Annotated in this window: 212 protein-coding genes, 10 tRNA genes, 5 pseudogenes and 1 riboswitch (2 of these 228 cut by a window edge); of the genes and pseudogenes, 146 read left to right on the top strand and 81 right to left on the bottom strand. The window is 63.9% G+C overall.

Features of this window, described 5'->3' with window-relative positions:
* From HHL21_RS00535 to HHL21_RS00560, 6 genes are all read left to right on the top strand, one after another.
* Positions 1-771, top strand: partial view of an acetolactate synthase 3 catalytic subunit gene (locus tag HHL21_RS00535; RefSeq protein WP_169463331.1) — the 3' portion only. 957 nt of this gene lie to the left of the window's left edge; 771 of the gene's 1,728 nt are visible here — the last part of the coding sequence; the start codon falls outside the window, past its left edge; the stop codon is at positions 769-771.
* Positions 772-1,263, top strand: coding sequence for an acetolactate synthase small subunit (ilvN, locus tag HHL21_RS00540; protein WP_093389534.1), 492 nt, complete (start codon positions 772-774; stop codon positions 1,261-1,263).
* A gap of 38 nt (positions 1,264-1,301) precedes the next feature.
* A complete protein-coding gene (gene ilvC / locus HHL21_RS00545) occupies positions 1,302-2,318 on the top strand; it encodes a ketol-acid reductoisomerase (protein ID WP_169463332.1) in 1,017 nt (338 codons plus the stop codon).
* 223 nt (positions 2,319-2,541) lie between these two features.
* Positions 2,542-3,288: an SIMPL domain-containing protein gene (locus tag HHL21_RS00550; RefSeq protein WP_169463333.1), complete on the top strand. Its 747-nt coding sequence runs from the start codon at positions 2,542-2,544 to the stop codon at positions 3,286-3,288.
* Between the two features lie 125 nt (positions 3,289-3,413).
* A complete protein-coding gene (gene pssA / locus HHL21_RS00555; protein ID WP_169463334.1) occupies positions 3,414-4,277 on the top strand; it encodes a CDP-diacylglycerol--serine O-phosphatidyltransferase in 864 nt (287 codons plus the stop codon).
* Between the two features lie 61 nt (positions 4,278-4,338).
* Positions 4,339-5,883 carry a 2-isopropylmalate synthase gene (locus tag HHL21_RS00560; RefSeq protein WP_169463335.1) on the top strand — a complete coding sequence of 515 codons (1,545 nt, stop codon included), beginning with the start codon at positions 4,339-4,341 and terminating at the stop codon, positions 5,881-5,883.
* A gap of 19 nt (positions 5,884-5,902) precedes the next feature.
* Here the strand turns inward: HHL21_RS00560 and HHL21_RS00565 are convergent.
* A pseudogene (locus HHL21_RS00565) lies at positions 5,903-6,352 on the bottom strand (helix-turn-helix transcriptional regulator); the annotation flags it as partial.
* Between the two features lie 229 nt (positions 6,353-6,581).
* Positions 6,582-7,271, bottom strand: a complete 690-nt coding sequence (locus tag HHL21_RS00570) for a hypothetical protein (RefSeq protein ID WP_169463336.1) — start codon at positions 7,269-7,271, stop codon at positions 6,582-6,584.
* Positions 7,272-7,388: 117 nt separating this feature from the next.
* Here HHL21_RS00570 and HHL21_RS00575 point away from each other — a divergent pair, with 117 nt between their 5' ends.
* Positions 7,389-8,189 carry a hypothetical protein gene (locus tag HHL21_RS00575; RefSeq protein WP_169463337.1) on the top strand — a complete coding sequence of 267 codons (801 nt, stop codon included), beginning with the start codon at positions 7,389-7,391 and terminating at the stop codon, positions 8,187-8,189.
* Between the two features lie 24 nt (positions 8,190-8,213).
* Here the strand turns inward: HHL21_RS00575 and HHL21_RS00580 are convergent, their stop codons facing one another.
* Complete coding sequence (locus HHL21_RS00580) at positions 8,214-8,714, bottom strand: hypothetical protein (protein WP_229495769.1); 501 nt, start codon at positions 8,712-8,714, stop codon at positions 8,214-8,216.
* A gap of 176 nt (positions 8,715-8,890) precedes the next feature.
* On the opposite strand from HHL21_RS00580, the gene rpsO reads away from it, so the two are divergent.
* The gene (gene rpsO, locus HHL21_RS00585; protein WP_119812589.1) at positions 8,891-9,160 is read left to right on the top strand and encodes a 30S ribosomal protein S15; all 270 of its coding nucleotides are present in this window, start codon (positions 8,891-8,893) and stop codon (positions 9,158-9,160) included.
* A 162-nt stretch (positions 9,161-9,322) separates the two neighbouring features.
* The gene (pnp, locus tag HHL21_RS00590; RefSeq protein WP_169463338.1) at positions 9,323-11,452 is read left to right on the top strand and encodes a polyribonucleotide nucleotidyltransferase; all 2,130 of its coding nucleotides are present in this window, start codon (positions 9,323-9,325) and stop codon (positions 11,450-11,452) included.
* A gap of 98 nt (positions 11,453-11,550) precedes the next feature.
* On the opposite strand, the gene HHL21_RS00595 is transcribed toward pnp, so the two are convergent.
* Positions 11,551-12,936, bottom strand: coding sequence for a GMC family oxidoreductase N-terminal domain-containing protein (locus HHL21_RS00595; RefSeq protein WP_308640213.1), 1,386 nt, complete (start codon positions 12,934-12,936; stop codon positions 11,551-11,553).
* 237 nt (positions 12,937-13,173) lie between these two features.
* Between HHL21_RS00595 and HHL21_RS00600 the strand changes: the two genes are divergently transcribed.
* The 30 genes from HHL21_RS00600 to HHL21_RS00745 all read left to right on the top strand — a co-directional run bounded on the left by HHL21_RS00600 (position 13,174) and on the right by HHL21_RS00745 (position 38,905).
* Positions 13,174-13,947: a GIN domain-containing protein gene (locus tag HHL21_RS00600; protein ID WP_169463339.1), complete on the top strand. Its 774-nt coding sequence runs from the start codon at positions 13,174-13,176 to the stop codon at positions 13,945-13,947.
* A 61-nt stretch (positions 13,948-14,008) separates the two neighbouring features.
* Positions 14,009-14,620: a tetratricopeptide repeat protein gene (locus HHL21_RS00605; protein ID WP_169463340.1), complete on the top strand. Its 612-nt coding sequence runs from the start codon at positions 14,009-14,011 to the stop codon at positions 14,618-14,620.
* Positions 14,621-14,885: 265 nt separating this feature from the next.
* Entirely contained in the window at positions 14,886-15,791 is a 906-nt protein-coding gene (locus tag HHL21_RS00610; protein WP_206085490.1) for an aspartyl protease family protein, read from the top strand.
* 97 nt (positions 15,792-15,888) lie between these two features.
* Positions 15,889-16,869, top strand: coding sequence for an NAD(P)H-quinone oxidoreductase (locus HHL21_RS00615; RefSeq protein WP_169463341.1), 981 nt, complete (start codon positions 15,889-15,891; stop codon positions 16,867-16,869).
* A gap of 95 nt (positions 16,870-16,964) precedes the next feature.
* Entirely contained in the window at positions 16,965-17,720 is a 756-nt protein-coding gene (tpiA, locus tag HHL21_RS00620; RefSeq protein ID WP_169463342.1) for a triose-phosphate isomerase, read from the top strand.
* Between the two features lie 28 nt (positions 17,721-17,748).
* Positions 17,749-18,213, top strand: a complete 465-nt coding sequence (gene secG, locus HHL21_RS00625) for a preprotein translocase subunit SecG (protein WP_169463343.1) — start codon at positions 17,749-17,751, stop codon at positions 18,211-18,213.
* A gap of 141 nt (positions 18,214-18,354) precedes the next feature.
* A tRNA-Leu gene (locus HHL21_RS00630) sits at positions 18,355-18,439 on the top strand.
* A 156-nt stretch (positions 18,440-18,595) separates the two neighbouring features.
* Entirely contained in the window at positions 18,596-18,955 is a 360-nt protein-coding gene (locus HHL21_RS00635) for an NADH-quinone oxidoreductase subunit A (RefSeq protein WP_169463344.1), read from the top strand.
* A 3-nt stretch (positions 18,956-18,958) separates the two neighbouring features.
* Positions 18,959-19,435 carry a NuoB/complex I 20 kDa subunit family protein gene (locus tag HHL21_RS00640; RefSeq protein WP_054263649.1) on the top strand — a complete coding sequence of 159 codons (477 nt, stop codon included), beginning with the start codon at positions 18,959-18,961 and terminating at the stop codon, positions 19,433-19,435.
* A gap of 15 nt (positions 19,436-19,450) precedes the next feature.
* The gene (locus tag HHL21_RS00645; protein ID WP_169463345.1) at positions 19,451-20,044 is read left to right on the top strand and encodes an NADH-quinone oxidoreductase subunit C; all 594 of its coding nucleotides are present in this window, start codon (positions 19,451-19,453) and stop codon (positions 20,042-20,044) included.
* On the top strand, positions 20,044-21,300 hold the full coding sequence (locus tag HHL21_RS00650; RefSeq protein WP_169463346.1) for an NADH-quinone oxidoreductase subunit D: 1,257 nt from the start codon (positions 20,044-20,046) through the stop codon (positions 21,298-21,300). The genes HHL21_RS00645 and HHL21_RS00650 overlap by 1 nt, the downstream gene beginning before the upstream one ends.
* Before the next feature lie 19 nt (positions 21,301-21,319).
* The gene (nuoE, locus tag HHL21_RS00655) at positions 21,320-21,799 is read left to right on the top strand and encodes an NADH-quinone oxidoreductase subunit NuoE (RefSeq protein ID WP_169463347.1); all 480 of its coding nucleotides are present in this window, start codon (positions 21,320-21,322) and stop codon (positions 21,797-21,799) included.
* Positions 21,796-23,091, top strand: a complete 1,296-nt coding sequence (gene nuoF, locus HHL21_RS00660) for an NADH-quinone oxidoreductase subunit NuoF (RefSeq protein ID WP_169463348.1) — start codon at positions 21,796-21,798, stop codon at positions 23,089-23,091. Before nuoE ends, nuoF begins: the two co-directional genes overlap by 4 nt.
* Positions 23,092-23,106: 15 nt before the next feature.
* Positions 23,107-25,446 carry an NADH-quinone oxidoreductase subunit NuoG gene (nuoG, locus tag HHL21_RS00665; protein ID WP_169463349.1) on the top strand — a complete coding sequence of 780 codons (2,340 nt, stop codon included), beginning with the start codon at positions 23,107-23,109 and terminating at the stop codon, positions 25,444-25,446.
* Positions 25,446-26,525, top strand: coding sequence for an NADH-quinone oxidoreductase subunit NuoH (gene nuoH / locus HHL21_RS00670; protein ID WP_169463350.1), 1,080 nt, complete (start codon positions 25,446-25,448; stop codon positions 26,523-26,525). Before nuoG ends, nuoH begins: the two co-directional genes overlap by 1 nt.
* A 12-nt stretch (positions 26,526-26,537) precedes the next feature.
* Positions 26,538-27,026 carry an NADH-quinone oxidoreductase subunit NuoI gene (gene nuoI, locus HHL21_RS00675; RefSeq protein WP_169463351.1) on the top strand — a complete coding sequence of 163 codons (489 nt, stop codon included), beginning with the start codon at positions 26,538-26,540 and terminating at the stop codon, positions 27,024-27,026.
* Between the two features lie 24 nt (positions 27,027-27,050).
* Positions 27,051-27,725 carry an NADH-quinone oxidoreductase subunit J gene (locus tag HHL21_RS00680; RefSeq protein ID WP_169463352.1) on the top strand — a complete coding sequence of 225 codons (675 nt, stop codon included), beginning with the start codon at positions 27,051-27,053 and terminating at the stop codon, positions 27,723-27,725.
* The gene (gene nuoK, locus HHL21_RS00685; RefSeq protein ID WP_099917091.1) at positions 27,722-28,030 is read left to right on the top strand and encodes an NADH-quinone oxidoreductase subunit NuoK; all 309 of its coding nucleotides are present in this window, start codon (positions 27,722-27,724) and stop codon (positions 28,028-28,030) included. The genes HHL21_RS00680 and nuoK overlap by 4 nt, the downstream gene beginning before the upstream one ends.
* Before the next feature lie 50 nt (positions 28,031-28,080).
* On the top strand, positions 28,081-30,141 hold the full coding sequence (gene nuoL, locus HHL21_RS00690; RefSeq protein WP_169463353.1) for an NADH-quinone oxidoreductase subunit L: 2,061 nt from the start codon (positions 28,081-28,083) through the stop codon (positions 30,139-30,141).
* Between the two features lie 22 nt (positions 30,142-30,163).
* Positions 30,164-31,666 carry an NADH-quinone oxidoreductase subunit M gene (locus HHL21_RS00695; protein ID WP_169463354.1) on the top strand — a complete coding sequence of 501 codons (1,503 nt, stop codon included), beginning with the start codon at positions 30,164-30,166 and terminating at the stop codon, positions 31,664-31,666.
* Positions 31,667-31,675: 9 nt separating this feature from the next.
* Positions 31,676-33,169: an NADH-quinone oxidoreductase subunit NuoN gene (gene nuoN / locus HHL21_RS00700; RefSeq protein ID WP_169463355.1), complete on the top strand. Its 1,494-nt coding sequence runs from the start codon at positions 31,676-31,678 to the stop codon at positions 33,167-33,169.
* A gap of 3 nt (positions 33,170-33,172) precedes the next feature.
* Entirely contained in the window at positions 33,173-33,496 is a 324-nt protein-coding gene (locus tag HHL21_RS00705; protein ID WP_169463356.1) for a DUF2818 family protein, read from the top strand.
* A gap of 35 nt (positions 33,497-33,531) precedes the next feature.
* Positions 33,532-34,092 carry an NUDIX domain-containing protein gene (locus tag HHL21_RS00710; RefSeq protein ID WP_169463357.1) on the top strand — a complete coding sequence of 187 codons (561 nt, stop codon included), beginning with the start codon at positions 33,532-33,534 and terminating at the stop codon, positions 34,090-34,092.
* 70 nt (positions 34,093-34,162) lie between these two features.
* The gene (gene ispD, locus HHL21_RS00715) at positions 34,163-34,861 is read left to right on the top strand and encodes a 2-C-methyl-D-erythritol 4-phosphate cytidylyltransferase (protein ID WP_169463358.1); all 699 of its coding nucleotides are present in this window, start codon (positions 34,163-34,165) and stop codon (positions 34,859-34,861) included.
* Positions 34,862-34,889: 28 nt separating this feature from the next.
* Positions 34,890-35,405, top strand: a complete 516-nt coding sequence (gene ispF / locus HHL21_RS00720; protein ID WP_169463359.1) for a 2-C-methyl-D-erythritol 2,4-cyclodiphosphate synthase — start codon at positions 34,890-34,892, stop codon at positions 35,403-35,405.
* A gap of 7 nt (positions 35,406-35,412) precedes the next feature.
* Positions 35,413-36,675, top strand: coding sequence for an MFS transporter (locus HHL21_RS00725; RefSeq protein ID WP_206085491.1), 1,263 nt, complete (start codon positions 35,413-35,415; stop codon positions 36,673-36,675).
* Positions 36,653-36,988 carry a hypothetical protein gene (locus tag HHL21_RS00730; protein WP_229495771.1) on the top strand — a complete coding sequence of 112 codons (336 nt, stop codon included), beginning with the start codon at positions 36,653-36,655 and terminating at the stop codon, positions 36,986-36,988. The genes HHL21_RS00725 and HHL21_RS00730 overlap by 23 nt, the downstream gene beginning before the upstream one ends.
* Positions 36,989-37,056: 68 nt before the next feature.
* Positions 37,057-37,608 (top strand): NADPH-dependent FMN reductase, encoded by a 552-nt coding sequence (locus tag HHL21_RS00735; RefSeq protein WP_169463360.1) that lies wholly within the window; start codon positions 37,057-37,059, stop codon positions 37,606-37,608.
* Positions 37,609-37,623: 15 nt separating this feature from the next.
* Complete coding sequence (locus tag HHL21_RS00740) at positions 37,624-38,064, top strand: VOC family protein (protein WP_169463361.1); 441 nt, start codon at positions 37,624-37,626, stop codon at positions 38,062-38,064.
* 196 nt (positions 38,065-38,260) lie between these two features.
* Positions 38,261-38,905: a phasin family protein gene (locus HHL21_RS00745; protein ID WP_169463362.1), complete on the top strand. Its 645-nt coding sequence runs from the start codon at positions 38,261-38,263 to the stop codon at positions 38,903-38,905.
* Here the strand turns inward: HHL21_RS00745 and HHL21_RS00750 are convergent.
* The 3 genes from HHL21_RS00750 to HHL21_RS00760 form a co-directional block, all read right to left on the bottom strand.
* Positions 38,885-39,295 carry an acyltransferase family protein gene (locus tag HHL21_RS00750; RefSeq protein ID WP_169463363.1) on the bottom strand — a complete coding sequence of 137 codons (411 nt, stop codon included), beginning with the start codon at positions 39,293-39,295 and terminating at the stop codon, positions 38,885-38,887. The genes HHL21_RS00745 and HHL21_RS00750 overlap by 21 nt on opposite strands.
* Positions 39,288-39,605: a hypothetical protein gene (locus HHL21_RS00755; RefSeq protein WP_169463364.1), complete on the bottom strand. Its 318-nt coding sequence runs from the start codon at positions 39,603-39,605 to the stop codon at positions 39,288-39,290. The genes HHL21_RS00750 and HHL21_RS00755 overlap by 8 nt, the downstream gene beginning before the upstream one ends.
* Before the next feature lie 72 nt (positions 39,606-39,677).
* The gene (locus tag HHL21_RS00760; RefSeq protein ID WP_370659646.1) at positions 39,678-39,986 is read right to left on the bottom strand and encodes an RNA-guided endonuclease InsQ/TnpB family protein; all 309 of its coding nucleotides are present in this window, start codon (positions 39,984-39,986) and stop codon (positions 39,678-39,680) included.
* Here HHL21_RS00760 and HHL21_RS22080 point away from each other — a divergent pair.
* A complete protein-coding gene (locus tag HHL21_RS22080) occupies positions 39,985-40,179 on the top strand; it encodes a hypothetical protein (protein WP_370659647.1) in 195 nt (64 codons plus the stop codon). The two genes, HHL21_RS00760 and HHL21_RS22080, sit on opposite strands and share 2 nt — an antisense overlap.
* A gap of 75 nt (positions 40,180-40,254) precedes the next feature.
* Here HHL21_RS22080 and HHL21_RS00765 read toward each other — a convergent pair whose 3' ends face one another.
* The 4 genes from HHL21_RS00765 to HHL21_RS00780 all read right to left on the bottom strand — a co-directional run bounded on the left by HHL21_RS00765 (position 40,255) and on the right by HHL21_RS00780 (position 44,171).
* The gene (locus HHL21_RS00765; protein WP_169463365.1) at positions 40,255-41,226 is read right to left on the bottom strand and encodes an FHA domain-containing protein; all 972 of its coding nucleotides are present in this window, start codon (positions 41,224-41,226) and stop codon (positions 40,255-40,257) included.
* The gene (locus HHL21_RS00770) at positions 41,223-42,665 is read right to left on the bottom strand and encodes a S1 family peptidase (protein WP_169463366.1); all 1,443 of its coding nucleotides are present in this window, start codon (positions 42,663-42,665) and stop codon (positions 41,223-41,225) included. Before HHL21_RS00770 ends, HHL21_RS00765 begins: the two co-directional genes overlap by 4 nt.
* 64 nt (positions 42,666-42,729) lie before the next feature.
* Entirely contained in the window at positions 42,730-43,377 is a 648-nt protein-coding gene (ribA, locus tag HHL21_RS00775; RefSeq protein WP_169463367.1) for a GTP cyclohydrolase II, read from the bottom strand.
* Positions 43,378-43,469: 92 nt separating this feature from the next.
* Complete coding sequence (locus tag HHL21_RS00780; protein WP_169463368.1) at positions 43,470-44,171, bottom strand: pirin family protein; 702 nt, start codon at positions 44,169-44,171, stop codon at positions 43,470-43,472.
* A gap of 150 nt (positions 44,172-44,321) precedes the next feature.
* Here HHL21_RS00780 and HHL21_RS00785 point away from each other — a divergent pair, with 150 nt between their 5' ends.
* On the top strand, positions 44,322-45,311 hold the full coding sequence (locus HHL21_RS00785) for an EAL and HDOD domain-containing protein (RefSeq protein ID WP_169463369.1): 990 nt from the start codon (positions 44,322-44,324) through the stop codon (positions 45,309-45,311).
* Positions 45,304-47,484 carry a putative bifunctional diguanylate cyclase/phosphodiesterase gene (locus HHL21_RS00790; RefSeq protein ID WP_169463879.1) on the top strand — a complete coding sequence of 727 codons (2,181 nt, stop codon included), beginning with the start codon at positions 45,304-45,306 and terminating at the stop codon, positions 47,482-47,484. Before HHL21_RS00785 ends, HHL21_RS00790 begins: the two co-directional genes overlap by 8 nt.
* 34 nt (positions 47,485-47,518) lie before the next feature.
* Here HHL21_RS00790 and HHL21_RS00795 read toward each other — a convergent pair whose 3' ends face one another.
* The gene (locus tag HHL21_RS00795; RefSeq protein WP_169463370.1) at positions 47,519-47,734 is read right to left on the bottom strand and encodes a DUF3820 family protein; all 216 of its coding nucleotides are present in this window, start codon (positions 47,732-47,734) and stop codon (positions 47,519-47,521) included.
* A 148-nt stretch (positions 47,735-47,882) separates the two neighbouring features.
* Here HHL21_RS00795 and HHL21_RS00800 point away from each other — a divergent pair, with 148 nt between their 5' ends.
* From HHL21_RS00800 to HHL21_RS00820, 5 genes are all read left to right on the top strand, one after another.
* A complete protein-coding gene (locus tag HHL21_RS00800) occupies positions 47,883-49,289 on the top strand; it encodes a M16 family metallopeptidase (RefSeq protein ID WP_169463371.1) in 1,407 nt (468 codons plus the stop codon).
* A 12-nt stretch (positions 49,290-49,301) separates the two neighbouring features.
* Positions 49,302-50,717, top strand: a complete 1,416-nt coding sequence (locus HHL21_RS00805; RefSeq protein WP_169463372.1) for a M16 family metallopeptidase — start codon at positions 49,302-49,304, stop codon at positions 50,715-50,717.
* Positions 50,718-50,807: 90 nt separating this feature from the next.
* Entirely contained in the window at positions 50,808-51,233 is a 426-nt protein-coding gene (locus HHL21_RS00810; RefSeq protein ID WP_169463373.1) for a DUF1810 domain-containing protein, read from the top strand.
* Positions 51,234-51,238: 5 nt separating this feature from the next.
* Positions 51,239-52,660, top strand: a complete 1,422-nt coding sequence (locus HHL21_RS00815) for an alpha/beta hydrolase domain-containing protein (protein ID WP_169463374.1) — start codon at positions 51,239-51,241, stop codon at positions 52,658-52,660.
* 71 nt (positions 52,661-52,731) lie between these two features.
* On the top strand, positions 52,732-54,060 hold the full coding sequence (locus HHL21_RS00820; RefSeq protein WP_169463375.1) for an NYN domain-containing protein: 1,329 nt from the start codon (positions 52,732-52,734) through the stop codon (positions 54,058-54,060).
* Positions 54,061-54,124: 64 nt separating this feature from the next.
* On the opposite strand, the pseudogene HHL21_RS22085 reads toward HHL21_RS00820, so the two are convergent.
* A pseudogene (locus HHL21_RS22085) lies at positions 54,125-54,247 on the bottom strand (helix-turn-helix domain-containing protein); the annotation flags it as partial.
* A gap of 154 nt (positions 54,248-54,401) precedes the next feature.
* Here HHL21_RS22085 and HHL21_RS00825 point away from each other — a divergent pair.
* The 9 genes from HHL21_RS00825 (at position 54,402) to HHL21_RS00865 (ending at position 69,228) form a co-directional block, all read left to right on the top strand.
* On the top strand, positions 54,402-54,833 hold the full coding sequence (locus HHL21_RS00825; protein WP_169463376.1) for a hypothetical protein: 432 nt from the start codon (positions 54,402-54,404) through the stop codon (positions 54,831-54,833).
* A gap of 163 nt (positions 54,834-54,996) precedes the next feature.
* On the top strand, positions 54,997-56,466 hold the full coding sequence (locus HHL21_RS00830; protein WP_169463377.1) for a sodium:solute symporter: 1,470 nt from the start codon (positions 54,997-54,999) through the stop codon (positions 56,464-56,466).
* A 77-nt stretch (positions 56,467-56,543) separates the two neighbouring features.
* Positions 56,544-58,400 (top strand): signal peptide peptidase SppA, encoded by a 1,857-nt coding sequence (gene sppA, locus HHL21_RS00835; RefSeq protein WP_169463378.1) that lies wholly within the window; start codon positions 56,544-56,546, stop codon positions 58,398-58,400.
* A gap of 244 nt (positions 58,401-58,644) precedes the next feature.
* Positions 58,645-59,958, top strand: a complete 1,314-nt coding sequence (locus tag HHL21_RS00840) for an efflux RND transporter periplasmic adaptor subunit (protein ID WP_169463379.1) — start codon at positions 58,645-58,647, stop codon at positions 59,956-59,958.
* Complete coding sequence (locus HHL21_RS00845; protein ID WP_169463380.1) at positions 59,958-63,056, top strand: efflux RND transporter permease subunit; 3,099 nt, start codon at positions 59,958-59,960, stop codon at positions 63,054-63,056. Before HHL21_RS00840 ends, HHL21_RS00845 begins: the two co-directional genes overlap by 1 nt.
* Positions 63,053-66,244, top strand: coding sequence for an efflux RND transporter permease subunit (locus HHL21_RS00850; RefSeq protein ID WP_169463381.1), 3,192 nt, complete (start codon positions 63,053-63,055; stop codon positions 66,242-66,244). The genes HHL21_RS00845 and HHL21_RS00850 overlap by 4 nt, the downstream gene beginning before the upstream one ends.
* Before the next feature lie 3 nt (positions 66,245-66,247).
* Complete coding sequence (locus tag HHL21_RS00855; protein WP_169463382.1) at positions 66,248-67,642, top strand: efflux transporter outer membrane subunit; 1,395 nt, start codon at positions 66,248-66,250, stop codon at positions 67,640-67,642.
* A gap of 80 nt (positions 67,643-67,722) precedes the next feature.
* A complete protein-coding gene (locus HHL21_RS00860) occupies positions 67,723-68,964 on the top strand; it encodes an RNA-guided endonuclease InsQ/TnpB family protein (protein WP_169463383.1) in 1,242 nt (413 codons plus the stop codon).
* 36 nt (positions 68,965-69,000) lie between these two features.
* On the top strand, positions 69,001-69,228 hold the full coding sequence (locus tag HHL21_RS00865) for a hypothetical protein (protein ID WP_169463384.1): 228 nt from the start codon (positions 69,001-69,003) through the stop codon (positions 69,226-69,228).
* Between the two features lie 26 nt (positions 69,229-69,254).
* On the opposite strand, the gene HHL21_RS00870 is transcribed toward HHL21_RS00865, so the two are convergent.
* Positions 69,255-70,820, bottom strand: a complete 1,566-nt coding sequence (locus HHL21_RS00870) for a serine hydrolase domain-containing protein (protein WP_169463385.1) — start codon at positions 70,818-70,820, stop codon at positions 69,255-69,257.
* A gap of 149 nt (positions 70,821-70,969) precedes the next feature.
* Between HHL21_RS00870 and HHL21_RS00875 the strand changes: the two genes are divergently transcribed.
* Positions 70,970-71,488: an SET domain-containing protein gene (locus HHL21_RS00875; RefSeq protein ID WP_169463386.1), complete on the top strand. Its 519-nt coding sequence runs from the start codon at positions 70,970-70,972 to the stop codon at positions 71,486-71,488.
* A 100-nt stretch (positions 71,489-71,588) separates the two neighbouring features.
* The gene (locus tag HHL21_RS00880; protein ID WP_169463387.1) at positions 71,589-73,736 is read left to right on the top strand and encodes a S46 family peptidase; all 2,148 of its coding nucleotides are present in this window, start codon (positions 71,589-71,591) and stop codon (positions 73,734-73,736) included.
* 54 nt (positions 73,737-73,790) lie between these two features.
* On the opposite strand, the gene HHL21_RS00885 is transcribed toward HHL21_RS00880, so the two are convergent.
* Together HHL21_RS00885 and HHL21_RS00890 are read right to left on the bottom strand one after the other, a co-directional pair.
* A complete protein-coding gene (locus HHL21_RS00885) occupies positions 73,791-75,449 on the bottom strand; it encodes an alpha/beta hydrolase family protein (RefSeq protein ID WP_169463388.1) in 1,659 nt (552 codons plus the stop codon).
* Positions 75,433-75,654, bottom strand: a complete 222-nt coding sequence (locus HHL21_RS00890; RefSeq protein ID WP_169463389.1) for a hypothetical protein — start codon at positions 75,652-75,654, stop codon at positions 75,433-75,435. The genes HHL21_RS00885 and HHL21_RS00890 overlap by 17 nt, the downstream gene beginning before the upstream one ends.
* Positions 75,655-75,911: 257 nt before the next feature.
* Here HHL21_RS00890 and pnuC point away from each other — a divergent pair, with 257 nt between their 5' ends.
* Positions 75,912-76,514 (top strand): nicotinamide riboside transporter PnuC, encoded by a 603-nt coding sequence (gene pnuC, locus HHL21_RS00895; RefSeq protein ID WP_169463390.1) that lies wholly within the window; start codon positions 75,912-75,914, stop codon positions 76,512-76,514.
* Positions 76,511-77,032 (top strand): AAA family ATPase, encoded by a 522-nt coding sequence (locus HHL21_RS00900; protein WP_169463391.1) that lies wholly within the window; start codon positions 76,511-76,513, stop codon positions 77,030-77,032. The genes pnuC and HHL21_RS00900 overlap by 4 nt, the downstream gene beginning before the upstream one ends.
* Before the next feature lie 48 nt (positions 77,033-77,080).
* Here the strand turns inward: HHL21_RS00900 and HHL21_RS00905 are convergent, their stop codons facing one another.
* The 4 genes from HHL21_RS00905 to HHL21_RS00920 form a co-directional block, all read right to left on the bottom strand.
* Entirely contained in the window at positions 77,081-79,201 is a 2,121-nt protein-coding gene (locus HHL21_RS00905) for a TonB-dependent siderophore receptor (protein WP_169463392.1), read from the bottom strand.
* Positions 79,202-79,281: 80 nt separating this feature from the next.
* Positions 79,282-79,380, bottom strand: a riboswitch (TPP riboswitch).
* Between the two features lie 42 nt (positions 79,381-79,422).
* Positions 79,423-80,580: an iron-containing alcohol dehydrogenase gene (locus tag HHL21_RS00910; protein WP_169463393.1), complete on the bottom strand. Its 1,158-nt coding sequence runs from the start codon at positions 80,578-80,580 to the stop codon at positions 79,423-79,425.
* A gap of 60 nt (positions 80,581-80,640) precedes the next feature.
* Complete coding sequence (locus HHL21_RS00915; RefSeq protein ID WP_169463394.1) at positions 80,641-81,255, bottom strand: hypothetical protein; 615 nt, start codon at positions 81,253-81,255, stop codon at positions 80,641-80,643.
* A 9-nt stretch (positions 81,256-81,264) separates the two neighbouring features.
* The gene (locus HHL21_RS00920; RefSeq protein ID WP_169463395.1) at positions 81,265-81,792 is read right to left on the bottom strand and encodes an SRPBCC family protein; all 528 of its coding nucleotides are present in this window, start codon (positions 81,790-81,792) and stop codon (positions 81,265-81,267) included.
* A 109-nt stretch (positions 81,793-81,901) separates the two neighbouring features.
* On the opposite strand from HHL21_RS00920, the gene HHL21_RS00925 reads away from it, so the two are divergent.
* Complete coding sequence (locus HHL21_RS00925; protein ID WP_206085492.1) at positions 81,902-82,621, top strand: glutathione S-transferase; 720 nt, start codon at positions 81,902-81,904, stop codon at positions 82,619-82,621.
* Here the strand turns inward: HHL21_RS00925 and HHL21_RS00930 are convergent.
* Positions 82,618-83,823, bottom strand: coding sequence for an MFS transporter (locus HHL21_RS00930; RefSeq protein WP_169463396.1), 1,206 nt, complete (start codon positions 83,821-83,823; stop codon positions 82,618-82,620). The two genes, HHL21_RS00925 and HHL21_RS00930, sit on opposite strands and share 4 nt — an antisense overlap.
* Before the next feature lie 101 nt (positions 83,824-83,924).
* Between HHL21_RS00930 and HHL21_RS00935 the strand changes: the two genes are divergently transcribed.
* From HHL21_RS00935 to HHL21_RS00950, 4 genes are all read left to right on the top strand, one after another.
* Positions 83,925-84,839 (top strand): LysR substrate-binding domain-containing protein, encoded by a 915-nt coding sequence (locus tag HHL21_RS00935; protein WP_169463397.1) that lies wholly within the window; start codon positions 83,925-83,927, stop codon positions 84,837-84,839.
* Positions 84,840-85,000: 161 nt separating this feature from the next.
* The gene (locus HHL21_RS00940) at positions 85,001-85,630 is read left to right on the top strand and encodes a hypothetical protein (RefSeq protein ID WP_169463398.1); all 630 of its coding nucleotides are present in this window, start codon (positions 85,001-85,003) and stop codon (positions 85,628-85,630) included.
* Between the two features lie 68 nt (positions 85,631-85,698).
* Complete coding sequence (locus tag HHL21_RS00945; RefSeq protein ID WP_169463399.1) at positions 85,699-86,022, top strand: thioredoxin family protein; 324 nt, start codon at positions 85,699-85,701, stop codon at positions 86,020-86,022.
* A gap of 61 nt (positions 86,023-86,083) precedes the next feature.
* On the top strand, positions 86,084-86,623 hold the full coding sequence (locus tag HHL21_RS00950) for a hypothetical protein (RefSeq protein ID WP_169463400.1): 540 nt from the start codon (positions 86,084-86,086) through the stop codon (positions 86,621-86,623).
* Here the strand turns inward: HHL21_RS00950 and HHL21_RS00955 are convergent.
* From HHL21_RS00955 to ompR, 4 genes are read right to left on the bottom strand one after another with little or no spacing between them, the layout of a single operon-like run.
* Positions 86,620-87,000, bottom strand: a complete 381-nt coding sequence (locus tag HHL21_RS00955) for a RidA family protein (RefSeq protein ID WP_169463401.1) — start codon at positions 86,998-87,000, stop codon at positions 86,620-86,622. The genes HHL21_RS00950 and HHL21_RS00955 overlap by 4 nt on opposite strands.
* Positions 86,997-87,947, bottom strand: coding sequence for a threo-3-hydroxy-L-aspartate ammonia-lyase (locus HHL21_RS00960; RefSeq protein ID WP_169463402.1), 951 nt, complete (start codon positions 87,945-87,947; stop codon positions 86,997-86,999). The genes HHL21_RS00955 and HHL21_RS00960 overlap by 4 nt, the downstream gene beginning before the upstream one ends.
* A gap of 56 nt (positions 87,948-88,003) precedes the next feature.
* A complete protein-coding gene (locus HHL21_RS00965) occupies positions 88,004-89,338 on the bottom strand; it encodes a sensor histidine kinase family protein (protein ID WP_169463403.1) in 1,335 nt (444 codons plus the stop codon).
* A gap of 38 nt (positions 89,339-89,376) precedes the next feature.
* A complete protein-coding gene (gene ompR / locus HHL21_RS00970) occupies positions 89,377-90,078 on the bottom strand; it encodes an osmolarity response regulator transcription factor OmpR (RefSeq protein ID WP_229432713.1) in 702 nt (233 codons plus the stop codon).
* A gap of 271 nt (positions 90,079-90,349) precedes the next feature.
* Between ompR and HHL21_RS00975 the strand changes: the two genes are divergently transcribed.
* Positions 90,350-90,775 carry a hypothetical protein gene (locus HHL21_RS00975; RefSeq protein WP_229495773.1) on the top strand — a complete coding sequence of 142 codons (426 nt, stop codon included), beginning with the start codon at positions 90,350-90,352 and terminating at the stop codon, positions 90,773-90,775.
* A 192-nt stretch (positions 90,776-90,967) separates the two neighbouring features.
* Entirely contained in the window at positions 90,968-92,830 is a 1,863-nt protein-coding gene (locus tag HHL21_RS00980; RefSeq protein WP_206085493.1) for a flagellar assembly protein A, read from the top strand.
* Here HHL21_RS00980 and HHL21_RS00985 read toward each other — a convergent pair.
* Entirely contained in the window at positions 92,823-93,953 is a 1,131-nt protein-coding gene (locus tag HHL21_RS00985) for a DNA topoisomerase IB (protein WP_169463405.1), read from the bottom strand. The genes HHL21_RS00980 and HHL21_RS00985 overlap by 8 nt on opposite strands.
* Positions 93,954-94,563: 610 nt before the next feature.
* Here HHL21_RS00985 and HHL21_RS00990 point away from each other — a divergent pair.
* Positions 94,564-95,064, top strand: a complete 501-nt coding sequence (locus tag HHL21_RS00990) for a chemotaxis protein CheW (protein WP_169463406.1) — start codon at positions 94,564-94,566, stop codon at positions 95,062-95,064.
* Between the two features lie 24 nt (positions 95,065-95,088).
* Here the strand turns inward: HHL21_RS00990 and HHL21_RS00995 are convergent, their stop codons facing one another.
* The 11 genes from HHL21_RS00995 to HHL21_RS01045 all read right to left on the bottom strand — a co-directional run bounded on the left by HHL21_RS00995 (position 95,089) and on the right by HHL21_RS01045 (position 107,754).
* A complete protein-coding gene (locus tag HHL21_RS00995; RefSeq protein ID WP_169463407.1) occupies positions 95,089-97,086 on the bottom strand; it encodes an ATP-binding cassette domain-containing protein in 1,998 nt (665 codons plus the stop codon).
* Positions 97,087-97,154: 68 nt separating this feature from the next.
* Complete coding sequence (gene prmB, locus HHL21_RS01000; RefSeq protein WP_169463408.1) at positions 97,155-98,048, bottom strand: 50S ribosomal protein L3 N(5)-glutamine methyltransferase; 894 nt, start codon at positions 98,046-98,048, stop codon at positions 97,155-97,157.
* 25 nt (positions 98,049-98,073) lie between these two features.
* Positions 98,074-99,207, bottom strand: a complete 1,134-nt coding sequence (gene dapE / locus HHL21_RS01005; protein WP_169463883.1) for a succinyl-diaminopimelate desuccinylase — start codon at positions 99,205-99,207, stop codon at positions 98,074-98,076.
* A 5-nt stretch (positions 99,208-99,212) separates the two neighbouring features.
* Positions 99,213-99,563: an ArsC family reductase gene (locus tag HHL21_RS01010; protein ID WP_169463409.1), complete on the bottom strand. Its 351-nt coding sequence runs from the start codon at positions 99,561-99,563 to the stop codon at positions 99,213-99,215.
* 396 nt (positions 99,564-99,959) lie between these two features.
* A complete protein-coding gene (locus tag HHL21_RS01015; protein ID WP_169463884.1) occupies positions 99,960-101,102 on the bottom strand; it encodes a PilT/PilU family type 4a pilus ATPase in 1,143 nt (380 codons plus the stop codon).
* Positions 101,103-101,233: 131 nt separating this feature from the next.
* Positions 101,234-102,061 carry a 2,3,4,5-tetrahydropyridine-2,6-dicarboxylate N-succinyltransferase gene (gene dapD / locus HHL21_RS01020; RefSeq protein WP_169463410.1) on the bottom strand — a complete coding sequence of 276 codons (828 nt, stop codon included), beginning with the start codon at positions 102,059-102,061 and terminating at the stop codon, positions 101,234-101,236.
* A gap of 9 nt (positions 102,062-102,070) precedes the next feature.
* Positions 102,071-103,291, bottom strand: a complete 1,221-nt coding sequence (dapC, locus tag HHL21_RS01025; protein WP_169463411.1) for a succinyldiaminopimelate transaminase — start codon at positions 103,289-103,291, stop codon at positions 102,071-102,073.
* Between the two features lie 100 nt (positions 103,292-103,391).
* The gene (locus HHL21_RS01030) at positions 103,392-104,753 is read right to left on the bottom strand and encodes a diguanylate cyclase (protein ID WP_169463412.1); all 1,362 of its coding nucleotides are present in this window, start codon (positions 104,751-104,753) and stop codon (positions 103,392-103,394) included.
* Positions 104,754-104,981: 228 nt separating this feature from the next.
* A complete protein-coding gene (locus tag HHL21_RS01035) occupies positions 104,982-106,175 on the bottom strand; it encodes an aminotransferase-like domain-containing protein (RefSeq protein WP_169463413.1) in 1,194 nt (397 codons plus the stop codon).
* A 108-nt stretch (positions 106,176-106,283) separates the two neighbouring features.
* Positions 106,284-106,748 (bottom strand): RidA family protein, encoded by a 465-nt coding sequence (locus tag HHL21_RS01040; RefSeq protein WP_169463414.1) that lies wholly within the window; start codon positions 106,746-106,748, stop codon positions 106,284-106,286.
* An 82-nt stretch (positions 106,749-106,830) separates the two neighbouring features.
* Positions 106,831-107,754, bottom strand: coding sequence for a DMT family transporter (locus HHL21_RS01045; protein ID WP_169463415.1), 924 nt, complete (start codon positions 107,752-107,754; stop codon positions 106,831-106,833).
* Between the two features lie 107 nt (positions 107,755-107,861).
* Between HHL21_RS01045 and HHL21_RS01050 the strand changes: the two genes are divergently transcribed.
* Together HHL21_RS01050 and htpG are read left to right on the top strand one after the other, a co-directional pair.
* Positions 107,862-109,346, top strand: coding sequence for an aminotransferase-like domain-containing protein (locus HHL21_RS01050; RefSeq protein ID WP_169463416.1), 1,485 nt, complete (start codon positions 107,862-107,864; stop codon positions 109,344-109,346).
* Positions 109,347-109,417: 71 nt separating this feature from the next.
* Positions 109,418-111,337, top strand: coding sequence for a molecular chaperone HtpG (htpG, locus tag HHL21_RS01055; protein ID WP_169463417.1), 1,920 nt, complete (start codon positions 109,418-109,420; stop codon positions 111,335-111,337).
* 36 nt (positions 111,338-111,373) lie between these two features.
* Here the strand turns inward: htpG and HHL21_RS01060 are convergent, their stop codons facing one another.
* The 9 genes from HHL21_RS01060 to kynU all read right to left on the bottom strand — a co-directional run bounded on the left by HHL21_RS01060 (position 111,374) and on the right by kynU (position 121,166).
* Positions 111,374-111,901 carry an RBBP9/YdeN family alpha/beta hydrolase gene (locus HHL21_RS01060; RefSeq protein WP_370659648.1) on the bottom strand — a complete coding sequence of 176 codons (528 nt, stop codon included), beginning with the start codon at positions 111,899-111,901 and terminating at the stop codon, positions 111,374-111,376.
* A 56-nt stretch (positions 111,902-111,957) separates the two neighbouring features.
* A complete protein-coding gene (locus tag HHL21_RS01065; protein WP_229495775.1) occupies positions 111,958-113,289 on the bottom strand; it encodes an acetate kinase in 1,332 nt (443 codons plus the stop codon).
* A 24-nt stretch (positions 113,290-113,313) separates the two neighbouring features.
* Entirely contained in the window at positions 113,314-113,790 is a 477-nt protein-coding gene (locus tag HHL21_RS01070; protein WP_169463419.1) for a hypothetical protein, read from the bottom strand.
* Between the two features lie 9 nt (positions 113,791-113,799).
* Positions 113,800-114,480, bottom strand: coding sequence for a C39 family peptidase (locus HHL21_RS01075; RefSeq protein WP_169463420.1), 681 nt, complete (start codon positions 114,478-114,480; stop codon positions 113,800-113,802).
* A 2-nt stretch (positions 114,481-114,482) separates the two neighbouring features.
* Positions 114,483-114,902 carry a hypothetical protein gene (locus HHL21_RS01080; RefSeq protein WP_169463421.1) on the bottom strand — a complete coding sequence of 140 codons (420 nt, stop codon included), beginning with the start codon at positions 114,900-114,902 and terminating at the stop codon, positions 114,483-114,485.
* An 84-nt stretch (positions 114,903-114,986) separates the two neighbouring features.
* Positions 114,987-116,849: a hypothetical protein gene (locus tag HHL21_RS01085; RefSeq protein WP_169463422.1), complete on the bottom strand. Its 1,863-nt coding sequence runs from the start codon at positions 116,847-116,849 to the stop codon at positions 114,987-114,989.
* 360 nt (positions 116,850-117,209) lie between these two features.
* Positions 117,210-118,550 (bottom strand): sigma-54 interaction domain-containing protein, encoded by a 1,341-nt coding sequence (locus HHL21_RS01090; protein WP_169463423.1) that lies wholly within the window; start codon positions 118,548-118,550, stop codon positions 117,210-117,212.
* A gap of 504 nt (positions 118,551-119,054) precedes the next feature.
* Positions 119,055-119,900 (bottom strand): tryptophan 2,3-dioxygenase, encoded by an 846-nt coding sequence (gene kynA / locus HHL21_RS01095; protein WP_169463424.1) that lies wholly within the window; start codon positions 119,898-119,900, stop codon positions 119,055-119,057.
* 18 nt (positions 119,901-119,918) lie between these two features.
* A complete protein-coding gene (gene kynU / locus HHL21_RS01100; protein ID WP_169463425.1) occupies positions 119,919-121,166 on the bottom strand; it encodes a kynureninase in 1,248 nt (415 codons plus the stop codon).
* Positions 121,167-121,810: 644 nt separating this feature from the next.
* Between kynU and flhD the strand changes: the two genes are divergently transcribed.
* The 16 genes from flhD (at position 121,811) to HHL21_RS01180 (ending at position 136,156) form a co-directional block, all read left to right on the top strand.
* Positions 121,811-122,128, top strand: a complete 318-nt coding sequence (gene flhD / locus HHL21_RS01105) for a flagellar transcriptional regulator FlhD (protein WP_169463426.1) — start codon at positions 121,811-121,813, stop codon at positions 122,126-122,128.
* Positions 122,129-122,186: 58 nt separating this feature from the next.
* A complete protein-coding gene (gene flhC / locus HHL21_RS01110; RefSeq protein ID WP_169463427.1) occupies positions 122,187-122,735 on the top strand; it encodes a flagellar transcriptional regulator FlhC in 549 nt (182 codons plus the stop codon).
* A 37-nt stretch (positions 122,736-122,772) separates the two neighbouring features.
* Positions 122,773-123,543, top strand: coding sequence for a class I SAM-dependent methyltransferase (locus tag HHL21_RS01115; protein ID WP_169463428.1), 771 nt, complete (start codon positions 122,773-122,775; stop codon positions 123,541-123,543).
* A 158-nt stretch (positions 123,544-123,701) separates the two neighbouring features.
* A complete protein-coding gene (gene motA, locus HHL21_RS01120) occupies positions 123,702-124,562 on the top strand; it encodes a flagellar motor stator protein MotA (protein ID WP_169463429.1) in 861 nt (286 codons plus the stop codon).
* 56 nt (positions 124,563-124,618) lie between these two features.
* On the top strand, positions 124,619-125,554 hold the full coding sequence (gene motB / locus HHL21_RS01125; protein ID WP_169463430.1) for a flagellar motor protein MotB: 936 nt from the start codon (positions 124,619-124,621) through the stop codon (positions 125,552-125,554).
* A 27-nt stretch (positions 125,555-125,581) separates the two neighbouring features.
* Positions 125,582-126,130 (top strand): chemotaxis protein, encoded by a 549-nt coding sequence (locus HHL21_RS01130; RefSeq protein WP_169463431.1) that lies wholly within the window; start codon positions 125,582-125,584, stop codon positions 126,128-126,130.
* A gap of 64 nt (positions 126,131-126,194) precedes the next feature.
* Positions 126,195-126,560 carry a response regulator gene (locus HHL21_RS01135; RefSeq protein ID WP_169463432.1) on the top strand — a complete coding sequence of 122 codons (366 nt, stop codon included), beginning with the start codon at positions 126,195-126,197 and terminating at the stop codon, positions 126,558-126,560.
* 54 nt (positions 126,561-126,614) lie between these two features.
* The gene (gene cheA, locus HHL21_RS01140; protein WP_169463433.1) at positions 126,615-128,786 is read left to right on the top strand and encodes a chemotaxis protein CheA; all 2,172 of its coding nucleotides are present in this window, start codon (positions 126,615-126,617) and stop codon (positions 128,784-128,786) included.
* Between the two features lie 34 nt (positions 128,787-128,820).
* Positions 128,821-129,321: a chemotaxis protein CheW gene (locus tag HHL21_RS01145; protein ID WP_169463434.1), complete on the top strand. Its 501-nt coding sequence runs from the start codon at positions 128,821-128,823 to the stop codon at positions 129,319-129,321.
* Between the two features lie 24 nt (positions 129,322-129,345).
* Complete coding sequence (locus HHL21_RS01150; protein WP_169463435.1) at positions 129,346-131,073, top strand: methyl-accepting chemotaxis protein; 1,728 nt, start codon at positions 129,346-129,348, stop codon at positions 131,071-131,073.
* A gap of 65 nt (positions 131,074-131,138) precedes the next feature.
* Positions 131,139-131,990 carry a CheR family methyltransferase gene (locus HHL21_RS01155; protein WP_169463436.1) on the top strand — a complete coding sequence of 284 codons (852 nt, stop codon included), beginning with the start codon at positions 131,139-131,141 and terminating at the stop codon, positions 131,988-131,990.
* A gap of 23 nt (positions 131,991-132,013) precedes the next feature.
* Positions 132,014-132,622, top strand: coding sequence for a chemoreceptor glutamine deamidase CheD (gene cheD / locus HHL21_RS01160; RefSeq protein WP_206085495.1), 609 nt, complete (start codon positions 132,014-132,016; stop codon positions 132,620-132,622).
* Between the two features lie 17 nt (positions 132,623-132,639).
* Positions 132,640-133,707: a protein-glutamate methylesterase/protein-glutamine glutaminase gene (locus tag HHL21_RS01165; protein ID WP_169463437.1), complete on the top strand. Its 1,068-nt coding sequence runs from the start codon at positions 132,640-132,642 to the stop codon at positions 133,705-133,707.
* A 125-nt stretch (positions 133,708-133,832) separates the two neighbouring features.
* Complete coding sequence (gene cheY / locus HHL21_RS01170; protein ID WP_131144818.1) at positions 133,833-134,222, top strand: chemotaxis response regulator CheY; 390 nt, start codon at positions 133,833-133,835, stop codon at positions 134,220-134,222.
* 1 nt (position 134,223) lies between these two features.
* Entirely contained in the window at positions 134,224-134,889 is a 666-nt protein-coding gene (gene cheZ, locus HHL21_RS01175) for a protein phosphatase CheZ (protein WP_169463438.1), read from the top strand.
* Between the two features lie 58 nt (positions 134,890-134,947).
* Positions 134,948-136,156: an EAL and HDOD domain-containing protein gene (locus HHL21_RS01180; RefSeq protein ID WP_169463439.1), complete on the top strand. Its 1,209-nt coding sequence runs from the start codon at positions 134,948-134,950 to the stop codon at positions 136,154-136,156.
* Between the two features lie 112 nt (positions 136,157-136,268).
* On the opposite strand, the gene panC is transcribed toward HHL21_RS01180, so the two are convergent.
* The 5 genes from panC to metG all read right to left on the bottom strand — a co-directional run bounded on the left by panC (position 136,269) and on the right by metG (position 141,878).
* A complete protein-coding gene (gene panC, locus HHL21_RS01185) occupies positions 136,269-137,108 on the bottom strand; it encodes a pantoate--beta-alanine ligase (protein ID WP_169463440.1) in 840 nt (279 codons plus the stop codon).
* Between the two features lie 36 nt (positions 137,109-137,144).
* Positions 137,145-138,014, bottom strand: coding sequence for a segregation and condensation protein A (locus HHL21_RS01190; protein WP_169463441.1), 870 nt, complete (start codon positions 138,012-138,014; stop codon positions 137,145-137,147).
* Positions 138,015-138,025: 11 nt separating this feature from the next.
* A complete protein-coding gene (locus HHL21_RS01195) occupies positions 138,026-138,235 on the bottom strand; it encodes a DUF3460 family protein (protein WP_169463442.1) in 210 nt (69 codons plus the stop codon).
* Between the two features lie 122 nt (positions 138,236-138,357).
* The gene (locus tag HHL21_RS01200) at positions 138,358-139,677 is read right to left on the bottom strand and encodes an enoyl ACP reductase FabMG family protein (RefSeq protein WP_169463443.1); all 1,320 of its coding nucleotides are present in this window, start codon (positions 139,675-139,677) and stop codon (positions 138,358-138,360) included.
* Between the two features lie 80 nt (positions 139,678-139,757).
* The gene (gene metG / locus HHL21_RS01205; RefSeq protein ID WP_169463444.1) at positions 139,758-141,878 is read right to left on the bottom strand and encodes a methionine--tRNA ligase; all 2,121 of its coding nucleotides are present in this window, start codon (positions 141,876-141,878) and stop codon (positions 139,758-139,760) included.
* Positions 141,879-142,028: 150 nt separating this feature from the next.
* Between metG and apbC the strand changes: the two genes are divergently transcribed.
* Positions 142,029-143,117 carry an iron-sulfur cluster carrier protein ApbC gene (gene apbC, locus HHL21_RS01210; RefSeq protein ID WP_169463445.1) on the top strand — a complete coding sequence of 363 codons (1,089 nt, stop codon included), beginning with the start codon at positions 142,029-142,031 and terminating at the stop codon, positions 143,115-143,117.
* Here apbC and HHL21_RS01215 read toward each other — a convergent pair.
* Complete coding sequence (locus HHL21_RS01215; RefSeq protein WP_169463446.1) at positions 143,104-143,856, bottom strand: Mut7-C RNAse domain-containing protein; 753 nt, start codon at positions 143,854-143,856, stop codon at positions 143,104-143,106. The two genes, apbC and HHL21_RS01215, sit on opposite strands and share 14 nt — an antisense overlap.
* A 100-nt stretch (positions 143,857-143,956) precedes the next feature.
* Between HHL21_RS01215 and gltX the strand changes: the two genes are divergently transcribed.
* The 5 genes from gltX to HHL21_RS01240 all read left to right on the top strand — a co-directional run bounded on the left by gltX (position 143,957) and on the right by HHL21_RS01240 (position 145,940).
* Positions 143,957-145,351: a glutamate--tRNA ligase gene (gltX, locus tag HHL21_RS01220; RefSeq protein WP_206085497.1), complete on the top strand. Its 1,395-nt coding sequence runs from the start codon at positions 143,957-143,959 to the stop codon at positions 145,349-145,351.
* 66 nt (positions 145,352-145,417) lie between these two features.
* Positions 145,418-145,493, top strand: a tRNA-Ala gene (locus HHL21_RS01225).
* Between the two features lie 34 nt (positions 145,494-145,527).
* Positions 145,528-145,603: transfer RNA gene (locus tag HHL21_RS01230), tRNA-Glu, on the top strand.
* A 119-nt stretch (positions 145,604-145,722) separates the two neighbouring features.
* A tRNA-Glu gene (locus tag HHL21_RS01235) sits at positions 145,723-145,798 on the top strand.
* A gap of 66 nt (positions 145,799-145,864) precedes the next feature.
* Positions 145,865-145,940 (top strand) — tRNA-Glu (locus HHL21_RS01240).
* Positions 145,941-146,000: 60 nt separating this feature from the next.
* Here the strand turns inward: HHL21_RS01240 and HHL21_RS01245 are convergent.
* Positions 146,001-146,438 (bottom strand): S8/S53 family peptidase, encoded by a 438-nt coding sequence (locus HHL21_RS01245; RefSeq protein ID WP_169463447.1) that lies wholly within the window; start codon positions 146,436-146,438, stop codon positions 146,001-146,003.
* Between the two features lie 598 nt (positions 146,439-147,036).
* Between HHL21_RS01245 and earP the strand changes: the two genes are divergently transcribed.
* The 3 genes from earP to HHL21_RS01260 all read left to right on the top strand — a co-directional run bounded on the left by earP (position 147,037) and on the right by HHL21_RS01260 (position 150,610).
* Positions 147,037-148,209, top strand: a complete 1,173-nt coding sequence (earP, locus tag HHL21_RS01250) for an elongation factor P maturation arginine rhamnosyltransferase EarP (RefSeq protein ID WP_169463888.1) — start codon at positions 147,037-147,039, stop codon at positions 148,207-148,209.
* A gap of 121 nt (positions 148,210-148,330) precedes the next feature.
* On the top strand, positions 148,331-148,906 hold the full coding sequence (locus HHL21_RS01255) for an elongation factor P (RefSeq protein WP_169463448.1): 576 nt from the start codon (positions 148,331-148,333) through the stop codon (positions 148,904-148,906).
* 126 nt (positions 148,907-149,032) lie between these two features.
* On the top strand, positions 149,033-150,610 hold the full coding sequence (locus HHL21_RS01260) for an amidase (RefSeq protein WP_169463449.1): 1,578 nt from the start codon (positions 149,033-149,035) through the stop codon (positions 150,608-150,610).
* A gap of 3 nt (positions 150,611-150,613) precedes the next feature.
* On the opposite strand, the gene HHL21_RS01265 is transcribed toward HHL21_RS01260, so the two are convergent.
* From HHL21_RS01265 to HHL21_RS01305, 9 genes are all read right to left on the bottom strand, one after another.
* On the bottom strand, positions 150,614-151,024 hold the full coding sequence (locus HHL21_RS01265) for a TssQ family T6SS-associated lipoprotein (RefSeq protein ID WP_169463450.1): 411 nt from the start codon (positions 151,022-151,024) through the stop codon (positions 150,614-150,616).
* A 14-nt stretch (positions 151,025-151,038) separates the two neighbouring features.
* The gene (locus tag HHL21_RS01270) at positions 151,039-152,661 is read right to left on the bottom strand and encodes a serine/threonine-protein kinase (protein ID WP_169463451.1); all 1,623 of its coding nucleotides are present in this window, start codon (positions 152,659-152,661) and stop codon (positions 151,039-151,041) included.
* Entirely contained in the window at positions 152,658-153,425 is a 768-nt protein-coding gene (locus tag HHL21_RS01275) for a PP2C family protein-serine/threonine phosphatase (RefSeq protein WP_169463452.1), read from the bottom strand. The genes HHL21_RS01270 and HHL21_RS01275 overlap by 4 nt, the downstream gene beginning before the upstream one ends.
* Positions 153,418-154,065, bottom strand: a complete 648-nt coding sequence (gene tagH / locus HHL21_RS01280) for a type VI secretion system-associated FHA domain protein TagH (RefSeq protein ID WP_169463453.1) — start codon at positions 154,063-154,065, stop codon at positions 153,418-153,420. Before tagH ends, HHL21_RS01275 begins: the two co-directional genes overlap by 8 nt.
* A gap of 196 nt (positions 154,066-154,261) precedes the next feature.
* A complete protein-coding gene (gene dbpA / locus HHL21_RS01285; RefSeq protein WP_169463454.1) occupies positions 154,262-155,671 on the bottom strand; it encodes an ATP-dependent RNA helicase DbpA in 1,410 nt (469 codons plus the stop codon).
* Positions 155,672-155,765: 94 nt separating this feature from the next.
* Positions 155,766-155,999, bottom strand: a complete 234-nt coding sequence (locus HHL21_RS01290; protein ID WP_169463455.1) for a hypothetical protein — start codon at positions 155,997-155,999, stop codon at positions 155,766-155,768.
* 121 nt (positions 156,000-156,120) lie between these two features.
* A tRNA-Met gene (locus HHL21_RS01295) sits at positions 156,121-156,197 on the bottom strand.
* Positions 156,198-156,255: 58 nt separating this feature from the next.
* Positions 156,256-157,410, bottom strand: coding sequence for a methyltransferase (locus tag HHL21_RS01300; protein WP_169463456.1), 1,155 nt, complete (start codon positions 157,408-157,410; stop codon positions 156,256-156,258).
* 16 nt (positions 157,411-157,426) lie between these two features.
* A complete protein-coding gene (locus tag HHL21_RS01305; protein WP_169463457.1) occupies positions 157,427-157,639 on the bottom strand; it encodes a hypothetical protein in 213 nt (70 codons plus the stop codon).
* Positions 157,640-157,762: 123 nt separating this feature from the next.
* On the opposite strand from HHL21_RS01305, the gene HHL21_RS21340 reads away from it, so the two are divergent.
* On the top strand, positions 157,763-157,912 hold the full coding sequence (locus HHL21_RS21340) for a hypothetical protein (RefSeq protein WP_206085499.1): 150 nt from the start codon (positions 157,763-157,765) through the stop codon (positions 157,910-157,912).
* 5 nt (positions 157,913-157,917) lie between these two features.
* Here the strand turns inward: HHL21_RS21340 and HHL21_RS01310 are convergent, their stop codons facing one another.
* From HHL21_RS01310 to HHL21_RS01320, 3 genes are all read right to left on the bottom strand, one after another.
* Positions 157,918-161,649, bottom strand: coding sequence for an AAA family ATPase (locus HHL21_RS01310; protein WP_169463458.1), 3,732 nt, complete (start codon positions 161,647-161,649; stop codon positions 157,918-157,920).
* Complete coding sequence (locus HHL21_RS01315) at positions 161,646-162,899, bottom strand: exonuclease SbcCD subunit D C-terminal domain-containing protein (protein ID WP_169463459.1); 1,254 nt, start codon at positions 162,897-162,899, stop codon at positions 161,646-161,648. Before HHL21_RS01315 ends, HHL21_RS01310 begins: the two co-directional genes overlap by 4 nt.
* A gap of 71 nt (positions 162,900-162,970) precedes the next feature.
* Positions 162,971-165,622, bottom strand: coding sequence for a diguanylate cyclase domain-containing protein (locus HHL21_RS01320; RefSeq protein WP_229495789.1), 2,652 nt, complete (start codon positions 165,620-165,622; stop codon positions 162,971-162,973).
* A 152-nt stretch (positions 165,623-165,774) separates the two neighbouring features.
* On the opposite strand from HHL21_RS01320, the gene HHL21_RS01325 reads away from it, so the two are divergent.
* Positions 165,775-167,007, top strand: a complete 1,233-nt coding sequence (locus HHL21_RS01325) for a winged helix-turn-helix domain-containing protein (protein ID WP_169463460.1) — start codon at positions 165,775-165,777, stop codon at positions 167,005-167,007.
* Here HHL21_RS01325 and HHL21_RS01330 read toward each other — a convergent pair.
* Genes HHL21_RS01330 through HHL21_RS01340 form a run of 3 tightly spaced genes read right to left on the bottom strand, consistent with a single transcriptional unit; the run spans position 166,976 to position 170,008 of the window.
* A complete protein-coding gene (locus tag HHL21_RS01330) occupies positions 166,976-168,115 on the bottom strand; it encodes an ABC transporter permease (protein WP_169463461.1) in 1,140 nt (379 codons plus the stop codon). The two genes, HHL21_RS01325 and HHL21_RS01330, sit on opposite strands and share 32 nt — an antisense overlap.
* A gap of 1 nt (position 168,116) precedes the next feature.
* The gene (locus tag HHL21_RS01335) at positions 168,117-169,058 is read right to left on the bottom strand and encodes an ABC transporter ATP-binding protein (RefSeq protein ID WP_169463462.1); all 942 of its coding nucleotides are present in this window, start codon (positions 169,056-169,058) and stop codon (positions 168,117-168,119) included.
* Positions 169,055-170,008 (bottom strand): HlyD family secretion protein, encoded by a 954-nt coding sequence (locus HHL21_RS01340; RefSeq protein WP_169463463.1) that lies wholly within the window; start codon positions 170,006-170,008, stop codon positions 169,055-169,057. The genes HHL21_RS01335 and HHL21_RS01340 overlap by 4 nt, the downstream gene beginning before the upstream one ends.
* A 389-nt stretch (positions 170,009-170,397) precedes the next feature.
* Between HHL21_RS01340 and HHL21_RS01345 the strand changes: the two genes are divergently transcribed.
* The 6 genes from HHL21_RS01345 to clpB all read left to right on the top strand — a co-directional run bounded on the left by HHL21_RS01345 (position 170,398) and on the right by clpB (position 177,716).
* The gene (locus HHL21_RS01345; protein ID WP_169463464.1) at positions 170,398-170,907 is read left to right on the top strand and encodes a hemerythrin domain-containing protein; all 510 of its coding nucleotides are present in this window, start codon (positions 170,398-170,400) and stop codon (positions 170,905-170,907) included.
* 100 nt (positions 170,908-171,007) lie between these two features.
* Positions 171,008-173,554, top strand: a complete 2,547-nt coding sequence (locus HHL21_RS01350) for a DUF349 domain-containing protein (RefSeq protein WP_169463465.1) — start codon at positions 171,008-171,010, stop codon at positions 173,552-173,554.
* Positions 173,551-174,009 (top strand): molybdopterin synthase catalytic subunit MoaE, encoded by a 459-nt coding sequence (moaE, locus tag HHL21_RS01355; protein ID WP_169463466.1) that lies wholly within the window; start codon positions 173,551-173,553, stop codon positions 174,007-174,009. Before HHL21_RS01350 ends, moaE begins: the two co-directional genes overlap by 4 nt.
* A complete protein-coding gene (crcB, locus tag HHL21_RS01360) occupies positions 174,006-174,380 on the top strand; it encodes a fluoride efflux transporter CrcB (protein ID WP_169463467.1) in 375 nt (124 codons plus the stop codon). Before moaE ends, crcB begins: the two co-directional genes overlap by 4 nt.
* Before the next feature lie 29 nt (positions 174,381-174,409).
* Positions 174,410-174,970, top strand: coding sequence for a DUF5655 domain-containing protein (locus HHL21_RS01365; protein ID WP_169463890.1), 561 nt, complete (start codon positions 174,410-174,412; stop codon positions 174,968-174,970).
* 133 nt (positions 174,971-175,103) lie between these two features.
* Positions 175,104-177,716, top strand: coding sequence for an ATP-dependent chaperone ClpB (gene clpB / locus HHL21_RS01370; protein ID WP_169463468.1), 2,613 nt, complete (start codon positions 175,104-175,106; stop codon positions 177,714-177,716).
* Between the two features lie 168 nt (positions 177,717-177,884).
* On the opposite strand, the gene HHL21_RS01375 is transcribed toward clpB, so the two are convergent.
* The gene (locus HHL21_RS01375; RefSeq protein WP_169463469.1) at positions 177,885-178,700 is read right to left on the bottom strand and encodes an alpha/beta fold hydrolase; all 816 of its coding nucleotides are present in this window, start codon (positions 178,698-178,700) and stop codon (positions 177,885-177,887) included.
* Between the two features lie 173 nt (positions 178,701-178,873).
* Between HHL21_RS01375 and HHL21_RS01380 the strand changes: the two genes are divergently transcribed.
* The 5 genes from HHL21_RS01380 (at position 178,874) to HHL21_RS01400 (ending at position 184,949) form a co-directional block, all read left to right on the top strand.
* A complete protein-coding gene (locus tag HHL21_RS01380) occupies positions 178,874-180,082 on the top strand; it encodes an MFS transporter (protein WP_169463470.1) in 1,209 nt (402 codons plus the stop codon).
* Between the two features lie 37 nt (positions 180,083-180,119).
* Positions 180,120-180,614, top strand: a complete 495-nt coding sequence (rraA, locus tag HHL21_RS01385) for a ribonuclease E activity regulator RraA (protein WP_169463891.1) — start codon at positions 180,120-180,122, stop codon at positions 180,612-180,614.
* A gap of 329 nt (positions 180,615-180,943) precedes the next feature.
* Positions 180,944-182,242, top strand: a complete 1,299-nt coding sequence (gene aceA, locus HHL21_RS01390; RefSeq protein ID WP_169463471.1) for an isocitrate lyase — start codon at positions 180,944-180,946, stop codon at positions 182,240-182,242.
* A 119-nt stretch (positions 182,243-182,361) separates the two neighbouring features.
* Positions 182,362-183,528, top strand: coding sequence for a 23S rRNA (adenine(2030)-N(6))-methyltransferase RlmJ (locus HHL21_RS01395; RefSeq protein WP_169463472.1), 1,167 nt, complete (start codon positions 182,362-182,364; stop codon positions 183,526-183,528).
* A gap of 143 nt (positions 183,529-183,671) precedes the next feature.
* A complete protein-coding gene (locus HHL21_RS01400; protein WP_169463473.1) occupies positions 183,672-184,949 on the top strand; it encodes an EAL and HDOD domain-containing protein in 1,278 nt (425 codons plus the stop codon).
* Between the two features lie 54 nt (positions 184,950-185,003).
* Here the strand turns inward: HHL21_RS01400 and HHL21_RS01405 are convergent, their stop codons facing one another.
* A complete protein-coding gene (locus tag HHL21_RS01405; RefSeq protein WP_169463474.1) occupies positions 185,004-185,753 on the bottom strand; it encodes an SAM-dependent methyltransferase in 750 nt (249 codons plus the stop codon).
* Between the two features lie 6 nt (positions 185,754-185,759).
* The gene (locus HHL21_RS01410) at positions 185,760-186,374 is read right to left on the bottom strand and encodes a Maf family nucleotide pyrophosphatase (protein ID WP_169463475.1); all 615 of its coding nucleotides are present in this window, start codon (positions 186,372-186,374) and stop codon (positions 185,760-185,762) included.
* A gap of 158 nt (positions 186,375-186,532) precedes the next feature.
* On the opposite strand from HHL21_RS01410, the gene HHL21_RS01415 reads away from it, so the two are divergent.
* The 27 genes from HHL21_RS01415 (at position 186,533) to HHL21_RS01545 (ending at position 207,039) form a co-directional block, all read left to right on the top strand.
* Entirely contained in the window at positions 186,533-187,045 is a 513-nt protein-coding gene (locus HHL21_RS01415) for a YceD family protein (RefSeq protein ID WP_169463476.1), read from the top strand.
* Between the two features lie 177 nt (positions 187,046-187,222).
* Positions 187,223-187,405 (top strand): 50S ribosomal protein L32, encoded by a 183-nt coding sequence (rpmF, locus tag HHL21_RS01420; protein WP_008449924.1) that lies wholly within the window; start codon positions 187,223-187,225, stop codon positions 187,403-187,405.
* 192 nt (positions 187,406-187,597) lie between these two features.
* Positions 187,598-188,659 (top strand): phosphate acyltransferase PlsX, encoded by a 1,062-nt coding sequence (gene plsX, locus HHL21_RS01425; protein WP_169463477.1) that lies wholly within the window; start codon positions 187,598-187,600, stop codon positions 188,657-188,659.
* A 10-nt stretch (positions 188,660-188,669) separates the two neighbouring features.
* A complete protein-coding gene (locus HHL21_RS01430) occupies positions 188,670-189,656 on the top strand; it encodes a beta-ketoacyl-ACP synthase III (protein ID WP_308640214.1) in 987 nt (328 codons plus the stop codon).
* 25 nt (positions 189,657-189,681) lie between these two features.
* Positions 189,682-190,626, top strand: coding sequence for an ACP S-malonyltransferase (gene fabD, locus HHL21_RS01435; RefSeq protein WP_169463478.1), 945 nt, complete (start codon positions 189,682-189,684; stop codon positions 190,624-190,626).
* 34 nt (positions 190,627-190,660) lie between these two features.
* Entirely contained in the window at positions 190,661-191,398 is a 738-nt protein-coding gene (gene fabG, locus HHL21_RS01440; protein WP_169463479.1) for a 3-oxoacyl-ACP reductase FabG, read from the top strand.
* 177 nt (positions 191,399-191,575) lie between these two features.
* A complete protein-coding gene (gene acpP / locus HHL21_RS01445) occupies positions 191,576-191,815 on the top strand; it encodes an acyl carrier protein (protein WP_020653257.1) in 240 nt (79 codons plus the stop codon).
* Between the two features lie 26 nt (positions 191,816-191,841).
* Positions 191,842-193,089: a beta-ketoacyl-ACP synthase II gene (gene fabF / locus HHL21_RS01450; RefSeq protein WP_169463480.1), complete on the top strand. Its 1,248-nt coding sequence runs from the start codon at positions 191,842-191,844 to the stop codon at positions 193,087-193,089.
* A gap of 129 nt (positions 193,090-193,218) precedes the next feature.
* Positions 193,219-193,710: a protein YgfX gene (locus tag HHL21_RS01455; RefSeq protein ID WP_169463481.1), complete on the top strand. Its 492-nt coding sequence runs from the start codon at positions 193,219-193,221 to the stop codon at positions 193,708-193,710.
* A gap of 68 nt (positions 193,711-193,778) precedes the next feature.
* Positions 193,779-194,381, top strand: a complete 603-nt coding sequence (gene rpoE, locus HHL21_RS01460; protein ID WP_169463482.1) for an RNA polymerase sigma factor RpoE — start codon at positions 193,779-193,781, stop codon at positions 194,379-194,381.
* Positions 194,382-194,447: 66 nt separating this feature from the next.
* Entirely contained in the window at positions 194,448-194,777 is a 330-nt protein-coding gene (locus HHL21_RS01465) for an RseA family anti-sigma factor (protein ID WP_169463483.1), read from the top strand.
* A gap of 95 nt (positions 194,778-194,872) precedes the next feature.
* Complete coding sequence (locus HHL21_RS01470; RefSeq protein WP_169463484.1) at positions 194,873-196,309, top strand: Do family serine endopeptidase; 1,437 nt, start codon at positions 194,873-194,875, stop codon at positions 196,307-196,309.
* Between the two features lie 76 nt (positions 196,310-196,385).
* Entirely contained in the window at positions 196,386-196,637 is a 252-nt protein-coding gene (locus HHL21_RS01475; protein ID WP_169463485.1) for a glutaredoxin family protein, read from the top strand.
* 323 nt (positions 196,638-196,960) lie between these two features.
* Entirely contained in the window at positions 196,961-198,754 is a 1,794-nt protein-coding gene (gene lepA / locus HHL21_RS01480) for a translation elongation factor 4 (RefSeq protein WP_169463486.1), read from the top strand.
* A complete protein-coding gene (lepB, locus tag HHL21_RS01485) occupies positions 198,751-199,665 on the top strand; it encodes a signal peptidase I (RefSeq protein WP_169463487.1) in 915 nt (304 codons plus the stop codon). The genes lepA and lepB overlap by 4 nt, the downstream gene beginning before the upstream one ends.
* On the top strand, positions 199,649-200,077 hold the full coding sequence (locus HHL21_RS01490; protein ID WP_308640215.1) for a DUF4845 domain-containing protein: 429 nt from the start codon (positions 199,649-199,651) through the stop codon (positions 200,075-200,077). Before lepB ends, HHL21_RS01490 begins: the two co-directional genes overlap by 17 nt.
* A 94-nt stretch (positions 200,078-200,171) precedes the next feature.
* Positions 200,172-200,942 carry a ribonuclease III gene (rnc, locus tag HHL21_RS01495; protein WP_370659649.1) on the top strand — a complete coding sequence of 257 codons (771 nt, stop codon included), beginning with the start codon at positions 200,172-200,174 and terminating at the stop codon, positions 200,940-200,942.
* The gene (gene era / locus HHL21_RS01500; RefSeq protein WP_169463490.1) at positions 200,939-201,841 is read left to right on the top strand and encodes a GTPase Era; all 903 of its coding nucleotides are present in this window, start codon (positions 200,939-200,941) and stop codon (positions 201,839-201,841) included. The genes rnc and era overlap by 4 nt, the downstream gene beginning before the upstream one ends.
* Positions 201,842-201,864: 23 nt before the next feature.
* Positions 201,865-202,644 carry a DNA repair protein RecO gene (gene recO / locus HHL21_RS01505; RefSeq protein WP_169463491.1) on the top strand — a complete coding sequence of 260 codons (780 nt, stop codon included), beginning with the start codon at positions 201,865-201,867 and terminating at the stop codon, positions 202,642-202,644.
* 19 nt (positions 202,645-202,663) lie between these two features.
* The gene (gene pdxJ, locus HHL21_RS01510; RefSeq protein ID WP_169463492.1) at positions 202,664-203,437 is read left to right on the top strand and encodes a pyridoxine 5'-phosphate synthase; all 774 of its coding nucleotides are present in this window, start codon (positions 202,664-202,666) and stop codon (positions 203,435-203,437) included.
* Positions 203,434-203,850 (top strand): holo-ACP synthase, encoded by a 417-nt coding sequence (gene acpS / locus HHL21_RS01515; protein WP_169463493.1) that lies wholly within the window; start codon positions 203,434-203,436, stop codon positions 203,848-203,850. Before pdxJ ends, acpS begins: the two co-directional genes overlap by 4 nt.
* Before the next feature lie 4 nt (positions 203,851-203,854).
* Complete coding sequence (gene uvrC / locus HHL21_RS01520; protein ID WP_169463494.1) at positions 203,855-205,744, top strand: excinuclease ABC subunit UvrC; 1,890 nt, start codon at positions 203,855-203,857, stop codon at positions 205,742-205,744.
* A 122-nt stretch (positions 205,745-205,866) separates the two neighbouring features.
* A complete protein-coding gene (pgsA, locus tag HHL21_RS01525; protein WP_169463495.1) occupies positions 205,867-206,445 on the top strand; it encodes a CDP-diacylglycerol--glycerol-3-phosphate 3-phosphatidyltransferase in 579 nt (192 codons plus the stop codon).
* Between the two features lie 91 nt (positions 206,446-206,536).
* Positions 206,537-206,612, top strand: a tRNA-Gly gene (locus HHL21_RS01530).
* Between the two features lie 86 nt (positions 206,613-206,698).
* A tRNA-Gly gene (locus HHL21_RS01535) sits at positions 206,699-206,774 on the top strand.
* A gap of 44 nt (positions 206,775-206,818) precedes the next feature.
* Positions 206,819-206,894 (top strand) — tRNA-Gly (locus tag HHL21_RS01540).
* A 71-nt stretch (positions 206,895-206,965) separates the two neighbouring features.
* A tRNA-Cys gene (locus tag HHL21_RS01545) sits at positions 206,966-207,039 on the top strand.
* Positions 207,040-207,197: 158 nt separating this feature from the next.
* On the opposite strand, the pseudogene HHL21_RS01550 reads toward HHL21_RS01545, so the two are convergent.
* A pseudogene (locus HHL21_RS01550) lies at positions 207,198-207,503 on the bottom strand (hypothetical protein); the annotation flags it as partial.
* Between the two features lie 49 nt (positions 207,504-207,552).
* Between HHL21_RS01550 and HHL21_RS01555 the strand changes: the two are divergent.
* Entirely contained in the window at positions 207,553-207,801 is a 249-nt protein-coding gene (locus HHL21_RS01555) for a hypothetical protein (protein ID WP_169463208.1), read from the top strand.
* 139 nt (positions 207,802-207,940) lie between these two features.
* Here the strand turns inward: HHL21_RS01555 and HHL21_RS01560 are convergent, their stop codons facing one another.
* The 6 genes from HHL21_RS01560 to HHL21_RS01585 all read right to left on the bottom strand — a co-directional run bounded on the left by HHL21_RS01560 (position 207,941) and on the right by HHL21_RS01585 (position 212,404).
* Positions 207,941-208,273 (bottom strand): MOSC domain-containing protein, encoded by a 333-nt coding sequence (locus HHL21_RS01560; RefSeq protein ID WP_229495805.1) that lies wholly within the window; start codon positions 208,271-208,273, stop codon positions 207,941-207,943.
* A gap of 16 nt (positions 208,274-208,289) precedes the next feature.
* Complete coding sequence (locus tag HHL21_RS01565; RefSeq protein ID WP_206085502.1) at positions 208,290-209,255, bottom strand: glutamine amidotransferase-related protein; 966 nt, start codon at positions 209,253-209,255, stop codon at positions 208,290-208,292.
* Positions 209,256-209,265: 10 nt separating this feature from the next.
* Positions 209,266-209,784: a redoxin domain-containing protein gene (locus tag HHL21_RS01570; RefSeq protein WP_169463496.1), complete on the bottom strand. Its 519-nt coding sequence runs from the start codon at positions 209,782-209,784 to the stop codon at positions 209,266-209,268.
* Positions 209,781-210,323 carry a carboxymuconolactone decarboxylase family protein gene (locus tag HHL21_RS01575; protein WP_169463497.1) on the bottom strand — a complete coding sequence of 181 codons (543 nt, stop codon included), beginning with the start codon at positions 210,321-210,323 and terminating at the stop codon, positions 209,781-209,783. The genes HHL21_RS01570 and HHL21_RS01575 overlap by 4 nt, the downstream gene beginning before the upstream one ends.
* A 95-nt stretch (positions 210,324-210,418) precedes the next feature.
* Entirely contained in the window at positions 210,419-211,072 is a 654-nt protein-coding gene (locus HHL21_RS01580) for a MarR family winged helix-turn-helix transcriptional regulator (RefSeq protein ID WP_169463498.1), read from the bottom strand.
* Between the two features lie 429 nt (positions 211,073-211,501).
* Complete coding sequence (locus tag HHL21_RS01585; RefSeq protein ID WP_169463499.1) at positions 211,502-212,404, bottom strand: LysR family transcriptional regulator; 903 nt, start codon at positions 212,402-212,404, stop codon at positions 211,502-211,504.
* A gap of 123 nt (positions 212,405-212,527) precedes the next feature.
* On the opposite strand from HHL21_RS01585, the gene dkgB reads away from it, so the two are divergent.
* From dkgB to HHL21_RS01610, 6 genes are all read left to right on the top strand, one after another.
* Positions 212,528-213,331 carry a 2,5-didehydrogluconate reductase DkgB gene (gene dkgB / locus HHL21_RS01590; protein WP_169463500.1) on the top strand — a complete coding sequence of 268 codons (804 nt, stop codon included), beginning with the start codon at positions 212,528-212,530 and terminating at the stop codon, positions 213,329-213,331.
* A 154-nt stretch (positions 213,332-213,485) separates the two neighbouring features.
* On the top strand, positions 213,486-214,400 hold the full coding sequence (locus HHL21_RS01595) for a cyclase family protein (RefSeq protein ID WP_370659659.1): 915 nt from the start codon (positions 213,486-213,488) through the stop codon (positions 214,398-214,400).
* Positions 214,400-214,738, top strand: coding sequence for a MoaF-related domain-containing protein (locus tag HHL21_RS01600; protein WP_169463502.1), 339 nt, complete (start codon positions 214,400-214,402; stop codon positions 214,736-214,738). The genes HHL21_RS01595 and HHL21_RS01600 overlap by 1 nt, the downstream gene beginning before the upstream one ends.
* Before the next feature lie 251 nt (positions 214,739-214,989).
* Positions 214,990-215,328 carry a CzcE family metal-binding protein gene (locus HHL21_RS01605; protein ID WP_169463503.1) on the top strand — a complete coding sequence of 113 codons (339 nt, stop codon included), beginning with the start codon at positions 214,990-214,992 and terminating at the stop codon, positions 215,326-215,328.
* A gap of 61 nt (positions 215,329-215,389) precedes the next feature.
* The gene (locus tag HHL21_RS21490) at positions 215,390-215,545 is read left to right on the top strand and encodes a hypothetical protein (protein ID WP_229495807.1); all 156 of its coding nucleotides are present in this window, start codon (positions 215,390-215,392) and stop codon (positions 215,543-215,545) included.
* Between the two features lie 8 nt (positions 215,546-215,553).
* A complete protein-coding gene (locus tag HHL21_RS01610; RefSeq protein ID WP_229495810.1) occupies positions 215,554-216,108 on the top strand; it encodes an EAL domain-containing protein in 555 nt (184 codons plus the stop codon).
* A 27-nt stretch (positions 216,109-216,135) separates the two neighbouring features.
* Here HHL21_RS01610 and HHL21_RS21495 read toward each other — a convergent pair.
* From HHL21_RS21495 to HHL21_RS01625, 3 genes and pseudogenes are all read right to left on the bottom strand, one after another.
* Positions 216,136-216,240, bottom strand: a pseudogene (locus tag HHL21_RS21495) (aldo/keto reductase); the annotation flags it as partial.
* Between the two features lie 72 nt (positions 216,241-216,312).
* Positions 216,313-217,266 carry a glycine betaine ABC transporter substrate-binding protein gene (locus HHL21_RS01620; protein WP_169463504.1) on the bottom strand — a complete coding sequence of 318 codons (954 nt, stop codon included), beginning with the start codon at positions 217,264-217,266 and terminating at the stop codon, positions 216,313-216,315.
* Positions 217,267-217,368: 102 nt separating this feature from the next.
* Positions 217,369-217,580, bottom strand: a pseudogene (locus HHL21_RS01625) (MFS transporter); the annotation flags it as partial.
* A 562-nt stretch (positions 217,581-218,142) separates the two neighbouring features.
* Between HHL21_RS01625 and HHL21_RS01630 the strand changes: the two are divergent.
* The 4 genes from HHL21_RS01630 to HHL21_RS01645 all read left to right on the top strand — a co-directional run.
* Positions 218,143-221,268 (top strand): TonB-dependent receptor, encoded by a 3,126-nt coding sequence (locus tag HHL21_RS01630; protein ID WP_206085503.1) that lies wholly within the window; start codon positions 218,143-218,145, stop codon positions 221,266-221,268.
* A 96-nt stretch (positions 221,269-221,364) separates the two neighbouring features.
* Positions 221,365-222,885 carry a tryptophan halogenase family protein gene (locus tag HHL21_RS01635; protein WP_169463505.1) on the top strand — a complete coding sequence of 507 codons (1,521 nt, stop codon included), beginning with the start codon at positions 221,365-221,367 and terminating at the stop codon, positions 222,883-222,885.
* Positions 222,882-225,563, top strand: a complete 2,682-nt coding sequence (locus tag HHL21_RS01640; protein ID WP_169463506.1) for a beta-mannosidase — start codon at positions 222,882-222,884, stop codon at positions 225,561-225,563. The genes HHL21_RS01635 and HHL21_RS01640 overlap by 4 nt, the downstream gene beginning before the upstream one ends.
* 1 nt (position 225,564) lies before the next feature.
* A protein-coding gene (locus tag HHL21_RS01645) for a GH92 family glycosyl hydrolase (RefSeq protein WP_206085504.1) crosses the window boundary here: on the top strand, positions 225,565-228,227 show its 5' portion. Its footprint extends 703 nt past the window's final position; only the first 2,663 of its 3,366 coding nucleotides appear in the window; it begins with the start codon at positions 225,565-225,567; its stop codon lies beyond the right edge, outside the window.

The following is a 228,227-nucleotide window of genomic DNA, read 5'->3' on the forward strand; positions in this document are numbered from 1 at the left end:
GTCGACATTCCGATCGTCGGCAACGTCAAGGAAGTGCTGGTCGAATTCTTGGCCCAGCTCGATGCCGCCGAGATCAAGCCGAACGCCGCCGCCGTCCAGGACTGGTGGAAGCAGATCGACGAATGGCGCGGCCGCGAATGCCTGAAGTACCAGGATTCCGACATCCTGATCAAACCGCAGTCGGTCATTGAAAAAGTGTGGGAAGTGACCAAGGGCGACGCCTTCATCACCTCCGACGTCGGCCAGCACCAGATGTGGGCCGCGCAGTACTACCCGTTCGACAAGCCGCGCCGCTGGATCAATTCCGGCGGCCTGGGCACGATGGGCGTCGGCCTGCCGTACGCCATGGGCGTGCAGATGGCCAATCCCGATGCGACGGTCGCCTGCATCACCGGCGAAGGCTCGATCCAGATGTGCATCCAGGAGCTTGCCACCTGCAAGCAGTACCACCTGACGCCAAAGATCATCATGCTCAACAACCGTTTCCTCGGCATGGTGCGCCAGTGGCAGGAGATTGACTACGGCTCGCGCTATTCCGAGTCGTACATGGACTCGCTGCCGGACTTCGAAAAGCTTGCCGAGGCCTATGGCCACGTGGGCATGAAGATCGAAAAACCGGGCGACGTCGACGGCGCCTTGAAAGAAGCGTTCGGCATGAAGGACCGCCTCGTGTTCATGAACTTCATCACCGACCAGTCCGAGAACGTCTGGCCGATGGTCAAGTCGGGCAAGGGCCTGTCCGAAATGCTGCTCGGATCGGAGGACCTGTAAATGCGCCATATTATTTCTGTACTACTTGAGAACGAAGCCGGTGCGTTGTCGCGCGTCGTGGGCCTGTTCTCCGCGCGCGGCTACAACATCGAAACGCTGACCGTTGCACCGACCGAAGACGCCACCCTGTCGCGCATGACCATCGTCACCAGCGGCTCGGACGACATCATCGAGCAGATCACCAAGCACCTGAACCGGCTGATCGAAGTCGTCAAGGTGGTCGACCTAACCGAAGGCGCGCACATCGAGCGCGAGCTCATGCTGATCAAGGTCAGGGCGGTCGGCAAGGAACGCGAAGAGATGAAGCGCACCGCCGACATTTTCCGCGGCCGCATCATCGACGTCACCGAGAAGACCTACACGATCGAACTGACCGGCAACAAGGGCAAGCTCGACGCGTTCATCGACTCCATCGACCGCGCCTCGATTTTAGAGACCGTGCGCACCGGCGGATCGGGCATCGGCCGCGGCGAACGCATCCTCAAAGTTTAAATTCAAATACCCCACACTAAAGAATATAGGACCCCACCATGAACGTTTTCTACGACAAAGACTGCGACCTCTCCCTCGTTAAAGGCAAGAACGTTGCCATCATCGGCTACGGCTCGCAAGGCCACGCGCACGCGCAGAACCTGAACGACTCCGGCGTCAATGTGACTGTCGGCCTGCGCAAGGGCGGCGCATCCTGGAACAAGGTCGAGCAGGCTGGCCTCAAGGTTGCCGACGTCAACGACGCGATCAAAGCGGCCGACATCATCATGATCCTGTTGCCGGACGAAAACATCGCCCAGGTCTACAACGAAAACGTCGCGCCGAACGCCAAACAAGGCGCGGTGCTGGCCTTCGCGCACGGCTTCAACGTCCACTACGGCCAGGTCGTGCCGCGCGCCGACCTCGACGTCATCATGATCGCCCCGAAAGCGCCAGGCCACACCGTGCGCGGCACCTACGCTGCCGGCGGCGGCGTGCCGCACCTGATCGCCGTGTACCAGGACAAGTCGGGTTCGGCACGCGACATCGCGCTGTCGTATGCGATGGCCAACGGCGGCGGCCGTGCCGGCATCATCGAAACCAACTTCCGCGAAGAAACCGAGACCGACCTGTTCGGCGAACAGGCCGTGCTGTGCGGCGGTGCGGTTGAATTGATCAAGGCCGGTTTCGAGACGCTGACCGAAGCTGGTTACGCGCCGGAGATGGCTTACTTCGAGTGCCTGCACGAGCTCAAGCTGATCGTCGACCTGATCTACGAAGGCGGCATCGCGAATATGAACTACTCGATTTCGAACAACGCGGAATACGGCGAATATGTCACCGGCCCGAAGATCGTGACCGAGCAGACCAAGGAAGCGATGCGCCAGTGCCTGAAGGACATCCAGACGGGTGAGTACGCGAAGAGTTTCATTCTTGAGAACAAGGCCGGCGCGCCGACCCTGATCTCGCGCCGCCGTTTGACGTCCGAGCACCAGATCGAGCAGGTTGGCGAGAAGCTGCGCGCGATGATGCCTTGGATCGCCAAGAACAAGCTGGTGGATCAGTCGAAGAACTAAGTTCACGCGAGCTCAGCATGGGTTCCCGTTTTCGCGGGAACGACGATCTGTCGTCGTTCCCGCGAAAACGGGAACCCATCACCCGTAACAAAATCCCTGGACTCTCCCAAGGCCCCAATCAAACCAATTTGCAACTTTTTATTACCATCCCCCAGCAAATATTGATTTGATTGTATCGTTGACACAACGCGGTCATCCGCGCATCAACCCTTGGAGAAAAACAATGTCGTTCAAAACCGTCCTCGTCCTTGCCAGCGTCGCGCTGGCTTCGCAAGCCTATGCCCAGTCGACCGCCGGCACCATGGTCGTCGTCCCCGCATTCGGCGAAGTCACCCACCCCAACGACGAGGCCCTTGCCCATTTCATGATCGAAGAGCAGGACAAGGATAAGACCGCGGCCGCATCGCGCGTCAACCAGAAGATGAAGCAGGGCACCGAAATCATCCGCAAGGAAGATCCGCGGGCCAAGCTGAAAACCTACGGCTACTACACCTATCCGGTCTACTCGGAAGTTCGCCCGTTGCCAAACGGCACGATGCCGAAGCCAAACATCGTCGGCTGGCGGGTAGGGCAGTATCTGGAAGTAAAGACCCACAACCTGACCGGCCTGCCGAAGACGGCGGCCGCCGCGCAAAAAATCCTGGGGCTGAACGGCCTGAACTACGGCCTCTCCCCGGAGACAACCAAAAAACTCGATGAGCAGCGCATCGCCGTCACCTACAGCAACCTGAGCGAACGCATCGCCTCGATCGCCAAAGCAATGGGCCGCCAGCCGGCTGACGCCGTGCTCGACACGGTCGATTTCGAAGGCTCGGGTAATTACGCCGGCGGCCAGGAGCGCGTCGAAGGCATGGGCATGCGCGCCGCAAAGGCACAAATGGCCGACTCGGGCCAGGTCGCAGAGCCGAGTTTCGAGCCCGGCGAAACCACGCTGCAAATGCGTCTCGTAGGAAAGGTGAAGTTCAAGTAACAGTATCTGTTCGCTAAGTTGGCGGGCCGCCTACTATAATAAGGTGGCCCGGGATACCTGGGCACAGGCGCGCCTCAACAGGGCGCGGCCGCAAAGAGCGACACAATCACTTGAAACGGAAACTTATGCCCTCCTTCCCACGCCGCCGAAAACCCGGAACCCTGTCCGCGAAGCCCGCGAAACTTCCCCGTTTCCGCCGCCGCCAGAAATTCGACGCCGCCGGCATGCCGGTGCGTTCGCGCGGGATCTACCTGCTGCCTAACGCGTTCACGACAGCGGCGCTGTTCTGCGGCTTCTACGCGATCGTCATGTCGATGAACCAGCGCTTCGAATACGCAGCGTGGGCGATTTTCATCGCGATGATCCTCGACAGCCTGGACGGCCGCATCGCGCGCCTGACCAACACCCAATCCGAATTCGGCGCCCAGTACGACAGCCTGTCCGACATGGTGTCGTTCGGCGCCGCGCCCGCGCTGGTGATCTACGAATGGTCGCTGCGCGGCTTGGGCAAGCTTGGCTGGATCGCCGCCTTCGTCTACTGCGCCGGCGCCGCACTGCGCCTGGCCCGCTTCAATACAAACATCGAAGTCGTCGACAAGCGCTTCTTCCAGGGCATGCCCAGCCCTGCGGCCGCGGCGATGGTCGCCGGCTTTGTGCTGCTGATGAACGACCTTGAAATCAGCGGCTTCCGCATGCCGTGGATCTCGTTCGCCATCGCGCTGTTCGCCGGCCTGACGATGGTCACCAACGTGCCGTACTACAGCTTCAAGGACGTGAACTTCCGCAAGTCGGTGCCGTTCATCGTGGTGTTCCTGATCGCGCTGGCGCTGGCGCTGGTCTCGATCGACCCGCCCAAAGTTTTGATGCCGATTTTTGTTTTATATGGTTTATCCGGTTATGCCGTGTATCTCTGGCGCCTTGCGAAGGGCAAGCCAGTGAGCATCGTGCAGACCGACGACGAACCGGTTGACGCGAGCGAGCGCCGCTGACCGTCGACGTTGGTCGATGGCGGGGCGCCTGCAATTTATTTAGCCTATACGGAGCCCCTCCATGACCAACTCGAACCGCCTCATCATTTTTGACACGACCCTGCGCGACGGCGAACAATCGCCGGGCGCATCGATGACCCGCGAGGAGAAGGTCCGCATCGCCCGCCAGCTGGAACGGCTGCGTGTCGACGTCATCGAAGCCGGCTTCGCAGCGGCTTCGCCGGGCGACTTCGAAGCGATCCGCGCAATCGCCAGCGTCATCAAGGACTCCACCATCTGCTCGCTGTCGCGCGCCAATGAACGCGACATCGCGCGCGCCGCTGAAGCGCTGCTGCCGGCGCCGCGCAAACGCATCCACACCTTCATCGCCACCTCGCCGCTGCACATGCAGGTCAAGCTGCGCATGTCGCCTGAACAGGTGCTGGAACAGGCCAAACAGGCCATTCGTTACGCACGCCAGCACACCGACGACATCGAGTTCAGCCCGGAAGACGGCAGCCGTTCGGAAGAAGACTTCCTGTGCCGCGTGCTGGAAGGCGTGATCGCCGAAGGCGCCACCACCATCAACTTCCCCGATACCGTCGGCTACGCGGTGCCGGAAGTATTCGGCGAAACCATCCGCCGCCTGCGCGAACGCATCCCGAACTCGGACAAGGCCATCTGGTCGGTCCACTGCCACAACGACCTCGGCCTCGCGGTCGCCAATTCACTGGCGGGCGTCACCATCGGCGGCGCGCGCCAGATCGAATGCACGATCAACGGCCTGGGTGAAAGGGCTGGGAACACGGCGCTGGAAGAAGTGGTGATGGCGGTGCGCACGCGCCCGGACATCTTCAAGCTTGAACTGGGCATCGACACCACGCAGATCGTGGCCGCGTCGAAGATGGTCTCGCAGATTACCGGCTTCGCGGTGCAGCCGAACAAGGCGGTCGTCGGCGCCAACGCGTTCGCGCACGCATCCGGCATCCACCAGGATGGCATGCTGAAATCGCGCGAGACCTACGAGATCATGCGCGCCGAAGATGTGGGCTGGGCCGCGACCAAGATCGTGCTCGGCAAGCTCTCGGGCCGCAACGCGTTCAAGCAGCGCCTTCAGGAACTGGGTATCGACCTCAAGACCGAGGACGACGTGAACGCGGCGTTCGCGCGCTTCAAGGAACTGGCCGACCGCAAGTCGGAGATCTTCGACGAAGACATCATGGCGCTGGTATCCGACGAAGAGCACGCGAGCGAGGGCGAGCATTACCGCTTCGTCTCGCTGGCGCAGCAGTCCGAGACTGGCAAGACGCCGAAGGCGAAGGTCGTGTTCACCATGGACGGCCAGGAACACACCTGCGAAGGCGAGGGCGACGGCCCGGTCGACGCGACGGTCAACGCGATTGAAAAGCAGGCCGCCAGCGGCGCCGAGCTGGTGCTGTTCTCGATCAACGCGATCAGCAACGGCACCGAGTCGCAGGGCGAAGTGACGATGCGCCTGTCGCGGTCCGGGCGGATTGTGAATGGGGTGGGGTCTGACCCCGACATTATTGTGGCGTCGGCCAAGGCGTACCTGTCGGGGCTGAACAAGCTGCATTCGAAGATCGAGCGGGTCAACCCGCAGCTGTAACAATGCGCAGCAAACTTCGCTAGCGCTCGCGCGCGTAGCGGCTCGGCGGCTGGCCCACATGCCGGCTGAAAGCGGTGCTGAACGTGCTGGCCGAGCCATAACCCACGCGTTCGGCCACTTCGGCGAGCCCTACGTCGTGGTGGCGGAGCAGATCCTTCGCCACCGCCATGCGCCAGGCCAGCAGGTACTCCATTGGCGGCATGCCCACGGCGCGCGTGAACCGGTCGAAGAACGCCGAGCGCGAAAGCGCTGCCTTCTTCGCCAGTTGGGCCATCGTCCAGGTTCGCGCCGGATCGCCATGCATCTGCCGCATCGCTACCGCGAGCCGCTCATCGGCCAGTCCGCGCAGCAGTCCCGGAGGTGCGTCTTTCCCCGCCGCCGAGCGCAACGCTTCAATCAGCAGCACTTCCACGAGGCGCGTGAGCACCAGCTCGCGGCCAACCTTCCGCTCGCTCGATTCCTCGGCGACCCCCAGGGACCTCGTTCCGACGGTCTCGCGGCACTTGCTGTCGTCCACCGTGTCATGCACGCCCAAAGCTGCCGGGTCGCGAAACCAGAAATGGCGGAGGCCGATGTTCTGATCGCGCCAGCTGTTCGCGGTCCGGGGATGTCGGCCAGGGACGAACAGGAACGCGCGATCCTGGCGGGCGACAACGCCGCACGCGCGGCGCTGTCTCGCATCAGGATGACGGCGCGTGTCACCAGTCCTGCTTCGTCGCTTCCTGTTCGTCGGGCGGGCAAGTGGTCAGCTTCGGCTTGATCCCGTGCTGCATGCTGTCGATGCCGTCCGGCGCATGGTTCGATTCGATCGTCACGCAATACGTCCCGTTGGCGCCAACCACGCGGTAGCGCCGCCGTCCATACCCGCCCGGATCAATAATCTCGGTGACCTTCGGCGCCTCGTACCATCTGTTCGGCGCCATATCGTGCGCCTTCTGCATCGCGCGCTCCAGCCGCATCTGCGTCGAAATGGATTTGGCGCGAATCAGCTTGCTCTTGTTCGCTTCTTGTAACGCTCGATCAATTCCGCCAACGGCGCTCCTGGCCCGGTCCATCATGCTGATGCCAGGCACGGGCGCAGGCTCCTCGTCGGCGGGTAGATCGGCCGACGCAGATGGAAGCGCTTTACGCTGCCGAGTTGGAGCGGCCTGAACCCGCAGTTGCGGAGCGATGGCCGCGCGTATTGGAATCAGCGGCCGCGGCGCTGTTACCGGCTCCGGCTTCGGTACAAGCAGCCATTGGATGCGACTACCGGAGTCGTTGTCATTATCGACGCTGACCCGGTTGCTGAGACGCCATCCGTACAGCAGTGCCAAGTGTATGGCCACGGTCAGCGCGAGCGCAACCGGCCGGCGGTTATTGTCAGGGAAGGGCGAAGTCGGCGTCATCAAACGGCAGTATAGGCAGGCTCTTGCGCAAACACGACCGTTATATCTGCTAGCTCCGGCTTACGTGCCCTCACTGTAAGATGGACCCTATCTCCATGCATCGAATGAAGTCGCTAAATGAAAAAAAGCATCCACACGAGCCGATGGATATGGATCGGGATCGGCGCAATTGGGGTCATCGCCTATACCTTGCTCTCGCGCGCTGCTCCCGTACCCGGTGAATCCTGCGGTCTTGGTATGGCACCCGGGACTCCCGGGTTTGCAGCGGCTGAAGAGCGTGAGCGCGCCGAGGTAAGGAAGAACGGCTTCCTGCATGTGTGCGAAGCCAACCTTGAGCGATACAAGATTTCGTTCGAACCTATGTCGAGGGCCTACGAGGACCTGGCGTTTCCACCAGTAGAGTTAGCGCGAACCCCATTCTCGCAGTTCAAAAGCATTGGGGGCATGGCGGAAGGCGTGAGCAAGACAAAGTCCCGCCTCTACCGAGGTTTCCAAATGCCAGGCGGTCATATCGTGACCCTTTTCGAGCACGACATGTCCGCGGATGGCACAAGCATCTCGCGCAATCCCGCGGACGAGCCCGAGCGGATCAACGGAATGCCAGCTCGCTTAAGTGTGCTACAGGCTGGCGCCGGCGACGCAATCTCCCACCTTTCGTGGACCGAGGGCCGGCGTTATTACGAACTTTGGATCGGCGCCAACGTTGCTGGCTCACCTCTGCGGGAACAATTATTTGCGTTGGCCAGCTCGCTACCGAGATCGAGCCCGGCCTGTCCAAACGAAATTCCTCCTAAGGAGGTCGTGTTTGGTCCCGATGGGATGCCAGTGATGGAACCGCCGCCTGCGTCTCTTACGGAGTCCGAGATGAAAGCTTATGTCGACGAATTTAACCGTAAAAACACCCCGTGTCGCGGGTGACTCCGTTGAGTTGTCCGCAACCGTTCAATCCTTGAAGAAGCGCCGTTCCTCGTACATCGGGTCCGGCCCGTTCTGCATCATCGACAGCACGCCGCTGCGGTCGAAGTGGACGTGCATCATCGAGTTCCACACGCCGGCTTCCTTGTAGCGGTACGACCATACTTCCAGCTGGGGGAGCGACAGGAACGAGGTCTCGGCCGGCCTGCCGATCGTGCGCAGCACGTCCTCCTTGCGCGACTTGCCTATTTTCAGCGTCGCGAACTTCTCGCCGGTCAGCACCTGCTCGAACGACACCAGCCGTCCGTCGGGCCCGACATTGGCCATCCAGGTGTACTGGCCCATCGGCCCGGTCGCGTATTCCATTACCTGTCCCGTAGGAGCAGGGTAGACGGCCGTCGGCAGCCCGAATTTGGCCTGTGTGTCCGCCACGGTGTCGCCAACAACCGGCGCAGTGCGCGTCAGCCCCACGCACCCCGCCAGCGCGACCACACCTCCAATCATGAGCATCTTGACAAGTTTTTGCATAAAAACTACTCCCGATCCCGAAAAATCCTATGATGCCTCAGCCAACCGCAATGAGCACTGGCTGCACGATGCGTTTTGACATATACTTGCGGGTCTGGCCGTTTGGTCAGCTTTATCCATCGAAGTTCACGGTGCGCTGGGTTCCGACTCTTGCACCGCATGTGAAAGGTAGTATCATGTCCGTAGAAAACATCAACAAAGCCGCGATCATCGCGGACAACGCTCGTGGTCAGAACGACACCGGCTCCCCAGAAGTTCAGGTTGCACTGCTGACCGCACGCATCAACGAACTGAACGGCCACTTCAAGGCACACCAGAAGGATCACCACTCGCGCCGCGGCCTGATCATGATGGTCAACCGTCGTAAGAGCCTGCTGTCCTACCTGAAGAGCAAAGATCTGGGCCGCTACCGCGACCTGATCGCTAAACTCGGCCTGCGTAAATAATTTTTGCGGCACAAGATTTAGTGAAATGCCTGCGTCAGTTCGCTGTCGCGGGCATTTTTCATTTAAAAAGCAGTAAATAAGTCGTAAAGGCAACCTTGGTTGTCTGTGGTGAGGTGAACGACAGCTCCTGAAAATCTGTCGGCAAATAGAAAGGGATTACCCATGTTACAGTTTAATAAAGTTACCAAAACCTTCCAGTACGGCCAACACACCGTGACCCTGGAAACCGGCGAAATCGCTCGTCAAGCTTCCGGCGCCGTCATGGTGTCGATCGAAGATACGGTCGTGCTGGCAACCGTCGTTGCACGCAAGGACGCCAAGCCGGGCCAGGACTTCTTCCCGCTGACGGTCGACTACGTCGAGAAAACTTATGCAGCAGGTAAAATCCCAGGCGGCTTCTTCAAGCGTGAAGGCCGTCCATCCGAAAAAGAAACCCTGACCTCGCGTCTGATTGACCGTCCGATCCGTCCGTTGTTTCCAGAAGGTTACCTGAACGAAGTCCAGGTCATCATTCACGTCCTGTCGGTCAACCCTGAGATCGATCCGGACATCGCCGCGATGATCGGCGCATCGGCAGCCCTGTCGGTTTCCGGCGTACCGTTCAACGGCCCGGTCGGCGCAGCGCGCGTCGGCTACGCCAACGGCCAGTACATCCTGAACCCGACCACCACGCAGCTCAAGACCTCGGAAATGGACCTGGTTGTCGCCGGTACCGAGACCGCTGTGCTGATGGTCGAATCGGAAGCCAAGCAGTTGTCCGAAGAAATCATGCTGGGCGCAGTCGTGTTCGGTCATGACCAGATGAAAGCAGTCATCGACGCGATCCACGACCTGGTACGCGACGGCGGCAAGCCGGAAGTTGAGTGGATCGCTCCTGCCAAGAACGAAGCGCTGATCGCCCGCGTGAAAGAACTGGCCGACGCCAAGATCAACGAGACCTACCAGATCAAGGACAAAGTAGCCCGTACCGCCAAGTTGAAGTCGACCTTCGCCGACGTCTACGCGGCACTCAAGTCCGACGCTGAAGCGAGCGGCGTAGCTGCGGCCGATAACGTCGACGTCGGCAACGTCCTGTTCGACATCGAAGCCAAAGTTGTGCGCTCGCAAATCCTGAACGGCGAGCCGCGCATCGACGGTCGCGACACCCGCACCGTGCGTCCGATCGCGATCCGCACCAGCGTCCTGCCGCGTACCCACGGCTCGGCGCTGTTCACCCGCGGTGAAACGCAGGCGCTGGTCGTCGCTACCCTCGGCACCGCACGCGACAGCCAGAAGATCGACGCGCTGATGGGCGAGTACACCGATTCCTTCATGATGCACTACAACATGCCTCCGTTCGCCACCGGCGAAACCGGCCGTGTAGGCACCCCGAAGCGCCGCGAAATCGGCCACGGCCGCCTGGCCAAGCGCGCGCTGATCGCTGCGCTGCCAGCACCTGAAGACTTCAGCTACTCGGTACGCCTGGTTTCGGAAATCACCGAATCGAACGGTTCGTCGTCGATGGCTTCGGTCTGCGGCGGCTGCCTGGCGCTGATGGACGCCGGCGTTCCGATGAAGGCACACGTTGCCGGTATCGCGATGGGCCTGATCAAGGAAGGCGGCAAGTTCGCAGTCCTGTCCGACATCCTGGGCGACGAAGATCACCTCGGCGACATGGACTTCAAGGTTGCTGGTACTGCCGCTGGCATTACCGCGCTGCAGATGGACATCAAGATCATGGGCATCACCAAGGAAATCATGCAGGTGGCGCTGGCGCAAGCCAAAGAAGGCCGCCAGCACATCCTGGGTGAAATGCAGAAGGCGATGCCGCACGTGAAGACCGAACTGTCGGACTTCGCACCACGCCTGATCACCATCAAGATCAACCCGGAGAAGATCCGTGACGTCATCGGCAAGGGCGGCGCAGTCATCCGCGCACTGACCGAAGAGACCGGCACCCAGATCGACATCAGCGACGAAGGCGTTGTGACCATCGCTTCAGTTGACGCTGCTGCCGGCCAGGAAGCCAAGCGCCGCATCGAAGAGCTGACCGCATCGGTCGAAGTAGGCAAGACCTACGACGGCGTTGTGCTGAAGCTGCTGGACTTCGGCGCGATCGTCCAGGTCATGCCAGGCAAGGACGGCCTGCTGCACATCTCGCAGATCGCCAATGAGCGTGTGAACGCCGTTGCCGACTACCTGAAAGAAGGCCAGCAAGTGCGCGTCAAGGTCCTCGAGACCGACGACCGCGGCCGCCTGAAGCTGTCGATGAAGGCAGCTGAAGGTGCTGCTGAAGCGCCAGCCGCTCAGTAATCAGCCTCGGCTTCGGCCAGTAAAAAACCGCCAGCGCGCAAGCGTCTGGCGGTTTTTTTATGCCGTGTCACCGTTAGATGGGAACGACGTTCGTGGTGTCAGAGGTCTGCGGACAGTTGCGACCCTAATCGCTTCCCGAGGCACAGTAAAGTCAGCGTCGGCGGCAGCCCCCACGCCTCCGGAATCGCCGACGCATCGCATACATACAGGCCATGCGTCGCCGTACGCAAGTCACTGTCGACACCCGCCCCAATGCGCACGCTGCCGCCCGGATGCGCGGCAAAGTGCCAGCTCTTGAATATGTGCCGTGCGCCAGCCGCCTTCAGGATGCTGCGCGCCGTGTCGGCCCCTTCCTTCAGCTTCTTGCGGTCCGCGGCACACAAGGTTTTATCAACCCAGCGCGGTCCGATGCTCCCGCCGATCTCGTCGCGTATCTTGACCATAATCGACAAGGTCCGACTGTGCGCAAACAGGCGGTCAAAGCGTCCAACCTGTGCGGTGAAGCCCTGGTACATCGGCTTCGGCAAGGTCATATCCGCCAGCGAAATGCCGTCTTCATCCAGCCGCATCCCCGCCGCCATCGGCACCTCCGCACCGCCGTCGATGTCCGGCACACTGCCCATCACGGCGACAACCGGATCGCTGAAGAAGCTCGCGCTGCCCGGCATCAGACCCGAGTGGTGCAGCAGGCGCGGGCTGCCGATACCGCCTCCCGCGAGCACAATCACCTTCGCCAGCGCGCGCTCGCGGACGCCGCCGCGGACGAGCTCGACGCCGGTCGCAGTACCGTTTTCAACAATCACGCGTAACACCTTCGCCCCATCGAGCAGCGTCGCGCCGTGCCCGATCGCCTCGTCAACGAAGTCGCGCGCGGTCCACTTCGCGCCAAACGGGCAGCCATACACACACCGCCAGCACCCACTGCGGCAAATCTGCGGTCGGATCATCTTGTCGAGCTTCTGCCAGTCCATGCCCAGCGAACGCGCCGCCTCCATGATGCGAGCGGCCATCGGCCCCACCAGAGAATCCGGTAGCGGGCCGATCGGCAATTCGGCGCGCAGTTCCCGCAGCGCCGGAGCAAGGTCGATTCCATGGGCGGCGAACATCGGAAGGGGAGGTGCCGCAGCCGTGGCGAAGTTCACTGTAGAGCTGCCGCCGGCGGTGATCCCTTGCACTAGCAGCGAAGCGTCACGATGCACAAACGCGCCGCGGCCCGGTACCGCTGCCATTGCCGCCATCTGCCCGAGCTTGCCAGTCACCGGCGCGGCGCTGCCCTGTTCAAGGATGAGCACGCGCTTGCCTGCCCGCGCGAGTTCGCGCGCGACCGCCGCGCCGCCAGGCCCGCTGCCCACAACGATTGCGTCATACGGTTCAGAAGAGCTTATTTGCATGCGGGCGCCAGTCGGGAGTCGAGCCAGAGTATCGCCCTGACGTGCCCTCACGTCAAACCAGATCCCCTTATGCACATCATGAAGCAACGCCATCCCCCGTATTTGTCATCTGTATAGTAAAAAATGCAGTTCGTCGCATTTTGGTAGTTCGGATGAGGGCGGCTGGTTATAGTCGCAGCTTGATGAAATCGCAAGAAATTCGGCCGCTGAACAATCCGCTGGAATACAAATCAGCTAACTGGTAGTGTATTGACCAACCAACGTGCACGCACGGCATAAAACCAAGCGCGCCAGCCCCTGTGGCTGGCAGCAAAATTGTCTGGAGATGGGATGAGTAAGTACCTGAACATTGGCGTCGCCGTTGCGGCGTTCTTTGCCTTGATCGGAAGCGTCTTCGCGGCGTCCGGCGACGACATCGTGACCGAAACCCGGCCAGTCGACGCGCGCGCCGTCCGCGTCAAGCTCGACGGCGTCATCGACCTCAAGCTCCGGCAGGGCCCGGTACCTGCACTCGTCATCACAGGCGACAAGCGCTGGCTGGAAAAAACCACCGTCGTGCAGCACGGCGACACGCTGAACATCGGCACCGAAATGCGCGGCTTCAAGCTGCACCGCCACAACAGTGTGCGCGCCGAACTGACCTTGCCGAGCCTGCGCGAAGTCTCGTCCGAAAGCGTCGGCTGGACCGAGATCCGCGGCTTCTCAGGTGACGAGCTCGACCTGTCGCTGGAAGGCGCCGGTTCCATGAAAGTCAGCTGTAATTACCGCATCGTGACGGCCAGCCTCGGCGGCGTCGGCAGCATGAACATCGAGGGTGTCGACAGCGAAGGCATCGACCTGAACTTGCGCGGCGCCGGTTTCGTCACCCTGAACGGACGCAGCAAGTGGCTCAGGGCAACGCTCGGCGGCCTCGGCGGACTCGACGCGCAGCACTTCCAGGTCGACACCGTCAACCTGGAGTTGAGCGGCCTGGGCAATGCCTCGGTGACGGCGCGCGAGAACGCCAACCTGAATTTGTCGGGGATGGGCTCGGTGACGGTGTACGGCAAGCCGCTGAACCGCAGCGTCAGCGTCGACGGCCTCGGCAAGGTCAGCTGGAAATAATAAAGAGTAGTCCTTCTGAAAGAGGACCAGCAGGGTGTACAAACAGAACCCGGTTTGAGACATGAAAAAATTATTCGTTGCGATCACATTCGCACTTGGCCTGCACACCAGCGCGGTGGCGGGCTTCACTGAAGGCGCCAACGCCTACAATGCCAAAAACTATGCGCTGGCACTGAAGGAAGTCACGCCGCTGGCCAAGAAGGGCCATGCGGAAGCGCAGCATTTGCTCGGCCTGATGTATTACATGGGCCGCGGCGTGGCGCGCGACTACAAGCAGGCGCTGCAATGGCACCGCAAGGCGGCGTTGCAGGGCAAGTCCGACGCGCAGTATGTCGTCGGCGCCATGTATTACACCGGCAACGCTGTGCCGCAGGACCACAAGACAGCGATCTCGTGGTTCCGCAAGGCAGCGGAGCAGGGCCATGCTGAAGCACAGCACGCGCTTGGGCTGATGTACCGCTACCACGCCGCTGGCTTGCCGCAGGATATGGTGTTGGCTTATATGCTGTGGAACCTCGCGGCGGCCAGCGGCAATGCCAATGCGGTCGAGCAGCGCGCCGCCATCGCACGGCGGATGTCGCAGGATCAGATCGAGGAAGCGCAGGCGATGTCGCGTTCGTGGCGGCCTGGCACGCCGCTGCCGACTCAGTCGAAGACCGGCGTCAATACCTGATGCTCGGCAGGCTCCTGTTGAGCGGCGCGCTGTTGGCGTCGCCTGCAGGGGTGCTGCCAGCCGGCGCGGCAACATGAGTCGCCGGGAAGCGCGTAATGGTTTCCTGGAAGCTGCTGCCTGTTCATTCGTGGATGCGCGCCGTGTCAGGGCGCAAGTTGTATCCGCCAGCTTGCGATTTCGTCGCCCCCTATGGCGGTTCGTCGCAAATCAGATGCATGTACAGTAGCGCGCAGCGACACTGGCGTTTTCTTCCACGGAGAAACCAATGTCCAAGTCCGCACTCATCCTGTCAGCCCTGTGCCTGTCCTGCCTTGGTTCCCCTGCTGGCGCATTGGCCGGCATGGCCAATGCGCCAGCTGCTTCGCGAGACGCCTGCAAGCTGGTCAATGCGCCGAGCGAAAACTTCGACATGCAAATTCCTTTCGACGTTGTCGACGGCCGGATTTACGTACAAGCCCGCGTGAACAATCGCGGTCCGTTTAGATTTGCCATCGATACGGGCGCAAGTGGACTGGCGCGCGCGGATACGCGGCTGGTCGCTGCGCTAGACTTGAGGACGCAAGGAACAACCAGCACCTCAGACGGAGTGCAGGCCGCAACGGTCGATACGGTACATCTTGATTCCATCGAGCTGGGCCGCCTGTCTAAGAATGGACTGGATGTTATTACCCGCAACTACAGTGGCCGCATGTCAGCTGACGCCGCTTTCCACGGAATCATTGCACGTGATTTCTTTGCGGACGGCCTGCTAATCCTGGACTACCCTAAAAAGACCCTGTCATTCAGTCGGACAATTCCCCTTCCTTCAACAGGTGAGAATATTCTCAAGTACGAGCGTGCATTTCGTATTCCTGTATCCGTCGGTAGTATCCAGGCCGAGGCGAACCTCGATACTGGCGCTAACGTAACGTTCGTTATGCCCCAGGCTCTATACGAGAAAGTCGCAAGCGCTCCGTTCGAGCAAGCAGGACCGGGCACGCTGACAAATACGAAGATCGAAACTAAACGCGCGATCATTGGCGGCCCTTTTAAGATTGGCGCCGTCAACATCTCGGATGTGGAGGTAAGGGTGTCGGAGCGCTTTCCAGAGTTACTGGTGGGCGCGCACATACTTCAAAAATTCGCGGTACTGATAGACCAGAGGTCAAAGAGCATCGCTCTCTGCAATTGATGGATGGTTTCGCTCAGCAGGAACTGCGCGGTAGGCGACGGCACACCAATACCAACGTGCCTTACAATTGCTCTTTCCGTCCAAGGAGCGATTCCCCATGCGCGCAATCGAAATCACCCAGCCAGGCCCACCCAGCGTCCTGCAGCTGTGCGAGCGTCCGCTCCCCGAACTCAAGCCGGGCGAAGTCCTGATCAAGGTGCACGCGGCCGGCATCAACCGTCCCGACGTGCTCCAGCGCCTCGGCCATTATCCGGTCCCGCCTGGTGCGTCCGACCTGCCTGGCCTTGAAGTGGCTGGCGAGATCGTCGACGGCGACCTCGACGGCAGCCCGTTCCAGAAGGGCAGCATGGTGTGCGCGCTGGTGCAGGGCGGCGGCTACGCGGAATATTGCGCAGCGCCGCTCCAGCAGTGCCTGCCGATCCCTGCTGGCCTGTCGCCACTGGAGGCGGCCAGCCTCCCGGAAACCTTCTTCACGGTGTGGAGCAACGTGTTCGACCGCGCCCGCCTGTCCGATGGCGAAACCTTGCTGGTGCAGGGCGGGACCTCGGGCATTGGCGTCACCGCCATCCAGGTCGCCACGGCCCTCGGCCATCGCGTGTTCGCAACTGCCGGCAGCGACGAGAAGGCTCGGGCCTGCGAAGAGCTGGGCGCCGGGCGCGGTATCAATTACCGGACCGAGGATTTTGTCGAAGTCGTGAAGCAGCTGACAGGCGGGAAGGGCGTCGACGTCATCCTCGACATGGTGGCGGGCGACTATGTGGCGCGCGAAATCAGCTGCCTGGCCGACGACGGCCGCATCGCCCTGATCGCGCTGCTTGGCGGCGCAAAAGCCAACGTCGACCTTGGCCAGGTATTGCGGCGCCGCCTCACCATCAGCGGCTCAACCCTGCGTCCGCGCCCGGTCAGTTTCAAGGCCGCCATCGCCGGGCGCCTGCAGGAAAAAGTCTGGCCGCTGATCGAGCAGGGCAAGATCCGCCCGGTTATCTTCAAGACATTCCCGCTCGAACAGGCAGCACAGGCGCACGCGCTGATGGAGTCGTCCACGCACGTTGGAAAAATTGTATTGCAGGTAATTTGACACGCATCCGTGGAGAACGGTGCTTCTGGCATTCCATTGTTTGACCGACATAGGAACGGGGGTTAGAATAGCGGGTTATTTAGATCTGGGCTACTATGCGTCGCAAACTCGTCGTCGGTAATTGGAAGATGAACGGTAACCGTGCCGCCAATGCCAGCCTTTTGTCTGGCATCGTCGCTGGTTTCGATGCCGCGCAGGTGGACAGCGCCGTGTGCGTTCCGGCGCCGTACCTGGCCCAGTGCGAAGCAGCGCTGGCCGGCACGCCGGTCAGCTGGGGCGCGCAGGATGTTTCCGCGCACGCCGGCGGCGCCTTCACCGGCGAGGTCTCGGCCCAGATGCTGGCCGAGTTCGGCTGCCGCTATGTGATCGTCGGCCACTCCGAACGCCGCGCCTCTCATGCCGAAAGCAGTGAACTCGTGGCGCAAAAGGCTGTCGCAGTTATGGGTGCGGGCATGACGCCGATCGTATGCGTCGGCGAAACGCTGGATGAGCGCGAAGCAGGGCAGACTTTCGTGGTGGTGCGCAACCAGCTCGGCCATGTGCTTGAGCGCGTTGGCGCCGACGGCATGGCGAAAATTGTCGTCGCTTACGAGCCGGTCTGGGCGATCGGCACCGGCCGCACGGCGACGCCGGAGATGGCCCAGGAAGTACATGCACGCTTGCGTGCGCAGATGGCTGAACAAAATGCGGTCGTAGCAGGAAAAGTGCAAATCTTATACGGTGGCAGCATGAAGCCCGATAATGCAAAAGAATTGATGGCGCAGCCGGATATCGACGGCGGCCTGATCGGTGGGGCAGCATTGAAGGCGGCGGATTTCCTCGCCATCATCCACGCGGCAGCGAATACTTAAACTTAGTTAATCTTGGAATGGAATTGCAATGAGCACCTTTTACAATCTGGTCGTCGTAGTGCAGGTTCTGTCTGCTCTCATCATCATTGCCCTGGTCCTGCTGCAGCATGGCAAGGGTGCTGACATGGGCGCCGCTTTTGGTTCGGGCGCATCGGGCAGCCTGTTCGGTGCATCGGGTTCGTCGAACTTCATGTCGAAGTCGACCGGCGTGGCCGCGGCAATCTTCTTCGCCTCGACCCTGGCGCTGGCTTACTTCGGCAGCGACCGCCAGACCGCGGTCAGCGGCGGCGTGATGGAGCGCGCAGCGCCTGTCACCGGCCCGGCGGCGATTCCTTCGACCACCAGCGCACCGGCGGCCCCAGTTGACCCGTCGCTGCCTACCGCCGCCGCTCCGGCAGCAACAGTGCCGGCAGCCCCGGCCGCAACGACGGATGCGGTGCCAGCAGCCCCGGCCCCGACCCCGGCAGCGCCTGCAACGGAAGTTCCAAAGTAAGTTGCACACCGTTTCAGCAGATGCGGGCCGCATTTTGGCCCGTGTCAAAACAGCAGCATGGTTTTTTTAGTTTTTCCCTTGTTTTATCGCAAGTACGCATTGAACAGTGAGTGGTAACGCTGTAGAATAGCGGACTTCACTGCCGACGTGGTGAAATTGGTAGACACGCTATCTTGAGGGGGTAGTGGCGCAAGCTGTGCGAGTTCGAGTCTCGCCGTCGGCACCAGAATCCAGAAGCCAGCAAGGGCTGCGCCTTTGCTGGCTTTTTTACGGGATCAGACGTTCGGTCCTGGTCGCATGATCAGAAAGCCAGGATCGCGCGGTAGGGCGCTGCAGCCAAGCAGTGTTTCATTAACCGATCGTTCAACAAAGGCTCATCTCCGTGAACCTCGAAAATTACTTCCCCGTCCTGTTGTTCATTCTTGTCGGCATCGGCGTTGGCGTCGTCCCCCAGGTACTTGGCTACCTGCTCGGCCCGAACAAGCCTGACACAGCGAAACTCTCTCCCTACGAATGCGGCTTCGAAGCTTTCGAAGACGCACGCATGAAATTCGACGTCCGGTACTACCTGGTCGCGATCCTGTTTATTTTGTTTGATCTGGAAACGGCATTCTTCTTCCCATGGGGTGTCTCCATGAAAGAACTGGGCTGGTCCGGCTTCGTGACGATGATGGTGTTCATCGCCGAATTCGTGGTCGGTTTTTGGTACATCTGGAAGAAAGGTGCCCTTGATTGGGAATAAGCCATGTCAATTGAAGGCGTATTAAACGAAGGTTTCATCACCACCACAGCCGACAAGCTGATCAACTGGGCGCGCACGGGTTCGATGTTCCCGATGACGTTCGGCCTGGCTTGCTGCGCGGTCGAGATGATGCACACGGGCGCTGCCCGCTACGACATGGACCGCTTCGGCGTCGTGTTCCGCCCATCGCCGCGCCAGTCCGACGTGATGATCGTCGCCGGCACGCTGTGCAACAAGATGGCGCCGGCGCTGCGCAAGGTCTACGACCAGATGCCGGAGCCGCGCTGGGTGATCTCGATGGGTTCCTGTGCCAACGGCGGCGGCTACTACCACTACTCGTACTCGGTGGTGCGCGGCTGCGACCGCATCGTGCCGGTCGACGTGTATGTGCCTGGTTGCCCTCCGACCGCGGAAGCGCTGTTGTACGGCATTCTGCAGTTGCAGAACAAGATCAAGCGCACCAACACCATTGCTCGATAAGAAGCGGTTCCCATCATGACGACAAAACTCGAAACCCTTGAACTCGCGCTGCAAACGGCGCTGGGCGAGGGCGCGGTTATTTCCAGCGCGCTGGGCGAAGTGACTGTAGTGGTCAAGGCGGCCGACTACCTGGCCGCAATGCTGACCCTGCGCGACGATCCGGCGCTGAAGTTCGACCAGCTGCTCGACCTGTGCGGCGTCGATTACTCGACCTACGGCGAAGGCGCGTGGGACGGCCTGCGTTTCGCGGCTGTCTCGCACCTGCTGTCGCTCGACTACAACTGGCGCGTGCGCGTGCGCGTGTTCGCGCCCGACGACGAAATGCCGCTGGTCGCTTCGATCGCCGGCATCTGGCGTTCGGCCAACTGGTACGAGCGCGAAGCGTTCGACCTGTACGGCATCCTGTTCGAAGGCCACAACGACCTGCGCCGCATCCTGACCGACTACGGTTTCATCGGCCATCCGTTCCGCAAGGACTTCCCGATTTCGGGCTACGTCGAAATGCGCTACGACCCCGAGCAGAAACGCGTGATCTACCAACCCGTGACGATCGAGCCGCGTGAAATCATTCCGCGCGTGATCCGCGAAGAAACCTACGGGATGAAATAATGGCTGAGATTAAGAATTACACCCTGAACTTCGGTCCCCAGCACCCGGCAGCGCACGGCGTGCTGCGCCTGGTGCTCGAACTCGACGGCGAAGTGATCCAGCGCGCCGACCCGCACATCGGCCTGCTGCACCGCGGCACCGAGAAGCTGGCCGAGACCCGCACCTACCTGCAGTCGGTGCCGTACATGGACCGCCTCGACTACGTGTCGATGATGGCCAACGAGCACGCTTACGTGCTGGCCATCGAGAAGCTGCTGGGCATCGAAGTGCCGGTGCGCGCGCAGTACATCCGCGTGATGTTCGACGAGATCACCCGCCTGCTGAACCACCTGATGTGGCTGGGCGCGCACGCGCTCGACGTCGGCGCGATGGGCCCGTTCCTGTACGCATTCCGCGACCGCGAAGACCTGTTCGACTGCTACGAAGCGGTGTCGGGCGCGCGCATGCACGCGGCTTACTACCGTCCGGGCGGCGTCTACCGCGACCTGCCGGACGCCATGCCGAAGCACAGGGCATCGATCATCCGCAGCGCCAAGGCCATCGACGCGCTGAACGAAGCGCGCCAGGGCTCGCTGCTGGACTTCATCGACGACTTCTCGAAGCGTTTCGTGACCTATGTCGACGAATACGAAACCCTGCTGACCGACAACCGTATCTGGAAACAGCGTACCGTCGGCATCGGCGTGGTATCGCCGGAAGCGGCGAAAGCCATGGGCTTCACCGGCGCGATGCTGCGCGGTTCGGGCGTCGAATGGGACCTGCGCAAGATGCAGCCCTACGCCGTCTACGACAAGATGGACTTCGACATCCCGGTCGGCACCAACGGCGATTGCTACGACCGCTACCTGGTGCGCATCGAAGAAATGCGCCAGTCGAACCGCATCATCAAGCAGGCCTCGGCATGGCTGCGCGCCAACCCGAACCTGCCGGTGATGGTCGACAACCACAAGGTCGCGCCGCCAAAGCGCACCGACATGAAGTCGAACATGGAATCGCTGATTCACCACTTCAAGCTGTTCACCGAAGGCATGCACGTGCCGCCGGGCGAAGCGTACGCGGCAGTCGAGCATCCGAAGGGCGAGCTGGGCATCTACCTGATCTCCGACGGCGCCAACAAGCCGTACCGCCTGAAGATCCGCGCCCCGGACTACGCCCACCTGCAGAGTCTTGATGAAATGGCGCGCGGCCACATGATCGCCGACGCCGTCACCATCATCGGAACCCAGGACATCGTATTCGGCAGTATTGACCGGTAAGCCGGAAAGGCAGGAAAGTATGTTGTTATCAGAACAGTGCTATAAAAAAATCGACCGCGAGCTGGCCAAGTACCCGGCCGACCAGCGCCAGTCCGCCGTGATGGCCGCGCTGGCGCACGCGCAAGTGGAAACCAGCTGGCTGTCGCCGGACGTGATGCAGGAAGTGGCCGACTACATCGGCATGCCTGCGATCGCCGTGCAGGAAGTCGCGACCTTCTACAACATGTACAACACCAAGCCGGTCGGCAAGCACAAGATCACCGTGTGCACCAACCTGCCGTGCGCGCTGTCGGGCGGCGAACGCGCCGGCAAGCGCCTGCAGGAAATGCTGGGCATCGGCTACCGCGAAACCACCCACGACGGCCAGTTCACGCTGGTTGAAGGCGAGTGCATGGGCGCGTGCGGCGACGCACCGGTCATGATCGTCAACAACCACCGCATGTGCTCATTCATGAGCGATGAAAAGATCGACGCCCTGGTAGAGGAACTGAACAAATGACCAGCCTCCACGACCGTCACATCAATCCGCTGATCCTGAAGGACCTGAACGGCGACAACTGGGGCCTCAACGAATACGTCAAGCGCGGCGGCTACAGCGCCTTGCGCCGTATCATCGAAGAGAAGATCACGCCGGAACAGATCATCGCCGACCTCAAGGCCTCGGGCCTGCGCGGCCGCGGCGGCGCCGGTTTCCCTACCGGCCTGAAGTGGAGCTTCATGCCGCGCCAGTACCCGGGCCAGAAATACCTCGTCTGCAATACCGACGAAGGCGAGCCGGGCACGTTCAAGGACCGCGACATCATCCGCTACAACCCGCATTCGCTGATCGAGGGCATGGCCATCGGCGCGTACGCGATGGGTATCACCGTCGGCTACAACTACATCCACGGCGAGATCTTCGAGGATTACCTGCGCTTTGAAGACGCGCTGGAAGAAGCGCGCGCGGCGGGCTTCCTGGGCGACAAGATCATGGGCAGCGAATTTTCATTCCAGCTGCACGCGCACCACGGCTACGGCGCCTACATCTGCGGCGAAGAAACCGCGCTGCTGGAGTCGCTCGAAGGCAAGAAGGGACAGCCGCGCTTCAAGCCGCCGTTCCCGGCCTCGTTCGGCCTGTACGGCAAGCCGACCACGATCAACAACACCGAGACTTTCGCGGCCGTCCCGTTCATCCTGAACATGGGCGCCGAGAACTACCTCGGCCTGGGCAAGCCGAACAACGGCGGCACCAAGATCTTCTCGATCTCGGGCGACGTCGAGCGTCCAGGCAACTACGAAGTTCCACTGGGCACGCCATTCGCCAAGTTGATGGAGCTGGCTGGCGGCATGCGCGGCGGTAAAAAGATCAAGGCCGTCATACCTGGCGGCTCGTCCGCTCCGGTAATCCGCGGCGACGTCATGATGGACACCGACCTCGACTACGATGCGATCGCCAAAGCCGGCTCGATGCTGGGTTCGGGCGCGGTCATCGTCATGGACGAGACCCGCTGCATGGTCAAGTCGCTGCTGCGCCTGTCGTACTTCTATTACGAAGAATCGTGCGGCCAGTGCACCCCATGCCGCGAAGGCACGGGCTGGATGTACCGCATGGTCCACCGCATCGAAAACGGCCAGGGCCGTGCCGATGACCTGGACATGCTGAACTCGATCGCCGACAACATCCAGGGCCGCACCATTTGCGCGCTGGGCGATGCGGCGGCGATGCCGGTACGCGCCATGATCAAGAACTTCCGCGAAGAATTTGAATATCACATCGAGCACAAGCATTGCCTCGTGCCGACTTATCTCTAAGGCCAGAGAACGCTCATGGTTGAAATTGAAATCGACGGTAAAAAGGTAGAAGTCCCACCAGGCAGCATGGTGATGGACGCAGCCAACAAGCTTGGCACCTACATCCCGCATTTTTGCTATCACAAGAAATTGTCGATCGCTGCTAACTGCCGCATGTGCCTGGTAGAAGTCGAGAAGGCGCCGAAGCCTTTGCCGGCTTGCGCCACGCCGGTTTCGGCGGGCATGATCGTGCGCTCGAACAGCGACAAGGCGGTGCAGGCACAGAAGTCCGTGATGGAATTCCTGCTGATTAACCACCCGCTGGATTGCCCGATCTGCGACCAGGGCGGCGAATGCCAGCTGCAGGACCTGGCTGTCGGTTACGGCAAGTCGGGCTCGCGCTACGAAGAAGAAAAACGCGTGGTGCCGCCGAAAGACGCCGGCCCGCTGATCTCGATGCAAGAGATGACCCGCTGCATCCACTGCACCCGTTGCGTACGTTTCGGCCAGGAAGTTGCAGGCGTGATGGAACTGGGCATGCTGGGCCGCGGCGAGCACGCCGAGATCACCTCGTTCGTCGGCAAGACCGTCGACTCCGAAGTGTCGGGCAACATGATCGACCTGTGCCCGGTCGGCGCACTGACCTCGAAGCCGTTCCGCTACAGCGCCCGTACCTGGGAACTGTCGCGCCGCAAGTCGGTCAGCCCGCACGATTCGCTCGGCACCAACCTGATCGTCCAGGTCAAGGGCGGCAAAGTGATGCGCGTCCTGCCGCTGGAAAACGAAGCGATCAACGAATGCTGGATTTCGGACAAGGACCGCTTCTCGTACGAAGCGCTGGACAACACCGACCGCCTGACCGCGCCGATGATCAAGCAGGGCGGCCACTGGGCCGAGACCGACTGGCAGACCGCGCTCGAGTACGTGGCCCACGGCCTGCGTAACATCAAGCACGAGCATGGCGCCGACGCCATCGCCGCTGTCGCGACCCCGCATTCGACCGTCGAAGAACTGACCCTGCTGGCCAAGGCCATGCGCGGCATCGGTTCCGAAAACGTCGAGTTCCGCCTGCGCCAGACCGACTTCGCCAACGATGGCGCCGTCACCCCATGGCTGGGCATGCCGATTGCAGAGCTGTCGAACCTGTCGCGCGCCTTCGTCATCGGTTCGTTCCTGCGCAAGGATCACCCGCTGGTGGCAACGCGCCTGCGCGCCGCCGTCAAGAACGGCGCCAAGCTGTCGATCCTGCACGCGTCCGACGACGAGCTGCTGATCCCGACCTCGTCGAAGATGATCGCCGCACCGTCCGACTGGCTCGCCGCCTTGTCGGAAGTGGTTGCCGCCATCGCCGGCGCCAAGGGTATCGCGGCGCCAAACGGTTTCGAGAATGTCCAGGCATCCGACGCAGCCAAGGCCATCGCGGCCAGCCTGTCGGACACCAGCGCGGATCTGCCGGGCGCCATCCTGCTCGGCAACTCGGTCAGCCAGCACCCGCAAGCGTCGCAACTGCACGCAGCGGCGCAGTGGATCGCCGAACAGACCGGCGCCAAGCTGGGCTACCTGGTGGACGCGGCCAACACGGTCGGCGGCTACCTGGCCGGCGCTTACGCAAAAGATGCAACGCCAGTGTTCGCGCAGCCGAAGAAAGCCTATGTGCTGCTGAACGCCGAGCCTGAGCTCGACAGCCACAACCCGCAGCAAGCCCGCGCCGCCCTCGATGGCGCCGAGATGGTCGTTGCGATGTCGGCCTTCAAGCACGGCTTCGACTACGCCGATGTGCTGCTGCCGATTTCGCCGTTCAGCGAAACCTCGGGCACCTTCGTCAACTGCGAAGGCCGCGCACAAAGCTTCAACGGCACCGTCAAGCCGCTCGGCGACGCCCGTCCGGCCTGGAAAGTGCTGCGCGTGCTGGGCAACCTGCTCGGCCTGCAAGGTTTTGAGTACGACACCTCGGAAGCGATTCGCGACGAGCTGTTCGGCAAGGGCGTGACCGACCTGTCCGCCAAGCTGAACAACACCGGCAAGGCAGCGCTGGCGTTCGCATCGTTCGGTACTTCGGGCGCGCTGGAACGCGTGACCGACGTGCCGATCCACTTCGCCGACGCGATCGCGCGCCGTTCCGAGCCGCTGCTGCGCACCGCCGACGCCAACGCGCCGCTGGTCCAGTTGCCGCGGGCACTGGCTGACAAGCTGGGCGTCAAGGCCGGCGACACCGTCAAGGTAACGCAGGGTTCGGGCAGCGCCGTGCTGGTGGCGGGCATCGATGCCCGCCTGCCGGCCAACGCCGTCCGCGTCTCGACCGCGCACCACGCGACCGCCTCGCTGGGCGCGCTGTTCGGTGCGATCCAAGTTGAAAAAGCAGGGGAGAGCGCGTAATGGCGATGCCGGAATTCATTAACACCATCAACACCACCGGCGCCGGCCTGCTCGGCCCGGTCTGGCCGCTGGCATGGACCATGATGAAAATCATGTGCGTGCTGCTGCCGCTGATGGGCCTGGTTGCCTACGCGACCCTGTGGGAACGCAAGCTGATCGGCTGGATCCAGATCCGTGTCGGCCCGAACCGGGTTGGCCCGATGGGCCTGCTGCAGCCGATCGCCGATGCGCTCAAGCTGCTGTTCAAGGAAATCGTGGTGCCGTCGAAAGCGGTCTCGACCCTGTTCATCATCGGCCCGATCATGACCATCATGCCGGCGCTGGCCGCCTGGTCGGTGGTGCCTTTCGGTCCCGAGATCGTGCTGGCCAACGTCAACGCCGGCCTGCTGCTCCTGATGGCGATCACCTCGCTCGAAGTCTACGGCATCATCATCGCCGGCTGGGCGTCGAACTCGAAGTACTCGTTCATGGGCGCGATGCGCGCATCGGCGCAGATGATCTCCTACGAAATCCCGATGGGCTTCGCGCTGGTGGTCGTGCTGATGGTGTCGGGCAGCCTGAACTTCTCGGATATCGTCCTCGGCCAGCAGAAGGGCCAGTTCGCCGAGATGGGCCTGAACTTCCTGTCGTGGAACTGGCTGCCGCTGCTGCCGCTGTTCGTTGTCTATCTGGTGTCCGGCCTGGCTGAATGTAACCGCCACCCGTTCGACGTGGTCGAAGGCGAGTCCGAGATCGTTGCCGGCCACATGGTCGAGTACTCGGGCATGTCGTACGCGATGTTCATGCTGGCCGAATACGCCAACATGATCCTGATCGGTACACTGGCCGCGATCATGTTCCTGGGCGGCTGGTCGGCGCCGTTCGCCTTCCTCGAATTCGGCGCGCTGGGCGGCTTCTTCTGGCTGTTCGCGAAAGCCTTCTTCATCGTCTCGCTGTTCGTCTGGATCCGCGGCACCTTCCCGCGCTACCGCTACGACCAGATCATGCGCCTCGGCTGGAAAGTATTCATTCCGCTCGTGCTGTTCTGGCTGGTGCTGGTCGCCGGCTGGATGCAGACGTCCTGGAATATTTGGAAGTAAGGAACAGGAATCATGGAACGACTTAAAGACTTTATCAGCAGCATGATGCTGACCGAGCTGTTCAAGGGGATGGCGCTGACGGGAAAGTACATGTTCTCGCGCAAAATCACTGTTCAGTATCCTGAAGAGAAGACCCCGATGTCGCCGCGTTTCCGCGGCCTGCACGCGCTGCGCCGCTACCCGAACGGGGAAGAGCGCTGCATCGCCTGCAAGCTGTGCGAAGCGGTATGCCCGGCGATGGCGATCACGATCGAGTCCGAGGAGCGCGACGACGGTTCGCGCCGCACCACGCGCTACGACATCGACCTGACCAAGTGCATTTTCTGCGGCTTCTGCGAGGAATCGTGCCCGGTGGATTCGATCGTCGAAACCCACGTGTTCGAGTACCACGGCGAAAAGCGCGGCGACTTGTACTACACGAAGGAAATGCTGCTGGCGGTCGGTGACCGCTACGAAGCCGACATCGCCGCCGCCCGCGCCGCCGATGCGCCTTACCGTTAATCTGCAGGGCTACCAGGTTTAGTTATGGACTTTAAAACTGCTTTGTTCTACGTGTTCGCGGCCATCATGGTGCTGGCCTCGACCCGCGTTATCACGGCCCGCAACCCGGTCACCGCGGCGCTGTTCCTGGTGCTGGCGTTCTTCAACGCCGCCGGCATCTGGATGCTGCTGAAAGCCGAGTTCCTGGCCATCGTGCTGGTACTGGTCTATGTCGGCGCCGTGATGGTGCTGTTCCTGTTCGTGGTCATGATGTTGGACATCAACATGGACCGCATCCGCGAAGGCTTCTGGAGCCACCTGCCGATGGCGTCGGCCATCGGCGCGGTGATCGTGCTCGAGATGGCCGCGGTGTTGTGGCGCGGCTTCCTCGGCTTCGAGCAGTCGGCTGAAGCGGCCGCTGCCAACATCGGCGGCACCAAGGAACTGGGCCTCTTGATCTACACGAAATATATTTATGGCTTCGAAATTGCCGCAGTGATCTTGCTCGTAGCTATGATTGCCGCCGTGTCGTTGACCCTGCGCAAGCGCAAGGACACCAAGGCCTTCGATCCGGCGGTCGCGGTGCGCGTCAAGCGCAACGACCGCCTGCGCATCGTCAAGATGGCGACGATCGACCAGCCAGCGCTCGACGCCGCATCTCACGCCGCCGCACTGGCTGCGGCCGAAGCTGCCGACGAAGCCTCCAAGGAGACCAAATGACCTTATCGCTCGCACACTACCTGGTCCTGGGCGCGATCCTGTTCGCGATCTCGATCGTCGGGATCTTCCTGAACCGCAAGAACATCATCGTCCTGCTGATGGCCATCGAACTGATGCTGCTGGCAGTGAACCTGAACTTCATCGCCTTCTCGCATTACCTGGGCGACGCGGCAGGGCAGATCTTCGTGTTCTTCATCCTGACCGTTGCAGCAGCCGAGTCGGCAATTGGCCTGGCGATCCTTGTGGTCCTGTTCCGTAACCTGGACACGATCAACGTGGAAGACCTGGACAGCCTCAAAGGCTAAGTGCCCAAGGGCGGCTTTAACCCAAGAACAAATAACGATTAAGGTTCAATATGGCGGGGCAAATTCTTAACCCTAACCTCTTACTAGCCGTCCCATTGGCGCCGCTTGCCGGCTCGCTGATTGCCGGCCTGCTGGGTACTAAATTCCTGGGCAACGTGGTCGGCCGCAAGACGTCGCACACGGTCACGATCCTGGGCGTGCTGATCGCGCTGATCCTGTCGGTGCAGACGCTGATGGCGGTGCTTGACGGCGCCACCTTCAACGAAACCATCTACACCTGGATGACGGTCGGCAGCCTGAAGCTGGAAGTCGGCTTCCAGATCGACGCCCTGTCGGCGATGATGATGTGCGTGGTGACCTTCGTGTCGCTGATGGTGCACATCTACACGATCGGCTACATGGCCGAGGACGAGGGTTACAACCGCTTCTTCTCGTACATCTCGCTGTTCACGTTCTCGATGCTGATGCTGGTCATGGCCAACAACTTCCTGCAGCTGTTCTTCGGCTGGGAAGCGGTGGGCCTGGTGTCGTACCTCTTGATCGGCTTCTGGTACACCCGTCCGACCGCGATCTTCGCGAACATGAAGGCCTTCCTGGTCAACCGCGTCGGCGACTTCGGCTTCATCCTCGGTATCGGCCTTTTGCTGGCCTACGCCGGTTCGATGAACTACCAGGAAGTCTTTGCGCAAAAAGACGCGCTGGTCGCAGCAAACCTGCCGGGCACCGACTGGATGATCATCACGGTTGCCTGCATCTGCCTGTTCATCGGCGCGATGGGCAAGTCGGCCCAGTTCCCGCTGCACGTCTGGCTGCCTGACTCGATGGAAGGCCCGACCCCGATTTCGGCGCTGATCCACGCGGCGACCATGGTCACCGCGGGTATCTTCATGGTGGCCCGCATGTCGCCGCTGTTCGAACTGTCCGACACCGCGCTGTCCTTCGTGCTGGTCATCGGCTCGATCACCGCGCTGTTCATGGGCTTCCTCGGCATCATCCAGAACGACATCAAGCGCGTGGTCGCTTACTCGACCCTGTCGCAGCTGGGCTACATGACCGTGGCGCTGGGCGCATCGGCCTACTCGGCCGCCGTGTTCCACCTGATGACGCACGCATTCTTCAAGGCGCTGCTGTTCCTTGGCGCCGGCTCGGTCATCATCGGCATGCACCACGACCAGGACATCCGCAACATGGGCGGCCTGCGCAAGTACATGCCGATCACCTGGATTACTTCGCTGCTTGGCTCGCTGGCCCTGATCGGCACCCCGTTCTTCTCGGGCTTCTACTCGAAGGACTCGATCATCGAAGCGGTGCACGCGACCCACCTGTGGGGTTCGGGCTTCGCCAACTTCGCCGTGCTGGCTGGCGTGTTCGTGACCGCGTTCTACTCGTTCCGCATGTACTTCCTCGTGTTCCACGGCGAAGAGCGTTTCGGCAAGCCGCACCACCATTCGGAAGGCCACGATTCGGACGGCCATCACGAAGAAGACGCGCATCACGACGACCATCACCACGGCCTGGCCCCAGGGCAGAAGCCGCACGAGTCGCCGCTGGTTGTGACCTTGCCGCTGATTTTGCTGGCGATTCCTTCGGTGATCATTGGCTTCCTGACGATCGGCCCGATGCTGTTCGGCGACTTCTTCAAGGGCGTGATCTTCGTGGGCGACAACCACGCAGGCCTGAAGGAACTGGCTGCGAACTGGCATGGCCCGGTCGCGATGGTGACCCACGGCCTGATGACGCCACCGTTCTGGCTCGCGCTGTCCGGCGTCGCCGCTGCTTACTACTGCTACATGGTCAACCCGCGCGTACCGGCATGGTTCTATGCCAAGGGCCGCGCGGTGCACACCCTGCTGGACAACAAGTACTACATGGACAAGTTCAACGATGTCGTCTTCGCGGGCGGTGCACGCCTGCTGGGCGGCGGCCTGTGGAAACACGGCGACCGCAACCTGATCGACGGCCTGCTCGTCAACGGTTCGGCCAAAGTGGTGGGCTGGTTCTCGTCGCTGGTCCGCGGACTGCAGACCGGTTACATCTACCACTATGCGTTCGTGATGATCCTCGGCGTACTGGGGTTCCTGATCTACTTCCTGCCGTTTTGGCACGCTTAACACGTCCAGCTAAGACAATAATATGATGCAGTCAACGATATCTAACTTCCCTCCGTACCTGAGCCTCGCGATCTGGCTACCGGTCCTGTTTGGCGTATTGATCCTGGCCGTCGGCCGCGACGAGCGTGCCAGCATGACCCGCTGGCTCGCGCTGGCCGGCGCCGTCATCAGCCTGCTGGCGACGTTCCCGCTGGTGAGCAACTTCGACAACGCCGCGCACGGCATGCAGTTTGTCGAAAGCGCGCCGTGGATCGGCCGCTTCAACATCTTCTACAGCCTCGGCATCGACGGCCTGTCGCTGTGGTTCGTTCCGCTGACCGCATTCGTGACGGTGATCGTCATCATCTCGGCATGGGAAGTCATCCAGCAGCGCGTTGCGCAGTACATGGGCTCCTTCCTGATTTTGTCGGGCCTGATGATCGGCGTGTTCTGCGCAATGGACGGCCTGCTGTTCTACTTCTTCTTCGAAGCGACCCTGATCCCGATGTACATCATCATCGGTATCTGGGGCGGCGATAACCGCATCTATGCGTCGTTCAAGTTCTTCCTCTACACCTTCTTCGGCTCGCTGCTGACGCTGGTCGCGATCATCTACCTGTACAACGCGGCCGGCGGCAGCTTCGACATCCTCGAGTGGCACAAGCTGCCGCTGACGATGAAAGAGCAGACCTTCATCTTCATCGCCTTCCTGGCGGCGTTCGCGGTCAAGGTGCCGATGTTCCCGGTCCACACCTGGCTGCCCGACGTCCACGTGGAAGCGCCTACCGGCGGCTCCGCGGTGCTGGCGGCGATCATGCTGAAGCTGGGCGCCTACGGCTTCCTGCGCTTCTCGCTGCCGATCACGCCTGACGCATCGCACGAGATGGCCGGCTTCATCATTACCTTGTCGCTGATCGCCGTTATCTACATCGGCCTGGTAGCGCTGGTACAGAAAGACATGAAAAAGCTGGTCGCCTACTCGTCGATCGCGCACATGGGCTTCGTCACGCTGGGCTTCTTCATGTTCAACGAGATGTCGGTGCAGGGCGGTATCGTCCAGATGATCTCGCACGGCTTCGTGTCGGGCGCGATGTTCCTGTGTATCGGCGTGCTGTACGACCAGATGCACTCGCGCCAGATCGCCGACTACGGCGGCGTCGTCAACCGCATGCCGAAGTTCGCTGCGTTCTTCGTGCTGTTCTCGATGGCTAACGCTGGCCTGCCGGCGACTTCCGGCTTCGTCGGCGAGTTCATGGTGATCCTGGGCGCGGTGCAGTTCAACTTCTGGATCGGCATGCTGGCTGCAACGGCGCTGATCCTGGGCGCGGCGTACTCGCTGTGGATGGTCAAGCGCGTGGTGTTCGGCGAAGTCGCCAACCCGCACGTGGCCGACCTGGTGGACCTGAACCGCCGCGAGTTCTTCATGCTCGCCGTCCTGGCTATCGCTACGCTGTATATGGGCCTGTACCCGGCGCCATTTACCGACACGATGCAAACCTCGGTCGCGGACCTGCTCAAGCACGTCTCCGTATCGAAGCTTCCGTAAGAAATGACTATGAACGAATTCACGAATCCAAACCTGGCCCCGGTCTACGCCGAGATCTTCCTGCTGGTGGCGGCATCCGCGATCCTGTTGATCGACATGTTCCTGCCAGCGGCAAAGCGTAACCTGACCTACTACCTGACGCTGCTCACGCTGGGCGGCTGCGCGATCTTCTCGTTCGCCGACTTCAACGGCGGCGCGACCGTGTACACGTTCTCGAACATGTACGTGTCGGATCCGATGTCGAACCTGCTCAAGCTGTTCACCTACCTGACGGTAGCCATGACGCTGGTGTACTCGCGCCAGTACGCGACCGAACGCAACATGATGTCCGATAACCTCGGCGGCGAGTTCTACGTGCTGGCGCTGTTCTCGATGCTCGGCCAGATGATCATGATCTCGGGGCACAGCGTCCTGTCGATCTACCTCGGCCTCGAACTGATGTCGCTGTCGCTGTACGCATTGGTTGCGCTGCGCCGCGACCACGCGGTATCGACCGAAGCGGCGATGAAGTACTTCATCCTCGGCGCACTGGCTTCCGGCTTCCTGCTGTACGGTATTTCGATGGTGTACGGCGCGACTGGCTCGCTCGACCTGTCCGAAATCGCCCGCGCTGCCGAATCGGGCGCCGCAAGCCGCACCATCCTGGTGTTCGGCCTGGTGTTCATCGTCGCCGGACTGGCCTTCAAGCTCGGCGCGGTACCGTTCCACATGTGGGTGCCTGACGTCTACCAGGGTTCGCCGACCGCAGTAACGCTGCTGCTTGGCGGCGCGCCGAAGCTGGCGACCTTCGCCATCGCGATCCGCCTGCTGTCCGAAGGCCTGGGCGCCATGGCGTTCGACTGGCAGCAGATGCTGATGGTGCTGGCCGTAATGTCGCTGGCGATCGGTAACTTCACCGCGATCGCCCAGACCAACATCAAGCGGATGCTGGCCTATTCGACCATCGCGCAAATGGGCTTCGTGCTGCTTGGCCTGATGTCGGGCGTGGTTGGCGGCGACGCCAGCAACGCGGCATCGGCTTACAGCGCGGCGATGTACTACTCGATCACCTATGTCCTGACCACGGTCGGCACCTTCGGCCTGATCATGATGCTGGCCCGCTCCGGTTTCGAAGCGGAAGAGATCAATGACTTCAAGGGCCTCGGCAAGCGCAGCCCGTGGTTCGCCACCGTGATGATGCTGATGATGTTCTCGCTGGCCGGCGTGCCGCCTGCGATGGGCTTCATGGCCAAACTGACGGTGCTCGAATCGGTGCTCTCTACCGGCGCGATCTGGCTGGCCGTACTGGCGGTGCTGTTCTCGCTGATCGGCGCGTTCTACTACCTGCGCGTCGTCAAGGTCATGTGGTTTGATGAGCCGACCGACGTGTCGGTGGTCCAGGCGCCGATGGACATGCGCGTCGTGATGTCGGTCAACGGTATCGCAGTCGTGGCGCTGGGCGTGTTCGCAGGTCCGCTGCTGACCGTCTGCACCAACGCGATGATCACCACGCTGACCTCGTAACCGATGGATGTTTCGCTTGCAAGCTGGTTGGTGATCGCGCTCGCACTTGGCGCCGCCAACCTGCCTTTCCTGACCGAGAAAGTTTTCGGCCTGATTCCTCTCAAACAGCGCGAGCCCGGCGTCGAACGCCGCAAGCATGCGTTCGTCCGCGTGTTCGAGCTGCTTGTCTTATACTTCGTCGTCGGCGCTGCCGCGTTCCTGCTCGAGTCCCGTATCGGTAACGTCTTCACGCAGGTGAAGGAGTTCTACATGATCACGGTGCCGCTGTTCGTGACGCTGGCGTTCCCGGGCTTCGTCTGGCGCTACCTGCGCAAGCACCGCCGCTAGTCCCCCAACTGCTGTACTGACAATCGGAGTCGCGCATGGATTCAAAGCTGAAGGAAACCCGGCTTGACGGCGGGGTGGCGTACGACGGACGCTTCCTGAAGGTGGCGAAGGACAGGATCCAGCTCCCGGACGGAAAAATCACCGACCGCGAATTCATCAAGCATCCCGGCGCGGTCGTCATCCTCCCCTTGTTCGATGACGGCAGGGTACTGCTGGAGCGCCAGTTCCGCTATCCGCTGGGACGCGAGTTCATCGAATTCCCGGCCGGTAAAATCGATCCGGGCGAGGACCACCTGGAATGCGCGAAGCGCGAACTGGTCGAGGAAACCGGCTACACCGCTACAAGCTGGCAGTTCGTCTGCACCATCCACAACGCCATCGCCTACTCCGACGAACACCTCGATATCTACCTTGCGCGCGGCCTCACGGCCGGCGAAGCAAAGCTCGACGACGGCGAATTCCTCGAGATCTTCACCTCCACCGTTCCGGAAATGCTGAGCATGGTCAAGGCAGGGCAGATCACCGACGTCAAGACCATCATCGGCGCGTTCTGGCTCGAAAAAATCCTGGACGGCAGCTGGCAGCCGGCTGCGTAAAAAGCGCGGCCGGCCAGCAAAGTTTGTGCAGGTGAGGTACAGTCTTTACCGGACTGGCCTAACAAACAAGATGACACCGATGAAACATCAAGCCCCGCGTTATTTCGCCCTGATCCCGGCCGCCGGCGTCGGTGCGCGGATGGCCGCGGGCGCGCCCAAGCAGTATTTGCCAATCAGCGGCAAACCGATGCTGCGCCACACCATCGACGCTTTCCTGTCGAGCGAACTGATCAGCCATACCTATGTCGTCGTCAGTCCCGGAGACGGGCACATCGACGCCGTCGCGCCGCAAGGCGCGGTAACGGTACTGCGCTGCGGCGGCGCCACCCGCATGGAATCGATCAGGAACGGCCTGCAGGCGCTCGCCGGCACCATTGCCAGCGACGACTGGGTGCTGGTGCACGACGCCGCGCGTCCGGGGCTGGACGCGGCGCTGATCGAAAAACTGATTACCACGGTCGGCAGCGATCCGGTCGGCGGCCTGCTTGCGCTGCCGGTGGTCGACACCGTCAAGCGCAGCGGCGCTGGCGACGTGCAGACGGTGGCGCGCGACGGCCTGTGGCTGGCGCAGACGCCGCAGATGTTCCGCTACAAACTGCTCGGTGAAGCGCTGGCTGCCGCCACCGACCCGAACCTCGTGACCGACGACGCCAGCGCCGTGGAGGCAATGGGCCTGTCGCCCAAGCTGGTCGAAGGACACCCACGCAATCTTAAAGTCACGCTGCCCGCCGACATCCGGATCGCCGAGATGTACCTGGCTGCGTCGTGACAAACCAACTTTGGACTGTGAACGAACTATGGCACTAGCATCCTACAATCCGACTCCACCGTTTCGCATCGGGACCGGCTACGACTGCCACGCCCTCGTCGAGGGCCGTCAGCTGATCGTCGGCGGGGTCACGATCCCGCACCGCACTGGCCTGATGGGCCACTCGGACGCCGACGTGCTGCTGCACGCGATCATCGACGCGCTGCTCGGCGCGGCTGCGCTGGGCGACATCGGCAAGCACTTCCCGGACACCGACCCGATGTTCGCCGGCGCCGATTCGCGCACCTTGCTGCGCGAGGTGGCGCACCGCGTGTTAGCGACCGGCTACACCATCGGTAACATCGACGCGACCATCATCGCGCAGGCGCCGAAGATGTCGCCGCACATTCCACATATGGTGTCGCGCATCGCCGAAGACATCGGCGTGTCGCCGCAGCAGGTCAACATCAAGGCCAAGACCAACGAGAAGATGGGATACCTTGGGCGGGAAGAGGGCATGGCGGCGGAAGCGGTTGCGATGTTAATCCGCTCCACCACCGCGTAGCTGGTACATGTCCACGCACCCTGAAATGACCCCGCGCGCCGCCTGGGCGCTGATCCTCACGGCCTCGGCGATCCTGATGATCACGATGGGCGCGCGTCTCACCTCGGGCCTGTTCCTGTCGCCGATTAACACTTCCACCGGCCTTGGCATCGCCACCGTCAGCTTCGCGCTGGCGATCGGCCAGTTCATGTGGGGCGCGGCGCAGCCGGTGTTCGGCGCGGTGGCCGACAAGTACGGCTCCGGCCGCGTCATCGTCCTCGGCGGCGTGATGCTCGCCGCAGGCCTGGCCGCCACGCCATTCGTCTCCTCCGAATTTGGCCTGATCCTCACCATGGGCATCGTCAGCGCCGCTGGTGCCGGTGCGGGCAGCTTCTCGATCCTGATCGGGGCCACGGCCCAGCGCCTGCCGGCCAACAAGCGCCCGTTCGCGGCGGGCTTCATCAACGCCGGCGGCTCGTTCGGCCAGTTCGTGTTCGCCCCGCTGATGCAGGCGATCATCGCCAGCACCGGCTGGGTCGCCGCGATGTTCACGATGGCCGCCACCTCGCTGCTGACGATTCCGCTGGCGTGGCCGCTGCGCTCCCGCAAAGCCAAACCGGTGCCCGAACTGGTCGTCAGCGAGGACACGCCGGTGCCAGCGCCTGCCGCACCCGTCCTCGGCCTCGGCGAACAGCTCAAGATCGCGATGCGCGACCGCAGCTACCTGTACCTGCACCTCGGCTTCTTCACCTGCGGCTTCCACATCGCCTTCCTGGTCACCCACCTGCCGGGCGAGGTCGCGCTGTGCAACCTGTCGGCCGGCGTGTCGGCCACCGCGCTTGCGCTGATCGGCCTGTTCAACATCGCCGGCAGCCTCGGCGCCGGCGCGCTGAGCACCCGTTACCGCATGAAGTCGATCCTCGCGGTGACCTATGCCGCACGGGCCGTCATTATCGGCCTGTACCTGCTGGCGCCAAAAACGCCGACAACTTTCTACGTGCTGGCCGCGGCGCTCGGCTTCACCTGGCTTGCCACCGTGCCGCCGACCGCTGGCCTGGTGGGCAAGTTGTTCGGCATGCGCTACCTGTCGACGCTGTTCGGCCTGACGCTGCTGTCGCATCAGATCGGCGGTTTCTTCGGCGCCTGGCTGGGCGGCCTGTCGTTCGTCACCTACGGCGACTACACCTGGATGTGGTACGCCGACATCGTGCTGGCGATCGGGGCGGCGCTGAGCAACCTGCCGATCCGCGAAGCGCCAGTGGTGCGCGTTGCGGCCGCCGCCAAGGCTTAAGGTCATGGCGCGCGACGTCCACGCCTACCGCGAGGTGGCGGTCGAATCGGTGGCCGACCCGCACACGGGCAACCTGTCGATCAGGCCGATGGCGGGACAGGCCTTTGCGCCGACGATGCGGGTTCAGTGTGCGCGCGGCATGCGCGACCCGGCACAGTACCCGCCCGGCACCCGCTTCCTCGTCAACGCCAAACTGACCGACCGCCTCGGCGGCAGGCCCTTCCTCTACGCTTACCATGGCGACCCGGTTGTCGTCCTCACCAAAGCCCAGGCACAGGCCTTCCTGGCGCATTTCCGTCGCGGGCGGATTTAGCCCGGACGACACATCGATGCAAAAATGGTTACTATTGACGTTCTTCACGGACAGAGAAAAGGAACGTCATGGCAACCAGGAAGATCGCCGTCATCGTCGGCAGCTTGCGCAAGGAATCGTTCAACCGCAAGGTCGCCAAAACCCTGATGCTGCTTGCCCCGTCCACCCTGGAGATGGAGATCGTCGAGATCGGCCAGCTGCCGTTGTACAACCAGGATGACGACGACAACCCGCCCGCCACCTATGTCGAGTTCCGCGAGAAGATCAAGCAGTTCGACGGCGTCCTGTTCTGCACGCCGGAGTACAACCGCTCGGTGCCGGGCGTGCTGAAAAACGCGATCGACGTCGGCTCGCGTCCTTACGGCCAGAGTGCGTGGACCGGCAAGCCGTGCGCCATCGTCAGCGTGTCGCCGGGCGCGCTGGCCGGTTTCGGCGCCAACCACCACCTGCGCCAGTCGCTGGTGTTCCTCAACATGCCGGCCATGCAGCAGCCGGAAGCCTACCTCGGCAACATCGCCGGGCAGTACCACGGCGACCAGCTGACCAACGACTCGACCCGCGGTTTCATGCAGAAGTTTGTCGACGCCTTCGACACCTGGGTCGAACGCCACGCCGACTGACGGGCCGGAGGCAGTATGATCCAGATCCGCCACATCGACCATATCGTGCTGCGCGTCGTCGACCTCGACGCGATGATCGACTTTTACTGCGACGTCCTCGGCTGCACGGTCGAACGCCGCCAGGACGAGATCGGCCTGGTGCAACTGCGCGTGGGCAGCGCGCTGGTCGACCTGGTGCCGGTCGACGGCAAGCTGGGACGCCAGGGCGGCGCGGCGCCAGGCAGGGAAGGGCGCAACGTCGACCACGTATGCTTCCGCGTGGAGCCGTTCGACGAGGCGGCGATCCGCGCCCATCTCGGCGCGGCGGGCGTCGCCTGCGGCCCGGTCGAATCGCGCTACGGCGCCGAAGGCGAAGGACCGTCGGTCTACCTGCAGGACCCCGAGGGCAACATCCTCGAGTTGAAGGGGCCGGCATGGGCTCCTGGAACCAGTCAACCCGTGCCCAAACACGTTTGATACCTGTCAAGCCATGCGAGGTTTATGCGCCTAGCCTTGCAGTTCGTGTTGAAGACGAACTGCCTCGCCCGGCCTGACCGATGGCCACGGCTGTCTTCTCACTTCCCGTTGCGGACGGCACGCGGCGCGCCTTCACTGGCTGCGTGAGTTCCGCCTCCGCATTCATGTTCAAACCAACTAAATTGAGGCGACTCTAATGTTTCCATTTTCCCAGTCCGTTACCCCAGCAGTGCGAAGCCACCTGGAAGCACAGATGGCGTTCATGAACGACATGTCCAAATCGCTGTTCCGCTCATTCCAGCAACTCTGCGACCTGAATATCCAGCTGACCCAGACCATGCTCGAAGAAAGCGCGCTGGCCAGCAACTCGATGCTCACCGCCGACCGCCAGACCGAGGTGTTCAGCGCAGCGGCATCGCGCGCCCAGCCTGCGACCGAAAAACTGCGCGCATACCAGCAGCACATTTCGCGCGTCGCCGCCGACTCGCAGGTCGAACTGGCCCGCGTCGCCGAGCAGCACGTGCAGGAAACCACCCGTACCGCTCACGCGCTGGCCGACGAGGTAGCCCGCGTCGCAACGGATGAAACCGACCGCAACATGCGCAGCCAGCAGGAAACCATGCGCAAGTTCAGCGATCCGTTCCACACCGGCGACGGCCAGATGCGCGGCGATGGTGGCGCCCAGCGCGCTGGCGCCAGCATGCAGAGTTCGTCGCCAGGCAGCGCACAAGGCAGCTCGGGCGGCGCCGGCCAGGGCGACCTTCAGGGCAACATCCCTGTCCAGGGAGGCCAGTCCCAGGCAAGCAAGGGCAGCGCTACCTCAGGCGCGCGCCGCGAGTAAGCGGGACGCTGCGGCGATTTCTGGCTGCGGCCCTAGCCCGAACAGCGGCCGCAGCACAGGCACCCGGCGTACCAGTTCGAACATCCCGAAGCTGAGGCAAAGCGTCAGCACAGCCAGTACGACGGCCTCGGTGACGGGTGCGAGTCCGGCAGGCTTGAAGGAATGCGCCAGCACCACGATCAAGGTCTGGTGCAGGATGTAGACCGGGAACACGGCCTGCGTCAGGTAGCGGCGGGCTCCGTTGTCGGCATTGAGGTGGTGGTGTCCGAAGCCGCACGCCGCGACGATGGCGCTCCAGCCGCACAGCGTGTAGAGCACGCGCTGGACGTTGTACACCTGTTCGAGTACGGCGCGGCCGATCGCGAGGGCGGGCCAGCGGATATCATCCACGCGCGACCAGAACAGGCGCTGGCGCGCCAGCAGCGCGCCGAGTGCCGAGTGCGAACAGCACGAAGTAATGCGCGTGGTTGAACCAGTCGTCGATCAGCGCGTGGGTAGTTTCGAAGCGCGGCTGCAGGACCAGCCTGGCGATGGCCAGCACGGCGACCGGCAGCACGATGATGCGCCAGCCGGTCAGCCAGCGCGCGAGCGAGTCCGACCATATCGAAACCCGCGCTCCCGAAACGTGCGCGATCGCGGCGAACACCAGCGTGTACACCCACAGGTAGGCGACGAACCACAGGTGGTTCCAGGTCGGCATGATCAGGCAGTCCGAGCCGCGGCAGAAGCCGCCGTACGATGTGACATACAGCTGCTTGACATCGTCCCCGACCTAAACGTCGGGGATTCCTACAGCTAGCGTCGCACGTCCGCGACGGAGAATGTTTAGCGCAGCATTAAGATCACGATCATGTACCGCTCCGCAATCACAGCAACGCCATTCTTTCGCATGTTCAGTGAACATGCTTCCAAGGTCTGCGATACCTTTCGGCCGCGAATCGGGAACAGCGCCGCAATCCGAGCAGATCTGGGTGGTAAAGCTCTCGTTCACTTCTTCAAGCCAGGCGCCATGCTTAACAGCCTTGTACGCCAGTTGTGTGCGGAAGGACGACCAGCCGACATCGTAGACGGACTTCGCCATGCTGGTCCTGGCGAGCGCCGCTGCATTTGATATTTCCAACCACGATATAGTCGAACGCAGCGACGATGGCGCTGGTGCAGGTGTGCAGGTAGTGGCGGCGGCGATTTTTACGGGGCCCGAATTGCTGCGCAATTCGCAGTCGGCTCCTTTCACTCCTCGTCCTGAAGGACGAGGTTTCTCGGAGCAAATCTGATGAACTCATGCGTGGCCAGGCTTTGTGCGTTCGTTGGTTCCGGGATGATTGGGTTCGAATGATAGCCCATGATCCCTAGTCTTCCGCCGCTCGCTCGTCTTCGACATGCTTCAGGCGCTCGGCATCGATCCGCGCTTTCATCGCCGCGGCATCGGCCATGTACTCGTCGACAGTGCGATCAGGGCTTGCGCGCATCGCCGGCGGCAGCAGCAGCGGCATGTACAGCTGGTCCGCCACGCGCCCGCTGGCCTGCAGGTTGCCGACCAGCGTCAGCCCGGACCCGAGCAGCGCAAGAAGGGCGCAGCTGCTGGCGAAATAGCGCCTGCGCTGCGGCCGGACTGTCCCGAGGTGGAAGTACACCATGCCGGCCATCAGCGCGATCGCCATGTGCGTCCCGTAGCGCACCAGCCATTCAATCGACCATGCATAAGCGGCCATGCTCGACACGATCTTGTAGGCGGCGATCGCAGTCAGCCCGCAGCCGAAGATGAACAGGTGGCGCCCGAGGCGCGCGTGGCGCCCGAACAAACGGTTGGCGAACGCCCACATGCCGCCCCAGACCAATCCCGCCGCGACGCCGTAGGCCAGCGCCTGCAGATAGCGGCTCAGATGGAACGGCTGGACGTCGCTCAGCCACACGGTCAGCAGCGCGACCAACCCGATCAGCAGCATCCCGGCCAGTCCCGGCAGCGCGCCTTCCCAGCCGTGCATGGTGCGGTCGACCAGTTCGGCCGGCACCGGGAAGTCGGCGCCGCGCACGCGCAGGCTGGTGTGGCCCATGCGGATCACCGTGTCGCCGGTCAGCTCGATGCTGTGCTGGCGCTTGCCGCGCCAGACCACGCCGTTCCTGCTGCCGAGGTCGCGCAGCACCAGCCGCCCGTCTGCGTCGGCCTCGATCACCGCGTGGGATGGCGCGGCATGCGCGTCGTCGAGGATGAAGTCGTTGTGGTAGCCGCGGCCTAGCCGGATCGGCAGGCCGGCCACCTGGTGGCGGTGCAGGACGTCGCCGTTGCGGGCCAGGGTCTCGATGAAATAGGGCGCCTTCATCGTTTGGCGCCCCGTCCCAGCGCGGACAGGAAGGCGCGCGTGGCGCGCAGGCCGTTCTCGTACGACACCCCGGTGACGTCGAGCCGGCTTTGCAGGCTGGCGCGTGGGTCGTCTGTGCTGGCGGTCAGCAGGGTGAAGTTGTACAGGCCTTCGAACTTGCGGTAGGCGCGCACGCAGGTGACGGCGCGCAGCGGCAGGGTTTTGGTGGTGACGAAATGCTCGGTGCACTTGGGTTCGGTCAGGCGCGTGTCGCGCGCGCTGCCCAGCTTGTCGGTCTTGAACACGGTCGTCGCCAGCACCGCGAAGCGTAGCGGGTCGAGGCTGCTGGAGCGGATGTACTGGTGGATCATCGACACATGCCCGGTCTGCTGGGTTTCCGACACGAAGATCGCCGACTCCATCGAGCAGGCGATGGTGTCGGCATTGAAGGTCGCTTCGGCCTGCTCGTTGGAGCGCCCCCAGCAGCGTACCTGCCCCGATTCGCGCACCGGCACGTGGTACGGCCCCATCAGCTTGAGCGACAGCGGCTGGTCGAGCAGGCGGTCGATCATGCCGCGCTGGTGGCTCAGAAGCTGCTGGGCGATCAGCGGATTGAAGTCTTTGGGCGCGCGCGCCTGTGCCGCCACCTTGTCGAGCAATTCCTGGGCGTAGCGGATCGGCACCAGGAAGCTGACCAGTTCCCCATCGCGGCGGCGCGACACGTTGACCCCGGCCACCGTGCCGTCCGCCGTCACGCTGGGTCCGCCGCTCATGCCCGAATTGATCGGGCCGGTGAACATCAGGTGGTCGTAGAAGCTGCGCGTGACGATGCCGTTGTAGGCGCCTTCCGAGATCGCAAAGCCGAGGTCGAGCGGGTTGCCGAGCGAGTAGAGGTACTGGCCCTGGGCCAGCGTGGCTTTGGCCGGAATATTGAAGAAGCCGCTGCCGAAGCGGTCGACCCGCACCACGGCCAGGTCATGCAGCACGTCGACGGCCAGCAGTTCGATCGGGCCGCGCTTGCCGTCGGTATCGACGTATTCGCCGCTGTAGACGTCGGGGTCGAGCGCCATCTGCGACACCACGTGGTAATTGGTCAGCACGAGGTTGCCGGTGCCGACCAAAAAGCCGGAGCCGACCGTCGACTGGCTGCGCCCGCTTTTGAGCAGCATCCGGATCTGCAGCAGGTCGCCCTGGGCCGCCGAGTACACCAGCTGCGCCGCGGACGAGGGCGGCGGCAAGGTCGTGTTCTGGTCGGCTTCAGCCTCGGCGGCGGGCGGGGTGGCGCCCGGGGGCACTGCGGCAGGCGGAATCACGCCGGGCGGCACGGGAGCGGGGGGAATCGGGCGGGACGGGGTGGCCGCCGGCGCGGCGCGCCGATCGGCTGGGGCCGGGGCCGCTTGCTGCGCGGCCGCCAGCGCGCTGCCAAGGCACAGCAGCGCTGCGGTAATCGATCGTTTCATGCGCATCTTCCGGCAGGCCAGGCGTCGGACTAACTCACCTCCAGCTTATCGCATTTTGTGCCTGTTACAGTTGCCCGTCTTCGACCACGGCATCGAGCTGGGGCTGCATCATGTGGCCCAGCTTGGCTTCCTTGGTGTTCAGGTAACTGTTATTGAAGGCGTTGCGGTTCACCAGCAGCGGCACCCGATCGCTGACGGTGACGCCCAGTTTCTCCATGGCGTCGATCTTGCGCGGGTTGTTGGTCATCAGGCGCAGCGACTTGATGCCGAACTGGGCCAGCATCGGCTTGCACAGCTCGTAGTTGCGTGCGTCCGCGTGGAAACCCAGCTGCAGGTTGGCTTCGACGGTGTCGGCGCCGGCTTCCTGCAGGCGGTAGGCGCGCATCTTGTTGACCAGGCCAATGCCGCGCCCTTCCTGGCGCAGGTACAGCAGGATGCCGCGGCCTTCATCGGCGATCTTCTTGAGCGCGCCTTCCAGCTGGGCGCCGCAGTCGCAGCGCTGCGAGAACAGCACGTCGCCGGTCAGGCATTCGGAATGCACGCGCGCCAGCACCGGCGCGCCGTCGCTGATGTCGCCGAGGGTCATCGCCAGGTGTTCCTTGCCGGTCGAATGTTCCACGAACGCGTGCAAGGTGAACTGCGCCCAGGGCGTCGGCAGCAGGCACGAGGTGGTGTAGTCCAATATTTCTTCGGCAGCAGGGGTGGCAGGCATGGCTTGATCTCGAATCTATTTCTGTACCCGCAAGTGTAGCGGAAATCCGTCCCAACCGTCGGAGGCCCCCTCCATGGTTGCCCGGTGGCAGGCTAGTACGGCAGGTCGAACAACAGCACTTCGGCAGCTTGTGCTCCGGCAAGGCTGATGCGGTCCTCCCCGGCGATTTTCAGCGCGTCGCCGCCCGACAGCGCGGTGCCGTTGACGGACACGCTGCCGCGTATCACGTGCACGTAGGCGGTTCGCCCCGGGTCCAGCGCATGTTCGAGGCTGTCGCCCGGGTTCATGATGCTGGCGTAGAGCGAGGCGTCCTGGTGGACCAGCACCGAGCCTTCGCGCCCGTCCTTCGATGCAAGCAGCTTCAGCTTGCCGGTCTTGCTTTCCGCCGTGAAGTGCTTTTCCTCGTAGCTCGGCTGGATGTTGGTGACATTCGGCTGGAGCCAGATCTGCAGGAAATGCACCGGCTCGGCCTGCGAGCCGTTGAATTCGCTGTGGCGCACGCCGCTGCCGGCCGACATGCGCTGCACGTCGCCGTAATGCAACACCGACCCGGTGCCGAGGCTGTCCTTGTGTTCCAGCGCGCCCTCAAGGACGTACGAAATAATTTCCATGTCGCGATGCCCGTGGGCGCCGAAACCCTGGCCCGCCGCGACCCGGTCTTCGTTAATCACGAGCAGTGGGCCAAAGCCAGTGTGGCGCGGATCCTGGTAACTGCCGAACGAAAAGCTGTGTTTCGAATGTAGCCAGCCGTGGTTGGCGTCGCCGCGTTCGTCGCTCCTGCGTAACTGCAACATGGCATTTCTCCGTTTGTTGACGTTTTCACAAAGAATAGTATAAAAGCGAATTCGAAACGCTGCGCGCGCCCCACAAACTGTGTCAAATGTTGGTGTGAATTAACATTTTCCGAGTAACATGAGATTTCATTCTTACCGGTCCGGCATTCGATGAATTCTGCAGCTCCCGCGCCCCTGTTCTTTGTCCGCGTTCTTGCAAACCGCAATGGAACCCCTGCGGCGCTGCTGGCCGACGGCGCCGGCGATGCCGTCGCGCTGCTTGGGCTGGTGGAGTCAAGCGAGGGCCGGATGCTGCCGGCGGCCTTGCCGTGTTTTGTGCCGCCGGGGCTGCAACCGTCGTTGCGCGAGGCGTATGGCGAGGCGGGCTGGACGCAGGCCGACGCCAGCGCGATATGCCACACCAGCGGTTTGCTCGACCGCGCGCAGCTGCCTGGCGCCGCCAGATGGATCGACGGCGACTGGTACCTGGCGCCGCCCGAGAAGGCCAGCGGCGCCCAGGCCGCATCGCGCTCGCTGGCGCTGCAGCTGGTCCAGCTGGTCGGCGCCGACGCCGACACCCATGAAATCGAAGCGCTGCTGCGCCAGGATGTGGCGCTGTCCTACCACCTGCTGCGCCTGGTGAATTCGCTGGGGGTAGGGGGCGGGCGCAAGGTCAACAGTTTTGCGCAGGCTATCCTCATCCTCGGACGCCAGCAGCTGCGCCGCTGGCTCAACCTGATGCTGTTCGCGGCGCGCCAGGGCGACGTGCGCAGCGCCATGCTGCTGTCGCGCGTGGCCATGCGCGGGCGCGCCATCGAGCTGCTGGCGAAGGCTGGCGGCTACGACAAGAGCCTGCAGGAGCAGGGCTTCATGACCGGCATGTTTTCGCTGCTGGGCGTGTTGTTCGGCATGCCGCTGGCCGAGGTGCTGGCGCCGCTGGCGATCAGCAACGCGGTGCGCGCGGCGCTGCTTGAGCGCGAAGGCGAGCTGGGGGCGCTGCTGGCGCTGGTCGAAAGCGCGGAACGCGGCGACTTCGCCGACGTCTCCGCCAGGCTGGCCGGCTTGCAGATCAGCGCCGCCGATTTCAACGAAGCGGTGCTGGAAGCGGCCGCCTGGATGCTTGAGGTGGTAAAGGAGAACAAGGGTGGAACCAATGGCTGACCGCGCGATGGAACGCTGCCTTGCCCTGTTGCGCGGGGCACGCGTGCTGGAAGGGGAGGCGCTGACCCGTTCGCTGGATGAACTGGAAGCGGCGATCCTCGTGCTCGCCGCCGGCAAGGCCACGCCGGCAGGCCCGTGCGCTGTCAGCGTCGAACCGTTCGACCCGGATGAACCGGCCATCGTGCTCGACATGGCCGGTTACCTGACCGGCTGGAACACCGCCGCATCGACCCTGTTCGGCTACACCGCCGAGGAAGCGATCGGCCAGCACGTGCTGTTCCTGTATGCCGAGGGCGACGACGACGCCGATATCGCCGAACTGTTCCTCGAAGAAGGCAGCGACCTGATCGAAGTGCGCCGCCGTAAAAAGAACGGCGAGATCATCGGCGTGCGGCTGGCGCTGTCGCTGCTCAAGGACGACCACGGCGAGGCGAACGGCATGCTGGTGCACGTGTCGCCGATCGTCCAGGAGCTGGGCGACCAGGACAAGGTGCGCCTGCACGCGCGCATCATCGAAGACAGCGACCAGGGCGTCCTGATCACCGATTCGAGCGAACGTATCGTCTCGATCAACAGCGCCTTCACGCGCATCACCGGCTACGCGCCGGTGGAAGCGATCGGCAAGACGCCCGACCTGCTGCGCTCCGGCGTGCACGACGCCGAATTCCGCGCCAAGGTGCGCGCCGCGATGCGCGGCAGCGGGCCGTGGCGCGGCGAAATCGTCGGCAAGCGCAAGAACGGCGACCTGTTCCCGCAGTCGGTCACCATCAGCGCGGTGCGCGACGGCGAAGGGCGCATCACCCACACCTTCTCGCTGTTCTCGGACATCAGCGTGCACAAGGCGGCCGAGGCGCGCGTGCAGCGCATGGCCAACTACGACAGCCTGACCGGCCTGCCGAACCGCAGCCTGCTGACGCACCTGCTCGGGCAGGCCCTGATGGACGCGCGCCGCACCAACCAGTACGGCGCCCTGATGGTCGTCGAGATCAACCGCATGGCGGCGATCAGCGACACGCTGGGCCACGACGTCGCCAGCGAACTGCTGTGCGAGCTGGGACGCCGTTTCCGTCACTTGCTGCGCGACGCCGACATCCTCGCGCGCATCGACGGCAGCAAGTTCGCGGTCGCGCTGCCGCAGATCGACCGCCGCGAGAGCGCCGCCAGCGTCGTCAAGAAGATGCTGGCCGCGCTGGCGGTGCCGCTGGTGATCGAGGGCCATAACCTGCAGGTCAGCGCGAACATCGGCGTGTCGGTCTACCCGGAGGACAGCTCCGACGCCGCCTCGCTGATCCGCTGCGCCGACGTCGCGATGGCCAAGGCACAGGAAAGCGGCGGCGGCAGCTTCCTGTTCTACCGCGAGCAGATGGACCTGCGCGCCAAGGAAGACCTGATGCTGGAAGCGGAACTGCGCACGGCCGTCAACGAAGGCCAGCTTGAATTGCACTACCAGCCGAAAGTGAGCCTGCGCAGCGGGCGTATCGTCGGCGCCGAGGCGCTGATCCGCTGGCGCCATCCGGAACGCGGGATGATTTCGCCGGGCGTGTTCATCGCGCTGGCGGAGGAAACCGGCATGATCCACGACATCGGCACGTGGGTGCTGGAAGAAGCCTGCCGCCAGATCGGCGCATGGCGCAACGCGGGCCTGGTGATGCCGCCGGTCGCGGTCAACCTGTCGGCGCGCCAGTTCGACCGCCGCCTGCCGGCGCGCATCCTCGCGGTGCTCGACCGCCACGGCGTGCTGCCCGAGCAGATCATGCTGGAGATTACCGAGAGCCTGCTGGTGGGCGGCGCCGACAACGTCGTCGCGATCATGAACGAACTGGTGGCGATGGGCCTGGCGCTGGCGCTGGACGACTTCGGCACCGGCTACTCCAGCCTGGCCTACCTGAAGAAATTCCCGATCTCGACCTTGAAGATCGACCGCGCCTTCGTGGTCGGCCTGCCGCACGAGGAAAGCGACTGCGCGATCGCGCGCGCGATCGTCACGATGGCCAAGCAGCTGCGCCAGGAGATCGTGGCGGAGGGCGTCGAAACCGAAGAACAGATGGCCTTCCTGCGCGACCTTGGCTGCGACCAGCTGCAGGGCTGGCTGTTCAGCCCCGCAGTGACTGGCGCCGAGTTCGAGCGCATGCTGCGCGACGGCGACCGGCTCAGCGTGGCGCGCGCTGCCTAGCCCGGCGACGAACCCTGGCTGGGCCGCGCTCTCGTCAGCGGCGCCCGCGCAGCGGGTCGAGCAATCCCTTCAGGTCGTTGTGGTCCAGCTCGTACATCAGTTCGAGCAGCTCACCCAGTTCGCCCTTGGGAAAGCCTTCGCGCGAAAACCAGCCCAGGTAGTGGGCGGGCAGGTCGGCGATCACGCGCCCTTTGTACTTCCCAAAAGGCATTTCGCGCGTCAGCAGCAATGACAGGTGCTCGGGTTTCATTCGGATATATGTATATGTATGTCGAAAAAATATAGATGACCAAAAGCTATTCTTGGTAGGAACGCTACGGTAATATACCTCGCCGGGATGACCTTCGTGCCATCCGGTAGCCGGTAGTTCCTCGCCAAACGTCACCATGAGGTTTTCTATGCGTTTTCGCCATATCCCCATCCTGCTGGCGGGCCTTTCGCTGTCGCTGTCGGCGGTCGCCGCCACAGCCGACCGCTGGAAGCTCCCGGTCAACGTCAAAAAACTCGATAACGGCCTGACCGTCATTGTCTCCGAAGATCACTCTTCGCCGACCGTCGGCGTCAGCGTGGTGTACCACGTCGGCATGCGCCTCGAGCCGAAGAACCGCACCGGCTTCGCGCACCTGTTCGAACACCTGATGTTCCAGGGGACGCCGAACGCACTCAAGGGCGTCTTCGACAAGACCATCACTGGCGGCGGCGGCAACAACAACGGTTCGACCCGCGCCGACTTCACCAATTACATCGAGACCGCGCCGGTATCGGCGCTCGACGCCATCCTGTGGCTCGAAGCGGACCGCATGAAGACCCTCGACTTCAACGAGAAGACGCTGAAGAACCAGCAGGACGTCGTCAAGGAAGAAATCCGCGTCAACGTGAAGAACCAGCCATACGGCGGCTTCATGTGGATCGACATCGGCCAGCACGCGTTCCAGAAGTGGGAGAACAACCACGACGGCTACGGCAGCTTCCAGGACCTCGAAGGCGCCAGCCTGGAGGACGTGCGCAACTTCCACCGCGATTACTACGGTCCGAACAACGCGGTGCTGTCGATCGCGGGCGACGTGACGCCGGCCCAGGGCTTCGCGCTGGCCAAGAAGTATTTCGGCGATATCGCCAAGCGTCCGACCCCGAAGCCAGGCGACTTCACCGAGCCGCTGAACACCGCCGAAAAGCGCGTCGAGCAAAGCGACACGCTGGCGCAGGTGCCGGCGATCGCCACCGCATGGAAGATGCCTGACCGCGGTAGCAAGGACCAGGCGCCGATGGCCGTGCTGGGTGAACTGCTGGCCGGCAGCGACGCGTCGCTGTTCTACCAGGGTATCGTCAAGGGCCGCGAGCTGGCGCTGAACGTCGACGCGCTGTACGGCCTGACCAGCCCATGGGAATACGACGGCCCGACGCTGTACACCGTGTTCTTCGTGTACAAGCCAACCACCAACGCGGACGCCATGCTGACTGCGATGGACGAGGAAATCGCCAAGGTCGTCAAGAACGGCGTCGATGCCGCGACCCTCAAGCGCGTCAAGACGCGCATGCTGGCCGACTGGAACGACTCGCTCGAAAGCTTCATCAACCGTGCCGACAAGCTGGCCAAGCTGCAGACGCTGTGGGGCGACGCCAACGTGGTCAACAAGATCCCGTCGTGGATCGAAGGCGTCACCTCGGCCGACCTGCAGCGCGTCGCCAAAAACTACCTGACCCGCGAAAACCGCACCACCATCGACCGCAAGCCGGTTGCCGCCGCCAAGCCAGCTGCACCGGCGCCAGCCGCAGCACCAGCGCCTGCCGGCGCCAAATCATAAAGGAGAGCATCAATGAAAAAACTGATGCTGGCATTGACCATTTCCCTGATGTTCGCGCCTTCGGCTTTCGCGGCCGGCGCCGACACCACGGCTGCCAATACCTTGCCGCCTTTCGGCAAGGAGAAAACCATACCGGCGCCGCAGATCGCCAAGAAGGTGCTGTCGAACGGACTTGAAGTCTGGGTCGTGCCGCGCAAGGGACTGCCGCGCGTCGACTACGTGCTGGCCGTGCGCGACTCGGGCCTGGCCGCCGACGACAAGAACCATCCAGGCTTCGCCAAGCTGCTCGCGGGCCTGCTCAACGAAGGCACCACCAAACGCGACTCGCGCGCGATCGCCGAACTGGCGCAGGGCTACGGCGGCTCGGTCGCCGCCAGCCCGGGCAACGACGGCATCACCGTGCTCGCCAATGCGGTGACGTCGAACGCCGGTCCAATGATGAACCTGCTGGCCGAAGTGGCGCGCATGCCATCGTTCCCGACCAAGGAAGTCGAGCTGGCCAAGGCCAACGCGCTGCAGGCGCTGCGCGTCTCCGAGACCACGCCGCGCTTCCGCGCCGAGCGTGCGATCAGCAAGGCGATCTATGGCGACCACCCGTACGGGAACACCACCGAAACCGCCGAGGCCATCACCAGCACCACCGAAGAACTGCTGCGCGCCGAACACGCAAAACGCTTCCGTCCGGAGCGCAGCCTGCTGGTGATCACCGGGCGCATTTCGCAGGCTGACGCGATGAAGTTCGCGCAGGCGGCGTTCGGCGACTGGAAGGGGCAGGGCGAGGCCGGTCCGGCAATCGCGCCATTCACCGCAGCGGCCAAGCCGGTGCGCCTCGTGCTGCAGCGCGACGGCAGCGTGCAGTCGACCCTGCGCCTCGGCGCACCTGGCATTCCGGCCAGCTCGGCCGACTACGTGCCGCTGCGCCTTGCCAGCACCATCCTGGGCGGCGGCTTCTCGAGCCGTGTGAATACCAACCTGCGTGAAGAGAAGGGCTACACCTATGGCGCCTCGGCCGGCGCGCGCACCATGCGCAACGGCGGCGGCATCGTCGGCGGCGCCGACGTGCGCAATGAAGTGACCGGCGCGTCGCTGACCGAGTACTTCAGCGAGTACCGCCGGCTTGGCGGCGACCTGGTTCCAGCCGACGAAATGAGCATGAACAAGCGTTACGTCGCAGGCACCTACTTGATCACCAACCAGCTGCAGCGAGCGGTTGCATCGACGCTGGCCAACAACTGGCTGGTCGGCCTGCCGTCCGAGTTCCTCGGCGAGTTTGTGCCGGCGATCCAGAAGGTCACGCCTGAGCAGGTGCGCGACATGGGCAAGAAATACTTTGCCCCTGAGACGCAGTCGATTGTGGTGGTAGGCGACGATGCAGCCGTCGCTCCGCAGCTCAAGCAGTTCGGCGACTTTACCGTCACGGCCAAGTAAGCGACTTAGCCCGCAAACAAACGGCCAGGGTAGCGATACCCTGGCCGTTTGTTTTGGTGCATGATGGAGGCTATTTTGCAGGAGGCAGTCATGCAGGCAGGTTTTAAGCTCGAGCGTTTCGAACGCGCGCAGGCCCCGGTCTACGAGGCCGCGCTCGGTGAACTGCGCGCGGGGCGCAAGCGCAGCCACTGGATGTGGTTCATCTTTCCGCAGGTTGCAGGGCTTGGACACAGCGAGATGGCGCAGCATTACGCGATCGCGTCCCTCGACGAGGCGGCGGCTTATCTCGCGCATCCGGTGCTTGGACCGCGCTTGCGTGAATGCTGCCAGGTGATGGCGGCGAGCGATGCGGGCTCCGCTTCAGATATCTTCGGCTACCCCGACGACGTCAAGTTCCACTCGTCGCTGACGCTGTTTGCGCAGGCGGCGCCCGGTGAGGCGGTGTTCCGCGAATGCCTCGACCAATACTTTGATGGCCAACCCGACGCGAACACCTTGTCGCGCCTGAAAGCATGATGCGCATGCGCTGGCTGCTTATCGCCGTCCTGCTGCCGTTGTTCGCGTCCTGCGCGACCGGCGTGGGCGATGGCACGCGCAGGGTCGAACGGTTTGAGATCAAGACCCGCGCCCCGGCGTTCGGCGGCACGGTCTTCGACGGGGCAGGTGAGTACGAGGCGGTTTCCGGTATCGCGCACGTGCGCCTGCATGGTGATTATGCCTACCCGGTCGAAGTCGATATTTTGCGTCCACGCGATCCGGCCAGGTCGTCGCGCGTGCTGCTGGTGGAAGTCGACGCGACTTGGGGCAGGCAGCTCGGCCGCATGGTCAACGATGGCGGGCCGGGCATGCTGCGCGCCGACGATGCCGGCAACGGCTTCACGATGCGGCGCGGGCACACCGTGGCGTGGATCGGTTCGAAGCTGAACCACGTCGATGCGCGCCTGCTGCACGACGTCGCCTTGTTCCTGAAGGCCGATCTCCGCGCCACCACGACGATAGCGGTCGGCGCGGGCGGCGCTGGCCAGCTGCTGCGCAGGTTTATCGAGGAGGGGCTGAACGCCGCACCGGGCGGCGGCAAGGTCTTCGACGGGGCGATGCCGCTGGTGGCCGGGGCGCGCGGGCATTTTCCGTTTACGTATGCCGTCACGACCGATCCGGTGAGCGGCAATACGGGCGGCATTTTCGCCCGGTGCCAGCGCAATGGGACCTGCCCGAAGCTGATGCATGTCGATAGCAGTGCCGAGTTCTGGACGGCGAAGGCCTCGCTGATTGTTGCGGACGGCGCCGGTAACGACATCCCGCTGCCGCACGGGGCGCGCGCCTACCTGATGTCATCGACCCAGCACCTGTTCGCCGACCGGACGGTTCCTGGCGAATGCCGCCAGCCCAGCAACACCGCGAGGCAGGCGCCGCTGGTGCGCGCGCTTCTCGATCAGATGGTGGCGTGGATTCACACGGGGAAAGAGCCGCCGCCAAGCCGTTTTCCGCGCCGCGCGGACTCGATGCTGACGGCGCCGGATCGGGACGCGGCCGGCTTCCCCGACCTGCGCGCCGCCGGTATCGGTTTTCCCGCCGGCGTCAACGGGATGCCGGGCTACCAGCTGTTCGTGCCGATGACCGACGTGGACGGCCATGACATCGCCGGCGTTCGCCTGCCCGATATCGAGGTTCCGCTGGCGACGCACACTGGCTGGAACCTGCGCCGCTCGAACAGGGCCGGCGATGCGGAACTGTGCGGCGGCACCGGCATGACTCTGCCGTTTGCACCGCAGCCACGGGCGGGCGACCCGCGCCGCGCGATATCGCAGCGCTATCCGAGCCGGATCGAATACGCCAAGGCGGTGGCCGCGTCCGCACGCAGCCTGCGCGACCAGGGCCTGCTGCTGCAGGAAGACGTCGCCCGCTACATCGAGCGCGCCCGGCGCGAGACGCGCGTGCCGTGATGAACTCCGGTTCCTGCGTTGTTGCGTATAATCGCGCAGGCATTGCCCGATAAACATAGAGAACAATATATATGGCTTCATCCTCAGACAACATCAGCATGGCTGTGTTCTGCGACTTCGAAAACGTCGCACTCGGCGTGCGTGACGCCAACTACGAAAAATTCGACATCAAGCCGGTGCTCGAACGCCTGCTGCTCAAGGGCAGCATCGTCGTCAAGAAGGCATACTGCGACTGGGACCGCTACAAGGGCTTCAAGAGCGCCATGCACGAAGCGAACTTCGAGATGATCGAAATCCCGCATGTGCGCCAGTCCGGCAAGAACTCGGCGGATATCCGCCTGGTGGTCGACGCGCTCGACCTCTGCTACACCAAATCCCACGTCGACACCTTCGTCATCATCAGCGGTGACTCCGACTTTTCGCCGCTGGTGTCCAAGCTGCGCGAGAACGCCAAGAAGGTGATTGGCGTCGGCGTCAAGCAGTCGACCTCGGACCTGCTGGTCGCGAACTGCGACGAATTCATTTTCTACGACGACCTGGTGCGCGAAGTGCGCCGCGCCGCCGCCAAGCGCGACGAGCGCAAGACCCAGCCGGTGGCCCGCGGCAAGTCGCCTGACGAAGGCAACCGCCGCAAGGAAGAAAGCGAAGCCCGCAAGGCGCAGGCGATCGAGCTGGTGGTCGAGATGTTCGACGCGCTGGTCTCCGAACGCGGCGACAGCGGCAAGATCTGGGCATCGCTGCTGAAAGATACCCTGAAGCGCCGCCGTCCGGACTTCAACGAAACCTTCTACGGCTTCCGCACTTTCGGCAACCTGCTGGAAGAAGCGCAGAACCGCGGCATGCTGGAATTCGGCCGTGACGAGAAATCGGGCGCGTACGTGTACCGCAGCAGCGCCGCGACTGCCGCAGCGACGGCTGCCGAGAACGCATCGGTCGCCCAGGAAGCGGTCGAGCTGATCGAAGAAGCGATGCCGGCCAAGGAATCGCGCCGCCGCGGCGGCCGTGGCCGCAAACCTGCGCCAGTGGTGGAAACGCCGGCTGAAGCGTTTGAAGCTCCTGAAGAGCTGGTCGAAGCCGTCGCGGAAGCGTCGGCTGAGGCAGCCGAACCGGTAGCGGTGGAGTCCGAGCCTGAAGCGGCTCCGGCTCCGGCGAAGCGACCGCGCCAGCCAGCGCGCACCCGCAAGGCCGCGGCGAAGAAGGCAGAGGCAGCAGTGGCCGCGCCGGAAGCGCCGGTTGTGGTTGTGGCGGCAGCCGATGTGGCGGCAGCCGATGCTGCGGCAGCCGATGCTGCGGCAGCCGATGCTGCGCCTGAGGAAACCAAGCCAGCGAAACCTGCGCGCAAGACTGCTCCCCGCAGCCGCCGTCCGGCAAAGCCGAAGGCAGCGCCGGAAAACGGCTGATCTGGAATTAAGTCCTCTGGGTGGAAACGCTCAGAGGATGTTACGTCCCGTCTTCACGGCGATCTGACGCTTGTAGGCACGCGGCATCGAACTCCCGCATTGTCATTTCGTCGATGACGCCCACATCATAAAGCGCGGAAGCAGCACTGTGTATCGCTTCGAACGCGTCGCTCTTGGCATTTCCCATTGGAGCTGACTTCGCGCTCCTCCCCGCTACGCCACTTTGCAAACCGGCTGCGCACAAGCATACGGTGCGATTTGCTGAAATGGTGCAAACTGAGGTCCAGTCCCTGTGTCTAACCAGTTGTCCGGGCCCCAACCATTGTGTGAAGGAGTTCACCATGCGCATGCTTACCGGATTGCTGTTGTCCCTCTCCCTCATGGGTCCACTCGCGCTCGCGGCTCCGCCGGCGCCCGCGCCAAACCATCCCATCCTCGGCATCTGGCGGCTCACGCTGCCTGATGGCAGCTGCTCTGAAACCTACCGGTTCAGGGGCGACGGCACGACCCTGGTCACCAGCGCGGCGGAGGTGTCGGAAAGTGAATTCCACATTCCGGCCGAACCCAGCGAGAAGGGCTTTTACAGGCTGGTCGATACCATCGTGAAGGACAACGGCAAGGAGGATTGCATGGGGCAGGTGATGAAGGTCGGCACGAGTGCGACCAATTTCATCCGTTTCCATCCGTCGGGAGCCTTGTTTTTAATGTGCGCGACGGAGTCGATGGAGACCTGTATCGGACCGTTCCAGCGGGTGATGGGGAAGGGGACGTGATTTAGCGTCGACGTTGATGCCCATTCCCCAAAGTTATCCCCCAAGACGCCCAGGTAATTGGCGTATCGACTTGGTGCAGCGGCCCCTCCCGTAAGGCTCGTCTGCCCCGCGGTATCGGTGTATATTGCTGGCGAACTCATCGTCACTTTGCACTGGACCAGCTATGTCACCGGTTTTACTTTTCGTTATTTTGATAGCGTATTTCGCGCTGCTGATGGGCGTGGCCTGGGCCACTTCCCGTAACGCCAACAACGATTCCTTCTACATCGGTAACAAGAGCAGCAACTGGATGCTGGTCGCGTTCGGCATGGTCGGTACCACCCTGTCCGGCGCCACCTTCATCAGCGTGCCGGGCAACGTCGGCCTCGACGCCTTTGGCTATGGCCAGATCCTGATCGGCTACGTGATCGGCTATATCGCCGTCGCCTTCATCCTGCTGCCGCTGTACTACCGCCTCAAGCTGACCTCGATCTACCACTACCTCGACGTGCGCCTCGGCCGCCGCGCCTACCAGAGCGGCGCGTCGTTCTTCATCCTGTCGCGCCTGCTGGGCGCCACTGCGCGCCTGTATTTGGTCGTCAATATCCTGCAGGCGATCATCCTCGACAGCCTGGGGGTGCCATTCTGGCTGACCACCCTGGTGATTCTCGGCATGATCCTGATGTACACCTACGAAGGCGGCGTCAAGACCATCGTCTGGACTGACACGCTGCAGACCAGCTGCATGCTGATCGGCCTGGTCGCCTGCGTGGTCTACCTGCTGACCCAGCTCGACATGACCGTCGGCCAGAGCCTGGCCGCCATGGATGCGCGCGGCCTGTCCACCATCTTCACCACCGACGTCGACAGCCCCAACTTCTTCCTCAAGCAGATCGTCGCCGGCGCCTTCATCGTGCTGACCATGACCGGCATGGACCAGGAGATGATGCAAAAGACGATTTCGGTGAAGACCCTGAAGGACTCGCAGAAGAACCTGCTGAGCCTTACCCTGATCCTGGTCATCGTGCTGTCGCTGTTCCTGTTCCTCGGCGGCCTGCTCTACCTGTACGCACCGCTGGCGGGCGTCACCGCGACCGGCGACAAGATCTTCTCGGCGGTCGTCATGGGCCACCTGCCTGCCGCGGTGCAGATCATCTTCCTGGTGGCGCTGGTGTCGGCGCTGTTCCCGAGCGCCGACGGCGCCATCACCGCGCTGACCTCGAGCTTCTGCATCGACCTGCTGGGCCTGAAGCGCCGCGACGACTTGTCGGAGGCGGACAAGGTGAAATGGCGCCAGCGCGTCCACCTCGGCTTCGCCTTCCTGTTCCTGCTGCTGGTGATGGGCTTCAAGTGGGCTGACAGCCCGAGCATGATCGTCGTGATCCTGAAACTGGCCAGCTATACATATGGCCCGCTGCTCGGCCTGTTCGCCTTCGGCCTGCTGACCACGCGCCGCCTGAACGACCGCTGGGTGCCGGCGATCACCATCGGCGCCCCGATCCTTTGCGGACTTGTTGAGTTTAATCAGGCATACCTGCTCGGAACTTACCGCCTCGGACTTGAACTGCTGATGATCAATGGCATATTGGTGTTTGCCGGTTTGTACGGGATTTCCAGCCGGGAACGGCGCGATCCGGCTGCGGTTGCTGCGTAACGTTTTTGACAACGGCACCCGGTTTTCACGTAAAGTGAAGGCCGGGTTCAACGCAAATTTCAACAGCTGGAGTATCGATGTCTTTCAAGCCCCTGTACTACCTGCGCCGCGGTTTCGGCATGTTCTGGAGTACGCTCGACGCCACCCGCCGCACCTTCTTCAACCTGCTGTTCCTGCTGGTGGTGATTTTCGTAGTGTGGCTGGTGTTCTTCGGCGGCGCCAGGCCGATCGGGAACACGACGGCGCTGGTGCTCGACCTGAAGGGCCGGCTGGTCGAGCAGCACAGCGGCACGCTGCGCGACGCGCTGCTGGCCAACGCGCGCGGCGACGTGCGCCGCACCGTGCAGGTGCGCGATGTGCTGCTGGTGCTCGACTCCGCAGCGAAGGATCCGAATATCAGCAGCGTGGTACTGCTGCTCGACGACCTCGAAGGCGGCGGCCAGGCCATGCTTAATGAAGTGGGCCAGGCGGTCGACCGGGTCAAGGCGGCCGGCAAGCCGGTAATCGCATGGGGCGGCAGCTACGACCAGCGCCAGTACCGCATCGCTTCGCACGCGACCGAAGTCTACCTGCACCCGATGGGCATGGTCCTGATCGAAGGCATGGGCCGCTACCGCAACTACTACCGCGACGCGCTCGACAAGGTCGGCGTCACCGTCAACCTGATGAAGGTCGGTACCTACAAGAGCTTCGCCGAGCCGTTCATCGGCAACGGCCCGTCCGAGGCGGCCGCCGAGCAGGACGCGGTGCTGTACAACGCGCTGTGGGCCAGCTACACCAACAGCGTCGAGAAGAACCGCAAGCTGCCGGCTGGCGCCATCGCGAAAACCATTGAGGCGCTGCCGGAACTGATGCAGCAGGTTGAAGGCAATACCGGCAAGCTGGCGCTGCAGACCAAAATGGTCGACGCCCTCAAGACCCGCGACGAAGTGCGCGACCTGATGATGAAGCGCGGCGTGCCTGACCTCGAGAACAAGAGCTTCCGCCAGGTGTCGTTCGGTGAATACCTGGCGCGCCAGCGCCCGAAACTGTTCGGCGACGGCGTCGGCGTGATCGTCGCTTCCGGCGAAATCACCGACGGCAACGCCAGTCCGGGCGCGATCGGCGGCATGTCGACCGCCAACCTGGTGCGCCGCGCCCGCGAGGATGACCAGATCAAGGCCATCGTGCTGCGGGTCGATTCGCCAGGCGGCAGCGCCTACGGTTCGGAGCTGATCCGGCGCGAGCTCGAGCTGACCCGCGCAGCCGGCAAGCCGGTGGTCGTTTCGATGGGCAGCGTGGCTGCATCGGGCGGCTACTGGATCTCGATGGCGGCCGACGAGGTGATCGCCGACCCGACCACCATCACCGGTTCGATCGGCGTGTTCGCCATCCTGCCGACCGTCGAGAAAGTGGTCGACAAGCTGGGCATCCACACCGCCGGCGTGCGCACCACCTGGCTGGCCGACGCCTACAACCCACTGCGTCCGCTCGACCCGCGCTTCGGGCAGCTGGTCCAGAGCAGCATCAACCATATCTACAGCGAGTTCACCACCAAGGCCGCGCTGGCGCGTAAAACCACGCCGGCGAAGATCGACGAAGTCGGGCAGGGCAGGGTATGGACCGGCCAGCAGGCCAAGGAACGCGGGCTGGTCGATTCGCTGGGCAGCTACGGCGACGCGATCAAGTCGGCCGCAACCCGCGCCAGGCTGACCGGCGACTACCGCGTCGCCTACATCGAGCAGGACAGCTCGCGCTTCGAGCGCGTCCTGCAGATGTTCGGGGCTTCGGCGGCGCAGGCAGTCAACATCGAGGTCAAGCTGGGCCTGACTCCGGTCGGCTTCCCCAACGGCGCCGTGGCGGAGGCCGCGCGCGACATGGCGTGGCTGGCCGACCTGACCGAGGGGCGCAAGCCGTTTTCGGCGGTCACGCATTGCCTGTGCGGGACACCGTGATTCTTGTAGCGGGTTTGTAACGGCTTGTACGGCAGCCCAGGCGCTGCCGTCGAGCCGGATCCCCTGTACGGCGGCCGCAATGGCCGCCGTTTTCGTGTGTGCGCGGCGCGGGCTTTGTATCGTCCACGCCTGTATTGACGCCTTCTATGTGCGCTCCGAAACATAGGAATTTGCGGCTACATGCTAGAGTCTGGCGAAAATCACATCACTTCTTTCCGTGACCGACCGCCCGACAAGGACCAGCATGGAACCACCTGTTTTTCCTCCCCTGAATACGCCGCCGGCGCCTGCCGCCAGCCGCCGTAAAAAGCTGATTGGCAGCGCGATTGCGGTGCTGGCGATGATCGCCCTGGCCGTATTGGCCTGGTACCTGACCCGTCCTGACGATAGCGCGGCCCGCGCCGCAGGAGGCCCGGCTGCCGCGGGAGCATCAGCCAGCCCAGGTGCTGGCGCGGGCGGGCGTCCGGGCGGCCGGCGAGGACGCGGCGCGCCGGCCACCACAGTCGGCGTGGCGACCGCGGAGGTCGCGGACATCCCTGTCGTGCTTGACGCACTCGGCACGGTGACCGCCGCCGCGACGGCCACGGTGCGCCCGCAGGTATCGGGCATCCTCCAGACAATTCATTTCACGGAAGGGCAACTGGTCAAGGCCGGGCAGGTGATGGCGACGATCGACCCGCGCTCGTTCGAAATGGCCCTGCTGCAGGCGAGTGGAACGCGCCAGCGCAACGAGGCGCAGCTGGAAAGCGCCCGCGTCACGCTCGACCGCTTCCGCACCTTGCTGTCGCAGGATTCGATCGCGCGCCAGGAGGTCGACACCCAGGCCGCGCTGGTCAAGCAGCTTGTAGGCACGGTAATGACCGACCGCGCGGCTGAAGGCGTGGCCCGGCTCAACCTCAGCTATACCAAGGTAAAGGCGCCGATCACGGGCCGGGTCGGCCTGCGCGTCGTCGACATGGGCAACCTGGTCGGCAGTTCGGACGCCAACGGCATCGCCGTCATCACCCAGCTGTCGCCGATCGACGTCGAGTTCGCGGTGCCGCAGGACCAGGTGCCGGCGCTGCAGGAACGCATCGCCAGCGGCGCGTCCTTGCCCGCGACGGCGCTCGACCGCACCCGCAGCAAGGCGCTCGGCACCGGCAAATTCGCCGCGCTGGACAACCAGGTCGATACCCAGACCGGCACGGTGCGCGCCAAGGCGCGCTTCGAGAACGCGAAGCAGTCGCTGTTCCCGAGCCAGTTCGTCAACCTGCGCCTCGAACTACGCACCATCAAGGATGCGGTGATGGTGCCGGTGACGGCGCTGCGCCACGGCTCCGACGGCGACTTTGTCTACCTGCTGAATCCTGCCGAGCGCACGGTCGCCGTGCGCAAGGTGGTGCGCGGGCAGGCCACCGTGGACAAGGTACAAATCGGCACCGGCCTGAAGGCGGGCGACCAGGTGATTACCGAGGGCGCCGACCGGCTGCAGGACGGCGCGAAGGTAACGCTGCCTGGCGATAAGCCAGCCGGCGCAGGCGGCGGCGAGCGCGGGCGGCGCCAGCGGCAGGGGACGTAATGAACCCGTCCGGCCCATTCATCGCGCGTCCGGTCGCCACGGCGCTGCTGATGCTGGCCATCGTGCTGGCCGGCCTGGTCGGCTTCCGCTTCCTGCCGCTGTCCGCGCTGCCGCAGGTCGACTTCCCGACCATCCAGGTGCAGACTTTGTACCCGGGCGCCAGCCCGGAAGTCATGTCGCGCACCGTCACCGCGCCGCTGGAGCGCCAGTTCGGCCAGATGTCCGGCCTGCAGCGCATGACTTCCACCAGCGCTTCCGGCGTGTCGATCGTGACCTTGCAGTTCGGCCTTGGCCAGACACTCGACGTCGCCGAGCAGGAAGTGCAGGCGGCGATCAACGCGGGCAGTTCGCTGCTGCCGGCCGACCTGCCGGCGCCGCCGGTGTACGCCAAGGTCAATCCGGCCGATGCGCCGGTGCTGACGCTGGCGATCACCTCCGACACCGTGCCGCTGACCGAAGTCCAGAACCTGGTCAACACCCGGCTCGCGCTGAAAATCAGCCAGGTCTCCGGCGTCGGCCAGGTCACCCTCAGCGGCGGCCAGCGTCCGGCGGTGCGCATCCAGGCCGACACCGCCGCGCTGGCGTCCTACGGCCTCGGGCTCGACACGCTGCGCACTGCCATCGGTGCCGCCAACGCCAACAGCGCCAAGGGTAATTTCGACGGCCCCACGCGCTCGTACGCGATCAACGCCAACGACCAGCTGCTCGAGGTCGAAGGCTACAAGAACCTGATCGTCGCCTACCGCAATGGCGCCCCGGTGCGGCTCGAGGATGTCGCCACGGTCGTCGACAGCGCCGAGAACGTCAAGCTGGGCGCGTGGTCGGGCCTCAAGCCCGCCATCATCCTGAACGTGCAGCGCCAGCCGGGCGCCAACGTGATCGCCACCGTCGACGCGATCCGCGAACGCCTGCCCGAACTGCAGGCTGGCCTGCCGCCAGCGCTCAAGCTGGACGTGCTGACCGACCGCACCACCGGCATCCGCGCCTCCGTCCTGCACGTCGAATTCGAGCTGCTGCTGGCGGTGCTGCTGGTGGTGCTGGTGATCTTCGCCTTCCTGCATAGCCTGCGCGCCACCGTCATCGCCAGCCTGGCGGTGCCGATCTCGCTGATCGGCACCTTCGGCGCGATGTACCTGCTCGGCTACAGCCTGAACAACCTGAGCCTGATGGCGCTGACCATCGCCACCGGCTTCGTGGTCGACGATGCGATCGTCATGATCGAGAATATCTCGCGCTATATCGAGAAGGGCGAAACCCCGATGGCGGCGGCGATCAAGGGCGCCTCGCAGATCGGCTTCACGATCATCTCGCTCACGGTATCGCTGATCGCCGTGCTGATCCCGCTGCTGTTCATGGGCGACGTGGTGGGCCGGCTGTTCCGCGAGTTCGCGGTGACGCTGGCGATCACCATCCTGATTTCCGGGGTGGTGTCGCTGACCCTGGTGCCGATGATGTCGGCGCGCTGGCTGCGCAGCCATGCCGACGAAAAGCCAGGCCGGCTCGCCCGGCGTACCCAGGCCTTCTTCGATTCGGTGGTCAATCGTTACGACAGTTCGCTGAACTGGGTGCTGGCGCGCCAGGGCATCACCTTGCTGGTGGCGCTGGGTACGCTGGTGCTGACCGTCGTGATGTACGTGATGATCCCGAAGGGACTGTTCCCGACCCAGGACACCGGCCAGCTGCAGGCGCGGGTGGAGGCGCGCCAGGACATCGCGTACGACCGCATGGCGACGCTGCAGCAGGCCGCCGCGAAAGCGATCCTGGCAGATCCGGACGTCGAATCGCTCAGCTCCAACGTCGGCGTCGATGCGGCCAACAACACCATGCTGCATACCGGCCGCATGCTGATCAACATGAAGGACTCGCGCTCGGGCGGCCAGGCCGAAACGATGGAGCGGCTGCGCCAGCGCGTGGCCGAGGTGCCGGGAGCGCGGCTGTATGTGCAGCCGACCCAGGACCTGACCATCGACGCTGAAACCGGGCCAACCCAGTACCGGCTGTCGATCGAAGGGGCCAACGGCGCCATCGTTACCGAGTGGGCCAACAAGCTGGTGCAGCGCATGCGTCAGGTGGAACAGGTGCGCAATCCCGTCACGGATTCCGGCGCGACCGGCGCCGCCGCCTACGTCGACATCGACCGCGACACCGCCTCGCGCCTGTCGATCACGGCCGCTTCCATCGACGATGCGCTGTACAGCGCGTATGGCCAGCGCATCGTGTCGACCATCTTCACCGAGACCAACCAGTACCGCGTGATCCTCGAAGCGCAAAAGGATACGGCGATGTCGCTCGAAGCGCTGGGCAGGCTGCAGCTGCGAACCGGCTCGGGCCAGAGCACGCCGTTGTCGGCGGTTGCCACCATCACCGAGCGTCCGGCGCCGCTGCAGATTACCCACGTGGCGCAATATCCCGCCACGACGGTCGGCTTCGACACTGCGCCCGGCGTGCAGCTGGGCGAGGCGGTCGATGCCATTCGCGCGGCCGCCGCCGACATCAAGCTGCCGCCATCGGTCAGCATGACCTTCATCGGCGCCGCCGGCGCCTACCAGGCGTCGCTGACCAGCCAGCTGTGGCTGATCCTCGCCGCGGTGGTGTGCGTCTACATCGTGCTCGGCGTGCTATACGAAAGCTATATCCACCCGCTGACGATCCTGTCGACGCTGCCGTCGGCCGGCGTGGGCGCGCTGCTGGCGCTGATGGTCAGCGGGCAGGGGCTGGGCGTGATCGGCATTATCGGCATCATCCTCCTGATCGGCATCGTCAAGAAGAACGCGATCATGATGATCGACTTCGCCATCGAAGCCGAGCGCGAACAGGGCATGGCGCCGCGCGAGGCGATCCACCAGGCCGCGCTGCTGCGCTTCCGGCCCATTTTGATGACGACGCTGGCGGCTTTGTTTGCCGCGGTGCCGCTGATGCTGGGCTGGGGCGAGGGCGCGGAACTGCGCCGGCCACTGGGCCTGGCCATTTTCGGCGGCCTGATCGTCAGCCAGGTGCTGACGCTGTACACGACGCCGGTAATCTATCTTGGCTTCGACCGCCTTGAACGGCGCTGGAGCCGCCGCACCGGCGCAACACCCGGCGAGGCTGCGCCGTGAACCTGTCCGAACCATTCGTCCGCAGGCCGATTGCGACGGTGCTGCTGACCCTCGGCATCGCGCTGGCGGGCATCGGCGCTTTCTTCGTGCTGCCGGTGTCGCCGCTGCCGCAGGTCGATTACCCGACCATCTCGGTCAGCGCGTCGCTGCCCGGCGCCAGCCCGGACACCATGGCATCCAGCGTGGCCACGCCGCTCGAACGCCGGCTTGGCGTGATTTCCGGCGTCAACGAGATGACCTCGTCAAGCCGCAACGGGTCGACCCGCGTCAGCCTGCAGTTTGACCTGAACCGCAAGATCGACGCCGCCGCGCGCGAGGTACAGGCCGCGATCAACGCGGCGCGCGCCGACCTGCCTTCGACATTGCGCAGCAACCCGACCTACCGCAAGGCCAATCCATCGGATGCCCCGGTCATCATCCTGGCGCTGACGTCGCCCACCAAATCGCCGGGCCAGATCTACGAGTCGGTGTCCAACATCGTGCAGCAGAAACTGGCGCAGGTGAAGGGCGTCGGCGAGGTCGAGATCGGCGGCGGCTCGCTGCCGGCGGTGCGGGTCGAATTGCTGCCTTACGCGCTCAACAAGTACGGCGTCTCCAGCGAAAACATCCGCGCCGCGATCCAGGCCAACAACCCGGCCCGGCCCAAGGGCGACATCGAGGTGAGCGAGCGGCGCCTGCAGATCTATTCGCAGGCAGCGGGCGCCAGCGGGGGGCGCAGCGCCGCCGATTACCGCGACCTGGTGGTGGCGTGGCGCGACGGCGCCGCGATCCGCCTGTCCGACGTGGCCGAAGTGATCGACGGCGTCGAGAACGTCAATACCCTTGGCCTGTTCAACGGCGCGCCTGCCGTCATCGTCCTGGTCACGCGCCAGCCCGACGCCAATGTGATCGAAACCGTCGACGGCGTGCGCGCCTTGCTGCCCGCGCTGCAGGCGCAGCTGCCGTCCGATATCAAGCTGCAGGTGGCGTCGGACCGTACCAATTCGATCCGCGCCTCGCTGCACGAAATCGAATTCACGCTGATGATGTCGATCCTGCTGGTGGTGCTGGTCGTCAGCGTGTTCCTGCGCAGCGTCCGTGCGACCATCATCCCGGCGGTGGCGACCGTGGTGTCGCTGCTCGGCACCTTCGGCGTGATGTACATGCTGGGCTTCAGCCTGAACAACCTGAGTCTCATGGCGCTGACTGTGGCCACCGGTTTCGTCGTCGACGACGCCATCGTGGTGCTCGAGAACACCGCGCGCCACATCGACCAGGGCATGGACCGCATGAAGGCGGCGCTGCTGGGCGCGCGCGAAGTCGGCTTTACCGTGCTGTCAATCAGCCTGTCGCTGGTCGCGGTGTTCATTCCGCTGCTGTTCATGGGCGGGCAGGTCGGGCGCCTGTTCCGCGAGTTTGCCGTGACTTTGTCGGCCGCCGTCATGATTTCGCTGGTCATTTCGCTGACCACCACGCCGATGATGTGCGCCTGGCTGCTCAAGCCCGGCGGCATCGAACGTCCGCAGGGGCGCCTGTCGCGCTGGGCGGAACGGGGCTTTGAACGCGTGCTCAGGACCTACGAACATTCGCTCGACTGGGCGCTGCACAGCCTCGGGCTGGTGATGTTCATCCTGGTGTTCGTTATCGGGCTGAACGTCTATCTGTTCAGCGCCGTGCCGAAGGGCTTCTTCCCGCAGCAGGATACCGGCCAGATCAACGGCGGCATCCGCGCCGACCAGAGCATTTCGTTCCAGGCGATGCAGGAAAAGCTGCGCCGGCTGGTAGACATCATCCGCGCCGATCCGGCGGTGGAAACGGTAGTCGGTTTCACCGGCGGTGCGCGGGCAGGGGGCGGTTTCATGTTCATCAACCTGAAGCCGGTGTCGGAACGCAGCGAAGGCGGGCAGGCCGTGATCGCCCGCTTGCGTCCGCAGCTGGCGCAGGTGACGGGCGTGTCGATGTTCCTCAATACGGTGCAGGACTTGCGCATGGGCGGTCGCCAGAGCAGTTCCACCTACCAGTACACGCTCAAGAGCGACAACCAGGCCGACCTGAAGTTGTGGGCCGGGACGCTGGCCGAGTCGATGAAGCGCCAGCGGGCGCTGACCGACATCGATACCGACCTCGATGAGAACGGCGTCGAAATGTACGTGACGGTCGACAAGGACAGCGCCGCGCGGCTGGGCATCAGCTCGCGCGACGTCAACAACGCGCTGTACAACGGCTTCGGCCAGCGCCAGGTCGCCACGATCTACGATGAGCTCAACCAGTACAAGGTGATCATGGGCGTCGCCCAGCGTTATGCGCAGTCGCCGCAGGCGCTGGGCGACGTCCATGTACCTGGCCGCAGCGCCGCCGGCACCACCACGGAAACGGCAGCACCCGGCGCCACACGCGATCCATCGACCGGGCAAGCCCTTGCAGGAACGGCCACGACGATGGTGCCGCTGCCGGCCATCGCCACGTTTGCCGAAAGCTCGACCCCGACCTCGGTCAACCACCAGGATGGCGAACTGGCCACCACCGTGTCGTACAACCTGGCCGAGGGCAGCAACATGCAGGACGGGCAGGCGGCGGTGCGCCAGGCCGAGGCCGACATCGGCATGCCGACCAACGTCAGGGGCAGTTTCGAAGGCGCCGCGCGCGCGGCGCAGGAATCGAACAAGGAGCAGCCGATGCTGATCCTCGCGGCCATCGTCGTCATCTACATCGTGCTGGGCATCCTGTACGAAAGCCTGGTGCACCCGATTACCGTGTTGTCGACGCTGCCGTCGGCGGGGGTAGGGGCGGTGCTGGCGTTGCTGCTGTTCGACATGGAGTTCTCGATCATCGCGCTGATCGGCGTCTTCCTCCTCATCGGCATCGTCAAGAAGAACGCCATCATGATCATCGACTTCGCGCTTGAGGCGGAGCGCTCGCGCGGACTGTCGCCGATGGAGGCGGTGCGCGAAGCCTGCCTGCTGCGCTTCCGGCCGATCCTGATGACGACACTGGCGGCTGCGCTGGGCGCACTGCCGCTGGCGATCGGCTTCGGCGAGGGCTCGGAACTGCGCCGGCCGCTCGGCGTCGCCATCATCGGCGGCCTGATCGCCAGCCAACTGTTGACGCTCCTGACCACGCCGGTCGTCTACATCGTGCTCGACAAACTGCGCCGCCGTAGTCCCGCGGAGCGCCAGCTTGGCCGCCACGTCAACCCTACCGTGAGATAACGCATGACAGCCATTCCCTTCATCCGACTCCATGCCATCGCCGTCGCGGCCATCCTGCTCGGCGGTTGCGCAGCAGGACCCGCGTACCAACGCCCATCCACGCCGGAGCCTGCCGCCTTCAAGGAAGCCCCGGGGTGGGCGCCCGCCGCACCGGCAGACACGCTGGAGCGGGGCTCGTGGTGGACACTGTTCAGCGACCCGATACTGAACGAACTGGCCAGCCAGGTCGAAGTATCGAACCAGAACGTGGCGGCAGCCGTGGCCTCGTACGCGCAGGCACGCGCGCTGGTGCAGGAGCAGCGCGCCTCGCTGTTCCCGGAAGTGGGATTGAACATGTCCGCCGACCGTTCCGGCGGCAAGAGCGTCGACACCCAGGGCAGCTACCGCCTCAGCATCGGCGGCAGCTGGGAGCCGGACATCTGGGGACGGCTGCGCGCCAGCGTCAACGCGGCCAGTGCCGGCGCAGAGGCCAGCGCCGCCGACCTGGCGGCAGCACGGCTGTCGGCGCAGGGCGAGGTCGCGATCAATTACTTCCTGGTGCGCGAAGCGGACGCCCAGCTGGCGCTGCTGGCCACCACCATCGACGGCTACCAGCGGGTCCTGAAAATCACCCAGAACCGCTTCGACGCGGGCATCGTCGCCAAGTCCGACGTGCTGCAGGCCCAGACCCAGCTGGCCAACGCCCAGGGCGACCAGCTGACGATAGCGCGGCAGCGCGCCCAGTTCGAGAACGCGATCGCCATCCTGGTTGGCAAGGCCCCATCCGGCTCCGGCCTGGCCGCCGCGCCGTGGACCGGCGCCGTGCCCGACATTCCTGTCGGCCTGCCGTCGACGCTGCTGGAACGCCGTCCGGATATCGCGGCGGCGGAGCGGCGCGTCGCCGCGGCGAACGAACAGATCGGCATTGCGCGCTCGGCCTACTACCCGAGCATCGGGTTGAGCGGCTCGTACGGCACGGGCGGGAGCAAGGTGTCGGATTTGTTCAGCGTATCGAACGCGCTGTGGTCGTTCGGGCTGTCGGCGGCGCAGAGCATCTTCAACGCGGGCGCCACGCGCGCCAGCGTGGCCGGGGCCGGGGCGCAGCACCAGGTAACGGTGGCGCGCTACCGGCAGACCGTGCTCGAAGCGTTCGGCGACGTCGAGAACCAGCTTGCCGCGGCGCGCATCCTGGCTAGCCAGCAGGTGCTGCGCAAGCAGGCCTCGGACGCGGCCGACCAGGTCGAGGCCCAGATGCTCAACCGCTACAAGGCAGGGCAGGTCGGTTATTCCGAAGTGGTGCTCGCGCAGGCCAGTGCGTTGTCGGCGCGGCGCGCACTGGTCCAGGTCCAGGCTGACCGCCAGGCCACGGCGGTGGCGCTCATCCAGTCGATCGGCGGCGGCTGGAAGGCCGGGAAATAGCGCCCGGCGTTCGCCATCTAACCGACTGGCGGGACCAGCGCGGATAGGATGGTTTCTTCAGTTGACCAGGTGTGCTAAGCATGCAACGTCTACAAGCCTTCAAATACGAACTGATGCCAAATGGCGAGCAGGCGCGCGATATGCGCCGATTCGCCGGGTCGTGCCGTTTCGTCTACAACAAGGCGCTGGCGAGGCAAAAGGAGAATCACGCGGCGGGCAACAAGTTCATCGGATTCGCTGGCCTATGCAAAGCGCTCACCGGCTGGCGCAATGGCATCGACACACCGTGGCTCAAAGATGCGCCGTGTCATCCGCTGCAACAAGCGCTAAAAGACTTGGAGAAGGCATACAAGAATTTCTTCGAGAAACGCGCAGACTTTCCCAACTTCAAACGCAAAGGCGGCGGCGACCGTTTCCGCTACCCGGATCCGAAACAGATCAAGCTCGACCGGTTCAACGGTCGCATCTTCCTGCCCAAACTCGGCTGGCTGCGCTATCGCAACAGCCGGGACGTGCTGGGCGAAGTCCGCAACGTCACCGTCAGCCAGTGCGGCGGCAAGTGGTTCGCGTCGATCCAGACGCAACGAGAGGTCGAACAGCCCTTGCCCAAGGTAACGACGGCCATCGGTATCGATGTTGGCATTGCCCGGTTCGCCACCATGAGCGACGCGAGCTTCATCGCGCCGGTCAACAGCTTCAAGAAACACCAGCAGCGCCTGGCCCGCTACCAGCGGCGCATGAGCCGTAAGGTCAGGTTCAGCAACAACTGGAAGAAGGCGAAGGCCCGCGTCCAGAAGATTCACACCAGCATCGCCAACGCCCGCAAAGACTTCCTGCACAAGACCACAACGACGATCTGCCAAAACCACGCGCTCGTATGCATTGAGGATTTGCAGGTACGGAGCATGTCCAGGTCTTCCAAAGGCACGGTCGAACAACCTGGCAAGAAGGTGAGCCAGAAAAGCGGCCTGAACCGCGCCATCTTCGATCAGGGCTGGGGAGAATTCAGGCGGCAGCTTGGCTACAAAGTGGCGTGGAACGGCGGTATTCTGCTGGCCGTGCCGCCGCACCACACAAGCCAGACGTGCCCGTGCTGCGGCCATGTATCGAAAGACAATCGGCAAACTCGGGCGACATTTCTGTGCGTCGATTGTGGCTACGAAAATCACGCCGACGTGGTCGGTGCGATCAATGTTTTAGCGCGAGGACATCGCGTTTTAGCCTGTGGAGAGTCGGCGCAGTCAGGCCGCTCGGTGAAGCAGGACCCCGCCGAAGCGACCCGCAGATCATCGCGCGGCGCCGTAGGAATCCCCGTCCTTTAGGGCGGGGAGGATGTCAAGCAACGCGAGGAGATCGACATGAACGAACAGGATCCGGACCGCCACAACATGCAGCCGCCAATTCCAAGCCACATGCCCGACAAGGTCAAACCAGGCGACGAGGACAAGGTCGCCGGGCGCGATCCCGTTCCGGGCCTCGACCCGGGCGCACGGCCAGCCGGCAGTCCAGGCCTGGGCTCCGGAAACGCAATCGACGAAGGTGTCGGCGGCGCCGGGCTTGGCAAAGCGCCGGGCGAACGCGGCTGACGGTAGCGTCGCTGGCCCGACCGCGATCAGTGCTTTTTCGGCTCCATGACGTGAAGCTGCTGCAGCTTCGGTTCGCGCTCGGGCGTCAGCGTGAAAAAGACCTCCCGGGTGCCGTTCTCGCCGACGACGTCGAAGCGGCCGCGCAGCTGGTTTTCAGGTTTGACTGGTCCAATCGAACGGATCTTTCCGATCGGTGCCAGCTGCTTGCGCGCCTCGGCGATCCAGTCCTCGCGCGAGCGGTCCATGAAGAAGTTCTCGGCGGCGATTGTCGTTCCCAGAGTCTCGTCCCACGACTGGATCAGCTGCGCCACCTGCTGGTGGCGCGCCAGCAGCACCGGCGACGGCAGGATCGTACGGGCCTGCAGCCGGGCCTTTTCGATCAGCAGTGCCAGCACCTTTGACGTCGGGTTGTACACCGGGCCATAGCGAAGGTTGGTGAATGCGATCACGCCGATGCCATGGTCGGGCGCGAACCGGTACTGGCTGCCATAACCCGGCAAGCCGCCCGAATGGCCGACAGTGACCACGTCCTGGCTGTCGCGCGACCAGGTCAGCCCGTAGCCGTAAAATCCGACGCGCGGATTGGCTGTCTTATCATCGCTCAGCAGAGCCTTTGGCGCGAACGAGGCAAACACCTGCGGCTGGTGCATCTCGCGTACCGTTGCGCGCCGCAGCGGCCCGTTATCGGCGCCGTCGCGGGCGGGCCATGCGTCGAGGTGGAACGCCACGTAGCGGGCGAAATCGTCCATCGTCGTGATCAGGCCGCCCATCGCGGCGCCATCGCCGTCATGCAGCACCGGTTCGGCGAGCCAGCCGCCGCGATCCCACAGGTAGCCCAATGCGAACTTGTCGCGCGGGACATCGGCGTATTCCCACACGGTGTCGTTCATGCCCAGCGGGCGCAGGATGTGTTTGGTGATGTAGTCCTGGAAGCGCATGCCGGACACATTGGTGACGATTTTCCCGAGCAGGATGTAGCCCAGGTTGCTGTACTCGAAACTGACACCCGGCGCATTCGAGAACGACAGGCCGCCGGCGACAAGCTCCGCCAATGCCTTGTTATCGACGGCCATCTGGCGGTCGCCCCACGGATTATCTTCGGGCAGGCCGGTACTCATCGTCATCAGATGGCGCACCGTCAGCACGGGCGAGTCGGCCGTCGGCAGGCGCACGCCTTTCAGCTCGGGCAGGAAATTGGCGACCGGGTCGTCCAGCCGCAGCTTGCCGGCGTCGCGCAGGTGCAGCGCCGCCATGGCGGCGAAGCTCTTCGTCATCGAGGCGATGCGGAACGGGGTGGCGGCGCTGGCGGCGATCTTGCGTTCGATGTTGGCGTGGCCGATCGAGCGTACATGCACCAGCTTGCCGTCCATGACGACGCCGTACACCAGCCCCGGGAGATGCTGTGCCGCCGCGAGGTCGGCATACATCTTGTCGATTTCCGGGAGCAGGGCCGCAACGCGGGCGGCGCGACCGCTGTCGGAGAAGGCTGCCGGAACATGGGTGGAAGGCTGGGCCGGGGCGGGAGCGGCCCCCGCGCCGGCTGCGATCATCAGCAGCAGGAGTGAAGTGGCGATGCGGTGCGGTCGGTTCATGCGGTGTCCTTCGGGGCGGTGGGCGTCGGCGAAATGGAATTTGGCGTTGCGCCGCCAATCATACAAGTTCAAAAGCGAACCGTGTGTGTTATGGCTGCCAATGTGGTGTAATGCATATCAGGCAGCTCCAACCACTTTTTCGATCGCAGATGACCACGAATACCGCACCAGCAGGCGCCGCGCGCGCCGCCAGCCTCCCTTACATCGTGCGACGCTCCAGCATCCACGGCAACGGCGTGTTCGCGCGCCGGAATATCCGCGAGGGAGAGCTGATCGACGAGTACAAGGGCGAACGCATCGACTGGGATGAGGCCAACCTGCGCGCCGAGCAGGCGCACGGCCCGGTCAACCACACCTTCTTCTTCTCGCTGGCCGACGGCCGCGTCATCGACGGTGGCAGCGACGGCAACGACGCGCGCTTCATCAACCATGCGTGCGAGCCGAACTGCGAGGCGCAGGAAGACGATGGCAAGGTCTTCATCTACGCGCTGCGCGACATTGAGCACGGCGAAGAGCTGAATTACAACTACGCGCTGGTTTACGAAGAACGTCACACGGCGGCGGTCAAGCGCCAGTTCGCCTGCAACTGCGGTGCGCCCGGCTGCACCGGCACGATGCTGGCGCCGAAGCGCAAACCGAAGGAAAAAAAGACGCCGGCAAAGGCGTGAGCCGTGTCAATACGGCGGTATTGACCGGTGCACAAAATCGTTTCCAGCCAATTGCAACAGCGATATACTCCCCGCTTGCTTTCTATAACTGGGGTATATCTTGTTCAAATCCATCGCATTGCCTGTCGTCCTGCTCGGCGTCTTCGCCGCCGCGCACGCAGACGAAGGCCAGTGGCAGCCGCACCAGCTGCCGCAGCTCAAATCCGAACTCAAGCGCATCGGCATCACCATCCCGGCTGAAAAACTGACCGACCTGACCAAGCACCCGATGAGCGCGATCGTCTCGCTGGGCGGCTGCTCGGCGTCGTTCGTGTCGCCGGACGGCCTGGTCGTCACCAACCACCACTGCGCCTATGGTGCGATCCAGCGCAATGCGACCCCGGAAAAGAACTACATCGTCAACGGCTTCCTCGCCAAGACCCGCGCCGAAGAACTGCCGGGCGGCCCGAACACGCTGGTGTATGTGACCGACAAGGTCGAGAACGTGACCGACCGCGTGCTCAAGGGGCTGGCGCCGGCGATGTCCGGCCGCGAGCGCAATGAAGCCGTCGACAGCCGCGTCAAGGCGCTGATCGCCGAATGCGAAACCGACAAAGCCTACCGCTGCTCTGTGCCGAGCTTCCACCGCGGCCTCGAGTACTACCGCATCCGCCAGCTGATGATCCGCGACGTGCGCCTGGTGTACGCGCCGTCCGACATGGTCGGCGACTTCGGCGGCGACGTCGACAACTACGAGTGGCCGCGCCAGACCGGCGACTTCTCGTTCCTGCGCGCCTATGTCGGCAAGGACGGCCGCCCGGCCGACCCGTCGCCGGACAATGTGCCGTACAAGTCGAAGGACTTCCTGGTCGTCTCGGCAGAAGGCCTGAAGAACGGCGACCCGATCCTGCTGGCCGGCTACCCTGGCCGCACCAGCCGCTACAAGCTGCCTGCCGAAATCCGCTTCGCGCGCGACGCCAGCTTCCCGCTGCGCGTGTCCGACATGCAGGCCGACCTGGCCGTCATCGCTGCCGCCACCAAGGGCAACGCACAGTTCGACGTGCGCTACGCCAGCGTCGTCAAGGGCATCAACAACGTACTGAAGAAAACCCAGGGCCTGCTGGACGGCTTCGCGCGCAAGGACATCGCCGCCATCAAGGACGTGCAGGATGCCGAATTCCGCGCCTGGTTCAACCAGCCGGCCAACCAGATGGGCGCTTCCAAGACGCTGCTGGCGGACCTGGACGCGGTGATCGCCGCCGATATGGCGCTGTCGGAAGAAGAGTTCGCGTATTCGGTCGCCGCCAACGGCGACCTGTTGAAAAGCGCGCGCACGCTGTACCGCCTGGCGCTGGAACAGCAGAAGCCGAACGCCCAGCGCGAAAGCGGCTACCAGGAACGCGACCTGTCGTTCATCAAGGCGCGCCTGACCCGCCTGGAGCAGTCGTTCGTGCCGGCGGTCGATGAAGCGCGCTTCACCGCGTCGCTGCAGCGCTACAGCAAGCTGGCCGCCAACACCCACCCGCAAGGCCTGGACACGCTGCTGCCGGCGCCAGCATCGGTGAGCGCGCTCTACAAGCAGACCCAGTTGGGCGACACTGCCCAGCGCCTCGCGTGGATGAGCAAGGACCCGGCCGCATTCAAGGCCTCGGATGACGCGTTTATCCAGCTGGCCGTGAAGATGCATGACGTCGCGATGTCGATCGAGAACCGCCGCAAGGAAATCGACGGCAACCTCGAACGGGTGATCCCGCAGTACATGTCGTCGGTGATCGCATGGAAGAAATCGCAGGGCAAGCCAGTCTACCCGGACGCAAACTCCACGCTGCGCGTCACCTACGGCACCGTGGCGCCATACTCGCCGCGCGACGGCATGGTCAAAGGTCCGTTCACGACGGTGCAGGGCATCGTCGAGAAGCACACCGGCGCCGATCCGTTCATCGCGCCGCAGAACCTGCTGGCCGCGGTCAAGGAGCAGCGCTTCGGCGTGTTCAAGGATCCGGTACTGGGCACCGTGCCGGTCAACTTCCTGTCGAGCGCAGACACCACCGGCGGCAATTCCGGTTCGGCCGTAATGAACAAGCGCGGCGAGCTGGTTGGCCTGAACTTCGATTCGACCTATGAATCGATCACCAAGGACTGGTACTTCGACAGCGCGATCACGCGGGCGATCCACGTCGACATCCGCTACATGCTGTGGGTGATGAAGGAAGTCGACCATGCCGACAACCTGCTCAAGGAAATGAAGATCAAGTATCCGGCGAAGTAAACCGGATCGGATGCGAGAAGGGCCGCTGAATGACGCGGCCCTTTTTTGTTTCGCTTATTTGCCGATGTGCTTCGCCAGGAAGGCTTCCAGCTTCTCGAAGAACACCTTGCGGTTTTCGCTGTCGTAGAAGCCGTGACCCTCGTTGTCGATCACCAGCCATTCCGGCGGCCGGCCGGCTCTCACAAGCGCGTCGCGCATCATCTCTGCCTGGTCGAGCTGCGTCCTCTTATCCTTTTTGCCGTGGGCGAGCATGACAGGGATGTTGATCTTGTCGGCTTGCTGTGCAGGCGAATGGCGCGCCAGCAGGGCCGGGTCGTCGCCCATCGTTTTGATGACATAGTTTTTCGCCTGCTTGTCACCCACGAAGCTGTCTTGCTTGTACCGGCTCGGCAGGTCGTAAAGCCCGGCGATACCCACCGTACACTTGAACATGCCTGGTTCGCGAACTGGCAGCATCAGGGCGGAGTAGGCGCCGAAGCTTCCGCCGTACACGCACACGCGGTTCCCGTCGATGTCGGGTCGTGCCGAAGCCCATTTGACGCCGTCAATCAGGTCGTCCATGATCTTGCCGCCCCACTCGCGGTAGCCTGCTTCCTGGAATCTGATACTGCGCCCGCTCGAGCCGCGGAAGTTTACCTGAAGTACCGCATAGCCCCGGCTGGCCAGGAACTGTGCTTCGGTATCGAAGTACCAATTGTCCTTAAGGCCGAACGGTCCGCCGTGCGGCATCAGCACCAGTGGCAGTTTCTTGCCTGCGTCGACCTTCGGGAGTGTCAGGTAGCCGGTCATGTCCAGGCCGTCGCGCGCTGCGAAAGCGATAGGCAGGCGCGGCGCCATCAGGGCCGGATCGATCTTTTCCATATTCGAGAACAGCAGGTCCGCCTTGCCGGTCTTCCGGTCGAACAGGTAGAACGAGCCCGGATCGCGGTCGCTGCGCACCGCAAACAGCAGCGTTTGGCCGTTGTCGGAAAAGTTAATGAAGTCGACGACTGACCCGGGGAAGCCCGCGCTCAAGGTCTTGTGTAACAGGGCATCGGGCGATGTGTTGTCGAGATAAATCGGCGTCGGGATTCCAACCGCTTTCGCGACGGCGAACGGCATGCGCGGCGCTGCGCTGAACTGGAGGTCATCGATGCTGGCCAACGGGTCTTGCGCAAGGACGGTTCGCGTTCCAGTCGCCATGTCTTCGCGAACGATCATGTACGGTCCGTCGTCGACGGCGTGGGATGCCAGGACAGCGGTACTGTCGGGCGTGAAGGCGAAGGGATTGAAGCGGGAACCGAGCGTCGCCGGATCGAGCTTTTTCCACTCGCCGCTGGAATCATCATGGCGGAATAGTACCGGTTCGGCCTGTTCGTCATAGCCGTAGGCGAAACGGGGTTTGTCGCTCTTATCGCTGAGGAACCCCATATCCTTCATCGGAATGTCCGCCAGCAGCTTACGTATGGCGTTGACGGTATTGATGTCGTACAGCATGCTGCGATTGCCCTCGAACAGATGCGCGCTGACCTGCACGTGGCCATCACGGGCCCGGGGTATATGGTTGATCTCGCCGTAGCCGTAGTCGTTTCCATAGCGCTCACCCCGGCTGGATTGCGCGCGGGCCTTGTAACCGTACAGGTATTGCTGGTTGGTGCCGTCCAAGTCAAGCGCCACCAGTTCGCCGGTCGGTACGGGCTGTTCCCTGGTGCCGATCTCAAGGCCTTTCAGCAACACCAGTCGCCTGTTCGTCAGCCATGAAAAGCCCAGCGGAATTGCGAAACCCTGAAGCGCAACCCGACTGACCGGTTCGAGCGAAGGCAGCTTGAATACAGTCATCGTCGGAATTTTGCGGGCCGTTGCGCATGATCCGCACATTGATCGCGATGTGCTGGCCGTCCGGCGACAAGCGCGGCTGGCTGTAGGTCTCTTCCTCCACGAAGGCTTCGATCGGGACTAAGGCCGGAGCTGCGGCCCAGGTTTGGTGTCCTACCAGTGCTGTGCAGCACGCGAGGGCAACCGAATTTTCATAGATCACTCCAGGAATATATGTACATTCGATGCTACCGATAATCACTTATGCAAAGTAGGTATTTGAGGTCTTGCCTCGCCGTGCACTGACGGGGGATAATCCCCACCGCCCAGTTGCTTAATCGTATGCAACACTGAACGGGCTTGCCACCTTACCCACCCCTGATGAACGATTCGATCCCCTTGCTCGGTTTTGCCACCACGCCGCTTGAACTGATTTCCTTCGTACTCGCCGTTATCACCGTGGTGCTGAATATCCGCCAGACCCACTGGGCCTGGCTGTTTTCAATCCTGTCCTCGGCCACATATGGCGTGGTGTTCTTCGGCGCGCGGCTGTACGGCGACATGGCTTTGCAGCTGGTGTTCATCGCGGTGTCGGTGTGGGGCTGGTACCAGTGGCTGTATGGCGGCGCGCGCCACGATGTGCTGAAGGTGTCGCATCTCGACAAGCGCGGCAAGCTGTATTCGCTTGGCGCATGGCTGCTTGGCTTCGTGCTGATCGCGCTGTTCCTGCGCACCTGGACCAACACGGACGTGCCGCACATCGATGGCTTCCTGACGGCCGGCAGCCTGGTCGGGCAATTGCTCCTGTCGCGCAAGAAGGTCGAGAACTGGCACGTCTGGATCGCGGTGGACGTGCTGTACGTCGGGCTGTATGTTTACAAGGGCCTGATACTGACGGCGATTCTTTACGCGGTATTCGTCGTGCTGGCATGGATCGGGCTGCGCACCTGGAGCAGGCTTGCGCAACAGGAGGTGAAAGCATGAAGGGCGTTCTGCGCGTAGCGATTCTCGGCGCCGAATCGTCTGGAAAATCGACGCTGGCCGCGGCGCTGGCCACGCACTTCGGCACCCTCTGGGTGCCTGAATACCTGCGCGAATTCGTCGACACGAAGGGCCGGGTCCCGCAGGAGCACGAGCAGTACGATATCGCGCGCACTCAGCGCGAGCGTGAGCACACTGCCGCGCAGCAGGCGAAGCGCTTCCTGTTTTGCGACACCACGCCTTTAATGACGGCGATCTACAGCCGTCATTACTGGGGGCGGGTGGATGAGGAGCTGGGCGACCTGGAACTGGCGCACGACTACGCGTTCACGCTGGTGACCGCGCCCGACAGCCCGTGGGTGCCGGATGGCTTGCAGCGCGAATCGGAAGCGGTGCGGCAGGCGGTACATGAAGAAGTGGTGCAGACGCTCGACGAGCGCGCGATCCGCTTTATGCTCGTAACCGGCAGCTTGCCCGAGCGCGTTCTTCAGGTCGACCGGTTCCTGAAGGTCGCGGGATAGCGCAAAAGCGGCGGATAAGGGCTTGCCCGCATCCGCCGAATCAGCCGATCAGAAGTCGAACTGCGCCGACATCCGGAACGTACGCGGCGCGCCCGGCAGCAGGTAGCCGCCCAGCGCCGGCGTCACATCGCGCCAGTAGAACTTGTCGGTGACGTTCTGCACACCAGCGCGCAGCGTGGTCCTCGTACCCATCATGCGCGTTTCATACGCAGCACCCAGGTCAAGCGTGTGATATCCCGGCACGAAGGTGCGGTTATCGACATCGAATGCCTTGCGCCCCGCGTACTGCCACACGCCGTTGACCTTCAGGCCCTCGACACCCGGTACCGCGTACTCCAGCCACGCAGTCGATTTAAATTTCGGCACATTGGTCACGCGTTTGCCGTCCATGCTCGCTTGGCCGGTAGCCGACTGCTCGGTATCGAGCGCCGCAAGCGACACGGAATATTGCACGTTGCCGCTCGCCTTGCCATGCACGCCAAGTTCCACGCCGCGATGCTGCGCCTCGCCGGCACGCACGTAGGTGGCGCTGCCGTCCGCATTCGCCTGCGTGAACTCCAGCCCCTTGGTCACCTGGAACAGCGCCGCCGACACGTTGACCCTGCTGTTTACCGCACCCTTGACGCCGAACTCCAGCTGCTTCGAGCGGCTAGGGTCGAGCGCGCGGTTGGCGTTGGTGGTCTCGATCGGCGCCACGGCGCCGTGCTCGAGGCCATGCGCCATCGAGCCGTACACGGTCCAGTCCTGGGTCGGGTTGTAGACCAGCGAGACATTCGGCAGCGTGAAACTGGTGTCGCTCGGCTCAATGCCGAACTCGGTGCGCTTGACCTGCACATGGCGCAGGCCGGCGTGCAGCTTGAACTTCTGCGACAGCGTCAGGATGTCCTGCGCGAACACGGAACGCTCGTTTTCCTTGCGGCGCTCGAATACCGGGCCGGTGGTCGGATTGCCCGGCGCCGGCGGCACGATCGCGTTCTGGTAGATGTTGGACGAACCCGCGTAGTCGTACACATAGTCGCCGAAACGGTCGCTGCGACGGAACAGCGAACTGCCCAAGGTCAGATCATGGCTAATCGCGCCGGTCGTGAACTTGCCCTGCAAGAGCGCCTGTGCGCTGAACGGGGACTTCGATTCGCCCTCGCTCTGGTAATCGTACACGTCGTAGTCGCCGTTGGAGCAGTAGCCCGGATAGAAACCGTCGCCCTCATTGCTGCACCCGTAAGGGAAGGCGGTGTAGTCGTCGCGCTGGAACTTGTGCTTGTTCATCGCGATGCTGGCGCGCCAGTCGTTCTCGAACAGGTATTCGAAGCGCAGGCCGACGTTCGAGCTCTTGGTCTCGACCGGCTTGGTCCACGGCTGCGCGTTGAGCAGCGTCTTGGCCGACACGCCGGTCGGCAGCACTTCATTGCGGATCAGCTGGTAGCCAGGTGCGGTGATCTGCGACTTGTACTGGTAGTCCATGTCGAGCTGTAGTAGCGCTTGCGGCGTAAGGCGCCAGTCGAAGGCGCCCGAGATGAATTCGCGCTCGCCATCCGCGCCCTTGACGTACGATCGAATGCGCTCACCGGCCGCGTTGATGCGGTAGCCAAAGCGCTTGTCGTCCGAACGGCCGCCCAGGTCGACCGCGCCATACACCGTGCCGCGTTCCTTCACTTCGACCGTGGCCGAACGCAGCGGGATATTGGTCGGGCGCTTGGTTACGTAGTTGACGATGCCGCCGGGCGCGGCCACGCCAGCCTGCAGGCCCGCGAGGCCCTTGAGCACTTCGATGCGCTCCTTGTTCTCGAGCGGGATCGGGGCGTCCGCGGGAATCGCCATGCCGTCCTTGCGGTAGCTGGAGGTGTTGTCGAGCGCGAAACCGCGAATCGAGAACTGCTCGGCGTAGCCAACCGCGTTGTAAGAGTCGCTGATGCTGGCGTCGAATTTCGCCGCGTCGGTGGTGGTGCGGATGCCGAGATCCTGCATCTGTTCGCGGCTGATCGATGTGATCGATGCAGGCGTGTACAGCAGCGGCGCATCGGAGAAGCCGCCGATGGCGGCGCGGTCGGTAACGACCGACCGGCCAGTGATGACGACCTCGGTCATGGCCTCTTGCGCGTGGGCGGAAATGGCGAATGCCTGCAGTAGCGCTAGCGCGATCGCAGATTGCTTCAGGTTTGGTGTCGACATGAGTGTGCTCGTTTTACGCGCCGCAAATGCTGCGCGAAGCTTTAAAAAGCCGGAGCCAACGGGGGGAGCAAACAAAGGAGGGAAAAGACTTTGCGCTTTCCTTCGCTGGCATTATCCAGATCAGGTACGAAGGGTATCTCTCACCCGGAACTCGCGTTCCAGGACCCCTAGCGAATGTCGATTTTATCACGAACAGGCTGCTCGCGAAAACAGTACTCCCGTTACAGGCTCATTTCCAGCACCCTGCGCGACACCTCGATGGTGACGTCGCGGTGTTCGCCCAGCTTTGTCATGCGGTGCGATTCCAGCGCCTTGATGACCGGCTCGACGCAGTCGGCGCCGAGGCCGTAATCGGCAAGGCGGGTGCCCACGCCCATCTGTGCGAAGAACCGTTCGGTGCGCGCGATGGCCGCTTCGATGCGGGTGTCCTCGTCGCCGCCCGTCAGGCCCCATACGCGCTCGGCGTACTGCAGCAGCTTGGTGCGCTTCTCTTCACGGCGTGCGCGCAGCATGTTCGGCAGGATGATCGCCAGTGTCTGCGCGTGGTCGAGGTTGTACAGCGCGGTCAGCTCGTGGCCGACCATGTGGGTGGCCCAGTCCTGCGGAACGCCGACGCCGATCAGGCCGTTCAGGGCGAGGGTGGCGCACCACATCACATTGGCGCGCACATCGTAGTCTTCAGGGTCGGACAGCGCCTTCGGGCCTTCTTCGACCAGTGTCAGCAGAAGGCCTTCGGCAAAGCGGTCCTGCACTTTGGCGTTGACCGGGTAGGTGAGGTACTGCTCCATGATGTGCGCGAACGCGTCGACCACGCCGTTGCCGACCTGGCGCACCGGCAGCGTAAAGGTCTTGGCCGGGTCGAGGATGGAGAACTGCGGGAACACCTTGCGGCTCATGAACGAGCGTTTTTCCTGGGTCGACTTGCGCGTCACGACGCCGCCGCTGTTCATCTCGGAACCGGTGGCCGGCAGTGTCAGCACGGTGCCGAACGGCAGGGCGTCGACGATGTTCGCGCTGCGCTTGTCGAAGATCGACCATGGGTCTTCATCGAGCAGGGCGCCGGCGGCCACGAACTTGGTGCCGTCGATAACCGAGCCGCCGCCGACAGCGAGCAGGAAGTCGATTTTTTCGGACTTGACCTGTTCGATGGCGCGCATCAGCGTTTCGTAGCTCGGGTTCGGCTCAATGCCGCCGAATTCGGTGACGCTGTGGCCGGCCAGCGCCGCCATCACTTCGTCGTACACGCCGTTCTGGCGGATGCTGCCGCCGCCGTAGAGCATCATCACGCGCGCACCAGTTGGCACCAGCGTCGACAGCGATGCGATCTGGCCCTGGCCGAACAGGATACGGGTGGGATTGTAGAAGTCGAAGTTAAGCAAGGTACACCTCAATTGAGCGATAGATCAGCCTTCGATTATCGCCGAATGCGGTTTTTCCTGCTATTTCATGCGGCATTTGCCGGTGGCGATCGCCTTGGCGAAGAAGGGCAGCCCAAGCACGCCGGTTAGTCCAATCGTCACCCCGGCGATCTTGATTGACGGCGGCGCATGTTTCATCGCGTCGGCGCGATAGCAGTAGGGGACCGCTGCGCCGCCCACGTCGGCGGCAAACTGTTCGTACTGGGTTGGTCCGGGACCGGACTTGACGAATTTTTGCGTGTCTTCGAGGGCTTTGCGTTCGGCAATGGCGACCTTGATCGCCTTGCCCATCACGGCTTTGTCGAAGGACTGCGCCGTTGCGCTGTCGGCTTTTTCGAAAGGATCGGCGGTGTCGGACGCGAGAATCACTTCGGCGCCTGGCGCCGGCTCGGTGGCCGCGATCGGGATCCTGGCGACGGGCTTCGCGCGCGCCGTACGTTGCCGGACCGGCCCGGCCGGCGCCGGCAACGCGGCCATCTCGCTGGCCGGAACCGGCCACACCAGCGCAATGCGTGACGGATCCGGCGTATCGATGATGCGGGGCCGCGCCTGCCACACGAACATCGCGATGAACGCAGCGTTCAGGCAAAGCGCGAGCAGCAGGCCGGTGACGCGCTGGCGCGCCTGATGCGGCATGGCCGTCGCTTACTTCTCGGCCACCGCCTTCAGCTGGGCCAGGCCCTTTTCGAAGTCCTTGCCGATCATCTTGTCCATGCTGCTGAAGACGCTCATGATCTTCGTGATGAGCTGCATCGGGCCGGTCATGGTCCAGTTGACGGTCGTGGTCTCGCCCTGCGGCACCAGCGTGAATTCGGTGACGTTGGTCGAGGCGATCGGCTCGACGAACTCGAGTTTGATGGTAACCTTTGACGGCGGCTCGTGCCCGGTGATCTCCATGCGGCCACGGCCTACGTCGCTATTGCCCGTCCACGTGTAGACCGCGCCAGTGCCGCTGGCCGGACCGCTGAAGCCTCGCTGCATGTTCGGGTCGAGCATTTCCCACGGCGACCAGCTCTGCCAGTTATGGAAGTCGGCCACCAGCGGCATGATTTTCTCTGGCGGCGCTTTGATCGTGGTGCTGCGAGTGACGGTAAATGTGTCCGGTTGCATCATGGCCATGCCGAAGATCACGGCCACGATGACGATGATGGCGATGGAGATTTTTTTTAGCATTTTTTCCCTCTGTCGTTTTGAATATTGGCGGAACGCCTGGGCGAAAGAGTAGCATGATTGTCTATGCAAGTTGGCACAAATTTCGGTCTTCACAGGAGGGGAAATTGGCATGGAATACCAACTGTTCTACTGGCCTTCGATACAAGGGCGGGGCGAGTTTGTACGCCTTGCGCTGGAGGAGGCTGGCGTAGCCTACCTTGACGTGGCGCGCACCAAAGGGGGCATGGAGAATATGCTTGCTGCGCTCAAGGCGGATGCCCATCCTTCGTTGGCACCGCCGTTCCTGAAGGCCGGCGACGAGACAATTGGGCAGACCGCGAACATCCTGTTGTTCCTCGGCGCGCGCCATGGCCTGGCGCCGCGCCGGGCGCAGGGCCGCCTGTGGGCGCACCAGCTCCAGCTCACCATTGCGGACCTGGTCAGCGAAGTACACGACACGCACCATCCCGTCGGAATCGCGCTGTATTACGAAGACCAGAAGAAGGAAGCGAAGCGACGCGCGGAGGAATTCATCGCCAGCCGGGTACCGAAATTTTTCGGCTACTTTGAACGGATGCTGACGCGCCCCGAACATCGCGGCGTCTACCTGCTCGGCGCGCGCCTGTCCTATGTCGACCTTTCGATGTTCCAGATGATCGAAGGCTTGCGCTATGCATTTCCGAACGCGATGGCGCGCCTCGAACCTGGCTATCCGGGGCTGCACAAACTGCATGCGCATGTGGCGGCGCGGGCGAACATCGCCCGCTATCTCGCGTCGCCGCGCCGCATTCCCTTCAACGAAGAGGGCATCTTCCGCCACTACCCGGAACTGGACGAACCGGCCGCTTAGTGCGCCACCGCGGCGCGCGGCCCGATCACCTTTGCACTGATGCCGTCGCGACGGTCCAGCCAGCCGGCCAGCGTGGTCAGGCCGAGCGCGCCGACGACAACCAGGGCTCCGATCCATGGCGTCGCCATCAGCCCAAGATGGGTGACGATCAAGCCGCCGCCCCACGCGCCGATTGCGATGCCGACGTTGAAGGCCGCGATGTTGAGGCCCGACGCGACGTCCACGGCATGCGGGGCGTCACGCTCGGCGCGCTGGACCACATAGACCTGCAGGCCGGGCACATTACCGAATGCGACAGCACCCCATGCCAGCACGGTGGCGACCACCAGCCATGGATTCGCGGCGGTGAAGGTCAGCACCAGCAGCACCAGCGCCAGCAGCGCGAAGACCACCTGCAGCGCGCGGATCGGGCCATGCTTGTCGGCCAGCTTGCCGCCCCAGATATTCCCAGCCGCGACCGAGACGCCGTACACCAGCATCACCAGGCCGACGCTCGATGGCGCGAAGCCGGCGACCTCCTGCAGGATCGGCGCAAGGTAGGTGAAAGCGATGAACGAACCGCCGTAGCCCAGCGCCGTGATGGCGTACACCAGCAGCAGGCGCGGCTTTTTCAGCACCGCCAGCTGCGCCATCACGCTCGATGGCTTGCTGTTCGGGATAGTCGACGGCACCAGCAGCCAGCTGCCGGCGATGGCGACCACGCCCAGCAGCGACACGGCGAGGAAGGTGGCTTGCCAGCCGAAGGTCTGGCCGATGAAGGTGCCAAGCGGGACGCCCGTCACCAGCGCCACGGTCAGCCCGGTAAACATCAGCGCAATTGCGCTGGCCGCTTTTTCGCGCGCGACCAGGCCGGTGGCGATGGTCGAGCCGATCGAGAAGAACACGCCGTGCGCAAGGCCGGTCAAGACGCGCGCCGCCATCAGCGACTCGTAGTTGGGGGCCATCCATGCCAGCAGGTTCCCGGCGGTGAACAAGGCCATCAGCACAAGCAGCAGCTGCTTGCGCGGGATGCGGCCGGTGAGGGCGGTCAGTACCGGCGCGCCGACGGCGACGCCGAGCGCGTACAGGCTGACGAGCAGGCCGGCCGACGGCACGGTGACGCCCAGGCTGGCGGCGATGGTGGGGATCAGCCCGACGATGACGAATTCGGTGGTTCCGATGGCGAAGGCGCTGAGTGTCAGCGCCCAGAGTGCGAGTGGCATGTATTTCTCCTGGTAATACGTGAACGAGGGGGCAGTGTGACCGCATGCCAGGAAAGGAAAAATGGGTTGCCGTACAATATACTTTTGACTCGGAGTCACAAATGCTGAGTGTTGACGCGCTGATTGCCTTCGCCGCGGTGATAGATACGGGGTCGTTTTCCGCCGCGGCAGACCGGCTGCGGCAGACGCCATCGGGCGTCAGCAGGACCATTTCGCGCCTGGAAGCGCAGCTGGGAACGACGCTGATCCAGCGCACCACGCGCCGCCTCGACCTGACCGAAGAAGGCGAGTGGCTGCTGGATCGCGCGCGCAAGGTGATTGCGGACCTTGAGGACACCGAGGCGCAGGTCGCGGCGCGCCGTTCGCAGCCTTCGGGGCTGGTGCGGGTGAATGCCGCGACGCCGGCGCTCGATCACATGCTGGCGCCACTGGTGGCCGAGTTCCTCGATGCGCACCCGCTGATCCGGCTGGAACTGACAAGCGGCGAAACCGTCATCGACCTGATCGAGGAACGCGCCGACCTGGCGATCCGGATCGGGAACCTGGCCGATTCAACCCTGAACGCGCGCCAGCTGGGGCAAAGCCGGATCCGCCTGCTCGCCTCTCCGGACTACCTCGCCCGCCACGGTACGCCGGCCAGCGTGGAGCAGCTGTCTACGCACCGCTTGCTGGGCTTCACAGCGCCGGCGTCGCTGAATATCTGGCCACTGGTGCATGGCGGCGTGGAAGGCCTGCCGGTGGCGCCGGCCGTGACGGCGTCAAGCGGGGAGACGCTGCGCCACCTTGTGCTGGGCGGCGTCGGCATCGCGCGCCTGGCCGACTTCCTGACCATGAAGGATGTGCGCAGCGGGGCGCTGGTGCCGGTACTGGAGGACATGACGCTGGCATGGTCGGAGCCGGTGTGGGCGGTGTTCTACAAGCAGGGCGCGCTGGCGCCCCGGGTCGGCGCCCTGGTCGAGTTCCTGGCGCAGCGGCTTGGCGAGGTGCTGGATCCTGTGCAGCACTTACGGGAATAGGTATTAAGAAATAGCAACACTTTACACCTCGCCGCAGCGCTGCTTGTACGCAGCCGGGGTAAGCGGCATACTGGGCGCCCGACAAACCCCGACGGGCCCTGCGTGGCCCTCCATTGCGATCCATGCCTCCAGCCGCGCTAGTCCTCGCCCTCCTGTTTTCAATGCCCGCGCACGCGCAGGACGCGCAGCCGGAGCGGCGCGAGCCGACCGGGCAGGAAACGGCGTCGTTCACGGCCTTCTACCGCAGCACGCCCGCCCAACCGTCCGCAGCTGTTTTCGACATCGTCCGCAAATCGCGGAAGGATGCGTGGCGGGTTGAAGCGATCGTGGACGGGGCGCCGTACCGCGCCGCCGGTGCGCTGTGCCGCATGACGCAGCAGCGCTACGCCTACAACGCGCGCGCGGCAGCGGACCAGCGCTGGAGCATGGCGGCCGGGAAGCGTTTCGCATGGCTCGACCGTGCCACGTGCGGAAGGCCTGGCCGGCTGGTCGAACTCAAACAGCGCATCCCCGATGCCGACCTGGCGCCGCTGATCGGCCAGCATGGCGTGCTGCTGCTGCGCGCGCGCCTTCTGTTCGCCGGGAATACCAGTTGTGCGCCGCACCGTTCGCTGCGCTTCCGGCTCGCCGCCATCGATGTCAGCGCGCCGCCGCACGGCAGGGAAGAGCTGCATGCCCTCGTGTTCGACAGCGACCGTACGGCGCGCGCGCAGGTGTGGATCAAGAAGCGCGGCGCCGAACTGAATGCCTGGGATGTCGCCTGCAGCGACGCCACGCCTGCGGCCCGATAAGCCTTCGGTGCGCTGCCGGAGAAGCCCGCCATGGCATACTTGGACGACCAGCGTTGAAAGGAACCATCATGGGCACGGCATATGAAACCACGCAGCCGGAACGCAGTGCGATCGACGCGCTGCCCGGCACCGTCGCACTCGAATTCGGCACCGGCTGGTGCGGCTACTGCCGCGCGGCCGAGCAGCACATCACGTCAGCCCTGTCGGCCCATCCGGCGGTCCGGCATATCAAGGTGGAAGATGGTCCGGGACGTCCGCTTGGCCGTTCCTTCCGCGTCAAGCTGTGGCCGACCGTGGTCGTGATCAAGGACGGCAAGGAGGTGGCGCGGGTAGTGCGCCCGGACGACGCCAGCGAGGTGCGCCAGGCGATCGAGCAGGCGTCGAAGGAATAAGTCGTTGACACGCGGCGGGGCGCGGCCTATCTTGCTGCTCACTTTCACAGAAGGAGCAGCCATGAAATTCCTGGGAACCGCCGCCATACTGGGCGCACTTGCCGCCGTCGTTCCGGTCCATGCGCACGCCGAAGGCAAAGCCGATTTTTTCGCGCGGCTGACGTCGCTGTGCGGCGCCAGGTTTGAAGGCGCGTCCGTGTTCCCGCGCGAGGCCGGCGATGCATTCGCCGGAAAGAAGCTGGTTGCACATATCGCCACCTGCACGGCGGACGAGGTGAGGGTCCCATTCACCGTCGGGGCCGACCGTTCACGTACCTGGATCTTCACCAAATCCGCAGCGGGGCTCGAGCTCAAGCACGATCACCGCCACGCGGACGGCACCCCGGACGAGCAAACCATGTACGGCGGGATGGCGAACGACCAGGGAAGCGCCGACGTGCAGTCGTTCGAAGCGGACGCCTACACGGCCAAACTGATCCCGGCCGCGTCAACCAATGTATGGACAGTGACGCTGGCGCCGGATGGCAAGTCGATCTCGTATCACCTCGCGCGCGACGGCAAGCCGCGCTTCAAGGCCGAACTCGCGCGTACCGCGAACTAGGCGGGCGGCCGTGCCGCGACCATCTGCACCTCGACGCGGTAGCCGAAGTGCAGCTCAGGAACCGGCACCACCGCGCGCGCGGGCTTGTGCGCGCCAAACACGCGCGCATAGGTCTCGTTGAACTCCGGCCAGTTCGCGATCCCCACGATGTACACGGTGCACTGGACCACGTCGTGGAAACCGCATCCCGCCGCTTGTAGTATCTTTTCGCACTGTCCCAACACCGATTCGCACTGGTCCTGGAAAGTATCGACGGTCGGATCGACCACGCCCAGCTGCGGCAGCACGCCGGACAGGAAGACCAGCCCGTTGGCTTCCACGGCCTGCGAGTAGTGGCCTGCCGGCGCGGGCAGGCCGGGCGCCTGGATCAGCCTCATGCGACCAGGCGCGCAAATGCCGACAGGTCGACATTGCCGCCGCTGATGATGATGCCAACCCGCTTGCCTTCGACCGGCGCGGCGCCGTGCATCGCCGCCGCCGCGCCCAGGCAGCCGGTCGGCTCGACGATCATCTTCATGCGTTCTGCAAAAAACTTCATCGTGCTGACCAGCTGCGCATCGGACACCGTCACGATGTCGTCGACGTGGCGCTTGATCACCTCGAAGTTGTGGTCGCCCACGTGGGTGACCTTGGCGCCGTCGGCGATCGTGTCGGGCACGCCGATGCGGACGACTTCGCCCTTGCGCAGCGACTGCTGGCCGTCGTTGCCCAGTTCCGGCTCGACGCCGATCACCTTGCACGAAGGGGAGAGCGCCGCAGCCGCAAGCGCGCAACCTGCCAGCAGGCCGCCGCCGCCGAGGCAGACCAGCAGCACGTCGAGCTGGCCAACTTCCTCGAACAGTTCCTTGGCGGCCGTGCCCTGGCCGGAAATGACGTCAGGGTGGTCGTACGGCGGGATCAGGGTCATGCCGCGCTCTTGGGCGAGGCGCTGGCCGATCTCTTCGCGGTTTTCCTTGTAGCGGTCGTAGATGATCACTTCGCCGCCATAAGCCTTGGTGGCCTGGATCTTCAGTTCCGGCGCGTCGTGCGGCATCAGGATGGCCGAGCGGATGCCGAGCAGGCTGGCCGACAAGGCGATCGCCTGCGCGTGGTTGCCGGACGAGTAGGTCAGCACGCCGGCGCGGCGCTGGTCTTCGGTGAAGCGCGAGATGGCGTTGTAGGCGCCGCGGAACTTGAAGGCGCCCATGCGCTGGAAGTTCTCGCATTTGAAGAACAGCTGCGCGCCGGAGCGGTCATCGGCGGTACGCGAGGTCAGGACTGGAGTTCGGTGGGCTGCACCGCGGATGCGTTGTGCGGCTTGTTCGATGTCGGCGTAGGTGAGCATGGGGTTCCGTGGTTGGCGGCGAAACCGTTAGTATAGACCGGCTCCGTCTCCAGGATTCACTCGGCCAGCGGCAACAGGATCTGGATTCGCAGCCCGCCGCCCTGGCGGTTGCTCACAATGAGTTCGGCGTTGTGGCGCAGGACCACCCGTTCGACGATCGCCAGGCCCAGGCCCGCGCCGTTGGCCTGTCCGCGCGCGGTATCCATGCGCGTGAAGGGCTTGAGCAGCTGTTCGATCTGGTCGTCCGGCACGCCGACGCCATGATCCTGCACTTCGATCACGACGCGCTTGCCCAGGCCAGTCGGCTTGACGCGGCACGAGATATCGATTTCGGTGGCGCCGGTGCCCGGCGTCTGGCCGTACCGGCGCGCGTTCTCGATCAGGTTATTGACCACGCGGCGCAGGTCGGTCGCATTGCCGTTCACCAGCAGGTCCTGCGCGATGTCGGTATTGACCGTCATGCCAGGCAGGCGTTCGGCGGCGCGCGCGGCGTCTTCCAGCAGGCCGCTGATGTCGATCGTGACGAAGGTGGCCGCTTCGGTCGGTCTGGCGTAGTCGAGGAACTGGCCGATGATGGCGTCCATCTGGGCGATATCCGACTGCATTCCTTCGCGCGCTTCGGCGCCAAGCTGCGCCATCTCGAGCTCGAGCTGCATGCGCGCCAGCGGCGTGCGCAGGTCGTGCGAGATGCCGGCCAGGATCACCGCGCGGTCGGACTCGACCTGCTGCAGGTCGTCCACCATCTGGTTGAAGCTGCGGTTCGCCCCGATGATCTCCTTCGATCCTTTTTCCGGCAGCGGCGCCGGGCGCTTGCCCTGGGCGATGTCGCGCGCCGCCGCTGTCAGGCGCGCCAGCGGCAGGTTGATCAGGCTGGAGATCAGCGCGGCGCCGAGCAGCGACAGAACACCGACCACGCTGGCCCAGCCGAGCCATTGGACGCCGGTCAGGCCGGACAGGCGCTCGCGTTCGAGCATCAGCCAGTATTTGTCGTCGTCGATCTTGAAGCTGACCCAGAAGCCGGCGACGCCGTTCACGCTGCTGGAAAACTGGGTGTCGGCGCCGAGCTTTTCGCGGACGATGCGCGCGATATCGGGCATCAATGGATTGTCCGGCGGCGGGTCGACCACATCGGAGTCTTCGAGCGTGAAGATGCGGATGCCTTCATTCGACACCAGTTCGAACAGCAGTTCGCGGCGCAGCTCGGGCGCGGAGTGGGTGAGGGCCGCGTGCGTGATGGTGACAACCGAAATCACCAGCTGCGCGGTCTGTTCGACCTTGGCGCCGCGCTGCATCGTGCTGATCATGCCGATCCACGATGCCATCGACACCGTGGTCAGGATGCTCAGCAGGAGGAAGGTGCGCCAGAACAGGCCGCTCCGGAACCAGCCCATGCGCGGCGTGCCTGGCCTTGTCTCGTCACGGAGGAACACTAGCGCGGCTGGCCTTCAGGGATGAACACGTAGCCGAGGCCCCATACGGTCTGGATGTACAGCGGGCTGGAAGGATCAGGTTCGATCAGCTTGCGCAGGCGCGAAATCTGGACGTCGAGGCTGCGGTCGAAGACTTCGTACTCGCGGCCGCGCGCCAGCTCCATCAGCTTCTCGCGCGACAGCGGCTGGCGCGCATGGCGGGCGAACACCTTGAGCACCGAGAATTCGCCGGTGGTCAGCGGCACCGTCTCGCCGTTCTTCTTGAGGGTGCGGGTGCCCAGGTCGAGCACGAACTGGCCGAACTCGAAGGTCTGCGGCGTCTCGGACGGCGCGCCCGGGATTTCGTCGGGACCCTTGCGGCGCAGGACCGCGCCGATGCGGGCCACCAGCTCGCGCGGGTTGAACGGCTTGGGCAGGTAGTCGTCGGCGCCCATCTCGAGGCCGACGATGCGGTCGACGTCCTCGCCTTTCGCGGTCAGCATGATGATCGGCGTCTGGTCGCCGGCGCCGCGCAGGCGGCGGCAGATCGACAGGCCGTCTTCGCCGGGCAGCATCAGGTCAAGCACCAGCAGGTCGTAGCGCTCGCGCAGCCACAGCTTGTTCATCGCCGTCGCGCTTTCGGCGGTGACGACGGAGAAGCCTTGCTCCGTCAGGTAGCGGCGCAACAGGTCGCGCAGGCGGACGTCGTCGTCCACTACCATAATTTTGGCGGTGTGGCCACCGCCAGTGGCTGCCGTTGTATTGTTGCCTGCGTTCGATGTCGATTGTGGGTTCATATGGCTGTCAAATTTGTCATATTCATGTCGCTATGGTAACGTCATATCGCTTTATGCAGGCGCTCTGCATGCAAGGCATTACAAAGTGTTACAAACCTTACCCAATTCGGCTTACACCCCTATGCGATTAGCCATACACTGGCCTCAAGCGAAATGAAGCTTATCTGTTTAAATGGCATCGCGGAAGAGGAACCTGATGAATAACCTGCACAACAAAATCGACGCAGCAGCAAGCGCCCAATTTTTCGGCCGGTATTCGTTCGTCCGCCAGCTAGTTGCTGGCGTGCTGTTGGCCGGCGCCGCGCTGTCGGCCGCCCACGCGGGTCCAAATGACGCCGATGCGCAGCGCGCGATGCAGGCCCAGCGTTCGGAGCGCCAGCTGCCGCCGCCTGACCGCCAGGAACGCGTGCGCCAGTTCGACACGCGCCAGTTCGACGCCCGCACGTTCGAAGCGCGCCAGGAAGAACAGCGCCGCCAGCTGCAAATGCAGCAGGAGCAGAACCAACAGAACGCGGAGTCGTATCGCCGCGGCGGCCGCCTGACGCCGGACGAGCGCCGCGACCTGCGCCGCCAGATCAATGAAGCGGGTATGGACCTGTACCCGAAATCTCCCCGCCGCTAAGGCTTCTTTGGTGGCAATTGTATTTTTTTCGTGACAATTGCCCACTTTCTCATTGCCAATATGTTTACAAGGGCACGCATCGTGCTACTCTTGCTCAAAACTTACCTCTAAGGTAAGTATTTGTATATAAATGCAAGAGTGTTCAGCCCGAGGTAGCGCGTGTCAATCGAGTCTTCTATAGGACAGCCTTCGTTGGCGACCGCCGAGGCGGGCGCCGGAAATGGCGCAGCCGGGCTTGGTCCAGGCATCCTCCAGCGCGCCGACGGTATCTACGTCGACCCGAGCGTGACAGGCGCGGCTTTGCTTGCCGCCATCGACAACATCTTCAGCACCCAGCGCTATTTCACCGGTCTCGACTACGCCGCCTTCATCAAGGCGCTGTACGGCCACGGCCAGGCGCAGCCGCGTCCCGGCGACGTGCTGCGCATCGCTTCAGGCGTGGCGGATTTCGCGCCCGAGCGGCGCGCGCTGTATAAAGCGGTCAAGATCAACGGGGGCAGGGCCGAATATTACTTCGAACCAGTCTATGCGGAGGACCCCGCCAATCCGGCCGGTCCCGGCGTACAGGCGCTCCTCGACGCCGGTGAATTCGTGGCCGACCTGTGGAGCAAGGGTATCCGCTTCGGCATCGACATGCATGCGGTGGACGCGGCCATGGCATCGAAGAAGTCAGAGCGCACAATCGTGGCCGAGCAGGCCGACGCCGTCCCTGGCGTGGACGCCCATGTCATCGAGGTGTGCGACGACCTGCACCGCAGCGACGCACCGCGCCAGCTCGCCAACGGCAAGCTTGACCTGATGGCGTTCCAGAACCGCTTCCCGCAGATCCAGCAGGGCACCAAGCTGCTCAAGAAAGTGCCGCGCTCGGACGGCGAGAACGGTTTCGACCTGGCCGGGCGCGTGCTGGAACCGGCGATGCCCAAGGATATCGACCTGCATGCGATGGCCGGCTCCGGCACCGTGGTCGAGGCGACGGGCGAGGGCGATTTCCTGGTCGCGCTGCAGACCGGCTTTTTGAATGTGGACCCGCAGACCGCCCAGGTCTCGGTGGGCGACAAGATCATCAGCCGCGACGGCGTCAGCGCGCGCACTACCGGCAACCTCCAGCTGACCGGCGACTACGAGGAATTCGGCGAGGTCCAGGAAAAGCGGGTGATCGAAGGCGAGGGCATCACCGTGCACGCCGACGTGTTCGGGAATATCGTGTCGCGCGGCGGCGCGGTGCTGTTGAACAGTAACCTGGTGGGCGGCTCGGCCCACAATGCCAGCGGCGACATCACGGTCAAGGGCGTCGCCTCGGCGGCGGTGATCCAGGCCACGCAGGGCGATGTGCGGCTGGAACGCGCCGAGAGCTGCATCGTTTCGGGCACCCGCGTGTTCATCGAACATGCGGTGAACTGCGAGATCATCGCCGACGACGTCTTCATCAACCAGGCCGAGGGCTGCGCGGTTGCCGCGCGCCGCATCCAGATTGAAACGGCCGGCGCGCGCAAGCAGAGTGAAATGCTGATTTTTGTCCTGCAGCCGGACTGCAAGCGCATCGACCAGGTAATCGTCCAGATTGGCGAGCGGGTTGCGGCGTTTACGCAGGTCGCGGCACAGCGCAAGGAAGACATGCAGGCGCTGACAACCCAGGCGGATGTGCGCCAGTACATGCAGCTTTCGACCCGCGTGCGCAAGGGCGAACTGACGCTGACGCCGGACCAGGCGGCGCAATTCCAGAAGATGGGCGTGGCGGTCGGGCCGGTACTGCGGGCGATCGGCAAGCTGTCGGAAGAGGTGAAGGCGGCCGAGACCGAGCACCAGGCCGGGTTGACCCTGCTGGAACAGCTCCAGCAGCAGCGCCGCGCCAGCGCGGGCGGGAACTTCGTCAAGGTCAGCATGCTGACCGGCGAGACGACCATCCGCACCATCACCTACCATCCGGACGGCAGCAGCACATACAATCTGTCGCCGAAAGAGATCAAAGCCAAGCTGCGCGCCAGCGTGCCGCAGGGCGAACGTATTTTCTCCGGCAGCGTCGGCGCAGTCGAGTGGGGCAGCGGCATCAACTAAGCCGGGTTTTGGGTTTCGCTTTGGCCGGCTGCGCATCCTCGCGCTGCAAGCGCTGCTGCAGCAAGGCCAGCACCGCCGCTTCTTCCGGCTGCAGGTCGTGCAGCTCGCCCACCAGCTGCTGCCCGGTGCGGGTATGCAGCGCTTCCAGCACCGTGCCCTCCAGGTAAGCGTCGATGATCGCCGGGTGCACATAGCACTTGCGGCAGATCGACGGCGTGTTTCCCAGTTTTTCAGCCACCGATTCGATCGCGCGCACGATGTTCTTCCTGGCCTGCGCTTCCGAGTCGAACTTCTCGAACTCCTTTAGCGCCAGCGCCGCCAGCACGGTGCCCGACCAGGTCCGGAAATCCTTGGCGGTGTAGTCCTCGCCGCTGATCTCGCGCAGGTACTCGTTGACGTCGGCCGAGTCGATGGTATGCGGCTCGCCCTGTTCGTCGATGTACTGGAACAGCTCCTGCCCCGGCAGGTCGCGGGTGCGCTGGATGATGCGCGCAAGGCGCTTGTCCTCCATCTTAACGTTATGAAAAACGCCGCTCTTGCCACGGAAGCGGAATTCGACCGCCTTGCCGTCGATCTGCACGTGGCGGTTGCGCAGCGTGGTCAGTCCGAACGACTTGTTGGTGCGCGCATATTCCTCGTTCCCGATCCTCATCATCGTCAGTTCAAGCAGGTAGACCACGGTGGCCAGCACCTTCTCGCGCGGCAGGCCGGGCAGCTTGAGCGCGGCGTCGACATGGCCGCGGACGGCCGGCAGCGCCTTGCCGAAATTGAGCATGCGTTCGTATTTGACCTCGTCGCGCAGGTGGCGCCAGCGCGGATGGTAGCGGTACTGCTTGCGGCCGCGCGCGTCGCGCCCGGTGGCCTGCAGGTGGCCGTTGGCCTGCGCGCAGATCCACACGCCGGTCCAGGCCGGGGGAATCACCAGCGACTTGATACGGGCCAGGGTGGCTTCGTCAGCCACCGCGCCGCCGTCGGCATCGGCGTAGTGGAATGCGCCCGGGCTGCCCATGCGGGCGATGCCCGGACGGGAGTCGCTCACATAGCGCAGGCCGGCCGACTTCGCCGCAGCGGGCGCATCCATGTTCGGCAGCGGGCTTGCCGCAGGCAGGACTTCACTTTTCATCAGAATTGCTCCGAGAAACCCTGTCCTTCAGGGCAGGGAGTGAAAGGAGCCGGGCGCGTAGCGCCCGCAGCCGTCCAGGTGAAAAAATGTTTTGAACTTGGTTGTTGGGGCATGGTCAAACTCCATAAGTGCTTCAGTATGCGATTACGCGCTGGGGCATGAGTCACCTGCACCGTTTTTTTCCGATCCGCAGTCGCCTTAGGCGAGGTCGAGAGATATCCTGCGGATTGAATAAGAAGCTGGGCTACTTTCAGTCCGGCTTCCGTCTGGGGCATCAGACGCCAGCAGTGGGAATCCCCTTCCGTTTACGAAGGGGAGGATGTCAATCGCGGCCTTGTCGTATCGCAGCGCTGGCGGTGCGCCACCTGGTCAATTTTGTCGAATAGTACACGGCAAGCGGCAAGCGGGTCGGTTGCCTTGCTAACCGTACTGCGCGATTTGGAAGGGGGTAGTCCTTTTCTTAGCGGGGTTTACCACTGCGCCAGCCCTGTGTGTACAGGCGAAACAGGTCGCCGCGGAGGTTGACCACAGTCAACAAGCGTAGGACGGACTACCCTTACTATAGGATTTCGTTACCTTGCCGCAGACCTGCAGAAACGAAAGGACCGCCATGTACACCTACGACTCCTCCGCGGCCGGCAGCGGCCAGATCGAATTCCTGAGCTTCCGGCTCGGCGGGCTTGAGTACGGGCTGGACTTTCGCAAGGTGCAGGAACTGCGCAGCCTGCAGTCGCTCGAACGCTTCGCATCGAGCGGCGAGATTGTCGAAGGGGTGGCGGTGTCGCGCGGCGTCATCATGCCGATCGTCGACATGCGCGCCGCGTTCAGCCAAGGCGCGCGGCCGCTGGCGCCGACGGACGTGATCATCCTGCAGCTATCGAGCTGCATCATGGGGATGGTGGTGGATGGCGTGACGGACGTGGTGAAACTGTCGCCCGCCCAGATCTCGCCGCTGCCGGTCAATAGCGACGCCGGCGAGGCCGGCTGCGGCTACCTGGTGGGACTGGGCGAAGTCGATGGGCGGCGCCTGATCCTGGTCGACATCGACAAGCTGATGTCGATCAAGCGCAATGCGGCGCGCGATCCGGACGGCGCGCAGCAGGCCGCGTAAGCGCACCTGCCGCGCCGTGCGCGATCAAGCGGCGACCGCTTCCAGCTGTTCCTGCAGTTCCATCCATTCCGCTTCAAGCTGCGCCAGGTCTTTCGTGTAGAAGGACTGGTCCGCCAGCAGCGTCTTCAGCTTGGCCTTGTTGGCCGCTTCATAGATCGCCGGCTGCGCCAGCTTCGCATCGACTTCCGTCTTCTGCTCCGTGCGTTTCGCAATCTGCTCTTCAAGGCGTTTCAGCTTGTTCTCGATCGGCTTCTTCAAGGTCGCGAGGCGCTGGCGCTGTTCGGCGTCCTGGCGCTTCTGGTCCTTGGCGCTGACCGCTGGCGCGGCCGCAGGGGCGATCGGCGAGGCGGCAGGATAGGACGTCTTGTTCTCCTTGCCTGCGGCCGGCAGCACGCTGGTGCCCTTGCCAAGCTTGGTCTGGAACAGCCAGTCCTTGTAGTCGTCCAGGTCGCCGTCGAACGGCTGCAGCCTGCCGTCGGCGACGATGATGAACTGGTCGGTGGTGGCGCGCAGCAGGTGGCGATCGTGCGATACCACCACCAGCGTGCCTTCGAACTGCGCCAGCGCCATCGTCAGCGCTTCGCGCGTTTCGAGGTCCAGGTGGTTGGTCGGTTCATCGAGCAGCAGCAGGTTAGGGCGCTGCCACACGATCAGGGCCAGCGCCAGGCGGGCCTTCTCGCCGCCGGAGAACGGGCGGATCGGGCTGGTGACCATGGTGCCCGGGAAGTTGAAGCCGCCGAGGAAGTTGCGCAGCTCCTGCTCGCGTACGGTCGGCGCGATTTTCGCAAGGTGCCACAGCGGCGACTCGTCGTGGCGCAGCATTTCGACCTGGTGCTGGGCGAAGTAGCCGATCGACAGGCCTTTGCCAATGGTCGCGTCACCCGTCAGCGGTTCGAGCTCGCCGGCGATGGTCTTGATCAGGGTCGACTTGCCGGCGCCGTTCACGCCCAGCAGGCCGATGCGCTGGCCGATCTGCAGCGAGAACTTGATGTTCGAGACGATGGTCTTGTCGCCGACCTTGTCGCCGTGGCCGTCGAGGATCGGATAGCCCGCGTTGACGTTTTCCATCACCAGCAGCGGATTTGGGGCGGACAACGGCTCGCGGAATTCGAACGAGAATTCGGCGGCGGCGCGCAGCGGCGCCAGTTCTTCCATCTTGGCCAGCGCCTTCATCCGGCTCTGGGCCTGGCGCGCTTTGGAGGCCTGCGCCTTGAAGCGGTTGACGAAGGATTCGAGGTGGGCGCGCTGGCGCATCTGCTTCTCGAGCGCGCCGGCGGCCAGGATCATCTGGGCCGCGCGCTGGCGCTCGAAGCCCGAGTAGTTACCCGAGTAGCGCTTCAGCTTGCGCTCGTCGATGTGCACGATGACGTTGACGATTTCATCGAGGAAGTCGCGGTCGTGCGAGATGATGATCAGCGTGCCGGGGTAGCGTTTCAGCCAGTCTTCCAGCCAGATGATCGCGTCGAGGTCGAGGTGGTTGGTCGGTTCATCGAGCAGCAGCAGTTCGGAAGGGCACATCAGCGCCTGCGCCAGGTTCAGGCGCATGCGCCAGCCGCCCGAGAACGAAGCGACCGGCTGCTGCATCTGCTCCATCGAGAAGCCAAGGCCAAGCAGCAGCTGTTCGCCGCGCGACTGCACGGTGTAGGCGTCGGCGTCGGCCAGCGCGCTGTAGATCTCGCCGATGGCGATGCCGTTGTCGGTGGTGTCAGGCTCGGACTCGAGGCGTTCGAGTTCGGACTGCAGCTTGCGCAGGTTGACGTCGCCGTCGATGGCGTAGTCCAGCGCCGCGCGTTCGAGCGGCGGGGTTTCCTGGGCCACGTAGGCCATCCGCCATTTGGCAGGGAAGTCGATCTCGCCCTGGTCCGGGTGCAGCTCGCCGCGCAGCATCGCGAACAGGCTGGATTTGCCGGCGCCGTTGGCGCCGATCAGGCCGATCTTGTCGCCGGGGTTGAGCGTGAGGTCCACGCCTTCGAGCAGCGGCTTGGTGCCGCGCATGAGGCTTACGTTGATGAAGCGGATCATTGAAGTTCTTTAAAGGTATGCATGGCGGATTAGCGCTCCCAAGGGACCTGGCATCCGCCGATTTGAATTTATGCGTGCTGCAATTGTTCGGCCGTGAGCAGGAACACCATATCGTCGCCAGCGCTGGTGGTCACCCAGGTCAGCCCCAGGTGTCCGAACGCGGTTTCGGCATAGTCACGCTCGTTGCCGATTTCGACCATCAGGATGCCGTCCGGCGTCAGGCGCTCGGCGGCGCCGGCGATGATCTTGCGGACCAGGTCCATGCCGTCCGCCCCGCCATGCAGCGCGATCTGAGGCTCGCGCAGGTATTCCTGCGGCAGCGCCGACATCGATTCCGAGTTCACGTACGGCGGGTTGGTGACGATCAGGTTGTACTTCTTGAATGGCACGTTCTGGTACAGGTCCGAGACGATCGGGTTGACCCGGCCTTCAAGCTTGTACTCGCGGATGTTCCGTTCAGCCACGGCCAGCGCATCGGTCGAGATATCGACCGCGTCCACCACGGCGTTCGGGAAGGCGTCGGCCATCATGATCGCCAGGCAGCCGGACCCGGTGCACAGCTCGAGGATGTTCTCGACCGCGAACGGGTCTTCGACCCACGGGCTGAACGACTGCGGCACCAGTTCGGCGATGAAGGAGCGCGGCACGATCACGCGTTCGTCGACGTAGAACGGGTAGCTGCCCAGCCATGCTTCATTGGTGATGTAGGCGGCCGGCACGCGCTCGGTGGCGCGCCGTTCGATCACGGCCAGCACCTGCAGCACTTCGTCGGGCAGCAGGCGCGCGTCGAGGAAGGGTTCGAGCTTGTCGAGCGGGAGCTTGAGCGTGTGCAGGATCAGGTAGGCGGCTTCGTCGAGCGCTTCGGCGCTGCCGTGGCCGAAGAACAGCTTGGCCCCGTTGAAGCGGGTGACGGCATAGCGCAGCAGGTCGCGCGGCGTGGTAAAGAGGATGGTGGTAGTCATGGCCTGTTCTCTCGGTTGGGCGAGCTTACGCCAGCAGGTTTTCCAGGGTGCGGCGGTAGATATTCTTCAGCGGATCGATGAAACGCAGCTCGATGTGCTCGTCGATCTTGTGGATACTGGCATTCGGAGGGCCGAATTCTATCACCTGCGGGCAGATCCGAGCGATGAAGCGGCCGTCGGAGGTCCCGCCGGTGGTCGATAATTCGGTGTGCACGCCGGTTTCCAGCGCGATCGCGCCAGCCACCGCGTCCGACAGCGTGCCGCGCGGCGTCAGGAACGGCAGGCCGGACAAGGTCCACTGAAGGTCGTATTCGAGGTTGTGCTTGTCGAGGATCGCATGCACGCGCGCTTCCAGCCCGTCGGCGGTGCTGGCGGTGGAGAAGCGGAAATTGAACTCCAGCGTCAGTTCGCCCGGGATGACGTTGTTGGCGCCGGTGCCGGCATGGATGTTCGACACCTGCCACGAGGTCGGCAGGTAGTACTCGTTACCGTCGTCCCACTGCTCGGCCGCCAGTTCGGCCAGCGCGGGCGCAGCCTGGTGGATCGGGTTGCGCGCGTGCTGCGGGTAGGCGATGTGGCCCTGGATGCCCTTGATGACCAGTTTGCCCGACAGCGAACCGCGGCGGCCATTCTTGATCATGTCGCCCAGGACGTGGGCGGAGGTCGGCTCGCCGACCAGGCAGTAATCGATCTTCTCGCCGCGTTGTTCGAGCCGTTCGCAGACCATCACGGTGCCGTCGGTGGCCGGGCCTTCCTCGTCGCTGGTGATCAAAAATGCGATCGAGCCCTTGTGGGCAGGGTGCGCGGCGATGAATTCTTCGCAGGCGACGACCATCGCCGCGATCGAGGTCTTCATGTCGGCGGCGCCGCGGCCATACAGCTTGCCGTCGCGGCGGGTCGGCGTGAACGGCAGCGAATGCCACTGCTCGACCGGGCCGGTGGGGACGACGTCGGTATGGCCGGCGAACACGAACACCGGCGAGGCGGCGCCTTTGCGCGCCCACAGGTTGGTCACGCCGTTCGATTCGATGGTCTCGCACACGAAGCCAAGCGGTTCAAGCAGCTCGGCCAGGCGCCGCTGGCAGCCCTTGTCGTCGGGGGTAATCGAAGACAGCGCGATCAGCTCTTCGGTCAGCGCGAGGGTGCGGGAAGGCGTCATCGTGGTCATTCGAATATCTGGCGGTACTGGGCGTCGGAAAAACCCACCGACAGCTTGCCGGCGCCGGCCAGCACCGGGCGCTTGATCAGCGACGGGAATTCAAGCATCAGCTCGAGCGCGTCGTCGCTGGTGGTGACGGCGGCGCGGCGCTCATCGCTCAGCTTGCGCCAGGTCGTGCCCTTGCGGTTGACTAGTACTTCCCAGTCGAGCTGCTCGAGCCATGCCGCGACGGTGGCGCGCTCCAGGCCCTGCTTTTTGAAGTCGTGGAAATCGAACTGCTGGCCATTGTCAGCCAGCCAGGTGCGGGCCTTCTTGACCGTGTCGCAGTTGGGGATACCGTAGAGAGTCTTGTTCATCTTATTCGTGTATGCATGGGCGGCGCATGGCTGCCGGGCTTGATGCCGGCGGGCCTGGAGTCGCATGGGGGATGGCCGGAGCATAGCATATGCACTAACTAGTCGGCCGGTACCATCGATTTTACTTGAACTGGCCATCGCAGCGCCGGTCGAACGAGCATGGGGCTGTGTGCCCGCGTCCTTACTTTCAACAGGAGGGAATCATGCGAGTATTCATGTATGCGGTCGTGGCCGGCGTGCTGGCGCTGGATGGCGGCGCCGCGCCGGCCCAGATGGGAAACGCGCGACCGCTCGCTGCGGCTCGACTTTACCCCGGTCCCGTTCAGCACCTGTGTCTGGGTGACGCGGGGCGGCGAGGCGCCGGTAACGGGGCAGGTGCGGGGCTGGCCCGGCGCCTCAGCTATTGAGGGTGAACTCGGTGAAGGAAGGCGCGTCGTCGGCGGCCCTGGCCTCCGGCGCGGCGTCGGCGCCCTTGCTGTCAGGGCCGTTGTTGAGCAGCCAGAGCAGGTTGGTGGCCGAGTCGGCGTTGGCGAGGGCCTCGTCCTGCGTCACCAGGCCGCTGTGCACCAGCTGGAGCAGGGCGGTCTCGAACGACTGCGATCCTGGCGACAGGCTCTTGTCCATCGCCTCCTTGATCTGGCCGATCTCGCCTTTCTCGATCAGGTCGGACACGTAGCGCGTGTTGACCATGATCTCGACGGCGGCCTGGCGGGTGCCGCCAGCGGCTGACCTGACCAGGCGCTGCGCCACGATCGCCTTCACGGCCGAGGACAAATCCTGCAGCAGCGCGGCGCGGTTCTCGATCGGGTAGAAGCTGATGATGCGGTTCAGCGCGTTGTAGCTGTTATTCGCATGCAGGGTCGCCAGCACCAGGTGGCCGGACTGCGCATACGCCAGTGCGGCAGCCATGGTTTCCTTGTCGCGGATCTCGCCGATCAAGATACAGTCTGGCGCCTGGCGCATCGAATTGCGCAGCGCGACCTGGAAGCTGGCCGCATCGCTGCCGATTTCGCGCTGGTTGACGATCGATTTCTTATTCTTGAACAGGTACTCGATCGGATCTTCGAGCGTCAGGATATGGCCCGCGCGCAGCTCGTTGCGATGGTCGAGCATCGACGCGATCGTGGTCGACTTGCCCGAACCGGTCGCGCCGACCAGCAGCAGCAGACCGCGCTTTTCCATGATCAGGTCGGCGAGCACTGGCGGCAGGCCGAGGTCGCCGAGGGCCGGGATATTCGCCGGCACGAAGCGGAACACCGCCGAGATCGAGCCGCGCTGGCGGAAGGCCGACAAGCGGAAGCGGCCCAGGTTGGCGACCGAGATACCCATATTGAGTTCGTTGTCGCGTTCGAGCTCCTGCATCTGTTCTGGGGTAGCGATTTCGGCCAACAGCGCGACGATATTCTCCGGCTCCAGCTTCTGCTGGTTAATCGGAATCAGGTTTCCGTTGATCTTGATATGAACTGGTGAATTCACCGCGAAGAACATATCCGACGCGTTCTTCTCCTTCATCAGCTGAAACAAACGGTCCATCGCCATCATCGTCTCCAGATCCGGGGTCAGACCCCAATTTTATTCGGCCATATCAGCCATAACTATTTGAACATCGGGGTCCGTCCCCGGGGACAGACCCCGGGGACGGACCCCGATTTTGCGATTTTGGTAAGGAATTAAATGCCGCGCAGCAGTTCGTTGATGCCGGTCTTGGCGCGGGTCTTGGCGTCGACGCGCTTGACGATCACCGCGCAGTAAAGGCTGTACTTGCCGTCTTCCGATGGCAGGTTGCCCGAGACGACGACCGAACCGGCCGGCACCCGGCCGTACGTCACTGCGCCGGTGGCGCGGTCGTAAATCTTGGTCGACTGGCCGATGTACACGCCCATCGAGATCACCGAGTTCTCTTCGACGATCACGCCTTCGACGATCTCCGAACGCGCGCCGATGAAGCAGTTGTCTTCGATGATGGTCGGATTGGCCTGCATCGGTTCGAGCACCCCGCCGATGCCGACGCCGCCCGACAGGTGGACGTTCTTGCCGATCTGCGCGCACGAGCCGACCGTGGCCCAGGTGTCGACCATCGCGCCTTCGTCGACGTAGGCGCCGATGTTGACGTAGGACGGCATCAGCACGACGTTCTTGGCGATGAAGCTGCCGCGGCGCGCCACCGCAGGCGGCACTACGCGGAAGCCGCCGCGCGCGAAGTCGTCGGCGCTGTAGTTGGCGAACTTGGTCGGGACCTTGTCGTAGAACTGCATGGTGCCGTCGCTGGTCATCACGCTGTTGTTCTCGAGGCGGAACGAGAGCAGTACCGCTTTCTTGATCCACTGGTTCACGACCCAGTCCGCGCCGGTTTTCTGCGCCACGCGCAGGGTGCCGTCGTCAAGGCCGGCGATCACGTGGGCGACCGCGTCGCGCAGTTCGGCGCTGCCGTTGGCTGGGGTGATGTCGGCGCGCTGTTCCCAGGCGGTGTCGATGATGTTCTGGAGTTGTTGGGTCATGGTGTGGTTTCAGGTGGGTGCATACAAGGCATTGCAGAACTGGACGATCCGCTGGACCGCTTCGAGGCATTCGTCGACTTCGGCGACGAGCGCCATGCGGATCCGCCCCTGGCCGGGATTGACGCCGTGCGCATCGCGCGCGAGGTAGCTGCCCGGCAGGACGGTGACATTATAGTCGGCGTAAAGACGCCGGGCGAATTCGGTGTCGGTGAGGCCGGTGCCGCTGACGTCGGCCCACAGGTAGAAGCCGGCGTCGGGCAGGCCGACGTCGACGACGTCGCTGAGCATCGGCGTGACGAGATTGAACTTCTCGCGGTATTTGGCGCGGTTCTCGACTACGTGCGCTTCGTCGCCCCACGCCGCGATCGATGCTGCCTGCACCGGCGGCGACATCGCGCCGCCGCAGTAGGTGCGGTACAGCAGGAACTTCTTGATGATCGCCGGGCTGCCGGCCACGAAGCCCGAGCGCATCCCCGGCACGTTGGAGCGCTTCGACAGGCTGGAGAACACGACCAGGTTGGCGTACGGGTTGTCGCCGCCGCTGCGCCCGAGCTGGTGCGCCGCTTCCAGCGCGCCAAGGGGCGCCGCGCTGCCGTGGTAAATCTCGGAATAGCATTCGTCGGCCGCGATCACGAAGCCGTGGCGGTCGGCCAGCGCGAACACCTGCTTCCAGTCGTCGAGCGTGAGCGTGGCGCCGGTCGGATTGCCGGGCGAGCAGATGTACATCAGCTGCACGCGCTCCCAGACGTCGTCCGGCACGCTGCTGTAGTCGCAGCCGAAATTGCGGGCGGGGTCGGAGTTGACGAAGTACGGCTGGGCGCCGGCGAGGTAGGCCGCGCCTTCGTAGATCTGGTAGAACGGATTCGGGCACATCACCAGCGCGCCGGGGACCGACGGGTCGACTACGCAGTGGGCGATGCCGAACAGCGCCTCGCGCGATCCGTTGACCGGCAGGACCTGGGTCGCGTCGTCAAGCTCAACGCCGTAGCGGTGCTCGATCCAGCTGGCGACAGCGGTGCGCAGCGCGTCGGTGCCGTGGGTGCTCGGATAGGTGGCCAGTCCGTGCACGTTGTGGGTCAGGGCCTTCTGGATGAAGGGGGGCGTGGGGTGCTTCGGCTCGCCGATCCCAAGGCTGATCGCTGCGAACGCGGGATTGGGTGTCACGCCCGTGAACAGGCGGCGCAGTTTTTCGAACGGGTAGGGATGCAGCTTGTCGAGGTGTGGATTCACAGCGGTACCAGTTGGGATGGGGCGATATGGCGGCCTTTATTATAGCGCCGATATGTTGTCCTTGTTGCCAACAGGTGGCCAGGTGCAGGCCGGGCGCCGATCAGCGCATCACCAGCGCCTTGACGGCGTCCCAGGCCGAGCTGCTGGCGTCGACGTGCTTGACGCGGTTGCGGCCCGCTTCCTTGGCCGAGTACATGGCGCGGTCGGCCGCGATGAACAGCTTTTCGATGTGGTCGAGCTGGGTCGGGATCATGGTCGCCACGCCGATGCTGACGGTGATCGAGTCGGACGTGCAAGAGCGCGGGTGCGGCAGGTGCAGCGCCTCGACGTCGGCGCGGATCGCTTCGGCCAGCGCGGTGGCGTCGGCCGGCGCCGTTTCGGCGAACAGCAGCACGAACTCTTCGCCGCCGTAGCGCGCGGCCATGTCGGTCGCGCGCGGCGCATGCGCCTGCAGCACGGCCGCCACGCTTTGCAGCGCGGCGTCGCCGGCCGGGTGGCCAAAGGTGTCGTTGTACAGCTTGAAATGGTCGACGTCGAGCACCACCAGCGACAGCGGCTCGCCGCTGCGGATGGCGCGCTGCCATTCGATGTCGAGGAAGGTGTCGAAGTGGCGCCGGTTGGCGATCTTGGTGAGCGGGTCGAGCAGGGCGGCGCGCTGCAGCGCGGTCTCGGACTGCTTGTGGTGGGTGATGTCGTGCAGCAGGCCGATGAACAGCGTCGCGTGCATGGCCATCGGCGCCAGGGTCAGGTCCATCGCGCGCAGCGAGCCGTCGGCCTGGCGGATCACGACTTCACGCGCGCCAGGCTGCGGCGCGAATTCCGCTTCGCTGGCGCAGCGCGCGAAGTAGTCGAGGTAGTCCTGGGTGACTTGCTGCGTCAGCAGGTCGCCCAGCGTTTTCTGCTCCAGCGCTTCCGGCGAGCAGCCGAAGTAGCGCCCGCACGCCGGATTGGCGTACTGGATGCGGCCACAGCCTTCGATGATCATCAGGCCTTCGGCCATGCTGTCGACGATGGTGCGCAGGCGCTGGGCCTGTTCGTGCTGGCTGTCGCTGGTCGTGCGGATCTGGAGCTGGGCGCGCACGCGGGCGCACACTTCGGCCATGCGCAGCGGTTTGCCGATGTAGTCGACCGCGCCGATGTCGAAGCCGGCGACCACGTCGTCGGTCTCGGTGCGCGCACTCATGAAAATCACCGGGATGCGCTGGGTGCCGGGATGCTGCTTGAGCTGGCGGCACGTTTCGAGGCCGTCCATGCCGGGCATGACGACGTCGAGCAGGATCAGGTCGGGGTGCACGCGCCGCGCAATACTGAGCGCCCGTTCGCCCGAGGTCGCGACGAAGGTCTGGTAGCCCTGCTGCGTCATCATCTTGCGCAGCATGCCGAGGTTGGCCGGGGCGTCGTCGACGATCAGGATCGCGGCATCGCGCCGGGGAGCTGTATTGATTGTTGCTGGGAGCGGCATTCAGGGCCTTCGCCACGGAGTCATTGAGCTATTCGATGATAACGCTGTGTTATCGCAGCAGGCAAGGAGTGTTTCCCGTGAGTTATTCTTCTGCCAACGCCCCTGCCGGCCTACGCCCCGTAAACGCCAAATCCTCCCGCAGGAGGACTTGTTGTAGGTGCGCAACCGCAAGAAGCGAAACGCCGCTCACCACTGGTAGTGAACAGCCATCCGCCCTCGCCAGCCCGGTTACATTTGCGCGGCGATCAGCTTGCCGAGGATGGCGATGCCGTCGCGGATGCGTTCCGGCGGCACGGTCACGAAGGACAGGCGCAGCGTGTTGGTTTCCGGATCGTTGGCGTAGAACGGCGCGCCCGGCACGAAGGCCACCTTGGCGGCGAGCGCCTGGTCCAGCAGGGCCATCGCGTCGATATGCTTGGGCAGCGTGACCCAGATGAACATGCCGCCTTCAGGACGGGTCCAGTGTACGCCGGCCGGGAACTGCTCGGCCATCGCGTCCAGCATCACCTGGCACTGGTTCGCGTACAAGGCGCGGATGCTCGGGATGTGGGTGTCGAGGAAGCCGTCCTTGACCACTTCATACACGACCATCTGGGTCAGCTGGGCGGTATGGAGATCGGCGGCCTGCTTGGCCAGTTCGAGGCGGCGCACCAGCGGCAGCGGGGCGACCACGTAGCCGAGGCGGATGCCAGGGGTGAGCACCTTCGAGAACGAGCCCATATAGATCACGCCGTCCGGGTTCATGTTCAGCATTTTCGGGTACGGCTCGCCCTTGTAGCTCAGCGAACCGTAAGGGTCGTCCTCGATCAGCGGGATGCCGAGGCGGGCGCAGGTTTCGACCAGCTCGACGCGGCGCTCGACCGACAGGCTGCGTCCGGTCGGATTCTGGAAGTTCGGCAGCGCGTACAGCATGCGCGCGCCTTCGGCCACGGCTTCGATCGACGACGGCACCAGGCCGTGGTCGTCGGTGGCGACCGACTTGAATTCAGGGCGGTACACCGAGAACGCCTGCAGCGCGCCCAGGTAGCTCGGGGTTTCGACCAGCACGCGGCTGCCTTCGTCGATCAGCACCTTGCCCAGCAGGTCGAGCGCCTGCTGCGATCCGGAGGTCATCAGGACCTGTTCCGGCGCGATCTTGCAGCTGTCGGTCGACAGCGAATTGGCGATCCATTCGCGCAGCGGCGCGTAACCATCGGTCGGACCGTACTGCAGCGCCACCTTGCCGTCGGTCGACAGCACCTTGTCGAAGGCCGCTTTCATGTGCTCGACCGGGAAGGTGGCAGGCGAAGGCAGGCCGCCGGCGAACGAGATGATCTCGGGACGCTGGGTGATCTTCAGGATTTCACGGATGAACGAGCTTTGCAGCTGGCTGGCGCGTTCCGAGAAGCGCCATTCGATCGGGTTTGGATTTTCAATTTTCATGCTGGTCTCACAGGGGGAAGGGCCGCAGGGTTGCCTGGCCATTATAGAGCACGCTGGGTAAGCGTTCTCGGGAAGGGCGGCGCTGGGTAAGCGCCGCCCGGATCTTGCTTAGCCGGCGATTTCGACGATCATTTCGATCTCGACGCAGGCGCCGCGCGGCACCTGGGCCACGCCGAAGGCCGAACGGGCGTGCTTGCCGGCGTCGCCGAACAGGTCGCCCAGCAGCTCGGAGGCGCCGTTGGTGACCAGGTGCTGGTCGGTGAAGTCAGGGGTCGAATTGACCAGGCTCATCAGCTTGACGATGCGCTTGACGCGGGTCAGGTCGCCGCCGCAGGCTTCCTGCAGGGTGCCGATCAGGTCGATCGCGATCGAACGCGCCGCTGCCTGGCCCTGTTCCAGCGACACATCCTGGCCCAGCTTGCCGGCGTTGACCGAGCCGTCGGCGTGCTTGGCAATGTGGCCCGAGAGGAAAACCAGGTTGCCCGACTGTACGTACATGACGTAGGCGGCGGCCGGCGCGGCCGGAGGGGCAAGGGTGATGTTCAGTTCTTTGAGTTTTGCGTAGACGGACATGTTGTTCCCGGTTTCGGTGAAAATAGACAAGCAAGTATTGTACGTCGGGCAGGGTGACTTACCTACCATTTTCCCGCTTGCATCAGCGCCGGACTTGCATCTTGCGTCCCGCCCCGACCACGGCAATGACTGCCAGCGCGAACACGAAGTTCGACAGCTCCAGCGCTTCGCCCAGCAGGATGGCGGCCCCGCCCAGCGTCATGAAGGGCTGCACCAGCTGTACCTGCCCGACCCGGGCGATGCCGCCAAGCGCCATGCCGCGGTACCAGAAGAAAAATCCAACCAGCATCGAAATCGCCGACACATACGCGAAACCGGCCCAGGCCATGGGACCGGCGGCGGCGATCGCGGCGCCGTGCGGCCAGCTGAGCCACAGCACCAGCGGCGCCAGCAGTGGTGCGGACAGCACCAGCGCCCAGCAGATCACCTGCTCGCCGCCGAGCGAGCGCGACAAGCGGCCGCCCTCGGCATAGCCGGCCGCGCCCAGCACGACGGCGCCCAGCATCAGCAAGTCGGCCGCATGCAGGCTGCCGCCGCCCTGGCGCAGCGCGAAGCCGAGCACCAGTGCAGCGCCGAGCACGGCCATGAGCCAGAAACCCGGCGAGGGCTTTTCGTTGCCGCGAAAGGCGGAAAACAGCGCCGTCGCCAGCGGCAGGATGCCGACCAGCACGGCGCCATGGGAGGCGGGCAGGGTGCGCAGTGCGATCGAGGTCAGCCAGGGAAAACCGATCACGCAGCCGGCCGACACCACCGCCAGCGACAGTAGTGCCGAGCGGGGCGGCAAGGGAACGCGTTTCCATGCCAGCCAGGCGCAGGCCAGCACGGCCGCGACCAGCGCGCGGCCCAGCGCGACGAATGCCGGTGGCAGCTCGGCCACGGCCATCCGCGTGAACGGCAGGGTCAGGCTGAACATGGCGACACCTGCGAGGCCGAGCAGCATGCCGCGGGTCTCATCGGAAAACGCGCCGTTGCCGGCGCGGACAGGCAGTGCGGAATCGGAATTCATGATCTGCTTTCGGTGGATTCGTGCGTTTGATAGGGTTATCCTAGTTGAAAAAACCAATACAGAGCCAATACACTTTTCCAAATAATCGCACATACTGTTACGGACATATGGCCAGTACACAAAACGCGACTGCCGGTGCGCCTGGCGCTGCCCTGATCGCGCCGCTGATGGCGCGCGGCGCCGGCGAAACGCTGATGGACCAGATCGTCCGTTCGATCCGCGCAAGGATCGACGACAAGCTGCTGCGCGGCGGCAGCCGCATGCCGTCGATCCGGCGCTTTGCGGCATCCCACGGCGTCTCTGCTTTCACGGTGGTGGCCAGCTACGACAAGCTGGTTGCCCAGGGCTACCTCGAGTCGCGCCGCGGCGCCGGGTTCTTCGTGCGCGAGCGCTCGCCGCTGAATACCGGGGAGCGCTCGGCCGCGCCCATGCTGGCTGCCGCGTCCGATCCTGGCGACCCGAGGCCGCTCGACGTCGTCTGGCTGATCCGTAACCTGTTCCGCGCGGTGCCGATGCAGGATGTGCCGGGCTCTGGCGTATTGCCGTCCGAGTGGCTCGACGGCGCCGGCATCGCCAATGCGCTGCGCAGCGTCGGCCGCCAGCACGCCAGCTTGCTGCTCAACTACGGTGCGCCGCAGGGCTTCCTGCCGCTGCGCCAGCAGCTCCAGCTGAAACTGGCCGAGCTGGAGATTGAAGCCGCGCCGCACCAGATCGTCACCACGGTGGGTGTGACGCAGGCGCTCGACCTGGTCGCGCGCGAATTCACCCGCCCGGGCGACACCATCTTCGTCGACGACCCGGCCTGGTTCCTGATGTTCGGCTCCTTTGCGGCGACCGGGGCGCGGGTGGTCGGCATACCGCGCCTCGCCGACGGTCCCGACCTGGCCAGGCTGGCCGAACTGGCGGCCTTGCACAAGCCTCGGCTGTACGTGATTAACTCGGTGCTGCACAACCCCACCTCGACGTCGCTGTCAGCGGCCAAGGCGTTCCAGGTCTTGCGTATCGCCGAGGAGCATGGCTTCACGATCGTCGAGGACGACATTTACTGCGACCTCCATCCCGGTAGCGCGGTGCAGCCGGCCACTCGCCTGGCGGCGCTGGACCAGCTCGACCGGGTGATCTACCTGGGCGGGTTTTCGAAGTCGATGGCGGCCAACCTGCGGGTCGGGTTCATCGCCACCTCGGCGGAACTGGCGCAGCGGCTGGCCGACCGCAAGATGCTGGCCACGCTGACCAGCAGCGATATCGGCGAGCGGGTCGCCTACAAGATCCTGTCGGAAGGGGTCTACCGCAAGCACCTCGACCGGGTGCGCGCCCGGCTCGATTCTGTGCGCGGCAAGGTGTTCAGGCAAATGGAACGTAGCGGGCTCGCCGCCGGCCCGGCGCCGGCGGCGGGCATGTTTGCCTGGGTCGACACCGGCATCGATACCAACCTGCTGGCCGAACGCGCCATGGCCGCGGATATCCTGCTCGCTCCGGGCAGCCTGTTTTCACCCAGCCAGCTTCCTTCGACCCGCATGCGGCTGAATGTGGCCGCGATGCAGGAGCCGCGTATCTGGGCGTTCCTGGAGAGGGAGTTGGGCAGCTCTTGAAAATGTGCTTGCCATCCCAATATGGCCCCAATCCGTTCAACCCCACTTACTTGTTTCATACGAGGAATAATATGGCAATCGCCGAAAAAGAGACCCTTGGCTTCCAGGCTGAAGTTAAACAGCTGCTGCAACTGATGATCCACTCGCTGTACTCGAACAAGGAGATTTTCCTGCGCGAGCTGATCTCGAACGCGTCCGACGCGTCCGACAAGCTGCGCTTCGAAGCGATCAACAACGACGCCCTGTACGGCGACGACCATGAACTGAAGATCAAGGTCACCTTCGACAAGGCCGCGCGCACCATCACCATCGCCGACAACGGCATCGGCATGAGCCGCGACGAGGTCATCTCGCACCTGGGCACCATCGCCAAGTCGGGCACCAAGGAATTCTTCGGCAAGCTGTCCGGCGACCAGCAGGCCGACGCGGCCCTGATCGGCCAGTTCGGCGTCGGCTTCTACTCGGGCTTCATCGTGGCCGACAAGATCAGCGTTGACACCCGCCGCGCGGGCGCGGCCGCCAGCGAAGGCGTGCGCTGGGAATCGGCGGGCGAGGGCGACTACAGCGTCGAGGCGATCGAGAAGGCATCGCGCGGCACCGACATCACCCTGCACCTGCGCGAAGGCGAGGACGAGCTGCTCTCAAGCTGGAAGCTGAAGTCGATCATCCGTAAATACTCCGACCACATCTCGCTGCCGATCCTGATGCAGAAAGACGAGTGGGACGCGGAGAAAAGCGAGACCGTCCTGAAGGATGAATTCGAGACCGTCAACCAGGCCAGCGCGCTGTGGGCCCGCAACAGGGCCGACATCGCGCCGGAGCAGTACAACGAGTTCTACAAGCACGTGTCGCACGACTTCCAGGACCCGCTGACCCTGACCCACAACCGGGTCGAAGGCCGCAGCGAGTACACCCAGCTGCTGTACGTGCCTAGCCACGCGCCGTTCGACCTGTGGGACCGCAACAAGCGCGGCGGCATCAAGCTGTACGTCAAGCGCGTCTTCATCATGGACGACGCCGAGCAGCTGATGCCGGCCTACCTGCGCTTCATTAAAGGCGTGATCGACTCGAACGACCTGCCGCTGAACGTCTCGCGCGAGATCCTGCAGGAGTCGCGCGACGTGAAGGTGATCCGCGAAGGCTCGACCAAGCGCGTGCTGGGCATGCTGGAGGAACTGGCCAACGCCGACGAGCAGGAAAAGAAGGACAAGTACAGCACCTTCTGGACCGAGTTCGGCCAGGTGCTCAAGGAAGGCATCGGCGAGGACGCGACCAACAAGGACCGCATCGCCAAGCTGCTGCGCTTCGCCTCCACCGCCAGCGACAGCAGCGACCAGGCCGTGGCGCTGGCCGACTACATCGGACGCATGAAGGAAGGCCAGGACAAGATCTACTACGTCGCCGGCGAGAACTTCATCGCGGCCAAGAACAGCCCGCACCTCGAGATCTTCCGCAAGAAGGGCGTCGAAGTGCTGCTGCTGACCGACCGCGTGGACGAGTGGATGCTGTCGTTCCTGACCGAGTTCGAAGGCAAGGAGCTGGTGTCGGTGGCGAAGGGCGGCCTTGACCTGGGCGGCCTGGAAGACGAAGCCGAGAAGAAGCAGCACGAGGAGACCGAGAACTCGTACAAGGAGCTGGTCGAGAAGATGAAGGCGGCGCTGGGCGACAAGGCCAAGGACGTTCGCGTCACCTTCCGCCTGACCGATTCGCCTGCCTGCCTGGTGGCGGACGAGAACGAGCTGTCCGGGAACCTGCTGCGCATGCTGAAGGCGGCCGGCCAGGACGCGCCGGAATCGAAGCCTATCCTCGAGATCAACCCGAATCACCCGCTGGTCACGCGCCTCAAGTATGAAGACGCCGACAGCGCGAGGTTCGCGGACTGGTCGCACATCATGTTCGACCAGGCGATGCTGGCGGAGGGCGGCTCGCTGTCGGATCCGGCTTCGTTCGTCAAGCGCCTGAACGAGATGCTGCTGTCAACCGCAAAGTAAGAGTCATGTCGTTCCCGCGAAAGCGGGAACGACGATTTACAACTGCCTGCAAAACTCCATCAACATCCGCTCACCCTCGGGCCACTCGCCGTATCCGCTGGCCCCGTTGATATGTCCCGCTTCGCCGATCTCCACAAACCTGCTGCCCCACGCGGCGGCGATGGCGCGCGCGCGTTCGAGCGTCACGTATTCATCGTTTGAGCTGGCCATCACGATGCTTGGAAACGGCAGCTTCTCCATCGGCATCGGCTGGAATCCGACCGCTTCGGCCGGATAGGCCGGCGCGTCGACATCGCTCGGCGCGACCAGGAAAGCCCCGGCGACCTTCAACGGCGAACCGGAAGCGGCCCATTTCGCCACCGTGACGCAGGCCAGGCTGTGCGCCACCAGCACCGGCGGACCTTCGCATTCGGCGATGGCGGCGTCCACCTCGGCCACCCATTCATCGCATTCCGGATTGTTCCAGTCCCGGTGGGCAGCGCGCCTCCATTCCGGGTGCTTTTGCTCCCACATCGTCTGCCAGTGCTGCGGCCCGGAGTTCCACAGTCCGGCCAGGATAATCACGTCGCATTCCATCGAGCCCCCGCTGGTTCGGTCGTTTCCATCCCCCTATTCTACGGCTAGAAGGTGGTTGGCATGCGCAGCGTCAGCGAGACGTCCGGCGTGTCGCGGGTGACGCCGGCCCCGACCGAGACGTTCAGGCTGCGCTTGTTGTTCAGGCGGTAGGAGTAGGCGATCAGCAGCGTTCCCAGCTGGGTGCGCACCGATCCTGGCACCGTAATATCGTTCTGCTTCATGCGGCCGACCGAGCTGTGGTCGTAGCCGATGCTGACCGATGCCTTGTCGTTCAGCGCCAGGCCCATGCCGAAGTTGAAGCCGATGACGCCGCCCGGTTTCAGCTCGCCCAGCAGTTCTTTCTCGCCGCCCAGCACGGTGCGGCTGACGTTGCTGCGCTTGAAGTTGTGGGTGTAGCTGACGGTGCCGAAGAAGACCGCCGGGTCGGACGGGAACAGCCAGGTCAGCGACGGCTGCATCGAATAGAAACCGGAGCCGGTCGGCAGGTCGAGCGGCAGGCCGGTGCCGGTAGCGTTGGGGCCCACGCAGCGCGTGTTGCAGTCGGTAATGACTTCGAACGGGTCCTTGCCGGTACGGCTCTTGATGCGCAGGCCGCCGACATAATAGGGCTTGTCCGCGCCGCCATTGTTAAGCTGGTAGCGCGCCGCGAACTCGGCGTCGCCGACATTGCGGCCGCTGGTTTCGAACACGCGTTCCACCGCCGTGCCGGTAAACAGTTCGCGGCTGACGGTGGAATCGGAACGGTACACATAGGGCACCCGGGCTTCGACTTCAAGCCGGTTGGACAGGCCGGTACGGAATGCCAGCGATCCGGTCAGGGTGTTGCGCTTGACCTCGCGTACGTCGATCAGGCCGATCAGCAGGGCAGGGATGATGGTGTAGCCGACCAGCGCCACCCGGTTGTTCGAGGAGTAGCCGAACTGGATCGAGGGTTCGAGGATGTATTTGCCGCGCTGGGTCAGGATGCCGGGCTGTTCGAACAGGGGCGCCACTTCGGGCGGACGGCCATCCTTGCGCGGTGGCTCGCCGACCTGCTCCTTCTGCGCGACGGCCGCCGCTACCGCGGGCGGCGCCGCCACCGGCATGGGCGCCTGGGCAGCGGCCGGTTGCGGCGTTACCGGTGCCGCACTTGGCGCCGGCGCCTGGCCGGTGCCACGCTCGTCGGCAAGCTTGCCTTCGTCGGCGCCACGGATCTGTTCCAGCTCCGACGACAGTTTTTCGATCAGCGCACGTTGTTCATCCAGTTGCGCGCGCAGCTTTGCCAGTTGCGCCGCCAGCGGTTGCGGAGAAGGCGCTACCTGCGCCTGGGTTGCGGAAGCCAGCATCACTGCAGTAAGACCGGCACAGCTCAAACGCCAGGCGGGTGATCGATGCATGTATTTCTCCTTGGGTCTTGGCGCTCAGAGTGCTCCGATCCCCTGGAGCGCTGCGTCGCGCACACTTTGGTTGAAATTCAGGTCCTTCAGCAGCATGGTGCTGTTCACGCTAGAGCTTATCACCGTCTGGCTGCGAATTATCTGGTCGCTCAGAGAATTCTGTATAAAAGTACCAGAAATGCCGTCGCCGGTGAACACATTGCCGACCCCGTTCTGTACCAGCGTGGTCGCCGCCAGCGCTTCTTGTGCGTTCAGCGCTTCGGCGCTGGTCATGGCGCGGATGTCGGCAATCTGCAACGAGGTTCGCGCGACGACGTCGCCGTTGATGGTCACCACGCGCTGGATGCCAAGCGATACTTCAAGGCCGGCCGGCGTGGTGAATCCGCCGCGCGACTGCTCCAGCACTTCGGCCGACACCGGTTCCCAGCCTTCCTGGGAAGCGGCTGCAGGCGTGAGGGCTAACAACAGCGCCACGCCCATCAAACAGGGATGCGTGTCCATGGTATTCCCCTAAAATTCCCCCGGACCGAAACGCGGCAGTGTCGCCATGTCCAGTGCGGTTCTACTGACCGGGTCATCCAGGCGGGCGATTGGCGCGGCACGCCAGTCGGCGGCGCCGTTAAATTCGGGCATGCCGTTGTACCCGTGGATGACGAACAGCAGCTTGTTTTTCCAGATTTGCTGGAAATTGTTGAGTGACATCGCTCGCGTTCCCCGCGACGGATCGCCAATCAGGATGCGGCCATCGGCCATGCCCTTGACGACCACAAAGTGGTTGTAGCCCCTGTCCGAAATCAGGACGATGGCGGGCAGTTTGGCTTCGAACAGCTTTTCGAGCGGAAGCTTGAAACCGTCGCCGCGCAGGCCGCGCGTGGCCAGGAATTTCTGCATGTCGAGCAGGGAAAAGCCCTGGGTGCGGATCTTGGCCTTGTCGCCGTCGCGGAACATCTGTTCGAATACCGCGTGTTCCGTGACCGGACGGTTGTAGTGATAGGTGAGCAGCGTCGCCACCGCGGCCGAGCCGCAGCTGAAGTCGAACTGCTGGCGCGTGGTCGTGGCCATGCGCGCCTGCTTGATGGACGTCACCGGAATCTTGACCTGAAGGCTGCCGACGCCGAATTCGATGGCCTGCGCCGGCGGCCCCAGCGCCATCGCCAACGTCAGCAGGACCGGATAAAGTGTGGATCGCATAATCATCTGAGTTGCAGGTTGACGACAGTGGCGTTCTGGATCAGGACGTTGGCTCCGCTGTTTTGAATGACCATGGGGATGCCGCTCATGTTGGCGAAGGACCCGGAATCGATGATGTTGTTGCCGGTCACCACGTTGATCGCGGTATTGCCGGTGACAACGCCACTCAAATCTGCTTTGTTATTTACGGTGGACACGTTCGAATCGCCGCCGCGCTCCTCTTCGAGGCGGGTTTCAGGTGCTGCCTTGGCGACCTGTGCGACAGCATCTTTGGCTGGCGCCGGTGCGGGTGGCGGTGCGGTTGCGGGTGCGGCTGCAGCAGCTTCGCCTGGCATGGGCTCTGGCGGGGGGCCGGCCAAGGTGCCCCCGGACGCGCCCAGTGCCAGCGCCAGCAGCGCCGCAACTGTGATCGATGTTTTCATCTTGGCTCCCGTCGGGTGCGCTCCGCCCGCAGGCGGAGCGCTTGTTTGCAGCCCAGCGCGAACGCCGGGCCGCGGGGGGACAGCTTATTGGCCCAACGTCAGGTTGGACTGAACAACACTGCTTTGCTGGATCAGCGAGGAGAATCCGTTGTTCTGGACTACCTGCATGATACCGGCTGCCGACTGACCAGCACTTGTCATGGTGTTGGACATATCGAAGCTGCCTGCGGTCACATTGTTGGTGCCGCCACTGCCGCCGGTGCCGGCCGCGCCAGCGCCGCCAGTGCCAGCTCCACCGGTATTGGTACCGCCATCGCCGCCTGCGCCGCTGGTGGCCGTGCCGCCAGTGCCGCCCGCGCCGCCGGCGCCAGCGTTGTTGGTGCCGGCAGTTGCCGTGCCGCCAGTCGCATTGCCGCCGGTTGCCGCACCGCCCGCTGCGCCTGCACCGCCGCTGTTGGAAGCGGCTCCGGACGAGCCTCCTGCACCGCCAGCACCGCCGCCAGCGCCATCACCGCCAGTCGAGGTGCCGCCGGCACCGCCGGATCCGCCTGCTCCGCCGCCACCGCCGGTATTGGTGCCACCTGCGCCACCCGTGGAGCCGCCGCCGGCACCGCCAGTGTTGGTACCATTGCCGCCAGCACCAGCGCCGCCGCTGGCGCCGCCTGAGCCGGCTGCGCCGTTACCTGCCGTGGAGGTGGCAGCAGCGCCGTCGCCGCCGGTGCCGCCGCCGCCGCCCGAGCCGCCTGCACCGCCACCGCCCGAGGTCGCTGCGCCGGTCGTTGCAGTGGCGTCGCCCGCCGTGGAAGCACCACCCGTGGCCGCACCACCCGTGGCCGCACCACCCGTGCCAGCGCCGCCGGTGGAAGTGCCGGTGTTGTTGTCGTTGCGACGGCCGGAAGTGCCGGCATCGCTGTTGCCGCCATCGGTGTTGCCGCTGTCGGCATTGCCGCCATCGGTGTTGCCGCTGTCGGAGCCATTGCGTGCGTCGAGCTCGGTGCTGCCGATCCGGCCGCTGGAACCACCCTTGGCGCCGTCGCCGCCGCCGCCTGCTTTCCCGCCATAGCCGCCGTTGGTGTCGCCACTGTCGCCGCCACCGCCGCCGTCGCCTTCACCGCCACTGCCGCTGTCGCCGCCGTTGGCGCCTTTGATATTGCCGGTGTCGCCGCCGTTGGAACTGCCGGCTCTACCGCCATTGGCATTGCCGGTGTCGCCGCCGTTGCCGCCATCGTCGCCGTCGCCGCCGCTGTTGCGGCCGCCTGCACGGCCGCCGTCGCCGCCGTTGCCGCCATCGTTTCCACCACCGCCGTCGCCGGTACGGGCACCCCTGGCATTGCCACCGTCGCCGCCGCTGCCGGCGTCAGCGTCGCCGGCTTCGACTTCGCCGTTCTTGGCGTTGGCGCCATAGGCGTCGCCGCCGGACGAGCCGGACGATGCTTTGCCGCCAATGGCCTTGCCGCCGTCGCCGCCTTCGCTTTCGGCATCGCCGCCGTAGCCCTTGGCGCCGTCGCCGCCAATCCCTTTTCCACCATTGGCATCGCCGGAGTTACGGGCGCTGTTGCCGATATCGCGGATATCGTTGTCGCTGACCGTACCGCGCAGGGTGCCGGTTGCAGTTGCGGTAGCGTCGTTAAAGGCATTGGACGCATTCGAGGTGGCCGTTGCGCCGTTGTTGGCGGCAGCTGCGCCGACTCCATCGGCGTCCGCATCGCCATCGCTGTTGTTCTGGCCGGTGCTTTGGTCGTTGTCGCGGTTGCTGCTGCTGTCATTGCGCGACCGGGCGTTGTCGCTTGCCATGGCCCCGGTACCGGACTGGGTGTTGTTGCTGGTAGCGTTCTGGGTGTTTCCGCCCGAGACGCCGTCTTTTACCTTGTTTGTCGGTTCGACCGCGTGCGCCGCTGCCATGCTGAACGCCATTGCGATTGCGGCCGCAATTGATGTCTTGTTCATGAGATAGCCCCTCCCGTTGATTAAGTAACTAATAAGCTCGCCTTAAGCGACCGAGCAAGAATGTCTTTAGCAAGGACAGTGCCACGTATGAAATTGCGCTTAACTCCTTGATTTTTCACAGGGGCAAACGCATTTTTCTGCGCGCCGGGCCGAATTCGCTGCCCGCGCGATATTTCGTTTCCTTGAGCTGTCTCATTCATGCGACACACCTGTGTCTCAAGTGTTCAGGTCAATCGCAGGGCAGGTGCGAAGCATGCCCGCCACAGGAGGAAGCGCACTGGACAGCGGCTGGAAAAACGGGGTGATGTCCTACGAGTGCGTCAGCAGCGATACAGTCGCCGCGACGGACCAAGGGGGATTTCAGCCGGCGGCGCGCACGCCGATGCTGTGTTTGCTGAGGAGGCGGTACAGGGTGGCGCGCGAGATGCCCAGTTCGCGCGCGGTCTTGCTGATGTTGCGGCCGGTGCGGTCAAGGCAGGCGCAGATGACGTTGCGCTCGGCGCTGGCGCGCGATGTGTCCAGGCCCCCGGTCACCGGGCCGAGCCCGATGTGGTTCAGGCCCAGGTCTTCGGGGGTAATCAGTTCGCCTTCTGCCAGCACCATCGCACGCCGCACGCGGTTGATCAGTTCGCGCACGTTGCCGGGCCAGTCGTGGCTGCGGATGGCGTGCAGCGCGCGGTTGGAAAAGCCTTTCAGCTGCGGGCTCTTTTCGTTGCAGTACTGGCTGAAGAAGTGTTCGGCCAGCGTGGTCAGGTCGTCGGCGCGCTCGCGCAGCGGCGGCACGTTGATCGGGATGACGCTGAGCCGGTAGTACAGATCCTCGCGGAAGGCGCCGTGCGCCACCGCGTCCTGCAGGTCGACGTGGGAAGCGGCGATCACGCGCGCATCGACCGGGATGCTGCGGGTGCCGCCGACCCGGTAAATGGTTTTCTCCTGCAGGAAGCGCAGCAGGTTGACCTGCAGTTCTTTCGGCAGGTCGGCGATTTCATCGAGGAAGATGGTGCCGCCGTTGGCCGATTCGATCAGGCCCTGCTTTTCCTTGGCCGCGCCGGTGAATGCGCCGCGCTCGTGGCCGAACAGTTCGGTCTGGATCAGGCTGGCCGGCATGGCGCCGCAGTTGATCGCCACGAACGGTCCGGCCGCCATCGGCGAATGGTCATGGATTTCGCGCGCGGTGACTTCCTTGCCGCTGCCGCTCTCGCCCCAGATCAGCACCGGTGCGCCGACGCTGGCGATGCGCCGGATCTGGGCGCGCAGGCGCACGACGCTCGGGCTGTCGCCGGTCAGTGCGTGGGCGCTGTCGGCGCTGGCGCCCCGGGCGCTGCGTTCGCGCAGGTCGGCCAGGCCGTGCACGTGGCCCAGCGTGTGGTTCAGCAGGACCGGGTCGACCGGCCAGGTGTGGAAGTCGCACAGGTGGTCGCTGGCCAGGTCGCGCCAGCAGGCGTTGTCCATCAGGCCCGCCTCGAACACGCCGACCCAGCGGGTGCGCCAGTGGGCGCGGAAGAACACGTCGAGCGCAGCGGCGTTGCCGCCCCCGTTATCGAGCAGCAGTCCGGCCAGGTAGCGCTGCTGGTGGAGCGCGCGGGCGGCATCGGCCAGGGTGCCGACAATGCACAGGTCCCAGTCGCGCAGCGGGCCGCAACGCGCATGTACCGCCGCAGCGCCGCCAGGAGAGATGCATAAAAGCCGTTTGATGCCCATGCTCGTATTCCTGCAACCGGTACCGACGCGCGCAACGACCTCGCCGGCGCACCGGTAAATAATATAAGCGTATCCGCACTCGAATGCGCGCTCATCTGGGCGAGCAAACCTCTCTGCGGAATATATAACCCGGCCGGATGGAATGGCGGCGGGATTATATGCGACTGGTTAAGTTTATACCCGGATCGGAGTGATTCTTCATGTATATGCAATTTTTTTATTGTCGCGTCGATAAAACAACAACAGCGCGTCGCAAAATAGCAGCGGGGTGGCGTGCGTGCAATGGCCGCGGGCAGCGCCAGGAGGGAACGAATGATAATCGGAAATTGATACCGTGCGGGCAAAAGTGTTATGATCAGTCAGCAGTATCTCGCCGGTCAATATGATTATATTTCAAGGCGTCCGGGATATTATCCGGAAGCTCAGTCAATTGCGGATTGGCGCAAATTCGCCCGCGGTATCGCTATCGTATTCTTGGGTTAGCGATAATACGGGCGCCGGCAATTACAGCGATGTGCGGACTGCGAATAATTCAGGGAATAGCACCACGTCGAGCATCTTGCGCAGGTAGCTGACGCCGGCGGTGCCGCCGGTGCCGCTCTTGAAACCGATGATGCGCTCCACCGTCGTCACGTGGCGGAAGCGCCAGAAGCGGAATGCGGTTTCGAGGTCGACCAGTTTTTCGGCCAGCTCGTACAGCGCCCAGTACTTGTCCGGGTCCTGGTAGACGCCCAGCCAGGCCGCCTTGACCGACTCGTCGGCTTCGGTCGGCTGGGTCCAGTCGCGGCTGAGGCGCTCGGGCGCGATGGCAAAGCCGCTGCGCGCCAGCAGCATCACCGACTCGTCGTAGACCGACGGCGCGTGCAGCTCGCGTTCCAGCACCTCGTAGGCCTGGGTGGCCTTGGTGTGCACGGCCAGCAGCGCCGCGTTCTTGTTCCCGAGGATGAACTCAAGTTCGCGGTACTGGTGCGACTGGAACCCGGACGACGCGCCCAGGTAAGGGCGGATCGCGGTGTATTCGGGCGGCGTCAGGGTGGCCAGCACGTCCCACGCATGCACCAGCTGGTCCATGATGCGGGCCACGCGCGCCAGCATCTTGAAGGCCGGCGCCAGCTCGTTGGCGCGCAGGCTGGCGCGCACCGCCTGCATCTCGTGCAGCATCAGCTTGAGCCACAGTTCGCTGGTCTGGTGCTGGACGATGAACAGCATCTCGTTGTGGTTCGGCGAGCGCGGGTGCTGGGCCGACAGGATCTGGTCAAGCCCCAGGTAGTCGCCGTAGCTCATCGCCTCGGTGAAATCCATCTTGGCGCCGTGCCACGATACCGGGCACTTTTTCTCTTCATTGGACATGGCAGGACTCTCTCTGTATTAAGTAACGGCGCCGCGGCTGGCGTGGATGTCGTAGGCTTCGCGGTCAAGCACGTCGCGCAGGATCTCGACCGCGTCCCAGACGTCGGCAAAGCTGGTGTACAGCGGCGTGAAGCCGAAGCGCATGATGGCCGGTTCGCGGTAGTCGCCGATGACGCCCCGTTCGATCAGCGCCGCCATCACCGCATAGCCGTGCGGGTGGGTGAAGCTGACCTGGCTGCCGCGCCTTGCGTGCTCGCGCGGCGTCACCAGGCCAAGCGGGTGGGCGCCGCAGCGCTGTTCCACCAGCGCGATGAACAGGTCGGTCAGGGCCAGCGACTTGGCGCGGATCGCGTCCATGCCGGCCTGCTCGAAAATCTCCAGCCCGCACTCGACCATCGCCAGCGACACTACCGGCTGGGTGCCGCACAGGGCGCGGCCGATGCCTTCGCTGTGCACGAAGTCGGGCGCCATCGCAAACGGCGCGGCATGGCCCCACCAGCCGGTCAGCGGCTGGGTAAAGCGGGCCTGGTGGCGCGCCGGCACCCAGATGAAGGCCGGGGAGCCGGGGCCGCCGTTCAGGTATTTATAGGTGCAGCCCACCGCGAAGTCGGCGTTGGCGCCATGCAGGTCGAGCGGCACCGCGCCGGCCGAGTGGGCCAGGTCCCAGACCGTGACTGCTCCTTTAGCATGGGCGTGGGCGGTGAGGGCGGCCATGTCGTGCTGGTAGCCGCTACGGTAGTTGACGTGGGTGAGCATCAGCACCGCGCAGTCGGCGTCGACGGCGGCCGGCAGTTGTTCTGCCGAATCGACCAGGCGCACGCTGTAGCCGCGGTCCAGCCAGCTGGCCAGGCCCTGGGCCATATAGATATCGGTGGGGAAGTTGCTGCGCTCGGTGACGATGACCTTGCGCGCGGCGTTAGGGCCATCGGCCTGCAGGTGCACGGCCGCGGCCAGCGCCTTGAACAGGTTCAGCGAGGTGGTGTCGGTGACGACCACTTCGCCGGCCTTGCCGCCGATCAGCGGGGCCAGCCTGTCGCCGAGGCGGCGCGGCATGTCGAACCAGCCGGCGGTGTTCCAGCTGCGGATCAGGTCGCGACCCCATTCACGGGCGATCACTTGCTGCGCGCGCTCCAGCGCAGCCTTCGGCCGTGCGCCCAGTGAATTGCCATCCAGGTAGATGACGCCGTCAGGCAGGTCGAATTGCGCGCGCAGCGGGGCGAGGGCGTCGTGGGCGTCGAGGGCAACGCAGTCTTGCTGGGTGGTCATGGGCCGCCTTAGTCAAATGCAAAGTGCAGCGAGTGTACCAAGAAAATTCGGGATGTCGGTAGTGAAACGATACTCCTTTTTTCATTCACGGCGACATTCTGTATCGGAATCGGCCGGGTTCGCCAACTGAATGTAAGAAATTGAAAAAACGTTCGGCCTGCCCCTAAAGTTTGGCCAAACTCAGCCGTAACCGGTTCAGACAGGGGAAGTCGGCATGTTTTTTGATGAATTTTCAAAAATATCTGCTCAGGACCCTAAAGTTCCCGGAACGGCTGACGTTAATGACTCAGACGCGGGGCGCCAGGAATTTTGAAGAAACATCAAAAAAATTCAAGATTGACCCTAAAGTTCTTAAAAAGTTTGACGTAAACGGTACAAGACGACGAAATGTCCGCGCCGCCAGGTGCCGCTATCGAGCCGTAAACACAACTTATTTCCGCCCCTGTTTCATAGGGGCGCGACCACGATTCGAGGGCGTCTGTCAGACGAACACCTACGGATCGACTTCGCCATTCCCTCACCCAAAATACAGGCTCCCGCCTATTCCCGGTTTGTTGCCGTGAGTCCAGAATCTATCTCATCGGCAATACAAACACGGCGGTTCGCACAGCGGACCACGGAAAAACGGATTCAAGGAGATGGAAATGACGGCGAACGACATGATGGCGGAAATTCGTGATGCAAACCTGAGCTACCTGATGCTCGCGCAGCAGATGATCCGTGCCGACAAGGTCACCGCAATCTTCCGTCTCGGCATCTCCGCTGAAATCGCCGACCTGATCGAAGCGATGAGCAACGCCCAGATCCTCAAGCTGGCAGGCGGCAACATGATGCTGGCCCGCTTCCGCTTCGACGACGGCGCCATCCTGTCGATGCTGACCAACTACAATAAAGACCGTTCGCTGGCCCAGTCCCACGCCGCCATCCTGATGGCCGGCCAGCCAGTCGAAGAAATCGCTTAAGTTACTTAAGTCGCCGTAGTCAGCAGCATCTTTGGTTAAATCGTCGGGGAGTAGGGTAATGACTAAGAAAAGCGTTGTGTCCGAAGCGCAGGAAATCCAGCTTGCGATCGAACTGATCCAGCTCGGCGCCCGCCTCCAGTTGCTCGAAACCGAAGTCTCGCTGTCGCGCGAGCGCCTGCTCAAGCTGTACAAGGAACTCAAAGGCATGTCGCCGCCAAAGGGCATGCTGCCGTTTTCGGCGGACTGGTTCCTGACCTGGCAGCCGAACATCCATTCCTCGCTGTTCATCAATATCCACAAATTCCTGGTCGAACACGCCGGCGCTGCCGGCATCCAGGCTGTGATGAAGGCGTACAAGCTGTACCTCGAACAAATGCCGCCGGAAGCCGGCGCCGAACCGGTGCTGTCGCTGACCCGCGCGTGGACGCTGGTGCGCTTCTTCCATAGCAAGATGCTGGCCGTCGCCCCGTGCGCCAAATGCCAGGGCAAGTTCGTCGTCAACTGCCTCGACCTGAACCACGGCTACCTGTGCGGCCTGTGCCATATGCCTTCGCGCGCCGGCAAGACCAAGAAGTCGCGCGAAGCCGAGGCGCTGCTGGCAGCGTGACTTCCGCGACTCCCGTATTCCAGCTGAAGGGCAGGGCATGAGCCTTGCCCTTTTGCGCATCTGGCGCACCCCCGCGCTGCAGGCGCTGCTGATCCAGGCCGGCGCCTTCGCACCTACCCTTGCCGTGGTGTTCCTGCTGGCGCGCGCCGGCGTCCCGGTGTCCTACCTCGGCGCCGCTGTTGTCCATGGCGTGCTGGCCGCCGGCCTGACCTGGTGGCGCGGCCTGGCGCGCTGGTGGTGCGCGATCCAGTTGGCTTTTCCGCTGGCGCTGTACGGCGCGCTGATGCTGGCGCTGCCGCCGCTGCTATTCCTGGCCGCTTTTGTCTTTTTGCTCACACTGTACTGGTCGACTTTCCGCACCCAGGTGCCGTATTACCCGTCCGGCAAGCGCGCCTGGGACGAGGTCGCCGCGCTGCTGCCGCCCGGCCGCGCGGTGTCGATGATCGATATCGGCAGCGGCCTCGGCGGGCTAGTGCTGGACCTGGCGCGGCGCCGCCCCGAGTCGCGCTTCACCGGCATCGAACTGGCCCCGCTGCCATGGCTGGCCAGCCGCATCCGCGCCGCCGCCATCGGCAGCAGCGCCAGCTTCATCCGCGGCGACTATGAGCAGCTCGATTTCGGCGACTACGACCTGGTATTCGCCTACCTGTCGCCGGCCGCGATGAGCGCGCTGTGGCGCAAGGCAAGCGCCGAAATGCGCCCGGGTTCGGTTTTAGTCAGTTATGAATTTTTGATAACGGGAAAAGCACCGGACCTTACCATTGCGCCAATAGGCCGCGGACCAAATGTTTTCGTATGGCACTTTTAAGAGACAAAACAGGCCTTTTTACTTGCCCGGTGGTCATTCTCAAGTTATTGTGATTCCGTACGTAAATAATTGAGTTGAATGCTGACCGCGTCACCTGACCCGCATCACGCCTTCGCGCATCGCATCGTCCAGAACAAAATTCCACTTGGGAGTACCTGTTGTTAGTCATTATCGGATACGTCATCGTCATCGGATCGGTGTTTGGCGGCTTTGCCTTAACTGGCGGCCACCTAGCCTCCCTGTTCCAGCCGCTTGAGCTGCTGATGATTGGCGGCGCCGCCGTTGGTGCCTTCTTTGTTGGCAACAATGGCAAGGCGATCAAGGCGACGATGACGGCGCTTCCTACCGTTCTCAAGGGTTCACGCCATACCAAGGCGCTCTACATGGAGCTGATGTCGCTGCTGTTCGACGTGCTCTCCAAGGTGCGCAAGGAAGGCTTGATGTCGATCGAAAGCGATATCGACAGCCCGGACGAGAGCCCGCTGTTCTCGAAGTACCCTGGGGTGCTGGCCGACCACCACATCGTCGAGTTCATGACCGACTACCTGCGCCTGATGGTATCGGGCAACATGGACGCCTTCCAGATCGAAAACCTGATGGACAACGAGATCGAGACGCACCACCACGAAGGCGCCGTGCCGGCCCACGTGATCGCCAAGATCGGCGACGGCCTGCCGGCCTTCGGTATCGTTGCCGCCGTGATGGGCGTGGTCCACACCATGGAATCGGTCGGCATTCCTCCGGCCGAGCTGGGCATCCTGATCGCCAAGGCGCTGGTCGGTACCTTCCTCGGTATTTTGCTGGCCTACGGCTTCGTCACTCCGCTGTCGAGCCTGCTGGAACAGAAGCTGGAAGAAGAGGCCAAGATGTTCCAGTGCGTCAAAGTAACGCTGCTGGCCAGCCTGAACGGCTACGCGCCGGCGCTGGCCGTCGAGTTCGGCCGCAAGGTCTTGTATTCGACCGAACGCCCGACCTTCGCCGAGCTGGAAGAGCACATCAAGAAATCGAAAGCGAAGTAAGCTGCGATCCGGCCTATCCACAATGTCTAGTGTAAACAACACCACCCGGAGCCCTTATGGCGGATGAAGGCCTGCGCCCGATTATCGTCAAGCGCATCAAGAAGACCGCGGGCGGCCATCATGGCGGCGCGTGGAAGATCGCCTACGCCGACTTCGTGACGGCGATGATGGCCTTCTTCCTGCTGATGTGGCTGCTCGGCTCCACCACCAAGGGCGACCTCAACGGCATCTCCGAATACTTCCAGACCCCGCTGAAGGTGGCGATGTCGGGCGGCTCGGGCAGCGGCGACAGCTCGTCGGTGATCCAGGGCGGCGGCACCGACATGACGCGCCGCACCGGCCAGGTCAAGAAGGGCGAGACCATCCCGGAGAAGAAGACCTACGACCTGAAGGCCGCCAAGGCGATGGTCGAGCGCGAGGAAGCGGCGCGCCTGCGCATGCTCAAGGGCAAGATGGAAGCGGTGATCGAAGCCAACCCGCTGCTCAAGAAGTACAAGAACCAGCTGCTGATCGACATGACCAGCGAAGGCCTGCGCATCCAGGTGGTCGACGAGAAGCACCGGCCCATGTTCGAGCTGGCCAAGGCCGAACTGCAGCCGTACACGCGCGAGATCCTGCACGTGATCGCGATCGTGCTGAACGAAGTGCCGAACAAGGTCGGCCTGTCGGGCCACACCGATTCGACGCCTTACATGAGCGACGCCGGCTACAGCAACTGGGAGCTGTCGGCCGACCGCGCCAACGCCTCGCGGCGCGAACTGGTGATGGGCGGCCTGTCGGACGACAAGATCCTGCGCGTGGTGGGACTGGCCTCGGCCGCCCACCTCGACAAGCTCGATCCGTTCAATCCGATCAACCGGCGCATCAGCATCATCGTGATGAACAAGAAAACAGAAGAAGCCGTCATGCGCGACAGCGCCTCGATCGAGGTCGAGGCTGGCGCGGGAGCGCAGGCCGCTGGAACCGCGCCGGCAGCGCCTGCCGCGCAATGACGGTCGGATAGGGAACTGGAGAAGTCAATGCCAAGAAAAAAAATACTGGGGTCGCATGTCAAACGCCTGCTGTCGGGCGTGTCCGATCACGGCCGCCGCCACCTGGCCGAGGTTGAAACCGACCTGCGCCAGACCGAGGTGCTGCTGGAAGAAGCGATCGAAAAGCTGACCACCAGCTTCATGGCGATCCACACCGCGGTGGGCGACCGCCAGGGCACCATCAACATGCTGCTGGCCGGCCAGACCCCGAGCGCGGAAGACAGCGAGCGGCTGGGCGCCATGTCGGGCGAGATCGGCCTGCATGTGAATGCGGCGATCACCAGCATGCAGTTCCAGGACATGACCAGCCAGCTGCTCGACCGCACGCTCAAGCGCGTGACAGGGCTGCGCGAATTCCTCGACACGGTCGGCGCGCACGGCGAACATATCCTGCCCGAAAGCGGCAGCGAGGAAATCGTCGACCTGCTCGGCAAAGTCAGCATGGCGCTGGCGATCCAGTCGCTGGAATTGCGCAGCGCCTTGCGGAAAGCAGTCAATCAGCAGCATCTGGAAAGCGGCGACATAGAATTGTTCTAGTCCCTTACGTTAAACCACCGCAGGGCGCACGCGCCCCGATCTTAAAAAAAGCAGGAGCACAAAGATGGCAAAAACAATTCTCGCAGTCGACGATTCCAGTTCGCTGCGCCAGATGGTCGCCTTCAGCCTGAAGGCCGCCGGCTACAACGTGGTCGAGGCGGTCGACGGCCAGGACGGCCTGGAAAAGGCCAAGCTGCAGGCCGTCGACCTGGTCCTGACCGACCAGAACATGCCGCGCATGGACGGCCTCGCGCTGATCAAGCTGCTGCGCGAGCTGCCTGAGTACCAGAAGACCCCGATCCTGATGCTGACGACCGAATCGTCCGACGAAATGAAGTCGAAGGGCCGCGCGGCCGGCGCCAATGGCTGGCTGGTGAAACCGTTCGACCCGCAACGCCTGATCGAAGTCGTCAAAAAAGTAATCGGCTGATCAACGGCTGGGAGCACGAGCAATGATGCATCGCGAAATTCATGGAGTTCCATCATGACCATCGACATAAGCCAGTTTTTCCAGGTCTTCTTCGATGAAGCCGAAGAGCTGCTGGCTGAAATGGAACGCCTGCTGCTGGCCGTCGACATCGGCGCGCCCGACGCCGAGGACCTGAATGCGGTATTCCGCACGGCGCACTCGGTGAAGGGCGGCGCGTCGACGTTCGGCCTGAACGACATGACCGAAGTGACGCACATCCTCGAGTCGCTGCTGGACCGCATCCGCAAGGGCGAGATGCCGCTCACCGCCGAACACGTGGACGCGTTCCTGCAGGCCAAGGACATCCTCAAGATGCAGCTGGACGGCCATCGCAACGGCGCCGCGGTCGACCAGGACGCGGTCGCCAACGTGCGCATGATGCTGCAGGAGCTGTCGCAGGACGATCTGGGCGGCACTCCGCTGGTGGCCGCCGCCGCGGCGCCGGTCGCCTCGTTCGCGCTGGGCGGCACCGCCACATCGGCGGTAGCCGAAGGCGCGCGCCGCTTCCGCATCGAACTGCCGAAGGTCGAGCAGCGCGAGGTCAACGCGCTGGCGGCTGAAGTCGGCCTGCTGGGCCGCGTGTCGGTGGCGCCGCTCGCCGGCGGCTGCTCGGCGATCATCGTCACCACGCACGAAAGCCTGGACGACATCATCGCCATTTGCTCGTTCGTGCTGGACCCGGACGACCTGAAGATTTTTGAAGCGCCGGCGCTGACCCCGGAGCAGCGCGCGATCGAGGACGCCGCGCGCGCCAAGGTGGAGCGCGACCAGGGCTATGGTTTCTTCGACGCCGACGACGCGCCGGCAGCCGGCCCGGAGCTGAGCGACGACGAGCGCGGCTACGGCTTCTTCCAGCCGATTGACCAAATCCGCGCCGCCGCGACGGCCAACCGTGCCGCCAAGGCGGTGCAGGCCACGGCCGAAGGGCTGGAGACCGACGCGGCAGCCGAGAAGAAGCTGGTCGTGAAGAAGGACGACAAGGCGGTCGCGCATGGCGCCGAATCGTCGTCGATCCGGGTGTCGATCGAGAAGGTCGACCAGCTGATCAACCTGATCGGCGAACTGGTGATCACCCAGGCGATGATCGAGCAGCGCAGCGATTCGCTCGACCCGATGGTGCACGAGCGCCTGCTCAACAGCGTCAGCCAGCTGACCCGCAACACGCGCGACCTGCAGGAAGCGGTGATGTCGATCCGGATGATGCCGATGGACTTCGTGTTCTCGCGCTTCCCGCGCATGGTGCGCGACCTGGCCGGCAAGCTTGGCAAGAAGGTCGATTTCATCACCAACGGCGCCGCCACGGAACTGGACAAGGGCCTGATCGAGCGCATCGTCGACCCGCTGACCCACCTGGTCCGCAACAGCATCGACCACGGCATCGAAATGCCGGAAGTGCGCCGCGCCGCGGGCAAGACCGACACCGGACGCCTGTTCCTGTCGGCGGCCCACCAGGGTGGCAATATCATGATTGAGGTGGCCGACGACGGCGGCGGGCTGAATCGCGAACGGATCCTGGCCAAGGCGGCCGAGAACGGCATCGCAGTGTCCGATGCGATGACCGACTCCGAAGTCTGGCAGCTGATTTTCGCGCCGGGCTTCTCGACCGCCGAAGCGGTCACCGACGTCTCCGGGCGCGGCGTCGGCATGGATGTCGTCAAGCGCAATATCGCCGCGATGGGCGGCAGCGTCGACATCCGCTCGGCGCGCGGCTTCGGCACCACCATCTCGATTTCGCTGCCGCTGACCCTGGCGATTTTGGACGGCATGTCGATCCGCTGCGGCGAGGAAGTCTACATCCTGCCGCTCGGCTTCGTGGTCGAGTCGCTGCAGCCGGCGCCGGACGACATCAAGGAAATCGCCGGCCGCGGCCGCGTGATCAAGGTGCGCGGCGAATACCTGCCGCTGATCCCGCTGTACCAGATGTTCGAGATCGCGCCGCGCTTTACCAATCCGTGCGAGGGCATCGTCGTGATCCTCGAGTCGGAAGGGCGCAAGGCCGCGCTGTTCGTGGACGACCTGGTCGGCCAGCAGCAGGTCGTGGTCAAGAACCTCGAATCGAATTACCGCAAGGTCACCGGCATTTCCGGCGCCACCATCCTGGGCGACGGCGGCGTATCGCTGATTCTCGATGTATCGGCGCTGATCCGCTCGTCGCGCCAGCTGGCCGACGACATTATTTTCTCTTAATTTTTTTCGCGATTACCCAGAATAGGAATTCATCATGTCCATCACCCTGAACACACTCAAGACCGGCGACGCCAAGGATGGCGCCGGCAACGAATTCCTGGCCTTCACGCTCGGCTCGGAAGAATACGGCATCGACATCCTGAAAGTGCAGGAAATCCGCGGCTACGAAGCGGTGACCCGCATCGCCAACGCGCCTGAATTCATCAAGGGCGTGATCAACCTGCGCGGCATCATCATCCCGGTGGTCGACATGCGCATCAAGTTCAACCTCGGCACCCCGGTGTACGACCAGTTCACCGTCGTGATCATCCTGAACATTGGCGGACGCATCATGGGCATGGTGGTCGACAGCGTGTCCGACGTGACGACCCTGACCCCGGACCAGGTCAAGCCGGCGCCGGAAATGGGCTCCGCCTTCAACTCCGACTACATGATCGGCCTGGGCACGATCGACGAGCGCATGCTGATCCTGGTCGACATCGACAAGCTGATGTCGTCCAACGAGATGGGCCTGATCGAAAAACTGGCGGCATAAGATCCCCTTACAAGGAAAATAATAATGAACCTGCGCGCTTTCAAGATCGGCACCCGCCTTGCGATGGGCTTCGGTAGCATCCTGCTGATCCTGGTGGCGATGCTGCTGGCGGCCACCGCCATCAATGCCCGTAACAAGGACCAGCTGATGGCGGGCCTCGACCAGGCCAACTCGAAGAACCTGCTTATCGCGACGATGAAGAGCACGATGCTGGAAACCGGTATCGCCATGCGCAATATCGGCCTGCAGGCGAACGTCGAGCTGATGCAGAAGGAAGAAGCCCGGGTCAAGGCGCAGGACACGCGCTACGACGAGGCGCGCGGCGCGCTGGAAGCGGCCGGACTGTCGGACGGCGAGAAGGCGGTGCTGGCCGAACTGGCGGGCATCGAGGCCAAGGTCGACGCGGCATTCAAGGAAGCGTCGGCGCTGGTCATGGCGTTCGACACCGAAGGCGCCGCCAAGGTGCTGGCCGACCGCATCGACCCGCTCAACCAGCAGGCGCTGGCAGGGATGAACAAGCTGGTCGAGATGCAGCAGGCCGCCACGCGCGAATTCATCGCCAGCGCCGCGCAGAGCGACCGCCGCCTGAACATCATGCTGTTCGCGCTGGGCGCGTTGGCAGTGGCGATCGGCACCGTCGGCTCGATCCTGACGACCCGCTCGATCACCAAACCGCTGGTCAACGCGGTCGGCGTCGCCCAGAAAGTGGCGGCGGGCGAACTGACCTCGCAGGTCCACGTCGAAGGCAAGGACGAAGTCACCGACCTGCTGCAGGCGTTGAAGGACATGAACGAAAGCCTCGCGCGCACGGTCGGCGAGGTACGCACCGGCAGCGAGACGATCACCGTCGCCTCGCAGGAAATCGCATCGGGCAATGCCGACCTGTCGGCGCGCACCGAGACCCAGGCCAGCTCGCTGGAAGAGACGGCCAGCTCGATGGAAGAGCTGACCAGCACCGTCAAGCAGAACGCCGACAACGCCCGCCAGGCCAACCAGCTTGCCGTATCGGCGTCGTCGGTGGCCGTCAAGGGCGGCAGCGTGGTGGCCCAGGTGGTCGATACCATGGGCTCGATCAAGGAAAGCTCGCGCAAGATCGTCGACATTATCGGTGTCATCGACGGGATTGCGTTCCAGACCAACATCCTGGCGCTGAACGCGGCGGTGGAAGCGGCGCGCGCTGGTGAACAGGGCCGCGGTTTCGCGGTCGTGGCGGCCGAAGTGCGCAACCTGGCGCAGCGTTCGGCCGGCGCGGCCAAGGAAATCAAGGAACTGATCGGCGACTCGGTCGACAAGGTCGATACCGGCAGCAGGCTGGTGGACGAAGCCGGCCAGACCATGGACCTGGTGGTCACGTCGATCCGCCAGGTCGCCGACATCATGGGCGAGATCACCGCGGCCACGGCGGAACAGAGCCATGGCATCGAAGAGATCAACCAGGCCATCACCCAGATGGACGAGATGACGCAACAGAACGCGGCGCTGGTCGAACAAGCGGCGGCCGCGGCCGAGAGCATGCAGGAGCAGTCGCTGCGGCTGGCCGAAGCGGTGAGCATCTTCAAGCTCAATGGCGACGACCGGCGCGCGCTGCGTGCGGCGCCAGCGCCGGTGCGTTCGGCGCCTGCGCCGGCGGCGCGCGTGGCGGCCCCGGTACGCAAAGCAGTGGCGCCGCCGCGGGTCGAGCCCTCGGTAAAAGCGGCGCCGAAGAAGGTGGCTGCTGCAGCCGTGGCGGGCGACGATTGGGAAGAGTTTTAAACGTTAGGGTGGGCGGGCCAACCCGGCGCAAGAGCGGTCCTGTAAAAGAACATGAGGTTATTAAAGTGCCGCCAACAAAACCGGAAACGGTCAAAGAATTCACCTTCACGAAGAGTGACTTCGAGCGTGTCCGCGCACTGATCTACCAGCGTGCAGGTATTTCGCTCGCTGACAGCAAGCAGGAAATGGTCTACAGCCGCCTCGCGCGGCGTCTTAGGGCGACCGGCATCGGCTCGTTCACGCGCTACCTCGACGACCTCGAGGCCGGCCACCTGGGCGAGGAGTGGCAGTCGTTCACGAATGCGCTCACCACCAACCTGACCTCGTTCTTCCGCGAGGCGCATCACTTCCCGCTGCTGGCCGAGCATGTGAAGAAGGTGCGCGAGAAGCCGATCACGATCTGGTGTTCGGCCAGTTCAACCGGCGAGGAGCCGTACTCGATCGCGATGACCGTATGCGAAGCCTTCAACACCTTGACGCCGCCGGTGCAGATCATCGCCACCGACATCGACACGAATGTGCTGTCGGTCGGCGCCAACGGCGTGTATGCGCTCGACCGCATCGGCAAGCTGGAACCGGAGCGCCTGAAGACGTTCTTCTTGCGCGGCAAAGGCGCCCAGGAGGGCATGGTGCGGGTGCGTCCCGAGTTGCGCAACCTGGTCAGCTTCAAGCAGCTCAACCTGCTGGCCGACGGCTGGCCGCTGAACCGGCAGTTCGACGTCATCTTCTGCCGCAACGTGATGATCTATTTTGACAAGGCGACCCAGCGCAAGATCCTGGCGCGCTTTGTACCGCTGATGAAGCCGGACGCATTGCTGTTCGCCGGCCATTCGGAGAATTTCCTGTACGTATCGGAATCCTTGAAATTGCGTGGCAAAACGGTGTATGAGCTCGACGCTCGCGCCGCTTCCCGATAGCAGCAGTGAAATGAGAAACAATCATGGCAATCGAACTGAGAGAGCAATTCGCGACTAACGTCTATTACGACAGGACGTTTGACTGCGACGCCGCGAAGATCCTTCCTGGCGAGTACTACTACACCGGCAAGGACATGCTGATCGTGACGGTGCTGGGCTCCTGCGTGTCGGCCTGCATTCGCGACCGCGTCACCGGCCTGGGCGGCATGAACCACTTCATGCTTCCGGATGGCGGCGGCGACGTCAACAACCCGGTATCGGCCTCGATGCGTTACGGCTCCTACGCGATGGAGGTCCTGATCAACGACCTGCTCAAGTCGGGCGCGCGGCGCGAAAACCTGGAAGCCAAGGTATTCGGCGGCGGCGCCGTGCTGCGCGGCTTTACCGCGATCAACGTCGGCGAGCGGAATGCGGACTTCGTCATGAAGTTCCTCAAGACCGAGGGCATCCGCGTGCTGGCCGAAGACCTGAACGATATTTATCCGCGCAAGGTGTACTTCTTCCCGCGCACCGGCAAGGTGCTCGTCAAGAAACTGATGCAAACCCACAACGATACGCTGGCCCGCCGCGAACTCGACTACGCCAGCAGGCTCAAGGTCCAGCCCGTCGGTGGCGAGATCGACCTGTTCTAATACTGAAAGCCCGCCTTATGAAGATCAAGGTACTGATCGTGGACGATTCGGCGCTGATCCGCAGCGTCATGAAAGAAATTATCGGCAGCCAGCCCGACATGGAAGTGGTCGGCGTCGCGCCCGACCCGCTGGTCGCCCGTGAGCTGATCAAGCAGACCAACCCGGACGTGCTGACCCTGGACGTGGAGATGCCGAAGATGGACGGCCTCGACTTCCTGGAGAAGCTGATGCGCCTGCGTCCGATGCCGGTGGTCATGGTATCGTCGCTGACCGAACGCGGTTCGGAAATCACGATGCGCGCGCTGGAACTGGGCGCGGTCGATTTCGTTACCAAACCCAAGATCTCGATCCAGACCGGCATGCGCGAATATACCGAACTGATCGCCGACAAGATCCGCGCGGCGGCCAAGGCGCGCATCAGCGCGCGCAGCGTGCCGACCGCCGAACGCGCCGCCGGCGCGCTGCCGGCCATCCGCAACCCGCTGACCTCGTCGGAAAAGCTGATCATCATCGGCGCCTCCACCGGCGGCACCGAAGCGATCCGCGAATTCCTGATGCAGATGCCGTCCGACTGCCCGGGCATCCTGATCGCCCAGCACATGCCGGAAGGCTTCACCTCGTCGTTCGCGCGCCGCCTCGATTCGCTGTGCAAGATCAGCGTGCGCGAAGCGGCCGGCGACGAGCGTATCCTGCCCGGCCACGCCTACATCGCGCCGGGCCACTCGCACCTGCTGCTGGGCCGTTCGGGCGCCAACTACGTCACCAGGATCGAACAGACCGACCCGGTCAACCGGCATCGCCCGTCGGTCGACGTGCTGTTCCGCTCGGCCGCTCTGTCGGCCGGCAAGAACGCGGTCGGCGTGATCCTGACGGGCATGGGCAAGGACGGCGCCGCCGGCATGCTCGACATGAAAAATGCCGGCTCCTACAACTTCGCCCAGGACGAAGCATCCTGCGTCGTGTTCGGCATGCCGCGCGAAGCGATCGCCCTTGGCGCAACGCACGAAGTCGGTCCCTTGCATGCATTGCCGGGCATGGTCCTTAATTATCTGGCAACGCATGGCAGCCGGGCGTTGCGTGTTTGATCCGTTTCGCTCTATTTCGCACCCAGTTTGATCGCCGTAGAGCAACAAAAATGCTATCCTTAAGGCCTGCATGCGTAGGCCGAGTGCCCATCAACAACACAGTAAGAGAATCAACGGAGTAATTCATGGCTGATCCAAAGATGAAGTTTTTAGTGGTAGACGATTTCTCGACAATGCGCCGTATCGTGCGCAACCTGTTGAAGGAACTGGGTTACGCCAATGTCGATGAGGCGGAAGACGGTGTCATGGCGCTGGCCAAGCTGCGCAGCGAGCAATTCGACTTCGTCGTTTCGGACTGGAACATGCCGAACATGGACGGCCTGACCATGCTGCAGAACATTCGTGCCGATCCAGCGCTGGCCAAGCTGCCTGTGCTGATGGTGACGGCTGAAGCGAAGAAAGAAAACATTATCGCCGCCGCCCAGGCCGGCGCCAACGGCTACGTCGTCAAGCCATTCACGGCCGCGACGCTGGACGAAAAGCTGAACAAGATCTTCGAAAAGCTCGGGGCTTAAGATGGCTGAGCACAATGCCGTGAACGCGATCGACCCGATCGGCGCCGCGGAAGCCGAGGCCGGCGCGCATGACGAATTCATGAGCCGGATCGGCCACATGACGCGCGCGCTGCACGAAAGCCTGCGCGGCCTTGGCCTCGACAAGCTGCTCGAAAAAGCCGCGTCCGATATCCCGGACGCGCGCGACCGCCTCGATTACGTTGCCCGCCTGTCCGAACAGGCTGCTCAAAAGGTCCTGAACGCCACCGACGCAGCCGGCCCGCTGCAAGACGGCATCTGCAGCGGCGCCAGCAGCCTGACCGCATCGTGGCAGGCGCTCCTCGACGCGCCCGGCGGCGACCCTGCATGGCGCGCACTGGCCAGCCAGACCATCGCCCAGCTCGAGCAATCGAAGGCGGCCGCCCACGGCACCAAGGGTCACCTGATGGACATCATGATGGCCCAGGACTTCCAGGACCTGACCGGGCAGGTGATCACGCGCGTGACCACCATCGCCCAGAACCTGGAACAGCAACTGGTGCAGCTGCTGGTCGATTTCGCGCCGGCCGAAGTCAAGCGCGAGTTCGACAACGGCCTGATGAACGGCCCGCAAATCAATCCGGTCGGCCAGGACGTGGTCTCCAACCAGGGCCAGGTTGACGATCTGCTGGACAGCCTCGGCTTCTAAGCGAGTGCGGACCTGGTCTGCCTCGCTCGACCATTAGCATCACCGGCGAACCAACACAATGCATCAAACAAACTTTATTGTCCGTGAACCGCTGCTCGACCCGAAGCAGCGCGTGATCGGCTATGAACTGTCGTGGCAGCACCATGACGGGGACACACCCAGCGAAGCCGAACTCGAATCGCTGATCGGCTTCGTGGCCGAACATGTCAACGACGAAGACGACGGCTGGCTGCTGCGCGACAAAGTCCTGTTCCTCGACGCCGTGCCCGGCATGCTGTCGACCGACGCGCTGCACCGCATGCCGCCGGAACGCACGGTGCTGACCCTGAAGGCATCCGACCTGGCCGACCGCGACACGCTCGCGGCCGTGCAAGGCCTGCGCGCGGGCGGCGTCGGGATCTCGCTGCGCGACGGCGACCTGCTCAACATCGGCAGCACGATCGCCCGCAGCGCCTCGTATATCGAAGTACGCTTCTCGGGCGCCGACGTGGCGGCGCAAGCGCGCACCTACGCCGCGCTGAAGCAGGCATCGGTGGGAATGGTAGGCCGTCCGGTCACCACCTGGGCCGACTTCGACGCCTGCGCCGCGCTCGGCCTCGACGCCTTCGTCGGCAAGCTGCACCTGACGCCGCGTCCCGGCATCCCGGTCAAGGGCATGAACCCGGCCCAGGCCATCATCCTGCAGCTGATGCAGATGGTGCAGAACAACGAAGACATCCCGAAGATCGAAGGCGTGCTCAAGCGCGACCCTGCGCTCTCGTACAAGCTGCTTCGCTTCATCAACACGGCGGGATTTGGGGCCGGGCGCGACATCCAGTCGCTGCGCCAGGCCATTTCGATGCTCGGCTACGCGCCGCTGTACCGCTGGCTGACCTTGCTGCTGGCGACGGCGAGCACCAGTGGCTACTCGCCGGTGCTGATGGAAACGGCGGTCGTGCGCGGGCGTTTGGCCGAACTGCTCGGACAAAAGATCCTGCCGCGAGGAGAGGGGGAGAACCTGTTCGTCTGCGGCATGTTCTCGCTGCTCGACCGGCTGCTGGGGCTGCCGATGAAAGAAGTGCTGGACACCATCCAGCTGCCGGACGAAGTCGTGCGCGCGCTGCTGACGCGTGGCGGCATATACGGCCCGTACCTGGCGCTGGCCGAAGCCTGCGAGCTGAACTCGAACCTGGTGTCGTCGCTGGCCTCATCGCTGAACATCAGCCCCGAGGAAGTCAACAAGATGCACCTGCAGGCCTTGGCCTGGGCACAGAACGTCACTGCCTGACACCGTTCCAGTTTCGAATTTCCTTGCATAAAACTTCGGGGTCCGTCCCCGGGGACAGACCCCGGGGTCTGTCCCCGGGGACGGACCCCGAAGTTTTGGAACTTAGCTTGGCCTAGATTTCGAGGTTGTCGATCAGGCGGGTCGTGCCGAGCTTGGCCGCGGCGAGCACGACCAGCGGCGCGCCTTGCGCCAGGTCGCCGGCCGAGGGCGGTTGCAGGTCCATCTGCTTGCGGATCGAGATGTAGTCCGGCTTCCAGCCGCGCGCGGCCAGTTCGGCCATCGCCTTATGCTCGAGCTCGAAGACGTCGAGGTGGCCGGAACGAACTTCTTCCGCCACCGACGTCAGCGCGCGGTACAGCGCAGGCGCTTCGGCGCGCTCGCCTTCCGACAGGTACATGTTGCGCGAGGAGAGCGCGAGGCCGTCGTCGGCGCGCCACGTTTCAGCGGCAATGATCTGCGTCGGCAGCGCGAACTGGCGTGCCATGTTGCGAACGATCATCAGCTGCTGGTAGTCTTTCTTGCCGAACACGGCAACCTTCGGCTGCACGCACGAGAACAGCTTCAGTACGACGGTCGAGACGCCGGTAAAGAAGCCCGGGCGGAATTCGCCTTCCAGCGTGTTGCCGAGGCCTTCAGGCGGGGCGACGCGGAATTCCTGCGGCTCCGGGTACAGTTCCTTTTCGGTCGGCGCGAACAGCACGTACACGCCTTCCTTCTCCAGCTTTTCCACGTCGGCCTGGAAGGTGCGCGGGTATTTGTCGAAGTCTTCGTTCGGGCCGAATTGCAGGCGGTTGACGAAGATCGAGGCAACCACCGGGTCGCCGTGCTTGCGCGCGAGGCGCATCAGCGACAGGTGGCCTTCGTGCAGGTTGCCCATGGTCGGCACGAACGCCGTGCGCAGTTGCCCGCTGAGCTGGTCGCGCAGTTCTTCGATGGTGGAGACGATTTTCATTCGATGCTAATCCTAAAAGCAGTAATGGGTGCGGCCTTACGCCGGCGAGTATGCCAGCCGCACATAGATCGGTGCGAACGGTTCGGCCTGGGTGATTTCAATCAGCGTTTCCTTGGCCAGTTCGAGCATGGCGACGAAGTGCACGACCACGATCGGGACGCTGCCTTGTCCGTCGAACAGGTCGGCGAACTCGACAAACCGGGCCGATTGCAGCTGGCGCAAAATCGATGTCATGTGTTCGCGCACGGACAGTTCCTGGCGGCTGATCCGGTGGTGCTGGGTCAGCTTGGCGCGCTTGAGCACGTCCATCCAGGCGCGCTGCAGGTCGCCGGCGTCGACGTCCGGCCACGCCGGCACCGAGCTTTGCTCGACGAACAGTTGCGGGCGGATGAAGTCGCGGTCTAACTGCGGCACCGCGTTGAGGTCATAGGCGGCCAGCTTGATCTGTTCGTACTCAAGCAGGCGGCGCACCAGTTCGGCGCGCGGGTCGCCCGCTTCGTCATCGCCTTCGGTCTTGCGCTGCGGTAGCAACATGCGCGACTTGATCTCGATGAGCATCGCCGCCATCAGCAGGTACTCGGCCGCCAGTTCAAGGTTGTGCAGGCGAATCTGGTCGACGTACTTCAGGTATTGCAGGGTGACCTGCGCCATCGGGATGTCGAGGATGTTGAAGTTTTGCCTGCGGATCAGGTACAGCAGCAGGTCGAGCGGGCCTTCGAAGGCGTCGAGGAAGATTTCCAGCGCGTCCGGCGGAATGAACAGGTCGGTCGGCATGCGCAGCAGCGGCTCGCCGTACAGGCGCGCTACGGCCGCGTCGGGTGCAGCTTGCTGTTCCGGTACGGCGGCGCCGGCGTCCGGTTCAACGACGGTGTCGGCGAGCGCGCCGGCTGCCGCGTCTGGCGACATGGTCGGTTCGGTCAGAGTTTGTTCTGGTACACGTACGGCTGCTGTTTGACGCGCGATTCGGCGCGGCGTTCCTGCTCGTTCAGCGTGACCGGCGCCTTGTCCCACAGCAGGGCACGGCCTTCGCGCTGGCCTTCTTCCATGCCTGGATTCTTGGCCTTCAGTTCAGTGATGAACTTGGTGTGGTCGGATTCGTACAGGCTGAATTGTTTCGAGAGTTTCATATAAGCAATAGGTGAGGCGAACTAGCTATTTTAGCGCGTTTAGCCTGAGGCAATTGAAATGGCGTAGGGCGGATGCGGCCTCGGCGGCAGCCACGCTTATCCGCCCTACGTAAGGCAAATCCTTAATCGGGATGCAGCGCGTTCAGCTGCTTGGCGATGATGTCGTGGTTCAGCCACAGGACCGGGCCGATCTTTTCACCCGCGCCATGGAACATCAGCGGACCGGCGCCTTCCAGCACCAGCGAGCTGAGGTGGTCGGTGATCAGTTCCTTGCGGTCCTTGTGCATCTTGGTGATGTCTTCGGAGGTGCCGATCATCACGTCAGCCAGTGCCGGCGTGTTGTCCATCGGCCAGCCGCCGAAGTTGCGGAACGTCGCGCTGGTGGCGTCGTTGTTGTACTTCTCGATCATTTCCAGCAGGCTGTCCAGCGTCACGCCGTCTTCGAGCAGGCTTTCGCAGATCTTCCATTGCTGGTCGGCCCAGGCGCCGCCGCCTTCTTTTTTCAGCGCTTTGAGCAGCGGGAACAGCGACAGCTCGACGCCGACGAAAATGTCGGACGAGTTGGTGCGGATTTCCGGGCAGTTGAAGACAGTTGCGGCAACGCCTTGTTCCCACGCAGCCTGCGCCACGCTTTCCAGGCGCATCTTGGCGTAGCCCTGGGTGTAGTTGGTGTAGGTCTGCCACTGGTACTCGCCGTCGATCAGGATCTCGGTGCCGTGGTAGCCGTACGCCGTGTAGCGGACCTGGCCGCCGCCGCGCTCAAGGCGTTCGCGGATCGCGGCACTGCCGGTAATCAGGTGTTGCAGCGTGTTGGCGGTGACTTCGTCGAAGTTCATCAGGATCAGCTTGCCGAGGTCGCTGTCGAGCAGGGCGCGCGAAGACATGAAGCGCTCGCCGCGGCCTTTGTAGATGCGGTTGGCGATGGCCAGGAAGGCCTTGATCTTCGGAATGCCGCCCGCCATCGTGTGGGCGAAGAAGGCGTTCGCGCCGTCAGGGATCAGCGTGTCGATTTCCTGCATGACCTGGGCGACCGAGCCGGTGAAGCGCTTGACGCCTGCTTCGCGGCAGCGTTCGATTGCGTCCCAGTCCAGCTTGTCTTCCTGCCAGCTCTTCAGCGTGATGCCCGACAGCTGCTCGGTCGGGTTCTTTTCGCCTTCCGGCGCGTCCATGTCGAAACCTGCCATCAGCGGCACATTGATGATGCGCCCGCCCAGCTTTTCCTCGGCTTCCGCGTGCTCTTCAGTCGTGAGCGCGCGCAGCTTGCCTTCTTCGTCGCGGCGGCCGACCGTGATGCCGACGATCGTCATGCCGGCGGCACGCGCTTCGTCGATCAGGCCGTTGACGTAGCCGCGGCCGAACAGCTCGCCGAACAGTACGAAAACGTCGCCCTTGCGGTACAGGTTGGCGTGAGGAATATGCCTCAAGGAAGTCAATTGGCTCATAAGGTTTTTGATCACTTAAAAATGATTTCAGGACAGGCGAACCTGGGTTCTGCCGGCTCAGTACAACATATAAAACAGGCTTAGCTGATGCGCATGCCCGGCTGCGCGCCCGGCCATGGTTCCAGCAGGTACAGGCCTGGATTGGTTTTCTCGTCTTCGCTCGATGCGCACAGGACCATGCCTTCGGACACGCCGAACTTCATCTTGCGCGGCGCCAGGTTGGCCACCATCACCGTCAGCTTGCCGACCAGTTCTTCCGGCTTGTAAGCGCCCTTGATGCCGGAGAAGACGTTGCGCAGGCGGCCTTCGCCGACGTCGAGCGTCAGGCGCAGCAACTTGTCGGAGCCTTCCACGTGCTCGCAGTTGACGATTTTTGCGATGCGCAGGTCGACCTTGGTGAAGTCGTCGATCTTGATCTCAGGCGCGGGTGCTTCCACGCCAGGATTGCGGACGGCTTCAAGGGCAGGGGCGGCGGCGGCGGCTGGCGGTGCGGCACTAGCAGGCGCAGCAGGCTTGTCGAATAGATCTTCCACCATCTTGGCGTCAACGCGCGTCATCAGGTGGCTGTAGGCGCCGATGGTGCGGCCAAGCATGGTGCGGTAGACGGCGTCGCCGGTGGTATCGAGCCAGCTGATCTTGTCGTCGTTCAGGAATTCCGACACGCGCGCCGCAACCTGCGGCAGCACTGGCGACAGCAGGATGGTCAGCTGGCGGAACAGGATCAGCGCGGCGGTGCAGACGTCATGCAGCTCCGCGGACTTGCCTTCATCCTTGGCCAGGATCCACGGCTTGTTCTCGTCGACATACTGGTTGGTAATGTCGGCGATCTCCATGATCTCGCGCAGCGCCTTGCCGAACTCGCGGTTCTCGAAGTGGTTGGCGATGCTGGCCTGGCGTTCGGCGCCGTCATTGGTCAGCGCGCGGCTGATCCATTGCCGGGCTTCCGGCGACAGTGCGCTGGCCAGCTTGCCGTCGAATTTCTTGGCGATGAAGCCGGCGCAGCGGCTGGCGATGTTGACGTACTTGCCGATCAGGTCGCTGTTGACGCGCGCCACGAAGTCGTCGCCGTTGAAGTCGAGGTCTTCGACCTTCGAGTTCAGCTTGAAGGCGATGTAGTAGCGCAGCCATTCCGGGTTCATCTTCAGGTCGAGGTAGCGCAGCGGCGAGATGCCGGTGCCGCGCGACTTCGACATCTTTTCATTGTTCACGGTCAGGTGGCCGTGGACGTTGACTTTCAGCTTGTCGATGATCGGGTGCTGGGCAAAGTTCAGCATCGCCGGCCAGAACAGCAGGTGGAAGGAGACGATGTCCTTGCCGATGAAGTGGACCTGTTCGGTGGCCGGGTCGTTCAGCAGCGCCTCGAAGTCCATGCCGTTCTTGCTGCAGTAGTTCTTGAGGCTGGCGAGGTAGCCGACCGGCGCGTCCAGCCAGACATAGAAAAACTTGCCCGGCGCGTCAGGAATCGGGATGCCGAAGTAGGGCGCGTCGCGGGAAATATCCCAGTCGGCCAGCTTCTCGCCGGCGTCGCCCAGCCACTCGGATACCTTGTTGACCATTTCGGACTGCAGGCGGCCCGGCGTATTCAGCCATTCCTTGAGGAAGCCGTAGCAGCGCGGATCGGACAGCGCGAAGAAGTACTGTTCGGACGGCTTCATGATCGGCGTCGAGCCGGTGAACACCGAGAACGGGTTGACCAGTTCGGTTGGCTGGTAGGCGGCGCCGCAGACTTCGCAGTTGTCGCCGTACTGGTCCTTGGCGCCGCACTTCGGGCACTCGCCCTTGATGTTGCGGTCGGCCAGGAACATGCCCTTGACCGGGTCGAAGAAGCGGTCGACCGTTTTGGTGACGATCAGGCCGGCATCGCGCAGCTTGCGGTAGATGTCCTGCGACAGTTCGACGTTTTCCGGCGAATCGGTGGAGTACCAGTTGTCGAAGGCGATGTGGAAACCGTCCAGGTATTGCTGGCGGCCGGCCGCGATCTTGGCGACGAATTCCTGCGGGGTAATGCCTTCCTTTTCGGCCGCGATCATGATCGGCGTGCCGTGGGTGTCGTCCGCGCAGACAAAATGCACCTCACGTTGCGCCTGCATTCGCTGGAACCGCACCCAGATGTCGGCCTGGATGTATTCCATCATGTGGCCGATATGGAAAGCAGCATTAGCGTAGGGCAGGGCGGTGGTGACGAACAGCTTGCGTGTCATGGTGGAAGTGCACTTGTTGGTAGATGAAGGGATGCATTTTAACAGCGGATGACCTTCCTGCGCATAGGGGAATGCCAAGGTTTGCCGTTTTTGCAAGGTCGGGCGTGGCGATTTGCGCTAAACTTATCGGATCATTCACGGAGATTCACAATGAGCATTACTGCAGAAGACGTCAAGGCACGGTTATCCGCCGTTATCGATCCGAATACCCAGAAGGACTTCGTCACCTCAAAATCGGTCAAGAACATCAAGGTCGAAGGCGGCAACATCTCGCTCGACGTCGAGCTCGGCTATCCGGCGCGCAGCCAGATCGAAGCGATCCGCACCGCCGTCACCGCCGCCTTGCAGGCCATCCCCGGCGCGGAACAGGTCAGCGCCAATGTCTACTCGAAAATCATTTCCCATACGGTGCAGCGCGGCGTCAAGCTGATGCCTAACGTTAAGAACATCATCGCCGTGGCCTCGGGCAAGGGCGGCGTCGGCAAGTCGACCACGGCGGTCAACCTGGCGCTGGCACTGGCGGCCGAAGGCGCCGCCGTCGGCATCCTGGACGCGGATATTTATGGCCCGTCCCAGCCGATGATGCTCGGCATTACCGGCTGGCCTGAATCGAAGGACGGCAAAACCATGGAGCCGCTGGAAAACCACGGCCTGCAAGTGTCGTCGATCGGCTTCATGATCGATCCGGACGAGCCGATGGTGTGGCGCGGCCCGATGGTCGTGCAGGCCCTGACGCAGTTGCTGGAGCAAACCAACTGGCGCGACCTCGATTACCTGATCGTCGACATGCCACCTGGAACCGGCGACATCCAGCTGACACTGTCGCAAAAGGTGCCTGTCACCGGCGCCGTCATCGTGACGACCCCGCAGGACATCGCGCTGCTCGACGCGCGCAAGGGCCTGAAGATGTTCGAGAAGGTCGGCATCCCGATCCTCGGCGTGGTGGAAAACATGAGCACGCATATCTGCTCGAACTGCGGCCATGCCGAGGCGATTTTTGGCCATGGCGGCGGCGAGAAGATGTGCGCCGACTTCGGTGTCGACTTCCTCGGCGCGCTGCCGCTGACGATGGCGATCCGCGAGCAGACCGACTCCGGCCGCCCGACCGTGGTTGCCGAACCGGACGGCCCGGTGGCGACTGTCTATAAAGAGATCGCGCGCAAAGTGGCTGTGACAGTGGCCGAAAAGGCCAAGGACATGTCGAGCAAGTTCCCTAGCATCGTCATCAAGAACGATTGATGACGGGTGGCGCGGCGGCGCCCGCCAGCGCCGCGCGCATGCGCTGCCAGTGCGACCCTTTCCAGAACACGCCCTGGCAGACATCGCACAGGCAGAATTCGTTGTGATGCTCGCGCACGCTGGGCGGCAGGCGGTCGACGACCTCGTCCTTGTCGACCTGGTGTAGCGGGGCATTGCACTTCAGGCATAAGGAGAATGGCTTGATGCTGCCGGCCAGGTCAAGCCGCCTGACAATTTCCCGGAATTGTTCCTCCGACCGGATCGCGTGCACGTAGCAGCCGTGGGTAATGCCGCGGCGCTTGAGCAGTTCGCGGTCGCGCGTTAGGACGATGCGGTTCTCGACGATCGAGGTCTGCTCGATATCCCCATCCATATAGTTGTTGTCGTAGAGCGTGTCGAAGCCGGCCATGCGCAGGAAGCGTGCGAGGCCGCCCAGGTGCGCGTCGGCCACGAAACGCATCTCGCGCAAGGGGTGCGCGCGCAGCAGTTCGCTGACGTCGAGGAATTCGAACTTGGGGTAGACGGCAACACGGTCGCCTTCTTCGAGCAGCCGGTCGAAGTTGCTGGATTCGCCGTTGACCAAAATGAGTTCGACTTCGGTGTGCGGAACGCCGATGGCTTCGATCATGTGCTTGGTGGTCGCCGCACGTGCGCACGGTGTGGTGAATTCCTTGCGCCGCCGGTCTGGTGGCAGGAAGTCGTTGAGTTCTTCGTAGAAACGGAAGGTGGCGGTGACCATACATTAGTTTGCACCGTCGGCCGCGACGTTTCAACCGCTGCCAACGGTGGCGGCGCGACGCTGTAAAATAGCCGTCTTTATATCCAGCACATCTATTGCCATGACCGTCGTCCGCACCCGTTTTGCTCCAAGCCCAACCGGCTACCTCCACCTCGGCGGCGCCCGCACCGCCCTGTATTCTTGGGCGTTTGCGCGCCACTTTGGCGGTACGTTTATTTTGCGCATTGAAGACACCGACCTGGAGCGCTCGACCCCGGAGGCGGTACAAGCCATTCTCGACGGCATGAAGTGGCTCGGCCTCGATCATGACGAGGGCCCGTTCTACCAGATGCAGCGCATGGACCGCTACCGTGAAGTGGTGGCGCAGATGCTTGAGGCAGGCACGGCTTACCTGTGCTATTCGTCGCCGGATGAAGTCGAGGCGATGCGCGAGCGCATGCGCGCTGCCGGCGAGAAGCCGCGCTACGACGGTACCTGGCGTCCGGAAGCGGGCAAGACCTTGCCGCCGGTGCCTGCCGACCGCAAGCCGGTGGTGCGCTTCAAAAATCCGCTCGACGGCGAAGTCAGCTGGGACGACGTGGTCAAGGGCACGATCACGATCGGCAACAAGGAGCTCGACGACCTGGTTATCGCGCGCCCGGACGGTACGCCAACCTATAACTTCTGCGTCGCGGTCGACGACTGGGACATGCAGATCACCCACGTGCTGCGCGGCGACGACCACGTCAACAATACCCCGCGCCAGATCAATATCCTGCGCGCCATCGGTGCGCCGCTGCCGCTGTATGGCCACCTGCCGATGATCCTCGGCGCCGATGGCGAGAAGCTGTCCAAGCGCCACGGCGCGGTCAGCGTGATGGATTACCCGGCCAAGGGCTACCTGCCGGAGGCGATGCTGAATTACCTGGCGCGCCTGGGCTGGAGCCACGGCGACGATGAAGTGTTTTCGATGGAACGGTTCTGCGAGTGGTTCAACCTCGACCACCTGACCCGTTCTGCGGCACAGTTCAATAACGAAAAGCTGGGGTGGCTGAACAACCACTATATCAAGCAGGCCGACAACGAGCGCCTGGCGCAACTGGCACGTCCGCTGATGGAAGCGGCCGGCGCGAAGTTCGACGGCAGCCCTGAACTGCCGGCCGTGCTCGCACTGATGAAGGAGCGCGCCAACACCGTCAACGAACTGGCCGATGCGGCGATGCTGTTCTTCCGCGATCCGCAGCCGGACGCGGCGCTGATGGCGCAGCACCTGACCGACGCGGTCAAGCCGGCGCTGGCGCAGTTCGCTGAACGTGTGGCGACGGTGGAGTGGACCAAGGAAGCGATCGCGGCCATGATCAAGGAAGTGCTGGCAGCTAACGGACTGAAGATGCCGCAGATCGCCATGCCGCTGCGCCTGATCATTACCGGCCAGTTGCAAACGCCTGCGATTGACGCGGTGCTGCAGATCGTCGGCCGCGATGCGGTGCTGGCGCGCGTGAACAAATATCTTTGATTTTTTTTAGCTGAGCTATTTGCATATTGCACGACGGTACGCTATAATTTTGCTTCTTCACCGGACGGGGGTATAGCTCAGCTGGGAGAGCGCTTGCATGGCATGCAAGAGGTCAGCGGTTCGATCCCGCTTACCTCCACCACGTTGAAGAAAGTAGTGCCGTAATGCAGTTCAAGGTCCCCATCGTCTAGAGGCCTAGGACATCACCCTTTCACGGTGAGTACGGGGGTTCGAATCCCCCTGGGGACGCCAGGATTCGAGTAGTAAAGCAGTGTGAGTTTGGTACCGCTAAACGCCCTGACTCGTCAGGGTTTTTTATTGGTGCGGTGCCATTCAGGTCAGGATGATAAAATCATCCAGGACAGATTTCTGTCCCCATCGTCTAGAGGCCTAGGACATCACCCTTTCACGGTGAGTACGGGGGTTCGAATCCCCCTGGGGACGCCAGTTGTTTTCAAGAGCCGCCTTGAGCGGCTTTTGAATTTGTGAGAGTAGTTGCCGCAACCGTTCAAGGTCCCCATCGTCTAGAGGCCTAGGACATCACCCTTTCACGGTGAGTACGGGGGTTCGAATCCCCCTGGGGACGCCAGTCATGCAAAAAGCCGCCTTGTGCGGCTTTTTGCATTTTTGCGTCGACGTCGCGGGCGCGCTACCAGACTCCGCGATAGACCGGCGCGCCGACAGTGAATGGCATGCCCGCAAACTGGCCGAAGCGTTGCAGCTGCTGCGGATAATTTCCGGCACTAATGCCGGCAAACGCAGCCAGCGCCGGGTCCATTCCATACAGGTCCAGCTGGCCTCCGCGTCCACCGATGCCGCCGATTGCCTGCTGCGGCAACAGCGATGACATGATGCCGCCGATCTGGCCGGGCTGTGCATGCGCTTGCAGACCCAAAGCGACCAAGGCGTCCGCCAGTCCCAGCCCCGTACGGTACTGGTCGCCAAGACTGACTTTTCGCGCGCTCATCTTGATGGTCTGGAAAAGGCGTTCGACCCGTTCGGCGCTGCGCGTCCGCCACGCTCCCTGGAAATCGGGGTGGTGCGCCAGCACCAGTGCCGCGAGGCCCGTGATGTGCGGCGCCGCCATCGAGGTGCCGTCCCATGCCGAACGTAGTTGTTCGGCGGGACAGTCGAATGAAGCGGCGCTCGAACTGCAGCGCCTTGTCGGGGGCGATTTCGATCACGGCGGTATGCACCTGGCCCGGCGGCCCGATGGTGGCGACCAGCGCGATGTCCGGGTCGCCCCGGATGTTCTGGATGAAAGCGGCCAGCGCGGCGGGTGCCGCCCTGGCGCGAATGATGTACCGGCCCTTGACGGGCGCGGTCTGTGATACGGGCATGCGACTCTCCTTCAGAGGCGTCTTATTAGTCGGCCAGCGGATGACAATGTCCCCCCCCCGATGCCCGATCGTGATTCTTGATGCTTGCCGGACGGCGGATTCCTTACGGGCGCATAGGCATTCCACTGCACCACGTATTTGGCGCTTGGCCCAGCCGATAAGGAACGGCTGGCAAGGCGCGCTGATACCAGGCCTCGCTGGTACGGATTGGACAGGCTGACAACACCAAAGTTTAGATAATCTGGGTGGCCTTTTATCGGTAAGTAGCGGTTGGTTTCCGGCGCGATTGAATTCGTGAAAACGGGTAAAATAACGGCCTTCACACGGCGCCTGTCACTGCCCACAATGGTTTTCAGCACAGCTACAACCACCTCCCTCGCTATTTTTTGCAAAGTTGTCGACAACTATGGCGACATCGGCATCTGCTGGCGCCTGTCGCGGCAGTTGCAGCGTGAGCACGGCATCGCCGTTACTTTGTGGGTCGACAACCTCGAGAGTTTCCAGCGCATTTGTCCTGCGGTGGCGCCCGAGGCTGCTATGCAGGCGGTCGAAGGCGTTACGGTGCGGCACTGGCGCGGTCAGGACGACGTGTTTTCGCCGTCCGATGTGGCCGACATCGTCATCGAGTTTTTTGCCTGCGACATCCCACCCGGCTATATCGACGCGATGGCCCGCTGCGAGCCGCGGCCGGTCTGGTTGAATCTCGAAGGCCTGACCGCGGAGGAGTGGGTGGAAGGCTGTCACACCTTGCCGTCGATGCATCCGCGCCTGCCGCTGACCAAGCATTTCTTCTTCCCGGGATTCACTGGCAAGACGGGCGGCCTGCTGGGCGAAGCGGCGCTGGGCGAACAGCGCCGGCAATTCCAGTCGGACCCGCATGCTGTCCGCGATTTCCTGGCAGGGCTTGGCCTGACTGCTGATGAGATGGCGTCGACAAAGGTGTCGCTGTTCTGCTATCCGGGCGCGCCGGTCGCGCCCCTGTTCGATGCCTGGCAGGCGGACGAGTCGCCCGTGACTTGCCTGGTGCCTGAAGGCGTCGCCTCAGCAGCGGTACAAGCATTCCTCGGGGCGGGCGCGGCGGCCGGCGCCGCGCGCACCCGTGGCGCGCTGACCGTGCGCGTGCTGCCGTTCGTGGCGCAGCCGGATTACGACAAACTGTTATGGGCCTGCGACTTCAATTTCGTCCGCGGCGAGGATTCCTTCGTGCGTGCCCAATGGGCGGGCAAGCCGTTCGCCTGGCATATCTATCCGCAGGATGAAAACCTGCACCATGTAAAATTGCGCGCCTTCCTGCAGCGCTATGCGATGGGTATCGACAGCCTGGTGGAATTCTCCCTGGCCTGGAACGGAGCAAGGGAAGGGGAGGGCGACTGGACCCGGCTTTGGCAGGCGCTCGAGGCGGACATGCCGCGCATCGGGCAACGCGCGGACGAGTGGCAACGTGAAATGGCCGCCCTCGGTGATCTCGCACGCAACTTGCTGAAATTTGCCCGCTCTCTTCGTTCAGCAGCGCAATAAATTCGGGTATAATGCCCGGTTATTTTCTAACGAAACTTAATTCGATCAAACGTGAGCTTGCGGCGATTTTGGCCTGGAAGCGACGGTGATTTTAGTGCAACCCACCTTTTAGTAGATTCCTATGAAACCAGCAAAAGAAATTCGCGTCGGCAACATCATCATGGTTGACGCCAAGCCATTCATCGTTCTGCGCTCCGACGTTAACGGTTCGAGCCGCACCGGCTTCACTTACAAGTGGAAGATGAAGAATCTTCTGACCAACAGCCCGCTGGAAAACGTTTTCCGCGGCGACGACAAGTTCGACGTCGTTGTTCTGGACAAGAAGCCAGTGACCTATTCGTACTTCGCTGACCCGCTGTATGTCTTCATGGATGCTGACTACGAGCAGTATGAAATCGAAGAAGAGAACCTGGGCGAGGCACTGAACTACCTGAAAGACGGCATGGAATGCGAAGCTGTCTTCTACGACGGCAAGGCCATCTCGGTCGAACTGCCAACCACCATCGCACGCCAGGTTGTGTACTCGGAGCCAGCGGTCAAGGGCAACACGTCGGGCAACGTCCTGAAGGAAGCCAAGATCGAAAACGCGATCGAAGCCCATCGCCACACCGTCCAGGTACCGCTGTTCGTCAGCCAGGACGACGTGATCGAGATCGACACCCGCACCAACGAATACAAGCGCGTCGTCCGCAACTAATCGCGAACCGCTGCTGAAAAAAGCACGCCCGGCACTGCCTGGCGTGCTTTTTTTTCGCCTGTACAGTCCGGCTTGCCACCATGCTATCCTCAGCAATATTTTCAAAAACAACAGTTCGGGGACAGCATGGATCGCAGGGATTTTGTACGGTTTGGAATGGCGGGCGGGGCAGTGGCGGGCGTGGCTTGCAGCGGCGCGGCGGTGGCGGCTCCGGCAATCAATATTCTCGAAGCGGGCGTGCTGGAACAGCAGGCGCTGATGCGGGCCGGTAAGCTGAGCTCGCATTCGCTGGTCACCCAATACCTCGCGCGCATCAAAGCCATCGACAAGGCCGGCCCGCGCCTCAACGCGGTCATCGAACTCAACCCCGACGCGCTCGGTATCGCGGCCCGGATGGACGGCGAGCGCCAAGCCGGCAAGGTGCGCGGCCCGCTGCACGGCATCCCGGTCCTCCTGAAGGACAACATCGCCACCGGCGACAAGATGGCCACCACGGCCGGTTCGCTGGCGCTGGACGGCGTGCGCGCGGTGCGCGACTCGCATGTCGCGGCGCAGCTGCGCGCGGCCGGCGCCGTCATCATCGGCAAGACCAACCTGAGCGAGTGGGCCAACATGCGCTCGTCGCATTCGACCAGCGGCTGGAGCGCGCGCGGCGGCCAGACCAAGAATCCCTACGCGCTTGACCGCAACACCAGCGGCTCCAGCTCCGGCTCGGGCGCGGCGATGGCGGCCAGCCTCGCCACCCTCGCTGTCGGCACCGAGACCGACGGCTCGATCGTCTCGCCGTCATCGACCTGCGGGCTGGTCGGCATCAAGCCGACGCTTGGACTGGTCAGCCGCAGCGGCATCATCCCGATCGCGCACTCGCAGGACACCGCCGGTCCGATGACGCGCACCGTGGCCGACGCGGCGCTGCTGCTGGCCGCGATGGCGGGCGTGGACGAACGCGACGCGGCGACCAAGGGAGGCAAGGCTTCGGACTACCAGGCGGCACTGGTCGCCGACGGACTGAAAGGCATGCGGCTCGGCGTCGCCCGTAACTTCTTCGGCCGCAACAAGGAAGCCGATGCGGTGATCGAGAAGTCGCTTGCGGTGCTGAAGGCGCAGGGCGCGACGCTGGTCGACGTTACCGTGCCGAACACTAACAAGTACGACGACAGCGAAATGGAAGTGCTGCTGTACGAATTCAAACCGGGCCTCGCGGCCTACCTGAAAGAGTACGCGCCGCATGCGCCGGTCAAAGACATGGCCGACGTGATCGCGTTTAACCTCAAGCGCCGCGACAAGGAGATGCCGTACTTCGAGCAGGAGCACCTGGTCGCGTCGAACGCCAAGGCGGGCCTGGACAGCAAGGAGTACCGCGACGCGCTGGCCAACAGCCTGCGTTACTCGCGCGAGGAGGGGATCGACAAGGTCATCGCTGAACACAAGCTCGATGCGCTGGTTGCGCCAACCGGCGGCCCGGCCTGGCTGACCGACTACATCAACGGCGACCACTACGGCGGCAGTTTCTCGTCGCCGGCCGCTGTGGCCGGCTACCCGCATGTCACCGTGCCGGCGGGTTACGTGCGCGGGCTGCCGGTTGGCCTGTCGTTCGTGGCAGGCGCGTGGACCGAAGCGGCTTTGATCCGGATGGCGTATGCGTACGAGCAGGCGACCTTGCACCGCAAGGCGCCGCGCTTCGCCGCGAAGGCCAGCTTGTAAGACTTATTTTGCTTTTTTGAGGCGCGTGAACACCGGACCCCACAGCGGATGTCCGTGTTCGCCCGGCGCCAGGTCGAATGCCGGATCGAGCTTGAGGGCTTTTTCAAACTGCTTGCCGCACAGGGCCTTGCGCGCGGTGACGCAGTAGCTGAAGGCCTGGTACTTCAGCGCTTCGAGCTGGCGCGCCTTGCTGCCGCCGCTGGTGATCTCGGCCGCGCCAAGACGCTTGATGGCGCCGTTGAAGTCGCCCTGGTTATACAGGCCGATACCGTCGCGGAGCGCGACCGTGTCGGCGCTGGGCGGAGCTGGTTGTGCAGGGGCTGGCGCTGGTGCTGGTGCTGGTGCTGGTGCGTTCTGGGTGCTGGCGCAACCTGCAAGCGAGAATGCGATGATGAGTTTGATTGGAAGGTTCATCCGGCGATTCTAGATTATTTCTTCGTCGCCGTGAAATCATGCGCAATCGTGCCGGGCGCGCCTTGCTTGACCACGATGCGGGTCACGTGGTCGGGGAATCCCGGATTCACTACCTTCACCATGTGGACGCCGGCACTCAGGGTCAGCTTCTTCAGCGGCGGGCTGACGCCGCGCTCTTTCCCATCGACGTAAACGGTCCCCCACGGCTTGATACTTAACCTGTAGCTCGCGGTTTCGGCCTTCGGCGCGGCGGGCTTCGGCTCCGCCACGGACGCCGCAACCGTCAGTTCGGCCAGGCGCTTGCGTGCCGGGACCAAGTAGCGTCCCTGGGGATATTCGCGCAGGAATACCTCGATCGCGGCCGCCTTTGTGTCGGGCGCGTTCTTCAGTTTGTCCCAGGCCTGCGCTTCCAGGTCCGGCGCCGGCGCTGCCGCCGCCACAGGCGGCGCGGTTTCCGGGATCACGGCTGGCACAGGCGCCGGCGGCGCCTGTTGCACCACCATCACGACGTCATCGCCGCCGGATAGTGAATACAGCAGCGCGAGCGGCAGCAGCAGGCCGGCAAGCAGCGCGGCAATCGCCCAGCGCGGGAACTGCGGCCGTGGCGCCTTGATGATTTTCGCTGGCTGCACGGCGAGCGGCGCGGCCGAGGCCAATGGCGCGAGGCGCGGCACATGGTCGACCGTGGCGATACGCTGTGTCGCGCCTGCGGGGCGCGCACGCGGCATTCCGGCCTCGTGGATGCCCAGGAGGGCACGGAAGGCGTCGATCGTCTGCGGGCGCTCCTGCGCAGGCACGGCGAGCGCGCCGTCGAGGGCGCACAGGAAGCCTTCGCCGAAGCCCTCGAGGGCGCGGCTGGCCAGCGGCGTCATCGGGTCCTTGATCATGCGCGCAATCGAGGTCGGCGGCGCTTCCTTGATGATGGCGAAGTACATGACCGCGGCCAGCGCGTAGATGTCGGTAAACGGTCCCTGCGGCAGCGACGCGTCGCCTGCGTATTGTTCGATCGGCGCGTAGCCCGGCTTGAGGATGACCGTCAGGCCGCGCGTCATGTCGCCGATGATCTGGCGCGCCGAACCGAAATCGAGCAGCACGGCGTCGCCGTTATCCTGCACAATGATGTTGTCGGGCGAGACGTCGCGGTGCAGCAGTTGCATCGTGTACAGCGTCTCGAGCGCACCGAGGATCTGCCTGAGCACGCGCATGCACCACGCTTCGGTCACCACTTCCGGGCTGTTGGCGACGATGTCCTTGATCGTGCGGCCTTCGTAATACTGCATCGCCGTGTAGGCGGTCTGGTTCTGCTCCCAGAAGCGGTACACCTTGACCAGCGACGGATGGTCGAACTGCGCCAGGAAGCGCGCTTCGTTGATGAAGCTTTTCAGGCCAAGGTCGAAGGTGTCCTGGTGGCGCTCGGCGCGCACGGTCACGCTGTGGTCGTCGGCGCGCAGGGCCAGCGGGCCTGGCATGTATTCCTTGATGGCGACGCTGCGCTGGAGCGAATGGTCGAACGCCATGTAGACGATGCCGAAGCCGCCTTCGCCAAGCACGCCGGTGATCTCGAAATCGGCCAGCCGCGTGCCGATCGGCAGGCAGTTCTCCGAACCTGCCAGTTTGTCCGCCGCCGCCGCCGTCATTCGGCCGCGCCCAGCATCACCGCATAGGCGGAGTAGTTGTCGCGCACCTTGGGGGTGGCGCTGGCGTGGGTATGCGCGGTGGCGCACAGCGCCGCCAGCCATTCCTCAGGGCCGTTCGCCGCGCGCAGGCTGCGTTCCATGTCGTCCTCGACCACCCATTCCCACAGGCCGTCGGTGCATACCAAAAAGGCGTCGCCGGCCCGAACCTCAATTTCCTCGCTGATGACAGGCGGCGTGTCGCCCCCTGCGCCCAGCGCGGCATACAGGATGTTCCGCTGCGGGTGGGTGCGCAGCTGGGCGGTGCTGGCGTAGCCGGCTTCGATCAGCTGCTGGGTGAGGCTGTGGTCTTTGCTGACGCAGAGCAGGCGTCCATCGCGGAATAGGTAGATGCGGGTATCGCCAAGGTGGGCCCAGACCGCGCGCGCGGCCTGCTCCCCGACCAGCAGCACGGCCAGGGTCGTACTCATGTCCTGCCGTTCGGCCGATTGCTGCTTGTCGCGCGCGACGGCGGCGTTGGCATGGTCGACGCCAGCCTGCAGGGCGGCCGCACCGAATACCGGTTCGGCCACGAAGTTCCCGATCACCGATTCGACCGCGATGCGGGCGGCGACTTCGCCGGCCGCGTGTCCACCGGCGCCGTCGGCCACGACGAAACAGGCCACGCCGCCTTTACGGGCGTCGCCGATGGCGTCCTGGTTCGATTCGCGCATGCCCGGCGCGTTGATGCTGGCCCAGGTGAGGGCGATGGGCGCGCGCTCAGCCATGCGAGGCTTCCTTGCCGAAGCGGTGCACTTCCTGTTCGTAGGCGTCGAGGAAGGCCGGGCCGAACGCGCCCTTGAACTGGTCCTGCACTTCGCTGGCGAGCGCGCCGTACTGGCGCACGTATTCGTGCCACAGCGCGGCCGGGCGGCGCGATGGCAGCAGCGAATCGAGCATGCCGCCAGGCGCCAGCGCCGTCGCGAATTTTGCAGGTGCCAGGCGGCCGATCACGCTGTCCATCGTGGCGCGGCAGCCGGCCACGACGCCCAGCTGGTGCCCGCGCAGCGCATGGCCGGCGTCTTCGATCGATTCGAGCGGCTCCATAAAGCCTGGCATTTTCTTGCGCAGCATCTGGGTGATGACGGTCGGGCTGTCGGGGAAAAACTTGAGCGGGTTGTTATTGCGGACCACGACCATCGTGACATCCGCTTTCGCTTCCTGCTTGACCAGCGAGCGCAAGGCCAGCTGGTCGATCGCGCCTTGCAGCGACGCGGCCAGCAGCTTGCCGATGAGTTCCATCTGTTCGGGCGCCAGCGCGGTCGGCAGCGCGTCGGCCGGAATGCCGGCGCCGCGCAGGAATGCCTGGGTAAGAGCATCGGGCGCAGCTGCGTCGCTATTTGCTGGAGTATCAACAATTTTGCTCATTTGGCCACTCTATCGCTAGAGAATGTTTATGAGCGGCAATAATGCCAGATTTGCTTACCGCATGCATTAGCGAAACGCACTCAACCGTGCGCTGTGGGACAGAAAGCGACAGAAAGTTCAATCACGCTGAAGAATTGATCAGCAGTGTCCCGCCGTTGGGGCGTTGAATGTCGCGCTTCGGCGCCTTACGAGACGTTCAAGCCTCGATAAAGCGCATCTTGAAGCTTCGGCCCTTGAAGCCACCGAAGTCCGGCCCCAGCTTGTTGCCGGCGTTGAGGCGCTGGAACGCCAGTTCGGCGACATGGCGGTCCAGCGCAACGTAGGTCTGGAACTCGGTGACGTTGATCTTGCCGACCTGTTCCTTGGTCAGCTTGGCGTCGCCGGTCAGGGCGCCCAGCACGTCGCCGGGACGCAGCTTGTCCTTCTTGCCGCCGTGGATGACCAGCGTGACCATCGGCGCCGGCGCTGCTTCGCGGCCTTCGTCGTCGAGTTCCTTGAGGTCGTGCCATGCAACCGGCGCGCCCTGGTATTCCTCGATCAGGCGCACCCATTTCTTTTCGTTCGGCGCGCACAGCGACAGCGCCAGGCCCGATTCGCCCGCACGTCCGGTACGGCCGACCCGGTGGATATGCACTTCGGTGTCCTTCGAGACGTCGACGTTGATCACCGCGCCGAGGTTGGCGATGTCGAGGCCGCGCGCGGCGACGTCGGTGGCGACCAGCACCGAGCAGCTGCGGTTCGCGAACAGCACCAGGATCTCGTCGCGTTCGCGTTGTTCAAGGTCGCCGTACAGCGCAAGCGCGGAGAAGCCTTGCGAACGCAGTTCGTCGGCCAGCTCCTGGCAGTGCACCTTGGTGTTGCAGAAGGCGAGGGTGGACGCAGGCTGGAAGTGCTTGAGCAGGCGGCCGACGGCGTGGTCGCGCTCGTCGAAGCCGACTTCATAGAAGCGCTGCTCGATCGCATCGCCGGTGTGCTGCGCCTCGACCTTGATCTCGACCGGGTCGATCAAAAACGGCTCGGTGGCGCGGCGGATATCGTCAGGGTAGGTGGCCGAGAACAGCAAGGTCTGGCGGCGCTGCGGGCAGGCGCTGACGATGCCGGCGATTTCGTCGTAGAAGCCCATGTCGGTCATGCGGTCCGCTTCATCGAGCACCAGGGTCTGCACATGCGACAGGTTGATGGTGCCGCGCCCGAGGTGGTCGCGGATGCGGCCCGGCGTGCCGACGACGATGTGGGCGCCATGTTCGAGCGACGCGATCTGCGGGCGCATCGGCGCGCCGCCGGTCAGGGTCAGCACCTTGATATTGGCTTCGCCGCGCGCCAGCCGGCGCAGTTCGTTCGCGACCTGGTCGGCCAGTTCGCGCGTCGGGCACAGCACCAGTCCCTGCACCGCGAACCACGCCGGATTGAGCTTGTGCAGGATGCCGATGCCGAACGCCGCCGTCTTGCCGCTGCCGGTCTTGGCCTGCGCGATCAGGTCGCGTCCTTCCAGCACTGGCGGCAGGCTTTGCGCCTGGATCGTCGTCATTTCGTGGTAGCCGAGCGTGTCGAGGTTGGCCAGCAAGGTCGGCGTCAGGGGCAGGTTGGCAAAGGCGTTTGGATTCATGTGGGCGGGACCGGCAAATAGGGAACAGGCCCAGTCTATCAGGCGACCGGGCCGAGGGGTACTGCGCGTGCGGCGGCGGGCCGCGTGAAAATCGTCAGGCCGAGGCCCAGATGGGCAGGCCGGTCAGGTCGAGACTGTCGTCGCGGCTCCAGACGGGCAGGCCGCTGGCGTCGGTTTCGTCGAGCAGTTCGAGCTGTTCTTGCTTGAGGGAGGATTTGCGCTGGCGAGGCGTGCTCGCGCGCTTGACTTCAATCGTGGACACTACCAGCGGGAGCGCTGCCTCAAGACCCGGCAGGTCAAACGTCGCGTTATCTTTTTTGTCTCTCATGTCGACCTCTTGCCACCACGCGCGTTGACCGCTACGCCTGGTGCCGGAACGGCTTAAGGCAGCCATTCCCATTCTTAAAAACAAAAGCCCGGCTGCGGGAGTCGGGCTTTGTAGTGGTATTTGGTTGCGGGGACAGGATTTGAACCTGTGACCTTCGGGTTATGAGCCCGACGAGCTGCCAGACTGCTCCACCCCGCACTGCGAATTGTACAGACTATTGGGGGATGAAGCAATGAACAATCTTCGACTGGCGTTTTTAAGCGGCCGCGAGGCGCCATAACGACGTTACCTCAGCCGCGCGCGCCGCGTGCAGCGGGTCGGCGGCATCGCTGGCGCGCGGGTGGGTCGGGCGCACGTCGATGCGGTCGACGACCTTCAGGCCCGCCGCTTCGATCCAGTCCAGCAGCTGTTCGCGCGGGCGCAGGCCGAGGTGCTCGGCCAGGTCCGACAGGATCAGCCAACCCTCGCCGCCCGGTTCCAGGTGCGCGGCCAGGCCGCTGAGGAAGCCGCGCAGCATGCGGCTTTCCGGATCGTAGATCGCGTATTCGATCGACGAGCTCGGGCGCCCCGGCAGCCATGGCGGGTTACACACCACCAGCGGCGCGCGGCCTTCCGGGAACAGGTCGGCCTGCACCACCTGCACCTTTCCTTGCAAATCGAGGCGCTGGATGTTCTCGCGTGCGCAGCTGAGCGCGCGCTGGTCGATGTCGGTGGCGATCACTTGTTTGATGCCGCGCTGCGCCAGCACCGCCGCCAGCACGCCGGTGCCCGCGCCGATGTCGAAGGCGAGCCTTGCGCCCGCAGCCAGCGGGGCGTCGTTCACCAGCTGGACATACTCGCCGCGGATCGGCGAGAACACGCCGTAGTGCGGGTGGATACGGGCATCCAGCGCCGGAATCTCGACGCCGTTCTTGCGCCATTCGTGCGCGCCGATCACGCCCAGCAGCTCGCGCAGCGAAGCGACGAACGGCTGGTCGCCGCGGCCGTAGGCCTCGTTGCACGCCAGTTTGACTTCCGGCGCGCGGCGCAGCGGGATCGTGTAGTCGGCGTCGAAGGGGATCAGCAGCATCGCCAGCGTGCGCGCGCGCTGCGACTGGGCCTGGCGGTGCAGGTGGAAAGCTTGCGCCAGTGTCGGCGCGGCCTTCGGCTCCTTGACGCGCTTCGGTTTGCCGCCTTTTTGGTCGGCGCGGCGCGCGAGCGCCTGCAGCAGCTGGCGCGCGTTCTGGAAGTCGCCGCGCCACAACAGCGCAGTGCCTTCGCAGGCGAGGCGGTAAGCCAAGTCCGCCGGCGTCTTGTCGTCGGCGATAACGACCTTTTTTGGCGCAGGCATGCCGCTTTCGGAACGCCACGATGCCGAGCGCTCCTGGTCGGCCTCAGTCCAGTGGATATGCGCGGGGATATGTGGGTGCATGAAGGGCAATCGAATGTTAGTGGTGATGCGACCAGTTGTCATCGCTGGACTGGAGGTAGGAGGCGACCGCGTCCGGGTTGCCGGTTGCGTGACGCTTCAGTTCGCCGCAGGCGCACAGGCCCTGGTACGGCTGGATGTGTGAGCACGCGGAAACTTTTTGCAGGAAAACTTTAACCGGTTTGGTGCATTTGTCGCACTTGAAGGTCAGCACGCGGGCAGGCTTGGACATGATATGGCTTTAAGAGGGACAGGTTCGGGAAAGGGCGCATTTTATCACCGGGCAGTCAACGGACCTGGCGCCGCCGCGTTTACTGGACAGGTCCCAGGTGGCCGTGTGAGGAGCAGGCAAGGTATGGACAAGCTAAAGCAACCCAGCAAGGAAAGCGTCAGGGAGTGGCTGCGCGCCGAAGCCAGGCGCCGCCGTCCGCCTCCCGATCCTTCCCAGATTCGCCGTGAACTCGGTTGGGAGCTTGCGCGGATCGTGCCGCCCTCAAAACGCTGACCGGCTTATTGCACGGTCACGCTGCTGGTGCCGCCGCCGGACGGCTCGACCAGGATCCTGGTCGAGATCCGTTCCGTCATCTCCTGCACGTGCGAGATCACGCCGACCTTGCGTCCGGTCGAGTGCAGGCCGTCGAGCGCGTCCATCGCGACGCGCAGCGTATCGCTGTCAAGGCTGCCGAAGCCCTCGTCGATGAACAGCGACTCCACGCGCACACGGTTCGACGACAGCGATGCGAGGCCCAGCGCCAGCGCCAGCGACACCAGGAACGATTCGCCGCCCGACAGCGAGTTGACCGAGCGGATTTCGCCGCCCATGTCCTGGTCGCGCACCAGCAGGCCGAGCGAGGGCCCGCTGCTGGTCAGCACACGCTCAAGCCGGTAGCGCCGCGCCAGCTGCGACAGGTGGCTGTTGGCGTAACCAAGCAGCACGTCGAGCGTGAACTGCTGTGCGTAGTTGCGGAATTTCTTGCCATCGGCCGAACCAATCAGCTCGTTCATCTGGCCCCAGCGCCGTTCGACGGCCTGCTGCGCTTCGATGTCGGCCATGACCGACTTTGCGCTCTCGCGCCGCACGTTATCCTGCGCGACTTGCAGCCGCAATGCGGTGGCGGCGTCGTGCGCGGCTCTGCGTTCGCCTTCCAGCTTCGTCAAGGCCTCCGCCAGCGCTGCTGCCGGTTGGGCGGCATCGGCAAGCGGGCTTTGCTGGTGCAGGTCGCGTCGCGTGCGGCGCTCGGCCAGCACAGTCGCGGCGTTTGCAGTCGCGCTGTCGAGGGAGGCGAGGGCGCCGCGCTCCTGCGCGATCCATGATGATTCCAGCGCGAGCAGTTTGCCCAGCGCGACGCCATCGACCGGATCGAGACCGGGATGCTGCTCGCCGAAACCTGCGAGCCAGGCGTTGAGCCTTGCGTCTGCGGCTGCAGCCCCGATCTGGATGGCGGCAAGCCGCTCCTTGTTGTGCGCAAGCGATTCGCGTGCGCGCGTTTCGGCATGCGCGGCGTGCTCGCGTGCCGCCTGCTGGCCCGCGAGTTGGGCACGCGCGGTGTCGATGGCCAGCACCAGTTGCGCCTCGATGTCGCGCACCGGCCGGTCATCCCACAGCGCCATGCGTTCGCGCCGCTTGCCAGCCAGTTCAAGGTCGAGGCGTTCGAATGCCGCCTGTGCGGCAGCGGAAAGCTGGGTGCAATGTTCGCAGCGCTTTTGTAATGCGTCGTGCTCGACGTCCTGCGTCGCGAGCGATGCTGCCAGTGTTGCATGTCGCGCCGACTGCGTGTGCCATTGCGCTGCTTCGTTGGCGCGTTGAGTGCGGAAGCCAGTCGGGTCCTCTAGCCAGGCGGCGCGCCACTGCCCGGTGATTGCGTGATCCAGTTCCTCCAGCACGGCAGCCAGGCCGGTGGCGACATGGGCGTGGCGTTCGGTGAGCGACGCCTGGTCGGCGCTTGCTTGCGCCGAAAGCGTGCGCGCAGCCCCAGCGGCTTCCTGCAGGCGGTCGCGTTCCATTGCCCCAAGATCGCACGCAGATTGCGCCTTGTCGCGCGCCTCGGCGGCGGCGCGTTCCGCTTGTTCCAGCGCGTCGAGCTCGCGGAACCCGGCGCGCGTTAGCTCCATCTGCGTCGCAAACCATTCGCTGCGCTGATCTTCCTCGGCGGCCAGCGGGCTCGCTGCCCAAGCGGCTTCGGCTTTTTCAAGCGCCGATTCCAGCGCCTGCTGCTCACGGCGGACAAGCACTATCTGCTGCTCGCTAGCGGCGATGATGGCGCGTTGCGCGCTTTGGACGGACAGGTTCTCCGCCGCTACCGTGCGGCAGCGGACCACTTCAGCGTCCAGGCTTGCCAGCATCGCACGAAGGCTGGCATCCTGGTTCTGGTAAGGGTGGTCGGCGCTGCCGCAAACCGGGCACGGCTTGCCATCTTCAAGTGTCGTGCGCAAGTCCTCGACGCTGCCTGCGCACGCAAGCTGCGCGGCGTGGTGCGAGCGTTCCGCCTGGACGCGAGCGGCGTCGATGGCGCTCGCGTCGGCCGTCGCTTTTGCGAGCAGCAGTTGCGCCGCTGACGTGGCTTGTGCGATCTCGCTTGCGCGCGTTGCGGCTTGCTGCAGCCGGATGCGGGTTGCGTCGAATTCGGTCCACGCTTTTTCGCCCGCCGCAAGGTTGTCTCGCCGCTGCTCGAGCGCCTGGCGTTCAGTGCGCAATCCCTTCGCGTTGAAAGCGTTGAGTGCGATGATCGCCTGCTGCCGTGCCGTTTCGAGTGCCTGCAGCCGGGTGCCCGATTCGGTTAACGCCGCTGCTGCTGTTTGTTCCCCGGCGCGGGCGACGGCAAGCGCCTTCGCAGCCTGCGCCAGCTCGCCCGCAAGGATTCGTTCGCGCTGCCCATCCTGTCCGGCCTGGACAAACAGCTTCTCCCAACGTGGCCACTGCACCGCCAGCGGTTCAAGATGGCGGTGGCCGTGCAGCCATGCACCAGTCTCCTGATGTGCGCTGCGGTTCGCCGCCAGCTTTTCCGCAGCTTGGGTGGATGACGTATTTGCGGCATTCAGCTCGTTCGCAGCTGCCGAGCGGGCGTTTGCGGCGCTTGCATGCGATGGCGTCAGCGCCGCAATTGTGGCGTCGAGGGCCTTGGCCGCGTCCAGCTGAGTGGACGCCGCGCGCTGGGCTTGTTCTGCCGACTGCACGCGGCCGCTCATCTCGGCCAGGGCTTGTGCCGCCTGTTCCTGCGCGCCGACCGCCGCAGCCAGCGCTTCGTCGCAAGCCACGATGGACGCCTGAACGTTGGCGTTCTCGGTAGCCAGGCGCGCGCGCTCTGCTAACAATGGACGCGCTGGCTCGACCGCATCGATGGTGGCCAGATAGCGTTTGCGCTCGCTTGCGGCATCCACAGCGGCGCGGCTTCCGGCAAGCGAGGCCTCTGCCTGCCCAAGCTGTTCTGCGAGCTTGTCGGATTCCTGCTGCCAGCGAAGCTGCTGTTCCAGCACTGCTTTGCGCGCGTCTGCCTGGGACAAGACCTCATCAGCCTTTGATGCCTGCGTATCCAGTTCGGCGCGCGCTTCGGCCGGCAGCGGCGTCTGGTCAGCAAGTCGCGACGCAAGCCGCTGCGATGCTGCCTGCTCTGCCTTGAAGCGCTCGTAGGCGCGCTTCGAGATAGTGCTGTAGATCGCGCTGCCGGTCAGCGTTTCCAGCAGTTCGCCGCGTTCGTTTTCCTCGGTTTTCAGGAACGCTGAAAACTCGTTCTGGGCAAGCAGCACCGCGCGCGTGAACTGTTCGAACGACAGGCCGATCCGCTGCGATATTTCGGACAGGACTTCAGTGTTGGTTTTGCCGAGCGGCGCCAGTTCGGGCAGCTGGTGCAGCGTCATCGACGACTTCTGCAGCGGCCCGGACACCTTGTTGCGCGAGCGCTTGACGCTCCAGCGCGCCCGATAGCGCAGCGAGTCGTTGCCGACGAAGTCGACTTCGGCCCACGCGTCGGTCGCGCCGCGCCGCAGCAGGGTGCGCGGATCGTGCACCGAGACGGTGTCGTCGCCGACGTCGGGCAGCAGGCTGGCGCTCTTGCGCTTCAACAGGCGCGGCGTGGCGTCGTACAGGGCAAGGCACATGGCGTCGAGCAGCGTACTCTTGCCGGCGCCGGTCGGTCCGCTGATCGCAAACAGACCGGATGATGCGAGCGGCTCCTGCTCGAAGTCCACGCAAAATTCGCCTGCAAGCGAGGCCAGGTTGCGGCCGCCGATCTTCAGTATCCTCATGGCTTGCCTGGTTCAGAGGGGACGGCCAGCATCAGTTCCGCGAACGCGCTCAAGTGCTCAGGGTGCGCCTCCTCGCCGTACTGCTGCAGGTACAGGCGGCGGAAGATGTCATCTGGCTGAAGCTCGGCCAGCTGTTCCAGCGACAGGGCGGCGGTCTCCGCGTTCGACGGGTCGCGCTTGCGGGTCGGTTCGATTTTCGCAAGGCGCACCGGCTTGCCGGCCAGCGCCGCTTCGATGCGGCCGCGCAGACCGGGTTCGGGGGCGTCGAGCAGAACTCGCACCTCGAGGAAGGGCTGGAGCTCGTGCGGCAGGTCGGCCAGGTCGAGCGCTTCCAGCGCCGCCAGCGCTTGTTCCAGCGGCGCAGGCTGCGGCGGCACGCGCAGCAGCTCGACGGAGCGCGGCACCATCAGCGGCGTGACGTCGACCGCTTTGCCGCCGGCCAGGTCGACCCGCACTACCTGGTGCTTGTAGCCGGTTTCGGCGAACGACAGCGGCAGCGGGCTGCCGCAATAACGCAGGTGTTCTTTTTGCCCGACCCGCTGGGCAAGGTGAAGGTGGCCGAGCGCCGCGTAGGCGATCGCCGGGTCGAAGATCCCCGCCGGCAGCGCGTCGGTGCCGCCGATGACGATGCGGCGCTCGGAGTCGTTTGACGGTTCGCCGTTGACCATGTGGCAGTGCCCCATCGCGACAATGGCCTGGCCGTCCGCGCATTTGCCGCGCGCCAGCGCGAACGCCTGTTCGTACAGAAGGCCGATGCCCTTCAGGTAAGGGTCGGCGCCTTCGTCCGGCGCCTCGATGCGCGGCACGTCGCCGGGCCGCAGGAACGGCACGGCGAGGCACCACGCGGCGATGGCGCCGTCCTTGCCGCGCAGCGGCACCAGCAGCCGTTCGAGATCGATGACGCCTTCGGCGTTGCGAATAATATTCCCGATAACGCTGGTGCCGTGCGCTTCCAGCAGCGGCGCGGGCGCTTCCAGCCTGCCCGGCGAATCGTGGTTGCCCGCGATGACGACGATGTCCAGCTGCGGCGCGCGCTCGCGCGCTTCGCGCAGGAAGCGATAAAGCTGTTTCTGGGCGCTGGCGGACGGATTGGCGGTGTCGAAGATGTCCCCGGCGATCAAGAGGGCGTCGGCCTGCTCCGCCACGATGGTATCGAGCAGCCAGTCGAGGAAGCGCTGGTGCTCGTAGGTGCGTTCGTAATTGTGGAGGGCCTGGCCAAGATGCCAGTCGGAGGTGTGCAACAGCCGCATCGTTTACGCTTGGGGGTGGAAATCAAGCGCTTACTATAGCGCACCCGGCCGCCCGGACGCCACGACGCGGGTCAGAGGGCGGCGCGGAAGGTGTTGCGGCCGGCCTGCTTGGCCTGGTACAGCAGCATGTCGGCCTGTTTCAGCAGTTCCTCGGGCTCGAGCAGGCCGCCCTGGAAGAAGGCCAGCCCGATGCTGGTCGACACCGATACGCTGACGTCGCCCAGTTTGAACGGCGTCCGCATCGCAGTCACGATCTTGGCGGCGATCGCCGCCGCATCCTCGTTGCGCGCCAGGTTCTCCATGACGATGGTGAATTCGTCGCCGCCGAGGCGCGCCACGGTGTCGGTCGCCCGCACCGTGTGCGTAAGGCGGCCCGAAAACGCCTTGAGCAGGGCGTCGCCGGTGTTATGGCCGTAGGTGTCGTTGACCGGCTTGAAGTGGTCGATGTCCATGTACATCACGGCCATCAGCGCGCCTTTGGCGGTGCTGTTCTGCATCGCCGCGTCGAGTTTCTGGAAGAAGCCGGCGCGGTTGGTCAGGCCGGTCAGCGCGTCGATCTGCGACAGCATGATCAGCTGCTTCTTCTCGCGCTTGTGCGAGGTAATGTCCTGCCTCATCACGTGGAAGCCGACGATGTTTTGGCCGTCGTCGCCGGTCTGCGGAATGTAGGTGATCTGGTAGGCGACGTCGCGTCCGCCGCTTTCGTCGACTTCTTCGAACACCACCGTTTCTCCGGCCAGCGCGCGCTTGATAAAGGGTTCCAGCGTGCGGTAGCGGGGTTCGCCGATGGTCGAGCGCACGGTCGTCCCAAGCACGGACGGGCCGCCCAGGAAGTCGCGCAGGAACGAGGCATTGTGGAAGCGGTACACCTCGTTGGCGTCGATGTAGGCGATCATGGCCGGCAGGGCGTCCGCGATGGTGCGCACGCGCGCTTCGCTTTCGCGCAGGGCGGCCAGCGCCTCGCGCAGGTTCTTGTCCTGCTCGCGGCGGCGCGTCACGTCCTCGGCGATGCACAGGATGTATTCGAGGTGGCCATCGGCGTCGAACAGCGGCACCGACATCGTGTGCAGGTAGCGCACGCTGCCATCCGGGCGGCTGACCGGCTTTTCGGGCAGGTCGACCACCATCGGCGTGTCGAGCATCGCCAGGTCTTCCTCCGGCGTCGTCAACCCGAAGCCGGGCGGGAAGGCCTCGGCGTCGCGCTTGCCGATCACCTGGTCGGGACGGTAGCCGGTGACCGTTTCCGCTGCCTGGTTCCAGATCAGGAACTGGCCGAAGTTTTTGGGCCGCGCGCTCTTGACGTAGATAAGCAGCGGCAGGTTGTTGATCAGCGACTGCAGGAAGTTGCGGCTGCCGCGGATCTCGATTTCTTCCTGCTTGCGCAAGGTGATGTCGCGCGAGGTAACGGCGACACCGCCTTCGATCGGCACTACCTGGTGGTGGATCCAGATTGGCGCTTGCCCCTCGATCCGGATTTCGAATTCCTCGGAGTGGGTCTGGCCCGTTTCGAGCACCTTGACGTAATGCCCGAACAAGCCGGTCTGGGCGAAGCGCGGCAGCAGGGCGAACGCCTTTTGGCCGATCAGCTGCGTGCGCGCGAGTTTCAGGATCGCAGCGCCGATTTCATTGATGTCGGCGATGATGAAGTCCAGAATTTTGTCATCGGCGCCGCGCACCGCGGTGAGCAGCATGAAGGCATCGAGGCTGCCGTGGACGGCGCCGCGCAGCATGGCCTGGGCTTCCTTCGCCGCGCGGATGCTGGCGCGCAGGCGCGCGCTTTGCCGCATCAGCACTGCGGTGACGGCTGCAATCAGCGCGCCGCCGGCGAGGGCGAAGGCAAGGTAGACCAGGCGCTGGCGTTCGAAACTGGCCAGCGCCACATCGCGCGGGATGCCCACAACGGCGACCAGCGCATCGCGACCCAGTTCGCTGGCGGCGTAGATGCGCGGGACTTCATCGAGCGTCTCGTCGGGCATGACTTCCGCCAGCCGGCGCCCGCGCGGTCCGACCGGGTTGAATTCGAGGGTGTCGCTGGTAAACAACGATTCGCCCAGCCGGCCTGCCGACAGGCTGGCCGAGCGGCTTAGCAGCACGACCGCGGAGCGTTCGTCGATGTCGAGGCGGTCGTAGTCGTCGATGAACAGCGACGGTTCGATGACCATGACGACGACGCCGGCGAAGCTGCCGTCGCCGGCCGACAGGCGCCGTGCGACCTGGATCTGCCACGCCGAGCCGTGCGGGCTGGCGCGTGCAGCCGTGACGATGTCGATGTCGCGCGCGCTGCGGGCGAGGGCCGGGAAATAGGGCGCGGCGGCGGCGCTGGTCGGCATCGGGCCATTCAGGCTGTCGGCCAGCTTGCCGCTGGCGTCGTACACCGCCATCGGGATCGCGAGGCGAACCGGGAGTACGCTGTCGAGCAGGCCGCCGGGCGTGGCGAACCGGGCCAGCGGATAAGCGCCATCGGTTTCTTCGTACTTCAGCTTGAAGACGTGGGTCGCATGGCCGGCCTGGCGCAGGATATTGCCGACGTAATCGGACAAAGCGCGCGCCTGCGACTGGCTTTGCCCGACCGCCTTGCTGTGCGCAACCTGGCGCTCAAGATCGACCTGGTAAAGCATTGCACCCCACATCGCCGCCAGCAACAGCACGGCGAAGACAGGAAGAAGGCTGGCGCTCAGCCTTGACGCGGCCCAGCGGCGAAACAGTCTGAATGAGGTGCTCAAGTTTCCCCTTAGACGATTAAACTTCCGACCTGTTGACCTGATCGTCTGCGTTTATTACATTTTGCCTTCAAATTTTACGATTTTATTGAGCGAGCAGAAAAATAATACTCCCCATTAAGGAAAAAAATGCTTTTAGTATCTAGAATGAAATGATGAGCGAATTTAACCTGACCCTGGCGGCGGCGCGCGCGCTGCACCTTGCCGCCCAGGGCATGCTGCAGCCGCGCCGCCGCAAGGCTGCCGAGCCTGACGTCATCGCGGCCATCCGCCAGATGGGGATGCTGCAAATCGATACGATCAGCGTGGTGGCGCGCAGTCCCTACCTCGTATTGTGGAGCCGCCTGGGCGACTACGACCCGGCCTGGCTCGAGCAGCACCTGGCCGAGGGGCGGCTGTTCGAGTACTGGGCGCACGAGGCGTGCTTCGTGCCGATCGAGGACTACGGCCTGTACCGGCACCGCATGATCGATCCCGCCGCGATGGGCTGGAAGTACTCCGAAACATGGATGCGCGAGCGCGCCGGCGAGGTGGAGCAGGTGCTGTCGCACATCCGCAAGCACGGGCCGACCCGCTCGTCCGACTTCGAACGCACCGACGGCAAGGCCGGCGGCTGGTGGGCGTGGAAGCCTGAAAAGCGCTCGCTGGAGGTGTTGTTCACGTCCGGCGCGCTGATGATCGCGCGGCGCCACAACTTCCAGCGCGTCTACGACCTCGCCGAGCGCGTGCATCCGGCGTGGGACGACAGCCAGATGCCCACGATGGCCGAGACCCGGCGCCAGTTCGCGCTGCGCGCCGTCAAGGCCATCGGCGTCTGCAAGGCCGCATGGATCCCCGACTACCACCGCACCCGCCGCCCGCACGTCGATCCCGATGCGCTGGTGGATGAGGGCCTGCTGCTGCGGGCGCGCGTGGCCGGCTGGGACGAACCGGTCTACATCCACCCGGACCACCGCGAACTGGCCGAACGCGCCGCCGCCGGCCTGCTGGCGCCGACGGTGACGGCCTTGCTGTCGCCGTTCGACCCGATCGTCTGGGACCGCAGGCGCGCACTCGAACTGTTCAACTTCGATTACCGGCTCGAATGCTACACGCCGGCCGACAAGCGCCGCTATGGCTACTTTACGCTGCCGATCCTGCGCCGCGGCGTGCTGGCCGGGCGGATCGACGCCAAGGCGCACCGGCGCGAAGGCGTGTTCGAGCTGAAGTCGGTGGTGCTGGAACCCGGCGTGCGCGTCAGCGAGCGGTTTACGACGGATATCGCGGCCGCCGTGATGCGCTGCGCGCGCTGGCATGCGTGCCCGGAGGTCCGGATCAGCCACGCCGTCCCCGCGGCGTTCGGCTCCGCGCTGAACGCTAGTCCAGCGTTTCGCGATAGCGCCGGATAGCGACTGCGCCGGCGACAAGCATGAACAAGGCAATCGGCCACAGGAAGGACAGGATGTCGCCAAGCGTATTGCCCTTCAGGAGGATGCCGCGCACCGCGCGCAGGAAATGCGTCAGCGGCAGCAGTTCGCCGATGGCTTGCGCCCAGCGCGGCATGCCGCGGAACGGGAACATGAAGCCGGACAGCAGCATCGACGGCAGGAAGAAAAAGAAGGTCAGCTGCATCGCTTGCAGCTGGTTGCGCGCCAGCGTGGAAAAGGTGAAGCCCACGGCCAGGTTGGCGGCGATGAACAGCACCAGCGCGCACGACAGCAGCACCAGGCTGCCGACCATCGGCACATCGAACAGCAGGCGGGCCGTCACAAGGATCACCAGCACCTGCACATAGCCGATCAATATATACGGCGCGATTTTTCCGATCATGACTTCGAGCGGACGCGCCGGCGTCGCAAGCAGGTTCTCCATCGTGCCGCGCTCGTATTCGCGGGTGACCGCGAGCGCCGTCATCATCACCATGGTCATCGTCAGGATCACGCCGATCAGGCCCGGCACGATGTTGAAGCGCGCCAGCCCGTCCGGGTTGTAGCGGCGCTGCACGCGCAGTTCGAAGGCCGGCTCGCCCTGGGCGAGGCTGGACAGGGGACCGGTCAGCGCGCGCGCCAGCACCTGCCGGGTGACGCCGCTGACGGCTGCCAGCGCGTTGCCGGCCGCCGAAGGATCGGTCGCGTCGGCGGCCAGCAAGACGACCGGGCGCTCGCCGCGCAGCAGGCGGCGGCTGAAGTCGGGCGGGATCACCAGCAGGAACTGCACCTGGCCGGTATCAAGCAGGCGCGTGCCCTCGGCCTCGCTGGCTGGCGCATGAGTGATCTCGAAGTAGCGCGAGTTGCGCAGGCCCGCCACCAGGCCGCGCGAGAATTCGCTGTGGTCGGCCGCCACCACGGCCAGCGGCAGGTGCTTTGGATCGGTGTTGATCGCGTAGCCGAACAGGATCAGCTGCATCACCGGCACGCCGACCATCATCGCGAAGGTCAGGCGGTCGCGCCGGACCTGGCGGAACTCCTTGACCAGGATGGCGACCATGCGCGCCCACGACAGCCCGATGGATGCCATGTCAGCCGCCCCCGCCGCTGTCCTGCATCAGCGCGATGAACACGTCCTCGAGGCCAGGCTCGGAGGGCTCGGCGCGCAGGCCTTGCGTCTCCATCAGCGGCTGCGCGCGCGCGAAAGCATCGTCCAGCGCCTGCCGCGATCCGGCGCTGACATGAAGCGTGGCGCCGAACCACGCGACGCTGCGCAAAGCGCGATCGCGCCGCAGTTCGTGCCCCAGCATCGCCAGGCCCGTGGCCGGACCGCTTACCGCGCTGCTCGCCAGCGCCGCATGCGCGATCAGGTCCGCCCCGCTGCCGCGCGCCAGCAGGCGGCCCTCGGAAATGTAGGCCAGCGCGTGGCAGCGCGCCGCTTCGTCCATGTAGTGGGTCGACACCAGCACCGTCAGTCCTTCGGCAGCCAGTTCGTGCAGGCGGTCCCAGAACTGACGGCGCGCGTTCGGGTCGACGCCGGCGGTCGGCTCGTCGAGCAGCAGGAGCTGCGGTTCGTGCAGCAGGCACGCGGCCAGCGCCAGGCGCTGCTTCCAGCCGCCGGACAAGGCGCCGGCCAGCTGGCGCCGCCGCTCGCCAAGTCCCATCTGCCCAAGCGTCGCATCGACCCGCTCGCGGCGCTTCGGTACCTGGTAGATGCGCGCGATGAAGTCGAGGTTTTCTTCGACCGACAGGTCTTCGTACAGCCCGAACTTCTGTGTCATGTAGCCGACCTGGCGCTTGATCTCGCGCGCCTGCGTGCGCAGGTCGTAACCGAGGCAGCTTCCTTCGCCTTCATCGGGCGTGAGCAGGCCGCACAACATGCGAATGGTGGTGGTCTTGCCGCTGCCGTTCGGACCGAGGAAGCCATAGATCACGCCGCGCGGCACCTGCATGTCGACATGGTCGACCACGGTGTGCCCGCCATAACGCTTGGTCAGGCCGCGCACGTCGATCAGGGTGGCGGGCGCCGTCATCTGGGCGCCAGCCGGATTTCCAGCGGTTGTCCGGGATGCAGCTTCGGCGCCGCTTCCGGCGCGGGCGTCGCTTCCACCATGAATACCAGCGCCGCGCGGTTCTCCCGGCTGTAGATCAGCGGCGCGGTGTACTCCGCCTCGCGCGCGATGTGGCTGATCGTGGCCGCCACCGGCTGGCCGCAGCCATCGCAGGCCAGCGTGACCTTGTCTCCGAGCGCAAGCGCGCCGAGCGCGGCCTGCGGCACGAAGAAGCGCGCGCGCAGGAACTCTGGCGCGAGCAGGCTGGCCACCGCTGCGCCGGGCGGCGCCAGTTCGCCTTCGCGGTACAGGACGTCGGCCACGCGCGCGCGAACCGGCGCACTGACCGCCTTGCGGGCCAGCTGCCATTCGGCCTGCGCCAGCTGGGCCTGTGCCGCTTCGACGTCGTGGCGCGCAACCGCCAATTCGTCGGCGCGCGCGCCGAGCCGCGCCACCTGCAGCTGCGAAACCAGTTCCGCCACGCGCGCGCGGTCGCGCCGGACGGCGGCGCGCAACTGATCGAGGCGGGCAGGCGCGACGAACTTCGCTTCCAGCAGCCGAGCCTCGCGCGCGAGTTCGGCTTGCGACAGCGACAGCGCGGCCTCCGCCTGCGCCAGTTGCTGGCGCGCGACCGCCAGTTCTTCCGGGCGGCGGCCTTTTTCGAGGTCAGCCAGCGTCGAGCGCGCACGCTGGACCCGCGCCGCGGCTTCCTGGCGCGCGGCGCGTTCCGAGTCCTGCTCCAGCACGAAGACCGGGTCGCCCGGCTCGAGCTCGCTGCCGCGCTGGACGAACAGCTTCGCAACGGTGCCGCCCACCGGGCTGGCCAGGCGTACGTAGTCCGCTTCCACGTAGCCAGGGAAATATCCGGGCGCTTTCTCGCCGCAACCGTGCAGGCCGGCGAGCAAACAAATGCTGGAGAGAAAGGTCTTCATCGCGCGCGGTGAAACAGGCAAGCATGGAATGCTGACGGTATCACAACAACGACTTGCCACCCTGCTCAAATTGCGGCGCCGTCAATGCCCCCGGGCTTGCGCAAGATCAAACCGGGGATGTCGGGGTTCTTTACACTTGTTCTTCGGGCTGACGAAAACACTTCCCAAACAACAATCGTCCAGCCTTTCCAAAACATACTTCACCCAGCCAGGTCCGCCAGGCGCGCTGTCGCGTCGCCGGGTTCCTTGCTGGCGTAAGATTCTAAGGAGAGCGAATGTTAACGGCAACGTATACCCTTGTAGCCCTGTCAGTCGAGCAAGCCAGCGTTCGTGTCAGCCTGCAGACACTTCAAAAGTTGCTCCCAATCAAATGCTTAAAGCACTACGCCTTGTCGGCCGGCCAGGTCAGCTTTGCCTGCGACGCGCTGCAGCGCCTGTTCCACAATTGTCACTGGCGCAAAATCGACATTTTCCTGATCCCCGCGATCCGCCGCGCCACCGCGCAGGCGAACAGCCTGCTTGACGAACTCGACGCGCTCAGCGATGTCGCCGGCCAGGCCATCGCCGATGTCGTCGCCCGCGTCAACGCGGGTCCGATCGACGGCGAGGGGGCGGTACGCCAGTTCTGCAAGGCCATCGACACCTTCTGCGACGCCATGCTGACCCGGCTCGAACGCGAGGAGCATGAGCTGTTTTCGCTCGCGCGGACGATGATTTCCGGCGAGGACTGGTTCGCCGTCGCCAACCAGATGCTCGCGCATGACGCCTATCGTCAGGAAAGCCGCCCGGCGCGCGACTTGGCCGGGCCGGCAGCGGTGCCGGCCGACATGATGGACGATGTTCCGGCAGGTGCAGTGTGGGCCGCCCAGCGGCGCCAGGCCGCCTGGGCGGTTGGCTGAAGCTGCTGTTGCGCCGTCAGCGTAAAACCGCCGCCAGTCCCGCGCCCCCGGGCTGTTGTTCTTGCTATGATGGTGGTTTTTGAATGATTGATGCGACGTCATGTTCGAATTTCTTTTCAAGCGGTCCGGCGACAAGGCGGGCGCGGCCCCGGCCGAACAGGCTGAGCAGAAGGGCGGCCGGCCTGACCCGTCATCATCCGCGCAGCACGCTTCTCAGCGCGCCTTGCAAGCCGAAAGCATCGCGGCGCTCGCCGGCGACGAGCTTGCCGCAGCGGATTTCATCCTGAGCAGCGAGTTCGCCGAACTGCGCCTTGCCGCGGCGGAATTTGTCCATTCGCGCGAACAGCTCGACCGGGTCCATGCGGCGATCCGCAACACCGACCGCCGTGTCGCAAAACTGATGCAGTCGCGCCTCGACGCGATCCGCCACCACCACGCCGAGCTTGAACGCGCACGCGCCTGCATCGCGCAAGCAAATGGGCTCGCCGCCGACGAAAAACTCAGCCCCAACCAGGTCGCCGAGCTGGACCGCCGCTGGTCGGTCATCGCCGCCCCTGAAGTGGCGGCGGAATTCGACAAAGTGCGCGCCCGGCTCGGCCAGCGGCTCGAAACCCAGGTCGCGCTTCAGCGCGCGATGATCGACCGCCTGAACGCGCTGCGCCGGCTGGGCGCCTCGGGCCTGCCCGCAGCAGAACTGGGCGAACAAATAAATCAACTGGCACAGGTCCAGGCCGAAGCGCTGGCCGCTGCGGAACATGCTTCGCTGCCGCGCAGCCTGGTCAACGAGTTCGAGATCGAGCAGGTCCGCGTCAAGGCCTCGCTCGGCGCGATCGAAAAGGGCCAGTCCGTGCTGGCCGCGCGCGCGGCAGCGCTGGCGGAATGGGAGGCCGCTCCGCGCGACTCGCTCTATGCGGAGCGCGTGCGCCGCGTCTGGCAGCAGTTCGCGACGATTCCAGCCGACGCGCCGCCATCGCTCCAGGAACGCTTTGACGCGATCCTGGCCGCATTGCCGCAACCGGTGCCGACGGTGAAGGAACTGCGCGCGCCGTCAAAGCTGGCAGGCGCCAGTGACGAATTCCTCGCCACGCTGGCCGCGCTGGAAGCGGCGCTGGAGCATGGCTCGCTGGCCGCGGCGGCCGATTGCGACAAGGCGCTCAAGGACAGCAAGGGTATTCGCCTGGCGCCGGCGCAGGCCGAACGGCTGGCGCACGCGCGCTCCGAATTCAAGCGCCTGTCCGACTGGGCGCGCTGGGGCGGCAATGTCTCGCGCGAAGAACTGATCAAGGCGGTCGAACAGATGCCTGCGCAAAACCACGCGATGGGCGAGCTGGCCAAGAAGGTCGGCAGCATGCGCGAACGCTGGAAGGCGCTCGATGCGCTGTCGGGCGCCGCGCCGAAAACCTTGTGGGAGCGATTCGACAGCGCGTGCACCGTGGCGTACGCCCCGGCCGCGGCGCACTTCAAGCAACTGGCGGGCGAACGCCGCGCCAACGCGGACAAGGCCCAGGCGCTGGTCGCCGAAGCGGTGTCCGAGGCTGCGCGGCTGGACGACGCCAACAGTGCCGACTGGAAGCATATGGCCGGCAGCGTGCAGCGCCTGCGCCTCGCTTGGAGCCACCTCGGCGCGATCGACCGCAAAGAAAAGAAGCGGCTCGACCAGGAATTCGCCGATGCGCTCAACGTGCTCCAGGGACCGCTGGAAGAACGCCGCAAGACCGAGGCGGCGGGCCGCGACGAGCTGATCGAACAGGCCAGGGCGATCAACCCGCATGACCGCCACGCGTTCGACGCGCTGCGCGCGTTGCAGGAACGCTGGCAGGAACACGCCAAGGCACTGCCCCTCGAACGCAAGACCGAACAGGCCTTGTGGCAGCGCTTCCGCGCCGCCTGCGACGCGGTGTTCGCCAGCCGCAAGGAAAGCGCACACGCTGCCGACGCCGAGCGGCGTTCGCACCAGGACGCCAAGGAAGCCATCAGCGCGCGCCTGGAGGCGGCAGCCGAAGGCATCCAGCCGGGAGCAGCGGGCAAGCTGCTGCGCGAAGCGGCGGCCGAATGGCATGCCGCCGGCCCGGTGCCGCGGGCGAACGAGGCCAGGGTCGAAAAGCGTTATCACGCGGCGGTGGCGTCGGTACAGCACCACGCCGATATCGCAAAGCGCAACGCCGGCCTGGCGCAGGCCAACGCGCTGCGCGAGAAGCTGCGCCTGTGCCAGGCCCTTGAGTCCATGCTCGCGCAGGGCAAAGAAATCGAGCCCGGCGAGTGGACCACGCGCTGGGATGGCATGGATCCTCTCGGCGGCGACTATGAAACGGCGCTGGAAGCGCGCTTCAGCGCGGCGCTGCAAGCCGGGGCTTCGGGCGGCCGCGCAACCTATGTCGCGGTGCTCGAAAAAAATCGCGATCAACTGCTGCACGAGATCCTGGGCCTGGAAATCGCCACCGGCGTCGACAGCGGTCCTGAGTTCGCGCGCGAACGCCTGAAGCTCCAGGTCGAGGTGCTGCAAACCTCGCTCAAGTCGGGGCAGAAGCCGCTGACGCAATCGGCGCAGTTCCTCCAGCTATGCGCGATGCCCGCGCTGGCCGATGAGCGCACCTCATCGCGCATCGGACACCTGTTCGCGCGCATCTTCGGCAAGGACCCACAATGAAGCAGGTAAGCGTCCAGCCGGACGATTTCGACGTCAGCACCGAACTGGCGGCCCTTCGCGCAGAGGACCCGCGCATCGGCGCGGTGGTCAGCTTTGTGGGCACCGTGCGCGACATGAACGACGGCGCCAGCGTCCGCGAGATGGAGCTGGAACACTATCCCGGCATGACCGAACAGGCGCTCGCAAGCATCGTCGAACAGGCCAAAGCGCGCTGGCCATTGTTCGGCGCGCGGGTGATCCACCGGGTCGGCCCCCTCAAGCCGCTCGAGCAGATCGTGCTGGTCGCCTGCGCATCGGCCCACCGCGGCGAGGCGTTCGACGCCTGCGAATTCATCATCGACTACCTGAAAACGGAAGCCCCGTTCTGGAAGAAGGAACAGACGCCGGAAGGCGCGCGCTGGGTTGACGCGCGCGAGTCCGACGACAGCGCCCGCGCGAAATGGGGCAGCGTTTGAGCTGGCTTGCGGTGGGACTGGGCGCCGCGTTGGGCGCCTGGCTGCGCTGGGGCCTGTCGCTGTGGCTGGCGAGCGCGCATGGCAAGCTGCCGATCGCTACCCTTGCGGCCAACCTGGGCGGCGGCTACCTGATCGGGGTATTGATGGGCTTCTTTGCCGCGTCGCCGCAGCTGTCGCCGGAGTGGCGGCTGTTTGCGATCACCGGCTTCCTGGGCGGCCTGACCACGTTTTCGACGTTCTCGGGCGAGGCCATGATGCTGCTCCAGCGCGGCGATTATGGCTGGGCTGCCGCCCATTCGATGCTGCACCTGGCCGGCTCGATCGGCTGCTGTATCGCCGGGTTCGCAACCTGGCGCATGCTGTCTAATTAAATACACCAACTGGAGACAGCGTGGCGGATATGGACAAGGCAGTGGCGACGCAGCTCGCCAACATCGAAAAGCGCAGCGGCAAGACGCTGGCCGAACTGGGCGAGATCCTGCGCGCCAGCGGCCTGGCGAGGCACGGCGAGTTGCGCGACTACCTCAAGCGCGAACTCGGCATGGGGCACGGCGACGCCAACACCACCGTCCACCATGTGCTGGGCTCCGACGGCGCGGCTGAGTCGGCGGGCAAGGATGGCGACGCGGTGCTGGACGCCATCTATACCGGTCCCAGGGCTGCGCTGCGGCCCATCCACGACACACTGATGGCCGCCATCGGGCAGTTCGGCGAGTTCGACATCGCGCCCAAGAAAGGCTACCTGAGCCTGCGCCGCAAGAAACAGTTTGCCATGCTGGGGCCGGCCACCAACACCCGCTTCGAGCTCGGCCTGAACATGAAAGGCGTGCCTGGCACCGACCGGCTGCTGGAGCAGGCCCCGGGCGGCATGTGCAACTACAAGGTCCGCCTGACCGACGCCGCCGAGGTCGACGCCGAGGTGCTCGCCTGGGCCAGGCAGGCGTACGACAGCGCCGGCTGAGCAGCACGCGCGCGCCCAACATTGCGCCGTGTTGCGGCAATTTCATTCATGATGTTTCCCGGTGATGCCATCTTGAAAAGGCATCCCCCGGCCCAACCTTGCTTTCAAGTTAAATCCTCGCGGGAGCATCATCATGCGGCAAGACAAACTGACGACCAAGCTCCAGGAAGCGCTCGCTGACGCGCAGAGCCTGGCGGTCGGAACCGATAATCCATATATTGAACCGGTACACCTGCTGACGGCCCTGCTCAACCAGGACGACGGCGGCGCGCGTTCGCTGCTGCAGCGCGCGGGCGTCAATGTCGGCGGGCTGGCGAATGCGCTCAAGGGGGCGCTCGAGCGTTTGCCGAAGGTGAGCGGCACCGGCGGCGAAGTGCAGGTCGGACGCGAATTTGTCTCGATGCTGAACCTGGCCGACAAGGAAGCGCAGAAGCGCGGCGACCAGTTCGTGTCCAGCGAAATGGTGCTGCTGGCGCTGACCGAAGACAAGTCCGACGCCGGCAAGCTGGCGCGCGAGAACGGCCTGACCCGCAAGTCGCTGGAGACCGCCATTACCGCCGTGCGCGGCGGCGAGGGCGTGCAGTCGCAGGACGCCGAGGGCCAGCGCGAGGCGCTCAAGAAGTACACGCTCGACCTGACCGAGCGCGCCCGCATGGGCAAGCTAGATCCGGTAATCGGCCGCGACGACGAGATCCGCCGCGCGATCCAGGTCCTGCAGCGGCGCACCAAGAACAACCCGGTGCTGATCGGCGAACCTGGCGTCGGCAAGACCGCCATCGTCGAAGGGCTGGCCCAGCGCATCATCAACGGCGAGGTTCCCGATTCGCTGAAGGGCAAGCGCGTGCTGTCGCTCGACATGGCCGCGCTGCTGGCGGGTGCGAAGTACCGCGGCGAGTTCGAGGAACGCCTCAAGACCGTGCTGAAGGAACTGGCGCAGGACGAGGGCCAGACGATCGTCTTCATCGACGAGATGCACACGATGGTCGGCGCCGGCAAGGCCGAGGGCGCGATGGACGCCGGTAACATGCTCAAGCCAGCGCTGGCGCGCGGCGAACTGCATTGCGTCGGCGCCACCACGCTCGACGAGTACCGCAAATACATCGAGAAGGACGCCGCGCTGGAGCGCCGCTTCCAGAAGATCATCGTCGACGAACCGACGGTGGAGGCGACCATCGCCATCCTGCGCGGGCTGCAGGACAAATATGAGCTGCACCACAAGGTGGAGATCACCGACGCGGCCATCATCGCCGCGGCCGAGCTGTCGCACCGCTACATCACCGACCGCTTCCTGCCCGACAAGGCGATCGACCTGATCGACGAAGCGGCGTCCAAGATCAAGATCGAGATCGACTCCAAGCCGGAAGTGATGGACAAGCTTGAGCGCCGCCTGATCCAGCTGAAGATCGAGAAGGAAGCCGTCAAGAAGGAAAAGGACGAGGCGTCGCGGCGCCGGCTGGAGCTGATCGACGAAGAGATCGCGCGCCTGGAACGTGAGTACAACGACTTCGAGGAAGTGCTCAAGTCGGAAAAGGCGATGGTGCAGGGGACCACCCACATCAAGGAAGAAATCGAGCAGGTGCGCCACCAGATGGAAGAGGCGCGGCGCCAGAGCGATTACGGCCGCATGTCGGAGCTCCAGTACGGCCGCCTGCCGCAGCTGGAGGCCGAGCTGAAACAGGCCGAGATGTCGGCGGCCCGCGAAGAGCAGGGGAATAAGCCTAAACTGCTGCGCACGCAGGTCGGCGCCGAGGAAATCGCCGAAGTCGTGTCGCGCGCGACCGGCATTCCTGTGTCGCGCATGATGCAGGGCGAGCGCGACAAGCTGCTGCACATCGAAGAGAAGCTGCACGAGCGCGTGGTTGGACAGGACGAGGCGATTGTCGCCGTGGCCGATGCGATCCGCCGTTCGCGCGCCGGCCTGGCGGACCCGAACCGCCCGTACGGTTCCTTCATGTTCCTCGGCCCGACGGGCGTGGGCAAGACGGAGCTGTGCAAGGCGCTGGCGAACTTCCTGTTCGACACCGAGGAGTCGATGGTCCGCATCGACATGAGCGAATTCATGGAGAAGCATTCGGTGGCCCGCCTGATCGGCGCGCCGCCGGGATACGTGGGTTACGACGAAGGCGGCTACCTGACCGAAGCGGTGCGGCGCAAGCCATACAGCGTGATCTTGCTCGACGAGGTCGAGAAGGCGCACCATGACGTGTTCAACGTGCTGCTGCAGGTGCTGGACGACGGCCGCATGACGGACGGGCAGGGGCGCACGGTCGACTTCAAGAATACGGTGATCGTGATGACGTCGAACCTTGGCTCGCACAAGATCCAGGCGATGGATAGCGACGACCCGGGCGTGGTCAAGCTGGCGGTGATGGCCGAGGTGCGCTCGCACTTCCGTCCGGAGTTCATCAACCGTATCGACGAAATCGTGGTGTTCCATGCGCTCGACGAGAGAAATATCGGCGCGATTGCGAAGATCCAGCTCAAGCACCTGGAAGGCCGCCTCGCGAAGATGGAGATGGCGCTCGATATCGACGACGAGGCGCTGCAGAAGATCGCGGAGGCCGGGTACGATCCTGTGTACGGCGCGCGCCCGCTCAAGCGGGCGATCCAGCAGCAGATCGAGAACCCGCTGTCGAAGGCGATCCTGTCAGGGAAATTCGGACCGAAGGACACGATCCGCGTGCGCGTCGATCACGGCAACCTGGTGTTCGACGAACCGTCCGCGGCGGCGGTGGAAACAGCTTAAGCGCGTGTGGCAGAACGGGCCGCGCCCTGGCGAAATCCGCGGCGCGGTTTTTTTATGCGCGCCTGGATTCGGACATTTCGCCCCGCATCCGTGCAACGATAATGCCGCCCACCGACGCAACCCATAACTGCTGCATGTCCATCCCGCTGCGCTCTGTTCAAAGGACGATTATAAGTCCGGCATGGCCAGGCTTGCCGCGAAGGCCAGGATATGATCGGGAAATTGAAGAAACTCCTCGTGGCTCGCGGCAACATGAAGCGCGGAGTTCGGCAGCAGCCGGTGCAGTTCCTGCGCCGACTGAAGCGGGTGGGTGCTGTCGCCGGTCCACGCGAGAATCAATGTGGGCACCTGCGCGAGCGCGTGCAACGATGCGCGCGGCGGCAGGTCCGAGTTCGCCGCACCATGGAACAGGTCGGGGATGATGCGGCGGTCGAGGGCGCGCACGCCGATGGCGAGGCTCGCCGCAACTGCCGGGGATGCATCGAGCAGCCACTGGGGCAGGGCGCGCGCCAGGTCGCGACTCATCAGCTTCGCCATCGCCCGGCCGTCGGCGTCTACGCCGCGGCGGGCGATGCGTTGGTACATCTCGCGCTGGGCCGAGCGGTTTTCCCAAATCATCGGCGGCATCGCAAGGACCAGGCCCTTGATCCGTTCGGGCGCCTGCGCCGCGGCGTGAATGGCGCTGGCGCAGCCCATCGACATACCGCCGGCAATGAAGCGTGGCGAGTTCATGGCATCGGCGACGGCCAGCATATCGGCGCCGAGATGCCGCCAATGGTAGTTGTCCGTTCCGCGCGCCGCGCCGCTGTCGCCATGGCCGCGCGCATCGTAGCGGATCAGCCGGACTGAATCGGGCTTCTCGTCCCAGCCGAACCAGCCAAGCGCATCTTCCACCTCGATGCTTGACATCAACCCGTGCCCCCAAACAAACGGAGTGCCCTGGCCATCGCTTTGTATCCTCAGGCCAGCGTCGTTGATGGGCATGTCCTCGTCCCTCAAGGTAAGAAATGTTATGGTAAGCCGCACCGGCCAGCGTTGCGTGCCGGGGAGTATAAAACAATTTGATGTAGTTATTCCGGCGCCGGAACCGGGCGGTCGTCAGCAGCCCCGGGCGAACGCAGCTACACTACTGGCTGAACCTTCCCCTGAGCCTGCAAATGCAACCAGCTTCCCTGCGCGACGATGCGCGCGTCATCGGCCTCGTCGGCCTTGCCCACGGCGTTTCCCACTTCTATCACCTGATTCTTGCCAGCCTGTTTCCATGGCTGAAGCCGGCCTTCAACCTGAGCTACGCCGAGCTTGGCCTGTTGATGACCGTGTTCTTCGTGGTATCGGGCATCGGCCAGGCGCTGGCCGGATTCGTGGTGGACAAGGTCGGCGCGCGCCGTGTGCTGTTCGGCGGGATGGCGCTGCTGGGCATTGCCGCACTCGTGCTTGCCGGGGCCAATCACTACGCGATGCTGCTGGCGGGCTCGATGCTGGCCGGCCTGGGCAACTCGGTGTTTCACCCGTCCGACTACACCTTGCTCAACCAGCGCGTGTCGAAGGCCCGTATCGCGCATGCTTTCTCGGTGCACGGCATCAGCGGCAACCTGGGGTGGGCCGCGGCGCCCGTGTTCCTGGCGGGCGTGGCAACCTTCTCCAGCTGGCGTACGGCATTGCTGGCGGCGTCGGTCATTCCATTTGCTACGCTGCTGCTGCTTTTCCTGAGCCGCGAGGCACTGCGCTCCGATCCCGTTCCGCCGAAGTCCCACGCGCATGTCGCGGCCAGTTCGTTCGGATTCATGCGCCTGCCTGCCGTGTGGATGAGCTTTGGCTTTTTCTTCCTGACGGCTGTCGCGCTGGGCGGCATCCAGAGTTTCTCGTCGACCAGCCTGGTCGCCATCTACCAGGTGTCGCTGGCGTCGGCCATGACCGCCTATTCAGCGTACATGCTTGCCTCGGCCGGGGGAATGGTGCTGGGCGGTTTCCTGGCGGCGAAGGCGCACAACCATGACCGCACGATTGCATGCGCGTTCACGCTCGCGGCGGCGCTGGCGCTGGTGCTCGCTTCCGGCGTTGTGCCGGGGTGGTCGACAACATTGATGATGGGCCTGATCGGGCTGGCCGCAGGCGTCGCCGGGCCATCGCGCGACTTGCTGATCCGCGCCGCCGCGCCCGCCAATGCGACCGGGCGCGTGTTCGGTGTCGTGTATTCAGGCCTCGACAGCGGCCTGGCGGTCGGCCCGTTGCTGTTCGGCGCGCTGATGGACGGCGGGCATCCATCGTGGGTGTTCATCTGTATCGCCTTGTTCCAGCTGCTGGCCATTGGCACGGCCGTCGGCGTTGGCGGGCGCAGCCGCGCACCAGCGCTCCAAAACGCTTAAAATGGCTTAAATATTGATGTTTCGCCAATCTGCCATGATGGATTTTGCCACCGCCGACATCTGCGACGACCATCCCCAACTGCTGGAGGATGGCCGGCTCGCCGTGTTGCCGCCAGTATTCCGCCACTTCGGGCAACACATCAAGTTTGCCGGCCGCGTGAGCACCTTGAAAGTGTTTGAAGACAATGCGCTGGTGCGCGCGACCCTGGAGACGCCCGGCAACGGCAACGTGCTGGTCATCGACGGCGGCGGCAGCATGCGGCGCGCGCTGGTCGGCGGGCAGCTGGCGCTGCTTGCCCAGGATAACGGCTGGGCCGGAATCATCGTCGATGGCTGCGTGCGCGACGCCGACGAAATCGATGCCTGCGCCGTCGGCGTACGCGCCCTCGCAACCCATCCGCAGAAATCGTCGAAGCGCGGCGTCGGCGAGCGCAATATCCGGGTGATGATTTCCGGCGTGCCGGTAACGCCGGGCGACTGGATCTATGCCGACGCCGACGGCGTGCTGGTCGCGCAACAGAAGCTCGCCTAGTGCGATCCACGCTGCCCCGGACCGCCCGGTCGCTTATTGCCTAGTATCAACGTTAAATTCCAGCCCCGAGGCATCCTGTCCGGGCAGGTTTTTCATTGGGCGAGATTCGCATTCCACATCGCGAAACGCGGCACAAATCTCTCCGCTAAATCCCTTCCATTCTAAGAAACTACGTTTCGTATCCTGAAAACTAAAAGCTAAGCGATTGAATATAAAGACTTTAAATTAGCTTATATGTCTTATATAAGAGTGCTTGTGCGTGCACAGGCAGCGCTATGATTTGTCTAACGGATTTCGCTTCATAACCTGGCTTTATTTAGGAGAAAAACATGGCAACTCGTGAACAGCAAGCAGCAGCGCTTCAACAAGACTGGGATACCAACCCGCGCTGGAAAGGCGTCGTCCGCAACTACACCGCGGCCGATGTCGTCAGGCTGCGCGGCTCGCTGCAGATCGAGCACACGCTGGCGAAACGCGGCGCGGAAAAACTGTGGGACCTCGTCAACAACGAGCCGTTCGTCAATGCGCTCGGCGCGATGACCGGGAACCAGGCCATGCAGCAAGTCAAGGCCGGCCTGAAGGCGATCTACCTGTCCGGCTGGCAGGTTGCCGGCGACGCCAACGTGGCCGGCGAAATGTACCCGGACCAGTCGTTATATCCGGCCAACTCGGTGCCGCTGGTCGTCAAGCGCATCAACAACACCTTCGCCCGCGCCGACCAGATCCAGTGGTCCGAAGGCAAGGACGACATCGATTACTTCGCGCCGATCATTGCCGACGCCGAAGCCGGTTTCGGCGGCGTGCTCAACGCCTACGAGCTGATGAAGTCGATGATTGAAGCGGGCGCGGCAGGTGTTCACTTCGAAGACCAGCTGGCCTCGGTCAAGAAATGCGGCCACATGGGCGGCAAGGTGCTGGTGCCTAGCCGTGAAGCCATCGAAAAGCTGACCGCGGCACGCCTGGCCGCCGACGTGATGGGCACGCCAACCCTGGTGATCGCCCGCACCGATGCGGAAGCGGCCGACCTGCTGACCTCCGACGTCGATCCCAACGACGCGCCGTTCTGCACGGGCGAGCGCACGGTGGAGGGTTTCTATCGCGTCAAGCCAGGCATCGAGCAGGCCATTTCGCGCGCACTGGCCTACGCCCCGTTCGCCGATCTCGTGTGGTGCGAGACCGGCAAGCCGGACCTGGCCTTCGCCAAGCAGTTCGCCGAAGCGGTCCATGCCAAATTCCCGGGCAAGATGCTGGCGTATAACTGCTCGCCATCGTTCAACTGGAAGAAGAACCTGGACGACGCCACCATCGCCAAGTTCCAGAAGGAGTTGGGCGCCATGGGCTACAAGTTCCAGTTCATCACGCTGGCTGGTTTCCACTCGCTGAACTACGGCATGTTCAACCTGGCCCACGGTTATGCGCGCCGCCAGATGTCGGCCTTCGTCGAGCTGCAGGAAGCGGAATTCGCTGCCGCCGAGAAGGGCTTCACCGCGGTCAAGCACCAGCGCGAAGTCGGCACCGGCTACTTCGACGCCGTCACCCAGACCATCCAGCAGAACCAGAGCTCGACCACGGCGCTGCACGGTTCGACCGAAGATGAACAGTTCTTCGACGAAAAGAAAGTCGCCTGAGTCCTGCTCGCGTAAAAAGGCCGCAGTGAATGCCGCAAGTTGGCATTTAACTGCGGCCTTTGCCGTTCTTGGGGGATAATGGCGCACCAGAACACCTTTTTGAATGGAATTTCCAAGCTATGTTGAGCTACCGCCACGCCTTTCATGCGGGTAACCACGCTGACGTCCTGAAGCACTTCGTGCAGATTCAGTTGCATGAGTACATGAACCAGAAGGACACGGTCTATACCTACATCGACACCCATTCCGGTGCCGGCGTGTACGCGCTCGACAGCGGCTACGCGTCGAAGAACGCCGAATACGAAACGGGCATCGGCCCGCTGTGGGAACGCAAGGACCTGCCGAAGTCGCTGGCGGCCTACGTCAACGTCGTCAAAGGGCTGAACCCGAGCGGCAAGATGCGCTACTACCCGGGCTCGCCTTACTGTGCCGACAAGATGATGCGCCAGGAAGACCGGCTGCGCCTGTTCGAGCTGCACCCGGCCGACAGCAAGATCCTGGCGGACAATTTCCGCAAGGTCGAAGAACACGCCGCCCAGCAGGGCGAACGCCCGTCGGGACGCGGCCGGCGCGTGCTGATCGAACGCGGCGATGGCTTCCACGCCATCAAGACCTTGCTGCCGCCGCCGTCGCGCCGCGCACTGGTGCTGATCGACCCGCCGTACGAAGACAAGCAGGATTACCGCAAGGTGCGCGATATGCTGAACGACTCGCTGGCGCGCTTTCCCAGCGGCGTGTACGCGGTCTGGTACCCGGTGCTGCAGCGCATGGAGTCGCGCCAGTTCGCTGACAAGCTCAAGCGGCTGCCATGCAAGGAGTGGCTGAACGTCACCCTGACGGTGACCACGCCGGGCCCGGATGGTTTCGGCCCGCTGCACAGCAGTGGCATGTTCATCTTGAACCCGCCGTACACGCTCGAGCCGACCCTGCGCGAGGTGATGCCTTACCTGGTCAAGGTGCTGGGCAAGGACGCGGGCGCAACATTCACGATCGAACGCGGTGCCCAGGTGACCGGCACCGCCACGGCGCGCGTCGGCGCCAATGGCGCTGTCCGCATGCCGGTCGGTAACGCACGCCGCGCCAGCCCGACATCGGGCACGGGCAGCCTGCGCCTGCCGGGCCAGGCGCCCGCGGGAACGCCGGGCGCTGCGGCAACCGGCCCGCGCGCACCCGCCAAGCCTGGCAGCCAGCGTCCGGGCGGCGCGCCAGTCCGCGCAAGCGCGCGCCCGACCGCTGCCAGCCCAGGCGGCCTCCCGCGCATCGGACGCGGCCCCAAGCGTCCATAAGCAGGGTTTAACCCTGCTGTTCGATTCAATATCCAAATGTCAAGAATATATTATTTATAGTATATTCAAGCTGTGGCCCGCCTTAGCGGGGCGGCCACGGCTGGCTGCCGCCCCGGCGTCCAGTCGCATTTGGGAGTTTCTCCATGGCTAACGACGCCACCATTTCCGACGATTTCTTTCTTGCGCGCCAACCGATCCTCGGACGCGACCAGTGCCTTGTCGCGTACGAATTGCTGTTCCGGACGGCCGGCTCCTGCGAAGCCAACGTCACCGACCAGGCTTCGGCTACCGCCGCAGTGATCTCGCACGCTTCGCAGCTTGGCATGGAGGTCGTGCTGGGCGGGCGGCTTGCCTTCCTCAACGTCGACGAAGTGGTGCTAATGAGCGACTTCGTGCGCTTCCTGCCGCACGAAGGCGTGATCCTCGAAATCCTTGAAACCGTCAAGGCAACGCCCGAGCTGATCGACCGCGTGGCGGAGTTGCGCGAGCTTGGCTTCAAGTTCGCGCTGGATGACGTGATCGCCGATTCCGAAGACGTCAGCAAGCTGTTCGACCTGGCCGAAGTCATCAAGATCGACCTCAAGGGCGTTGAGCGTTCGAAGCTGCCGGCGCTGGTCCGCAAATTCAGCGGACGCAAGAAAAAGCTGTTGGCCGAGAAAGTCGAGACGGTGGAGGAGTTCGAAGCCTGCCTGGAGCTGGGTTTCGATTATTTCCAGGGCTTTTATTTCGCGCGGCCAACGATCATGAGGGGCAAGAGGATCGCGCCGACCGAACTGGTCATCCTGCGCCTGCTCGACCTGATCAATTCCGACGCAAGCGACAGCGAGATCGAGATGGCGGTCAAGCGCGACGCCTCGGTCGGCCTGAATTTGCTGCGGCTGGTGAACACGCCTGCGGCCGGCTCGACCGCCGGGCATATCGATTCGCTCGGCGACGCCATCAATAAGCTCGGCCGTGACCGGCTGCAGCGCTGGCTCCAGATCCTGCTGTATTCGAAGCCGGGCGGCAAGGTGGAGCTGAATTCGCCGCTGCTGCAAATGGCCACCACGCGCGGCAAGCTGATGGAGTTGATGGCCCAGCACCTGCGCCCTGGAATGCGCGCCTACGCCGACACGGGCTTCACGGTTGGCATCATGTCGCTGATGGACGCGCTGTTTTCGATGTCGATGGAGGACGTGCTGGAAACGGTCGAGGTGCCGGAAGAGGTGCGCGTCGCGCTGAAGGAGCGCGCTGGCGAGTTGGGCGAGATGTTGCGTGCGGTCGAGCTTCTGGAGAATCCGAACGAAGGCCCGGCGCTGACGAAAACGCTGAAGATACTTGGCGTCAGCGTGCGCCAGGTGCGCGAGATCGAGCTGCGCGCGTTCGAATGGGTTAATGAGCTGGCGCATGAAACCGTGGCGCCAAAAACGCAAGCCGCGTGAGCTTGTGCAACAACGGCGGATGACGCGCTGGGCGCCCGTCCGCCGATTTGCGTACTACTGCCCCAACAACAAGAAAACCGTCGGCTTCTTGTGGAAGTCCGGCGCCTTGCCCGCAGCCAGCGCCGCCTTCCACTTATTCGCCACCATCGTGCGCACCGACTCGGTCGGCAAGCTCAGGTCGGTCGCCACGCAGATCAGGGTGCCCGGCTGGCAACTCGCCACCAGGGCCTCGAGCAGCGCGCCATTCCGGTAGGGCGTCTCGATAAACAGCTGGGTCTGCTTCTCGTTACGTGAACGCTGCTCCAGCTCCTTCAGCCGCTTGGTGCGCAGCGCCGGATCGGTCGGCAGGTAACCGTTAAACGCGAAACTCTGTCCATTCAGGCCGCTCGCCATGACCGCCAGCAGCAGCGACGACGGCCCCACCAGCGGCCGCACGGTAATGCCATGCTGGTGCGCCAGCCGTACCAGGTCGGCGCCCGGATCGGCCACCGCGGGCACGCCCGCTTCCGACACCAGTCCCGCATCGCGCCCGGCCAGCAGCGGCGCCAGCAGCCCGGCCAGCGCGGCTGCCGGGGTGTTGACGTTCAGCTCCGCGATCTCGATTTCCTGCAGGGTTCTGGCCAGCGGATGGTCGATCGCCACCAGTTTCAGGAAGGCGCGCGCGGTCTTGGCGTTCTCGGCCACAAAGTAGTCGAGGCTGGCAGTGACGGCCTGCACATGTTCGGGAATGATGTGCGACAGCGCGCCTGGGGCGGCCTCGGTCTGGCCTAGGGTATTGGGAATCAGGTAAAGGGTGCCGGGCATGAATGCTTAATTGGTAAAGAATTGAATGCCGGCCTTGCGCAGCATGCCGGTCAGGGCGATCAGCGGCAGGCCGGTGAGGGCGGTCGGGTCGGTGCTGTCGATTTTGGACAGCAGGGCAATGCCAAGTCCTTCGTTCTTGGCGCTGCCGGCGCAGTCGTAGGGCTGCTCGATGCGCAGGTAGGCGTCGAGTTCGGCGTCGGGCAGGTCGCGGAAGGTGGCGAACACCTGCACGTTTTCCAGCTGCGCGGGGCCGGTCAGCGCGGTGGCGCGGCCATCCCACACGCACAGTGCCGTATGGAACACGACGCGCTGGCCGCGCATCTTTTGCAGCTGGGCGAGGGCGGCCGCATGCGTGCCGGGTTTGCCGATCGGCTCGCCGTTGAGCGTGGCGACCTGGTCGGACCCGATGACGATGCTGCCCGGGGCCCGTTCGGCCACGGCGCGCGCCTTGGCGCAGGCCAGCCGCAGCGCGGTCGCTTCCGGCGCTTCGCCCGCCAGCGGCGACTCGTCGATGTCGGGCGCCATCACTTCGAACGGCAGGCGCAGGCGGCTCAGCAATTCACGGCGGTAGGCGGATCCCGATGCAAGAATCAGGCGCGGCTGGACGGAAGTTGGTATCATGTGGGTCGGCCGTAAAAGAGTGGGCGCCGGCCCGGCAACCACGCGATTGTCCGGCCAGCCACAGGTCTCGCCGTGCGCCAGCAAAAAATGCGCTAAGTCTTTGACTCCCCGGCGAGAAGCCTGTTATTATCGCAGGTTTTCCGGGGAAAATTTCTGCAATGAGCGCTTTTGTCATCGACGCTTTTGAATTTAGTCGAAGCAACGGCCATCGCGACGGCGTCACGCCGGTCGCCGAAATGAGCCGGTTAAACAAGGAATGTACCGACCAGTCGGGCGAAATCGCCTGGTCCGTCGATGGCGCGACCAGCAAGCATGGTTATCCGCAATTGACCGTCGCGGTATCCGGCACGGTCCAGCTGATTTGCCAGCGCTGCCTGACACCGTTCTCGTATGAAATCGATTCGTCGACTGTGCTGATGCTGGGCGCCGACGATGCGAATGCCGACGAGATCGAGGAAGTCGTCGACGACGAGAGCATCGACGTCATCGTCGGCAGCCGTACCTGCGATATCCGCGACCTGCTGGAAGACGAAGCCTTGCTGGCCCTGCCGCAGGCGCCAAAACACGAGGTGTGCCCGGACACGAGTCTGCTGGAAACCCTCAAGACCGACAAGCCATCGCCGTTTGCGGGGCTGAAAAACCGCGTCGGCGGACCGCTGAGCAAAGAATAGGCAGTACGTAGCAAACGTGTCAAACGCGTGTAGCAGTCGAGTATGGCAGTGTGTAGTGAAATGTGAGGCAGCGTTAAACATGTCGGTGAAGTAACATTTGCCGCTGGGATACTCGATAAGCATGTATTTGCAAGTCGAATGTGTTAGAATTTTAGAACTTATGTATTAGGAGTCATCATGGCAGTTCAGCAGAATAAGAAGTCCCCATCGAAGCGCGGCATGCACCGTTCGCACGATTTCCTGGTTGCGCCACAACTGGGTATCGAGCCAACCACTGGTGAAACGCACCTGCGTCACCACATCAGCCCGAACGGTTTCTACCGTGGCCGTAAAGTACTGAAGACCAAAAACGACGAGTAATCGACGTTTTGTCGTCTAAGATGAAGGCGGTGCTACGTATTTATCGTGCGTTGCGCCGCTTTTTCTTTGTCTCCGGCTGCAATCAGTTTTTGCATACCGTCATTTTGAATTCCGCTGCATCTGGCTGGCGCCTGCCCGTGTTCAGATCGCGTCTTGCCGCCTGTAGTATTTGAATCGCGGTAACAACAACAAATGACAATTAAAATTTCCATTGACTGCATGGGCGGCGATCACGGCCCCTCAGTTACTATTCCCGCGGCAATCTCATTCGTCAATCGCGAACCACAGGCAGAGCTGATCCTCGTTGGCCTGGAGGACGTGTTGCACGCGGAACTCAAGAAACACAAAGCGGACAAACATCCGCGCCTGTCGGTGCAGCACGCCTCCGAACTGGTGGAAATGGACGATCCGGTCGAAGTGGCGCTGCGCCGCAAGAAGGACTCGTCGATGCGCGTGGCGATCGAGATGGTCAAGGACGGCAAGGCTGCCGCCTGCGTCTCGGCCGGCAACACCGGCGCCCTGATGGCGGTCTCGCGCTACGTGCTCAAGACCATGCCTGGCGTCGACCGCCCGGCCATCTGCTCGATCCTGCCGAACCAGAAAAACGGCCCGACCTACATGCTCGACCTGGGCGCGAACGTCGACTGCGAACCGCACCACCTGCACCAGTTCGCCATCATGGGTTCGGTGCTGGTGTCGGCCATGGAGGGCATCGCGCGCCCGACCATCGGCCTGCTCAACGTCGGCACCGAAGAGATCAAAGGCAACGAGGTGGTCAAGTCGACCGCCAAGCTGCTGCGCGAAGACCATGAACGCGGTATCCTGAATTTCTACGGCAACGTCGAAGGCAACGATATCTTCAAGGGCACCACCGACATCATCGTCTGCGATGGCTTCGTCGGCAACGTCACCCTGAAGGCGGTCGAAGGCCTTGGCCGTTTCGTCAAGGACGTGATGACCAGCGAATTCAAACGCAGCCCGCTGACGATGCTGGGCGCACTGGTCGCGCGCGGCGCGCTGAAAAACATCGGCAAGCGCTTCAACCCGTCACGCTACAACGGCGCCAGCCTGCTCGGCTTGCGCGGCCTCGTCTTCAAGAGCCATGGCGGCGCGGATTCTTACTCGTTCGAGTGGGCGATCAAACGCTCGTTCGATGCGGCAAAATATAATGTGCAAGAGCAGCTCTCGACCCTGATCGCCGAGCTGATGCCCCGCACGCCTGACCAAGACTTGACAGGCTCAACTTCCAAGTAGGACGGTTCGAATGACTTTGTACAGCAAGATTATCGGCACCGGCAGCTATCTGCCAGCACAGCGTGTTACCAACGAGGAACTGGCGGCGCAACTCGCGGCCAAGGGCATCGAGACCTCGGACGAATGGATCGTGTCGCGCAGCGGCATTTCGGCCCGCCACTACGCGGCGCCCGACCAGATGTCGTCCGACCTCGCGGTCGAGGCCGCTAAAAAGGCGCTGGAAATGGCCGGCATGCAGCCCGGGGAAATTGACCTGGTCATCGTGGCCAGTTCGACGCCTGACTTCCACGGCAGCTTCCCGAGCACCGCCTGCATCGTCCAGCGCAAGCTCGGCATGCACAACAACAGCGCCGCCTTCGACGTGCAAGCCGTGTGCAGCGGCTTCGTGTACGCCGTAGCGACGGCCGACGCCTTCATCAAGGCCGGCGTTCACAAGAACGTGCTGGTGATCGGCGCCGAGGTCTTCTCGCGGATCCTGAACTTCGAAGACCGCACCACCTGCGTGCTGTTCGGCGACGGCGCCGGCGCGATCGTCATGAGCGCGTCCACCGAACCGGGCGTGCTGTCGACCAAGATGCACGCGGACGGCCGCTACGCCGATATCCTGAGCATCCCGGGCAGCCTGGCCGGCGGCGCGATCGCGGGCAGCGCCTTCCTGTACATGGATGGCCAGGCCGTGTTCAAGCTTGCCGTGACGGTACTCGAGCAGGTCGCCAACGAAGTGCTGGCGGACGCCGGCATGACGGCATCGCAGATCGACTGGCTGATCCCGCACCAGGCCAACATCCGCATCATGAAAAGCACCGCCAGGAAGCTCGACCTGCCGATCGAAAAGATGGTCGTCACCGTCGACCAGCACGGCAATACCTCGGCCGCATCGGTACCGCTGGCGCTCGACAGGGCAGTGCGCGATGGCCGCGTGAAGGCAGGCGATAACGTCATGCTCGAAGCGGTTGGCGGCGGTTTCACCTGGGGCGCTGTCCTCTTCAAGATGTAAGAACCAGCACGGAGAACACCAGTTCATGAGTAAATTTGCATTCGTATTCACCGGCCAGGGTTCGCAGGCCGTCGGCATGCTCGGCGGTTTCGCCGGCAACGCCATCGTCGACCAGACCGTCGCCGAAGCGTCGGAAGCGCTCGGCTTCGACCTCGGCAAGCTGATCGCCGAAGGCCCGAAGGAAGACCTCGACCTGACCACCAACACCCAGCCAGTGATGCTGACGGCCGCCGTTGCCGTGTACCGCGCCTGGATCGCGGCCGGCGGCGCCAGGCCGTCGGTCGTTGCCGGACACAGCCTGGGCGAATACTCGGCGCTGGTAGCGGCCGGCGTGATCGCCTTCAAGGATGCGGTGCCGCTGGTGCGCTTCCGCGCCCAGGCAATGCAGGAAGCGGTGCCGGTCGGGCAGGGCGGCATGGCCGTCATCCTCGGCCTGACGGCTGGCGCCGTGCGCGCCGTGTGCTTTGAGGCGGCCGCGGCCGATCCATCGCTGGTGGTCGAGCCGGTCAACTTCAACGAACCGACCCAGATCGTCATCGCCGGCCACAACGCCGCGGTCGACCGCGCCTGCGAACTGGCCAAGGCGGCCGGCGCCAAGCGCGCCATGCGGCTGTCGGTGTCGGCGCCGTTCCACTCGTCGCTGCTCAAGCCGGCGTCGGACCGCCTGCGCGACTACATGGAAAACATCACCTTCAACGCGCCGCAGATTGCCCTGATCAACAACGTCGACGTGGCGGTCGAAACCGATCCGGCCCGCATCAAGGACGCGCTGGTACGCCAGGCCGCCAACCCGGTGCGCTGGGTCGAGACGATGCAAAAGATGGCAGCTGACGGTATCACCCAGGTGATCGAATGTGCGCCAAGCAAGGTGCTGGTCGGCATGGCCAAGCGTATCGACGCCAACCTGGCCGGCGATGCGCTGGTGGACCAGGCGTCTCTCGAACGCGTGCTGTCCACATTGAACGCGTAAGCTGAGAACAGAACTCTGGAATAAAAGGACAATAATGAACCTGCAGAACCAAGTCGCCCTCGTTACCGGCGCATCGCGCGGCATCGGCAAGGCCATCGCCCTTGAACTGGCCCGCCAGGGCGCCAGGGTCGTCGGCACCGCCACGTCCGAATCGGGCGCCGCGGCCATTGCCGACTACCTCGCCGAATTCGGCGGCAAGGGCGCCGTACTGAACGTGACCGACGCCGCTGCCTGCAGCGCCGTCGTCGACGATGTGCAGAAGTCGTTCGGCAGCCTGTCGATCCTGGTCAACAACGCCGGCATCACCCAGGACCAGCTGGCGATGCGCATGAAGGACGAGGAGTGGGACAGCGTCATCGCGACCAACCTGAGCGCCGTCGGCCGCATGTCGCGCCTGGTACTGCGCGGAATGATGAAGGCAAAACAAGGGCGTATTATTAACATTACCTCGGTGGTCGGCGCTTCCGGCAACCCTGGCCAGATGAACTACGCGGCGGCCAAGGCCGGCGTGGCAGGCATGAGCCGCGCGCTGGCGCGCGAGATCGGCAGCCGCAACATCACCGTCAACTGCGTCGCCCCAGGCTTCATCGATACCGACATGACCAAGTCGCTGTCGGAAGACCAGCACGCCTCGCTGCTGACCCAGATTCCACTGGCGCGCCTCGGCGCACCGGAAGATATTGCCCACGCCGTCGCCTTCCTGGCCGGGCCGCAAGCGGCTTACATCACCGGCACCGAACTGCATGTGAACGGCGGCATGTACATGAATTGATGGAATGCCTGCCGCTGTTGAGTTGCCGTGGCGCAAGCCTGGCACCGATGGCGGCTAGATCTCACCATTTAGCAGCACTTTCGGTTGAATTCGCGTCATACGCCGAAATTAGTTTTTAAGCGCGCAAACCTGCTAAAATGCGCGCACTTTCCGTAACACACACAATGGAGCCAAAACATGTCGGATATCGAACAACGCGTTAAAAAAATCGTCGCTGAGCAACTGGGTGTTGCCGAAGCGGACATCAAGATCGAATCGTCGTTCGTCGACGACCTCGGTGCTGATTCGCTCGACACCGTGGAGCTGGTGATGGCGCTGGAAGATGAGTTCGAAATGGAAATCCCTGACGAGCAGGCAGAAAAGATCACGACCGTGAAGCAAGCAATCGACTACGCTACCGCGCACGTCAAGGCCTAAGCTTTATCGTTTTTGGGAGAAATCGCTTGAGCCGTTCACGAAACCGTCGTGTCGTTATTACCGGCCTGGGCTGCGTCTCACCTATCGGCAACACCATTGCCGATGCGTGGAGCGCCGCCCTGGCAGGCAAGTCGGGCATCGCCAATATCACCAAGTTTGACGCGTCGACGTTCTCTACCCACTTCGCTGGCGAAGTCAAAGGGTTCAACGTCGAAGAGTACATGCCTGCCAAGGAAGCACGCCATATGGATACGTTTATCCATTACGGCATGGCAGCCGGCATCCAGGCGCTGAAGGACTCGGGGCTGGTGGTTTCCGAAGAGAATGCCGACCGCATCGGCGTGATCGTCGGCTCCGGCATCGGCGGCCTGCCGCTGATCGAAGACACCAAGCAGGATTACGACAAGCGCGGCCCGCGCCGCATTTCGCCGTTCTTCGTGCCTGCCTCGATCATCAACATGATCTCCGGTAACCTTTCGATCATGTACGGCCTGCGCGGCCCGAACCTGTCGATCGTGACGGCCTGCACCACCGGCCTGCACAGCATCGGCGCGGCCGGCCGCCTGATCGAGTACGGCGATGCCGACGTGATGATCGCCGGCGGCGCCGAAGCCACCATTTCGCCACTTGGCCTGGGCGGTTTCGCCTCGGCCCGTGCACTGTCCTCGCGCAACGACGATCCGTCGACCGCATCGCGTCCATGGGACCGCGACCGCGATGGTTTCGTGCTGGGCGAAGGCGCCGGCGTGATGGTGCTGGAAGAGTACGAGCACGCCAAGGCGCGCGGCGCCCGCATTTATGCGGAGCTGCTGGGCTTTGGCATGAGCGCGGATGCTTACCACATGACTTCGCCTGTCGAAGACGGTAGCGGCGCCAGCCGTTGCATGGTCTCGGCACTCAAGAATGCGGAAGTCAACCTCGACCAGGTTCACTATGTCAATGCGCACGGCACCTCGACGCCGCTGGGCGACGTAGCCGAAGTGCAGGGCATCAAGAAGACCTTTGGCGACCATGCGCAGAAGCTGGTCGTCAATTCGACCAAGTCGATGACCGGCCACTTGCTGGGCGGCGCCGGCGGCCTCGAAGCGGTGTTCACGGCGCTGGCGATCCACCACCAGGTGTCGCCACCGACGATCAACATCTTCAACCAGGATACTGCTTGCGACCTGGACTTCTGCGCCAACACGGCGCGTGAAATGAAGATCGACATCGCGGTGAAGAACTCGTTTGGCTTCGGCGGTACCAACGGTACCCTGGTGCTCGGCAAGATCTGATTTAGACTGAACCTAATGCGCCAATCCGTGTCATACGGGTTGGCGCAATAGTAAGCGCCGGCATCTTGCCGGCGTTTTTCTTTTCGCCCGACACTTTGCAGCCGGCGCGCGCATCACCACCAAGCACCCATGTCCATTGCGGTTTCAGCCGTCGTCAAGCCGTCGCGCTTATTGCGCGGGGCCCTCGCCACCTATGCCGCGGCAAACCTTGCCGTGGGCGCCGCCGTGCTGTCTTGTGCGCCGGGCGCTTTCCGCGCGCCGCTGTTGATCGCCGCCTGTTGCCTGGTCGCGGCGGCCGCCGCGATGGCCGCGCTTGGCCCAGCCGGAAAGATGCGCCGGATTGATATATCTGGAGTCGGCGAGATGCATGTGACGGTACAACAGAAACAGGCGGAAACGGGCATGCACAACATGCCGTGCAAGCTGCTGCCGGGCTCTGCTGTATGGCCCCGTTTGCTGATGCTGAGGGTGCTTGGCGAGGATGGGAAGGCAGCGCTTGTGGCGGTGTTTGCGGACAGCGTCAGCGCGGAAGAGTTCCGCGCATTGGCGGTGGCGATTCGTGCAATTGGCGGACAGGAAACGCCGGATCAGGTTTTCTTCGGACCCCACAAAATACTTTGAACTTATTGCAACGGGCCAACTCTTATGCATAGGGACGCGCCCATGCCGCAGCCAAGAGGACATGGTCAGTGACGACAGAACGCGAGGGTGATCAACTGCTGGTTGAGCGCGTCCAGGCGGGTGACCGGCAGGCGTTTGACCTACTGGTCGGCAAGTATCAGCGCAGGCTGATGCGGCTCGTGTCGCGACTTGTCCATGACCCGGCCGAGGCTGAAGACGTAGTACAGGAAACTTTTATCAAGGCGTACCGCGCCTTGCGGCACTTCCGCGGCGATTCCGCATTCTATACATGGCTGTACCGGATCGGAATCAACACGGCAAAGAATTTTCTCGTCACACAGGGCAGGCGCGCGCCGACCTCGACCGAGGCGGATGCGGAGCGCGCCGAAGCGTTTGACGATGCGGACAGCTTGCGGGACATAAACACACCCGAGTCCTTATTGGCCAGCAAGCAGATCGCCCACACGGTCAACGCCGCGATGGAAGCCCTGCCGCTGGAGCTGCGGACGGCGATCATCCTGCGTGAAATTGAAGGTTTGAGCTACGAAGAAATATCCGAAGTCATGGCATGCCCGATCGGTACGGTGCGAAGCCGGATTTTCCGGGCGCGCGAGGTGATCGCGGAAAAATTAAGGCCGCTGCTTGATTTTCCGGTTGACAAGCGACATTAGGTGTAGCGATGATCGTAATACTCGGTATGGAACATGGATCACACATCTACTGTGATGGAACTACTGATGGATACCCACAAAAAAATCCGCGAGCACATCTCAGCCTTGTCCGACGGCGCGCTTCCCGCGGCCGACCTCGAGCTGGCGTTTGCCGCGCTCCAGGGCGCTGACGGCCAGCACGCGTGGAACACCTATTTCCGTATCGGCGACGAGCTGCGCGCGCAAGCGACGCCCGGACTGTCCGAAGGGTTCGCGGAGCGCCTGGCCGAACGGCTGGCGGCCGAGCCTGCCCACACCAGGCGGGTTGCCGCCACCGGCGCCGCCGCACCGGCGCGCGCGGCCGACGGCACGCCGGCCGAGGCAAGCAGCAAGCCTGCCATCATCAGCGCCCCGTAAGCCCATGACAGCGGCCGCGCCGCTCGGCGCCGCCGCGACAAGCCGCCGGATTTGGCTTAACATGGCGACAATATCGGCCCTGACCATTTCCTTCCATGATCCATACACTTTCCGCTGGCAGCAAGCTGCTGTCCGCCGCGCTGGTTGCAGGCGCGGGCTGGTTGTTCACCCCGGCCGCCGTGCTGGCCCAGCAGCCCGCCGCAGCGCTGGTGACCGGCTTGCCTGACTTTACCGACCTGATCGACAAGGTCGGGCCCGCGGTCGTCAACATCCGCACCACCGAGAAGGTCAAGCCCGGCCAGGGCGGCCCCGACGAAGAGATGCAGGAATTCCTGCGCCGCTTCTTCGGCGTGCCAGGCATGCCGCGCCGTGGCGCTCCGGGACCGGAAGAGGTTCAGCGCGGGATAGGGTCCGGCTTCATCATCTCCAACGATGGCTTGGTGCTGACCAACGCCCATGTGGTCGAGGGCGCCGACGAGGTGCTGGTCACGCTGACCGACCGCCGTGAATTCAAGGCCAAGGTGCTGGGCGCCGACAAGCGCTCCGATGTGGCGGTGCTGAAGGTAGACGCGACCCGTTTGCCGAGCCTGGTCGTGGGCGATTCGGGCAAGATCCGTGTCGGCGAGTGGGTGATCGCGATCGGCTCGCCGTTCAACCTCGAAAACTCGGTTACCGCCGGCATCATCTCGGCCAAAGCGCGCGATACCGGCGACTACCTGCCGCTGATCCAGAGCGACGTTGCGGTCAATCCCGGCAATTCGGGCGGCCCCTTGATCAACATGCGCGGCGAAGTCATCGGCATCAACTCGCAGATCGCCACCTTGTCGGGGGGCTATAACGGCATTTCGTTCGCCGTGCCGATCGACGAGGCGATGCGCGTTGCCGACCAGTTGAGAAAGAGCGGCAAGGTGACGCGCGGGCGGATGGGCGTGCAGATCGCCGAAGTGAGCAAGGAAGTGGCGGAATCGCTGGGACTGGGCAAGGCGCGCGGCGTCGAGGTGTCGCTGGTGGAGCAGGGCGGTCCGGCCGACAAGGCCGGCATCAAGGTCGGCGATATCATCATGCGCTACAACGGCCAGCAGATCGAGCGCAGCGCCGACCTGCCACGGCTGGTTGGCGCGAGCCAGATCGGCAGCCGCGCGGTCGTGACCGTATGGCGCAAGGGCCAGCAGCAGGATATCGCGGTCAACATCGCGGAGCTGGAAGAGGATCGTCCGGGCAAGCCGGCGCCAACGACGCCACGTGCGGAGGCCGCACCGAACGCGCTGGGCCTTGCGGTGTCCGACCTGGCCGAGGCGCAGCGCAAGACGCTGCGGCTCGAAGGCGGCGTGAAAGTCGACGCCAGCACCGGCGCGGCGGCCGCGGCTGGCCTGCGCGCGGGCGACCTGATCCTGCAGGTGAACAATGTGGACGTCAAGGATGCCCGCCAGTTCAATGCGATGGTTGCAAGGCTCGATCCGAAGAAGAGCGTCGCCCTGCTGGTGCGGCGCGAAAATACGACGCGCTACGAAGTGATCAAGCCGCGCCAATAATCCCAAGTCCAACCCGGCAGCGCGGGCGGTGTCGCCGAGCAGGTGGCCCGCAGGCGCTGTCGCCTGTCTTTCTCTCATGATCAAATTTACTCTTTACTCGCGCAGCTACTGCCATCTCTGCGATGACATGCTCGATGCCCTGAATGCCATGCAGGACGGGGCGACCCGTTTCGATGTCGAGGTGGTCGATGTCGATGCCGACGAGGCGCTGGTGGCGCGTTTCGATGAACTGGTGCCGGTGTTGTATGGCGACCTGGCGAAGCCTGAGTTGTGCCATTATTTCCTGGACCCGGATGCGGTGCGGGCATATATCCGCTCCGTGGCATAGCCGGCATGGCGGATTGCGCGCGTCGCGCTCCATCCACCCTGCGGGCTTCGGGCGGGCGGATTGTTGCATTAATGTAAAAATTCACGCCTAATCCGGGCCCTGACCCGGTGCTGCCCTCTATTAACCGGGCTTTCTACCGCTAAATCCGGTAAAATGCGGGTGGTCGGAAAAGCTGCTGGCATTCAAGTCAGCCTACCGATCGATAAAAGGCGCTCGCCTGGGGATTGCCATGCCCCCCTCGGAGCGCTTTTTTTGTATGGCGCCGCGCATTGGCGCGCCCCGGCTTCGGCCCCCGTCCTTCCTACTGGTTTTGAGTTTTGTTAATGAACAACATACGTAACTTCTCCATCATCGCCCACATCGACCACGGCAAGTCGACCCTCGCCGACCGCATCATCCAGATCTGCGGCGGCTTGTCCGACCGCGACATGGAAGCGCAGGTGCTCGATTCGATGGACCTGGAGCGCGAGCGCGGCATTACCATCAAGGCCCAGACGGCAGCGCTGCACTACAAGGCGCGCGATGGCGTGGTGTACAACCTGAACCTGATCGACACGCCGGGCCACGTCGACTTCAGCTATGAAGTCTCGCGCTCGCTGTCGGCCTGCGAAGGCGCGCTGCTGGTGGTCGATGCATCCCAGGGCGTGGAAGCCCAGACCGTGGCCAACTGCTACACCGCGCTCGACCTGGGCGTGGAAGTGGTGCCGGTCCTCAACAAGATCGACTTGCCGCACGCCGACCCGGCCAACGCGATCGCCGAAATCGAAGACGTGATCGGCATCGACGCGGCCGACGCCGTCAAGTGCTCGGCCAAGAGCGGCCTGGGCGTCGAAGACGTGCTGGAATCGCTGATCGCCAGGGTGCCGCCGCCGAAAGGCGACCCGGCCGCGCCGCTGCAGGCGCTGATCGTCGACTCGTGGTTCGATAACTACGTCGGCGTGGTGATGCTGGTGCGCGTGATGAACGGCACCCTGAAACCGAAAGATAAAATCCTGCTGATGGCGACCGGTTCGCCGCAGCTGGTCGAGAGCGTCGGCGTATTTTCCCCGCGTTCGGTGTCGCTGCCGGAAATCTCGGCTGGCCAGGTAGGCTTCGTCATCGCAGGCATCAAGGAACTGAAGGCCGCTAAAGTGGGCGACACGGTCACCCACGTGGCGCGTCCGGCCGCCGCACCGCTGCCAGGCTTCAAGGAAGTCCAGCCGCAGGTGTTCGCCGGCCTGTTCCCGGTCGAAGCGAACCAGTACGACGCGCTGCGCGATTCGCTGGAAAAGCTGAAGCTGAACGACGCCGCCCTGATGTACGAGCCGGAAGTATCGCAGGCGCTGGGCTTCGGCTTCCGCTGCGGCTTCCTCGGCCTGCTGCACATGGAGATCGTGCAGGAGCGCCTGGAGCGCGAATTCGACATGGACCTGATCACCACGGCGCCGACCGTGGTGTACGAAGTGGTGATGCGCGACAACTCGATCGTCAAGGTCGACAACCCGTCCAAGATGCCGGAACCGACCCGCATCCTGGAAGTGCGCGAGCCGATCGTCACCGTCAACCTGTACATGCCGCAAGAGTACGTGGGCTCGGTGATCACGCTGTGCATCGGCAAGCGCGGCGTGCAGATGGACATGAGCTACCACGGCCGCCAGGTCAAGCTGGTCTACGAAATGCCGATGGCCGAAATCGTGCTCGACTTCTTCGACAAGCTGAAGTCGACCTCGCGCGGCTACGCGTCGATGGACTACGAGTTCAAGGAATACCGTGCGTCGGACGTGGTCAAGGTCGACATGCTGATCAACGGCGAGAAGGTCGACGCGCTGGCGATCATCGTCCACCGCGCCAACGCAACTTACCGCGGCCGCCAGGTGGCCGCCAAGATGCGCGAATTGATCCCGCGCCAGATGTTCGACGTCGCGATCCAGGCCGCCATCGGCGTCAACGTGATCTCGCGCGAGAACGTCAAGGCGCTGCGCAAGAACGTGCTGGCCAAGTGCTACGGCGGCGACATCAGCCGCAAGAAGAAACTGCTGGAGAAGCAGAAGGCCGGTAAGAAACGCATGAAGCAAGTGGGCTCGGTGGAGATCCCGCAAGAAGCATTCCTGGCAATTTTACAAGTGGACGATAAATGAACCTGCAAATGATCTTGGGTAATTTTGCATTGATCCTGTTCGTGGCGATGGTCTTCACGGGCATTATCTGGTTCCTGGATATCTTCTACTTTGCCAAGCAGCGCCGCATTACCGCCGACAAGGCGCTGGCCGCGTTCGACGCGCGCAACGCCAAGCTGACCGCCGAAGGCCTGAAGATCGATAACACCAGCCGCCAGGCGATCGAAACGGCGCTGCTGCGCCAGCCGACCTGGATCGAATATTCGGGCAGCTTCTTCCCGGTGATCGCGCTGGTGTTCTTCCTGCGCTCCTTCCTGTATGAGCCGTTCAAGATCCCGTCGAGCTCGATGGTCCCGACCCTGCTGGTGGGCGACCTGATCCTGGTGAACAAGTTCACCTACGGCATCCGCCTGCCGGTGCTGAACAAGAAGGTCGTCGACGTCAACAACCCGCAGCGCGGCGACGTGATGGTGTTCAAGTATCCGAACGACATGAGCCAGGACTACATCAAGCGCGTCGTCGGCGTGCCGGGCGACACCATCGTCTATGAAAACAAGCGCCTGAGCGTCAATGGCCAGCCGGTCGCCTACACGCCGCTGGACGACTACCTGGACGACGAAAGCCCGGTCTACCACAAGCAGCTGGTCGAGAACCTGACCGGCGTGCCGCACCGCATCCTCAATTCCGACAACAAGCCAGGCGTCGAAGTCGCCATCGTCGAGAATTTCCCGAAACGCGAAGCGTGTGATTTTTCCTACGAAAAATTTACCTGTACCGTTCCTGCGGGCAATTACTTTATGATGGGCGATAATCGGGACCACAGTCTCGACAGCCGTTACTGGGGTTTTGTTCCTGACAAGAACATTGTCGGCAAGGCGTTCTTCGTCTGGATGAACTTCAGTAACCCAAAACGCATTGGCGGGATACACTAGTCTGAAGGAAAAGCAGATGGTTTCTTATGTTTTTGGCAAATACCAGCGCGGCGTCTCGCTGACCGGCCTGATCCTCGTATTGGCGATCATGGGGTTTATCGCGATCATCGCCATGAAAACAGTGCCGGCGTATGCGGAGTATAGTGCGGTAAAGGATGGCATCGCCGTAGCCAAGGAGGCCGGCGGAACGGTGCGTGAAATGCAGCTGTCGTTCGATAAGAATGCCGACATTAACAATGTCGATGCGATCAAAGGACGCGACCTTGTCATCAGCAAGGAAACCGGCGAAACGGAAATCAGCTTCGAATACGAAAAGCGCATTCCGCTGGTTTCCAATGTCAGCCTGCTGATCGATTTCGCGGGCACGACGGATAAAAGCGGGGCAGTAGCCCAGAAACCGGCAAACGAGTAAGGCTGCCCAACCAAGATTATCGACAATGAATTTACCGTTACTGCAGACACGCTTAGGTTACACGTTCCAGGATGCTGGCCTGTTGCAGCAAGCCTTGACGCACCGTAGCCACAGCAGTTTGCATAACGAACGGCTTGAGTTCCTCGGCGATTCGATCCTCAACTGCGTGGTGGCCTCGGTCCTCTACGAGCGCTTCAACGCGCTCGACGAAGGCGACCTGTCGCGCCTGCGCGCCAACCTGGTCAAGCAGCAGTCGCTGTACGAAATCGCGCAGAAGCTCGAGCTGTCGCAGTTCCTGCGCCTGGGCGAGGGCGAACTGAAGTCGGGCGGTTTCCGCCGTCCGTCGATCCTCGCCGATACCCTCGAAGCGCTGCTCGGCGCGATCTTCCTCGACGCCGGCTTCAACGCCGCGCGCGACGTGATCCGCGCCTTCTACATCCCGATCCTCGACACGGTCGACCCGCGCACGCTCGGCAAGGACGCCAAGACCCTGCTGCAGGAATTTTTGCAAAGTAAAAAAATCTCGCTGCCGACCTATAACGTCGTCGCCACCCACGGCGCCGCGCACAGCCAGGAATTCGAGATCGAATGCCTGGTGCCCAAGCTCGGCATCCAGGTGTACGGCCGTGGCGGCAGCCGCCGCGCCGGCGAGCAGGCCGCGGCCCGCCTCGCGCTCGACGCCGCCGAACAGGCGCTGGCCAAAGCGCCAGGCGGCGCACGCAAGTCCAAACCACGCACCGCCCAGCTCAAGCTGGCCGGCATCGCCACCATCCAGAGCAGCGAAGCGCCGGCCGACGTGCCAGCCAACGCCGCTGCCGATGGCAAGGCTCCGAAACAAACGCATCCAGAAACGAAGTCAGCATGAACACCACAAGCACCCCAGACAACTTCCGCTGTGGCTATATCGCCATCGTCGGCCGCCCGAACGTCGGCAAATCGACCCTGATGAACCAGCTGATCGGCGCCAAGGTGTCGATCACCTCGCGCAAGGCGCAGACCACGCGCCACCGCATCACCGGCATCCAGACGCTGGACGACGCGCAATTCATCTACGTCGACACGCCGGGCTTCCAGACGCGCCACTCGAACGCGCTGAATAACACGCTGAACAAGACGGTCACGAACACCCTGGTCTCGGCCGACGTCATTTTGTACCTGATCGAAGCGGGCACCTTCGGCCCGGCCGACCAGCAAGTGATCGACCTGCTGCCGCCGGACGTGCCGGTGATCCTGGTGATCAACAAGGCCGACCGCGTCAAGGACAAGGCGGCGCTGATGCCGTTCGCGCAGAACGTCGCCTCGAAATTCAGTTTCGCCGCGATCGTGCCGGTGTCGGCCAAGCTGCGCTTCCAGCTCGACGCGCTGCAAAACGAAATCAAGCGTTTCATGCCTGAGAACCCGCCGGTGTTCGGCCCGGACGACATTACCGACCGCAGCGAGAAATTCCTCGCCTCGGAAATCGTGCGCGAAAAGCTGTTCCGTTTAGTGGGCGACGAACTGCCTTACACCAGCACCGTCATGATCGAGAAGTTCGAGCAGGAGGGCGACCTGCGCCGCATCTTCGCCGTCATCCTGGTCGAACGCGACACGCAAAAGTCGATGGTCATCGGGAACAAGGGCGCGCGCCTGAAGGAAGTCTCGACCCAGGCCAGGCTCGACATGGAAAAGCTGTTCGGCGGCCCGGTGTATCTCGAGATCTGGGTCAAGGTCAGGTCCGGCTGGGCCGACAACGAAGCAGGCCTGCGCGCCTACGGCTACGAGTAAGCGCACGAGGCCACCAAGCAGGCATGCCGACCCTCGACGCCGATACGACTGTCACCGCGCCTGCGCCGCGGCGTTTGCGCGCCCCGGCGCGCGACCACCGGATCCTCGGCCAGCCCGGATTCGTCCTGCACAGCTATCCGTATAAAGAAACCAGCCTGATCGTCGACCTGTTCACGCGCGACTTCGGGCGTATCGGCGTGGTGGCGAAAGGCGCCAAGCGCCCGCACTCCCAGCTGCGCGGCGCGCTGCAAACCTTCCAGCCGCTGTCCACCTCGTGGAGCGGCAAATCCGAACTGCGCACGCTGATCGACGCCGAGTGGGTAGGCGGCATGCTCCCGCTCGAAAAGACCGCGCTGCTGTGCGGCTTTTACCTGAACGAACTGCTGGTCAAGCTGCTCGCGCGCGACGACCCGCATCCCGTATTGTTCGACCAGTACGTCTCCACCCTGAACCAGCTGGCCCACAACGAACCTGCGCAGACGGTCTTGCGAAAATTCGAACGGGCCTTACTTAAGGAGACTGGCGTCGCCGCCGACCTGACCCGCTGCACCAGCACGCGCGGGCCGGTGGGCGCGACCCAGGACTACGTGGTCGATCCCGAGCGCGGACCGCGCGTTGCGCGCGTCTCCGACACCTGGCCTGTCGTCAGCGGCAAGACGCTGATCGACATGGAAAATGAAGATTACCTCGACCCGGTCACGCAGATGCAAAGCAAGCAGCTGATGCGCTTTTTGCTCGCCTACCAGCTGGGCGGCGCAACGTTGAACACCCGCCAGATCCTGATCGACCTGATGCAGCTATAGTTAACCAAGAAAAAACGCCATGAGCTTCCTGCAACCTACCGGCCCTGTCATCGACCTGGGCGTCAACATCGACCACGTGGCGACACTGCGCAATGCGCGCGGCACCGTCTACCCGGACCCTGTGCGCGCGGCGCTGCTGGCCGAACAGGCCGGCGCCGACGTCATCACGCTGCACCTGCGCGAGGACCGCCGCCACATCAAGGACGCCGACGTGGTCGCGATCCGCCCGCAGCTGATGACGCGCATGAACCTGGAAGCCGCGGTAACGCAGGAGATGATCGACTTCGCATGTTCGATCCGCCCGCAGGATGTTTGCCTGGTGCCCGAGCGGCGCGAGGAAGTCACGACCGAAGGCGGGCTCGATGTGCTGCGCTACTACAACGAGGTCGAGGCAGCCGTCAAGCAGCTGCAGGCCGAAGGCATCCGTGTCAGCCTGTTCATCGACGCCGACGCGCAGCAGATCGCCGCGGCAGCGGCAGTCGGCGCGCCTGTGATCGAACTGCACACCGGCCGCTACGCTGAAGCGCATGGCGCCGAACTGGCGTTTGAACTGGACCGCATCAAGGCAGGCGCGCGCGTCGGCGTCGAGCATGGCCTGAAGGTTAACGCAGGCCACGGCCTGCACTACACCAACGTGCAGGCGATCGCCGCGATTGGTGACATCGGCGAGCTGAATATCGGCCACGCGATGGTCGCCCACGCGGTGTTCGCGGGCTGGGAAAACGCGGTGCGCGAAATGAAGGCGATTATGGTCGCCGCGCGCCTCGGCGTATCGCTGGCGCAGGTAAAATGATTTACGGGATCGGCACCGACATCGTCCAGATCTCGCGCATCGAGGCAGCCCTCGCGCGCAACGGCGACCGTTTCGCCGGGAAGATCCTGGGCCCGGAGGAGCTGGTCAAATTCCACGCCCGCCGCGCCAAGCACGAGTTGCGCGGGATGCGTTTCCTGGCCACGCGGTTCTCGGCCAAGGAAGCCTTTTCGAAGGCGATCGGGCTGGGCATGCGCATGCCGATGACGTGGCGCTCCGCGCAAATGCTGAACGCCCCCGGCGGCAAGCCGGTGATCGTCTGCAGCGGCAAGCTGGAAGAATTCATGCGCAAGCACAGGCTCAGTGCACAGGTGACGATCAGCGACGAAGCCGACTACGGCGTCGCCTTCGTCATCGTGACGCAAGAGCCGGCAGCGACGAACAGCATCGAGTAAGCGAATGACTGAAGCCACCCCTGAAGCCACTCCCGGCGCGCTGCCGCCGCCAGCGCCGGGTGCCCGCGAACTGGTACTGGCCACGGTAACCAAGCTGCCCAACCTCCCGGGCGTGTACCGTTACTTCGACGCCAGCGACGCCGTGCTGTACGTCGGCAAGGCGCGCGACCTGAAAAAGCGCGTATCGAGCTACTTCCAGAAGAATCTGTCGAGCCCTCGGATCGCAATGATGGTCGAGCGCATCGCGCGCCTTGAGACCACGGTGACCAGCAGCGAAGCGGAAGCGCTGATCCTCGAAAGTAACCTGATCAAGTCGCTCAAGCCGCGCTACAACATCTTGTTCCGCGACGATAAATCTTATCCCTACCTGAAGATCAGCGGACAGGAAGTGCCGCGCATGGCCTACTACCGCGGCGCGGTCGACAAGAAGAGCCAGTACTTCGGGCCTTTCCCGAGCGCGTGGGCGGTCAAGGAATCGATGCAGGTGCTGCAGAAGGTCTTCATGCTGCGCACCTGCGAAGACAGCGTGTATTCGAACCGCACGCGCCCATGCCTGCTGCACCAGATCGGCCGCTGCAGCGGACCGTGCGTGGAAGCGATCAGCGTGGCGGACTACCGAATCGACGTCGACAACGCGGCCAAGTTCCTGCGTGGCCGCCAGTCGGAAGTGCTGGCGGACCTTGAAGCGAAGATGCAGGCGTTCGCGATGGACCTGAAGTTCGAACAGGCGGCGACGGTGCGCAACCAGATCCAGTCGCTGTCGCGCGTGCTGCACTCGCAGAGCATGGAGACCACCGGCGACGCCGACGTCGACGTCATCGCCGTGGTGGTGCAGGGCGGGCGCGCCTGCGTCAACCTCGCGATGGTGCGCGGCGGACGCCACCTGGGCGACCGCGCCTACTTCCCGGCGCATGTGATCGATGCGGCGGTGGTGGCGGAGTCGCCGATGGAAGTTGAAGTGCTGGCTGCCTTCCTGGCGCAGCACTACAGCGAGAGCTTCATCCCCGGCACGCTGATTCTGAATATCGAATTCGACCAGCCCGCCCTGATAGTCGCGCTGACCGAGCAATGCGGCCATCGCATCAACCTGATCTTCCAGCCGCAGGGGCAGCGCCGCCAGTGGCTGGAGCTGGCGCAGAAGGGCGCGGAGATCGCGCTGGCGCGATTGCTGTCCGAGCAGGGCTCGCAGCAATCGCGTACGCGCGCGCTGGCCGATGCGCTGTCGCTCGACGCCGAAGACCTCGACACGCTGCGCATCGAATGCTTCGACATCAGCCATACGCAAGGCGAAGCGACGCAGGCGTCGTGTGTGGTGTTCCATCATCACGCGATGCAGAACGGCGAGTACCGCCGCTACAATATCAACGGCATCACGCCGGGCGACGACTACGCGGCGATGCGCCAGGTGCTGCAGCGGCGCTACGAAAAGGTGGCGAATGGCGACGGCGTGATGCCGGACGTCGTGCTGGTCGACGGCGGCAAGGGCCAGGTCGAAATGGCGCGCCAGGTGTTCTCGGAGCTTGGGCTCGACATCAGCCTGATCGTCGGCGTGTCCAAGGGGGAAGGGCGCCGCGTGGGGCTTGAGACCCTGATTTTCGCTGACGGCCGCGCGCCGCAGGAACTGGGCAAGGAATCGGCGGCGCTGATGCTGGTGGCGCTGATCCGCGACGAAGCGCACCGCTTCGCGATCACCGGCATGCGCGCCAAGCGCGCTAAAACGCGCCAGACGTCGCGCCTGGAAGAAATCGAGGGTATCGGCGCCAAACGCCGCCAGCGCCTGCTGGCGCGCTTTGGAGGCCTGCGTGGCGTCATCGATGCGAGCGTGGAAGACCTGATGTCGGTGGAAGGCATCTCGAACCAGCTGGCCGAAGAAATCTACAAGCAGCTTCACTAAGCACCGCTAGTGGCGCTACGTACAGCCGTCCCGTATGCATGAGCTAACTGGTTAAAACACCAAGAGCAGGGTAGACTAGCGGCGCAAGTATTTCAAACGCTAACCAGCCTGTGCGCCCCCTTATGCCTTTTAACATCCCGATTCTCCTGACCTGGTTGCGTGTAGCGCTGATTCCCCTGGTTGTAGGCGTGTATTACCTCCCGCTCCACTGGCTGCCGCGCTCCGACCAGGACCTGGCCGCGACGCTCGTGTTCATCGTTGCCGCCGTCACCGACTGGTTCGACGGCTTCCTCGCGCGGCGCTGGAACCAGACCTCCGCCTTCGGCGCCTTCCTCGACCCGGTCGCCGACAAGCTGATGGTGGCGGGCGCGCTGCTGGTGCTGGTCAACCTCGATCGCGTCGACCACTTCATCGCCTTCATCATTATCGGCCGCGAAATCGCCATTTCGGCGCTGCGCGAGTGGATGGCGCAAATCGGCGCATCGCGTTCGGTGGCCGTCAGCTCGCTCGGCAAGATCAAGACCGCCGCGCAAATGACCGCGATTCCGCTGCTGCTGTTCCATGACCGCCTGTTCAACGTGATCGACACGCAGGCAGTGGGCGAATACCTGATGTTCGTCGCGGCGATCCTGACGGTGTGGTCGATGTTCTACTACATGCGCCTGGCCTGGCCGCTGATCAAGGAGCGGGGCGCGCTGTAAGGGCAGGGCGGATGACTCGGGAAAAATAGTTTGCGCAAGCAACCTTGACAACCCGTTTAGATCATCTATAATGCCTGCCTGTTGTGACGACGCGGGAGTAGCTCAGTTGGTAGAGCGCAACCTTGCCAAGGTTGAGGTCGAGAGTTCGAGACTCTTCTCCCGCTCCAGTTTTTCGGAGCAGTCGCCGTAGCAAAAGATGAACGTTATCCTTGGAAAGCTGGCCCGTTTCTGCGATAATCGTTGTCTTGCAAATGCGGGAGTAGCTCAGTTGGTAGAGCGCAACCTTGCCAAGGTTGAGGTCGAGAGTTCGAGACTCTTCTCCCGCTCCAGTTATCTGGAAGCAGTCGTGGTGTAGTAAATAGTAAGCTCCAATGCGGGAGTAGCTCAGTTGGTAGAGCGCAACCTTGCCAAGGTTGAGGTCGAGAGTTCGAGACTCTTCTCCCGCTCCAGAATTCCTGAAACTACGCGGCCAGGCCGCGTTTTTTCTTACAGCCCCTAAAAGCTGTGCAGCAAAGTTTCTGGCGAGGTAGCAAAGAGGTTATGCAGCGGCCTGCAAAGCCGTTTAGACGGGTTCGATTCCCGTCCTCGCCTCCAGAATAGCATGCTCAAGTTATGATGAATTGAGCTGACTAAAAAAAGCCAATCTCCATTAGGAGATTGGCTTTTTTGTATTGGGAGGACTGTGGCCACCCTCTGGAGAGTTCTGGGTAGTCGCTGATGGGGTCCCACACCCGGCTATTTGCCAGGCGCCGTCATCGCGACGCGAAAGCCGATGCTGATGCCACGAAAGTTGGGTTCGTACTCTTTGCGAAATGCGGAACGCCAACTGTCCGATGTCTCGTGCCAGCTGCTTTGTAGATGGCATTGGCGACCGCCGCGCCGACGCCGCACATGCCAAGCTCGCCAACGCCCTTGGCCTTCATCGGTGACGACATCGGATCGGTCTCGTCCAGGAAAACGACTTCCTGGTATGGGATATCCGCATGCACCGGTACTTCATAGCCGGCCAGGTCGTGGTTGACGAAGAAGCCGGCACGCTTGTCGACCACCAGTTCCTGACGAGAGCGCCGAGTTAGGCAAGAGACACAAGACGCCCCCCGAGGAGGCATGCAGACCAGCGTCACGGTGGATGTTGAGCGCGAGGTGGAAACGTTATGGAAAGACGATTTTTTGAACAGGTCTTTATCAAAGCGCGGCAATTATCAACACTGCGCCGATAATGGCGACTGCGTCCTCAACCAGCGCCGCAGGCCGGTCTCTTCCAAAACTTGCAGCAAGTCGTGCGCGGGCCGTGGCGCCGCCCAACGTGCCCACCACTGCACCCATTGCGCCAAGGATCGCGCCGACGATCCATAACCCAGCACTGGTGCCGATCGTTGCACCGGCAAGCCCTCCGAGCAGGACGCGGGTTCCGAATTGGACCGGCACCTTGCGGCTCGGAGTCGTGGGCAGTTGGTCGGTAATCAGCTCCCCCACCGCCATAATGCTGAATATCCTAAACGTCGCCGATGCAGACAGTGCGTTCCGTCATGCCCACGGTGGAGATGTTTTCTCCGAACGCGCCTGGCAGTAGCGCGACCGGGGAGCCTGGGAACTGTGCGCGCCACAGTGCGTAATGTTCGCTCGCATAATGGTGGACCGCTTTTTCGGGCCCGCCGTGGAACACCTTGTCGCCCTGTTCATCGCCCTCGAGGCCCGAACGGGACAGCATCACCGGCCCTTCGCGCGATGTGTTGATGATCCCGCTCAGCACAGGCACATCTCCGACGCCGGCCATGGGCCTGGCACGGCCGGTGAACAGGGAATCAATGGCAGTAGACGTGTGCATCCGGCGCATCGCAAAGTCAGTGATGACCTGCACCAATATCGGCGATGTCTGAATGCGGCGTGACGGGAATCACGGTCGCGCCGAGCACCAGACTTGGCAGGACAGTGATGCCGCGCGCGACTGCCGCATCTTTCAACTCAGGCCTCATGCCCAGGTCGATCACCGTCAGTCCGGGCATCGATAGTCCCAGCGTCTGGGCGATGTCGAGGCAGACGTTGCAGCCGTCATGGAACAGCACCTGTGGGTTGTTGGCGCCCTCATCGCCAGCCGTGGACGCGGCGCCAATTCCGGCCAGCCAGCCCGCCAGCAAGGCCTGGCCAGATCGCACCAGCGCGTCGCCGTGGAAAAGCGTCTCGTCGCGCAAGCGTTGCAGGTCGATCCTTGCGTGCGCCAGTTCCGCCGCGTGGCCGGCAAGCCACTCTTCAAGCGACGCCGGCTGGAACTCTGCATGGAACTGAATGGCCAGCGCATGCGAACCCACCTGGAAGCCCTGGCATGGTGTGCCATCGGTAGCAGCGGCGCTGGCGAGCCCTGGCGGCAGCACGATGTTGTCGCCGTGCCAGTGCAGTACGGAGACGCCATCGATGGCTTTGAATTCACTATCTTGATCGGCGATGTTGAGGGTCGACCAGCCGATTTCCGGCGCAGCTGACCCGGCCGGACCAGTCCTGCGTTCGACTCGACCGCCGAGGGCGACAGCCATCAGTTGGGCGCCGAGGCAGACACCCAGCGTCGGACGCTGTAGTGACAGCCTCAGCGACAAGCCAGCGAGTTCATCGCGCAGCCAGGGATAGGCGTCGCTGTCGCCGGCGCCGATCGGGCCCCCAAGGATGACGACCAGATCGATGTCGCGCCATTCCGCGTCGGACAGCGGCGCCGATCCGGCATGGCGATAGCTAACGTCATATCCATGACGCTCCAGCGGCTCGGCAAAACTGCCGAGATCTTCAAAGCGGACGTGGTACAGGGCGATACACTTCATTATTGACCTCTTAAATTTGGCAACCGTCGTCGTCGCACTGTGGAGCGGCAGGGGTTTCGTGAAGCAGTTCGGCAATCCGCGCGCCCACTTGCATGTCGTCGGCCATGCCGAACTGCTGGTGCCGCAATACGCCTTGGCGGTCGATCAGCAGCAGGGTAGGGGTGCCGCGCATCTGGTACTTCTCCATGGTGCGTGGGATGCGCCCGGTGTCGGATGGCCGATCAATACCGACCGGGAAATCAATCCGGTATTCATGGATGAAGGCCTCCAGCGCCGCGGCGCCCATCACGGCGTGGTGCTCGAACACGGTATGCAACCCGAGCACCTCGACCTGATCGGCTGGAAAGACCGAACGGATTTTCTTGGCCTGCGGGATGCCGTGCGAAACGCAGCCTGGGCACAGCATCTGGAAGGCGTAGACCGCGATGACCTTGCCGCGCAGTGCGGAAAGGCTGAGCGGAGCGGGCGTGTTCAGCCATGCCGCAACCTCGAGTTCGGGCGCGGTATGTTTGTCGGTCCGGGTGTTCATTTCGCGCGCAGCTTCACTTGTGGGAAGTCGACTGGAACATCGAGCGCGACATTCACGTAGTTGGTGAACAGGTTCAGGGCGATGTGCGCCATGATTTCCATCACTTCGCCCTCGGTGATGCCCGCAGCGCGCAGGGCGTCGACGTCGTCGGCGGCGATCTTGGCGCGCTGGCGCACGACGGTGGTGACAAACGACAGCACAGCTGCAGTCTTTGGATCTTGCGACTGGCCGGCCTGTGCGGCGCTCATTTCGTCAGCCGATGCGCCTGCCTGGCGGCCCAGTGCTGTGTGCGCGGCGAGGCAATATTCGCAATCGTTGATGTCGGCAACCGCCACCGCGATCTGCTCGCCGAGCTTGGCGCCCAGGGTGCCGTTGCCGAGCGCGCCGAAGGCCGACCACATGCTGGTCAGGGCGGCCGGCGAATTGGCGACTGCGCGGAACATGTTCGGCGTTGCGCCGAATGCGGCGTGGATCTGGCCGAGCAGTGGACGCGAGGATTCTGGTGCGGTGTCGGCGGTAGTGAGGTCGATGCGGGACATGGTAGTTCCTTTTTTAAAGTGGCCAATGTGGGAGTAAAGCGGGCTGGCTATTCCTGCTTTAGTAGGAGTCCTAACTAGATAGTGCAAAAAAAAAGTTACGCGAATGCTTCCCAGTTTTGCCGCTCGTTGACCGGATCGGTGGGCTGGTGTTCGGCGCAGTCAATCCTCAGGAACGATATCGGCAACGGGGCTTTCACCAGCGCGCAGTGATGCGGCGCGGGGCTGCCGGGGAACCGGTTCGCCTCAAAGAAGCGGCACGACAGGCAAGCGCGCAATGCCGGGAAGCGCTCACCCTTCTGCAGTTGGGCAATCAGTTTAAACAGACCAATGAGCAATTCTTCCTGAACCTTGCGCTCCAGAGCAGCGGCGGCATCATCGGCGAAGCTCAGTGCCTTCGACATTTTTTCGGTCAGCACTTCGCCTTGCGCGGTCAGCCACAGGGCGCTGGCGCGTCCATCATCCTGCGCACGGGCTTTGCGGACCAGGCCTTTACTGACCAGAGCCGATACCGAATCGCTGGCGCTGGCTTTCGATACCGACAGCTGCGACGCCAGCCAGGTTAATCGGACGCCCTGGGTGCGGTCCCTCAGCAAGTGAAGGATCTCGGCTTGCGTCGGATTCAGACTTTCAGCAGTCGCAAATTCCCATACTCCGGCCCGCATGACGCTCGACACGCGACCGATCGCCACGATGATCCGTGCCGATATATCTGGTGTGCCGTCCCACGGCGTTTCTGGTTTGATGTCCATGGTTTGAATTCTATCACGCGGACAAATTAAGTCAAGAGTCCTAACTAAAGGAGTTGGTGCGGGCAGAGATTGAACGCATGCCCGCAACGTTAGCAAGCGCTGGCGGAGATCGCCGAATTCGTGCCGCCCGAGTTTCACGCACAAGCCGGCGCCAGGTAGTTGCGCAGCAATGTCAGCTGCGGGGGCACACAAGAAATTGTGATGCCGTGAGCAAGAAATTCTCGTCTTTTCAAAGCGTCGCGCCTGTTGTACGGTGGAGTTCCTGCAACCCTCACGGGCGTCACCATGGCCTGGACTACCACGTGCCGTTCGGCGGGCGCAAAAATTCCAGCTACGGCGCGCGGGAACAGGGCACGTATGCGGCTGAATTATTCACCTCGGTCAAGACGGCGTAGATCGGATATTGACGGCGGCCAGGCCGCACCTTGCCTACCCGTCAAAACCAGTCTCGCCCAAGCTGCTCTTCAGGTAACCGACGAACGAGTCGATGCGGGCCGAGCGGGCGGTGTTGTGGTAATACACGGCATTGATCGATTGCCGGATTTCGACTGTGCGGTCTGGGAACAACTGCGTCAGTTTGCCCGTATGGCGGTCGTCCCGCGTCATGAAGTCGGACAGGCAAGCGATGCCGGCGCCGCTCAACGCCAATTGGCGCAAGGTCTCGCCGCTCGACGAGCGGATTGCGGGACGGATATGCAACGGCTGCCCGCTGTCGTCGAGCAGTGGCCATTCGTTGAGTGACTCAGGCTGGTTAAAGCCGAGTAGGGCGCGCTGCGCCAGTTCGGCGACGTTTGCTGGTACGCCGTGCGCGGCCAGATAGGCCGGGCTGGCCAGCACCCGGATGCGGCTGCTGCCGATCGGCGTCGCGTGTAGCGTCGAGTCCTTCAGGCGGCCGATACGGATGGCCACGTCGGTACGCCGTTCCAGCAAGTCGATGATGCCTTCACTGCTGTTGAGCTCAAGCGCGACTTGCGGATAGCGGGCGCGGTACCCGGCCACCAGGGGCGCGATCACGTGCAGCATGAAGGGCGACGCGGCATCGACCCGTAACTGTCCCGCCGGCATGCTGCGGCGGGCCGCCATCAATTCCTCGGCCGCTTCCACGGTGGCGATGATCTTGCGCGCTTGCTCCAGGTAGGCGCCACCTTCGTCGGTCAGTTCCATGCGCCGCGTGGTGCGGCGCATCAGCGTGGTCTTCAGTTTCTCTTCCAGGCGGCTCAGGGTGCGGCTGGTGGCGGAGATCGTTTGCCCCAGTTGCTCTGCCGCGGAGGTGATTGAACCACTGTCCACCACCGCGATAAAGGCCTGCATTTCGTCGAGTGTCGTCTTCATATTTTACATATTATCAAATATATTTTGCGAATACTCTGCTTTTTGAGAAAGAGTAAGGCAGGCACACTGGTCGCATTGATTGGTTCAGCCAGTCTGTTTCCCCTTCCTTCAAAGGAGTTTTACATGAGTATTCCATTATTCGGCGCGGGCACTTTCCGCTTGCAAGGGCAGGCCGTTATCGATTCGGTACGCAATGCGCTGGAGGTCGGCTATCGGGCCATCGACACCGCCCAAATCTACGCGAATGAAGCCGAAATCGGCCAGGCGATTGCCTCGGCCGGCGTGCCACGTGAGCAGTTGTTTATCACCACCAAAATCTGGGTCGCCAACTATGCCAAGGACAAGCTGATTCCCAGCCTGAAGGAAAGCCTGGCTAAGCTCCGCATCGACTACCTCGACCTGACCCTGATCCATTGGCCTGCGCCGGGCAATGGCGTGTCGGTGGAAGAGTTTATGACCGCGCTGGCCGAAGCGAAGCAACAAGGCCTGACGCGCCAGATCGGGATATCCAATTTCAACATCGAGAACGTGGCGCAGGCCATCGCCGTGCTGGGTAAGGATCTCATCGCCACCAACCAGATCGAACTGAGCCCTTACCTGCAGAACCGCAAGCTGGTGGCCTTCCTAAAGGAGCAGGGCATCCATGTCACCTCGTACATGACGCTGGCCTACGGCAAGGTGCTGCAAGACCCGGTCATCGTTGCGCTCGCCAGGCGCCACGACGCCACGCCGGCGCAAGTGGCGCTGGCCTGGGCGCTGCAACTAGGCTACTCGGTGATTCCATCGTCGACCAGGCGCGAGAACCTGGCCAGCAACCTGCTGGCGCAGCAACTGCGCCTGGGCGAGGACGACATGGCGCAGATCGCCGCGCTGGAACGGAACGGCCGGGAAGTCAGTCCGGCCGGCCTGGCGCCAGCCTGGGATTGAGGCCTGTCGAACCGGACCTGCTGCCAGCGCGGGCGACCATGTCAGGCCGCTGCACGAGACACTGCACGAGCTTGCGCGCTTCCCTGCAAATCATGCCGCTCCCCACACTTACTAATTGAGAAGGATTTCCATGAAAATCATCAAACCCTCTACCATGGCGCTCGTCATGGCCATCAGTAGCTCGTTCGCCATGGCCGCCGACGGCTGGTATCCGTCGGCCTACGGTCCCAAGGACGAGATCGGCGCCGCCAATCTGCTGAGCCCGGCGGTGGTCAGGCAAGCGGCCAGCCTCGTCAAGACCGGCAAGACGTATCCGCTGGCCGTGCCCGTCAGCAAGGACCTGCCTGCCTTCCGCCATCGTAGCTTCAAGCTGTACAACATCCAGCCGGGCGAGCAGGGCGGGCAGACGCTGGGGCCGAACAAGTTCAGCTTTAACGATGAATTGGCCGTCGCCTGGACCGGGGTAGGTACGCAACTGAACGGGATCGGCCACATCGGCATCGACAACGTCTATTACAACGGCAATAAGGCGCGGGATTTCGTCACGGTCGAAGGGGTGAAAAAGCTCGGCGTCGAGAAGGTTCCGCCGCTCGTGACGCGCGGCGTCGTGCTCGACATGACGGCCCACTTTGGCAAGGCGATCGTGCCCGGCGGTACGGTGTTCACCGTGGCCGATATCAAGGCGGTATTGAAGAAAGAGCACCTGGTCCTGCGCACGGGCGACGTCGTGCTGTTTAACACCGGCTGGCTGGAATTGATCGGTAAAGACGACAAGCAGTTCCTCGAAACGGAACCCGGCATCGACATGGCGGCCGCGCAGTGGCTGGCGGATCAAGGCATCGTTGCCTTTGGCGGCGACACCTGGGCTTCCGAGGTGTATCCCAATCCTACAGGCGAAGAATTCCCGGTCAATCAATACATGCTGGCCAAGCGCGGTATCTACAATCTCGAACTGATCGACAGCCGCGCATTGGTGCGCGATCAAGCGTGGGAATTTCTCTTTGTGCTGGGACAGCCGCTGTATGTGGGCTCCACCCAAGTCAACATCAACCCGGTGGCGATCCGATAATGACTACGCCAGCTCTTCCGCCGTTTGCCGGCCGCGGCTTTGTCGTCGCCTATCCCGGCCTGACCGCCCACAATCTCTATGCCGATGACGGCCGCAGCGTGCGCTACTTCATTACCGAAGGCGCATATGCAGGCGCGCAAGGCGTATCGCCGTTCGAATGGCGCGAGGTGGCCCCCGGCGTATTTTCGATCTCCTGGCAGGAGGCCAGTGGCGCAACCGTGGTCCACGTCGATGATTTCGTCCACGGCCTGTCCCAAACCTTCTTCACGACGCCAGATCTGCAGTTCTTCCGCATGCGGGGCACGTTGACGCCGCTGGCGCCATCGGCCGCCGCTTAAGCCAATTGGGCCGCCCTCGCCAGCTCGTTTTGCGCGGGTTCTGTGGATTGTGCGGCCGCCTTCCGCGTGGCGGCCGCATCCTCACCCCCATGCATGCGCGTTGTCGGACGAGGGGCGATGATTTCTGGATCCGCCATCGGTACAAAGCCTTAAGCAACGGACACTTGGTGACACACCCAGGATACACCCGCACTGTCTAATGAATACCTCGACGCAATATCGCTTCGACCCACTAATCAACGGAATACAACATGCTGAACCTCAACCGCGCCGCCATCCTGCTCCTGTCCGTCGTCCTTGCTTCGGGCGCCCACGCTATCGGTCCAACCGGCACCGATGCCGATTTCGGCACAGCCGTCTCCGACACCGCCGCGCAACGCACCATCGCCCTCGACGCCGGCACCAAATCGGTCAATGTGGTCAACGGCGAGACGGTCAAGTTTACCACCGGCGGCAAGAGCTTCAGCTGGCACGTCAGTACCTATCCAAACGTGAACCAGTTCGACCTGGAGAAAATCGCCCCGAAAGACGTTTCGACGGCAGGCGTCCAGGTTTATGTGTCGCCTAGCGCGCAGTACTTGGGTAACTAATCCGACGTGAACTAGCCTGAAACGCGCCGGCGCCGGGTATGCAATCGAGGTCGCGCAAAAATTGCTGGCCACGCTGTGCGAGCCGGTGCACGTGGGCGCGCTGATGGTCGATGCGCGCGTCGATATCGGCATTGCGCTGTTCCCGTCCCATGCCGACGACGCCGATGCGCTGATCCGGCGCGCCAACGCGGCGATGCATCAGGTATCACGCCGCTGACCAACTGGATGATGGAAGCCGCGTTCAGGCAAAGCCACGCTTGGCACGAAGCCGGCTTGTCGCTGGCGTTCGCGATTAACCTCTCGGCGCATGATCTGTACGATCCGGGGTTGACCGATCGCGTCCGCGGCTTGTTTTCCACCTCGGGCCTGGCGCCCGAACTGATCCAGTTCGAATTGACCGAGGGCGCCCTGATGGCCGATCCAGCCGCTGCGCTGAAGACATTGACACGCTTGAAGCGGATGGCCGTCAAACTGTTCGTCGATGACTACGGCACCGGATACTCCAGCCTCAGCTATCTGCAAAAGCTGCCAGTTGACGCGATCAAGATCGACCAGTCTGTTGTCGCGCCGATGGTGTCGAGCCATGATTCTGCCGTGATCGTTTCCGCGACGATCGAACTTGGGCGCCGCTTGTGCAAAGAAGTGGTGGCCGAGGGCGTTGAAACGCAGCCGGTGTGGGACCAGCTCATCGCTTTGGGTTGCGATATTGCCCAAGGTTACCTTATTAGCAGGCCGATGCCTGCCGCCGAGATGCAGCAATGGACACGCAACTGGATCTAGAATTCCACCAATCGTGAAGCTTAGTGCGGGCCGGCATGCGCCGGGAATCGCGGCGGCGACTGCGGGATGCGCCAACGAGAATTGCAGCGCCGCAGCCTTGATCGGCACCCCGTGGCGTTGCGCGATCGCCTTGCTTGATGAATTCGCTCCAACCTCGTGGACGGACGTGGGAGCGTGGCGCGTGCTTCAGGATTCGGAACCGCCTCAGCCTTTCAGCCAGCCGGCCACGCGGACCTGGTTCGCCGCCATCCACTGGCGCGCAGCCTCGCGCGGCAGCTTCTTTTCGACGTTCACCAGCCAGTCCATTTCGGTAACGGCGTCGAGACCGAGGTTGATGCGGGCCAGCGCCGCCCGGGTTGCCGGCGGGATCGCCTTCAAGCGGTCGCGATGGCCGACCAGCGAAGCATGGTTCACGCCGCCGAGGACGCGGCGCGGATCCTGCAGCGGCCGCAGCTTGCCGCCGCGGTTGAGGTACTGCGGCGCCCAAGTCGGGAACACGATCCAGCGCCGCTCGGCGACTGCGGCATCGTAGGCAGCGGTCCATTCGGCGGCCGTACCCGGACGGAAGCTATAGCCGAGCGCATCGAGCCCGTAGTCGCCGACCGCCTTCTGCGACAGCGTGGTGATGGCGGCGCCCGTGCCGATGCCCTGGATCAGTTTGGTCATGCGTCCAGCAACGGCAGGCTTAGCCAGGTCGGCGATGGACTTGACCTGGTCTTCCGGAACGTAGTCGGGCACGCCCCAGAAGAAACGCGCGCCGTCGTAGAGTTTTGCGACCTCTTCGGCACCGCCTCCGTAGCGGGCCCAGTAGGCGCCATGGCCTTCGGGCAGCCATGCCGCCGCCATAAGATCGAGCGCGCCCTCGGCGAGTAGCGGAAACATCTGCTCGTGCGGTCCCTGGCGCACTTCAACCGAATGGCCCAGCCGCTCCAGCACCTCATGGACGACCGCGCCGGTGACGGCATAGAAACTCAGTGAAACCTGGCCCAGCACGATCGGCGGCTTCGTGCTGGTCTGTCCCCACACCGAGCCGCTGGCGAGCGCACTCGCTCCCGCCAGCAAAATCGTACGGCGCATGGGCTTGAGCAGTTCATTGCCGGCGCCTTGTGCGGGGTGCGGACTCTCGATGAAACGATCGGAACGGTTCTCTTGGGTCATGATGATTCTCCTTCAATTTTTTAATTAGATAGGGGACGTGTTCGATGCCGCGCGCGTGAGCGCCGCCATGCCGATCACGAAGTGAACAGGACATGAGGCCGAGCACAATTGCTTGCGCGGGATGCTGCCGGAGAGGGCGGTCAGCACCGGAGCGCCGATTGTCACGGCCAATGCGTACAGGCTGACCAGCAGGCCGGCCGAGGGAGTCGACACGCCGAGGCTGGCGGCGATGGTGGGGCTTCGCCCGGCGATGACGAATTCGGTGGTGCCGATCGAACGCGGAATGCGTCAGCGCCCGAGAGTGCGAGTGGCATGGTGGTTCCTTTATGGAAGAGTGAGGACGATGGCATGCAGTCTGACGGCTCACGGCACAAAGAAAAATCTCTTGCAGGACAATACACTTTTGACTTGGAGTCACGAATGATCGACGTCGCTGCTAGCCCGCCTTCAGTGCTCCTCCCGGCACACCTGCTCATCAAGGGGCGGGTGCCGCACCCCTTGGCCGCACGGCTGATCCCCAAGCAACGCCCGGCTTCACTGGGGTAGCACCTGGACGATGACCCCGCTTGCCGTTTCTGGTCCTGGCGCCCGGTTTTTAAAACATCTTTGTTTAGGAAAACGCGGCTAAACTGCGGAGCATTTTTCAAAGTTTGTTGAGTTTCCATTACCAAATTTGTATAACTCCACTAGCTGAAGCGCCGTATCCAAGGGCGCAGGCTCGGCGGCATGCCCGTTTAGTAAATGTTGTCGAACCCGCGTCATCGGCTGTGCTTTCACGTCGCACTCTGGGACTGCCACCGGGTCCACAGTTGGCGGAAGTGCCTTTGTAGCGTCACATAAAAAAGCCCATCCATGGGCATAATGAGGAGATATCAAATGATGTTCAGGAACGTTCTTGCTTCGCGCCAGGCCTCCGGCCCGCGCGCAACGCCGATTGCCACTGCGGTCGCCTTGGCTCTGTTGAGCATTACCACGGCTCAGGCGCAAACGGCCCCGGCCGACAAGCCGGCCGAAACGCAGGTCGAAACGCAGGCCGACGCCAGCCAGGCGCCGAAGGTTGTCGTGACCGGCTACCGCTACGCGATCGAGAAGAGCCTCGACCAGAAGCGCAACGCCAATGCGATCGTCGAAGTGATCACCGCCGAAGATGTCGGCAAGTTCCCCGACAAAAACGTGGCCGACGCGCTGCAGCGCGTGCCGGGCGTGGTCGTCACCCGCAGCGGCGGCGAGGGCAAGAACGTCAGCGTGCGCGGCCTGTCGTCGGAATTGACGCTGACCCAGCTGAACGGGAATTATGTCGCCACGGCCGAATCCAACGGCGATCCTTCGCGTTCCTTCAACTACACGTTGATGCCGTCGAACATGCTGTCCAGCGCCGAGCTGTACAAGACGCCGGAAGCGCGCATCGACGAAGGCGGCATCGGCGGCACCGTGATCCTGCATACGCGCCGTCCGCTGGACGTGGAGTCCAACTCCGGCTTCGTCAACGCCGAAGGCACCTGGGCCGACACGACCAAGAAGGCCGACGGCCAGTTTTCCGGCCAGTATGCCTGGCACGACGAAAGCAATCGCTTCGGTGTTCTGGTGGGCTACACCCAGCAGAAACGCACCACCCGCACCATGGGCGCCAGCACCGAAAACTGGCAGTGGTACGGCGACAACTACAAAACGAATCCGGCAACAGACGTCAACGGCAAGGAGTCGGACCTGAACTCGTATTGGTGGGGCCAGTCGGGCTTCCACGACCAGAACGGCAAGTACTACACCAACTTCATGATGCCGACCTCGGTCAACCTCAACGTCAAGACCGAGGAGCGCGAGCGCAAGGGCGGACAGCTGACCTTGCAGTTCAAGCCGGTCCGCAACCTGAACCTGACGGCCAATTACTTCCGTTTCGACCTGTCGCAGAACTCCCAGACCAACACCCTCAAGGTGCCGGAATGGAATATTGCCCGCTATGACGGCGACGGCAACTGGCCGGGCGGCCGCCTGCTCGACGGCCTGACCTTCGACCCAAGCGGCACCATCGTCACCGGCGCGCAGTACAGCGCTCACCCAGGCAAGGCCTACTACTGCAGCGGCCAACAGGCTGCGGCGGGCGGCCTGACCAATACCGGCGGCTTCGGTCCGGACGACTGCACCATTCCAACGCCGCAGATCACCGGCAGCTACAACCGCGAAAAGGCGCGCTCGCAGGTCTTCGACTTCACGGCCGAATGGCGCGGCGAGTCGCTGGACGCCAACTTCACGGCCGGGCGTACCTGGGCCGGCGGCGGTCCGGAAATGCAATTCGGCATGCCGATCAAGCCGCGCCGCCAGAACGCCGATGGCAGCTGGGCCCTCGGCAACACCGCCACCGCCTGGGACCTTTCCGGCACGCCGACGATGACGTTCGCGCCGCAACTGATGGCGAACCTGCAAAACGGCATCGGCGAAATCGACCTCGGCTCGACCTCGTCGTCGTGGACCAAAAACAGCACCGAGCAGAAGTACGCCCAGGCCGATTTCACCTGGCACAAGGATGGCAAGTGGCTGGACTCGCTGCAGTTCGGCGCCAAGTACCGCGACGGCGGCACCCACCGCAGCACCGGCAACAACTACTGGGTTTGCAAGGGCGCCGATCCGAGCGACTACGACAAGCGCTTCCAGGCCGGATGCGATCCTACCGCCAACCGCTTCCAGGCGCAGTTCCTGTACCCTGAATCGCTGGACAATCTCGCTGGCGGCATCAGCGCCAACGCGTTCCCGGCGATTAACTATCCGGCCTACATCGGGCACCTGAACTCGACCTACGGCGAGATGCAGACCCGCAGCGAAGACAACTTCGTCTACAACGTCGAAGAAAAGATCGCGTCGGCCTACCTGCAGGCCAACATCAAGACCGAGCGCCTGCGCGGCAACGTCGGTGTGCGCCTGGTGCGCACCAGGCAGCATGCCGATTCGACGGACCAGGTCGAAAGCTACAACGACTACTTCTACGACGGTCCCGACGGCACCCCGGCGCCGTGCCGGGCGGGCGGCTTGCCGGCTGCCGGCGCGCCAGCCGGCTCGGGTTGCACCAGCGGCTTCACCAGGCTGCCGGACAGCACCGCGCGCGACTCGTCGTTTGCGGTCAGCTCGCTCGACCGCACTTACAACGACGTGCTGCCGAGCTTCAACCTGGCCTACGACCTGAGCGACACGCTGCTGCTGCGCGTCGCCGCGTCCAAGGTGGTGTCGCGTCCGAGCTACGGCGACATCGCGTCGCCGGGTGGCCTGAACTACTACAGCCAGGAGTACGTCAACGATCGCCGCCTGATCGGTGGCGGCGACCGGCAGGGTTGGTTCGGCGCGGGCAGCAACAAGAACCTGGAGCCGTACAAGGCCACCCAGTATGACCTGGGCCTGGAGTGGTACTTCCACCGCGGCTCGGTGCTCGGCGCCGGCGTGTTCCGCAAGAACGTCAGCAACTTCGCGGTGCCGGTGGTGACGGACATCTCGATGGACGTGGGCGGCCAGACCGTGACGGTGCAGAACTACGCGACCAGTGCCGGCGGCCGCGACGCGGTGTCGCAGGGGGTCGAGTTGTACGCGCAGCACACCTTGGATTCCGGCCTCGGTTTCCAGGTTAACTATACGTACAACAAGACCAACCAGGCGGCCATCGCCCTCGCGGACGGCACCGAACTCGGCAAGTCGCCGCTGGTCGGCAGCGCGAAGAACCAGGCCAACCTGACCGTGTTCTACACCACCGAGAAGTTGCTGGCGCGCGCTTCGTACAACCGCCGCGGCGAGGTCGTGAACGGCCTGGTCAATGGATTGAACGTCTATGACGAGCCGTTCAGCCAGATCGACCTGAACGTGGCGTACAACATCACCAAGCAGCTGAGCCTGACCGCTTCGGTGCTGAACCTGACCGAGGAAGAGAGCCGCGCGCACCTGGGTAACGACACCAAGGACCGCTTCTACTCCAATGGCTACGCCGGCCGTGTCGTGTACGCGGGCATGAACTACAAGTTCTAAGCCTGCTTCATCCCTCCCCGCGCCGCCGGGCCGGGGAGCTGTCTTTAACGGCCTTGCCAGCCCCTGCTGGCAAAGCCGTCTTTTCTGGATGCCACAATGAACGCGCACAACCGGATCAATAACATCACCATTGTCGGTGGCGGCAGCGCGGGCTGGATGGCCGCAGCCGCGCTGGCCACCTACCTGGGCAAGGGGGCCTCGATCCGCCTGGTCGAGTCCGAGGAAATCGGCATCGTCGGCGTCGGCGAGGCCAGCGTCCCGCACATCAGGATGTTCAACGGACAATGGCTGGGCATCGACGAAGCCGAGTTCGTCAAGCGCACCCAAGCCACGGTCAAGCTTGGCATTCAATTCAAGGACTGGAGCCGCATCGGCGACAGTTACATCCACGGCTTCGGCGCCATCGGCCGCTCGCTCGGCCCGCTGCCGTTTCACCAGTTCTGGCTCAAGCTGCACCTTGCCGGGCGCGCCGGCCCGATCGGCGACTACTCGGCGCAGACGGTGATGGCGCCGCGCGGCAAGTTCGCGCCCCGCGACAGGAATGCGCCGGCCGATTCGCCGCTGGCCGATATCGCCTATGCCTATCACTTCGACGCCACGCTGTACGCGCGCTATCTGCGCGAACTGGCGGAACAGCGCGGCGTGCAGCGCATCGAGGGCAAGATCGTCGGTGTGAACCAGCGCGCCGGCGACGGTTTCGTCGAATCGTTGACCCTGGAAAACGGCCAAGTGGTCGGCGGCGACTTGTTCATCGACTGCTCGGGTTTCCGCGGCCTGCTGATCGAGCAGACCTTGAAGACCGGCTACGTGGACTGGTCGCACTGGCTGCCGTGCGACCGCGCGATGGCGGTGCCCAGCGAGCGCACCGATCCGATCACGCCGTACACGCGCGCGAGCGCGCGCGCGGCCGGCTGGCAGTGGCGCATTCCGCTGCAGCACCGCACCGGCAATGGCTACGTGTATTCGAGCCGCTTCATCAGCGACGACGAGGCCGCCGCGACCTTGCTGGCGAACCTGGACGGCAAGGCGCTGGCCGACCCGCGGAAACTAGCGTTCACCACCGGCATGCGCAAGAAGTTCTGGAACAAGAATGTCGTGGCCCTGGGCCTGGCCAGCGGCTTCCTCGAGCCGCTCGAGTCCACCAGCATCTACCTGGCCCAGTCGGGCATCACCCGCTTGCTGAGCCTGTTCCCCACGCGCGACGCCAACCCGCTGCTGGCCGAACGCTACAACCGCGAATCCGTGTTCGAGTACGAGCGGATCCGCGATTTCCTGATCCTGCACTACAACGCGACCGAACGCGACGACACGCCGTTCTGGAACTACTGCCGCACGATGTCCATCCCGGACAGCTTGCGCGAGCCGATCGAGCTGTTCCGCCGCGATGGGCGCTACTTCCGCAACGGCGAGGATTTCTTCGCGCTGCCGAGCTGGGTCCAGGTGATGCTGGGCCAGCGCATCGTGCCGCAAGGCTACCACCCGATCGTCGACGAGATGCCCGAGGACCGGCTGATGGAATACGTCGAGGGCATGCGCACGACGCTCGCGCAGGCGGTCGCCACGATGCCGATGCACCAGGAATGGATCGACAGATACTGGAAGGCGTCCCCACCATGAGCGCGCATCCGCTGCTGCGCGCGCTCGCGCGACTGCTCCCCGTGTTCGTCCTCGCCTTTACGGCAGGAGTGGCCAGGGCGGGAGTACCGGACCGGCTTGTCATCGACAAGGGCTGGACCTTCCGCCTTGCGCCCGGCAACGCGCAACTCGGCGCGCATCCCGAAGCGGCGCCATGGCGCGCGGCGGCGGTGCCGGGCACGGTGCATACCGACCTGCTCGCCCACAAGCTGATCCCCGACCCCTATGTCGGCGCGGCCGAAGCCGGCCTGCAGTGGATCGGCCTGGCCGACTGGGAATACCGCACGCGCTTCGACGTGCCGCGCGCGGCGCGGGGCAGCGCGCGCAGCGACCTGGTGTTCGAAGGCCTCGATACCTATGCCGAGGTGTGGCTCAATGGCGACCAGCTGCTGGCGGCCGACAACGCCTTCCGCACCTGGCGCGCCCCGGTGCAGCGCAAGCTGCGCGCGAAGGGCAATGAATTGCGCATCGTGCTGCGCTCGCCGATCGCCAGGCTGCTGCCGCAGGTGCAGGCGATGCCGCACAAGCTGGCGGGCAACTACCCTTCGCCCTACGGCGACGAACCGAAGGACGCGATGACCGGCAACTTTGCGCGCAAGCCCGGCTATCACTACGGCTGGGATTGGGGCCCGCGCTACGTGACCGCCGGCATCTGGAAGCCGGTCGTGTTGCAGAGCTGGGACGCGCTGCGCATCGACGACCTGCAACTGCGCCAGGATCACGTCGACGAAGCGCGCGCCGACATCGCCGCGGTCGCGTCGCTCGACGCGGTGCGCGCCGGCCAGTTCGAGCTGCGCCTGTGGCAGACGGCGCCCGACGGCAAGCGCTCGCTGGCCGCGCAACGGCGGGTCGCCTTACATGCCGGCGCCAACCGCATCGAACTTCCCGTGCACGTCGACCGCCCGCAACGCTGGTTCCCGACCGGCTATGGTGCGCAAGCGCTGTACCGCTACCAGCTCGACGCCGTTGACGGCAAGGCCGTCACTGCCAGCACCAGCACGCGTACCGGCTTGCGCAGCGTTGCGCTGCGCCGCGATCCCGACGACAAGGGCCGCAGCTTCTACTTCGTCGTCAACGGCATTCCCGTGTTCGCCAAAGGCGCGAACTCGATTCCCTTCGACATGTTCCAGCCGCGGGTGACGAAGGCGCAGCTGCGCCGGGTGCTGCAGTCGGCGCGCGACGCCAACATGAATTTCGTGCGCAGCTGGGGCGGCGGCTATTACGAGAGCGATGCCTTCTTCGACCTGGCCGACGAACTCGGCCTGCTGGTGTGGCAGGACTTCATGTTCGGCGGCGGCATGCAGCCGGCTTACGACGACGCTTTCCGCGCCAGCGTGATCGCCGAGGCGCGCGACCAGCTGCGCCGGCTGCGCAACCATCCCAGCATCGTCCTGTGGTGCGGCAATAACGAGGAAGAAATCGCCTGGAAGTACTGGGGGCACGGCAAGACGCTGAAGGAAGCCGATCCGGTCTTCGCCGACCAGGTCTGGAAGGGCTATGTGCAGTTGTTCGGCCTAGAGCTGCGCAAGGTCGTCGCGGAAGAGGGCGGCGGCATTGGCTACTGGGCCAGCTCGCCCGGCGACGACCTGGCCGAAGTGGCCAACACGCCGGCCAGCGGCGACATGCATTACTGGGAAGTGTGGGGCAACCCGGCGCATCCGCCGGCCAAGTTCCTGGAGGTCACGCCGCGCTTCATGTCCGAGTACGGCCTGCAGGCATGGCCGGTGCAGCGCACCATCGACGCTTTCGCGCGGCGCGAGGAGCAGGGCATTGCCACGCCGGTGATCGAGGCGCACCAGAAGTTCCAAGCCGGAAAGGGCAACGCACGGCTGATGAAGTACGTGCACTATGAGTTCGGCGAACCGAAGGATTTCGCCGGTTTCGTCTACCTGAGCCAGGCCGCGCAGGCCGAGGGCATCGAGCTGGCCGCGCTGCACCACCGCGCCAGCCGCCCGTTCACGATGGGTTCGCTGTTCTGGCAGCTCAACGACGTGTGGCCGGGCGCGTCGTGGTCGGGCATCGACTGGTTCGGGCGCTGGAAGGCGCTGCAGTTCCATGCGCGCCGCTTTTATGCGCCGGTGGCGGTCGCCGCGCTGCGCGGCGCCGCAGGCACCACCTCGGTGAGCCTGCTCAACGACCGCACGCGGCAGGTGCGGGGCGAGCTGCGCCTGCGCGTGATGGCCCTCGACGGCAAGATACTGCGCGACGAGCGCAAGCCGGTCGAACTCGCGCCGCTGTCGGCGGCGAAAGTGGCCGATTACCGCGATGCCGAATTGCTCGGCAACGCCGATCCGGCGTCCACAGTCGCGGTATTCGACCTGCAGGCCGAGGGCGAGCCGGCGTCGCGCAGGGTCGTGTATTTCGCAGCGGCCAAACAGCTGGCCTGGAACCCCGCCGGGCTGCGCGCGGAACTGCGGCGCGACGGCGATGGACATGTACTCGAGATCGCGGCGTCAAGGCTGGCGCGTGCGGTCTGGATCGGCTTCGGCGATGTCGACGCCGAACTGTCCGACAACGCGCTGACCGTGCTGCCGGGCGAAAGCGTCACGCTGCGCGTGGCGTCCGCCGCCACCGGCCAGGCCCTGCGCGCCGCGCTGCACATCGAATCGCTGGCCGACGCGGTGCAAACCAATACCCCCTCCATATCACGGACTCCCTGACATGACCTACTTTTTATATGACACGCGCCTGCTTGACGTCTCCCGCCTTCGCGCCCGGGCAATCTGGATCCCGGCTGTGGCGATGCTGCTGGCCGGCGCCGCTGCCGGCGCGGCCGAACCGCGCTTCGCGACGTCGTTCGAATCGGGCGATCCGGTTCCCGCCGTGCCGGCAGGCGACGGCTTGCGGGTGAGCCTGGGCGACGGCCCGGAACGCCCGTATGCGGCCAAGCCGCGGGTGGGTTACAGCGGCACGCGCGCGCTGCGCTACACCGCCGGCGGCACCGGTGGCCGCCTCCAGCTGTTTCCAGTCGACATCGTGATCGGCGGCGACACGACGCTGTCGTGGAAAGTCCTGCCGGAAATTGTCGAAGGCGATGCCGGCGCCTCCACCGGCGTATCGCTGGACCTGGTGCTTGACGATGGGCAGCGGATATCCAGCCTGGCCCTGCGTGACAATCACGGCGTGCGCCTCGGCGCCGCCGCGCAGGCGCAATCGACAACGCTGTATCCGCAACAGTGGGCGCACAAGGCGGTCCGGCTGGGCGAACTGAAAGGGCGCCGCATCAAGGCGATCGAGCTGGAACTGCAGCCCGCGGCCGGGACCGGCGCCAGCGGCTGGCTCGACGACATCGCCATCGGCGGGCAGGCGCGCAGCGTCGCCACGCGGCCATCCGACTACGTGTTGACTACCCGCGGCACCCAGGCCAATGGCAATTTTTCGCGTGGCAATAACATTCCCGCGACGGCGATGCCGCATGGCTTCAACTTCTGGACCCCGGTCACCGACGCGAGCACGCTGGGCTGGCTGTATCGCTGGAACGAACAGAATGGTGCGGATAACCGGCCGCGGCTGCAGGCGCTGTCCCTCAGCCACCAGCCCAGTCCGTGGATGGGCGACCGCCAGACTTTCCAGGTGATGCCATCAAGCGCGCAGGGGCGCCCCGACGCCGACCGTGCGCGCCGCGCGCTGCCGTTCTCGCACGATAAGGAACTGGCCCGTGCGCACACCTATCGGGTGGACTTCGACAACGGCATCCGTGCCGAGATCGCGCCGAGCGAACGCGCGGCGGTCTTCCGTTTCCGCTTCCCGCGCGATGGCGATGCGAACTTGCTGTTTGATAACGTCGACCAGCGCGGCGGCCTGACGCTCGATGCGGCCACCCAGACCCTGCGCGGCCATACCGATACCCGCAGCGGCCTCTCCAATGGCGCCGCGCGCATGTTCGTATTTGCGCGCTTCGACCAGCGCTGGCGCGACAGCGGCCTGCTCGAGACCGGCCGGCCCACCGGCTACGTCAAGTTTTCGGCCGACAATGGCGAAGTACGGATGCGCATTGCCACCTCGCTGATTTCGGTCGAACAGGCGCAGCGCAACCTCGATCAGGAGATCGGCGACGCCGGGTTCGACACCGTGCGCGAGCGTGCGCAGGCGGCCTGGGATTCCGAGCTCGGCCGCGTGCGGGTCGAGGGCGCCAGTGACGACCAGCTGACCACCATCTATTCCAATCTCTACCGCCTGTTCCTGTATCCGAACGTCGCCCACGAAAACGTCGGCAGCGCGAAGCAGCCGGACTGGCGCCATGCCGACCAGAGCAGCTGGTCCGACAAGAATAGTGGCGGCGACGCGCTGCGCACCTCCGCCCCGCTGCGCGCCGGCAAGACTTACGTCAACAACGGCTTCTGGGACACCTTCCGCACGACCTGGCCCGCATACGCGCTGTTGGCGCCGCAACGCGCCGGCGCGATGATCGACGGCTTCCTGCAGCAGTACCGCGACGGTGGCTGGGTGGCGCGCTGGTCGTCGCCGGGCTATGCGGACCTGATGGTCGGCACCAGTTCCGACGTGGCCTTCGCCGATGCGTGGCTCAAGGGCGTGCGCGGCTTCGATGCGCACCAGGCCTACGAGGCCGCGCTGAAGAACGCGACCGCGGTCCCGCCGGTGTCGAACGTCGGCCGCAAGGGCCTGGCGCGCTCGATGTACCGCGGCTATGTGGAGTCCGCCGTCCACGAAGGTTTGTCGTGGACGCTGGAGGGCGCACTCAACGATTTCGGCCTCGCGCAGTTCGGCCGGGCCCTGGCGCGCGACGACCGGGATGCCGCGCGTGCCCGCCGCTACCGCGAGGAAGCCGAGTACTTCCAGGCCCGGGCCGCGGACTACGCCAACCTGTTCGATCCGGCCACCGGCTTCTTCCGCGGCCGCGACGCCAACGGGCAGTGGCGCCAGCCGGCAGCCAGCTTCGAGCCGCGCGAGTGGGGTGGCGACTACACCGAGGCCAACGCGTGGAACTTCGCCTTCACCGTGCCCCACGACGCCGAAGGCCTCGCCACGCTGCTGGGCGGACGCGAGGCGCTGGTGCGCCGGCTGGACCAGTTCTTCGCCACTCCGGAAACCGCTGAGCCCCGGTTTTCCGGCAGCTACGGCCAGGTGATCCACGAAATGACCGAGGCGCGCGATGTGCGCATGGGCATGTATGCACACAGCAACCAGCCCTCGCACCACATCCCCTGGATGTACGTCGCCGCCGGCCAGCCGTGGAACACCCAGCGCATCACGCGCGAGGCCGTGCGCCGGCTCTACCTCGGCAGCGAAATCGGCCAGGGCTATGCGGGCGACGAGGACAACGGCGAAATGTCGGCCTGGTACACGTTCGCGATGCTGGGGCT

This window comes from Massilia polaris (assembly GCF_012927275.1).
Taxonomy (GTDB): Bacteria; Pseudomonadota; Gammaproteobacteria; order Burkholderiales; family Burkholderiaceae_D; genus Telluria_A; species Telluria_A polaris.

Coding starts and splice junctions, on each gene's coding strand:
- HHL21_RS01010 (WP_169463409.1), bottom strand. CDS start 99,563: ATGAACAAGACTCTCTACGGTATCCCCAACTGCGACACGGTCAAGAAG.
- flhC (WP_169463427.1), top strand. CDS start 122,187: ATGACTAAGAAAAGCGTTGTGTCCGAAGCGCAGGAAATCCAGCTTGCG.
- HHL21_RS01430 (WP_308640214.1), top strand. CDS start 188,670: ATGACTTTGTACAGCAAGATTATCGGCACCGGCAGCTATCTGCCAGCA.
- HHL21_RS00570 (WP_169463336.1), bottom strand. CDS start 7,271: ATGACGCCGACTTCGCCCTTCCCTGACAATAACCGCCGGCCGGTTGCG.
- HHL21_RS00705 (WP_169463356.1), top strand. CDS start 33,173: ATGGATGTTTCGCTTGCAAGCTGGTTGGTGATCGCGCTCGCACTTGGC.
- ispF (WP_169463359.1), top strand. CDS start 34,890: ATGGCACTAGCATCCTACAATCCGACTCCACCGTTTCGCATCGGGACC.
- ribA (WP_169463367.1), bottom strand. CDS start 43,377: ATGCCTGCCACCCCTGCTGCCGAAGAAATATTGGACTACACCACCTCG.
- HHL21_RS00745 (WP_169463362.1), top strand. CDS start 38,261: ATGTTTCCATTTTCCCAGTCCGTTACCCCAGCAGTGCGAAGCCACCTG.
- HHL21_RS01630 (WP_206085503.1), top strand. CDS start 218,143: ATGATGTTCAGGAACGTTCTTGCTTCGCGCCAGGCCTCCGGCCCGCGC.
- HHL21_RS00900 (WP_169463391.1), top strand. CDS start 76,511: ATGAAGGGCGTTCTGCGCGTAGCGATTCTCGGCGCCGAATCGTCTGGA.
- HHL21_RS00840 (WP_169463379.1), top strand. CDS start 58,645: ATGGAACCACCTGTTTTTCCTCCCCTGAATACGCCGCCGGCGCCTGCC.
- HHL21_RS00695 (WP_169463354.1), top strand. CDS start 30,164: ATGATGCAGTCAACGATATCTAACTTCCCTCCGTACCTGAGCCTCGCG.
- HHL21_RS01165 (WP_169463437.1), top strand. CDS start 132,640: ATGAAGATCAAGGTACTGATCGTGGACGATTCGGCGCTGATCCGCAGC.
- HHL21_RS01305 (WP_169463457.1), bottom strand. CDS start 157,639: ATGTCCAAGCCTGCCCGCGTGCTGACCTTCAAGTGCGACAAATGCACC.
- HHL21_RS00955 (WP_169463401.1), bottom strand. CDS start 87,000: ATGAGGCTGATCCAGGCGCCCGGCCTGCCCGCGCCGGCAGGCCACTAC.
- HHL21_RS00735 (WP_169463360.1), top strand. CDS start 37,057: ATGGCAACCAGGAAGATCGCCGTCATCGTCGGCAGCTTGCGCAAGGAA.
- HHL21_RS00860 (WP_169463383.1), top strand. CDS start 67,723: ATGCAACGTCTACAAGCCTTCAAATACGAACTGATGCCAAATGGCGAG.
- HHL21_RS00765 (WP_169463365.1), bottom strand. CDS start 41,226: ATGAAGGCGCCCTATTTCATCGAGACCCTGGCCCGCAACGGCGACGTC.
- HHL21_RS01415 (WP_169463476.1), top strand. CDS start 186,533: ATGAGCGCTTTTGTCATCGACGCTTTTGAATTTAGTCGAAGCAACGGC.
- HHL21_RS01255 (WP_169463448.1), top strand. CDS start 148,331: ATGAAACCAGCAAAAGAAATTCGCGTCGGCAACATCATCATGGTTGAC.
- HHL21_RS01635 (WP_169463505.1), top strand. CDS start 221,365: ATGAACGCGCACAACCGGATCAATAACATCACCATTGTCGGTGGCGGC.
- HHL21_RS00985 (WP_169463405.1), bottom strand. CDS start 93,953: ATGAAAAGTGAAGTCCTGCCTGCGGCAAGCCCGCTGCCGAACATGGAT.
- HHL21_RS00600 (WP_169463339.1), top strand. CDS start 13,174: ATGAGTAAGTACCTGAACATTGGCGTCGCCGTTGCGGCGTTCTTTGCC.
- cheA (WP_169463433.1), top strand. CDS start 126,615: ATGACCATCGACATAAGCCAGTTTTTCCAGGTCTTCTTCGATGAAGCC.
- HHL21_RS00615 (WP_169463341.1), top strand. CDS start 15,889: ATGCGCGCAATCGAAATCACCCAGCCAGGCCCACCCAGCGTCCTGCAG.
- aceA (WP_169463471.1), top strand. CDS start 180,944: ATGGCAACTCGTGAACAGCAAGCAGCAGCGCTTCAACAAGACTGGGAT.
- HHL21_RS00760 (WP_370659646.1), bottom strand. CDS start 39,986: ATGGCGAAGTCCGTCTACGATGTCGGCTGGTCGTCCTTCCGCACACAA.
- HHL21_RS01080 (WP_169463421.1), bottom strand. CDS start 114,902: ATGAAAACATCGATCACAGTTGCGGCGCTGCTGGCGCTGGCACTGGGC.
- HHL21_RS00740 (WP_169463361.1), top strand. CDS start 37,624: ATGATCCAGATCCGCCACATCGACCATATCGTGCTGCGCGTCGTCGAC.
- HHL21_RS00805 (WP_169463372.1), top strand. CDS start 49,302: ATGAAAAAACTGATGCTGGCATTGACCATTTCCCTGATGTTCGCGCCT.
- nuoG (WP_169463349.1), top strand. CDS start 23,107: ATGGTTGAAATTGAAATCGACGGTAAAAAGGTAGAAGTCCCACCAGGC.
- HHL21_RS00830 (WP_169463377.1), top strand. CDS start 54,997: ATGTCACCGGTTTTACTTTTCGTTATTTTGATAGCGTATTTCGCGCTG.
- HHL21_RS00790 (WP_169463879.1), top strand. CDS start 45,304: ATGGCTGACCGCGCGATGGAACGCTGCCTTGCCCTGTTGCGCGGGGCA.
- plsX (WP_169463477.1), top strand. CDS start 187,598: ATGACAATTAAAATTTCCATTGACTGCATGGGCGGCGATCACGGCCCC.
- prmB (WP_169463408.1), bottom strand. CDS start 98,048: ATGACTACCACCATCCTCTTTACCACGCCGCGCGACCTGCTGCGCTAT.
- HHL21_RS01325 (WP_169463460.1), top strand. CDS start 165,775: ATGAGCGAATTTAACCTGACCCTGGCGGCGGCGCGCGCGCTGCACCTT.
- HHL21_RS01300 (WP_169463456.1), bottom strand. CDS start 157,410: ATGCACCCACATATCCCCGCGCATATCCACTGGACTGAGGCCGACCAG.
- HHL21_RS01310 (WP_169463458.1), bottom strand. CDS start 161,649: ATGAGGATACTGAAGATCGGCGGCCGCAACCTGGCCTCGCTTGCAGGC.
- HHL21_RS00945 (WP_169463399.1), top strand. CDS start 85,699: ATGGGCACGGCATATGAAACCACGCAGCCGGAACGCAGTGCGATCGAC.
- HHL21_RS01330 (WP_169463461.1), bottom strand. CDS start 168,115: ATGGCATCCATCGGGCTGTCGTGGGCGCGCATGGTCGCCATCCTGGTC.
- flhD (WP_169463426.1), top strand. CDS start 121,811: ATGACGGCGAACGACATGATGGCGGAAATTCGTGATGCAAACCTGAGC.
- panC (WP_169463440.1), bottom strand. CDS start 137,108: ATGAAAATCGTCTCCACCATCGAAGAACTGCGCGACCAGCTCAGCGGG.
- HHL21_RS01410 (WP_169463475.1), bottom strand. CDS start 186,374: ATGATACCAACTTCCGTCCAGCCGCGCCTGATTCTTGCATCGGGATCC.
- HHL21_RS01065 (WP_229495775.1), bottom strand. CDS start 113,289: ATGCATCGATCACCCGCCTGGCGTTTGAGCTGTGCCGGTCTTACTGCA.
- htpG (WP_169463417.1), top strand. CDS start 109,418: ATGGCAATCGCCGAAAAAGAGACCCTTGGCTTCCAGGCTGAAGTTAAA.
- metG (WP_169463444.1), bottom strand. CDS start 141,878: ATGACACGCAAGCTGTTCGTCACCACCGCCCTGCCCTACGCTAATGCT.
- HHL21_RS01580 (WP_169463498.1), bottom strand. CDS start 211,072: ATGGACATCAAACCAGAAACGCCGTGGGACGGCACACCAGATATATCG.
- HHL21_RS00725 (WP_206085491.1), top strand. CDS start 35,413: ATGTCCACGCACCCTGAAATGACCCCGCGCGCCGCCTGGGCGCTGATC.
- HHL21_RS01405 (WP_169463474.1), bottom strand. CDS start 185,753: ATGCCCGGCACCCTTTACCTGATTCCCAATACCCTAGGCCAGACCGAG.
- HHL21_RS00645 (WP_169463345.1), top strand. CDS start 19,451: ATGACGACAAAACTCGAAACCCTTGAACTCGCGCTGCAAACGGCGCTG.
- pgsA (WP_169463495.1), top strand. CDS start 205,867: ATGCCTTTTAACATCCCGATTCTCCTGACCTGGTTGCGTGTAGCGCTG.
- HHL21_RS01560 (WP_229495805.1), bottom strand. CDS start 208,273: ATGCACACGTCTACTGCCATTGATTCCCTGTTCACCGGCCGTGCCAGG.
- HHL21_RS01150 (WP_169463435.1), top strand. CDS start 129,346: ATGAACCTGCGCGCTTTCAAGATCGGCACCCGCCTTGCGATGGGCTTC.
- dbpA (WP_169463454.1), bottom strand. CDS start 155,671: ATGAATCCAAACGCCTTTGCCAACCTGCCCCTGACGCCGACCTTGCTG.
- HHL21_RS00580 (WP_229495769.1), bottom strand. CDS start 8,714: ATGCAAAAACTTGTCAAGATGCTCATGATTGGAGGTGTGGTCGCGCTG.
- HHL21_RS00975 (WP_229495773.1), top strand. CDS start 90,350: ATGAATAACCTGCACAACAAAATCGACGCAGCAGCAAGCGCCCAATTT.
- HHL21_RS01135 (WP_169463432.1), top strand. CDS start 126,195: ATGGCAAAAACAATTCTCGCAGTCGACGATTCCAGTTCGCTGCGCCAG.
- HHL21_RS01270 (WP_169463451.1), bottom strand. CDS start 152,661: ATGACGGCGGCGGCGGCGGACAAACTGGCAGGTTCGGAGAACTGCCTG.
- HHL21_RS00845 (WP_169463380.1), top strand. CDS start 59,958: ATGAACCCGTCCGGCCCATTCATCGCGCGTCCGGTCGCCACGGCGCTG.
- HHL21_RS00815 (WP_169463374.1), top strand. CDS start 51,239: ATGCGCTGGCTGCTTATCGCCGTCCTGCTGCCGTTGTTCGCGTCCTGC.
- HHL21_RS01045 (WP_169463415.1), bottom strand. CDS start 107,754: ATGAATTCCGATTCCGCACTGCCTGTCCGCGCCGGCAACGGCGCGTTT.
- recO (WP_169463491.1), top strand. CDS start 201,865: ATGCCGACCCTCGACGCCGATACGACTGTCACCGCGCCTGCGCCGCGG.
- HHL21_RS01245 (WP_169463447.1), bottom strand. CDS start 146,438: ATGGCGGCGCCGCACATCACGGGCCTCGCGGCACTGGTGCTGGCGCAC.
- HHL21_RS00905 (WP_169463392.1), bottom strand. CDS start 79,201: ATGTCGACACCAAACCTGAAGCAATCTGCGATCGCGCTAGCGCTACTG.
- HHL21_RS00780 (WP_169463368.1), bottom strand. CDS start 44,171: ATGTTGCAGTTACGCAGGAGCGACGAACGCGGCGACGCCAACCACGGC.
- ispD (WP_169463358.1), top strand. CDS start 34,163: ATGACACCGATGAAACATCAAGCCCCGCGTTATTTCGCCCTGATCCCG.
- HHL21_RS00575 (WP_169463337.1), top strand. CDS start 7,389: ATGAAAAAAAGCATCCACACGAGCCGATGGATATGGATCGGGATCGGC.
- HHL21_RS01465 (WP_169463483.1), top strand. CDS start 194,448: ATGGATACCCACAAAAAAATCCGCGAGCACATCTCAGCCTTGTCCGAC.
- HHL21_RS00820 (WP_169463375.1), top strand. CDS start 52,732: ATGGCTTCATCCTCAGACAACATCAGCATGGCTGTGTTCTGCGACTTC.
- HHL21_RS01035 (WP_169463413.1), bottom strand. CDS start 106,175: ATGAAAATTGAAAATCCAAACCCGATCGAATGGCGCTTCTCGGAACGC.
- dapD (WP_169463410.1), bottom strand. CDS start 102,061: ATGACCCAACAACTCCAGAACATCATCGACACCGCCTGGGAACAGCGC.
- HHL21_RS01335 (WP_169463462.1), bottom strand. CDS start 169,058: ATGACGGCGCCCGCCACCCTGATCGACGTGCGCGGCCTGACCAAGCGT.
- pdxJ (WP_169463492.1), top strand. CDS start 202,664: ATGAGCTTCCTGCAACCTACCGGCCCTGTCATCGACCTGGGCGTCAAC.
- nuoL (WP_169463353.1), top strand. CDS start 28,081: ATGGCGGGGCAAATTCTTAACCCTAACCTCTTACTAGCCGTCCCATTG.
- HHL21_RS00795 (WP_169463370.1), bottom strand. CDS start 47,734: ATGAAACCCGAGCACCTGTCATTGCTGCTGACGCGCGAAATGCCTTTT.
- motB (WP_169463430.1), top strand. CDS start 124,619: ATGGCGGATGAAGGCCTGCGCCCGATTATCGTCAAGCGCATCAAGAAG.
- fabD (WP_169463478.1), top strand. CDS start 189,682: ATGAGTAAATTTGCATTCGTATTCACCGGCCAGGGTTCGCAGGCCGTC.
- HHL21_RS01180 (WP_169463439.1), top strand. CDS start 134,948: ATGCATCAAACAAACTTTATTGTCCGTGAACCGCTGCTCGACCCGAAG.
- HHL21_RS00990 (WP_169463406.1), top strand. CDS start 94,564: ATGTACACCTACGACTCCTCCGCGGCCGGCAGCGGCCAGATCGAATTC.
- HHL21_RS01605 (WP_169463503.1), top strand. CDS start 214,990: ATGCTGAACCTCAACCGCGCCGCCATCCTGCTCCTGTCCGTCGTCCTT.
- HHL21_RS01090 (WP_169463423.1), bottom strand. CDS start 118,550: ATGGGCATCAAACGGCTTTTATGCATCTCTCCTGGCGGCGCTGCGGCG.
- HHL21_RS01030 (WP_169463412.1), bottom strand. CDS start 104,753: ATGCCGCTCCCAGCAACAATCAATACAGCTCCCCGGCGCGATGCCGCG.
- HHL21_RS01475 (WP_169463485.1), top strand. CDS start 196,386: ATGATCAAATTTACTCTTTACTCGCGCAGCTACTGCCATCTCTGCGAT.
- HHL21_RS01215 (WP_169463446.1), bottom strand. CDS start 143,856: ATGGTCACCGCCACCTTCCGTTTCTACGAAGAACTCAACGACTTCCTG.
- HHL21_RS01570 (WP_169463496.1), bottom strand. CDS start 209,784: ATGAACACCCGGACCGACAAACATACCGCGCCCGAACTCGAGGTTGCG.
- HHL21_RS00825 (WP_169463376.1), top strand. CDS start 54,402: ATGCGCATGCTTACCGGATTGCTGTTGTCCCTCTCCCTCATGGGTCCA.
- HHL21_RS01145 (WP_169463434.1), top strand. CDS start 128,821: ATGTCCATCACCCTGAACACACTCAAGACCGGCGACGCCAAGGATGGC.
- HHL21_RS01200 (WP_169463443.1), bottom strand. CDS start 139,677: ATGAGCCAATTGACTTCCTTGAGGCATATTCCTCACGCCAACCTGTAC.
- HHL21_RS01075 (WP_169463420.1), bottom strand. CDS start 114,480: ATGCGATCCACACTTTATCCGGTCCTGCTGACGTTGGCGATGGCGCTG.
- rpmF (WP_008449924.1), top strand. CDS start 187,223: ATGGCAGTTCAGCAGAATAAGAAGTCCCCATCGAAGCGCGGCATGCAC.
- nuoF (WP_169463348.1), top strand. CDS start 21,796: ATGACCAGCCTCCACGACCGTCACATCAATCCGCTGATCCTGAAGGAC.
- HHL21_RS01375 (WP_169463469.1), bottom strand. CDS start 178,700: ATGCCCATCAACGACGCTGGCCTGAGGATACAAAGCGATGGCCAGGGC.
- HHL21_RS01575 (WP_169463497.1), bottom strand. CDS start 210,323: ATGTCCCGCATCGACCTCACTACCGCCGACACCGCACCAGAATCCTCG.
- HHL21_RS01085 (WP_169463422.1), bottom strand. CDS start 116,849: ATGAACAAGACATCAATTGCGGCCGCAATCGCAATGGCGTTCAGCATG.
- HHL21_RS00870 (WP_169463385.1), bottom strand. CDS start 70,820: ATGAACCGACCGCACCGCATCGCCACTTCACTCCTGCTGCTGATGATC.
- HHL21_RS00595 (WP_308640213.1), bottom strand. CDS start 12,936: ATGGCGTTGCTTCATGATGTGCATAAGGGGATCTGGTTTGACGTGAGG.
- HHL21_RS01265 (WP_169463450.1), bottom strand. CDS start 151,024: ATGAACCTTCCAATCAAACTCATCATCGCATTCTCGCTTGCAGGTTGC.
- HHL21_RS00680 (WP_169463352.1), top strand. CDS start 27,051: ATGGACTTTAAAACTGCTTTGTTCTACGTGTTCGCGGCCATCATGGTG.
- HHL21_RS01040 (WP_169463414.1), bottom strand. CDS start 106,748: ATGTCCGTCTACGCAAAACTCAAAGAACTGAACATCACCCTTGCCCCT.
- HHL21_RS01050 (WP_169463416.1), top strand. CDS start 107,862: ATGGCCAGTACACAAAACGCGACTGCCGGTGCGCCTGGCGCTGCCCTG.
- HHL21_RS01350 (WP_169463465.1), top strand. CDS start 171,008: ATGTTCGAATTTCTTTTCAAGCGGTCCGGCGACAAGGCGGGCGCGGCC.
- nuoE (WP_169463347.1), top strand. CDS start 21,320: ATGTTGTTATCAGAACAGTGCTATAAAAAAATCGACCGCGAGCTGGCC.
- nuoI (WP_169463351.1), top strand. CDS start 26,538: ATGGAACGACTTAAAGACTTTATCAGCAGCATGATGCTGACCGAGCTG.
- acpS (WP_169463493.1), top strand. CDS start 203,434: ATGATTTACGGGATCGGCACCGACATCGTCCAGATCTCGCGCATCGAG.
- HHL21_RS00865 (WP_169463384.1), top strand. CDS start 69,001: ATGAACGAACAGGATCCGGACCGCCACAACATGCAGCCGCCAATTCCA.
- moaE (WP_169463466.1), top strand. CDS start 173,551: ATGAAGCAGGTAAGCGTCCAGCCGGACGATTTCGACGTCAGCACCGAA.
- HHL21_RS01275 (WP_169463452.1), bottom strand. CDS start 153,425: ATGGCTGAGCGCGCGCCCATCGCCCTCACCTGGGCCAGCATCAACGCG.
- pnuC (WP_169463390.1), top strand. CDS start 75,912: ATGAACGATTCGATCCCCTTGCTCGGTTTTGCCACCACGCCGCTTGAA.
- HHL21_RS00770 (WP_169463366.1), bottom strand. CDS start 42,665: ATGAAACGATCGATTACCGCAGCGCTGCTGTGCCTTGGCAGCGCGCTG.
- cheY (WP_131144818.1), top strand. CDS start 133,833: ATGGCTGATCCAAAGATGAAGTTTTTAGTGGTAGACGATTTCTCGACA.
- lepB (WP_169463487.1), top strand. CDS start 198,751: ATGAACCTGCAAATGATCTTGGGTAATTTTGCATTGATCCTGTTCGTG.
- tpiA (WP_169463342.1), top strand. CDS start 16,965: ATGCGTCGCAAACTCGTCGTCGGTAATTGGAAGATGAACGGTAACCGT.
- HHL21_RS01315 (WP_169463459.1), bottom strand. CDS start 162,899: ATGCGGCTGTTGCACACCTCCGACTGGCATCTTGGCCAGGCCCTCCAC.
- kynA (WP_169463424.1), bottom strand. CDS start 119,900: ATGTCCAATGAAGAGAAAAAGTGCCCGGTATCGTGGCACGGCGCCAAG.
- kynU (WP_169463425.1), bottom strand. CDS start 121,166: ATGACCACCCAGCAAGACTGCGTTGCCCTCGACGCCCACGACGCCCTC.
- HHL21_RS01015 (WP_169463884.1), bottom strand. CDS start 101,102: ATGGCGATGGACCGTTTGTTTCAGCTGATGAAGGAGAAGAACGCGTCG.
- HHL21_RS01190 (WP_169463441.1), bottom strand. CDS start 138,014: ATGTCGCCAGACGCGGCAGCCGGCGCGCTCGCCGACACCGTCGTTGAA.
- HHL21_RS01260 (WP_169463449.1), top strand. CDS start 149,033: ATGGATCGCAGGGATTTTGTACGGTTTGGAATGGCGGGCGGGGCAGTG.
- clpB (WP_169463468.1), top strand. CDS start 175,104: ATGCGGCAAGACAAACTGACGACCAAGCTCCAGGAAGCGCTCGCTGAC.
- HHL21_RS00855 (WP_169463382.1), top strand. CDS start 66,248: ATGACAGCCATTCCCTTCATCCGACTCCATGCCATCGCCGTCGCGGCC.
- earP (WP_169463888.1), top strand. CDS start 147,037: ATGGTTTTCAGCACAGCTACAACCACCTCCCTCGCTATTTTTTGCAAA.
- HHL21_RS01070 (WP_169463419.1), bottom strand. CDS start 113,790: ATGGACACGCATCCCTGTTTGATGGGCGTGGCGCTGTTGTTAGCCCTC.
- HHL21_RS00875 (WP_169463386.1), top strand. CDS start 70,970: ATGACCACGAATACCGCACCAGCAGGCGCCGCGCGCGCCGCCAGCCTC.
- HHL21_RS00930 (WP_169463396.1), bottom strand. CDS start 83,823: ATGCCACTCGCACTCTGGGCGCTGACACTCAGCGCCTTCGCCATCGGA.
- fabG (WP_169463479.1), top strand. CDS start 190,661: ATGAACCTGCAGAACCAAGTCGCCCTCGTTACCGGCGCATCGCGCGGC.
- HHL21_RS22080 (WP_370659647.1), top strand. CDS start 39,985: ATGCTGGTCCTGGCGAGCGCCGCTGCATTTGATATTTCCAACCACGAT.
- uvrC (WP_169463494.1), top strand. CDS start 203,855: ATGACTGAAGCCACCCCTGAAGCCACTCCCGGCGCGCTGCCGCCGCCA.
- HHL21_RS01400 (WP_169463473.1), top strand. CDS start 183,672: ATGGCTAACGACGCCACCATTTCCGACGATTTCTTTCTTGCGCGCCAA.
- HHL21_RS01455 (WP_169463481.1), top strand. CDS start 193,219: ATGTCCATTGCGGTTTCAGCCGTCGTCAAGCCGTCGCGCTTATTGCGC.
- secG (WP_169463343.1), top strand. CDS start 17,749: ATGAGCACCTTTTACAATCTGGTCGTCGTAGTGCAGGTTCTGTCTGCT.
- HHL21_RS00755 (WP_169463364.1), bottom strand. CDS start 39,605: ATGCCGACCTGGAACCACCTGTGGTTCGTCGCCTACCTGTGGGTGTAC.
- HHL21_RS01380 (WP_169463470.1), top strand. CDS start 178,874: ATGCAACCAGCTTCCCTGCGCGACGATGCGCGCGTCATCGGCCTCGTC.
- HHL21_RS01585 (WP_169463499.1), bottom strand. CDS start 212,404: ATGAAGACGACACTCGACGAAATGCAGGCCTTTATCGCGGTGGTGGAC.
- pnp (WP_169463338.1), top strand. CDS start 9,323: ATGTTACAGTTTAATAAAGTTACCAAAACCTTCCAGTACGGCCAACAC.
- ilvC (WP_169463332.1), top strand. CDS start 1,302: ATGAACGTTTTCTACGACAAAGACTGCGACCTCTCCCTCGTTAAAGGC.
- HHL21_RS01600 (WP_169463502.1), top strand. CDS start 214,400: ATGACTACGCCAGCTCTTCCGCCGTTTGCCGGCCGCGGCTTTGTCGTC.
- nuoH (WP_169463350.1), top strand. CDS start 25,446: ATGGCGATGCCGGAATTCATTAACACCATCAACACCACCGGCGCCGGC.
- HHL21_RS21340 (WP_206085499.1), top strand. CDS start 157,763: ATGGACAAGCTAAAGCAACCCAGCAAGGAAAGCGTCAGGGAGTGGCTG.
- HHL21_RS00710 (WP_169463357.1), top strand. CDS start 33,532: ATGGATTCAAAGCTGAAGGAAACCCGGCTTGACGGCGGGGTGGCGTAC.
- sppA (WP_169463378.1), top strand. CDS start 56,544: ATGTCTTTCAAGCCCCTGTACTACCTGCGCCGCGGTTTCGGCATGTTC.
- nuoK (WP_099917091.1), top strand. CDS start 27,722: ATGACCTTATCGCTCGCACACTACCTGGTCCTGGGCGCGATCCTGTTC.
- dapE (WP_169463883.1), bottom strand. CDS start 99,207: ATGACGCCTTCCCGCACCCTCGCGCTGACCGAAGAGCTGATCGCGCTG.
- rraA (WP_169463891.1), top strand. CDS start 180,120: ATGGATTTTGCCACCGCCGACATCTGCGACGACCATCCCCAACTGCTG.
- era (WP_169463490.1), top strand. CDS start 200,939: ATGAACACCACAAGCACCCCAGACAACTTCCGCTGTGGCTATATCGCC.
- ilvN (WP_093389534.1), top strand. CDS start 772: ATGCGCCATATTATTTCTGTACTACTTGAGAACGAAGCCGGTGCGTTG.
- HHL21_RS01640 (WP_169463506.1), top strand. CDS start 222,882: ATGAGCGCGCATCCGCTGCTGCGCGCGCTCGCGCGACTGCTCCCCGTG.
- HHL21_RS01340 (WP_169463463.1), bottom strand. CDS start 170,008: ATGAAGACCTTTCTCTCCAGCATTTGTTTGCTCGCCGGCCTGCACGGT.
- dkgB (WP_169463500.1), top strand. CDS start 212,528: ATGAGTATTCCATTATTCGGCGCGGGCACTTTCCGCTTGCAAGGGCAG.
- HHL21_RS00560 (WP_169463335.1), top strand. CDS start 4,339: ATGACCAACTCGAACCGCCTCATCATTTTTGACACGACCCTGCGCGAC.
- HHL21_RS00640 (WP_054263649.1), top strand. CDS start 18,959: ATGTCAATTGAAGGCGTATTAAACGAAGGTTTCATCACCACCACAGCC.
- HHL21_RS00650 (WP_169463346.1), top strand. CDS start 20,044: ATGGCTGAGATTAAGAATTACACCCTGAACTTCGGTCCCCAGCACCCG.
- HHL21_RS00810 (WP_169463373.1), top strand. CDS start 50,808: ATGCAGGCAGGTTTTAAGCTCGAGCGTTTCGAACGCGCGCAGGCCCCG.
- HHL21_RS00935 (WP_169463397.1), top strand. CDS start 83,925: ATGCTGAGTGTTGACGCGCTGATTGCCTTCGCCGCGGTGATAGATACG.
- HHL21_RS01620 (WP_169463504.1), bottom strand. CDS start 217,266: ATGACCCAAGAGAACCGTTCCGATCGTTTCATCGAGAGTCCGCACCCC.
- HHL21_RS00610 (WP_206085490.1), top strand. CDS start 14,886: ATGTCCAAGTCCGCACTCATCCTGTCAGCCCTGTGCCTGTCCTGCCTT.
- HHL21_RS00995 (WP_169463407.1), bottom strand. CDS start 97,086: ATGATCCGCTTCATCAACGTAAGCCTCATGCGCGGCACCAAGCCGCTG.
- HHL21_RS00940 (WP_169463398.1), top strand. CDS start 85,001: ATGCCCGCGCACGCGCAGGACGCGCAGCCGGAGCGGCGCGAGCCGACC.
- HHL21_RS01115 (WP_169463428.1), top strand. CDS start 122,773: ATGAGCCTTGCCCTTTTGCGCATCTGGCGCACCCCCGCGCTGCAGGCG.
- HHL21_RS00920 (WP_169463395.1), bottom strand. CDS start 81,792: ATGCTAAAAAAAATCTCCATCGCCATCATCGTCATCGTGGCCGTGATC.
- acpP (WP_020653257.1), top strand. CDS start 191,576: ATGTCGGATATCGAACAACGCGTTAAAAAAATCGTCGCTGAGCAACTG.
- HHL21_RS00925 (WP_206085492.1), top strand. CDS start 81,902: ATGGAATACCAACTGTTCTACTGGCCTTCGATACAAGGGCGGGGCGAG.
- HHL21_RS01595 (WP_370659659.1), top strand. CDS start 213,486: ATGGCGCTCGTCATGGCCATCAGTAGCTCGTTCGCCATGGCCGCCGAC.
- cheZ (WP_169463438.1), top strand. CDS start 134,224: ATGGCTGAGCACAATGCCGTGAACGCGATCGACCCGATCGGCGCCGCG.
- cheD (WP_206085495.1), top strand. CDS start 132,014: ATGGCAATCGAACTGAGAGAGCAATTCGCGACTAACGTCTATTACGAC.
- HHL21_RS00550 (WP_169463333.1), top strand. CDS start 2,542: ATGTCGTTCAAAACCGTCCTCGTCCTTGCCAGCGTCGCGCTGGCTTCG.
- HHL21_RS01290 (WP_169463455.1), bottom strand. CDS start 155,999: ATGAGAGACAAAAAAGATAACGCGACGTTTGACCTGCCGGGTCTTGAG.
- ompR (WP_229432713.1), bottom strand. CDS start 90,078: ATGGTAGTGGACGACGACGTCCGCCTGCGCGACCTGTTGCGCCGCTAC.
- HHL21_RS00605 (WP_169463340.1), top strand. CDS start 14,009: ATGAAAAAATTATTCGTTGCGATCACATTCGCACTTGGCCTGCACACC.
- HHL21_RS00960 (WP_169463402.1), bottom strand. CDS start 87,947: ATGCTCACCTACGCCGACATCGAACAAGCCGCACAACGCATCCGCGGT.
- HHL21_RS01565 (WP_206085502.1), bottom strand. CDS start 209,255: ATGAAGTGTATCGCCCTGTACCACGTCCGCTTTGAAGATCTCGGCAGT.
- HHL21_RS01610 (WP_229495810.1), top strand. CDS start 215,554: ATGATGGAAGCCGCGTTCAGGCAAAGCCACGCTTGGCACGAAGCCGGC.
- apbC (WP_169463445.1), top strand. CDS start 142,029: ATGAGCATTACTGCAGAAGACGTCAAGGCACGGTTATCCGCCGTTATC.
- HHL21_RS00800 (WP_169463371.1), top strand. CDS start 47,883: ATGCGTTTTCGCCATATCCCCATCCTGCTGGCGGGCCTTTCGCTGTCG.
- gltX (WP_206085497.1), top strand. CDS start 143,957: ATGACCGTCGTCCGCACCCGTTTTGCTCCAAGCCCAACCGGCTACCTC.
- HHL21_RS01130 (WP_169463431.1), top strand. CDS start 125,582: ATGCCAAGAAAAAAAATACTGGGGTCGCATGTCAAACGCCTGCTGTCG.
- HHL21_RS01195 (WP_169463442.1), bottom strand. CDS start 138,235: ATGAAACTCTCGAAACAATTCAGCCTGTACGAATCCGACCACACCAAG.
- HHL21_RS01395 (WP_169463472.1), top strand. CDS start 182,362: ATGTTGAGCTACCGCCACGCCTTTCATGCGGGTAACCACGCTGACGTC.
- rpsO (WP_119812589.1), top strand. CDS start 8,891: ATGTCCGTAGAAAACATCAACAAAGCCGCGATCATCGCGGACAACGCT.
- HHL21_RS00965 (WP_169463403.1), bottom strand. CDS start 89,338: ATGGGCTGGTTCCGGAGCGGCCTGTTCTGGCGCACCTTCCTCCTGCTG.
- HHL21_RS01470 (WP_169463484.1), top strand. CDS start 194,873: ATGATCCATACACTTTCCGCTGGCAGCAAGCTGCTGTCCGCCGCGCTG.
- nuoN (WP_169463355.1), top strand. CDS start 31,676: ATGAACGAATTCACGAATCCAAACCTGGCCCCGGTCTACGCCGAGATC.
- lepA (WP_169463486.1), top strand. CDS start 196,961: ATGAACAACATACGTAACTTCTCCATCATCGCCCACATCGACCACGGC.
- HHL21_RS00950 (WP_169463400.1), top strand. CDS start 86,084: ATGAAATTCCTGGGAACCGCCGCCATACTGGGCGCACTTGCCGCCGTC.
- HHL21_RS01555 (WP_169463208.1), top strand. CDS start 207,553: ATGCAGACCAGCGTCACGGTGGATGTTGAGCGCGAGGTGGAAACGTTA.
- HHL21_RS01365 (WP_169463890.1), top strand. CDS start 174,410: ATGGACAAGGCAGTGGCGACGCAGCTCGCCAACATCGAAAAGCGCAGC.
- HHL21_RS00785 (WP_169463369.1), top strand. CDS start 44,322: ATGAATTCTGCAGCTCCCGCGCCCCTGTTCTTTGTCCGCGTTCTTGCA.
- HHL21_RS00915 (WP_169463394.1), bottom strand. CDS start 81,255: ATGCCGCATCAGGCGCGCCAGCGCGTCACCGGCCTGCTGCTCGCGCTT.
- tagH (WP_169463453.1), bottom strand. CDS start 154,065: ATGAGCAAAATTGTTGATACTCCAGCAAATAGCGACGCAGCTGCGCCC.
- pssA (WP_169463334.1), top strand. CDS start 3,414: ATGCCCTCCTTCCCACGCCGCCGAAAACCCGGAACCCTGTCCGCGAAG.